The sequence below is a fragment of the Actinomadura decatromicini genome (genome assembly GCF_008121305.1).
Classification (GTDB): domain Bacteria; phylum Actinomycetota; class Actinomycetes; order Streptosporangiales; family Streptosporangiaceae; genus Spirillospora; species Spirillospora syzygii.
This window is the reverse complement of the sequence record NZ_VSRQ01000007.1, coordinates 112,722-328,371: the sequence shown is the minus strand read 5'-3', so window position 1 is coordinate 328,371 and position 215,650 is coordinate 112,722. Positions and strand designations below refer to the sequence as shown.

Here is a 215,650-nt window from a genome sequence, read left to right as displayed (position 1 = left end):
CAGGCCGAGCGGGCGCTCGCAGCGATCCATGAGGGTGAGACCGAACCACCAGCCGAACGTCCCGCCGCCGTGTACACGCCGGGCGAGTGGCTCCACTGGTTTAACCGCGCCGACCCTGCGGAGCGGCTCGCGACCATCGAACGGATCTACACGGCGACCCGGTACATGAGCGCCTGCATCACCAGCCGCCACGAGGAGCGCCTCCAACAGGACGAAGCCGCCGTGCATGGGGTGCGCAAAGCCCTGGAGCCGTCACCTACCGGCAGGGCGTTCGCGATCCACCGGGGAGGCGAGGGCGAGACCCACGTGCAGGTAGTTGTTCCTCGCGACGCCATCCTCGCTGCCCTTGACCAGTCGAAGGAGCTCACATGACCTGCCCGCCCCCGAGCCGCCCCGAGCACCACCCGCACCGCGCCCGCGTTGCCTGCCCCCGCTGCGGCCGGACCTGGGTCGCGACCGGCCGGTACCCGGCATGGCGGCCCGCCCGCTGGTGGCACCGCATCACCGCGCCGAAGCCGAAGGAGACCCGTTGAGCCACCCGCGCCCCTGCGAAGGCTGCGGCCGACAGGCCAGTGTCGACACCTGGACCGTCGCCGTTGAAGTCCCGCTCAGCCTCCCCGCCGACATGCGTCACGACCTGTTCAGCATGATCGCCGCCGCCGTGAGTCGCTGGGAGCCCGACGACCGTGACGGTTGGGATGCCGACGTGAGCGGATACCCGACCGCGGACAGTCTTCGCGCCTGGGAGGCCCTCGCCGCTGCCGAACGGGTGCGGGCCCTTGCCACAGCAGCGCAGGAGAAGGCCGCGAACGGCCCCGGCTTCATGCTCGGCGGCGTGCCGTTCCCCGCGCGCGTGCCCGCCGCCGATGTCCTCGCCGCCCTTGACCAGCCGGAGGCGACGCCGCCCGCCGAGCACACCGGCGGCAACGCCGAGGACTGCCCCGCGTGCTCCGGACGCCGCGACCTGCCGTACCCGTTCATCTGCCCCGGCCCTGAGGAGACCACGTGAACGTCCGGCTGATCGCCGGGGTGGCGATCTTGGCTCTGGTGTTCGGCGGACTCTTCGCCGCCTGCGCGAGTGACTTGGGCTGGCTGGCCGCCACCATCACCATGGCGGTCACCGTCTGCATCGCCGCCCTCGTCATCGCGGGAGTGATCCTGCTCGTGGACGGCATGGACCGACGTTGAGCGGCGCCTGCGACTACCTGTGCTGGGCCGACGAACTCGACCGCGAGGAGACCCTGTGATGGCCACCGAAAAGACCGTGAAGGCCGAGGCCGCCGACACCAAACACGGCATGACTCTGGACGAACTTGCCGCGTTCGTTCAGGAGGCGATGCGGGCCGAGATCCCGGGGACCACGGTCGTCCGAGCGACTGCGACGTGGCGGTCGAGCATCAAGCGCATTGAGGTCAAGGGCTGAACCAGCCCGCGAGCAAGCATGGGGGGACCATGACGAACGCGATGGACATCGAGTTGGACACGCCAGCCGCCGGCGGCTCGATCTGCCCGGGGCGCTGCAATGCGGGCTACCGCAGAGCTCTCGCCACGTACGAGGAAGCCCGGCAGGAATGGGACGCCGAGTGCAGCGCCCTCCCAGAGGTGCTCGCTGAATGGCGGGCTGCCGTCGCGGAGCACGGGGAGGACGTTGCTGGGCCGCGCCCAGAACGTCCCGAGGAGCCTGAGCCGCCCGGCTGGATCCCCCGGCCAGGAGAACCGGTGTGGTGCGCGTCGTGCGTGGCGTCCATCCGCCGTTCTCTCGCGGACCTCGACGAACTCGCCTCGCTGCGCCTCACGATGACCGACGGATACCAGGCACCTGGCCAGGCCATCACAGACCGGGTCTCTTCGACGAAGTCAGCGCGAACCCCGTCACCTGGGCAGGACGACCTTGATGACCTGCTCCGCTGGCTCACCTCCTGGGAGATCGCATACCGGGACACGCAAGGCTGGCCACATCCGCCTTACCGTGGCGCGAACGCTCCGGCCCTCACCTCCGCCATCGCATGGATGCTGCAACGCGTCGATGCCGTCCTCGCCCACCCTGACCTCGCCGAGGACTTCGGCCGGGAAGTCCTGATCGAGCACTCGAAACTCCAAGCGGCGACGTCCACCCGTCCACCGCTCCGACACAAGCCGCTGCCGTGCCCCCGGTGCCGCCGCCGGTCTCTGTTCCTCCACGACGATGACCGCATCCACTGCAACAACGAGGACTGCCGCAGGGTGATGTCGAAGGAGGAGTACGAAGAGTACGAGGAGGAGGCCGATCAGCAGGTGACGCGCTGACAACGACAGCCCGAAGGTTCCGGCCGGAGCGTTAATTTGCTCGGGAACGCCGTTACGCGTATTGTCCCCGGTTAGGACCCTTCTGCCCTCAGCCCGAAACTTGCGGCTGGGGGCCTTCGTCGTGTCTGGGGGCGATCCGTGAGCAGAGACGACATCGAGATCCCCTCGTCCGGACTGGTGAACTCTGATCTCGCCGCTCAGATCGCCGGGGTGAAGCCCGGCACGATTCGGCAGTGGAAAAACCGCGGGCACCTCAAAGTCGCGAAGGACACCGACGGCACGGAATTCCGTGATCCGAAGGGGCGCCCACTGTTCGATTTCCGTGACGTGATCGAGGTGGAGTACAAGCTCCGCGAGAGGGCCCGCCGGGGCCCGGTTAGTTACGCGGCGGCTTAAGCACCGACGTTTCTCGATCTTCTAGGCGCACACCCTGGCCCTGCCGCTGGTCACATAGTTACGGGCCTGTCTGGTGTGCTGCGCGCCGCCCCGTGGTGCGCCCCCTGCGCGGTTCCCGGTTCCCCACCGGCCGCGCGCCGGGTGCCTGTCCCGCAGTTTTGAGGGGTCTTTACCGCGGGGCAGGCACCCGCCCCGAGACCAAGGCTTCCCGGGAGGTTGTTGTGGCCGCTGACCCTGAGTGGCTGGAACGGATGCGGTCGATCGGGTCGATCTCCCGCCGCTCCGGCGACCAGGTCCGCGCGGGCCGCGACGAGGCCGGGCAGCGGTTCAAGGCGACGACCGACGAGCTCGGCAACACGGTCACCGAACGGTCTGGCGACCGGCAGGACGTCACGATCAACGCCCCTCGCGTCACCGTGCAGACCACGACTCACGAGGAGCGGTAGATCATCATGGCCTGGTCCGGCAGCGGCCTGTTCGTCGCGACACTCATCGACGTCCTCGACGCCACCCAGCTCGCTGTCGACCTGTCGTCGACGAGCAACAAGTGGGCGCTGTTCGACAACGCCGTCACTCCCGACTTCGATGCGTCCGCGGCGAACGCCGCGTACGGCGCTGGGGTGTGGGCGTCCGGTGAGGTGTCCGGCACCGGCTACACCGCAGGCGGCACCGCGGTCGCTTCACCGACACTGACCGGGGCGTCCGGCGTGATCACCTACGACCAGGCGGACACGTCCTGGTCGAACTCAACGATCACCGGCGCCCGGGGCGTGCTGCTGTACGCCGACGGCCTGGCGGGCAACAACGCGATCTGCGCGATCGACTTCGGCCAGGCTTACAGCACCTCCGCAGGCCAATTCCTCATCCAGTGGAATGCCGCTGGGGTTTTCGCTGTCGACCTCGTACCTTGATCGTCTTGCTTGCGGCGTGAGGTGATCCGCCGTGGCGATCTCCTACGTCTCCTCCGCCACCGCCGGCGGGAACATCGCCACCCTCTCGGTCACCTGGCCCGCGGGCGGGTCCGCGCCCGCAGCCGGGGATGTGGCGCTGCTGCTGTGGGCGAACGGCACAGCGCAGACGATCACCACAGACCCGCCCGGCTTCACCCTCGAAGCGACGCTGAACTCGGCGCAGGGCTCCATGCGGACCCGCATCTACTCCCGGGTGTGTACCGGCTCGGAGTCCGGGTCGTTGTCGATGGTGATGAGCGCCGCGAACCGCCAGTCATGCTGCCTGGTGATCTACCGCGGCTGCGACCAGACCGACCCGGTGAACGCGCTCACGAGCCGCAACGAGGGCAGCACCCCGGTGGCCGCGCATGCGTGCCCGGCGGTGACGCCGGCGGTCGCGGGCTGCTCGATCGTGTCGATGGTCGCCGAACGCGCCACCTCCGGGTCGACGGGCTACAGCACGATCTACACCGAACGCGCCGACACTGATGGCCTGGCGACGGGGACGGGCGGCACGATCTGCGCCGTCGCCGACGACGGGCTCGCCGCGACCCACGCATCGGGTGTGGCGGTCACGCCGCCGGACTGGACAGGGACCGTCTCCGCGGCGGGTGTGACGACGTGGTCGTTGGCTCTGCTCGCCGCGTCTACCGCCGCGACGGCGGCTCCGGGCGCGCTGACGCGGGCGGTTTCGACCCCGGCACCGGCAGTGTCCGCTGGGGCGTCGACCGTACCGTCTCGCCCGGCCGCTGCCACATCGACACCTTCGGTGTCGGTGTCGGCGGGCAGCAGCACGACCCCGGCCCGCGCCGCCGCATCGGCTTCGGTTCTCGCGCCGACGGTGCGGACCGGCGCAACGGTTGCACTGAGCCGTGTCCAGGCCGCCGCGGCGTTCCAGACGGCTGAACCTTCAGCCTCCGCGACCGCATCACCGTCGTGCTTGGAAGCCTCTAGCGCCGCCCCGGCGTCCTCAATCAGGACAGGGGCAACCGCCGCGCCGGCGGTCGCACCGGCCGCGGCGTTGTTCGCGGGGCCTGCGCTCGAAACATCGTCCGGTACGACGATCACCCCGGGCCGGGTCATCGCGACCACGGCGGTTCCTGTCCCGGAGCTGATCACCGATGCGGCTACGGCGCCAGCGACCGTGGCTGCGGCGGCGACTATCGTAGCCCCGACCGTTGAGGCGAGTTCGACGGCCACGGTGGCGCCGCCGACCCTTGACGCGGCGGTGACCGTCCAGGCGCCCGCACCCTCAACAGAGGCCGCAGCGGAGCCCTCAAGGCTCCACGCCGCGGCACAGACGTTCGCGCCGACACCGAGGCTGGGAACGTCTGCTTCACCCGTGCTGCTCTCCGCCGCGGTGACGGTCCCAACGCCAGCTGTGCTCGCCCAGACCGCGGCACAGACCGCGCTACTGGCTCTCACAGCGACGGTCCCCGTCCCGACGGTCACGGTCGGCGCTCGACCCTCGCCCGCCCTAGCGACGGCTTCGGTGACGTTCCCTGCCCTGCTGGTGCACGCCGACGTCGCCGAACCCCCGGACATCACGGTCGGGTCTCTGGCCCGCTCATGGTCGTGCGGCTCGCTGACGCGAACGTGGCGCGGCGGTGCCGCCTCAAGGACGTGGAACGCGGGCCCGCCCACCCTCTGAGATCACGGGAGGGCGCGTGCTGATCATCCCGTCGACGAGCCGCGAGTACATCCACGTCCCCGTGTCCGGCGCGACCGCAGACCAGCCCGTGGAGCTCGCGGTCGTCGACATAGGCGCTGAGGAGCCCGCAGAGGACGACTGGGTGCCTGCGGACGTGTGGGACGGCTCGACGGCGAAGCTTCTGATCGGCCCTGGCGGCACGCTGCTACTCGCGGACGGCGCCTATCGGGTGTGGGTCCGGGTGACCGCCGAGCCGGAGATCCCGGTCCTCCGCAGCGGCCTCCTACGCATCACATGAGGAGCATCTGTGCCCGCCGACCTGCTCATGATCGTTCCGTCGCGTGGCCGCCCCCACAACATCGCCGACCTGTGGGACGCCTGGTCCGCCACGACCACCGGCGCCGCCGAACTGCTCGTCGCAGCGGACGACGATGACCCAGCACTGGACGGCTACCGCGAGGTGTGCGCCGAACGGGGCATCGAGCTGACGGTCGGGCCGCGGCTTCGGATGTGCCCGACGCTCAACAAGGTCGCGCTCGAACGAGCCGCCGATCACTACGCGATCGGGTTCCTCGGTGACGACCACCGCCCGAGGACCCCTGCGTTCGACGAGACCTACCTGGCGGTGCTGGCATCGCTCGGCGGTGTAGGCATGGTGTACGGCGATGACGGCTACATGGGGGAGCGGCTCCCAACCCACGTCGCGATGACCGCGAACATCATCCAGACTCTCGGATACATGGTCCCACCTGGCCTTTTGCATTTGTGGGCCGACAATAGCTGGCTCGATCTCGGCCGGGCGATCGACCGGATCCGCTACCTCCCGGACGTCCTCGTGGAGCACATGCACCCGATCGCGGGAAAGGCCGAGGACGATCATGGGTACGCCGAGGTGAACCACCCGGACGCCGCGGAGCGGGACCGGCAGGCGTACGCACGGTGGTTGGAGACCGGGTTCGACGCGGACGTCGCGAAGCTCCGGGCGCTGCTGTGAGGCTGATCTCCTACGCTCTGTTCGGCACGGACCCGCTGTACCAGCGCGGCGCGGTCGAGAACGCAAAGATCTGCGCCACTCTGTACCCGGGGTGGATGCTCCGCTTCTACGTCGGTGACTCGATCCCCACGGAAGTGTGCGAGGAGATCGCGGCGTTCGGGAACGCCGACCTGGTCGCGATGCGCGGGCAGGTGGAGGACTGGTGGTCGACGTTCTGGCGCCTCCGAGCCCTCCGCGACGACTACCTCGACGTGATCATGTTCCGGGACTGTGACTCCCGCCCGGACGAACGTGAACGCGCCGCCGTCGAGGAGTGGCTCGGGACGGGCGCCGAGTTCCACATCATGAGGGACCACCCTGAGCATGGGATGCCGATCCTCGCGGGCATGTGGGGCTGCACACGCCACGGCGCACGCCGGGTCCGCGACCACGTCCCGTACGAGCCGGGCCCGGTCGAGCACTACCAGGCGGACCAGATGTGGCTTCGGGATGTGGTGTATCCGGTGGCGGTGTCCCGCGCGGTGATCCACGCCTCCCCGGAGTCCCCGCGGATGGACGACGACGTTCGGGGTGATCTTCGGGGCTGGCCGACGCGCCGGATGCCGGGACGGTTCGTGGGGCAGGGCTTCAACGGTGACGGCACGCTCCGCATCCCGTCTGACGCTCTCAGGGTGTGAGGAGGCCGCCGTGGACGTTGTCGTAACCGGAGCGCGCGGGTTCCTCGGACGCCATCTCGTCGCCGCCCTGAACGAACGTCCCGATGTTGATTTCGGGCTGTATCTCGACGTGCCCTGCTCACCGAAGGGCCAAGACGCGCTTTCGTTCTTTCGCGAGGACGACCAGCACTGGGATCTGCTGATCCACTGCGCAGCCGTCACGCCGCACCGCGCCGCGATCGACGGGCGTGCGCTCGCGGTCGGCGCAGGGAACCTCGCGTTGGATAGTGCCATGTTCGAGTGGGCCGCCCGCACCAAGCCCGGCCGAGTCGTATATCTGAGTTCGAGCGCCGCGTATCCGATCGCCTTCCAAGAGGGCGACCGTGCCTACCGTCTCACGGAGACGGACATAGACCTGCTTGGCCCGGACAACCCGGATGCGATCTACGGCGCCGTGAAGCTCATGGGGGAGCGTCTGGCGGAGGCATACCGGGCTCAGGGCGGTGCTGTGACGATCGTCAGGCCGTTCTCCGGTTATGGCGAGGACCAGTCGAGCGACTTCCCGTTCGGTGCGTTCAGGGACCGCGCACGCCGCCACGAGGACCCGTTCGTCATCTGGGGCGACGGCTCCCAGGTCCGCGATTGGGTGCACGTGGACGATGTCGTGGGTGCTGTTCTCGCGGCTGTGGATAACGCTGTGGACGGCCCCTTGAACATCGCGACGGGCGTGGGCACGTCGATGGCGGACCTTGCAGCCATGTTCGCGGCGGAGGCGGGCTACGCGCCGCGCTTCGAGTTGCACCCTGAGAAGCCTGCTGGGGTGGCGTACCGGGTCGGCGACCCCACCCGGCTCAACGAGCTGTACACGCCGCGCGTGACGCTGGCAGAGGGCGTGAAGAGGGCGCTCGCCGCCCGGTCCGTCAACATGTGATCACTGCGCCTTTCTGGGACAATGGGCGTGTGATCAGCAGGGACTCCGATGGCTGGCGATGAACCCCGAGTGGTGGCTGCCTTCTGCAATTACCTCAAAGGGCACGGTTGGGACCTAGCCGAGGACAGCGGGGACTGTGACATCGTCGCGGCGAGAAGCGGTCAGGCGCTGTACGTGGAAGTCAAAGGCGACGCCGGTGACTTCGGCACGGACCTCGACATCGCCTACGGCCAAATCTTGCGCCGCATGACCGATCTAAGTGCCTGCTTCGCAGTCGTGGTGCCGACCAAGGGCGTGACGGCTGCGCTCAGAGTCCCGGCTGCAGTGCGAGAACGGCTCAATATTCACGTCTACGAGGTCTCAGACGCCGGTACCGTCCGGTGCGTGGGACCCGACGGTTCAAATCCGTTGTAGCTGGTCGAGGACCCTTGCCCGTAGAACTACCGCTCGCTGTCGGACGTTTACCGTACGGTGTGGCCCGTGTCCAAGCAGAATCCCGCCTCCCGTCTTCGGCCTCCGACGCCGCTCCAGTGGTCAGAGTTGCACCGAGGTATCGTCCTAGCTCACGCTGTCGGCCTAAGCAAGACGGTCGAAGCTGGCATGATCATTAGTGAGCTACTCCGGGCAACCGAAGATCGAACAACTGAGCAGCAGTTCACGACCAACCACTTCGTGCCCTTGACTGACCTGAACCGGCTCGGCAGGTTCGGAGTTGGCGTCAAGTCGGTACTTCAGATCTCCGATCAGCCTCAGTTTGATCCCCGCATCGAGTCTCGCCTGGGCACGACCGCCCCGAGACGTGAAGCTCTTGGTGAGGCAGTGCGACAGGGGCTGACCCGCGAGCCGGACCCAGTCCTCCGTCAAGCTGTCGAGCGGCGCGGGGTCGAGGTGGCTGCCGCCTGGTACCGCGAACGAGGCTGGTCCGTCACCGTGCTCGGCAAACCCTTCGATCTGCTCGTTGAAAAGCAGCACGGCAGCCGCACGGTCGAGGTCAAGGGTTCACGGAGCCGGGTCGACAAGGTCATTGTCACCCGCAACGAAGTGAAAAACGCCCGCACCGCGACAGCCGACCTGGTGGTCGTCGACGAGATCACCTGGTCCCGCGACTCCTGCGGGCGCATCGTCACCAGCGGCGGCAGGCTACGCCGATGGGCCGGATGGCACCCGACCGACGACGACCTGACCCCGCTCACCTTCGAGTGCCGCCTCCCCGAAGGGCCGCAGCAGAACGACTGACCCGCTGGAGGGCAGGTGATCGTCGTGGTCCCGATCATCTGCCTCACGAACGGCCGCCCGGAGTGCATCTCCAAGACGATCCCGTCCGCGCAGCGCCACCTGTCGGGCGTCGCGGGCATGGTCATCGTGGACGACTCCGGCGACCCGACCTACGGGCAGTGGCTCGCAGATGAGTTCATCGGCGGCCCCTGGGACGGCAAGGTCCTTCACCTCCCAGAACCCAACGGCTACTGGCAGGCGATGCGCCAGGTGTGGGCGCTGGCCCGTCATTGGGCCGGCCCCTACGACACCACTTCGTTCTTCTTGCTGGAGGACGACTTCACGTTCAACGCGGACGTGAACCTGGACGCCCTCGTCGGTGTCCTCGACAGCCACCCGTACCTGACGCAGATCGCGTTGAAGCGCCAGCCGTGGTTTGGCAACGAGCATTCACACGGCGGGATGATCGAGGCCCTCGAAGCGCAGGGCCAGACCTTCACCGAGGCCACGGACGGCGAGCACACCTGGATCGAGCACCGCGCCTGCTTCACCGGGAACCCGTGCCTGATCCCGCGTCGGACGTTCGAGCGTGACTGGCCAGAGGGCGACTGGTCCGAGAGCCGGTTCGGGAAGCTTCTCTTCGCCGATGCAGGGGCCCGTGGGGCGTACTGGGGCCGCCGTACGGACCCTCCGCTTGTGGAGCACATCGGCCACCACCGCGTCGGCACTGCGTATTGAGAGAGGTGACGCGTACATGCCGCGCACGTTCAGAGCAAAGCGCAGCTTCAAGGTTGAGCGCGGCTTCCCCCACGACCCCTACGTGTGGGTCTACTCGCGCAGCTACAGCCTCGCGATGCGAGTCCTGCACGCATTCGGCGGCCACTGGCGCACAACGACCGGGCCTAACCGCGAGATCCGCTGGTGTCACTGGTGCGGCGACCGGACGGCCGTAAGCCCCTGAAGACTCCCGGTCTGTGTTCTGCCGCTCTTGGAGTGGGTGGTGCTGGACGCAGACCGGGCCCAACCCACTCCAACCCGGAAGGCTCCGCCATGAGCGAACCCACCGACACTGGCTCGTTCCGCCCCTCCGACGCTCTGAACAAGATCTTTACGGTGGACGATGCACGCACCACAGCGAAGCGTCTCGCCGCGTACCGCGACGAACTCCGCGAAGCAGGGTTCGACGAGGACCAAGTCCGCGACATGATCCAAACCGCGGCACCGCTCCCGGACGACGTCGTCATCCAAGCCGACGTGGACAACGAACCCACCTCGGTCGGTGAGGTGGTCGTCCGGTTCGTGCCGGAGATCGACGCCGAGGAAATCGAACGGGCCGCGAAGCGAGCCCATGCGGCTGCAACCAAGGCTGTGGGGCTGCAGTGAGCGACAACATGCCCGCGGACCCGATCACCGAGCTCGCCGCTGGCGCGGCTCAACTCCACGAGGCTTACGAGGCGTTCGTCGCGGCCGGGTTCACTGAGGGTCAGGCAATGCAGATTGTGTGCGCGGTCATCACCAGCGCCCAGAACAGCGCGTCGTGATCCGCGCCTACATCCGCGAGGACCTTCCGTCCCTGTCGCTCGCCGTGTACCTGGTCGACCAACAGGACGGTGAACGCCCCTCCCGGATTCTCCGCATCATCGAGGGCGGAGACGCCACAGCGGTCCAATGGGCCGACCTGCCCACAGAACGGTTTGACGTTGAGCCAACACTTCGGATCGGCGACAGCGAAGCACGCGCTCTTCTAGAGGCTCTCGCCGGCCACTACGGCGGTACCACCGACATGCGGACGCTCCGCGCTGACCTGGACTATGAACGCAGGCGGGTGGACGAACTGATCGCGCTCATGGGTGCTGTGATCACCAACGGGATGCGCCGCCCGCCGCGTCGCCCTCCGGAGGCGCTGATGCGGAAGCTGACGGAGAACCAGCCGTGACTAGTCTCACCGAGCGTGCCCTGCGCCGCTTCACAGCCCGTCCGAAGCAGGTCCCGGACTACGCGACCATCCGCCGTATCGAGCGGGACCTGGACGCGGAACGCCACGCGGAGGAACGCGAGACCAGACACCTCGCCGCCGTGGAGGCGTGCTCCCGTGAAGGCCACATCGAACCCGACGACGACATGGGGTCACCGACTCCGCTTCGCGCCTTGATCTGCCCCCGCTGCGGTGCACCTACCGACCGATTCCCGGCGGAGCAGCGTGAGGCGTACCTGTTCCTACGCGCAGCGAGTCGGCGATGACCCGCGTCCTCGTCGGCATCCCTTGGCGTTCTCAGCCTCACCGCGTGTACGCCCATGATCTGACGGTCCAGCGGTACCGGGACCTGCTCCCGGACGCCGACGTGATCGACGTTGACACCGACCACGAGCCGTTCTGCCTCGCCGCGTGCCGCAACAAGGCCGTCCGCACTGCTGAGGTCGGCGGGTACGACGTCGCGGTTCTCGCCGACGCGGACACTCTCCCCGAGCGTGAGCCGCTCCTCGCCGCGATCCACGACGCGGAAGGCGACACCCGAGTCCACTTGCCCTACGACCAGTACCGTTCTCTCCGCCGCGACGGCACAGACCAACTCCTGGACGGCATCCCGCTCGAACGCTGCGCACACCTCGTCGTCCTCGCTGCCACGTCGGGTGTGTACGTCACCACCCCGGCCACCTGGTGGGCGTGCGGCGGGCAAGACGAGCACTTCCGTGGCTGGGCGCCCGAAGACGTCGCATGGCTTATCAGCCACCGGCTTCTACTCGGTGCGGAACCCGTCCGCCACGAAGGCCGCGTGTACGCGCTGCACCACGACAGCCCACCGAAGTCGGGCCCGGCGTACGACGCAGCCGTCGCCCGCTACCAGCGGTACCTCGCAGCCGGTGACGCGGGCGATGTCGACACGATCCGTGCCCTGACCTCCGAGCCTGTGACCTGCGACAAGTCAGCAGTCGCCACCCGCGGGTAACGGCGATCTTGGCGGGTGGTGCCTGATGCCGAACGGGCAGTGGAAGACCAGCACCCGGAAAGCGACACTGCCCACTGGATGGGACAAGATCCGACGCCGGATCCTCACCCGCGACAACCACACCTGCTACAAGTGCGGCAACCACGCCACACACGTCGACCACGTCGCCAACAGCGCAGCAGGCGGCGACGACAGTGACGCCAACCTCGCAGCGATCTGCTTCGACTGCCACCAGACCAAATCATCGGCCGAGGGCGGACGCGCAGCCCAGGCCCGCAAGCCGAAGCGCACTAGACCAGCGGAAGCTCACCCAGGCATTGTCAGATAGCCAACGATAGGCAATTTGTCTGCCATAATTAGAATGTGCCAAACAAGCCTAAACGTGTCTGTGGCGTTGAGGGCTGCGTTCGCCCTCACGATTCGCATGGATGGTGCTCCCTTCATGTGAGGCGTTGGAAGAAGCACGGAGACCCTGGCGGGTTGGAACTCCGGCACAGGCCGAACGGGCAGGGCAATCTCCGTCCAGACGGCTACATCAGGAAGATGGTCGTGAACCACCCGCTCAGCAACAAGCGGGGTTACGTCTATGTTCACCGAGCGGTTCTGTACGACGCCATTGGTCCCGGGACGCACGCCTGTCATTGGTGTGAGCGGATGGTGTCGTGGGAAGACGGCACCCTGACGGCCGATCACCTGGATTGGGATCGAAGTAACAACACACCAACGAACCTCGTTCCGACGTGCCTTCGATGTAACTCCCGCCGCTTTGAGTCGCGGACAGACCTCGGATCCGACAACCCTGGCGCGAAGCTCCAGGAGGCCGATGTCCTTGAGATCCGCGCATCATCGGCACCACATGCCCTCCTGGCCGATCGGTACGGGGTTAGCGAGTCTCTGATAAGACAAATTCGCAACGGCAAGGTTTGGGCCTGGCTCAAGAGCGCCTGACCGCAGGGGCCAACCGGCCGCCAGACCAGCGCTGAAGTTGGAGGTGACCACGGTGGCAGCGAAGAAGTCCAGCAGCGGCAAGTCCAAGAGCGGCGGTACGAAGGGCAAGGCCCCCAAGCTCGGCTCCGGGAAGCGGTTCAAGCAGGTCGCCGCCTCGGCCGCCAAGTCCGGTGCCCGCGACCCGAACGCCGTCGCCGCGAGCGTGGGCCGCAAGAAGTACGGGGCGAAGAAGATGGGCGCCATGTCCGCGGCCGGCCGGAAGCGCAAGGGCAACGGCAAGCGGAAGTGACCGAACCCCCCAACCCCGACGACGTCACGTTCGGGGTTTTCGAGCCCGAGCAGGTCCTCCGCTCCGACACCCAGCCCCCGATGATCGTGCTCCGCCCCGGAGACCGTGTCCTCCTCGCCATCGCCGATGAACCATCCGACGACGACCGCAAGGCGATGCTCGCAGGGCTACGCGACTCGTTCCCAGGCGTGGAGTTCGTCATCGCCACAGGCATCGCAGGTGTCCTGGTGCAGGCGCTCCCAGCCTGCTGACCACAGGAGGTGATGACAGTGGCCAAGCGCGGCGGCAAGTATCACGGCTTCCGCAGCAAGGCTCAGTTATCCAGTGGAGATGGGCCTTCGCCACTCACAAGTCTTGGGCTAGGAAGCATGCACACGCCACGCCAGGCGGCAAGGGTGTCCGATACCGAAGGCTCCCAACCCGCAAGGGCATGAGGAAGAAGGCCTGACGTGCCACCTCGGACCGTGAGGCCAACCGCACCCCAGCCCCAGCCCCACCCCCACCCGTACCTCCACCCCAGCCAGGGCACGGTGTGCCTGCCACGCAGGGCACAGGTCGCCTCGACGCCCATCGACGACCGTGATCGACACCTGATCGACTGACCGCAAAGCATGATCGATCTTCGACGCTCAAGATCGCTGATCAGCAGCATCGACCATGATCCAGAGTCGGTCACACAGAGTCACACGACCAGTTATTGCAGGTCAGAGCGCCAAAGCCCGCATAACGGCAGGTCAGAGCCTTGACACCCTGGGGCGGTAGCCCCCTCCCCGCCGGAACCCCGCCCGGCCCCATGTAGCCGCAGCCTGTGCGTACAGGTCTGGGGCCCCTTGATGATCTTGCGTTGCCCGAGGGGTGGTGACTCTCTGTGGCTGGACACGGGCCTGCTCCGAAGGACCCGGCGAAGCGCCGGCGGCGCAACGCGGACCCGAAGCCGATGACGGAGCTCGCGGTCGATGGTGTGGTTCGCGGTGCTGACCTGCCGGAGGGTGTGCTGCCCGATGGGGAGTCGTGGCATCCGCGGACGGTGATGTGGTGGGAGACGTGGCGGCGGTCGCCGCAGGCGCAGACGTTCACGGCGACTGACTGGGACTTTCTGGTTGATACGGCGCTGATGCATCACGTGATGTGGACGAAGGGCCGGTGGGAGTTCGCGTCGGAGTTGAGGTTGCGGGCGGCGAAGTTCGGGGCGACGCCGGAGGATCGGCTGCGCTTGCGGATGGAGGTGCTGCCTACGCCGGCGGAGCCGGGGCCGGATGCGCCAGTTGATGGCGGGTCGGTGACCGACATTTCGTCGCGGCGGGCTCGGCTGTCGGGCTGATGCCGCGCACGCTGGTCCGGGCCCCCGGGCATGACCGTCACCGGTCGTTGGGGTGGCTGGCGACGGTGTGGATGGAGTACTTCGTCGTCCACGGCCGGGGCGACGTGCAGGGCCAGCCGGTCAGCCACGGTGATGAGCTCACGGGCTTCATCGTCGACTGCTACGCGATTGGCGACGAGCCGGAGAACACGCAGCGGTTGTATGACTCGGCGTTTTTCTCGCGGCCGAAGGGCTGCGACAAGTCGGGGCTCGGTGGTCGGCTCGCTGTGTTCGAGGCGTTGGGGCCGTGCCGGTTCGCGGGCTGGGCGTCCGGCGGTGAGGTGTACGAGGACCCGTGGGGGTTGGGGTTCCGGTATGTGTACGAGCCGGGTGAGCCGATGGGTCGCCATGTCACGTCCCCGTTCATCCGGTGCATGGCCACTGAGGAGGGCCAGACCGGCAACGTCTACGACACGGTGTTCTTCAACCTCACCGACGGAGACGCGCTGCTGTCGCACATCCCGGGCATGGACGCGGGCTTGACGCGGATCTATCTGCCGGGGGGCGGGGAGATTCGTCCGTCGACGGCGTCGTCGGCGTCGAAGGACGGCGGCCTGGAGACGTTCGTGGTGTTCGACGAGACGCACCTGTACAACCAGCCGGAGTTGCGGCGGATGTACGACACGGTCACCCGGAACCTGCGGAAGCGGAAGAAGGGCGCGGGCACGTGGTTCTTGGAGACCACCACGATGTTCGCCGCCGGTGAGGAGTCGACCGCGGAGGCGACGTTCCAACTGGCCGAGCACATTCAGGAGGGACGGTCGCGGCGGGCCCGGCTGCTGTATGACCACCGGTGGGGTGAGTGCGAGGACTTGTCGGCTGAGGATCAGTTGCGGGCGGCGATTCTTGAGGCGTTCGGTGAGGCGATCGAGTGGAACGACTTCGACGGGATCGTCGACGAGTTCTACGACACCCGCAAGAACCCGGTGGATTCGCGGCGCTATTTCCTGAACGCGCAGACCGGCGCGACGGATGCTTGGCTGGCGCCGCACGAGTGGGCGGGTTGCGCGGACCCGTCGAAGACGGTGGCGCCGGGGGATCGGATCACGCTGGGGTTCGACGGGTCCAAGCACCGCAACCGGGGCGTGGCTGATGCGACCGCGCTGATCGGGTGCCGGGTGTCGGACGGGTTTCTGTTCGAGGTCGCGGTGTGGGAGCAGCCGAACGGTCCGGCGGGCAAGGACTGGTGGGTGCCGACCGCGGAGGTCGAGGCGGCGGTCCGGTCGGCGTTCCAGAGGTACAAGGTCGTCGGGTTCTACGCGGATCCTGCCGCGGACTGGCGGTCGTTCGTGGCGGAGTGGGAGTACGCCTACGGGCGTCGGATGCGGGTCCGGTCTTCGCAGGCGCACCCGATCGAGTGGTGGATGAACCGTCCGCAGGCGGTCGTGCGGGCGTTGGAGCAGTTCCACGCGGCGGTGATCAACGGTGAGCTCACCCATGACGGGTCGTTCACGTTGACGCGGCATGTGCTGAATGCGCGCCGGCGCCCGTCCCGCGCCGGTTTGCAGATCGCCAAGGAGCACCCGGATTCGCGGCGGAAGATCGACGCTGCGGTCGCGGCGACACTCGCGTGGCAGGCGCGTATCGACGCGGTGAGCAAGGGCATCGGCCGGCGCGGCAAGGGCAGGGCGGTGGTGCTGGCGTGACCGTCACGATCCCGGACCTGCCGCTGCTGAACCTGTCGGACGACGAGTCGAACCTGCTCGACGCGCTCCGCACGGACCTGATGGCGTGCCGGTGGCAGATGGAGCTGCGGGACTGCTACTACAACGGCGAGCAGCTCATCCGGGACCTGGGGATTTCGATCCCCCCGCAGCTCAAGGGCCTTCACACGGTGATCGGGTGGCCGCAGATCGGTGTGGACGCGCTGGAGCAGCGCCTCGACATCGAGGCGTGGCGGTACGCCGACGATCCGGAGGAGTCGGGCGAGCTTGAGGACCTGTGGGAGCCGAACGAGCTGATCGCCGAGTCGCAGCTCGCGCACCTGGACTCGTTCATTTACCGCCGGTCGTATGTGGCGGTGGGGTCGGCGGACGAGGACGGCGACCCGCCGGTGATCACGGTCGAGTCGCCGCTGGACATGACCCTGTTCTATGACGCGCGGAAACGGGCGGTGACGTCGGCGCTGCGGCTGTACAAGGACGCCGACCGGCAGGCGGCGGTGCTGTATCTGCCGGAGCAGACAGTCCACCTGGAGGAGTCCACGGACGGCGGCTGGATTGTCGTCGACCGCGACTTGCACGGCCTGGGTGTCGTCACGGTGGTGCGGATTGCGAACCGGCAGCGGGTCGCGGACCGGTCGGGCCGGTCGGAGATCACCCCGGCGGTCATGTCGATCACGGACGCGGCGTGCCGCACGTTGCTGGGGATGGAGGTCGCGCGGGAGTTCTACGGGGCGCCGCAGCGGTACATCCTCGGCACGTCCGAGAGCGCCTTTCAGGATGCTGAGGGGAACCCGAAGAGCGCGTGGGAGACCTACATCGGCCGGGTCCTTGCGTTGGAGCGGGACGAGGACGGTGAGATCCCCACGGTCGGGACGTTCGCCGCGTACGACCCGTCCGCGTACACGAAGATCGTTGACCTGTATGCGCGGATCATGGCGACCCAGCTTGGTCTGCCGCCGCACTATCTCGGTTACACGACCGACAACCCGGCCTCGGCGGACGCGATCCGCTCGACGGAGGCACAGCTCGTGAAGCGCGCCGAGCGGAAGCAGACGGTCTTGTCCGCAGTGTGGGGAAACGTCCTACGCCTGGCGCTGCTCGTCGCGAACGGCGAGGTACCGGACCGTGCGCGGCGGATCGAAACGGTATGGCGGAACGCCGCAACCCCGACCATCGCATCCCAGACCGACGCGGCTGTGAAGCTGGTGCAGACGGGGATTCTCCCGGCCGACAGCGATGTGACGTTGGAGATGGTGGGTCTCACCGAGTCGCAGAGGCAGCGGGTCCAGTCTGATCGGCGGCGCGCCCGCGGTGCGACGCTGTTGGACACGATCGTGAACGGCCCCGAGCAGTCCACGCCGCCGCAGGGATCGAGTGGGGTGGCTGGTGAGCCTGCAGTCGCGGGCGGCTGAATACCACCGCCAGCAGCTCAAGATCCTGCAGGAGATCGCTAAGCAGATCGCTGCGTCGTTTCGGCTGGTGAGGCTCGGGTCATTCGGGTCGACGGTGCCTGCGTGGCTGCGCGCGGCGGACGCGGCGATCACCAAGCACGCTGACATGGCAGGGTCGCTCGCCGCCGACTACTTCGAGAGCGAACGCGAACTCGCCCGCGTGCCGGGGACCTTCCACATCGACGTGCCGGATGTGCCGGAGACGAAGATCGACACGTCGCTGCGGTGGGCGACGAAGGACCTGTGGATCCCGCAACGTGACAGCCCGCCGCCGATCGAGCGGCGCCTCGCAGACGCCGAGACCAAGGTGATCGGCGCCGCGCAGAAAGCGGTCGCGGACACCGCACGCGACACCATCCATCAGGGCGTCCTGAAGGATCGCCGCGCGATTGCGTGGGCGAGGATCACAGACTCTGACCCCTGCTACTTCTGCGCTTTGATGGCGCTCCGCGGCGCGGTCTTCAAGTCGCGGCAGACCGCCGGCCGACGAGCGAACCGGAACTTCGAGGGCGAAGGCCAGTACAAGTTCCACGACCACTGTGTGCCCGCCGGGACGCTAGTTGATGGCCCTGCCGCGGAAGTTGGCTATCGACGGGATTATGAGGGGGAACTGGTCGTCCTGCGCACCGCCGCAGGCCACGAGCTTCGCATCACCCCTAATCACCCGGTACTCACGGTGCAGGGTTGGCTGCCTGCTGGACTCCTCCGCGAAGGCGACGACGTACTCAGCAGCCTCAATGCACAGGGGAGCTTGCTGTCTGTCCCAGATGAAGAGCATGTTCCAGCCCTGGTTCAGGATGTATGGCGTGCGATGGGCATGCTCGGCCTTGTAAGCGTGCCAGGTACCCCCGAGGATTTCCACGGCGACGGAACCGACAGCAAAGTCGACGTTGTAGGGGCCGATCGCTTTCTGCGGGATCACATCAGGGAAGCTGATGTGGCGACCGAACTGTCGTTCACGGCCAGTCGCATGGGATTGGGTCCGTTCCCGCTTCTGCGAGCGCAAGATGCGTTCTTCCATGGAGACGTCGCGCCCGCGGACTGCCGCGTGAGCATTTTTGACCATGTCGGCGCGCTGTTCGTCGGTGAGCGCAGCCATCGCGAGCGTACTGGCCGCACTCCGATCGCGCGGTTGAACCCCTTGCTCGACCAAGATCCGCCGGATCACTGGTCGCGAGGTTCCGTACCGGGTAGCGAGCGAGAGTTGGCTTTCACCGGCGAGGTATGCGGAGACCACGTCGGCAGATGGGATGTTTGTTCTGCGGCTGCGGGCAGGAATCCCACGTTTACGCAACTCCCGGTGGAGCGTGCTGGTGGATATGCCGATGGCGTCCCGGACCTCGGGTCCGGTCATGCCGCTGACGTACAGACTGACCGCTTGGTCAAGCATGGCCCTATCAGCGGTAGCATGTCGCGCTTTGACCCCGCGACGGGTTATGGCGACGTAGGCGGTGCTGGCGTTTACGCCAAGTATGGCCGCGACCTGTTGGAACGTCTTTCCGGACGTGTAGAGAGCGACCGCATCGTCGATCTCTCTCACCGTGAGTTTCGTGGCCAAGTTTTCAACTTTCAGACGGAGTCGGGCTGGTACCGAGCTAATGGAGTAATTGTATCTAATTGCTCCTGCACCGTCGCGCCCGTGTTCGAAGGAAAGCTGTGGGTCCCGCCATCCCATGTGCAGGACTGGGAGCAGCTGTACGAGCAGGCCACGGCCCATGTGGGCGACAAGATGCATGCGTGGCGGAAGGCATTTGACGCCCGGGGGTGATCGTGCGTCGGGTCGTGTTGGTGTGCGGCCCGCCCGCTTCCGGAAAGTCGACCTGGGTCGCCAAACAGGCATCTGACGGCGACACCGTCATCGACTTCGACCGGCTCTGCCGAGAGCTCGGGTCCACCGCTCATCACGACCACGCCCGCGAGGTGGCGGACCGGGCGCATGTGCTGCGGTCCGCGCTGGAGCGGCAGGTCTCGGCGATGGAGTCGGGGACGGCGTGGGTGATCCGTTCCGCGCCGGATCCGCAGCAGCGCAGGAGCCTCGCCCGGTCGCTGCGCGCGACCGAGACGGTTGTGATCGCGGCATCGGCTGAGCAGGCGCGGGCCCGCGCCGCCGCCGACAACCGGCCCGATTGGACGGGCCGCGCGATCGACCGCTGGTGGTCGCTGTACCGCCCAGATTCTTCCCGCCTGGAGCGGGAGTTGTCCCTATCCGAACCCCTGGAGGGTTACCCGATCATGCCCGACGACACCGCGGACACCGAGCAGACGACCGCGCAGGACGACAGCACCGGCGACGACACGGCGACCGAGGAGCAGGAGCAGGAGACCAGCGAGGTCACCGACACCGGCGCCGACGACACCGAGGACGACAAGCCCCAGGCGGGCGGCGCGTTCGACGAGAAGGCCGCCAAGGCTGAGCTCCGCAAGAAGAACTCCGAGGCCGCGAACCTGCGGAAGCGTCTGCGTGAGCTGGAGCGAAAGAACCAGGAACTGGAGCCGCTGGCCAAGCGTGCCCGCGAGGCGGCCGAGGCCGACCAGACCGAGGCGCAGCGTTTGCAGGCGCGGCTGACCGAGCGCGAGCAGGAGATCCACCGGATCCGGCAGCGGGCTGTGAAGTCCGAGGTCCGTGCGATGGCCGCGGACGGGTTCGCCGACAAAACCGACCCGGAAGCGCTTCTCGACCTGGACGCCTACATCGGCGACGACGGCGAGATCGCTACCGACCGGATCAAGGCGGACCTGGAGGACCTCCTCGACCGCAAGCCGCACCTGGCGAAGCCGAAGCCGGACACCCCGCAGCGGCGCAAACCCGCACCGGACCGGACGCAGGCGTCGGGCGCCAACCAACCGAGAGCTAAGGACCCCGCGAGCGAATTCGCGGGGTTCGTGAATTCGCGGCTCCTGAAGGGACGCCGCTAGAAAGGGGTTGAGGTGGCCACCACCGACCCGATCCTCCTGTCGGATGTCAACGACAATCTCCTCCCGCGGACGCTCGCGGGCCCGATCTTCGAAAAGTCGGTGGAACAGAGCGCGATCATGTCGCTGGCGCAGCGTGCGCCGCTGTCGATCGACGCGAACACCTCCATCCCGATCCCGCTGGACGTCCCGACCGCAGACTGGGTCGGGTCGGGTGCCCGCAAGCCGCTGTCCTCGGGCGGTATCGACGTCAAGCAGATGTCGCCGAAGAAGATCGCCGTGCTGATTCCGGTGTCGGAAGAGGTCGTGAAGACCAACGCCGGTGGCCTGTGGACGCAGTTGCAGCGGGACCTGCCGACGGCGTTCGCGCGGGCGTTCGACCACGCCGCGATCCACGGCAAGTCGATGAAGGGCGCTGCGGGCCCGTTCGCCGAGCACCTCACCGCGACCACCAACGCGATCGAGCTCGGCACCGCCTCCCAGGCCAACGGCGGTCTGTGGGCGGACCTGGTGAACGGCATGGACCTGGTCGTCGACGACGACTGGGACTTCACCGGCACCGTCGCGGACCCGCGGCTGAAGCCGAAGCTGCTGCTCGCCACCGACACCACGGGCCGGCCGATCCTGGTCGACACCACCACGCCCGGCACGAACATGGCGAACGCCGGCACCCTCATCGGTGAGCCGCTGGCGTACTCGCGTGGCGTGTCCGGCAAGCAGCGCCGACAGTCCACCTCCACGGACTCGGGTCTGCGGGCCCTGGGCGGTGACTGGTCGCAGGCCGCGTACGGCGTGGGCATGGACATCACCATCCGGATCTCCGCGGAGGCGACGTACATCGATGAGGAAGGCGGCGTGCACAGTGCCTTCCAGGAGAACCTGGTGCTGCTGCTCGCGGAGGCGTTCTACGGCTTCGTGATGGGTGACGCGCAGGCGTTCGTGAAGTACACCAGCGCGGGCGTCACCTCGTGACCGAGGCGCCCCGCCGCGCCAGCCGACCCCGCAAGCCCAGAGCCAAGCCGCCCGGGAGGCCCTCGGGAAAGTCGACCGCCGGTCAGGACGAGATCCTGGACCCGGCGGTTTCGCATTTCCGGGGGCTCGGCACCGCGGCGAAGCCACTGCGGGTCGTCGCTCGTGTCCACGCTTACCCGCCGCGGCACAACGCCGGTTCGGAGTGGATGCTGCACTCGATGCTGCGGGCCCTGGTGGCCCGCGGCCACGAGGTGACGGTGTGGCTGTCCCGGTACTCGCCCGACCACGAGGCTTACGACGTCGACGGGGTGAAGGTGGTGCCGTTCGCGGCGAGCCTCGACTTCGCCGCTGCAGCGAAGGCCAGCGACGTGATCGTGGCGCACCACGAGAACGTCCCGGCGGCTGGTGCGCTCGCCCGCGGGCTCGGACGGCCGTTCGTCGCGGTGTGCCACAACACCCACCCGACGATCTTCCGGAACGTCGGCCGCGGGTCGACGGCGCTGGCGGTGTACAACTCGCTGCACATGCAGGCCGAGGCGGAAGGCTACTTCTGCGAGTACACCGAAAGTCTCCGCCCCACCAGCAGCATCGTGGTGCGCCCGCCGGTGTTCACCAGCGACTACGCCACCACCCCGGGCGATCGGATCACCCTGGTCAACCTGAACGCCGACAAGGGCGGCGAGGTGTTCTGGCAGCTCGCCGAGCGTCTTCCCGACCTTGAGTTCCTCGGCGTGAAGGGCGCCTACGGCACCCAGGTCGAGCGCCGCGGCGGACTCCCGAACGTGGAGGTCATCGACCATCTCCCCGGCGACCAGATGCGGGAGCAGGTGTACGCCCGCACCCGGATCCTGCTGATGCCCTCGGCGAGCGAATCATGGGGCCGTGTCGCTGTCGAGGCGATGGCATCGGGCATCCCGGTGGTCGCGAACGGCACCCCGGGCCTGTCGGAGTCGCTGGCCGAAGCGGGCATCTTCGCCGAGCGCGGCGACCTGCAGGCGTGGGTGTCGGCGGTCACGGCGCTGCAGGACCCGGTCCAGTGGGCGGAAGCCTCCGACCGGTGCCTCGCCCGGTCAAAGGCCCTGGACCCGGCCGCGGACCTTGCCGCCTGGTGCGAGGCGGTCGAAGCCCTCTGACCTGAGCGAGGTGCATCGCCGTGGCCCTAGCCGTGGACGCGGAGCAGCTCCGCGTCTACCTCAACATGTCCGAGATCGACCAGGCCCGCGCCAACCTGATGATCGAACAGGCGGTGCTGCTGGCCGAGTCGATCGTCAAGCCGCTACCGGACGCGGCGTCAGCGGTGGTGCTGGCGGTCGCCGGCCGCGCCTACGCCAACCCGCAGGGCATCGCCTACGAGACCGTCGGCCCGATCAGTGTGCAAAGGCCCCAGGCGGGCCTGTACATGACCCGCGACGAACGCCGCACCCTCCAGCGCCTCGCCGGACGCGGTGGAGCATTCACCGTCGACCCGACACCTGCGGACGCGGACCCGACGGTGACGTGGCCGGTCACGTGGGGCGACGAACCCGACCCGCGCGGAGTGTGGGAAGACCTCGGCCCCGGCGACGGGTGGTACTGACATGCCGCCCCCATACCCGCTGGGGAAGACGGTCACGATCCTGCGGCCCGGACCGCCGTCCCGCGACGCGCACGGCAACAAGGTCCCCGGCCCCGACGTGCCCACCCCGGTGGAGGGCTGCGCGGTGTGGGCGCGCGGATCCCAGGAGAACACCGACGCCCGTGACCAGGTGACCATCGGGCTGAGCGTGGTGATGCCGCACGGCACCGACGTCCGCGCCACCGACCGGATCAAGGTCGCAGGCGTGATCTACGAGATCGACGGTGAGCCCGGCGTGCACGAGTCCCCGCTGACCGGTTCGCGGATGGGCGTGCAGGTCGCCCTGACGCGCGTCACCGGCTGACCGAGAGGGGGCGTGGTCGTGGAGCGTCCGAAGTTCCGGCCCAGGTACGGCGGCATCGGGAAGATGCTGCGGTCCAAGGAAATGAAAGCGGCGATGGTGGTCCGCGCCGAGCGAATCCAACAGCGAGCTGAAGGATTCGCGCCGCGCCGCACCGGCGACTACGCCCGCTCCTTTCGGGTGAAGTCGGGACAGTCCCGTGGGCCCGGCGACGGACGCCGCGCCTGGGCGAAGGTCATCAACACCTCCGATCACTCGACGGCCGTGGAGTGGGGCGCGAGCCGCACACCCCGGTATCGGCCGCTCGGCCGCGCTGCAGCCGCTGAGCGGGGCCGTTGATGGTCGACGCCGAGACCCTGCTGGTCGGGTGGTTGTCGTCCTGGCTGGAGGGCGAAGAGCAACCCGGCACCGTCTCCACCGAGACACCCGCCGGGTTCGAGACGCAACTGCCGTGGATCCAGGTGGTCCGTATCGGCGGCGGCTACGACGGGTTCAGACTCGACCGCCCCGAGATCGACGTGGACGCCTACGCCGCGGACGGTGTCGCCGCCGCCGCGCTGGCGCTGCGGATCCAGCAGGCCCTCCACGACGGGCTGGCCCGCACCGCGACCGGCGGCGCCGTCGTCACCGCAGTCGACACGATCACCGGTCCCCATCAGGTGCCGCACGACAACCCTGCGCTGCGCCGGTACACCGCGACCTACCAGTTCACCCTCCACCCCCAATAGCCCGCCGCGGCCGTCAGGCCCGCAACGACAAGCACTGAACCTCCGACCCCGTCCTGCTGGGCGGGGTTTTCGCATGTGAAGGGGAGCCTTTCATGGCCACCATTGAGCGCAGCGCCGACCTTGTCGCGGTCGGCGCGAACGGCGGCGGCTGGGTCGGCCCGGCCGGTACGGCGCAGCCCACCGACCTGATGACCGCGCCCACGTCCCCCTGGGACCCGATGGGCGCCATCTCCGACGACGGTCTGAAGCTCGGGTTCGACGAGGACTCGCAGGAGTTCACGCCGTGGGGTCTGACCACCCCGTTCCGCACCGTGATCACCAAGTCCGTGCGGACCTTCCAGCTGACGCTGTGGGAGACGCTCCGCCCCGCGGTCGTGTCGATCATGTACCGGGTGCCCGTCGCCGACCTCGTCGCCGACAGCAACGGCGTCTACTCCTTCTCCGAGTCCTCGTCGCCCGCCCCCGACCGGAGGGCCTACCTGTTCGACGTGTACGACGGGAACACCCTGCAGCGGTTCTACATCCCGCAGGGCGAGGTCACCGACCGCGACGACGTCACGTTCAAGCAGGACGAAATGTCCGGGTACGGCGTCACGATCTCCACCTACCCCGACGATGCCGGCATCACGATGTACCGGCTGTTCAAGCCCGCGGTCGCGATCGGCGGTGGTGGTTCCTGATGACGGTCACCCACGACCAGATCCCCGGCGCGCCCGCCCCGTCCCACGACGGGACCGGGCAGGCACCGCACCAGGCCGCGATCAGCGCCGGTCACCCGTCCCCGGCGAACGGCTACCCCGCCGAGGGGCTGACGCCCGCAGAGGCGCAGGAGGCCGAAGCGGTCGGCGAGTACGTGACCGTCCCGGTCGGCGACACCGGTGTCGCCGTTCGGATCCTTCCGCAGGGCCAGTGGCGGATGTCGCACATGCGGCTCCTCAACACCGGCGACCTCGACGGCTGGGCCGAGTGCGTCATCCACGAAGACGACCTCGACGCATTCCTCGACCTGGACCTCACCGTCGACGAGTTCCAGGACTTCTCCCTCGCCGCGGCGAAGGCGTCGGGTGATGACATGGGGAAATCTCGTGGACGCTCCAGGTCGTCGAGGCGCATGCGGAGGCGGTAGAGGGCGACTTCGCCCACCAGTACCCGCGGGACGCCGACCAGATCGACGCGTTCTGGCGAGGCGAAATGTCGTTCCGCAGGTTGCGGGTGCTGCTGGAGCGTCTGCCGCCGGAGTCGGCGACGATGACCGCGATCCGCAACGCGGCCCCCGCCCTCCCGAAGCCCGGGGACTTGGCGAAGGCGCCCTGGTCGGCGCTGGAAGTGCTCATCGGCACCCTCGTCAACGAGCACCGGCTGTGGCGGTACGAGCAGACACTCCGCAACCTCCCCAAGGGGCAGAAGAAGCCGGACGAACCGGAACTGCTGCGGATGCCGGGCGACGACAAGGCCAAGAACAGCAAGGGCCGCCCCCGCGCGCCGCTGACGCTCGACCAAGCCGACTGGCTGTTCCGGCACATCAACGGCCTGAACTAGCCGCCTACGCCGCCCCACCCTTCTGGATCGCGGAGGAGGGTGGGCGTGCCCGAGTTCGTCGCAGGTAGTGTCGTTGTCCCCGTCGTCCCCTCGACCCGCGACTTCGTCCGGCAGCTCCGCGAAACGCTGCTACCTGCGGCGACCCGCATCGGGAACCAGGTCGGGGAACGCCTCGCCGGCGCGATCAACCAGCACGTCAACAACATCCGCGTCGAGATGGACCAGGCGCAGGTCGAGCGCCTCGGACAGCAGGTCGGTCAGGAGATCGGCCGTGGGATCCGGCGTGGTCTCGGCGACGAGGACGTGTTTCGCCCGTTCCGGGAGCAACAGCAACAGCAGCGGCGCCGCGCCCCCCGCGACGGTGACGACGTCGCCGGCGGGTTCGCCCGCGGGTTCAAACGGCGTCTCGAAGTCGCGATGCAGAGCCTGCCGGAGATCGAGCTCGGCGCGGACTCCACCGACGCGGACCGGAAGATGGTCGAGCTCCGCGCCAGGCTCGCGGAACTCTCCGGCAAGGAGATCGGCGTCGACATCTCCGACGCCGAGGCCCTGGCGCAGATGGCCGCGATCCAGACCGAGCTGGAGCGGCTCCGCGCAGAGTCACCGAACATCCAGATCCAGGCCGACATCGCCGGTGCGCTCGCGCAGATGCAGGCGGTCCAGTCGCAGGTGCAGCGCCTGGAGCGGGAACGCGCCGAGATCCGTGTCGAGGTCGACGTGGCCGCGGCTCGGGAACGCCTCGCGCAACTGAACACCGAGCTGCAGCGCATCAGGTCGCAGTCGTCGGATGTGCAGGTCCACGCGGATGTCGCGTCGGCCGAGGAGAAGATCCGCACGCTCCACGCCCAGTTGTTGGCGCTGGGCGCCGAGTCGCCGAGCGTACAGGTCCAGGCCGATACCGCGCGGGCCCTCGCGCAGCTCGCCGAACTCCAGACCGAGCTCGCACGGATCGACGGCGAGACCCCGGAAGCCGAAGTCCGCGCGAACGTCTCTGCGGCGCTGGCGCAACTCCAGACCATTCAGGGTGAGGTCGACCGCCTCGAAGCCGAACGCGCTGACGTGCAGGTCGAGGCGGACACCGGACGCGCGAACGCTCAGTTGGCGGCGACGAACGCCGAGGTGTCACGGCTGGACGGGCGCCGCGCGAACATCAACGTCGTCGCGGACGTCGGTGCCGCGTTGGCGTCGTTGGCGTCGCTGCGTCTCGCGCTGATCGGGCTCGGTGCCGCGGCCGCGCCGGCGCTGGTCGGTGTTGGCGCGGGCGTGATCGGGCTTGCCGGGCCCCTCGCCGCGGCGGGTGCCGGGTTCGGCGGTCTCGCGGCCGTTGCTCTGCCTGCGATCAGCAACGTGTCCAAGGCGTTGCAGGCGGAGAAGACCGCGTCACAGCAGTCATCGGCCGCGTCGGGCCAGGCCGCGTCGAGGGCGTTCGCGGAGGCCAGCGCCCGGCAGCAACTCGCGTCTGCGATCCGGAACGCCGCGTACGCCCACCAGCAGGCCCTGGACCAGGTCCGGCAGGCCGAACAGCAGTACCAGGCGAGCCTGCAGGCCGAGGCGGACGCGCAACGTGCGCTCGCGTCGGCGCGGCTCCAGGCACGCCGGTCCATCGAAGACCTGAAGAACCAGGTCATCGACGCCCAGCTGGCGGTGGAGGAGCAGCGGCTCACCATCGAGCAGTCGAAGGCGACGTGGGACCAGGCCGCCGCTGCGGCGCAAGCGGCGGCGGGGAAGGTCGCCGCCGCGCAGACGGCGCTCGCGCAGGCGCAGGCGGCGCAGGCGAAGGTGCTCGCCGACCCGGGATCGACCGACGCGGCGAAGCAGCAGGCGCAAGCATCGGTGGACGCTGCGAAGTCAGCGGTCAAGGGCGCCGAGGACCAGCAGAAGGCCGCCGACCTCGCCGCGAAACAAGCGGAGATCAACTACCGGCAGTCGGTACAGCGACTCAAAGAGCAGCAGCTTCAACTCCGGCGGCTGGGGCAGGACGAGGGCAACGCCGCCAAGGCCGGAGTGGAGGGCTCCGACCAAGTCCGCGCCGCGAGGGAACGCCTTGCGCAGGCCAACCAGCAGGTCGCGAACTCCGAGCTGGCGTTGCAGCGGGCGAGGCAGAACGTCGCTCGTAGCGATCAGCAGTCTGCGGACCAGGTCGCGTCGGCGCGGCGTGCGATGGCGCAGGCTGCGCTGCAGGGAGCGTCCGCGAACGCTGCGCTCGGCGCGTCCATGGCCAAACTCACGCCCCTCGAACAGCAACTCGCAACCGCGTGGAAGGGCCTGACCGGCGCGTTCACCGAATGGGCGCGTTCGCTGCAGCCCGACGTGATCCCCGTGTTGATCCGCGGGATCGGGCTGCTCCGCACGAGCCTGCCGCTGCTCACGCCGATCGTGCACGGCGCCGCCGGCGCGGTCGGGCAGCTCCTTACCGAGGCGACCGCCGCGGCGAAGTCGCCGTTCTGGACACAGTTCTCTCAGTTCCTCGGCGCGGCGGCGGGCCCGGCGATCCTCGGTTTCGGGCACCTGCTCGGCAACCTTCTCACCGGCCTTGCCGGGCTCGCTCAAGCGTTCGCGCCGATCGGGTTCGCGTTCCTGCAGGTGCTGAACACGGTCGCGCAGCGCTTCGCGGCGTTCATGACGGGCCTGGCGAGCAACCCCGCGTTCAAGCAGTTCACAGCTCAGTTCATCGCGTTGGCGCCGCTGATGGCGCAGACGTTCCTGAGCCTGGGGCGGCTGCTCGGAAGCGTGTTCGCCGCGCTCGCTCCCGCGCTGCAACCGGCGCTCGGGCTGATCAACACGTTGGCGTCCGCGCTCGCCGGGGTCCTGCGCAGCGTCGGGCCCGCGCTGCAGTCGGTGCTGTCCACCCTCGGCACCAGCCTGTCGGCGGTCATCGTGTCGCTCGCACCAGTCGTGACGCAGCTCGTGCAGGCGCTCGCTCCGCTGCTGAACCAACTGATCAACGGGCTTCGCCCGATCCTGATCTCTCTCGTCCCGGTCCTCGGACAGATCATCGCCGGGCTCGCACCCGTGATCTCCGCGCTGCTGTCGGGGCTGCAACCGGCGATCGCGTCGCTGGTGCCGGTGGTGGGGCTGCTCGTCGGGGCGCTCGCGAAGATCTTCCAAGCGGTCGCGCCGGTCCTGCCGCTGGTCGGCCGGTTCATCGCGAGCCTCGTCGCGGGACTGATGCCCGCGCTGACCCCGATCGTCAACGTCATCGCGCAGGTCGCGCAGCAGATCTCCGGCGTGCTGATCAAGGCACTGACGCAGTCGGCGCCAGCGCTGCAGCAGATGATCCTCGCGATCGCAGGGCTGCTCCCGGAACTGGTGCCGCTGGTACCGCTGTGGGGCCAGTGGTTCACAGCGATCGCGCCGCTGCTGCCGGTGCTGATCCAGCTCGCTGCGGTGATCCTGCAGGCGCTGGTCCCGGTGCTCCGCATCGCGATCATCATCGTGGTCAAGTACTGGACGACGATCTTCTCACTGCTGATCCCGGTGTTCCGGCTGATGGTCACCGTGATCACCTGGGTCGCTCAGATCCTCACCCCGGTGTTCCAGTTCCTCGGCTGGCTGATCCGCGGCATCGGCGCCGCAGCCCAGTTCCTCTGGAACATCATCAAGATCGCGTTCGCGGGAATCGTCCTCGCCGGCAAGATCCTCGCCGCAGTGATCTTCGTGGTCGTCGTCGCGCCGCTGCTCCTCGCCTTCAAACTGCTCCAAGCCGCGGCGATGTTCCTGTGGCAGTACGTGTTCGTTCCCGTGTGGCACGGGATCGTGTGGGCCGCCACGCGGGCGTGGGCGCTGCTGCAGCCGGTGTTCGCCGCGATCCGCTCCGCGCTCCGCACGGTCGGCTCGTGGTTCACGTGGCTGTACCGCAACATCGTCGTTCCGGTCTGGAACGGCATCAAGACGGCGATCAGCTTCGCGTGGGGCCTCATCCGGGCGGTCTTCAACCTGATCGTCACCTACCTGCGGGTGACGCTCGGTCCAATCTTCCGGTGGCTGCGCGACAGCGTGATCCGCCCCGTGTGGAACACGGTCGGGTCGATCATCCACTCGGTATGGACCTCCACGATCCGCCCGACGTTTGACGCATTGAAGGCGGCGGTCGGTAAGGTCCGCGACGCCTTCCACACTGCGGTCACCGCGATCGGGAAGATCTGGGACGGGCTCAAAGCCAAGACCCGCGGGCCCGTCGCGTTCGTGGTGAACACGGTTTACCAGCACGGCATCAAGAAAGCCTGGGACACCGTAGCTGGGCTGGTCAAGCTGCCCAAGCTCCCGGACTTGAAGTTCGCGACCGGCGGCGTGTTCCCCGGGTACACGCCGGGCCGTGACCCGCATGTGATGCCGATGGCGGCGTTCTCCGGCGGGGAAGGTGTCATCCGCCCGGAGGCCACGCGGGCACTCGGCCCGGCGTGGGTGTACGGCATCAACGCCGCCGCGATGCGCGGGGGAGTGTCCGGCGCCGCCGGCTTCGCCGCCGGCACGATCGGCCAGGCGTTCGCCGGCGGCGGCATCATCGGCAAGATCGGCGGGATCCTCAAGGGCGCCAAGAACCTCGTCGTGCACGGCGCGTCGTCGCTGCTGGCGAACGGCGCGTCGTTCGCGGCGAAGAAGATCCTCGACCCGATCCTCAACCGGATTCCCGCGGGCACGTCGCCGTGGACCGAGGCGATGGCGCGGCTGCCGAAGAAGATGATCGACTCGTTCCTCGGCTGGTTGAAGAACACCATCGACCCGAAACTCCTCGGCTCCGGCGACGGCGCGAAAGCAGTCGCGTTCGCGATCAAGCAGCTCGGCAAACCGTACGTGTGGGGCGCGACAGGCCCGGCCACGTTCGACTGCTCCGGTCTGACGATGCGGGCGTGGCAGGCAGCCGGGAAGGAGATCGGCCGCACCACCTACGACCAGGTGAAGGCTGGCCGTGCCGGATCTCGCGGGTCGGCGAGGCCCGGCGACCTGCATTTCCCTGACCCGGGGCACGTGATGATGTTCGTCAAACCCGGGTCCGGGAGCGGGCAGGAGATGATCCACGCCCCGCACACCGGCGACGTCGTCCGCTACGCCCCGTTCCGCGGCGGCGGCAAGATCCGCCTGATCGCATCGAACGCGGCGGGCAGGTCCGCGCAGTCCGCTGCCGCGGCACGCGCGTACGCCCGCTCGCAGATGGGCGAGTTCGGCTGGTCCGGGTCCCAGTACGACCCGCTGAACAAGCTGTGGATCCGCGAGTCGGGCTGGCGGTGGAACGCCCGCAACCCGGGCAGCGGCGCGTACGGGATCCCGCAGGCGCTGCCCGCGTCGAAGATGCGCTCGGCGGGCGCCGACTACCTCACCAACGCCATCACCCAGGTGAGGTGGGGCCTCGGCTACATCAAGGGCCGCTACGGCAACCCCGCGGGCGCGTGGGCGCATTCGCAGCGGACCGGCTGGTACGACAACGGCGGGTTCCTCCCACCAGGACCGTCGCTGGTCTACAACGGCACCGGCCGACCGGAGCCGGTGCTCACCAATGCGCAGTTCGCCGCGCTGGCTGACGGTTCCTCCCGCGGCGGAGACACCTACAACTTCTATCCGCGGACGTTGGACTTGACGGTGCAGGACCTAGAGGTTCTGCAGCGCAAGCAGGAAGCACGGGCACGGGTCGGCAGGCCCCGGTGAGGGACGGGGGCCTGTAAATGCCGCTGCTCGCACAACCGGGGACCGTCCAGCCGCCCGTCCAGATTCCCGGCGTCGGATTCGCGACCGCGCGATTCGTCGAGGCGAATGGCACGATCTGGCCGTTGACCTCCCCAACCTCCGGGTGGTTTACCCTTTCGGAGGGGGTGTCGGGGCTCGGCGCGGCACCATACGAGTTGGCGAAGGACGACCATCCCCGCGGCGGCTCCCGACTCCGCAGTTCCCGGCCGAACGACAAGACGATCGTCTGGCCGATGCACGTCTTCGGTAAGGATCATCTCCAGTTCGTTGCGAGGTGGCGGGCGCTCGCTGAGGCATTTACGCGGACACTTCGGATTGGGGCGGGCTGGCTAGAGATCACTCGCCCGGACGGCTCCCGGCGCCGCATTGCCTGCTACTACGAGGATGGGTTCGAGGGGCAGGGCAGGCAAGGCACCGGCGTCGCATCTGACTCGGTGATCCTGTCGCTGTACTGCGAGGACCCGTACTGGATTGACCCCGTTCCGGTCACCGGATACCGCGCGTACAGCGTTGGCGTCCCGTTTCTGAACCCATTCCCCACCGTTTCGTCGGGGCAGGTACTCGGCGCGACCACTCTGACCAATCCTGGCGGCGTGGAGGCGTGGCCGACGTGGGTGGTCACAGGCCCGGCGTCGCTGGTGACGTTCACGAACGAGGACACCGGTGAGTCGTTCGCCTTCAACCCTGATGCCACGGCGATCGGCCACGGTGACCTGTTGGCGGGGGAGAAGGTCACGATCACAACGAACCCGCCGCGTGTGACCTTCCAGGATGGATCCAACTGGATCGGAGGGCTGGACTGGCCGGGCGCGGTTCTGTGGGCCTTGCCGCCCGGTGAGTCAGCGATCACTTTCCAGCTTGATGGCGCAGGCCCTGGGAGCCGTGTCGACCTGTCGTACAACGCCCGGTATGAGACAGCCTGATGGCAGTCACAGTGCTCATCACGGACCAGAACCTCAACGTTCAGGGCTATCCCATCGACGGGTGGACGTCCCTGGACGTGACGCGGAAATTCAACGAGCCTGCATCTGGGACGGTGGTGCTCCCCGCGCGGCCGGAAGTGCTCGCGCAGATTGTGGAGGGCAACCGGTTGCGGGTGATCCGTGACGGTCAGGTCTGGTGCGCGGGCCCGATGGAGGTTCCGCGGGAGATCGAAATGGGCTACGGCGGCGGGGAAGGCAGCGCCGAGCCGCAGCCTGGCAAGGTGACGATCAACTTCACTGATGACCTCGGCCGTATCGCTGGTTACTTCACATGGCCGAACCCGGCGGTGGCGTGGACGTTGCAGCCGATCTCGACGTGGCGGCAGATTACCGCAACGAACGCCGAGGTCATCATCCGGACGTTGGTGGACGAGTCGTGCGGGCCGTCAGCGTTGGCGGCCCGGCGGATCCCAAGCTTTGGCCTCGGGGCGCTCGCGAGTGTTGGGACGACGACGAGCGTGCAGACGCGGTTCGAAGGGCTCCTGGATGTGTGCCGCCGCGTCGCGATCGACGGCGACGGGCTCGGCTTCCGCACCCGTGAGGACGCAGACCAGATCGTCTTCGAGGTGTACGGGCCATCCGACCTCACTGCGACGGCCAGGTTCTCCTTCGGCCTCGGCAACCTCCGTTACCTGCGAGCGAAGATCTCCGCGCCGACAGTGACACACGCGCTCATCGCCGGGACCGAGGACGACACAACGGGCGCGCGGACGTTCGTGGAGGTGGCCGACTCCGCGGCGGCGAGCAACTGGTACCGGGTGGAGAAGTTCGTGGACGGTTCGGCCGCCAACGACACCAACGGGGAACTGACCCAGGCCGGGAACGAGGAGATCGCAGGCGGTGCGGCTCCGGTCGAGTTGGCGACGGTAACGGTCGACGTCCCGGATCGGCCCGGTCAGCCGGGGATGATCGCGGGCCGTGACTTTGACCTTGGCGACAGGGTGACGGTGGCGCTGCCTACGGGGTTGGAAGTCGCGGACCTGGTACGCAGCATCCATTTGCAGGCGACTCCGAAGGGCGGCGAGTACGTGACGTCGTTGATCGGGTCGTCGGAGGCGACGACTGACCTGCAGACGGTCAAGCTCGTCAGGGAGTTGGGCCGCCGCCTCGGCCGCCTCGCGGCACGGTAAGCGCGGGCTAGGGCTTCCACTCCGCCTGATAGTCGGGGTGTTCGGCGTACACCGCTGCGGCGTCGTGGATCGCGTCGAGACAACCTTGCCGGTATCCGTCGTCCTGGCCGCGCACGAAGCCGGAGATTGACGCAGGAATGGTCGCCGCGCGCTCATATCGCTCGATCAACCGTCGCTTTGCCTCGACCTCGCGCAGCACCCGCCCGGGGTTGTGGCGGGCCGGGTGGGCGCGTGCTGCCGTGTCCGGATTGCCGAACGGCAGCCACGACTTGGCTGCCGCCTCGTCCTCCCTTAGCCGCTGCCGCAGGAACTCCACCAGATCCATTCCACCATTGTGCCCCTCGACGGGAGGACGTGTGGCCGAAGCATCCTGGCCCGTATCGACCTACAACGGCGGCGCGGTCACTGAGGCCGAGTTCGAGCAGGAGGCCGCACACTTTACCGAGGACGGCTGGTACATGGACCCCAACGGGGTCTACCTCGACACCGCTGGCGGCCCCGTCTACGCCGACAGTTCAGGCATGACAGTAAAGGTCCGCGCCGACAAGTACGCATCCGTACGCGGGTTCGCGTACCACAGCGGCGGAACCGACGTCAGCCTGTCGATCACCCCGAACTCGTCGGGCGCTACCCGCTATGACCGAGTGGTCCTGGAACTGGACCGCTCGACGTGGGAGGTACGCGCCGCCATCGTCGAGGGGTCTCCGGGCGCGGGCGTCCCGCCGGTGACCCGCGACGAGGGCACGACCGGGGTGTGGCAGATGCCCAGCTCGGTGGTCACCGTGGGCAGCGGCGCCGCGACGATCAACGCCGGGGACGTGTACACCGACGGGCATCGGGTGGGGTCCCGGGTGCGGGCATGGCTGAAAGCCGCGGACATGCTCTACCCGAAGCTCGGCGAGATCGGCTTCGACGCCACTGCGCGTGGCTGGTTCGGGTGGGACGGCACTGCCCGCCGCACCCTGTACTCCAACTCCGGCACGGTTGCCCTGTCCTTGACGTCGGGGTGGGCGGCGGACGGAGCGAACTCTGGGCGCTGCTTGAACGGCTGGGTGGAGATCACCATGAATCTTCGCCGGACCGGCAGTGCGGTCCCTGAGGGCGGCTCGACAGTGATCACGACGTTGCCTACTTCTCTGCGGCCTGTCGATCAGCACAAGTACTGCTTCGTCCACGTCACCGGCGACAACAACGGTCGCATGGATTTCGAGACCAACGGCACGGTCAATCTGCGGCACCTGTGGCAGGGCGTCGGCACCGGTGAGTACATCCGGTTCACCTTCACCTATCTGCGCGGAGGCGACTGATGGCGCGGCACTGGTTCGGGCAGAGCCCCAGCGACTGGACGTTCTCCGTCGATGCGGGGGACGGGGTTGTCCTCGCGGGAAGCGTGACCGTCACGCTCTGGAATGCGGCGGCTGGCGGGACGCAGTACACCGACCTGTTGGACGCGGCCGGGACACCGATCACCGAGGTCGTCACGGGCGACGGCAGCACCCTCCCCAAGGGGACGATCCCGCAGTTTCAGGGCCCGGACGGCATCGGCGAGCTGTGGGCGGACGCGGGCGGCGGGATCCGCTACCGGCTGACCCCGACGGATCTGGGCGGTGATGTCGTCGAGTTGCAGTCGGCGGTCGCAGACCTCACCACAACGGTGACGGCACTGACCACGATGGTGCAGAACTCGGGCGGCATGGTCGTCTATAACGCGGCGACGTCGTCGTGGCCACAGCGCCCGGCCGGGGACTCGCGCCTGTTCCAGTGGGTCGGCCCGTCGGTGCCGACAGCAGGCACCCCGTATATGGAGGAGGGTGACCTGTGGGTCAACACCTCGGCCGCGTGATGGGCGCCTGATGCCCGCAGCGAAGGTGTATGTGCTGTCGGGCGGTCGGCTGCTGCCGCTCGCGGGTGGCCCAGCGATCATCCCGCCGACCGCGGGCAGCGGCAACGGCGGCACCCCCGGAGGCGGCGACCCAGGCACGGGCAACCGGAACGCGATGCTCGTTGGCGCGGCCGGGACGAGCCTGTCCGGCAGCGACTTCCCTGCTCTCGACCAGGCTGCCGGGCCTTTCACCGTCCGCCGGTCTTACGACACCGCGCTCCCGGCAACATTTGCTGCGAGCGTCGCAGGCATTGACGTCAACAAGCGGGCATCCGTGTGGAGCTGCAAGCCGGACCTCGGGCAGCTCGCCGCCGGGACGCTGGACTCTGCGATCCGCGCGTTCGTGCAGTCGATCCCGGACACACACGTGTGCTGGTTGACCTGCTGGCATGAGCCGGACGGCAAGATTCGTAAGAGCCAGTTCACCCTCGCGCAATACCTTCCGGCGTTCCGGCGTTTCTGCCAGGTCGTGAAGTCGGTGGGCAAGGCGCACGTCTACACCACGCAGATCCTGGAGGCGTGGTCCGGGCAGCAGCCGAAGGCGGGCAGTACCTACTCCGACCTCTGGCCGGGCGCGGGCTATGTGGACTGCTACGGTGTGGACGGCTACTCCAACACCGGCAGCGGCTCCACGCTGTGGAAACCGGCCGTCGACTTCGCGACGAGCAAGGGCATCCCGTGGGGGATCGCTGAGGTCGGGTGTGCAACGACAGCGGACACTGCCTGGATGCAGGCTCAGGCGGATTACGCAGGGGCGACGTCGGCGGGCGGCGGGCGCAGCAGGGCGGCCTATTTCTGCTGGTTCTCCAACTCCACGGGCGGCGTGCTCCCTACGCCGGGGAGCGACCCGTCGATGCAGGCGAAGGCGAAGACGATTTCGCAGGCGTACTTCACCGACGTCAACGCCTACCTGCTATGAGTCGCTGAGCCGCTTCTCCAGGCGGCTCAAGTGGTGCGCCATCACCGCCTCCTGGTGCTCCTCTTCGGGCAAGCAGCGCTCGTGTGTGGCGGTCACGGTGCCGCTGTTGTGGTCCGTGACGAACGCCTCCCCGCCCACGGGCCGCCCGCACTCGTTGCAGGTCAGCGCCGACTCGGAATCGGCGGACGCGAAGACCCGAACGTGCGGCAGCCCTGTGTCGACCCAAGCGGTTCCCGGCGTGGCATCCATGCCGTCCAGTATGCGCCCCTGCCCTGAAAGGAGCCTGTCCCTTGACGATCGCTTTCCGGGCGGCCACGTCCACCACCCCTACCTCCGGATCGGCAACGATCACGATCCCCGGATCCATCCAGGCCGGGGACCTCATGTGCATCGCAGGCGGCTTGAACAACGGCGGCGACCCCGCCAAAGACTGGACGACGCCGTCTGGCTGGACCCTCAAGGACGGCCGCGACGTCAGCAACCTCTACGCCGCCCTTTACCTGCGCGTCGCACAGCCAGGGGATCAGGGATCCACCGTCACGCTCCCCACCTCGGCGCTCGGCAAGAGCGGTGTCGGCTTCGCCTCCTGGTCAGGCGGCGACCCGTCCGCCTCGGTCGACGACTGGGACGTCCGCGTCGAGAACGTCAGCGCCGCCTCGCACGCGACCCCGGCTGTCGACACGACCGGCACCAACCGGCAGATCGTCATCATCGGTGTCCAGTCCGACTCGGCCGTGCAGTCCTGGAACACCCCGTCCGGGTACACCAAGCAGCTAGACGTGATCGACAACGTCAACACCAGCGGCCACGTCACCGTCACGATCCAGGACAAGCCCGCGCCCACAGTAGGCAGCTACGGTGGAGAGTCCCTCGTCGCCGGGGCCGCCTCCGTCAAGGCCGTGACGTGGACGCTGGCGATCACCCCGGCGAGCAGCACGCAGACTGCTCGGCCTGCGTCCGATGTCTCCTCCAGCCTCGCCACGGCCATCCCCGCCCTGGGTGCGGGTGAGAGCCTCGCCACCCGGCTCGCCGCGAACGCGGACACCTCGTGCGTTGAGGTCCAGAACGGCGGCTACACCGAGGAGAAGTTCTCCGCGCTCGTCGACCCGCTGTCGAGCTCCGGCCACACGATCCGCTACCGGCAGCAGTTTGTCGCCGGTGCCACTGCCGCCACGGTCCTGGTCGAGGTTCGCGAGGGCGGCACCGTCCGCGCGTCCTGGACGGACACCCTCTCGGGCACCTTCACCGCGTTCTCGCACACGCTGACGAGCACGCAGGCGAATTCGATCGTCGATTACACCGACCTGCGGGTGCGGTTCACCCCGACGGTGAGCTGATCCGATGGCGCACCTCGGCACCATCGGCACTGCGACGCTGTCCACCACGAGCAGCAGCATCACCATCACGCTGTCGGCGGGCGCGCCCGTCGGCTCGACGGTCCTGCTCGGCATCGCCTGGGACGCGGCGGCGGGCGGTGTGCCCACGATCGCGTCGGTGACGGACTCGCGCGGCAACTCCTGGAGCACCACGCCGGACATGTCGGTCGCTGCGGGCACGACGGTTGCCGTCGGCGGCCTGCGTGCGCGGGTCACGACGGCGCTGCTGACCGGCGACACGATCACCGTCACGATCTCCGGCGCCGCCCGCGGCCGGTGGGCGGCGCAGGCCGACGCGCACAGCGAGGTCAACACCACGCCGTTGGATAAGACGGCCAGCAACGCGCCTGGCTCCTCGGCCAGCCTGTCGACGGGCGTCACGGCTGCGACCACCCAGGCGAACGAACTGGTGGTCGCCGTCTTCGCTTTCGGCAGCGGCCGGACCGTCACTGTCCCGAGCGGATGGGCCGCCGGTCCGAAGGTCGAGACGACCGCAGGCAGCGGCGACCGGGCGCTGCTCGTCGCTCACCGCTATGTCTCCGCGACCGGGACGCAGGAGGGCACGCTCGGCCTGTCCTCAGCCAGCACGTACGCGGCGGCGGTCGCGACCTACAAGTACACGCCGTCCGGTCCGCCAGCGGTGCGGATCTCGCAGGTGTCGTTCGAGGTGCCGAACCCAAGCGACGCGCCTCTGGTCAGGATCTCGCAGGTCGCCTTCGAGGTACCAGCGGCGACGGTCGGCGCGGTGCGCATTGCACAGGTGTCGCTGGAGGTACCGGCGGCGCCAGGGCAGCGCCCTCCGACAGGGATCAAGGTGTTGTCCGACGGTGTGCTGCAGGAGGCCGGCCTGTCCGTCGCCACACAGGGAGAGGTGTAGGCGAGGTCTTGAACGGGACACCGCTAACCGATGTTGATGTCCAGCGGTTCGCCGCCGCTCCGATCCGAGAGAGAACGAGGTGAGCGCGTGTGGCGTGGCCGGGACTGGGTGAAGGTCGTGCGAGACCTGGCGTTGATCGTGCTGCCCAGCACCGCGTTTGTGTGGGAGGCGCTGAAGGACAAGCCGTCCGTGGAGCTGCTGCTGCTCTACATGGCCCTGATCTCATTCCCCGGACTCAGCGGCGCGTGGTTCTTGGCCAGGCATGGCGGTGGCGGCACCGGGTCACTGCCACCGCCGCCTCCGGAGCAGCCACCTTCTCCGCTGCCGCCTTCATCATCGTCCACTGCGTCGTGAAGGGATGAGCGTGCTGACGCAGACGGGCGCGTTCCGGGCGTGGTGGTCACTAGTGATCGTGTTGGTCGTGGCGGTGTTCATCGCGGGCAGCAGCGTGTTCTACACCAACCGCGAGCAGCGGCAGTCAGACCAGCGGTGGTGCGCGCTGCTGGCTTCGCTGGATCAGCCGCAGGCGCCGGCGACGACGGAGCGGGGTCGCGTGATCCAAGCGCAGATCCATGAGCTCCGTGTTGATCTGGGCTGCGTCTGATGCCACTCGTCGCGAGAGGAGCAGCAGTGGCCGGTCCCATCTACGGTGTCGACGTCGCGTCGTATCAGGGCAACCCGAACTGGGCGTCGGTGTTCCACGCCGGGATCCGATTCGCGTTCTCCAAGGTCACACAGTCCACGAACTACACCAACCCGACGTGGGCCCATAACCGGGCGGGGATGCTCGCGCTCGGCGACGGTTTCCTCCCGGGCGCGTACCACTTCCTGCACGGCGGGAACGGCGCGGCGCAGGCCCGGTTCTTCTTGTCCAAGGCAGGGGATGTGTCGAGGTTCGCCGTCGCGTTGGATGTGGAAGCGTCCGGCGCGGACGCCGCGACGGCGCGGGAGTGGGTGAAGGAGTTCAAGGCCAGGACCGGTGGGCACCCGGTGATCGGCTACTACCCGCGCTGGTACTGGGAACAGACCGGACGCCCCGATCTGAGCTTCTTCGACACGATCTGGCAGTCCCACTACGTCACCGGCTCCGGCTCACCAGCGGCGCTGTACGGCAAGGCGCCCTCGACGTGGTGGTCGACGTTCGGCGGTGAGCCGATCAGCATCCTGCAGTTCTCATCCAGCGGCACCGTGTCCGGCATCTCCGGGCAGTGCGACGTCAACGCCTACCGCGGCACGCTCGATCAGTTGAGGGCGCTGGCCCTCGGGGAGGAAGACATGGCGCTCACCAAGACCGACGCTGAGGTGGTCTGGCAGACCGATGGGATCCTCGACAACCCGACGGGCGACAAGACGAATCCGAAGGTGCGCGCGGCGTGGCTGCTGACTGACACCAACCAGCAGATCCGGAACGTGGCGCTGATGGTCGCGGCGCTGGGCAAGCAGGTGCCGGACGTGGATGAGGACGCGATCGTGCGTGGAGTGCTCGCGGGTCTGGCGCCGGCGGCGATCGCTGCAGCGGTTGTGACGGCGCTGCCCGCGGACCTCGCGCGGCAGGTCGTGGACGAGATCCAGGGCCGCCTCGCCGAGTAGCCTCGCTGGTCGCGGGGGATTGTCGGTGTCGCCCGGTATCTTGGGATGATCCCCTCGAAAGCTCCCACGGCCCGCGCACGGGCCGCTCTTTGGAAGGCCCCTCCGATCACCCTCGACGATGTCATGCACCGGTTCGCTGCCCTGTCCGACATGGAGCAGCCTGCCGAGCACGCGCATGTGCGAGGGACGTGTCTCGCGATCGGAATGGAGTGGGTGGTTCGCCTACCAGCCGGTAAGGCGAAAGACGCCGCGTTGGAACGCCTTGCTGAGGCCGCGGAGTTGGCGTGCGCGGCGTACGACCTCGCCGTCGACTGACCCGTATGACACGGCGCAACAAGTAGCGGCCTATCAATTGGCCGTCAAATGCGCTGACCTGCGGTTCTAAACAAACCGGCTCCTGACTTGAAGTCGGCCATCAAGATCTCAAGTGCCCGGCCTTCAGGCCGGGCTTTCACGTTTTGGGGGCCACGTTGCCCGTCACGTTTCAGGGTGGTCGGCTCGCGCCGGTCCGCACCAAGCCGCGGCTGAAGCTGCGTCCGTTCCTCACTGCGGCGCCCGCGCCGCTGGCGTCGGTGGACTGGTATTCCAAGGTCACCGGCTGGCCGATGTTCTTGAACGACGAGATCGGCGACTGCACCGCCGCGATGGTCAGCCACAACATCCAGAACACGAGCACGTACGGCGACGGCGAGACCGTGACCGTGACGGACGACGACGTCCTCGCGGCGTACTCGCGGGTGTCGGGCTACCGCCCCGGCCGTCCGGACACGGACCGCGGCGCGGTCCTCCAGGACGTGTACGCCGACTGGCGCAAGACCGGCATCGCTGGGCACAAGGCGCTCGCGTTCGCCGAGGTTGAGCCGTCTGACGTCGCCGAGGTGAAGACCGCTATCCACACGTTCGGCGCGGTCGGCGTCGGGATGACCGTGACCGAGCGACTCATGGACGACTTCAACGCCGGGCTCGGCTGGACCCGCACCGGCGGGCGGTCCCTCGGCGGGCACGCGGTCGTCGCGGTCGGCTACGACGCGGACGGCCTGGACGTTGTGACGTGGGGCCAGGTCATCCGCATGTCCTGGGCAGTGTGGCGCCGGGCCGTGGACGAGGCGTGGATCGCCGTCGTCCCCGAATGGATCAACGACACGACCAACCTGTCGCCGCTCGGGGTGGACCTATACGGGCTCGGTGAGGCGATGAGCGCGCTCACCGGTGATGCCAATCCCTTTCGACCCGACCCCGACTCGGGGCCCGTCCCTCCTGGACCGGCTCCTCGCCCTGATGAAGCAGATGTGGCGCTGGCTCGCTCGATGAGGCAGTGGCTCCAGACCCGGGATCTCTAACCGCGGGTCCTCTAACCAGCGCGGCCTGCCGCCCGGCGGGCCCCTTTCAGCATGCCGGGAGGTATGCCCCATGAAGATCCTCGGGTTCCGAGCCGAGCCTGCCGTGATTGCCTACGTGGTCAACGCTGCTGTCGCTCTTCTCGTGTCGTTCGGGCTGCCGTTCTCTGACGGGCAGGTCGACGCCGTCACCGTGATCACTACGGCGCTCGCAGCGGCAGTGACTGCGGTGATGACTCGCCCGATCGTGGTGTCCACGCTGACCGGGGCGCTGGCTTCGGTGATGGCCGCGCTCGCCGCGTTCAAGCTGGATTTCTCTCCTGAGCAGATCGGTCAGAGTGTCGCGTTCGCGAGCATCGTGCTGGCGCTGCTGCTGCGGCAGAACGTGACGCCCGCTCCGGCGGTGAAAGCGGGCTCGTCGTAGTAGGCCCGACCGGCATGCGAACGCCCTGTCTCCTTCGCTTCGGCGAATGGAGGCAGGGCGTTTTTGTCGTGTTTGCGGAACCACGGGTGTCGCCCCGCTGCTGCTCCCGCTCTGGTCGTTGTGAACCCTGTAGAGCCGATGAGGATCTGCTCTGGGACGGCGGGGCAAGCCGGGCGGTGAGTTGCGAACCCTCGTAGGGGCGATGAGGACGAGGTAGCGCGGTGGCCCGACCACGGGCACAACCTGTTACGAACCCTCGCAGGAGAGGATGGCACCGGGGTCATGCCTAGCGTTCTCGCAGTTGCGAACCCCTGCAGGGACGAGGAGACCTGGAAGAGGATCTCGCGTCCACTCGGCAGCCCCACGTCTTCATAGCGGCGGCAGTCTTTCACCGTGTTATCCACAGGTTGGCGCTCGGCCGTGCTGAGCACAGGTCGCCGTCTACCGTGCCAGTCATGGACATCTTCGCGCCTCTTGCCCTGCTCAGCCGCACTCTTGCTGGATTATCTCGAATGTCTGTTCTAGCCTCGCGGTCTATGGCGCATCACCAAGACCCGGACCGGCTAATCACGGCGAGTCTGTTCGCTGTAGCGACTCGGCACGGAGGGCGGACGCCCACCGAAGACGAGCGGAAGAAGAGGGTCGCGGAGCTGCGGGAGATCGCGACCGTCCGGGCAAAGCCACGGCGTGGCTCGCTGCATCCTCCGGCCGAGGAGTTCCGGGTCGATCTGCTCGGTGAGGTCGCCGGGATCCTGATCGGGTTTGCGCCTGACTCGCACCCCGAGCATCACCTGATCGCTGCGGACCTTCTCCGCGAGGCAGGTGCGGACGAGGACGTGGTGCAGCAGTGGATCCCGGTTGGTCGGGAGCGGCGGGAAGGTGGCGGGCCCGCGTTTAGTCGGGCCGAGTCGATCGGGTTCGTCGCCTCACCTAGGCACTGGCCCTGAGCAGATCGCCTCTTGTCATTGGCGCGGCGCTGGCTGAAGATGTGGGCCCCGGCCGGGTCGAAGCTGGCACTGCCGTGACCCGGCCGGGGCGTTACCACGGGACCGTTCCGGTCCCACGGAGGGCGCGGGGACGCCCCCACACTTTGTGCTGAGGGGATGCGTGACCGGGCTGCAGGGCGGCTTCGCGCCCGGCCACGCACCCTCCCCCCCAGGGGTGGACGCGCCCCGAGCAGGGTGCTGCACGGGGTGTGAGGCGCGTCCACGCTCACAGGCCAACCTCCCGGTCGACCTCGAACCACAGGCACGTTCCACGCTCGTCGGCGTCGGATTTCCACCGCGGGGCGAGCGCATTGATGATCGCGAGCCCGCGCCCGTGATCGACACGGCCAGCGATGATGAATCCTGGGCCGTGGTCACGGACCTCCACTCGCAGGGCCTTTTCGGTCACGATGACCGTGACGAGGGCGCCGCCGAGACCATGGATGAGCGCGTTGGCCATCGCCTCGGACACCATCAGCTCGACGTCGTCTGCTGCGTCGGCGCTGACGACGGAGGCGGCGAAGTTCCGGATCTTGCGGCGGGCGGCGGGGACCTTCGCGGCCGAGGTGATCTGTAGGGGAGCGATCGCGAGGTCCATGGTGGTGGTCACGTCGACGGGTGGTCGTCGCGGTGTGCCGTCGAAGCCCGGTCCGTAACCACCGAGGATCACCACCTGTGAGTGGACGTGTCGTGCAAGCAGTCTCTACCGTAATCATTACGGAATGCAAGGAATCATTAGCGATGACCTTGGCTGATTACGGCCATCTATCTCCGCAGTAACGACCAGCACAGGAACACTGGAACCATGACATCCCCGCCATACATCCCGTCCGTCAGAGCCCGCAGCCTTGGACGCCGACTCCGAGAAGCCCGCGAGGCCGCTGACATCCGAGTCGGCGCCGCCGCAGCCAGCCTCGGCTGGAGCCAAGGCAAGGTCTCCCACATCGAATCCGGCCGCAATCGCCCCTCCGAGCGCGACGTCGAATTGCTCCTCGACCTCTACGGGGTTCGGCGCCCGCAGCGCGACGAACTCCTCGCACTCGCACGCGAGGTCGACCGGCGCGGCTGGTGGAACGACTACACCGACGTCCTTCACGGCCCTTACGTCGCGCTCGAAGATGCCGCCCACACCGTGCTCGGCTGGGCGCCGCAGGTCGTTCCTGGCCTGCTCCAGACCCCGGAGTATGCGACTGAGATCATGCGGATCGCGCACACCGATGATGAGGATGTCGAACGCCGGGTGCGCGCGCGGGTCCAACGCCAGTTGCTCCTGACTCGTCCGAGCAGCCCAGCGAGTCTGCACGTCGTGCTCAGCGAGCAGATCCTCCACAACCCTGTCGGCGGCCCGGATGTGATGCGTGACCAGTTGTACCGGCTCGTCAGCGAGGCACACCGCCCGAACGTGACACTTCAGATCCTGGAGACCGCGTCCGGTGCGCACGCCGGGCTCGAAGGCATGTTCATCGTGTTGAAATTCCCCGCCCCTGACCCGGACGTTGCCTACGTGGAGGGTGTCCACGGCGTGGTTTATCTGGAAAGTCCCCAAACAGTCGCGGACTGTAATGTGAGGTTCGAGTCCCTGCATAAGCAGGCACTCGACAGCGATGCGTCCGCTGAGCTGATCAAGGCGGTCGCTCGATCCATGTGAGGTCCAGTCCATGTCCAGTCCAGACTTGTCCCACGCTCAATGGCGCAAGAGCATCCACAGCAAGGACGCCGACACGTGCGTCGAAGTCGCCCGTAACCTTCCCGGCGTCGTCGCGGTCCGGGACTCGGAAGACCCCGCAGGCTCGGCGCTGGTGTTCACTCCGGCAGAGTGGCGAGCCTTCCTCGACGCCGCGCGCTGATCTGAAGAGGAGGGGCCCCCGACCACGGTGATGGCCGGGGGCCTCTCTGTGCCCTGTCCAGTCCAAGGAGGGCACGCTGTACCTAGGATCCTAGGCGGTGAGGACTCTAGGCTGAGAGGTGTCTGGGCCTCCATACGGTGCCCCACATGCAACGGAGCATCGACTTCACATCTGACCGGGCCAGATATCGGCAACTTGCTGACATTCTCCGAGGGCGGATCGTCGCGGGGGAGTGGGAGCCTGGCCGGAATCTACCCAGTGAAGCCGACCTTGGCCACGAGTACGAGACCAGCCTGGCCACCGTCCGCCGTGCTCTGGCGGTACTCCGCATTGAGGGCCACGTCGAATCCGTGCGGGGCATGCCGTGGAGGGTCCGCGAGCGCGGGGAGGCGATCGTGGTGAAGCTCAAAGCAGGCGACAGAATTCGCGCTAGGTCGGCAAGCAAGGACGACCAAGAGCGGTACGGCTACCTGGAGGGGACCCTCCTGTTGGTGGTGTCCCATGAGGGGGACCCGGATCGGGTGTTCCCTGCCGATGAGGTCGAGGGGGAGGTTCCAGGCGAGGAGTGACGCCTGGCTCTCCGGTCGGGCTCCTTATGTGCACGAGGAGTCCGACTGAGTCAAGGGCCGCCTGGTAGCGCGACCTGCTGTCCACTATTGACGAGTCAAGCAACATCCGTGCACGTGCAGGACACGCTCCCACTCCGATTGACTTTTTGCAAGACTCAAAACCCGGTCTTGTGTGGGGTTATAACCTGCACCAGACTGAAGATCGCAGCAGGAAAAGACCTACGATTCGGGGCCCCGCCATGAGAACCAGCCCCGTCGGACGACGCCGCCACCTAAGCCGTGAGCTCCTACGACTCCGCGAGAGCACAGGCCAGACCGCCGACCAGGTCGCCCGCGCACTCGGGTGGACGCCGTCCAGCTTGACGCACATCGAGCGCAACGACTGGAAGCTCCCCAAGCTTCACCTGGTCGAGCAGCTCCTCGACGCGTACGGCGTCACCGAAGACGCCGAACCCCAGCGCCGCGCCGAACTCCTCACCTACGCAGAGGAGGGTAGGAACCGGGGGTGGTGGGAGAGGCACAAGCTAAAGCTGAGCGAAGCCGAATCGATCTACATCGGCCTTGAGCAGGAGGCGTCCCTGATCCGGATCGTGGCGCCCGTGCAGATCCCGGCGCTTCTCCAGGCACCCGACTACGCGCGGGCGCTGCACCAAGACCCCGCGCGGGGCGAGGCCGCAGCGGCGATGGGGACCGAGCGGCAGCGGCTCCTCCAAGAGCCAGACCCGCTCACCATGTGGGCGGTCGTCGGAGAGGGAGTGCTGTGGCAGCAGGTCGGCGGCCCCGACGTACACGCCGCGCAACTCGACCACCTAGCCAAACTCGCCTCCTCACCGAATGTGCGCCTGTCGATTTACCCGTTCGAGGCCCGCAGGCCCCTCCCGCCGGGGTTCGCTCACCTCAGTTTCGAGAACGTGATCGACCCCGAGGTCGTCTACATCCCCTCCGCCGGCGGCGAGACCTGGAGAGAGGACCCCAACCAGGTGACGCCCTTCGTCAACCTGTGGGAGGCGATCCTGCCATCAGCGTTGCCGGTCAAAGAGTCCCGGCGCCGCCTCGCCGAGATCGCGGCAAAGGCCCACTAGAGGCGCAGCACGGCACCGAGCAGCGCCATCGGCGGCTCCGGGACGCGCTCGTCAGGGCGCCATTCATGCACCGGGACGAGCCCCGGGTCCATCATCAACCCGCGGGGCACGGCGTTCAGGATCCGCTCGATCTCGTCACGCGACCGTACGTACTGGTACTCCGAAGCGTTCCGGAACACCGCATCCACCGCGGCGAGGGCCTCCGGTGACGCGCCTTCCGTGGTGGCGTGGGAGATTGCGACGTACCCGCCTGGGCTGAGCGGCCCGGTCAACCGCGCGACCAGGTCGGCGGGGTCATCGTTGCCGCCGACGAAATGCAGCACGGCCGCGATGATCAGCCCAACAGGTTGGGACAGGTCGATCAGCCGGTCGACCTCGGCCGTGGCCATGATCGTGTTCGGGGCGCGGACATCGGCCAGGACGAACGCCGTCTGCCCGGCCTGGTCCGTGTCGTCCAGGAGCGCCCTGGCGTGCACGTGGACACTCGGATCATTGTCGACGTACACCACGCGCGCGTCCGGGTGGTGCCGCTGCGCGACCTGGTGGACGTTCTCCGCAGTCGGTAGGCCCGAACCGATGTCGATGAACTGCCGGATGCCCTGCTCGCACATGTAGCGGACGACGCGCTTCAACCACGCCCGGTTGTAGACGGCGGTCTCCCTGAGCCCCGGCACGACTGCGAGCGCGGCGGCGCCCGCTTCTCGGTCGACCTGGTAGTTGTCGCGTCCACCGAGAGCCCAGTCGTACAGGCGGGCGGGGGAGGGGCGGGTGGTGTCGACTCCGGGGGGTGGGGTGGCGTCGGGCATGCACACGATCGTGACATGCCGCAGAGTGCCCGATCAATGACCTTATGCGGTCATGGCAGGTCGAACGGCCAAGAGCGGTGCCCCAGAGAAAGTCTCCGAGGCCCCACCTCCTCACGCCGCAGCCTGCTCCTCCCACGGCCAAGCAGCGTTCCGCCCAGCCTCCAGGAGCGGGATAAGCCGGAACGTCGCGTCGGTCATGCCGCCCAGCTCATGGCGGTTGTCTGAGCCGGACGGGATCGCGCCGTGCTTGTAACCGGCGAGGTTAAAGGCGTACATGGGCACGTGCTTCGGGGCCGCAGAGGTGACGGGCCCGGCCCAGCCTCCGCCGAAAGTCTGCATGTCGGACAGGATGATCACCCGGTCGTGCCCGGTGTAGGTCGCTCGGACCGACTCGGCGATCTGCGTGCCATGCCCGACCTCGCCGATCCGCCCACAGAACCGATCGACCTCCTTCAGCACGGACGCGCTGCGTCGGACGGCGTGACGGAAGGTGCCGGTGGCGAAGCCGTGGAGGTCGACGTCGTTGCCGCGAGCGGCGAGGGCGACGCCGAACAGGGCGGCCATCTGCGCGTACGTCATCTTCGACCGCTCCGAGACGCCCACGGAACTCATCGACGCCGAGGTGTCGACCAGGACGAGGGTGCGGCCCAGGAACGCCGGGACGTTCGCCGTGGCCGCCGTGAGCGCCTTGTCGAGGGCGTGGCCCCAGCGCAGCGACGGCGCCGCCAGGTACGCGGAGAAGAACCGGAACGGGAACTGCCGCGACCGCGCGACCTCATCCGGATCCGCCAGCCTCGCCGCGACACGCTCCGCGACCTCGTCGGAGACCCCCGCCTCGTCGAAGTTCCTCAGGTTCCGCAGCAGCGCCATGTACCCCATGGACGGGATGACCGCCTCCCACGCCGCGGAGTCCATCGGCCCCTGGAGCCAGCCCGCGAGGGCCTCCCAGGTGATGCCCGCCGCGCGCAGCCGCTCCGGGCCGTCCGCGGCGAGCAGCACGCCGCGGCGCTCGGCGACGGGCACCGCCATGAGCGTCTCGCGGGCCAGCAGCATCGGCAGCGCAGGCTCGCTGTCGCGGCCGTGACGCCGGTCGAGCGCGTGCTCGAACAGGGCACCCTGCCACGGCTTGTCCGCCGCCGGCGCCGGGTGGACGAGGTCGATCACGTCACCGAACCGGAATCCCTTGGTGGCTGTGTCGTACTTCAGCAGGGACCGCTCGTTGTAGAGCCGCTGCACAGCGTCCGCGATGCCGCGCTTCACCGGCTTCGGCACCGCGCGACCGTAGGTCGAGGTCCAGTAGGCGAGCGCCTCGCCAGGCTCGTCGGCGCGCTGCAGCACGTTCGCGACGAGCTGCCGGTTACCACCGGACAGGCCCGCGGCCAGCCGCGCCCGGACGGCCTCCAGCGCCGCGACGACGGGCGCCGAGCGCATGTTCGCCTCGCTCCGCAGCCACGGCAGGAACTCGGACATCCACTCGACGTCGTCGACGGCGACCTGGTGGACGAGGTCACGGAAACGGGCGTCCCGGTCGACGGCCTTCTCGTAGAAGTTGTCCTCGCCGACCATGTTCGCGACCGCGAGGAGGAAGAGTTCCGAGCGGGCGTCAGAGCGGGCGTAGCCGGGTGCACCCTCGTACGTCCGTCCGGACGGGACCTGCTCGGTCTTCACAGGGCTGAATGCCGCGGGACGGGTGCCGGTCTGGTTGAACTTGGCCATATGCGAAAAGCTCCTCTCGCAGGGGGGAGAGGAGCCTCACTGTTCGCGGTGGCGCCCGAGATCAGAAGTCGGCGACGGTCGACACGTTCATTGCTCTGCCGAACTGAGCTACACCGCCCGAAGACGGTGGTGGGATTTGAACCCACGACCCATGAATTAACAAGGAAGGAGCCGTTGCCTTCGCACCGGGCACCCGCGATGTATGTGCTCCTCCCGAGATCAAGTCGGCGTACGGGGATGCCCCCAACATGGGCGTCGCGAGCGGAAGCCTGACGGCGGCCCGCGACAGGAATCGAACCTGCGAAGTACCCGTTATCGCCTACGCACCGGGAGGTGCGTATTCAGTTGTGTTCAGAGGACGCGCCCGAGATCAAAGGTCGGCGAAGGAAACGTAAGCGACTTAGGCCACTCGTCCACACCAGCGTGAGCTGGCGGCGGGATTCGAACCCGCGTCTCTCCTTTTGCAGAGGAAGTAGCCCTCACCTATCGCACCGGGCGCGCTCTGAAGTTGTCGTGCCTCCCGAGATCAGAGACAGCCTCGGGTTGGGTTTCTGGGTGAAAGAAGTAACCCGTGGCCTTCGCACCGGGAGGTACTAGCTCGGAAGGTAACCCATCCCCGGCAAGTACGCATCTTGATATTGGCGGGGGCCTACTGCCGTGCGGCTTTCCGCAGTGCTTCCTTCGCGTCGAACCGGTTCTCCACCGTCTCCCAGAACGGATGCCCCTGCAACGCGACGACGACCTCCAGGCGCTTCGCACGCGCCTCGTTCAACGCGGCCTGCTGCTCGGCGATGGCGTCCACGTTCCCCTCCACGATCTCGACACCGGAGGGGATCGACGCTGAGATCTCCTGGCAGCGCCGCTCAGCCCGGTCGAAGTCGCGCTGGAGTTGGAGCAGGTCGTCGGGGAACGTGTAGTCAGCCACGGAACGATCATGCCACTAGGCAACCAGCTGCAGGTCAGCAGGGGTCGGGGGCTAGACGAACCTAGACGCCGGTATAAATGGGTAATCATCGGGCTCCAGACCGCCGCGCCAAAGAGCGCGAACCCGATCTACAAGATCGTCGGGTGCTGTTCCGATCGGCGCTGGGAGGTGTTCAGAGGCGACCAGCGCCGCCACGATCGCCTGAAACATCGGAGCGGTCGAGCCTGTCCACCGCGTGAAATCTGGGGTGGTAATGGTTGGGAACGCCCCCTGCGCCCGCGCAACGACGCGGTCGAGGTCGCGAAGCTGCCAAGCACTCCTCCTCTTCAGCAGAGCCGTCAGCACGTCACATGAGGTACCGGCCGGAAGCCCCAGTTGACTGTCGATGGAGGCAGCGAGGTCGGGGCCGAGGATGTTGTCGAGGGCTTCGGGGGCCAGCTTCAGGAGAAGCTCGACGATCCCAGGGGTTAGCAGGTCGCCTCGCTGCAACACCTCGATAAACCCCCTAACCTCTGCGCCCAGGACATCGGGCATTTCGAAGCCAGGGTGGTGAGCCGCGGTCAGCGCGACCAAACCGGTCGATGGCCGCATGACGCGGTCGTAGTCGTCCAGCACCGAGAGCGGCCCCATGCGACCATCGGACCGGAGCAGGAGAACGGTGAGCGCTTCGCGCACTGAAGGATCATCGGAAACCCAGTCGATAAAGTCCTGCCCCGACGCATCCATGCCAGCGCGTTCAGCAAGCGCTGCCCACGGACCGACCGCCACCATTCCCCACGGCACCAGCGCGAGATAGCGGGGAGCCACGTTCAGGTCGGTCCAGCGGTTGGCGAATACAGAGTGCACACGCCCAGCGAGCACCGTGTCAAAGCTCTTATCGGCCGCGGACCGTAGACGTCCCCACCTTGCCTGAGTGGATCGCCAGAGTTCTTCGCCTGCGGTTTCGCGCATCAGCATCAGGTGGGTGCTCCTGCTGAGCTTGCGGTCGCCGCATGAAGAATCGAACGCCTCATCTGGAGCGTTCATGATCTGCAGCATGGAGCCGTAGGCCGTCCGAGCCGCCTCGTTGAGTGGGATCGGCGTGATATCGCCTGGGGGGAGAGGCCCGCCCACGGCGTTGCGGACTTGGTGCGCGGCGTGCTCCCAAGCCGCGCGGTGGCGCTCCTGCCGAGCGAGCTGACGCTGATGCTCGATGTGCTTCCTGGCGGTGGCGGTGGCGGACTCGTTCAGGAGCTTTTCGCCCGCGATCAGGCGCCGAGTGATCTCAGCTCGTTCAGCCTCCTGGAGATCGCGTGCGGCGACTCCTTCGGTGATGGCCTCGATTCGAGGTATAACATCCGATGCGGAGAGTTCATCGACCCATGCCTTCACCCGCGGGACGCGGCTCTTCAGATGCCCTTGCAAGCGGGTTTTCAGCGGCCTGGTGGTGGCCCCGATGTAGCGGACGGCGTTGGTCCGCGGGTCGACGAGCGCGTAGACGGTTCCAGTCGCCTCGTTTGCCACGCGGTCACTCCTCGGTGTCGTCATCCGCCAGGGGCGGGGTAGCAGCCTGCGGCCCAGGGAAGTCCAGGCTGTCCACGGCTTCGCGTTTGACGCGCTCTGGTCGCCGATCGTAGGACGCGGTAGTGACAGGAGAGGCGTGCCCGACGAGCGCCTGCACCGTAGCCAGGTCCACGCCCTTGTCGAGTAGGTCACCGATGAAGGTGTGGCGGAAGTCGTGGGTGGACAGTGGCGGTAGCCCTGCGCGGGCGCGAACTCGGGCGACCACCATTCCGATCGCGCGCTTGGACATTGAGTCCGAACGCACATGGCCCCACCGGTCGACCGGGCGGAACATCGGACCGCGGCGCGCCCCGAGCAACGCCAGCCAGGCGTTGAGGTGGGGGAGTACCTGCGGATGGATGTACACGGTGCGTTCTTTGTTGCCCTTGCCGATGATGCGGAGCGCCCGGGCGCCAGCGTCGTAGCGCTCAAGCAGGATGTTCGCGACCTCTTCGCGTCGCGCGCCCGTGCACCAAAGGACAGAGATCAGAGCGGCATCGCGAACCCCTGACGCTCCATCAACGTTCGCGCACACGCGCAGCATCGAGAACAGTTCGTCCGAGTCGAGACTCCGGCCAGCTTTCTCCCGCTTAGCCTCTACGTTCTTGATTCGGGCAGCCGCGTCGTACTCGTCTGCTGTCATCAGGCCGAGGAACTTGCACTCTTCAAGGACCCGGCGAAGCGCCGACAGGTGCTTATTGACGTTGCTGGGTGACCAGCCCCTTGCTACCAGTAGGGCGCGGATACGTGAGGTGTGCTCATATCGCAGGAGCCACCAGGAACGCCCTGCGCCGGTCACCGGTGGGTGGTCTCGGGGGAGCGGCCCGCCGATCTCCGCCTCAAGAATCATTAATGCGATCCGGTCGAGGCACCTCGTCATGGTGGTCTTGGACTCGGGACTGTCGAGCGAGTCTTTGTAAGCCACGTAGGGGTCGGCGGTTCCCTTCGGAGGCCCGGTGATCGTGAGTAGGCGGGCCACCGGAAGACCTTCGGTGCCGTGGGGGACAAGTTCGGTCACGATTCGGCGACCTCGATTTCTATCGTCAAGTTCCCGGAATCCGCATTCTGTGAGCCCATACCTGCCGCCGTCCTAGCTGGACTTCGGCGGGTACTGGCGATGCGTACGCCAGCCCTCATCTGAGAGGCGGTAGACACCTTCTCTCCCTCCGCGGTCTCCCCGGACAGGTTTAACGATGAGGCCCGAGGCGATCAGCGGATCCAAGTAGCGCACTTGAACTGCGGTCAGGTTGGACGGGTACCACTGGTACTCGGCGGTGTCTCGCGCCTCCCCTCGCAAGATCGCGGATAGGTCGGTGTCAGGTCCGGCGTGGTAGACGAGGGTGCCGTGACAGTGGAGTTCGCCTGCGGCTGCCATCGCCAGGAGGCGCCGCTGCGTCGGATTGGGGTGCCCCGAGAAGGGATCGACCCAGTCGATCAATGGCTTGCGGGTGACGTCGGCGGCGATCCACTTCTCCTGGTACTCCATCGCGGAGTGTCGGCATGCTTGGCGGCCTGTGTGGAACGTGACGGGCGGCCCCGCAGGCAGGAACAGATTTTCCCCTGGGAACAGGATGACGCTCTGCCGGTTGGTGGTCATCTCCCGGCAGGACCAGCAAGCGCCCTCGGGAATGGACATGAGGTCTCTGGCGCGGCGTGAAGCGTGGACCGCGGCCCACTGCTCGCGGAGCCGTCGGCAGGGCACAGGTTCACCGCATTCCGCGCAGACGGCGTGGTGGGCGGGCAGGACTCGCCAGGAGCGCTGCTCGTCGCCCTCGAAGTGCTCGTCTGGGCCGGTGCGGTGCTCGGGGCGGAGCGTCCAATGCCAGAGGCCCTGACCGTCTTCGTTGCCGGGCGGGCTCACGGACACCACCCGGTAGACGCGGTCGTTATGAGCGATGAGACGGTTCTCAGGTGGCGCAATCGAGTAGATCGTCCTCTCGCTGAGTTGGTTCTGCGTGAAGCGATCGCTCATGCTCTATTCTCTCATTTTCGCAGGTCAGATGCAGGAAAAGTGCTGCCGTGAATTCCCAATCCCTAAGTTTCGTCGGTGCCACGGTCACGCTCCTCGGCCCGTGCGATCTCGTCCTTGACGATGTCATCCATTGCGTCCGGGAACATCGCGGCCAGGCGCCGGTAGGAACGCCAGATGATCGCGAACTGGCGGGCGTTGTGCTCGATCTCTGCGAGGTGGAGGGCGTGGTCGATCTCCTTGCGGAGTTGCGCAGGGACCTCGTGCTCGGGTTGGGATTGGCCGTTCTGCTGCTCACCTTGGGGCGCGCCAGACCCGGGGGTCTGAGTGCCGGCTTCCGGGTGTAGGCGGCGGGTAGCTTTCGCTTCTGCCTGGGCGGCCTGGCGGGAGAGCTGCTGCGATGCCCAGACCGTGAACGCGACGAGGACGAGGAACGCCACCACCAGGACGGCAATCGTGATCCATACGAGTACGACCATGGTTCCTCCTCGGCCGGTTTTCTGGCGGCGCGTGCTTCGGTGAGTACGGTGTAACAGCCAGTCATGCGCCGTCCACCGGGTCAGTCCTTTCCGGCGATGATGGCTGCGGTGATGGCGCACCATGCGATGTGCCAAGCCTGGTCAAGGTGCGCCGCGCCGGTGGCGGTGCGCATGTAGTCGTCCTTGCCGAACCGGCGGAGGGCGCGGCAGAGGACGGGCATGACGCCGTTGTCGCGGCGGTCGATGGCGTAGTGGGACACGGCGTTCACCGCGAGGCCGAGCACGGCACGGCGGACGTTGAGCTGCTCCCCGGTGGCGAGGCTGGCGCCGGCGAGGAACGCGGCCTGCGTGGCAGTGAGCGTGGCTACGTGGGTGGCGCAGGCACGTCGCCCGTCACGGCCAGGCTTACCCTTCACCTCCGCAGCCCTTGCCGTTTGAGCCCAGTAGTCGCCCACCATGTGGCCTGCGTGGAGAGCCGCGTACACGCCGCCGAGGCGTCCGAGGGTCACCGAGTCACCTCGTGTACTGGCACGCTCCCGGTGTGGCCCTCGGCCGAGTGTTTGCGTGCGGCGTTCGACGCGGCATGCAGCGTCGTGTAGTTGACGCCGGCGTGCGGGTCGGGGCCGCCGCGGCGGAAGGTGTCCAGGCATTCGCCGCACCGCCAGGCGAACCCATGACGGAGCGGGTTCCCGAACACGAGCGGCGCCTCTCCCACCGTGATCTGACCGGGGCCGGGTTCGGCTACGGCGTAGATGGCGTGGTCTGCGCCGGCCTTCGCGGCGGCGTCCATCCACAGTTTGCGGGCCTTGCCCGGGTCGTCTGCCCGGATGGCGTGGACGACGGTCTCAGCCCATGGCGGGGCGGTGCTGCGGGTGTAGGTGGAGATGTCGGTCATCGGGTTGGCTTTCGTCTCGGTGATCTAGGTCTGGTGGTCCGTGAGGCGCTCGACCACCCAGTGGTCGAGCGCCAGGACGCAGTACCAGGCGCGGTCAGGCGGCGGTGATCGCCGCGACCTGGTCAGCAGGCAGCGCGAGCCGGGCGAGAAGTTCCGCCGCAGTGTTCGGGTGCTCGCGCTCCAACTGCTGGAACAGGGCGCGGGCGCGGGCGTCGTCGCGTAGGCGGACGGCGGTTCCCAGGTCGGCGAGCAGGCGGTCACGGGACAAGACGTTCTCCTTCTGGTTCAGGCCGCGGCTCGGTGGCCGGGCCGGGTGTTGGTGTCGGTGAGGTCGAACAGCCGCTTGTAGCCCGCGACGGTGAGTTGGTAGCGGACACCGCCGTTCACGATCTGTGCGAGCAACCCGTTCCGGACGTGGACCTCGATCTGGTTCTTCACCAGGTCAGCGGTCAGTCCAGTCGCGTCGGCGATCTGACGGCATGTGGCTGAGACCTGGGCGGCGCGGAGGATGCCGCGGTCGACGGCGTCCCAGGAGCCAGGGCTGGCGGTGGGAGAGGGCATGAGGGGTCCTTCCTAGTCAGGCGGCGGCCTGGTAGCGGCCGTACCGGGGTTGGGTCAGATGTCCGGAGGCGACGAGTTCCTTGAGGAGGTCCGCGCACTGGCGGTGCTTGAGTCCGGTCGCGGCCTCGATCTCTTTGGGGCGGGTGGCGCCGGCGGCGACGGCCTGGACGACCGCGAGACGGGACCCGGTGAGCTCGGACAGGGGGCCGCGCGGGGCGAGCGGTGCCGTGGACTCCAGGTCTGCAGGGACGAGCGCGCGCGGGAACTCGATGAGTTTGCCCATCTCCCCCACGGACGCCCGCGCGGGCGTTGGCTGCGGGGCGCGCAGGTCCTCGGGCAGGGCCCCGGACCGCAGCGCCTCCACCCGCGTGGCTGACGCTGCACGGCCCGACGAGGTGGAGGTGTGCCGGTCCCGGTACGCCGTCCCAGCAGCGAGCGTCGCGGTGACCGCGAGAGTGTCCAGCCGCGGCTGAGGCTGCCGCGCAAGCCACTGCTCCGCGAGATCCTTCCGGCCTTCTGGCGTGGTGTTGCGGTTCCGGAACGGGGCGGTACGGGTACCGGTCTGGGGGCTGCCTTGCACGTAGCAGTAACCCGGGATGTTCGGGAGAGTCTGCGGGTCGACGTCCAAGCCCGGCATGAGCTGCCCTGCGGAGTTGGACGTGGTGTGCAGGACGATGGTGTTCCCCGCCATCACGTTCATACGGAGGGCTTCCTCGCTCCCGAACGTCTTCACCCCGGGGTACTGCGACAGGCAGAGCAGAGCGACCCCAACCTTGCGGCCTTCCCGGGCTATCCGGGTCCACAGCGGCGTCCACGTTGGCTGATCGAACGGGTCGTGGCATTCCTCCACCACGATCAGCAGGCCGGGGCGATCCGGTGAGGGGGTGAACCCGGTCCATCCCTCGATCGAGTTCTCCTCGCCGCGGGCGTCCAAGATTGCGACGGCTGCGTTCGCCATGTCTCCGGCGTCTCGCAGGGTGCCGAACCAGTCGGCGTGCTTGGCCAGGGCCGGGGATGAGGCGCCGCCCTGCGGGTCGAGATACCAGTAGACGGTGTCACCGCCAGACAGCGCGGAGATGACCTTGTTCTCCGCGACGCGGGACTTACCGCTGCCCGTTTCACCGATGATGACGGTGGACCACATCGACCCTTCGGTGTACAGCCGGGTCTGTGCCTCACCAGATCCGTCCGCCCACGGGCCAAGTCCGATCAGCCCGCCGTCACGGCGGGGCCCGTCGAAGTCCACGTTGCCGGTGACCGGCGATCGTGTGACCACCTGAAATCGGCAGCGCGACGGAAAGGACTTGCCGGTCACAGGGTCGGGTGGCGCGGACTCGGCGATGAGGTGCTCTAGCGGTTCCTCCAGCCCGGTGGAGATCATCGGGAGCGCGGCGACGACGCTCCGCAGGGATTGCTTACCGCGGGCGAGCTGCGCTGTGAAGGCGTAGCCGTGCTCGGTCGGCATCGGCAGCGTGAGCGCGGACCCGGGCAGCGCACAGCCTTGTCCGCCGATGTACGCAGCCCAGTCGCTGATGATCTGGGTGGCTCTATTGACCGGTTCCACTTCGGGTTCCTCCACGTTCGGTTCCTGGGGGGCGGGGTAGCCGAGGCGGACGTGCTGCCACCACCGCGCGGCGAGCGCGACCTCGACGGTGCCGAGCACGGCGAGGTCGCCGGCGCCGATGCCGTACGGGGCGAGGGTGAGCCAGCCCGCGGCGAACAGGCCGCCGAGCAGGACGCGGTGGCCGAGGCGGCGACGATGCCGCTTGGTGGCTTTCACCGCTGCGAAGGCGGATGGGAACGCGAGCCCGGCGAGGATGGTGGCCATACCGGGGGCGCTGACCGCGCCGGCGGCTGTGATGGCCTGTGAGGCGAAACCTCCGCCTGCTACGCCTCCGGCGATGAGGTGAGGTAGGAGAGGGCGGCGGCAGCGCCACGCGGTGGCGTGGAGGCTGCGTTGGAGGCGGGCGCCGACGCTCTCGGGCGCCCAGTCCCCGTGCTCCTGGTCGGCACCGTCCTCCGCGTCGTCGACGACATCGTCGACCTGGGGGACGGTGTCGGGAGTCTCGCGCTTGGGCGGGTCCACCTTGACGAACATCGCCTTGCTCCTCGGCTGAGTCTTGGGTGCGGGGTCTCCGGGGATGTGGCGTCGGGTGAGGCGCCCGTACGAGACGGGCGCCCGGACTCGACGTCAATCCCGCGCTACTCCTGCATTTGGAAGCTCTTGTCGCCAGCTTCGGGCGCGGCCTGGTAGGCGTCCTTGACGTTGACCTGACGCATCAGCGCGGAGTGCATGCCGAGGAAGTCGGCCTGCGCCCTCTGCAGCGACTCCTCTGCGTGGTGCAGACGGGTGATCGCTTCACCCGAAACCCCGCCCCCGGTGAGGGTCGCGCGGCTCGTCTCGCATGACACCGCACCCGCGGCGCACTGCTGGGCCATGCTCTGCGCGTATTGAAGGGCGGCGGCGAGGTTGGTGGTTTCTCCGGACTCGGACACGATGTCCTCCCTGGTGAGTGGTGGAGTGGCACCCTTGCTGCGCCACTCGGCGAGACTGGTGACAGTGCCGGTGGCGCCGTCGGGGTGGTCTGGAGCCGAGGGGACCTCGGTCTCGGGTGCGGGCTGTGTGGAGGCCCGGGCACGGACGACGTGCGTGTCGCTCTCGAAGGCCCGATCCGCGGTCTCCTGCTGGTCGCGGGTGGCTTGGAGACAGTCGGTGCAGGCGTTGACGTTGGCGCCTTCGTCGCCGGGACAGCTGAAGCAGGCGGCGTTGCGGAGGTCGGCCGGGTCTTTCAGGAATCCGCAGGCGTGGCAGCGCCGCCGAGTGTCCTTGGAGGTCTCCGCATCATCCGCGGCCTTGTCTGCGGTGGGCTCGGCGGGGGCGGTACGGCAGGTCCGGCAGAGCGGGTCACCGGACAGCGCGTACCCGGCGACCTCGGACTGCCCGATCTCGCGCTGGCAGCCACCGCACGTGAAGACCGGTTCGGTCGCCGGGCTGGCGACGCGGTCGTTGATCTCCCGCGCCTCGGCCTCCACAGCGTCGGCGTCGGCCTCAGCCCACTGGGCGCGGCGGCGTTCCGCAGCACGTTGCGCGAGCCGCGCCCGGCGCTCGTCCCCCGCGGCGCAGGCGTCCGCCCAGGCGTTCAACAGCAGGCGTCGGCCCGGCCCGTCGCCCTTGGCGCGTTTGGCCTGCTTGCGCTTCCACCGCTCCTGCTCGCGCCGGTACGAAGGCGGGTCCTCCCCGCGCGCCTTCCACGCCACATCCTGGGCGACGTTCTTGGTGAACTTCCCCGCGATGTACAGCGCGATGATCAGCGCGAAGAACGGGTCCATCACGCGCCGCCGATCTGACTGACGAGCATCGCGACCTGGCTAGTGACGGACTGGACGGCACCGCCGCCGGTCTCACCGAGCGTTCCGCCCACAACCAACGCCAGCAGCGTCGGCATGAAGAACGCTGAGAACTGAGCGCCGCCGTCCGCGCGCCTGTCCTGCGCGATGTCGACGACGGCGATCAGCACCGCCAGCAACGTCACCGCGATCACGAACCCAGCGCGGATGCCCGGCTCCCCGGTGATCCTCGCGAGACCGCCGCCAGCCCAGGAAGACACGATCGTGGCGATCCACCGTCCAGCGAACGTGTACGCGAGCCCACACCCGGCGATCCATGCCAGGGCCATCGTGGCGATCGAAACCATGGTCGCCAGGCCAGGGCGCTTGGGGCTGACCTTCCGGTTGATGACCCACCACACGGCGGCGGTGGGCAGTAGCACGACCCATCCCATCGGGTCTCTCCTTTCGGTTTCAGATGAGCCACGCCAGCGGCGGAACTCGGGACAGCAGCCACAGCAGGACCGCGGTGGCGGCGAGACGTGAGGGCCGCTCCACGACGAAGTCCACGGCCCGGGCGACAAAGATGATCGGGAGCGCGACGCCAAGGGCGTACACCTGACCGGCGGCGCGGAACACGCCGCCTTCGGTGGTCCACTCGCCGCGGGTGGCGTAGGCCCACACCTTTTCCAGGGCGGGACGGTCGGTCGACCAGAAGTCGGGCGGGGTGAAGGTGGTCCTGATCCACGACCCGACCTCGGCGGCGTAGTCACTCGCCGTGACTTTCGCGGGTTCCGCACTGTCGGGTTGTGACTGTGCGGTTTCGGCGGTACTCTCGCGCGCGCCCGCGCGCCCTGCGCGTTGGGCCCCGGCAACCGGCTCGTCTCCACTGTGCGGGCCGCACTGTGCGGACTGTGCGGTCCCCCGCCCGGTGTCACTCTGCGTCGACATACTTGTCGGCTCCGATCGACTGGATGAAGAGCCGGTTCCCGGCCTCCACGAGGAACGTCACGACTCGCTCGGCGCTCGCCTGGTCGTGGTGAGCGGCGAGCGCGGATCGGTAGTGGTCGGCGGCGATCACCACCCGCTCTCGCGGGTCGGTGGTCGCGGCGAGCGCCTGGTTGAGGCGCTCCATGCGGCGGTGGACCCGGTTGACGCGGCGGGTGGGCTTGCCGTCTGCGCGGCGCTTACCGGCCATCGGTGCGCCCCCTCGCCACCCAGCCCGCCATGTACAAGGCGGTGGCCGCAGCAACAGCTAAGGCAGCTGCCACGCACACTTCGGCGGGGATCGTCAGGGTGACCACCGCGAAGAAGCTCACGGCGACGCCACACAGGGACCATGCCGCAGCGGTCTTCAGCCCGGTCTTCGACGGAATCGTCTCGACTCTCACTGGTTCACCGCCTTCTGGTTCACGGCTTGGTTCACCAGTTCACGGGCCTCGGTCAGCCGGTTGTAGGCGGTGCCTTTCTTGAACCCGAGCTCGTTTTGAACCACGGTCAGGGTCACGGCGTCGTAGCCGCGGTCGTGGATCAGGTCCACGACGGCCTGAACCTCGCGCGCCTTCTTCGCAGCGCGGTCACCAAGGTTCAACGTGGGCCGCTGAACCTTCGTGGTCTGTGTAGGGCGCGGTTCATGAACCTGGGTTTCATCGGGTTCAGTGGACGCGGTCGGGTCGGGTTCAGGACCGGAGCCCGGTTCAAGTTCACGACGCTGCTCGTGGACCTCCTCGCCGTGGTTCTGAACGTCGGCGTGAACCTGGGCTTGGACCTCCGAGTGGACGGGCTCTTGAACCTCCGCGTGAACAACCCGCGTCGGCGCCGTGAACCTGACCGGCGTGAACTGGTGGCCTTGAACCGTGAACCCGGTCCGTTGAACCAGCGACGTGAACCCCTCCCACGGTGCGGCAGGGGACAGGTCCGCGAGCGCGTCCGCGTTGAACATCGAGCCGAGTTGAGCGATCAGCGCCTGCTGCCGCGCCGGGTCCGCGGCGAGTCCGGCGTGCGCGACGGCGGACCGGACAGCGCGGTCGAGGCGGTGCTGCGCGACCTCGATGCGCCAGTCCCGCGCGCCGTCGCGGCGGAGCGCCCGGACCTTCGCCGCGGCCTTTGCAACCCGGGTGAGGCGCCGGTGGGCGTCGACCTCGGACGCGGTCCGCCCGGACGGCTCTGCGATCCGGAGCCACACCAGCACCCGCTCTGGGGTGAGGCGCAGGTGGATGTTGGAGCCGCCGCGGGCCTTGCGGCGCTCGATCGACATGCCCCGTTCCCACAGCCACGCCGCCAGCAGCGGCATGATGAGCCGGAACACCGCGACCTCGGGGCCATCGGCGTCCATCGCGGAGAACGCCCCGGACAGGGCAGTCACGACCCACACAGCGACGCCGTCGACGCCGGCGCGGTGGTCGGCGGACTCGCGGACGTTGCGGCGGGCCCGCAACGCGCAGGTGAACGCGGTCAGTTCCAGGACCCCACCGACAACGATGACGAGGGTGAGCGGGAACCCGAGCTTGTCGAGGAAGAACCGGCCCATGCCCTGGGCGCAGACCCCGGCGATGATGATCGCGACGAGGAAGGTGAGCTTGTTTTCCAAGGTCATCTTCTCGCCGGTGCGCTCGGGCCGGCGCGCCAGGTACGCGGTCCAGCCGAGCGCACCGGCGAGGACGATGCCGCCCGACACCAGGTACGGCCACGCGCCGGTCGCCGCGGCGGAGATCTCGGCGGGGGTGGGGATGTTCATGCCGCGGCCTCCCGCTTCCTCTGGCGCGCTGCACGCTTGTAGGCGTCGAGCTGCGGCTTGCGGAGCGCGTTGCGCTCGGCGTCTCTCCGCTTCTCGCACGTCTTGCACTGGCTGCTGTAGCCGTCCCTGGCGTTCCGGTGGAACAGGCCAAGGGGCCGCACCATCTGGCAGCCGTGGCACTGCTTCGACCCGCCGCTGATCTGGTGGAGCCGCTCGTCGCCGGTGAGCCCGCCCCACACGCCGTGGTAGAGCTCGTGGTCGTTGGCGTAGGTGAGGCACGCCAACCTGGAGGGGCATCCGCCGCAGATGTTCTTGGCGGCTTCGATGTCGTCGGGGTCGTCGGAGAAGAACAGGTCCGGGTCGCGGCGGCATGGGTTGACCGGCCGCTGTGCGGGCGCCGGGTAGGTCGGCGTCATCGGCGGTCCGGAGGCGACCGGGGTCACGCGGCGGAGCTGGCGGGCGGTCATGACTAGGTCTCCTAGTAGGGGAGGGGACGACCGGACGGGGTCCGGCGATCGGTAGTCGGATCTGGCTTGCGGGGAAGCGGCTTCGGCTTCTGTGTCTGCCGGCTCATCGCGGCGGCTCCCGCAGTGCGGTCATGCCGCGCACTGGCATCCACTGGCGGGCGCCCATGAAGCGGACCTGGTGGCCGTGGTCGCGGACCTGCACGACCTGGGCGCTTTTCCAGTAGTTGTCGGCGCCGAGGAAGAGGTACCAGTCGCCGGTCTCGGCGTGGTGGCCGTCGCCGACCGGGCCGAGGTTGTCGAGAAAGCGCCCGTTCACGACGATCTGCTTGTCGGTCGGGCTGGTGCCCGCGGGCAGCAGGAAAGCTTCCATGGCTAGACCGCCTCCTTCGCCCACAGCTCCCGGTCGACCGCGGCGAGCCACTCCTCCTGCTCGGGCGGGAGTTCGGCGGTCATCGACTCGGGGTGGTCGGCGGGCGGCTCGTTCAGCAGCACGACGGTGGTGCCGCAGATCGGGCAGTACCGCCACGGTCCGAGGACCCGCCCGGTGATGTCGCGGTCGGCGGGCTGGATCTGCCAGGGGTGGCGGCCGGTGAGGGCGTGGATGAGGCGGCGGAGGATGTTCACCGGGTCACCTCCCGGTTCAGGTCCGCGGCCTGCACACGGTGCCCGCGCGGGCACCGGTACTGGACGTGACCGCCCTCCAGCTCGCAGCGGTGGTCCGGGCACAGCGGCTTCGGCCGGGTCGACAAGAGTCGGGAGCCGGTCATGTTCCGCTCGACCAGGGTGGAGACGCTGGGGATCATGACGTCGCCTCCGCCGTGAGCTGGTCGGCGAGGGGGCCGAACGGGTCGCGTTCGGGCTCCTCGGTGGGCAGGCCCGGCGGGCGGGTGTAGGCGAGGGCGCTGACGGTGAGCCCGGCGATGTGGCCGCCCTGCTCGATCTCGGAGGCGGCGACCTGGACGGTGTTATGTCCGCCGAGACCGTACGCGAGGAGGACTGCGGCGATGTCCTGCTCGACCGCGCGGAGATCTACGGCCGGTCCGGGGACGGTCATCGGTCCGCCTCCCCGTCCTCGGTGACGTAGGTGGGGGGCCGCTGGTCCAGGTCCTCGCGGAGGGTCTGCGCAGCCGCCTCGACCATGTGACTGTCGGCGTCCCTGTCGACCAGCGCGTTCAGCGTGCCGACGACCAGGCTCCGGCGCATGTCCAACAGGTCATTCCGCTTGACCCGGTCGGCCGGGTCCGCGTCCGAGGGGTACGGCAGGGCGAGCATGTCTCGGATGGCCGCGAGCAACTCACGGACTCCCGGGTCGAGGGCGGTCATTTCTTCCCGCCCCTTGCCAGCTCCGGGTACCCGCGGCCCTTCTTCCCCCACATGCTGGAGGTCGGCGCGGTCGGTCTGCCGTTGCCGTTCTTGGTATCCTCGGCCATGAGGCCAGTTCTCCTTCTTCATTTGCGTGGGGTTGGTGGCGGTCTCGTCGGCCCCGTCCCGGTGTTGCATCACCGGGCGGGGCTCACTGCTGTTCAGGACGGGCAGCAGGTCTGCGCGTCCGCGGCCTCGTCGAACGACGAACCGCACGTCGGGCACTCGTGCCACATGGGCTGCGCTCCTTTCGGGGTAGACCTCCGCCGCCCCGCCGCACGGGGCTGGCACAGGGCCCGGCAGGGCGACGGAGGAGTTCACGACGCGCGGTCCCGGAGGGTCGCGGCAGAGCGAAGTCCCTGCAGCCGCAGGGTCTCCAGCGATTCGCACGGCTCCGAGGCGAGCCGCTCCACGTCGGTCACCACGACGGTGGGCGCGTCATCCACCCATGCCACCCGGCCGGTGACCGTGAGGCGCTGCGGGCGGCAGTCCTTGATGGTCGGCCCCATGTCGGCGCCGAGGACCCGGTACTCGCGGGCGGTGAGGCGCGCGGGGACGGACGTTCCATCGATCAGTTGGAACGACGCCTCGTACCCGCCACGGTGCGCCTCGTGGAAGGCGAACCAGTTCGCGGTCGCGGTGACGGTCACGACGGTGCCGTCGGGGAACTGGCAGGCCGCGATGTCAGCAACGGTGGTGTTGGTGGCGGATGTCATCGGTTGTCCTCTCGCGGTGGGAAGACCGTTCGGAAGGCGTCGACCAGGGACTGGCCCCAGTACGCCCCGACACGCTCCACCCACTTCTCAAAGGGACTGCGCTCGTCGGTCGCCTCCGCGGCGGGCTGCTCGGCCGTGTCGTTGGCGCTCATCAGGCGGACGCCTTCTCGCAAGCGAGCACGTTGCCGTTGACGGCCGAGGACCGGATCACTTCCGAGCTGCCGAACGACAGAAGCGACAGGTCCAGGACCACGAGCCGGAACTTGATCCCGGCGCGGCGCGACATCCGCATCACCTGCTCGACCGCGCGGCCACGCCGGAGGTCACGCAGGACCGCGTCGGCGTCCGCGATGGTCACCGAGATCAGCGGCAGGTCGTGGCGCTGGTCGCCGACCGCGAACCCCTTGATCCCGAGACCGGCGATCAACTCCGCGCGGGAGTACGTCTCCGCGAGCAGGAATGCCAGGGTCTCGTCGATTTCGCCGAATTCGCGGACGTACCGGTCGACCTTGTGGCGGCACTCGGCCATGGCGAGGAACGGGTCGATCACCCAGGTCTCCACGCCGTCGCGTTCGAGGTCGTCCTCTTCCATGTAGGTGCGGGCGAGGCTGGTTTTCCCGGACCCGACGGGGCCGTAGAACACGTCGTGGGCGTTGAGGTCGTGGTCGGTGGTGCGGTCGCTTCTCCGACCGAACATGCGGTGGTCCTTCCGGTAGGGGTTCATGCCGCGCCGTCCGAGATGGCAAGGTCGAAGGAATCGGCTGGCACGTCGAACTCGGTGGCGACGAAGTCGCGGGCCATCTCCTCGATGTCGTTCCGGTCGCTGGCCTGGGTGACGCCCACACAGTCGACGTGCACCTCGTAGCCGTGCTCCCACGGGATGAGCCGGACGTTGTAGGTGGGTCGCTCGGCGCTCATGCCGCCACCTCGGTCACCGTGGCCACTCCCTCTCGGGCCTGGGCGATCCACTTGGCGGCGTAGTCCTCGAAGCTTGTCGTGAGGCCGAGTTCCACCACGTCGGCGATGAAGCTGCGGATGAAGGCTCGGGGGATGCCCCACGTGCGGCCGAACTTCACGCCAGGGAATCGGCCCTCGCGGAGTCCGGCGTAGAGGTACTCCTTCGACCGGCCGAGGATCACGACCACGTCCGGGACATCCATGAACGCCGGTTCGGCGGACATGGGCTCCACGGGCTCAGCGGTCGGGATGCTCGGTGCGGTCTCCATGCGAGGAACTTAACACATATGTCATAGGTACACAACGGCAACGTGTTTCTTGGCGCATGACCTGCGAAAACAGCGATTTGTGCCGTTGGCGCGCTAGGGTCCATGTCATAGCCACCTGACTAAGGGGGAGTTCGTGCCCGTGCAGCGGCCAAGATCGCGCTACCGGCAGGTCGCCGATGATCTCCGAGAAGCGATCTTTCGTGGGTCGTACGGCCCCGGAGCAGCCCTGCCGAGTCAGCCTGAACTCGCGCGCAAGTACGGGCTCAACCAGACTTCGATCAGCCGAGCGATGCAGGTCCTGGAAGGAGAGGGACTGATCCGCATCGAGAAGGGCGTTGGGTCCTTCGTCATCGAGGTCCCGCCTACGGTGAAGCGTGTCCGCCGCGTGCCGCCGCGCGGGCGTGGGTCAGGGAGCAGCTTCGCCGAGGGACTCCAGAAGGCCGGTCTCGTTCCTCGCACCGAACTCGTCCAAGCGGAGGAGATCGAGCCCCCGGCGGACGTGGCGAAACGACTTGAGCTTCCTGCCGGCGAGAAGACGCTGATCCGGAAGAGGCACATGTTCGCAGACGACCGCCCGGTGCAGTGGGCTGCCTCGTACACCCCAATGTCAGTCGCAGGCAGCGTCGACACGGCCTTCCCTGACACTGGACCTTCAGGGTTCTATGAGCGGCTGGCCGAGCGCGGCCACCGTGTCGTGCGCTTCATGGAAGAGATTGAGTCGCGGCGCCCGACGGACGAAGAGGCCGAATTCCTTCGCTTGAGCAGCGCCCAGTACGTGCTGGAAGTGACCCGGTTCGCCCTCGACCGGGCAGCCCAACCCCTCGAAGTAGTGATCAACGTTTTCCCCAGTCAGATGTGGAAGCTGGCGTACGAATGGACGGCCGAAGAGTGACCTCTGAGCTACCGCTGCATTCGGTCAGCGTGACGGGCATTGTTCGCCGCGAAGACGGTCGCATCCTGGCCATCAAGCGAAGCGACGATGGCCGGTGGGTCCCCCCTGGGGGAGTGCTGGAACTCGGGGAAACGCCCCAGGACGGTGTCGTGCGCGAGGTCCTTGAGGAGACCGGAGTCAAGGTCGAGCCTGAACGGCTGACCGGTGTCTACAAGAACATGAAGCTTGGTGTCGTCTCCCTGGCGATCCTCTGCCGCCCGATCGGCGGGGAGCCGCGGCCCACGGATGAAGCATCATCGGTGGCATGGCTTCTTCCCTCGGAGGCGGAGGCGATCATGCCGGAGGCAAGAGCTGTCAGGGTGTCCGACGCACTGCGTGAGGACGGCCCTTTCATCCGCGCCCACGACGGAAGCGCGCTCATCTAGGGCGCCTACGTCGGCGACGCTAGCCAGTAGTCGTAGCTGTCGCCGTTCCCGCGGTGCGCGAGGTACCCCTTCGCTTCCAGCCAGTGGAACGCGTCCATCAGCGTCATGAACGTGAACGCGTCGTACCGCAGCGGCGGATCATCGGGCTCGCGTTCCATCGCCCGCGTGACGTGCGCGTCGTAGAACACGCGGACGTTGAAGTCGAGAAGCGAACCGTCGTCGGCCGCCGCGAGCCGAAGCGCCTCCGCGACCACCGGCATCACCAGTTCCAGCGGCGACGGGGTGGGGAACTCGGCTGGCGTGACCATCTTGGAGCCCGCCGCGAGGCTGAAGCCGTCACCGGTCGTCTCGAACGGGGGGTCTGCCCCTAGGTCGCGCATGAGAGCCAACCTATGGGGTGGTCTGACGACATGTGGTGTACTCCTCGGTCGCTCGGTCGTCAAGTAGTGCAGGTCAGCCCGAGGTTTCGCCGTGCCATTTTTGGCACAAGATCGCGGTTCAGTGCCACTTTTGGCGCAGCCGCCAGGCTTGAGGTGTGCCATTTCTGGCACAAGATCATTGTGGTCTCCTGCGGTAGTAGGTTCGGCGGGAGATCCCGAGCTTGGTCGCGGCGGTCTTCGCGTCGGACTCCCAGATGCGCATCCCGATCGCCAGTCGAAGTTCGCCACCTGCGGTGGTCCCGGCGATCAACCCTTCAAGCCAGCCCTTAAGTTCTTCGAGTTCCTCGCGGGCCGATCGCTCCGCTGGGCTCTCAGCCGCCCGCGCGCCAGGGATCCAGGAGACGCAGCGCAGAGAGATGCCGCGAGCGGTCATCGCGCGCTTCACGTCGGCGGGAGCGCAGCCTCGATGGCACATCCAGATGATGCGCTGCGATCCGCCAGCCGTGAGGCTCAGCGTCCGCTTGTTCTCGTCTGGGCGAGCGCAGACCGGACAGCGCGCGGACCACTGTCGTTTGCCTTCCGCGGTCCTGCGCGCGCCGTCCAGGTTGGCGCAGATGTGGTCCGTCAGGCAGTCTTCGGCGTCGAGGTCACAACGGTGCACGACCACCGCCGGAACCGAGCGTCGATGACGGACCCGAGACGCTTCTTGGGCTATTCTGGCGGTGCTGGTTGCTGTGGAGGCGACCGAAGCGCTTACGGCTCTCAGGCTTGTCCTGGGGGCCGTTGCTTCTATCCGGCGGTGGCATGTTCACCTCCCTTGAAGGGAGGGGAGAGCAGGAGATCCGCGAGTTCCTGAAGGTCCTCTGCATCCAGCGTTGGCTGTTCCGAGTGCAGCCGTGCGATGTAGGAGCGGGCGTGCTTCAGCTTCAGATCGCGCCGAAGGTCAGCTACGAGTTCAAGGTCGTTCGGGTAGTACCGCTTCAGGGCGGCGAGTCGGGCGCGTGTGCTGCGCCAGTCATTGTCGGGCACCGGGGTGAGCCCCTCGAACCTTCAGCCTGCTCATCCCGCAGTCTGACGCCACAGCGGCGGAGGGAGTCCAATCTGCGCGTGGCGTCCCTTCCCCAAGGGGGCCACGCTGCAGTGGCTATGGATAACCGCTGCCACCTCCGGAGAGGCCGCCTCCCGTGTGGGAGGACTTTGGCTGGTCACTGCTTGTCATTTTAGCAGGATGACCGCCGTTCGCCAGTCGGCTGCACGCAGGGCGACACACGGGCATGGATGCCCTAGCGGCCCGACCGTGTACGGTCACGGCCGGTTGCACTTGCCCAGTTCAGCAGTGCTTGCCCACTCGGTTCGCCTAGCTTTAGCCTCATGCCGAAGGCGATGAGGTTATGGGACCTGAACCGGGCGCTCCAGCGGCACGACTGCGAGATCAAATCGGACAGGGGAAGGCATACCAAGTGGATCTGCCCGTGCGGTGAGCACTCGGCCAACGTCCCGAGGCATCGAGTGGTCTCGGCGGGCGTGGTGAGGGGCACCATCGACCGCATGGCCTGCCTTCCGGAGGGATGGTTGCAGTGACGACGACTTACACAGTCCGACCCAAGCGGTGGGACCATGGGTATGAGCTGCACATCGAAGGTCTGGGTGTCACCCAGGTCGATGACCTGTCTGAGGCTGAGGAGACGGCACGAGACTTCATCGCTCTTGACCTTGAGGTCCCGGAGGATTCGTTCTCGGTGGAGATCGCACCTGCTGTGCACGAGCACGTCGAGATCCCGGCTTCGGTCGATCTACGAGACCTCGCGGCGTGGGAACGTCATATTTGGGTCACGCCAGACATGAGCGTGGCTGAGCGGGAGACCATGATCGCCATCATGAGGGTCGTGCGCCAAGACACGGATTTTGAAGACTCTGCCGAGCGTCTCTGGCTCGCTCTCAACGATGTCAGGCAGAAGCAGCATCGGTCGGCTGGGTGAATTCGTCGGTCGGAGTGGGGTGCCCGGCGACGGTGATCGCTCCACGGTGGCGCCTGGCTAGTTGACGGACGGCTCCGTTTGTACGTGATCGGCGGGTTCGCTGTGGGTGGGGTTGCTTTGTGGCTAGCATCCGGCGGCGGGGGCCTTGGGGCGGCAGTTGTCGCCCCGATCCGTTGACGCAGAGGGGCGGCATGGACACGTCGGATTTGATCGCGTTGGCGGCTCTGGTGGTCGCTGCTGCTGGGTTCGGTGTGTCGGTGTGGGCGATTGTCTACTCGCGACGGTCGGCGGCAGCTTCGAGGGACTCGGCGGATGAGGCGCGTCGGCTCCGTGAGATCGAGTCTGACCGGCGCACCGACGAGAAGCAGCGCCGCCACGAGGAACTCGCTCCCGAGTTGCCACCCGAGATCGAGGCGGTGGTCGGGGGTGCTTGGCAACTGGGCATGGGCGCTCTCTACGGAACGATCAGGGTGCGCAGGTCGTACAGAGTCCGGGCCTACGGGCGGGCCGGGGAGTCCTTGACTCCGTTGTCCCTCCCGAGCATCGTGCCTGCGGGAGAGCCGTTGCAGTTCGTGATCGAACCTTGGACGAGTGCGCTACGAACTGGCGGTGAGCCGAGCATCAAGGAGATCCTGTTCAAGTTCTGGCCGCCGGTCGAGGGGGTCGACCATGGGGAGGTCTGGAGTTGCGGGTGTGGACGACCTGGCGGGGAGACTATGGAGGGGCCGGCGCACTGGGAACGGCGGGTTCGGGTCATCCTCGACACTGAGGACTGAGCCGCTGGTGGCAGCTAGGCTGCACCGCTAGCGCTGTGATGGGAGCTTGTGTCTGATCCACCACCAGAGGCGTTCCCACCATGGCGCGTACTGGGCGCCCCAAGGCCGTTCCGGTAGATCTCTCCAGCGTCGGCGGGCTTTGAGACACGCATCATCGTCGCTGTGCAGTTCTGCGAGTTGGTCGACGAGTGCATCAAGCTGCCGATGTTCGCCTTCGCGGATGTGCTTGATGTGTTGTCCAAGGCGACGGGCTTGTTTGAGGAGGTCGCGTTTCAGTTGAGCGCTGGTGATGATCTCGTCATCCGAGGCCATGCCTGGTTCGTGCCCGTGTGTGGTGATCGGTTCACGGCTGGGGCCGGTTGCGGCAGGCTAGCCAGGACTAGCCAGCGCAGGAATTGACGGCCGATACCTCGTACGCGACAGGCGATCCGGCCCGTAGCCTTAGCGCGAGATGCGAGACAGGGAGGAGGTGCTATGAGCAAGCCGTCACAGTCGAGAGAGTCCGCGATGGCTGCGGACGACCCACTGCTAAGTGAACAAGCCGAGTCTGATGATCTTGTTCGTCTGGGGCCTCCCGGGAGCGGAAAGATGGAGGCTCTCGCGCGGCTCGTCGCTGCAGCCGCCGCTGCTCCTTCAGCATCGGCTTACGAGGCGCTGATCCAGTGGGCTCGGGAAGGACCCACGCCGACCGAGGCGGCGCTGCAAAATCTGGTTCTGCACTGGACGAGGAGTGAGCCGGCCGAAGGTGAAGTTCGACCGGGCGGGGATGCTGTCTCAATGCGGACAGTGCTGGTTGACGATGATCTCGCCGCTGAGGCTGAGGAACAGTCGGGTGACGAACCCTTGGGCAGCTTGGTCGAGCGATTGCTGCGTGACTGGTTGGCCCGGCAGCGAGTCGGTGACTTCCTGGAAGCCGCAGATGAAAAGGCTGGCCCGCTGACTGAGGACGAGTTGGAGAAGGGACGGCAGGTGTGGCGCGGGCAGGAGTAGAGCGCCGACCACCGGTGTTGCCGTCTCACGCGTTCGTTCTGGACGCCCAAGGGCTCGCTCTGCTCGCGGCCCGTAACCGAATGATGCGCGCGGTTCTGGTGGCTGCGGCCGAGGATGGGTTCGTTCCGGTGATCAGTGTGCTGACGTTGGCGGAACAGCACTACTCCGCGAGCAGTCCAGCGTTCGACTACGCGTTGTCTGTGGTGACGGTGGTGGATGCGACCCGTGCGGTGGCGGAACGAGCCGCTCAACTGCTGGCCGAGACCTCGTTGGATGGGCACGAGAACCTGATTGACGCGTTCGTGGTCGCTACGGCGTCGTTCGCCGAGGTGGCGGCGAAGGTCGCGAGTTCCGATGGTTCGCATATCCCGCCACTGTGTAAGGCAGCAACAGCGATTACGGGCCGGTCGGTCGCGGTCGTGAGACTGTAGCGGCGGGCAGCATGGACGTGCCCCCGGCGGGGGCGGGCCTTGATCAACGGGCGTACAGCGGTCTGATCTGGGACGATTAGTGTGTGACGAACCCGCTGTCGGTCCGCTGTGCCGCGTGTCTCGCGGCCCCGGGTGAGGCTTGTATCGCCACGAGTAGCGATCTGCCGCGTGAGGTTCCGCACCGTCTCCGTGCCTTGGCTACCGCGTTGGTGCTGCGCCGCTGCCCGGTGTGTGAGGGGTCGGCGTGGGCGCCGTCAGACGGGAGTTCTCTCGCCGCGGATAAGGCTCCCTGCACGGTGTGCGATGCGGCGCCGGGCGCGGCATGCACGGAGGCCGGCAAGGAGCGTGCGCGGGTGCACGTTGTCCGGGAGCGTGCGGCCGGGCGGGGGCTGTCCCGGTGCGGGGAGTGCGACGCGGTCGGCTGGGTCCCCGCCGAGTGACGCGCTGCTCACTGGTTGGTTGTCGCCGCGTCCGGGTGCGGCCGTTCCTCCTGGTTACGGAACCAGGCCGAGCCTGCGCGCTTCAGAATGGCGGTCTTCCCCTCACTGGAAAGAGCACCGTCTTGGGCTTGCCGCCGCTTCCTCGTGACCCGAACGACCCGTACCAGCCGCCGGCGCAGGCGCAGTACCCCGGGCAGATGCCACCGCCGCCCATGCCGCAACAGCAGCCTCAGGTCGTGTACGTGCAAGCGCCGCCTTCGCCGGTGCGGGCGAAGCGCGGCATGTCCTGGACCGGGCACGGACTCCATTGGACGTTGACGATCTTCACGTGCGGGATGTGGGGGATCTTCTACGTGTGCTGGTGGGTGACGGTCCGGTCGTGGCAGTCGTGGAGGAACTGGCGGAACCGTAAGAAGCACCACAAGGTGTACGGCTAGCCGACCCAGGTGATCCCTTGCACGATGACGATGCGGTCTTCCTCGTTGATCTGCAGGTGCACGACTCCGTCGCCGCCGTCGAACAACTCGAACCGGAACGACTCATCCTCTTTCAGAGGGTCGACGTGGGTCTTCTGCCACGGGTCGCGGCTGATCTCAACGAGTGTGTTGTACAGCGCTACCGAGGGCCGCTTCGGCAGACCCCGCACTTCCACGTCGGCCTCGGCGGTGAAGACCGTCCGGTAGGCGCTCACGCTTCGTGGCGGGAGAAGACCTCATCCATGGAGACATACTCTCCAACACCGTCGCGGACGTCCTGATAACGCTGATGAAAGTCCGGCTTCGCGTAAGCGGCGGCGAGGACGCTCCACGTCTTCAGCAGCTCGCGGAGTTCCCGGTACCCGCTCAGGTCATGTGAACGATCAACCGCGGCGTGGTACTCGGTGAGGAACTTGGCGCGCACGCTTTCGGGGAGCCGGTCGTGGATGACCTGCGGATCCCGGTCGTCCGGCTCCTCGTGGATGGGCTGCGCGCTCATGGTGTCGAGTGTAGGCCGCTACACACTCACAGGTTTGCTTAGCTTGGTATTGCCTGCCAAGATCGTTAGGTTGGACGGTCCTGACCTGCGGCAATGTCGGCTCTTGGTAATTGGGCAGGCAATAGTTGCAATGCGACGCCCCCCTTGTGCCTTCTGTGCCTGCCCGGTGCACACTTGGCGGATGGCGGGGAGCGGCTTCCTGGTGGGCCCGGACGGTGTCCGGGTCGAACCCGTCGAGCTCCAGCCCGTCGATGTGGCGTACGCGCGGCGCCGCCACCGCGATGCCAAGCCAGGGGACGTGTTTTTCCTAGTGACCCGCCACGGGCGCCTGCTCGGGTACTGCCGGGACATTGAGGAGGTCGCCGAACTGGTGGACCTCCGTCTGCTGCACGGCCCGGACGACGCCGCTGAGAGCGGCGGAGCCGCAGGGTAGCGCAGGGTTCATGGCCGGTCGACCACGAGTTCGGTGCAGTACAGGCTGAACTTGTCGGTGTAGTCCACGTGCCCAGCCGCCATCCTGTCCATGGACTCGACCTCGTTGATCAGCGCAGGGGGCTTTCCGAGCTCGGCCCGTTCCGCGTTTACCGCGTCGAGCATCACGTTCCGCTCGTACCGCACCCACTCGCATTCGGGGCCGTGCGGCGTGTCGATGATGTCCGGTCGCCGATCACGCTGCCGCTGCGCTCCGGTGAGGGTGGCCTTGAGACGGTCACGGATGGCGAGGCGCTCGCTGAGCGCGATAGTGCTCTCAGGCATGGTCACTCCTCCTGGCGCCGGGGTTCTCTGCGCAGTCGGTGTCGTGGTCTTCGGGCTCGGCGTCGTCGGGTGCCCAGCAGGTGCAGTCCGGGTAGCGCGTGTTCATGTCTCGACGGTGAAGTGTTCGGCGTCCTGCTGGAGCGTCTCCAACGCGACCAGCTTCTCCATGAGCATGCCCGCGGTGTGGAGGGCGCTGCGTCCGTCGCTTGTGGTGGAGCGGCCTCCGCGACGGAGGTCGTCGAGTATCCGGCGGACGGTCCGTTCCAGGTCGGCGGCCTCGCGGACGGCGCCATCCCGGTGCCGCTTGAGCGCGACGTTGTAGGCGCGAACGTCGAGCGGATCAGGCTTGGCCATGGCTACTCCTGTCGATGGCGTCCACGAATGCCTGCTCAAATCGGGCGTACTCACTATCGGTCAGCGGCACGTCCAGGTGGCGACACCCCTCCGGGATCCGGGTGTCCTGGCCGCACACATGAACGGTGATCCCGGCCCCCTGGACACCAGCGACCCACCGGCTGACCGGAAGGACCGTGTCCAACCATTGGCTGAAGGAGCCGAGGTCCCCGAACGGGACGCCGGGCAGTTCAACGCCACTGGGGGCGGCGAGCACAGACACGACGGGCATGCTCACGCCTCCTCGACTCCGCATGTGCACGCGCTCAGAGGGGACGGGGTATACCCGGCGGACCGCATCGCCGCGGCGTGTCCCTGCGCGTAGAGGGTGCCGCCCCGGCAGTCGGACGAGTGCCCGGCGGCGACGTGCCGGCGTTTGGCGTCGTAGAAGCACGCCGTGGCCTTGAAGTGCTCGTGGTCCCAGTTCCCGCGGAACCTGCTGACGAGCGCGGATTCGTAGATCGCGTGAGTGCACTGGGTGAGGAACTGCTCGTCGGTGAGTTCCGGTAGCTTGCGCGCCCAAGCGATCAAGCCGGGCTTGTAGTGGTCCTGGGCGCTGTCGAATTCCTGGGCCGCCACGGGCCCGACAATATCGATGATGCTGGCGTCGGCCATGGTTCACTCCTCGGTGGTCTCGTCTCGCCGCAGTGGGCGGCGGATCATCTCCAAGGCCCGCTGCCGGGCCCGGTCCACGGAACGCTCACGCATGGCGACCAGGATGGGCGCGATCTCCCGGACCCAGTAGTCGAGCTGCCCTGGGGACATCGCCGCGAAGCGATCCCCGCCATTGGCGCTCTCCGCGGTCACCGGACGCCCGCCCACTTCAGGTCTTCCTCGCTGCACTCGTGGGACGGCCCGCGGGGTGGGCCGCCCGGACGCAGCGTCAGTCCCGGAAGGCGCGGCGTCAGGCCATCTCCTGCAAGCTGAGGAAGCCATGTACGGCCTCGTCACGAACATCGTCGGCCCGGTCGTATTGGCTCACACGCTCGTCCTCAAGCACGAGCGTGAGCGCCGCGCCGAACCTGATGCCGCGCTCGACCATGAGGGCGGCCAGCAGCTTCGCGAGGTCGCGTCCGATCCGACCGTCACTCGTGTGGACCAAGGCGTAACGGGGGTCCGCGTACGCGCTGGCGATCTGGGCGGCGACATAGGTCGCGGCCTCGAAGGTCGATCGGGTTCGGTGGCCATGACCGTCATCTCTTCTCCCTGTCCGGTGCGCTCGGCGTTGCTCGGTGCATATGCACCACTGTAGCATGGTGCATATGCACCACAACTCCGAGAGTGAAGTTTCTGCAAATGCACCCGCTAAGATCCTGCGGGTGCCCAACAAGCCCAAGACACCCAACCGAGTCATCCGCGTAGACGACGATCTATGGCGCGACTACGGAGAAGCCTGCGAAGCAGAGGGCACGTCCAAGTCCGACGACCTGCGCGCTCACATGGCGCGGAAGGTCCGTGCATACAAGCGCCGCCAGCAGCGAACCGTTGGCGACACCGACGAGTAGTTGCCGCCGGGCGCAGGCCACCGGTTCCACCCGGTGTTTGAACGGGTCACGGGGGACGGCATCTAGATCAAGTCCCCTCTCCGGCCTTCGCTGCCCTGGGTCGTCGTGCCTCTAGTCATCTGGATCGAGGCAGGGCTGACGTTGACGCCCGGCGGCGAGCTGATGGTCACGGTTCCGCGGCCTTGTGGGGGAAGCGGGAACAACGTGAGGTTCTGAACGGCGTCGGCGAGCTCGCACACGTACGCGCCTTCGCGGGCGTCCCATTCGGTGACGAGGGTCCGCGTGTTGAGCGCTGCCTGTTCCAGGCCGACGCCGTGATTGCGGCCTCCGCACGCCCGGCAAACGCACTTTGGGTGTTTCGCGTCGTAGCACAGCTCGTCACACTGGCCCACAATGTCGGCCCCGCGGCGGACGATCAGCAGCGACGCCATCGAGTCAGCCCCTGGCCCTGGCGATCAGCCACCGATAGTGCTCACCGAGCGAGCAGTCGCATGTGCCGGGCGGGCCGTAAGAGCAGCGGTCCTCATGGAAACCAGCCGCCAGCAGTGCATCGGCTGCGTTTCGGAGAGCGCGCCGCTCGATCTCCGGGACGGCCTGCTCGGCGACGCGGTCGGCGATCTCGTACACCATCCCGCCGATGTTCGCCTCGGCGCCCGGCTGGTAGTCCCGCTTCCACATGGCGCGGGCGATGAGGGCACGCACGCCACCGTCGTTGCGGGCACGAACTATTGAGTCGGGGTCGGCGCTGGGCCAGCCCTCCGGGGCGTCGGGGATCTCGTCAGGCATGGCCGCCTCCGATGATGGCGTCCCATTGGGCGCGAACCCACGCGGCGTCACCAAGCGCGGTGTGCCGCTCGTACTTGTCCGGGTCAACACCGAGAGCCCGCGACACCTGGTCCGAGGACAGCGGCCAGTCCAGATCCGGCACCGCGGCGATGTCGCCGGGGCGTCCGTGCCGCCCGTACAGGAACCCGAACCCGACAGCGGTGATGCAGATCGGCCGGTAGTGCGCCGTGTAGGCGTGCCCGTTCGCGGCGAGGAACGGGCGCAGGAAGTCCCGGTCGAAGCTCGGGTTCGCGCCGACCACGACAGCGCCGTCGAGTATCCGCGCAAGGGTCTCAGCAACCACCGGGGCAGGCGACCAGTGAAAATGGCGGTCTTCCCCGATCATGTGCTTGAGCTGCGGGCACGCATCAGCAGCGAGGTCACACACATGCCCGGTTTGGACGTTCCCGTCGCCGGGCGTCCGCGTGTTCTCGGTGACCCGGTAGAACTGGTTCTTGGTGAGCGCGGCCGGGTCCGCCTTCGCGAGGTCGGGATAGATCCGCCACAAGTGAGCTTCGCTCATCGTCATGAACATGATGTCGCTACGCGGCGTCGAGTAGAGAGACGTGTCGATCAGACCGATCTCCCACACCTCATGCCGGGCCGGGTCGAGCCCGGTGGTTTCCAGATCAAGGAAGACGATGCGGCTCATAGCAGCCCCCGATACATGGCGAGTGGGATGAGTAAGGTCCAGCAGGCGACGGCCAGGGCCACGGCCTGAACACGCGCCCTCACGGCGACACCTCAGCCCGCTGGTGGACGGGATAGGTGACAGGCATCTCCGCCAACGCCTCCCGAATCGTGGCCGTCGCGGTTGACACGGTGGCGACGCCGTCGGTGAGGCCGCGCAAAGCGCCCCGCACTAGGGCGGCTCGTTCAAGCCGCAGCATCTCCTCCGCCAACCGGGCGCCGTGGCCGCTGGAATCGGCGACCGGTACGTCCAGGGCTTCGCGGATCGCTGTCGCTAGCTCCAGCACCTCCGAGTTCGGCGGGGTCATGACGCCTCCCCGAACACGTCCGGGTGCGCGGCCTTCCAGTCCAACCACCGCTCCGTCGGCTCACCACCGCCGATCGTGTGAACACGATCCATCACAGCCACCAGCGGAAGCGGACGGCTGCCGGGGAATCCAAGCTGCGATCCGCAGACATCGGCGCCTGCGATGAGCTCTGGCAGCGGCGACGTGCCGTTCGTGGGACCGTGGTCTTCAGGCGGTTGGCCAGGCACGCGACACCCCTCCGTAAAAGACGCTCACGGAGACAAGTTTGTCGATTCGTTCAGGAATCACCAGATCCCGGGGCTGTAGGCGGTCAGCGGGGGCGGTGCGCGGGGATGAGCTGCACCTGGACGTTCGCGTCGTAGGGCACGATCACCGTGCTGGAACCAGCCGTCCAGTGGGCGGGGATGAGGAACAGCCGTCCGTTGGACTCCAGCAGCAGGCGCAGGTCGCGGTACTCGTAGCGGAACGTCTCGCGCTTGCCCCGGTCCTCGGCCCGGAGGCCGAGGATCGGGGTCTTGGCGCGCAGCACGACCTCGGGCCGCCGGGAGAGCTGCAGCGCGTCGCGGTAGCCGCGGCTCTCGCCGTAGGCCCCGGCGAAGCTGGTGGCGGCCCAGAACAGGCCGATGACCGCGATCCCGGCGGCCAGCGCGACGGCGGCGATCTCGGGCCGGGTCCGCGCGGGGCGCGGGCCGCGCAGCCGGGCCCGCTGGTAGAGCGCGTAGACGAGGAGCGAGGGGCCGAGCGTCAGCGACAGCGGCGTGACGCCGGGCGTCTCCTCCTCCGACACGCGGGACACGAGGATCCCGACGAGCGCGCGGAACGCCAGGTAGACGCCCACAAGGGCGCAGCCGGCGAGCACGGCCCGGGGGATCCAGGCGCGGCGCGCCGTCCGCAGCCGGATCACGCCGAGGTGCGCGCCGAGCAAGGCGAGCAGGAATCCCAGCAGGACGGCCCCGAACGGGAGCATCGTCTCGGTGCCGTACAGCAGCAGGTCCTGGTTGGACAGGTCGGCCAGTTCGAGGTAGACGCCGAAGTAACGGAACCGCTGGTAGGTGGCGACGTAGCCGTACCAGAACAGGACGGCCGCGATCACCGTGGTCGGCGGGCCGACGACGGTGAGGAGCCCGAGGCGTTCGCTGAGCGGCGGCTGCGCGGCCTCCCGGCCGCCGTTCCCGCCGGGCTGCTCGGTCATCGGCGGTCAGCAGGACAGCCGGTAGCCGCTGAGGTAGTAAGTGCCGTCGTCGGAGCGGCTGACGCCGAAGGAGACCAGGCAGACCATCGTCCACCTGACCTTCACGGGCCGCTCGGCCGACGGCCGGTTCCGGCCGGAGAGCCGCGAGCACGGGTCCTCGGCGCGGGACTCGCAGTCGGTCGACAGCCGCCAGGTGACCCGTCCGCTGTAGCGGCCGGGACGCGACGGCAGGTCGGGCTTGACGATGACGCCGCACCAGCGCTCCGCCGACACCACGGCGCCGGGCTCGCAGGGGCCGGACGCGCTGTGCTTCTCGGGCACGCCGTCGCCGTCGGCGTCGAAACTCCAGGACGGCAGGCTGCCGTCCGCCCGGGGCCGCAGGCAGGCCGGTCCCGGGGTGAGGGAATTGACCGGCAGGCCGTCGCCGGACTCCGTTCCGCTCGGCTGGAACTGCGTCGTGGAGCCGATCGACAGGATCGTCGCGCGCCTTCCCCGCTGGCTCACCCAGAACAGTTTGCAGCCGCCCGCGTCGGGATTGGCGTTGCCGAGCGACGGCCCGCCCCAGCCGAGGTCGATCTCGGGCGGCGGCGGCGCCCCGGTCGCCGACGGCGTCGGGCTCGGCCCGCCCCGGCCGCCGCCGGGCGTGTGCCCGGGCTTCCCCGGCGGGCCGCCGCTCTTCGCCGTCGCGGAGCCGGTGGGTGCGCCCGGCCCCTCGGACCCGGGCTCCGGTCCGCGGCCGCCGGGCGTGCCGGTCGGCGAGCTCGCAGCGGGGGCGGGACCGCGGCGTCCCGTCCCGTCGCTCCCGGCTTTGCCGGCCAGACCGGTCAGATGGACGGCGCCGAAACCCGCCGCCGAAACGATCGCGAGCGCTGCGGCCGCCATTCCTAATCGACGTGGGAAATGCGGCACGATGAACCCCCAGAGTGACCCGTCGTTGGACGTACGGTAACAGCGCCGACGATTCCGCCCGCGGACCTGTCCGCCTCCGGTCGCCCCCGACCACGCGAAATGCGGAATACCGCCATTCCACCTCGACCGGTGAGGCCGGGCGACCGCGGGGTCAGCGGGGTCAGCGGGGTCAGCGGGACGGGGTCAGCGGGCGAAGGCGATCGCCGCGCCCGCGCTGATCACGATGGCGAGGACCGCCACGACCAGCGACGTGCTCAGCGGGTCGGGGCGCTTCGGCTGCTTGTGGAACGCGCGGGCCGCCGTGTGGGCAGGGGTGGGCGTCGCCTTCGCGGGCGGCCGCGAGGACGGCGGCGTGCGCGGCGGCGGCGGGACGGGCGCCACGGTCTGGGGGCGGGGCTTGGACGGCGGGTGGGTCGCGGGCGGCGGTGGCGGCTTGGGCGGCGCGACCGTCGGCGGTGGCGGCGGTTTCACGGTCGGCGGTGGCGGTGTCGGCGCAGGCGGTGTGGGCGCTGGCGGCGTCGGCACCGGCGGGATCGGGTGCGGTGGGATCGGGTGTGGTGGAACGGGATGCGGGGGCCAGTGCGGGGGAGGGCAGGGCGGCGGCGGGTGCGGGAGGCAGTCGCCGTTTCCTCCGCCGTGGCCGATCTGCAGGTCGATGCACAGGCTGATGCGGGGATGCGGGAGCACGAGCCCGGGAGGCGGGTCCGGGTCGGGGCCGGGCCCGGCGGCGAGCGCGCACGGCGCGGCCGCCAGCACGCCGCCGACCGCGACGGCCAGCACGGTGACGGCCCGTCCCGCGACCCGCGGACGGGGGGTGCGCACGGTCAGCCACCTCCCGCGATGCGCTGCAGGTCGGTGTTCAACGACGTGAACGCGTCCGGCCCGACGGCGAGGGCGCCGCTGAACACGTGCATGATGTCGATCGTCAGGTACGTCCCGGTCGCGAGCAGCGCCGCCATCAGCGCCAGCGGCACCAGCGTCATCCCGCGCGGGCGGGCGCCCGCGAGGAACGGCAGCAGGACGACGACGATCCCGGTGAGGACGGTGACGGCGAGCAGCCCGGCGGGCGGCTCGGTCGCGGCGTCGGCGGCGCGCTGCCGACGCGCGGCGGAGATCTCGGCGAGCCGGTCGAGGAGGGCGCCGCGGGCGTCCTTCAGCTCGTCGGTGTCGGTCTTGATCGCGAGGACCTCGCGGCGCAGCCCGTCGAGGACCGCCCAGCCGCGCGCGGTGAGCTCGGAGTGGTCGCGCATCCGGCGCCACTCGGGGCCGCGGACCAGGTCGACGTAGCCGCGCAGCTCGGCCTGGACGTGCGGCCCGGCGGGCGCGGGCAGCCGTCCGGCCGCCCAGTACGCCTCGGAGATCGACTGGCTCTCGGTGTAGGTGTTGGTGCGGGCGGCGTCCGACGTCGTCCACGGCACGACGATCGCGATGGCGAACGCCAGCAGGAACAGCGCGGACAGCATCGCGCCGGTGTGCCCGGCGGTGGGCCCGTCGGGGTCGGGGTCCTCCACGGCGCGGGTCCGGCGGACGAGTCGGCTCGCCACGATCACCACCGCGATCGCGCAGACCGCGGCGCCAAAGTAAATGAACATGCCCCTCCCCAGATGTGCGGATCGGCGCTTACTTCGGGTGATTGTAGATTTACGGAAAGTCGCTACCGATGGGTATGCCGTGGTCGTCACCTTGGGGTGAGGTGACCGGTCGGCCGGGGAAGATGGTTGTGGCCCGCGGCGCGGCTTCGGCCACGGGACATGAGGGTTTGCCGGTAGTTCTTGTGAAATACGGTGCTGATACCGGAAGATCTCCCGTAGAGAACCCGACATGAAGGACGATTGACACGACGGGCCGGTGCGGCCACGACCGGCTGGCGAGGGGAGGCGGCGATGGCGCCGCAGGGAAAGCTGGACCTCGACCCGGAGACGGTGCGCGCCGCCCGGCGGCTGGCCGCCCGCGCCGCCGAGCCGATCATCGAGATGGCGCGCACCCACACGACCGTGTCGGTCGAGCGCGCTCTGCTCCGCCTCGCCGGACTCGCCGGCGCCGACGACGGGGGACGGCCCTGGGCCAACCACCTCGCCGATGCCGTCCGCGACCAGGTCGGCCTGGAGCACGGCGTGGCCCTCCCGGTCTGGGACGCCCTGCTCACCGGCCCGCATGACACCCTCGCCGACCTGGCCGGGGCCGCCGCGCGGGGCCGGGTGTCGTTCCGGCTGCCGTCCGGCGCCGACGCGGGCCGCGCCCGCGCGGCGGCGGAGCGGGCGGCCCGCGCCGGCATCGCCCGCGTCGACCGCCGCCGCGCCGAGCGCGACGCGCTGCTCGCCGAGCTGCCCACCCCAGACACGGCCGACCCGCCGCGCCCGCTCGTCTACCTGATCGTGGCGACCGGCGACATCTACGAGGACATCCCGCAGGCGCAGGCCGCCGCCCGCGAGGGCGCCGACGTCGTCGCGGTGATCCGCTCGACCGGGCAGTCGCTGCTGGACTTCGTCCCCGAGGGCGCCACCCGCGAGGGCTACGCGGGCACCTACGCCACCCGCGAGAACTTCCGGCTGATGCGCGCCGCGCTCGACGACGTGTCCCGCGAGCTCGGCCGGTACGTGCGGCTGACCAACTACGCGTCCGGGCTGTGCATGCCGGAGATCGCGACGCTCGCCGGGCTGGAGCGCCTGGACATGATGCTCAACGACTGCATGTACGGCATCATCTTCCGCGACATCAACCCCCGCCGGACGTTCATCGACCAGCGGTTCTCCCGGCAGATCCACGCCCGCGCCGGCATCGTCATCAACACCGGCGAGGACAACTACCTCACCACCGCCGACGCGGTCGACGCCGCGCACACCGTCGTCGTCAGCCAGCTCCTCAACGAGCGGTTCGGGCACGAGGCGGGCCTCACCGACGCCCAGCTCGGCCTCGGACACGCCTTCGAGATCGACCCGTCGATCCCCGGCTCGTTCCGGCTGGAGCTCGCGCACGCCCAGCTCGTCCGCGAGCTGTTCCCGGGCGCGCCGCTGAAGTACATGCCGCCGACCAAGCACATGACCGGCAACATCTTCGCCGGGTACCTGCTGGACGCGTTCTTCAACCTCGCCGGGGTGATGACCGGGCAGTCGATCATCCTGATCGGGATGATGACCGAGGGCATCCACACCCCCTGGCTGTCGGACCGCGACCTGGCGCTGGAGAACGTCCGCTACGTCCGCGACGCCTGCGGGGACCTCGCCGAGGACTTCATGCCCCGCCCGGACGGCATGCTCGTCCAGCGCGCCAAGCGGGTCCTCGCCGAGTCGGTCGAGCTGCTGGAGCGCGTCGCCGACGACGGGCTCCTCGCCGCCATCGCCGCGGGGACCTTCGGCGTGACCCGCCGCCCGCCCGACGGCGGCAAGGGCCTGGACGGCGTGATCCGGCGCGCCGACGGCTACGTCAACCCCGCGATCGAGATCCTCGACGCCGAGGACCCGCACGCCGCCCGTCCCGCCGCCGACGCCGCCGAGCAGGAGGTGCCCGCATGACGACCCCAGCCCCGGGAACCGGGACAGACGCCCCGCCCGCCCCGCCCGCCGAACCCGCCGACACCCGGCAGGTGATCCGCCCCTACGGCGACACCACCGGCGACGGCATGGTGCAGATGTCGTTCACCCTGCCCGTCCCGGCGGGCAAGCGCGCCGACGCCGCCGCCCTGCAGCTCGCCGCGAAGATGGGCCTGGACCCGGCCAGCGTCGTCCACGCCAAGCCGATGGGCCCCGACTTCACGTTCTTCATCGTGTACGGCAAGGTGCGGCACCTGATCGACTACGCGTCCATCCCCGTCCCGGAGGAGCGCGCCTACCCGCTGCTGACTTCGCAGGAGGTGAACCAGGCGATCCGGCGGGCGCTGAACCGGCGGCTCGTCGTCGTCGGCGCGTGCATCGGCACCGACGCCCACACCGTCGGGATCGACGCGATCCTCAACGTCAAGGGCTTCGCGGGGGAGAAGGGCCTGGAGTACTACCGCGAGATCCAGGTCGTGAACATGGGCGCCCAGGTCACCGTCGCCGAGCTGGTGGAGCGCGCCAAGGCCGAGGACGCCGACGCCGTCCTGGTCTCCCAGGTCGTCACCCAGCGCAACGCGCACCTGCACAACACCAAGCAGATGGCCGCCGCGTTCCACGCCGAGTACCCGACCGCCGTCGCGGGCGGCATGGGACGCCCCCTGCTCGTCGTCGGCGGCCCCCGCTTCGACACCGTCACCGAGGACGACCTCGGCGTCGACCGCATCTTCGGCAGGGGCACCACGCCCGCCGAGGTCGCCAGCTACCTCGTCCACGCCCTGCTGCCCGGCGACACGGCCGATCCCGGCGAGGACCGGTCTGATGAGAACCGGTCTGATGAGAACCCGCCCATCGAGGAGGACGAATGAGCGACCCGCGCGTCGGGCTGGCCGTCACGCACCGCCGGTACATCCCCTACTCCCACGCCCACTACGCCGGTGACCTGGTCGACGGCGCCTACGTGCTCGGCCTGTTCGGGGACGTGGCCACCGAGCTGTGCGTCCGCACCGACGGCGACGAGGGGCTGTTCGCGTCCTACTCCGACGTGCAGTTCCGCGCCCCGGTCCGGGCCGGGGACGTGCTGGAGGCCACCGCCGTCCTCGTCCGCGCCGGGACCCGCAGCCGCGCGATGGAGTTCGAGGCCCGCGTGGTGTGCCGGGGACGCCCCGACCGGGGCGAGTCGGCCGCCGAAGTGCTGCCGGAGCCGGTCGTCGCGGTCACCGCGTCCGGCACCGTCGTCGTCTCCGCACCGCCCGCGGCCGACCGGCCCTGAGCCGGCGCGCGTCCCGTCCCGATACGCCGGGCGTGTCGGGGGCGGACTCCGACACGCCCGGGACGGCATGATCGGCGCGTCCCGCCGGGGAAATCGCCGAACCCTCCGATCATGGTGCTGAGCTGGGAAAACCTGGGTAGCCGCAGGGCATCGGGCGGTTGACAAGGTGGCGGAAGCCGGTAGTTTTGCAGCAGTCCAGCACGGGACTCACCGATCGGCCGCCCGAGGCGCCGCCGGGTACCGCGCCACGACGGGGACGGGGATCACGCGAGTGGTCGCCGCCGCGCCCGCCTGAGCCAGTGCGGTGGTCCGGTGCCGCGTCCCGGGGCGGAGCCGCCCGATCGCGCGGGGGGTTGGACCCGGGAAGGGCCCGGACATCCAGTAGAAAACGGAGCCTCGCTCTCACCGCCTGTGGGACGACTCCGGCCCGATGGATGTCGCGGGCCCTCTTCCGTGTCCGCGCCCCCGCCCCTCCCGTCCTCCGCCCCTCCCGTCCCGCGCCCCGCGCACACCGCCGGTGCGGGCCATGCCGGGTCTGTGAGTCGGTCGCCCCGGTGGTCCCGGCCCGGTAGCGTTCCCAGCAGGATCGAACGAACGAGGTGGGGACGTGGCGCAGGAGACCCTCCCGGACCGGCCGCCCGCGCGAGGCCCCGACGGGGCCCCCGGCGAGCCCGGTCCCGACGCGCGCCCCGGCCGCCTCGCCCGGCTGCGCCGCGGCGTCCGCGCCGGCGGCCGCGCGGGCTGGCCCCGCACCCTGCTGGCCCTCGCCGCCGGGCTGGTGATGTGGCCCGCGTTCCCGCCCCTCGACCTCACCCCGCTCGCCCCGGTCGGCGTCGCGCTGCTCACCCTCGCCCTGCGCGGGCGGGCGCCCCGCACCGGGGCGTGGCTCGGGTTCGTCGCCGGGGCCGGGTTCTTCCTGCCCGTCCTGGAGGGGATCTCCGCGGTCGGGCCGGACGGGTGGATCGTCCTCAGCCTCGTCCAGGCGGCGTACTTCCTGCCACTCGGCGCGGGCATCGCGCTGGTGACCCGGCTGCGCGGCTGGCCGGTGTGGACGGCCGCGCTGTGGGTCGGCGAGGAGCTGCTGCGCGGGCACGTCCCGTTCGGCGGGTTCCCGTGGGCGCGGCTGGCGTTCAGCCAGACCGCGACGCCGCTGACGCCCTACGCCTCCTACGGCGGCGCGCCCCTGGTCACCTTCCTCACCGCCCTGGTCGGCGGCCTCCTCGCCTACGCCGCGCTCACCGCCCGCACGGCCTACACGGCCCGACGTCCCGCCCCCGCGCCGGACGCCACGGACGGAGAGGACGGGCCGGACGCGCGGCCGTCGTGGCGGGGGTTCGTCCCGGCGGCGGGCGCGCTCGCCGCGGTCGCCGCGCTCGCCGGGGGCGGGACGCTGATCCCCACCCCCACGTCCGGACGGCCGGTGACCGTCGCCGTCGTCCAGGGCAACGTGCCGCGCCTCGGGCTCGACTACCTCGGCCAGCGGCAGGCCGTCCTGAACAACCACGTCCGCGTCACGCACGAGCTGGCCGCGAAGGTCCGCGCGGGAAGCCTGCCGAGGCCCGAGCTGGTCGTGTGGCCGGAGAACGCCAGCGACCTCGACCCCTACTCCGATCCCGGCGCCTACAACGCCATCGACGGCGCCGTCCGCGACATCGGCGTGCCCGTCCTCGTCGGCGCGCTCACCGACACCCCGGACGGCAGGAAGGTCGAGAACCGCGGCATCGTCTGGGACCCGCGCACCGGCCCCGGCGACTACTACGTCAAGCGGCATCCCGTCCCGTTCGGGGAGTACCTGCCGTTCCGCGACGTCCTCACCAAGCTGATCACGCGGTTCAACCAGATCCCGCGCGACTTCGCCAAGGGCGACCGCTCCGGCGTGATGAGGCTCGGCCCGGTGAACGTCGGCGACGTCATCTGCTTCGAGGTCGCCTACGACAAGGAGGTCCGCGACGTCGCGCGCGGCGAGCTCCTCGTCGTCCAGACCAACAACGCCACCTACGGCCGGACGAGCCTGCCGCCGCAGCAGATCGCGATGTCCCGGCTGCGCGCGGTCGAACATGGCCGTACGATCTTGGTTGCCGCGACGAGCGGGATCAGCGCGATCGTCGCCCCGGACGGCCGGATGATCGACCGGTCCCGGGAGTTCGTCCCGGACCTGCAGGTCGCCGCCGTCCCGGCGCGGACGTCCCGGACCCTGTCCGACCGGGTCGGGGCCGCTCCCGAATGGGTGCTCACGGCGCTCGGGCTCGGCGCGATCTGCGCGGCGGCGGCGGCATCCAGAGCGACGGCCAGGAAGAACGAGGAGAATTGACGCCGATGGAGATCCCAGCCGACCTCGGCCGGGTGCTCGTGATCATCCCGACGTACAACGAGCGGGACAACGTCGAGCGCATCGCAGGCCGGGTCCGCGTGGCCGTCCCGGCGGTGGACGTCCTGGTCGTCGACGACGCCAGCCCGGACGGCACCGGTGAGGTCGCCGACGCGATGGCCGCCGCCGACGAGCAGATCAAGGTCCTGCACCGGGCGGGCAAGGACGGCCTCGGCCCCGCCTACATCGCCGGTTTCCGGTGGGCGGCCGAGCGCGGCTACGACGTCATGGTCGAGATGGACGCCGACGGCTCCCACCAGCCCGAGGAGCTGCCCCGGCTGCTCGCCGCGCTGGAGGACGCCGACCTCGTCATCGGCGCCCGCTGGGTGCCCGGCGGCGAGGTGCTCAACTGGCCGAAGCGCCGCGAGGCCCTGTCGCGCGGCGCGAACACCTACGCGCGGCTGATGCTCGGCATCCCGCTGCACGACGCGACCGGCGGCTACCGCGCGTTCCGTGCCGCGACCCTGGAGAAGATCGGCCTGGACGGCGTCGACTCGCGCGGCTACTGCTTCCAGATCGACCTGGCGCTGCGGGCGCTGCGGCAGGGGCTGCGGGTCGTGGAGGTGCCGATCACGTTCGTCGAGCGCGTCCACGGCACCAGCAAGATGAGCCGCGACGTGATGGCGGAGGCGGCGCTGCGCATCACCCAGTGGGGGGTGGCCGACCGCCTCGGCCGCTCCCGCCCGCCCCGCTGACCGTCCCGCCACCGCCCGACGCCCGGCGGGGGAAACGTTCGGGGGCGTCCCGGCGTTGTACGGGGTAGGGAGAACAGTCCGCGACCCCGAAGATGGAGTCATGCTGCCGCTGCTGCTGGTCCTCGCGCTGCTCGCGATGCCCGTGCTGGAGATCTACGTGATCATCCAGGTGGGCGGGGTGATCGGCGCCTGGCCGACGATCGGGCTGCTGGTCGCCGAGAGCGTGCTCGGCGGGTGGATCGTCCGCCGGGAGGGCCGCCGCGCCTGGCGCGCCCTGGAGGAGACGCTGCGCCGCGGCGTCATGCCCGACCGGGAGCTCGGCGACGCCGCCCTGGTCATGGCGGGCGGCGTGCTGCTCCTCACCCCCGGGTTCGTCACCGACGTGATCGGGTTCGCGTTCGTGCTGCCGTTCACCCGGCCGCTGGTGCGCCGGGCGGTGTCCCGGTTCGCGGCGCGGCGGATGCGGGCCGCCGAGGCGCGGGCCCGCGAGCGGGCGGCGGCGGGCGCGGTGTTCCCGCCCGGCTTCGGCGGCGCCCCGTTCGACCCGTTCGGCCGTGCCCCGGAGCGCGACCGGGTCGAGACCCCGCCGGGACCGGTGGTCCGCGGCGAGGTCATCGACGAGGACGACCCGTCCTCCCGTAGCTGACCGGTCGCCACCCGGCGGTCAGGCGTCCCGCGCGGCGAGCACCGCCGCACCCGCAAGCAGCGCGGCCGCCGCATAGGCGGCGAGGACGCCGAGACCCGCCCACGGCCCGATCGGCAGCCGGTCCAGGTTCCGCGTCGCCTGGACGGCCAGCCCTGCGGGCATCGGCGCGTACTTGTCCAGCCGGTCCCGCCACGTGTCGTCGCCGACCATCGCCGCCACCAGCGGGACGAGCCACAGCGCTCCCAGCACCGCCGTGACGGCTCCCGCCTGGTCCCGCAGCGCCGTGCCCGCGCCGAGCGCCAGCAGCGCCACCAGGACCAGGTACAGGACGGTCCCCGCGGCGGCCCGGGCGGTGGGCCCGTCCAGCGGCGACAGCGGCGGGTACCCGTTCGCGGCGGTGAACCCGTTGCCGGGCAGGATGCCGCGCCCCGCCGCCAGCGACCCGAGCACGCCGACGGCCCCGGCGGCGGCGACCGCGCCCGCGACGACGGCGGCCTTGGCGGCGAGGACGGTCCACCGGCGCGGCACCGCCGCCAGCGTCACCGTGATCGTCCCGGTCGCGTACTCGCCGCCGACCGCGAGGACGCCGAGCACGACGGCGGCGACCTGCCCCAGCCGGACGCCCGACAGCGCCAGCTTCGGCATGTCCTCCTGGCACCCGGCCGGGGTGGCGCAGTGGGAGGTGTCGACCGCGCCCGTCACCGCGGCGCCGACCGCGACGGTCACCGCGGCCAGCGCGAGCAGCAGCCACGCCGTGCTCGGCAGGGTGCGCAGCTTCGTCCACTCCGCCCGCACCGCGCGTCCCGCCTGGAGAGCGGGCCCCGTCCGGCCGGTCACGCGTCGCGCCTTCGCAGCAGCCACGCCGCGGCCGCCAGCGCCGCCGCCGCGTACGCGCCCAGCACGCCGAGGCCCGCCCACGGGCCGATCGCCGTGTCATAGCGCGTCACCGTCTGCTGGATCGCGAACCCGGCCGCCGGGGTGAGCCGCTCCACCCACCGCGCCGCCGCCACCGGCAGCCCCGTCGCGGTGATCTCCGGGACGAGCAGGACCAGCAGCACCGCCGCGATCGCGACCGCGCTGCGCCGCACGATCGCCGCCACCGCCAGCGCGAACACCGCGAGGACGGCGAGCAGCGCGGCCGTCCCGACCACCGCGCGCAGCACCGCCGGGTCCGACAGGGGCGGCGGAGTGAGCCCACCGGACTCCAGCAGCGGCCGGGCGAGCAGCACCGACGCGAACGCCGCGACCAGCCCGGCGGCCAGCGACGCCAGCCCCACGACGACCGCCTTCGCGGCCAGCACCCGCCCCCGCCGGGGGCTCGCCGCGAACGTGGTACGCAGGGTCCCGCGCCGGTACTCGGCGGTCATGAACAGCACCGCCAGCGCGACGATCGCGGCCTGCCCGATCATCGCGCCGCCCAGGGTCGCCTTGGTGACGTCGGGGGCGAACTCGTCGGGGCCGATGTCGCCGGTGCCCTTCAGGGTGAACGTCCCGCCGGAGCGGGTGCTGCCGTCCAGCGCCGGGTCGGCGGCGGGGCCGCCGGGCTCGCCCCGGTCCTGCCAGGCGGCGCCCGGCGCGGGCGGGGTGACCGCGACGTTGTCGAAGGCCGCGGTGGTGTCGCCGGGCGCACCGGAGATGATCTCCCCGCCGAACACGCGCCGCACGTCGACCTTGTCGGGGACGGCGACGAACATCCCGGCGAGGGCCCGTCCCCGCAGGCCGTCCAGCCGGACCGAGCCGACGCGCCGCCAGGCCCGCCCGTCCGCGGACGCGTAGCCGGTGACCGTGGCGCCCGCGCGGGTCAGCCGCAGCCACTGCGGCGCGGTCGCCGTCCCGCCGCCCGCGCCGCCGCGCTCGTAGCCGGTCAGCATCCGGACGCCGTGCCCGGGCGTCACCGCCAGCGCCGCGTAGGGGGCGCCGCGCTCGGCGCTGCCCCGGATCATCAGCCCGGCCTTCGCCCACGCCCCGCCGCCGTCCTGGGACGCGACCCGCGCCACGATCGAGCCGTCCCCCGCGAGCGGCAGGTAGGTGTAGTGCCCGAGGTCGATGATCGGCAGCCCGGACGGGGAGGGCGGCCCCTTCTCCGGGCCGCTGGACCCGCTGTCGGACGCCGACAGCAGCGCCACCGCCACCACCAGCACGACGGCGGCGAGGAGGGTCAGCGTCCACCGGGGGACGGTGCGCAGCTTGGTCCACTCGGCCAGCAGCAGCCGCCCGAACCCGTCGCGGGCCTCCCCGGCGACGGTGCTGCGGTACGACGGCGGCGGGGCGGAAGGGGCGGTCGGCGCGGGCGCGGTCACCGGGCGTCCCCGCCGGCGACGGCCTGGAACTCCAGCGCGTCCTTGGTCAGCTCCATGTACGCCTCCTCCAGCGACGCCCGGTGCGCGGAGATCCCGCTGAACGCGACGCCCTCCTCGGTGAGCAGCTCGATGACCCGCTCCGCGGTCGGCCCCGCGACGACCAGGGCGTCCGGCCCGGACGCGGTGACGGTCGCGCCCGCGCGGGCCAGCACCGTCATCGCCTCCCGCCGCCGTTCGGTGCGCACCTCGACCCGCCCGTCGGAGGCGGCGTCGAGGAGGTCCTCGACGCGGGCGTCGGCGATCAGCCGGCCCCGCCCGATCACGAGGAGGTGGTCGGCGCCGCCCTCCAGCTCGCCCATCAGGTGGCTGGACACCAGCACCGCGCGCCCCTCGGCGGCCAGCGACCGCAGCAGGCCCCGGATCCAGGCGATGCCCTCGGGGTCCAGGCCGTTGACCGGCTCGTCGAACATCAGGACCGGCGGGTCGCCGAGCAGCGCCGCCGCGATCCCGAGCCGCTGCCGCATGCCGAGCGAGAACCCGCCCGCCCGCCGCCGCGCTGCCGATCCGAGCCCGGCCTGCTCGATCACCTCGTCGACCCGGCGGGCGGGCAGGCCGTTGGCGTGCGCGATCCAGCGCAGGTGGTCGCGGGCCCGGCGGGCGGGGTGGACGGCCGACGCGTCCAGCATCGCGCCGAGCCGGCACAGCGGGGTCCGCAGCGACCGGTAGGGCCGCCCGCCGACGAGTGCCGTGCCCGCGTCGGGGCGGTCCAATCCCATGATCATCCGCATGGTGGTGGACTTGCCCGCGCCGTTCGGGCCGACGAACCCGGTGACCCGCCCGGGGCCGACCGTGAACGACAGGTCCTCCACGGCCACGGTCGGCCCGAACCGCTTGCGCAGCCCCCGTACTTCGATGGTTGCCTCCATGCCCCGGGAGGCTACGGACCGCCGCGCCTCCGGGTCGTCCCGCCCCGGGACCGTTCGCGGCGCGGGCGGCGGGGGACCGCGCGTCCCCCGGCGGAGGGACGCCGCCGCGCGCCGTTCACGCCACAATGGCGGACGTGGAGGTCGACGCGGGAGGGCGGGCACGCCGGCCGACGCGATGGCGGGGGAGGCCCGGCGCGTGGCCTGCGGCCGGGGCCTGCCTGGCCGCGGCCGCCGTCGTGGAGGCGGTCTACCGGGCGCCGGTGTGGGGCGCGGCGCTGTCGGCGGCCATCGTGGTGGACGTGTGCGCCACGCTCCCGCTCGTCCTCGCCCGCGACCGGATCACCGCCGCCGCCGCGGCGATCACCGTGGCGGCCCCGGCGGCGTGCGTCCTGCACCGGGGGCCCGCTTTCCCGGCCCTGGCGGCGCTCGTGCTCGTGTGGGGCGCGCTGGCGCGCCGCCGGGCGCTCGGACGGCGCGCGCGGGCCGCCGAACTGGACGCCTCCCGCCGCGCGTTCGAGCACACGCTGCTGGAGCACACCGCGCGCGGCGAGCGCGCCCGCATCGCCCGCGAGCTGCACGACGTCGTCGCGCACCACATCTCGATGATCTCCGTGCAGGCGGAGACGGCGCGGCTCGCCGTCCCGGGCATGCCGGACGAGGGCGCGAAGCGGCTGCTGGCGATCGGCGACACGGCCCGGACCGCGCTCACCGAGATGCGGCGCCTGCTCGGCGTGCTCCGCGAGGACGCCGAGGCCGCCGGGGCCGCGCCGGACCGGCGTCCCCAGCCCGGCCTGCAGCAGCTCCTCGACCTGGTCGACCAGGCCCGGGGGACGGGCGCGGCGAACACGCGGCTGAGCGTCCGGGGGAGCGTCGCCGCGCTGGACCCGGGCGTGGAGCTGGCGGCGTACCGGATCGTCCAGGAGGCGCTGACCAACGCCCGCCGCCACGCGCCCGGCGCCGCCGTGGACGTGGAGATCGAGTACACGGCCGGGGAGCTGCTCGTCCGCGTCCGCGACAACGGCCCCGGCCCGGCGCCCGGCGTCGTCCCGGCGGCCGGTCACGGGCTCCTCGGCATGCGCGAGCGGGCCGCCGCGGTCGGCGGGGCGCTGCGCACCGGCGCGGGGCCGGTCGGCGGGTTCCTGGTCGAGGCGGCGCTGCCCACCGACGACGGGGACGGCGAGGTCCGGTGACCGTCCGCGTCGTGGTGGCCGACGACCAGGAGGTCGTCCGCGCGGGGTTCGGGGCGCTGCTCGGCACCCAGCCCGACCTGGCCGTCGTCGCCACCGCCGCCGACGGCGCCGCGGCCGTGCGGGTGTGCCGCGACCACCGCCCGGACGTCGTCCTGATGGACGTGCGGATGCCCGTCATGGACGGCATCGAGGCCACCCGCCGCGTCACCGCCGCCCCGGACGCCCCGCGCGTCCTGATGCTGACCACGTTCGACCTGGACGAGCACGTCTACGACGCCCTCGTCGCGGGCGCCAGCGGGTTCCTGCTCAAGGACGTCACCGCCGAGCGGCTGTTCGACGCCGTCCGCGTGGTGGCGGCGGGGGAGGCGCTGCTCGCCCCGGCCGTCACCCGCCGCCTCATCGGCGAGTTCGCCCGGCTCCGCCCGCGCCCGCCGTCCCAGGGCCCGGACGTCCTGGACGCGCTGACCCCGCGCGAGACCGACGTGCTCCGCCTGGTCGCCGAGGGCCTCACCAACGCCGAGATCGCCGCGAGGCTCGTGGTGGGGGAGGAGACCGTCAAGACCCACGTCAGCCGGATCCTGCGCAAACTGGGGCTGCGCGACCGGGTCCAGGCCGTCGTGACCGCCTACGAGACCGGCCTCGTCCTCCCCCGCGCGGGCCGCTGACCGGCCGACCGCGCGGCCGGAAGAGGCGGACAGCATTCGGCGTGCGCCGTCGCGGGGCATGGAAAAGGGCCCGCACCGGCACCGGTGCGGGCCCTTCCCACGCGTTCTCTCAGCCGTTCACGCCGACCGGCGGCGTCCTGCCCGCAGGATCTCCAGCCGCTCCGCGAGGACCTCCTCCAGGTCTTCGAGCGTCCTGCGTTCCATGAGCATGTCCCAGTGCGTGCGCGGCGGCTTCCCCTTCTTGGCTTGGGGCAGCTCCCCGTCGACCCGCAGGGCCGTGGCGCCGCAGTTGCGGCATTCCCAGGTCATCGGCACCTCGGCCTCGGCTGCGAGCGTCACGGTGAACCGGTGGCCCTTCGTGCAGGTGTAGTCGACCTCTTGGCGAGGGGCCAGATCGGTGTTGCGATCGTTCTCGTAGCTCGTCGCTCCGAGTCGGGTGCCGCGAAGTGCGCGCTCGGCCATCGTCACGTGCCTCCCAGACGGCTTGCGGTCTTGCCATCACCAACGCTGAATACCGTGACAAGATTCCCGCCGCGGGAGTGATCCAACCCTGCCGTTTCCGGCCGGGCCGCGCCGCGGGGCAAGATCGTCCCGCCGGACGGGTCAGCCGCGGGTCGTGATGACCTCGTCGATCAGCCCGTACTCCTTGGCCTCGGCGGCGCCGAAGTACCTCGTCCGGTCCAGGTCGGCGCGGACCGTGGCGGGGTCGCGGCCGGTCGCCTCCGCCACGATCGCCTCGGCCTGCTCGCGCAGCCGCAGGATCTCGCGGGCCTGGATGTCGAGGTCGGTGGCGTAGCCGCGGGACACCTCGATCGCGGGCTCGTGCAGCACGATCCGCGCGCCGGTCAGCGCCTGCCGCCGGCCGGGCTCGCCTGCCGCCAGCAGGATCGCCGCCGCCGACCCGGCCTGCCCGACGCAGGTCGTCTCGATCGGCGGCCGGACGTAGCGCATCGTGTCGCAGATCGCCAGCATCGCCGTCAGCGACCCGCCCGGCGAGTTGATGTAGAGGGCGATGGGACGGTCGGGGTCCATCCCCTCCAGCGCCAGGAGCTGCGCGGTGATGTCGTTGGCGCTGACGTCGTCGACCGGCGTGCCGAGGAAGACGATCCGGTCCTCGAAGAGCTTGTTGTAGGGGTCGGTCTCCTTGCGGCCGTAGCTCGTCCGCTCCTCGAACGACGGGACGAGGGTCCGGCGTTCCGCGCGTGTCATGTGCCCACCCGGTCGGTGCTGTCGATGACGTGGTCGACGAAGCCGTAGTCGCGGGCCTCGTCGGCGGTGAACCAGCGGTCGCGGTCGCTGTCGGCCTCGATGCGCTCCAGCGGCTGCCCGGTGTGGAACGCGGTCCGCTCGGCCAGGGTCCGCTTGAGGTACAGCGACTGCTCGGCCTGGATCTTGATGTCGGACGCGGTGCCGCCGATCCCGCCGTGCGGCTGGTGCATCATCACCCGCGCGTGCCGCAGCGCGTAGCGCTTGCCCGCGGTGCCGGCGCACAGCAGCGTCTGGCCCATGGACGCCGCCATGCCCATCACGACCGTGGATATGTCGTTCGGGACGAACTGCATCATGTCGTAGATCGCCATGCCCGCGTCGACGACGCCGCCGGGGGAGTTGACGTAGATCGTGATGTCGCGCCGGGAGTCGTGCGCGGCGAGCAGCAGGAGCTGCGCGCTGACCCGGTTGGCGAGCTGGTCGTCGATCTCGCTGCCGATGAACACGATGCGCTGCGCGAGGAGCCGCTCGAACAGCTGCGCCTCGGCGAGGTGCGGCATCTCGGTGACGCTGGCCCGTGTCCTGCCCACGTAGGTCCTGTTCAGCCGCTCGCCGGGCTGGTCGCCGTCCCATCGCATCGGTCCGCCGGTCACGTGATCCTCCTTGATCATCTGTACATTTCGTACACTACGTACGTGAGCACGCTAGCGCGCTGTCGCTGAAGGCGACCAGGGGAGAGCGGGGAGTTTCGCTATACGATGAATCACGTGGATGTTCCGGTAACCGAAGCACGTGCCCAGTTCGCGGATCTGGTGAACCGGGTCGCCTACACGGGCGAGCCCGTGAAGCTGACGCGCCGCGGCCGGGTGATGGCCGCGCTGGTCTCCCCGGAGGACCTGGAGCTCCTGGAGATGGTCCGGTCGCAGCGTCTCGACCTCCAGGTCGGCGGGACGGTGCCGCCCGGGCAGCCGTCGCGGCCCGCCGAGCGTCCCGGCCCGTCGGGGCCGTCGCGGCCGATGCGGATCGCGGCCGAGTACCGCCCGCCCGGCTTCAACCGCTGACGGGCCTCGACCGCCGACGGGGCAGTCGCTCCCGGCGGCGGCCCGCCTTAGCAGGGCCCGCGTCAGGAGGGGCCGGGCCACTGGCCGCGGGACGACATCACGTCCCGCAAAGCCAGCAGCTCGTCGGTCATGATGCCGTCGACGCCGAGGTCGAGCAGCCGGCGCATGTCGGCGGGCTCGTTCACCGTCCAGGCGTGGACCTGCAGGCCGAGCTCGTGGGCGCGGGCGACGAACGCCTCGGTGACGAACGGGACGGGCCCGAGCCCGTAGGGGACCTGCGCGCAGGCGACGCCGGTGGCGGCGAGGCGGATCAGCTTGGCGGCCGGGCCGCCGTAGGACTTGGCGCGCAGCGCCATCACCCCGCGCGGGCCGAGCGCGGTGCACACGTCGCGGTCGGTGAACAGCGGCAGCCGGGCCCGCATCTGGGCCAGGCGGCGGGTGGAGAAGGACGTCAGGCACACCCGGTTCCACGCCTTGGCGCGGTGCAGCGCCGCCGCGAGGGGGCCGATGACGGGCGCGTCCTTGAGGTCGATGTTGACGCGGGCGTCCGGGAAGGACGACAGCAGCTCCTCCAGCCGCGGGATGGGCTCGGTGCCGCCGATGCGGGCCTTGGCGACCTCGGCGTAGGGCAGCTCGGCGATGACGCCCTTGCGGTCGGTGACGCGGTCGAGGGTGCGGTCGTGGAAGGCGACGACGACGCCGTCGGCGGTGGCGTGCGCGTCGGTCTCCAGGTAGCGGTAGCCGAGGTCGACGGCGCGCTGGAACGCGGCCATGGAGTTCTCTGGGCGGCCGCCCGCGCCGCCGCGGTGGGCGAACGGGATGGGTCCGGGGTGGTCGAGGAACTCGTACGAGCGTCGCACCCGTCCGATTATGTCGGACGAGGAGGTCACGACGGACCTTACTGCGTAAAGGCCCGTGCCGTGCGACGTCGATGCTACGGTCGGCCGCGGCAAACGATCGGCTAAGGAGCAGGCGTGGCGGACGTGAACGAGTACAGGGCGACGTTCGAGCTGGTGGACGTCGACGGCGACGGCTACATCTCGACGGCCGAGCTGAAGAACCTCATGGCGAAGCTCGGCCAGGACACGACCGACACGCGCGTGGTGGAGGTGGTCGTGGCCGCCGACGCCAACCGCGACGGCAAGATCTCCCTGGACGAGTTCACGGCCCTGATGGAGGGCGCCGCCGCCCGCCCGTGACGGCGCCCGTGTCGCGGGTTCTCTGCCCCGGGGGCCCGGTCAGGCGCGGCGGCGGAGCCGGAGGGCGTTGTCGGTGCGGGTCATGACGCGGCCGTCCGGCGCGGTCTGGACGCGCTCGTGCTCGCCGCTGCGCAGGACGTCCCACTCCTCGTCCGGGAGCGCGAGCGACGCGAGGACCTCGTCGGCGGTGGGCAGGTGGGCGCCGGGGTGGGCGTCGGGGTCCCAGGGCGGCGGCCCGGCGTGCCCGACGATCAGCAGCGTGCCGCCGGGAGCGACGGCCGCGGCGGCGGCGCGCAGGATCTCCTCGCGCGGCATGCCCTCGTGCGGCGAGTGCAGGAAGTGCGCGGACACCAGGTCGTAGGAGCCTTCGGGGAAGGATTCGGCGAGGTCGCGGCGCTGGAGGTCGACGCGGTCGGCGACGCCGGCGTGCTCGGCGTGGCCGGCGGCGCGGTCGAGCGCGACGCTGGAGATGTCGGTGGCGGTGACGCGCCAGCCGCGGCGGGCGAGCCAGATCGCGTCCGCGCCCTCGCCGCAGCCGAGGTCGAGCGCCGTGCCGGGTTCGAGGTCGGCGATCTCCTCGACGAGGACGGCGTTGGGCTCGCCGCTCCACAGGTGGTCGTGCTCGGCATAGCGGGAGTCCCAGAACTCCTGGCCGTCAGTGGGTTCGTCCATGCCGCGATGGTGCCCGGACGAGGGCCCGTCCCGGTAACGGCGTTGCCGTTTCCGCAAAACCGCGCGGGTCAGGACGTCCATTCGCGGCGGCGGGCCTCGGCGAGGGCGATCGCGGTGGCGACGGCGACGTTGAGGGAGCCGACCCGTCCGATCTGGGGGATGTAGGCGACTGCGTCGGCGGCGGCGAGCAGGGCGGGGGAGCAGCCGTGGTCCTCGCCGCCGACGGCGAGGCAGACGTCGCCGTCCAGGGGCGCCTCGTGCAGCGGCACGGCGTCGCCGGTGAGCTCGACGGCGACGAGCCGCATGCCCTCCTTGCGGACGGCGGCCGCGGCGTCGGCGGCGGACCCGGCGTGCTCCCAGGGGACGAGCCGCAGCGTGCCGAGCGCGGTCTTGTCGACGCCCTTCTGCGTCGGGGGAGTGGCGTTGCCGGCGAACCAGACGCGCTCGACGCCGAACGCGGCGGCGCTGCGGACGATCGACCCGGTGTTGAACGGCTGGGTGACCGACTCGACGAGCAGGCCGAGGCGGGCCTCGGTGCGGCGGCGCCAGTCGCGGTTGAGGCGCTTGACGTCGGTGCCGCGCAGCTGCCGGCGTCCGGGGGTGGTCGGGCCGCTCATCGGGTGGTGCCTTCCGTGTCGGGTTCGGGGCGGGCCGTGACGCGCAGGACCCGGTATCCGGACCGGGACGCGACCCGTTCGGCGGGGAGGCCCTGGCCGTCCAGCCAGCGCTGCAGGGAGTCGGAGCCGAGGTGCCGCTGGACGACGAGGTGCGCGGCCCCGCCGGGGGTGAGGCGGGGGAGCCAGGCCAGGAGGAGGTCGTGCAGGGCGTTCTTGCCGACGCGGATCGGGGGGTTGGACCAGATCGCGGCGAAGCGGAGGCCGGGGTCGATGTCGTCCGCCACCCTGAACCTTACATTGTCAAGGCCAGCGGCTTGTGCATTACCCTCAGCCAATTCCAAGGCCCTGCGATTAACGTCTACGCCCCAAACCATCGACTGGGGAGAGCGTTTCGCGAGGGTGAGGGCGATGGGCCCGTACCCGCAGCCGAGGTCGAGGAGGTCGCCGGTGGGCGGCGGCGCGGGGACGGTCTCCAGGAGGATGCGCGTGCCGGGGTCGATCCGGTCGGGGGAGAACACGCCGGCGTCGGTGCCGAGCCGCAGGTGCAGGTCGGGCAGGACGAGGTCGACGGTGCGGCGGCGGCTCGCGGTGCCGGGCCGTTCGGCGAAGTAGTGTTCCCCCACGTCGGCCGACCGTACCAGCGTCGCGCGGGTACCGGCGCCGCCGCCGGGGCGGGCGCGCTAGGGCAGGCGGGAGAACCAGGCGAGGGACGCGCCGCCGGCGGCGAGCGCGAAGATCAGCGCGATGCCGAGGTAGCGGGCGGCGACCTCGCGGTGCTCGGTCTTGAAGCCGAGCGAGGTGCCGATGTTGGCGTAGACCTCGCGGAGCTGCCCGGCGTCGGCGGCCTCGTAGGACTTGCCCTCGGTGCTGTCGGCGAGGGCGCGCAGGGTCTCCTTGTTGACCGAGACGCTGGTGGTCTCGCCTTCGATGTCGACGGTGCCGTAGGGGGTGCCGAAGGCGATGGTGGAGACGGGGACGTGGGCGCCGCGGCTGGCGTCGATGGCCTCCTGGACGGAGCGTCCGGTGGTGTTGTCGCCGTCGGAGAGCAGGACGATGTGGGCGGGCGGGGGGTCCTGGCTGGCGTCGGCGTCGAAGGAGCGGATGGCCTGCAGGGAGGTGAAGACGGCCTCGCCGATGGCGGTGCGCTTGGCGAGGACGAGCTGGTCGATGGAGGCGATGGCGGCGTCGCGGTCGGCGGAGGGCGCGGCGATGAGGTTGGCGTTTCCGGCGAAGCCGACGACGCCGACGTTGAAGCGGGCGGGGAGTTCGTCGATGAACTTCTTGGCGGCGCCCTTGGCTGCGTCGAAGCGGCTTGGGGGGACGTCCCTGGCCATCATGGAGAGGGAGACGTCGATGGCGACCATGATGGTGGCGCGGTCGCGGGGGACCTTGACGGAGTCGGCGGGGCGGGCGAACCCGATCATCATGAGGGTGATCATGATGAGGAAGAGGGCGGCGGCGACGTGCCGGCGCCAGCCGGGGCGGCGCGGGGCGACCTGGGAGAGCAGGGCGAGGTTGGTGAAGCGGACGGCGTAGCGGCTGCGGCGGAGCTGGAGCAGGGCGTAGCCGGCGGCCAGGAGTGGGAGCAGGCCGAGCAGCCAGAGGCGTTCCGGTGAGAGGAAGGTCATGGGCGCGCTCCCGCGGTGGAGACGGGCCGGCCTGCGGCGCGGCGCTGGCGGAGGGCGAAGCGGGCGATGTCGGCGATCCAGTCGCGGTCGGTGCGCAGGACGAGGTGGTGGGCGCCGCTGCGGCGGAGGGCGTCGCGGGTGCGGGCGCGTTGGGCGGCGGCCGCGGCGGCGTAGCGTTCGCGGGTGCGGCGGTTGAGGACGATCTCGTGGACGGCGCCGGTCTCGGGGTCGGTCATCTCGACGAGTCCGACGTCGGGGAGGTCGAGTTCGCGGGGATCGATGATCTCGATGGCGAGGACCTGGTGGCGGGTGGTGAGGCGGCGGAGGGGCCGTTCCCAGTCGGGGTGGGCGTGGTGGGCGTGGGCGGCGGGGAGGCCGGTGGGGTCGGTGCCGTCGGGGGCGAGGAAGTCGGAGATGATCACGCGGAGGCCGCGGCGGGTCTGGCCGCGGTCGAGGGCGGCGATGGCGGCGGGGAGGTCGCGGGGGGAGGCGGTGCCGGTGCGGGTGGTGCCGGGGGTGGTGTCGTCGACGGACTGGGCGTCGAGGACGGCTTGGAGGAGGGCGTAGAGGGCGGCTTTGCCGGTGCGGGCGGGCCAGCGGCGCATGCCGTCGTGGTGGAGGAGGTAGGCGCCGACGCGGTCGCCGAGGCGGACGGTGAGGAAGCCGACGGCGGCGAGGGCGGCGACGGCGAGGTCGCGTTTGGTCATGGCGGCGGTGCCGAAGTCCATGCTGGGGGTGAGGTCGGCGAGGGCCCAGGCTTCGAGTTCGTGGTCGGCGATGAGGTCGCGGACGTGGGGGGTGGTGGTGCGGGCGGTGACGGCCCAGTCCATGTGGCGGACGTCGTCTTCGCCGGGTTGGTAGAGGCGGGCTTCGGCGAGTTCGGTGCCGGGGCCGGGGAGGAGGCCGAGGTGTTCGCCGTTGAGGAGGCCGTCGAGGCGGCGGGTGACCTGGAGTTCGAGGCGGCGCAGGGTGCGTTCGGGGGCGAGGTGGGCGAGTTTGCCGCTGCGCCTGCGTCCGGTGGCGGGGTGGCGGGGGGTCATGCGGTGGTCACCGCTGCGGATCCGTGGTTCCACACGACGCGTGGCGGGGGGACGGCGGTGACGATCTGGGTGATGACGTCGGCGGCGTCGACGCCGTCGGCGAGGGCGTCGAAGGTGAGGACGAGGCGGTGGGACATGACGTCGCGGGCGACGGCGCGGACGTCGTCGGGGAGGACGTAGTCGCGTCCGGACAGGAGGGCGAGGGCGCGGGCGGTGGCGGCGAGGCCGAGGGTGGCGCGGGGGCTGGCGCCGATGTCGATGACGCCGCGGAGGTCGGGGAGTCGGTATTGGTCGGGTTCGCGGGTGGCCATGACGAGGCGGACGATGTAGTCGGCGATGAGTTCGTGGACGGAGACCTCTTCGGCGGCGCGTTGGAGTCCGGCGAGGCGGTCGGTGTCGAGGGTCTGGGCGGCTTCGGGTGGGTCGACGCTCATGCGCTGGAGGATCTGGAGTTCCTCGTGGGCGGCGGGGTGGTGGACGTCGATCTTCATGAGGAAGCGGTCGCGTTGGGCTTCGGGGAGGGGGTAGACGCCTTCGGATTCGATGGGGTTCTGGGTGGCGAGGACGATGAAGGGTTTGGGGAGGGGGTAGGTGTTGCCGCCGAGTGAGACCTGGCGTTCGGCCATGACTTCGAGGAGGGCGGACTGGACTTTGGCGGGGGCGCGGTTGATCTCGTCGGCGAGGACGAAGTTGACGAAGACGGGGCCGAGTTCGACGTCGAACTGTTCGGTGGAGGGGTGGTAGATGCGGGTGCCGACGATGTCGGAGGGGACGAGGTCGGGGGTGAACTGGAGGCGGGCGAAGGTGCCGCCGACGACTTGGGCGAGGGTGCCGACGGCGAGTGTCTTGGCGACGCCGGGGACGCCTTCGACGAGGCAGTGGCCGCGGGCGAGGAGGGCGACGACGAGGCGTTCGACCATGTGGTCTTGGCCGACGATGACCTTCTTGACCTCGGCGAGGGTGTTCTGCAGGAGGGCTGCGGCCTCGTCGACGTCGGTGGCGGCGATGGTCATGACGGGTTTCCCCTCGGTGTCCGTCGGGTGCCTGGGCTGGGCGCGTTTTCGACACTACGCGATCACTTGTACCCGTTCGTTGGGGATACGTGCGCGTTGCCGGTGATCGGTTCGGGTGGGGCGGTGGGCGGGGGGCGGGAGGCCCGTGGGGTGGGGCCGGGTCGTGTCTTCGGGCTGATCGTAGGGCGTGGTTGTTAGGGTTGCGGCCATGTCGAGGCCGTTGCCCCCGGGTGATCCTGACCGGTTGGGGCCGTTCCGTTTGTCGGCGCGTTTGTCGGAGTCGGCCGCCGGGATCGTGTTCCTGGGGGTGGACGGTGCGGGGCGGCGTGCGAGTGTGGCGGTGTTGAACCGCGGGGCGGCGGGGGACGCGGCGGCGCGGGACCGGTTCCGTGCGGCGATCAACGCGGCGGTGCCGGGGCGCGGCGGGCCGGGTGGGGCGCCTGGGGGGCCGGGGGATGCGTCGCCGGTGGTGGCGGCGCAGCCGGATGGTCCGGCGCCGTGGGTGGCGACGTCGTATGAGGCGGATCGTGCGGGTGCGGAGCGGTTTCTGGAGCCGGTGGTGTTCCAGGGGTCGGGGCGTGGGTGGTGGGGTGGTCGGCGTCGGCGGGGGCCGCAGTTCCAGCCGTATTGGCTGGGGTCGGGGGCGGAGCCTGCGTTGGAGCGGCCGGAGCCGCCGCCTGGTGAGTTGGGTCCGGGGGGTGTGGCGGGGCCGGTGGTGGAGCGTCCGCCGGAGCGGGGTCTGGTCGGGGGTGTGCTGGGGCTGGCGGCGGGGTTGCTGGTTCTGGCGTTGTTGATGGGTGTGCTGTTCGCGTGTCAGCCGGAGGCGAAGGAGCCGCCGCCTCCGCCGCCGGAGCCGACGCCGTCGTTTCCGGTGCCGTCGCGGTCGCCTGGGGGGACGGGTCCGGGGTCGCCGAGTCCGCCGCCGTCGTCGGCGCCGGGTCAGCCTGGTAGGTCTCCGTCGCCGGGTGCTCCGAGTCCGTCGCCGTCGGGCGGCGGCGGGGGTGAAGGCGGTGGTGGCGGTGAGGACGGCGACGGCCCCCTCTAGCGGCGTGTAGGGGCGCGGCGACGCTGGGAAAGGGTTTGCCCGGCTTTGCCGGGTCGGGTGAGCATGGGGGGATGCTGGGGAGTCTGCTCGCGTTCGCGGGCGCGGCGGTGCTGATCGCGATGGCGCCGGGGCCGAGCACGGTGGTGATCATGCGGGCGTCGCTGCGGTCGGGTCGGCGTGCGGGGCTGGCGACGGTGCTGGGGAACGAGACCGGGGTGCTGGCGTGGGGTGTGGCGGCGGCGGTGGGGCTGTCGGCGCTGCTGGCGGCGTCGCGGCTGGCCTATGACGGGTTGCGGATCGTGGGCGCGGCGGTGCTGGTGTGGTTCGGGGTGCGGGCGTTGTGGCATGCGCGCCGCCGGGTCCCGGACGGCGTCGCCGCGGACGCCGATGACGGTCCTGAGGCGGGGGATTCGGCGGGGCCGTCGGGGTGGCGGTGGTACCGGCTGGGTCTGGTGACGAATTTCGCCAATCCGAAAGCCGGGGTGTTCGCGGTGTCGTTCCTGCCGCAGTTCGTGCCGGACGGGTCGTCGGTGCCGGTGGTGCTGCTGGGGTTCTCGGTGCTGTGGGCGTTGATCGATCTGGCCTGGTACGCGGTGGTGGTGTGGCTGGTGGGGGCGGCGAAGCGGGTGCTGGGGCGGCCGGCGGCGCGGCGGCGGCTGGACCAGGTGTCGGGTGTGGTGCTGGTGGGGCTGGGCGTGCGGCTGGCCGCCGAGACACGTTGAAGATTCCGTTGAAGGTTCCACCGTTTTGGCACATTTTCATGATCGCCCAATGGGGGCGGGTGGCCGTAGCCTAGGGCGGTGACCGCACTGGATGAACTGGCCGACCGGTACGTGGACGCGTTCGCAGCGCTGGACCCCTGCCTGGCGGCGATGATGGGGATCTCCGGGCAGGACGCGCGGCTGACCGACTACGGCCCGGACGGCGTGGCGGCCCGCGCGGAGCTCGCGCGGCGGACGCTGGCGGAGCTCGCGGGGACCCCGGTGGAGGGGGACGCGGGGCGGATCGCCGCGGCGGTGCTGCGGGAGCGGCTGGAGGTGGACGTCGCGCTCGACGAGGCGGGCGTCCGCGAGGGCTATCTGGACACCACGGACGGTCCGGTGCAGCGGCTCCGGACGGCGATCGAGCTGCTCGACCAGGGCAAGGACAGCGACTGGGACGCGGTGCTGGCGCGGGTGTCGGCGCTGCCGGGGGCGCTCGGCGGGTTGCGGGACGCTCTGGAGCGGGCGTGCGACCGGGGGCGGGTGTCGGCGCGGCGGCAGGTGCTGCGCAGCGCGCGCGAGTGCCTGGACGTCCCGGCGTATCTGGGTGAGCTGGCGGGCCGGTACCAGGTTCCGGACGGTCCGCTGCGGGGCGCGCTGGACGCGGCGGTGGAGTCGGCGTCGGCGGCGCTGGGGGAGTTCGCGGAGTTCTTGACGGATGAGCTTGCGGGCCGGGCGCCGGAGCGGGACGCGCTCGGCGCGGACCGGTACCGGTTGGGCGTGCGGGACTTCCTCGGCACCGACCTCGATCTCGCCGAGACCTATGCGTGGGGCTGGGAGGAGCTGGCGCGGGTCGAGGCGCAGATGGCGGAGGCGGCGGAGGCGATCCTGCCCGGTGAGCCGCTGCCCGCGGTGGTGGCGGCGCTGGACGCCGACCCGGCGCACCGGATGCGGGGCGCGGAGGCGTTCCGCGCGTGGATCCAGGAGCTGGCGGACCGGGCGATCGCGGACCTGGACGGGGTGCACTTCGACATTCCGGAGCCGCTGCGGCGGATCGAGTGCCGGATCCCGCCGGTGGAGGCGGGCGTGTACTACCTGGCCCCGGCGGAGGACCTGTCGCGTCCGGGGACGGTGTGGTGGACGGTGGACGACCCGTCGGCGGACATCGTGACCTGGAGCGTTCCTGCGACGATGTTCCACGAGGGGGTCCCCGGACACCACCTCCAGCTGGGCGTGACGACGCTGAACCCGGTGCTGAACCGGTTCCAGCGGGTGTCGAGCGAGCTGCATCCCGGGCACTGCGAGGGCTGGGGCCTGTACGCGGAACGGCTTATGGACGAACTCGGCCACTACCCGGATCCGGCGCACCGGCTGGGGATGCTGGCGGGCGGTCAGCAGTTCCGCGCGGCCCGCGTCATCTTGGACATCGGCATGCACCTGGAGCTGAAGATCCCGGCGGGGACGGGGTTCCACGAGGGTGAGCGGTGGACGCCGGAGCTGGGCCGGGAGTTCCTGGCGGCGCACGCGGGCCCCCGGTCGGGCGCGGAGGTGACGTTCGAGATCGACCGGTACCTGGGGCGCCCCGGGCAGGCGATCGCGTACAAGCTGGGGGAGAAGATCTGGCTGGAGGCGCGGGAGGCGGCGCGCCGCCGGGCCGGCGCGGCGTTCGACCTGAAGGACTTCCACCGCCGGGCCCTGGACCTGGGCCCGATGGGCCTGGACCTGATGCGCGCCGAACTCGCCCGCCCCTGACCGGCGACCGGCCGCGGCCGGCCGCGCCCGGTCGGGCGGGCGGGTCAGACCGCTCAGACGGGTTCGGCGCGGTTCGGCCGGGCGGGCGGGGGGACGGCGTCGATGCCGGTCTCGCGGAGCCAGCGGCGCGCGTCGCGCCACCGCCCCTCCCCGGACTCCTGCCCGGTCTCTTGGCCGGTCTCCTGTGATGTCCCGGGCGGGGCGTCCGGCGAGCCGCCGGGGCCGGGGGCGGCGCTGCCGACGTGCCCGGCGCGGGCGTCGCCGGGCTCGACGATCCGCTTCTCGTAGTGGGGCGGCCAGCGCAGCAGCATGCGGCGGCCGCAGGTGGGGCAGGCCCACTCCTCCAGCCCGGACTCCTCCGTCCGGACCATCCGCATCTCGTGCGTCCTGTACACGGCGGGGCCTCCTCGACCTTTGCGTCCCGGTCGCCCGGGTTGAAGAGTTGATTGCCCACGTCAAACGGGATAAACGGGATGGCAAGCACCTTTACGTGCAGGTCACGCCCGGCCCGTCGCCGGGACACGGGTCGTTCACGCGCGTCCATCCCCTGGTCAGCTCCCGGTAGGCCCCGTTTCGCGCCGTTCTCCGCGCCGGTCCGCGGCAGGGGTGCGTAAAAATCGTTTGGGGACGGCACGGGCCCCGTTTTAGGGTGGTCCGCATGTGCGCTTTTTACGACAGCGCGGCGCGGGCGATCGTCTCCGCCGCCGTCGCCGTCCGGCTGCGTGAGCGTCGCCCCGCCCTGGACCGTCCAGGCCGCGCCGGCGCTTGACCCACCCGGCGGGCTCCCGACGCCCGCCCGGTAACACTCCGTGTGACGTGACGCGCCCATGCCGCGCCCGTCCACGTCCGTGCGCGTCAGGCGAGCGCCGCGTCCGGTGAACGCCGGCCGCCGCCTCGCAGCGCCGTGCGCCGTCCGCGCGACGCCGCCCGTTCGCGCGTCTCCCGCCTTCTGAAGTGCGGAGCGCGCTGATCGCGCCGCCGGTGTCCGCGCCGTTCCCGCCTGCCGTCGTCCAGGGCCTTCGAGCGTCCCTCGACCGCCCGACCGGCCCGTCACGGGCCGGGGACCCAGGACACGGTGACCGTGAACCGCACCCCGAACCACACCACGAACGACCCCGCGAACCGAACCGCCCGCGCCCGGCGCGGCTCCGCGCGCGGGCGGGCCCGCCGCGAGCTGTCGCAGAACTTCCTCGCCGACCCCGAGATCATCGCCCACTACGCCCGAGCCGTCGGCGACGGGCCCGGCGGGCTCGTCGTGGAGGCGGGCGCCGGCGACGGCCGCGTCACCGCCGCGCTCGCCGGGCGCGCCCGCCGCGTCATCGCCTACGAGATCGACCCGGTGATGGCGGCGCGGCTCGCCGACCGGTGCGCGGGCCTGCCGCACGTGACCTGCGTCACCGGCGACTTCCTCCGGTCCGACCCGCCGCGCGGCCGGTTCCACCTGGCCGGGAGCATCCCGTACGCGGCCACGTCCCGGATCGTCGGGTGGGCCCTGGACGCGCCGTCGCTGGCGTCGGCGACGCTGATCGTCCAGCGGGAGTACGCGCGCAAGCGCACCGGCGACTACGGGCGGTGGAGCCGCCTGACCGTGCGGACGTGGCCGGAGTTCGGGTGGCGCCTCGGGCGGCGGATCGGCCGGGACCGGTTCCGTCCCGTCCCGCGCGTGGACTCGGCGGTGCTGCGGCTGGACCGCCGCCCCGTGCCGCTGCTGCCCGCGGCCGCGATGGGCGCCTACCTCGACTGCGTGGACCTGGGGTTCACCGGCGTCGGCGGGACGCTGCGCGCGTCGCTGCGCACCGCCCACCCGGCCCGGCGGGTGGACGCCGCGCTCCGCGCCGCGGGACTGCCCCGCGGCGCGGTCGTCGCGCACGTCCACCCCGACCGGTGGGTGGCGCTGGTCCGCGCCCTGCACCCCTCCCTCAGCGGCTAGGAGGGGCGAGAAGGGCTAGAAGGGGTAGGTGGCGATCTCGCCGCGGACCGTGACCCACTGCGCCTCGGTGAACGCCTCGATGTTGGCGTGCGGGCCGCCGAACCGGGACCCGTTGCCCGAGGCGGCGACCCCGCCGAACGGCACGACCGGCTCGTCGTTGACGGTCTGGTCGTTGATGTGGACCAGGCCCGTCTGCACCGCGTCGGCGATCTTCATGGCCTGGCCGACGTCGCCGAGGATGCCGAGCGACAGCCCGTACTCGGAGTCGGACGCCAGCGCGATCGCCTCCTCCGCGGTGGAGAACGGCACGACCGGCGCGACCGGCCCGAACACCTCCTGCGCGTAGGCGGGCATGTCGGGGGTCACCTCCGCCAGGACGGTCGGCCGGTAGAACAGGCCCTCGTGGGTGCCGCCCGCGGCGAGCCGCGCGCCCGCCGCGACGGTGTCGCGGACGAGGCCGTCGACGTGGGCGAGCTGCCCCTGGTCGATGATCGGGCCGAGCGCGACCGGCGCGGTGTGGGGGTCGCCGACGGCGAGCTTGTCGGCCTTGTCGGCCAGCGCCGCGACGTACTCCTCGTGCAGGCTCTCGTGGACCAGGTGCCGTCCGGAGGTCATGCAGATCTGCCCCTGGTGCAGGAACGCGCCCCACGCCGCCGCCGACACCGCGTCGGGGACGTTCGCGCCCGGCAGGACGATCAGCGCGTTGTTGCCGCCGAGTTCCAGGTGGGCGCGCTTGAGGAGCCGCCCGCACACCTCGCCGATGGCGCGTCCGGCGGCGGTGGACCCGGTGAACGACACCACCCGCACCTCCGGCGCGGACACCACGGCCTCGCCGGGCTCGCGGCCGCCGGGCAGCAGGTGCAGCAGCCCCTCGGGCAGGCCCGCCTCCTGGAAGATCCGCGCGAGGACGACGCCGCCGCACACGGCCGTCCGCGGGTCCGGCTTCAGCAGGACGGCGTTGCCGAGCGCCAGCGCGGGCGCGACCGACCGCATCGACAGGATCAGCGGGAAGTTGAACGGCGCGATCACGCTGACGACCCCGGCGGGGCGGCGCCGCGACAGGCTCCACCGCGGCTGCGCCGAGGGCAGCACGATGCCCTGCGGGTGGGAGGCCAGCGCCGCCGACTCGTAGCACAGGTTCGCCGCGAAGTGCGCCTCCAGCTGCGCCTTCGGCGGGATCGACCCGGCCTCGCGGACGAGCCACTCCTCCACCTCGGCGGCGTGGTCCTCGAACAGGCGTCCCGCCCGGCGCAGGACGGCGGCGCGCTCCTCGTAGGTGCGGGCCGCCCAGTCCCGCTGCGCGGCCGCGGCCGACCGCGCGGCGCGGGCCACGTCGGCCGCGCCGGCCTGCCCGATCGTGCCGAGCGTCCCGCCGGTCGCGGGCTCGGTGACGGCGTAGGTCCCGCCGTCCGCGGCGACCCACCCGCCGTCGAAGATCTTCCCGGTCCACACGCCGGGGTCGAGCAAACTCATCGCTCCTCCTCATCCGGGCCGCGCCCCGCCCGGCCGCCCACCGGACTTGCCCCCGGGGGCGCGGGGGACTGCACACGTGCCCCGTACCACCCTTGCCATGCAGGGCGTTCACCGGAACATCATCGTTCCGTTCAATGAAAACCCTCCGCCGAAAGAACCCTTGCATGGGGCTCGTGCGGGGGGCTCGTGCGGGGGTCTGCCGCGCCGGACGGCGGAAAATGCGTTGCGCGCGGAACGGGCGGCGGGGCACTCTGATCACGCGGACGCACCCGGCGCACGCACTCCGACGCCCGGCCTCTGGGGGGAGCGGTCATGACCTGTCGACGCGGCGATCGCGCCCGGACCCGTCCGGCGGCCCCCTGACAGCCCGCACCCCCGGAACCCCGCGGCAGGCCGCCTTCCCGACCGGAAGCGCGGCCCTTCCCATCTCCACCCCTCCCGTTCGGGAGGACGCGACGCCGTAGCCGAGAGGTCTCAGGCGACGGTCTGCAAAACCGTTCGACGTGGGTTCGAATCCCACCGGCGTCTCCGCCCCGCCCCCGCTGTCACCCTGGGGGCGGGGTCCCCTCCCCGTAGCTCAGCGGACAGAGCACCGGCCTCCGAAGCCGGAAGCGCAGGTTCGATCCCTGCCGGGGAGACCACCGGGGAGACCACCGACGTCCCGGGAGGCCGGGTCAGCGGCTCCTGAGCGGCCTGGTCACCTGCTTGGCCACGCACGGCGGCATGCCCTGCGTCGCCTCCGCCGCCCGCCGCCGGTACACGCTCGGCGGCACCCCGACCAGCTCGGTGAACCGGGTGCTGAACGTCCCGAGCGACGCGCAGCCCACCGCGAAGCACACCTCGGTCACCGACAGGTCGCCGCGGCGCAGCAGCGCCATCGCCCGCTCGATCCGCCGCGTCATCAGGTACCCGTAGGGCGACTCGCCGTAGGCGCGGCGGAACTCGCGGCTCAGATGCCCCGCCGACATGCTCGCCCCGCGCGCCAGCGCCTCCACGTCCAGCGGCCGCGCGTACTCCCGGTCGATCCGGTCGCGGACGCGCCGCAGCCGCGCGAGGTCGCGCAGCCGCCGCTCCTGCGCCGCCCCCGACGCCTCCGAACCGGTCACACGGCAAATCGTGCCATACCCGGCGGTGGCGCCCGGCCGCGGGTCGTCGCGCGGGCCGGGCGCCGCCGCCGCGGCGGCGGTCACGCCCCGCTCGTGCCCCGGGTCATGCCCGGGTCATGCTCCGACGTAGGCCGCCAGGTGCTCGCCGGTCAGCGTCGACCGCGCCGCGACCAGGTCGGCGGGCGTCCCCTCGAACACCACCCGGCCGCCGTCGTGGCCCGCGCCCGGGCCGAGGTCGATGATCCAGTCGGCGTGCGCCATCACCGCCTGGTGATGCTCGATCACGATCACCGACTTGCCGGAGTCGACGAGCCGGTCCAGCAGGCCGAGGAGCTGCTCCACGTCCGCCAGGTGCAGGCCCGCGGTCGGCTCGTCCAGCACGTACACGCCGCCCTTCTCGCCCATGTGCGTCGCCAGCTTCAGCCGCTGCCGCTCACCGCCGGACAGGGTCGTCAGCGGCTGCCCGAGCCGCAGGTAGCCCAGGCCGACGTCGGCGAGCCGCGTGAGGATCCTGTGCGCGGCCGGGGTCTTCGCCTCGCCCGCGGCGAAGAACTCCGCGGCCTCGGCGACCGGCATCGCCAGGACCTCGCTGATGTCGCGGCCGCCGAGCAGGTGGTCCAGCACCGACGCCTCGAACCGGCGGCCCTCGCACTCCTCGCACGTCGTCGCGACCCCCGCCATCATCCCGAGGTCGGTGTAGAGGACCCCGGCGCCGTTGCAGGCGGGGCAGGCGCCCTCGGAGTTCGCGCTGAACAGCGCGGGCTTCACCCCGTTGGCCTTGGCGAACGCCTTGCGGATCGGGTCCAGCAGGCCCGTGTAGGTCGCGGGGTTGCTGCGCCGCGACCCGCGGATCGCGGCCTGGTCGACCACGACGACGCCGTCGCGGCCCGCGACCGACCCCTGGATCAGCGAACTCTTCCCCGACCCCGCCACCCCCGTGACGACGGTCAGGACGCCGAGGGGGATGTCGACGTCCACGTTCCGCAGGTTGTGGGAGTCGGCGCCGCGGACCTCCAGCGCCCCCGACGGCGCCCGCACCGACGCCTTCAGCGACGCCCGGTCGTCCAGGTGCCGGCCGGTGAGCGTGCCCGACGCGCGCAGCCCCTCGACGGTGCCCTCGAACACCACCTCGCCGCCCGCCGTCCCGGCGCCCGGGCCGAGGTCGACGACGTGGTCGGCGATCGCGACCGCCTCCGGCTTGTGCTCCACCACCAGCACCGTGTTGCCCTTGTCCCGCAGCCGCAGCAGCAGCTCGTTCATCCGCTGGACGTCGTGCGGGTGCAGCCCGATCGACGGCTCGTCGAACACGTAGGTGACGTCGGTCAGCGACGACCCCAGGTGCCGGATCATCTTGGTGCGCTGCGCCTCCCCGCCCGACAGCGTCCCCGCCGGCCGGTCCAGCGACAGGTACCCCAGGCCGATCTCCACGAACGAGTCCAGGGTGTGGCGCAGCGCCCCGAGCAGCGGCGCCACCGACGGCTCGTCCAGGCCCGCCACCCACGCCGCCAGGTCGCTGATCTGCATCGCGCACGCGTCCGCGATGCTGATCCCGGCGATCTTCGACGACCGGGCCGCCTCGCTGAGCCGCGTCCCGCCGCAGTCCGGGCACGCCGTGTAGGTGACCGCCCGGTCCACGAACGCGCGGATGTGCGGCTGCATCGCCTCCCGGTCCTTGGACAGCAGCGACTTCTGCACCCGCGGCACCAGACCCTCGTAGGTCATGTTGATGCCGCTCATCTTCACCTTGCCGGGCTCGCGGTGCAGCAGGTCGTGCAGCTCGCTGTCGGTGTAGTCGCGGATCGGCTTGTGCGGGTCGAAGAACCCCGACTCGGTGAAGAACCGCACCGACCACCCGTCCGCCTTGTACCCGGGCACCGTGATCGCGCCCTCGGCGAGCGACTTGTCGGCGTCGTAGAGCTGCGACAGGTCGATGTCGGTGACGCTGCCCATCCCCTCGCACCGCGGGCACATCCCGCCCGCCCGCGTGAAGCTGACCCGCTCGGCCTTGCGGTCGCCGCGCTCCACGGTGATCGCGCCCGACGCCCGCACCGACGCCGTGTTGAACGAGAACGCCTGCGGCGACCCGATGTGCGGCTCGCCGAGCCTGCTGAACAGGATCCGCAGCATCGCGTTGGCGTCGGTGGCCGTCCCGACCGTCGAGCGCGGGTTGGCGCCCATCCGCTCCTGGTCCACGATGATCGCCGTGGTCAGGCCGTCCAGGACGTCGACGTCGGGACGCGCCAGCGTCGGCATGAACCCCTGCACGAACGCGCTGTAGGTCTCGTTGATCAGCCGCTGCGACTCCGCCGCGATCGTCGCGAACACCAGCGAGCTCTTGCCCGACCCCGACACGCCCGTGAACACCGTCAGCCGCCGCTTGGGGATCTCGACGCTCACGTCCTTGAGGTTGTTCTCCCGCGCGCCGTGCACGCGGATCATGTCGTGCGCGTCCGCGGCGCGCACCCCGCCCGCGCCGTCCTCGAGCGCGCTGTCCTCGGTGGCGCGGGGGCGGGCGTCGGCGGTGCCCGGGGTCGTGCTCATCGATCGTCTCCATCCGTCCGGCAAGGGAAACGCCGGGCTCTGCCGGCGGGTTCAGATTAGGGCGGGTTCACACAGTACGTCCGCCCGGCGGGCGCCCCGACCAGCCCGTCCGGACACCCCGCCCCGCCCCGCGCGCGGGCGGGACGGGGCGCGGGGCGCTCACTGGTCCTGGACCAGTCCGAGGACGTTGCCGTCGGGGTCGGTGAACGTCGCGACGAGCCGCCCGCCGCCGACGTCGCGGGGCTCCTCGCGCACCGCCGCGCCCGCCGCCGTCACCTCCGCCAGCTTCGCCGCGATGTCGGCGACGTGCCAGTACGCCACCGGCCCCGCCGCCTTCCCCGGGCCGCCGTCCGGCACCAGCCCGATGTGCTGCCCCTCCGCGTCGAACCCGACGTAGTACGACGACTCGGCGCTCGGCCCGACGCCCAGCAGCGCCGTGTACACCGCGGTCGCCGCCGCCAGGTCCGACACCGGGTGCAGCACCGTCTTGATCCCCTGCGTGGAAGAACCCGCCATGATCACTCCTAAGGTCGCGTGCTCTGCTGTGGACCTGCGATGTCCACGCAGCTCACGCTAGCCGCGCCCCGCCGGGCCGCGCTTCTCGATTCCTGACCGATCCGCCGCCCTCGCGGACAGCGCCCGCAACGGACGGTCCTTGCGGAAACGGCAACGAGGTTTGCCGGATCGCGGTCCGGTCGCGCAGGGTCGCCGGTGGAGGTGGTCACGATGACCGATCGACTGGACGACGGATACGACGTGGTGATCGTCGGCGGCGGCGCCGCCGGGCTGAGCGGCGCGCTGATGCTCGCCCGCGCGCGGCGCCGCGTCGCGGTGATCGACGCGGGCGAGCCCCGCAACGCCCCGGCGGAGGCCGTCCACGGCCTGCTCGCCCGGGACGGCACGCCCCCCGCCGAGCTCCTCGACCGCGCCCGCGCCGAGGTCCGCCACTACGGCGGGCACGTCGCCGCCGGCGCCGTCACCCGCGTCGAGGCCCGCGACGAGGCCCGCGACGAGGCCCGCGAGGGCGGCGGGTTCACCGTCGCCCTCGCGGGCGGCGCGCCGGTCCGGGCGCGGCGGCTGCTGGTCGCCACCGGCCTCACCGACGAGCTCCCCGACGTCCCCGGCCTGCGCGAATGGTGGGGACGCGACGTCCTGCACTGCCCCTACTGCCACGGCTGGGAGGTCCGCGACCGCGCCATCGGCGTCCTGGCGACCGGGCCGATGTCGGTGCACCAGGCGCTCCTGCTGCGCCAGTGGAGCGGCGACGTCGCCTACCTCGCACACACCGGGCCGGAGCCGTCCGCCGAGCAGGCCGAGCGGCTCGCCGCCCGCGGCGTCCGCGTCGTCCACGGCGAGGTCACCGCCCTGGAGACCCGCGGACCGGACGGGCGCCTGGCCGGGCTGCGGCTGGCCGACGGGACGCTCGTCCGCCGCGACGCGGTCGCCGTCGCGCCGCGCATGACCGTCCGCGCGGCCTTCCTCGACGGGCTCGGGCTGCGGCCCGCCGACCACCCGTCCGGCATGGGGACGCACATCCCCGCCGACGCCGCCGGGCGCACCGCCGTGCCCGGGGTGTGGGCGGCGGGCAACGTCACCGACCCGTCCGCCCAGGTCGGAACCGCCGCCGCCGCGGGCGCCACCGCCGCCGCGCAGATCAACGCCGACCTCGTCGCCGAGGAGACCCGCCTCGCCGTCGACGCCCACCGCGCCCGGAACCGCCGCGACCCCGTCCCCGCCGCATGCGATTAGCTTCCTAAGTTGCTAGCATGCGGGGGTGGGTGACGAGGATGTCAAGCAGTTCAACGTGTACCTGCCGGTCGGGCTGATCAAGCGGGTGAAGCACCAGGCCATCGAGGCGGAGACGTCCCTGTCGGCGCTGGTCGCCGAAGCGCTGCGCGCCTACCTCGACGGCACCCGCGCCGGAACGACCGGCCAGAAGACCGGCCAGATGACCGAGCAGACGGACGAGCAGGCGAGCGAGACGCCGGAGAAGGGGGAGCGGACATGACCGAGGGCATCGAGGCACTGTTCCTGGAGACCCGCAACTGGGGCAGGACGGCCGGGTTCCTGCAGGGCCTGGGGTTCGAGTTGGAGTTCGAGACCGACCACGGGTCGGGCCTGTTCCGCAACGGCGGCGGGCCCTACGTGTTCCTCGTCGAGGTCCCCGAGGACGGCGAGCCCGACCTGCGCGTCGCGCTCAAGGTGGCCGACGCCGACGCGTTCCGCCCCGGGCCCGGCGTCGAGGTCGTCGCGCCGTTCGAGGACACCCACTACGGCACCCGCGAGATGACCGTCCGCGACCCCGACGGCCGCGTCTGGAGCCTCCAGGCGCCCGCCAAGAAGTAGCCGCGCCGCCCCCTGGCCGGTCCCGCCGGGCCGGGTCAGGGGGCCGCCGGGCCGGGGGGCAGGACGGCGGCGATGCAGTCCAGGACCCGCTCCAGGCCGTAGCGGAACTGCTCGTCGGCGCTCATGTGCGGCATCCGCGCGTCGATCACGATGCGCCTGAACATCGGGTACGCGCCGCTGTCCAGCAGCTCCCGGACGTAGGGGGCCGACCGCATCATCCACTGCTCCGGCGTGAGCCCGCTCTGCTCCACCTCCCGCCGCCACGCCAGCTCCGACCGCACCACCCGCTCGACGTAGCCGGTCAGCATCTCGATCAGGACGAACACGTCGTCGATCGGGATGCCGACGTCCAGCGCCCCGAACGCGAACTCCACCAGCCGCAGCCGGTTCGGCCCCATGGCGGTGCGCGGCCGCCGCAGGTCGGCCAGCCACCCGTGCCGCCGGTACACCGCGCGGGTCCCCTCGGCGACCAGGGACAGGTCGGCGCGCCAGTCGCCGCTCGGGCGGTCCGGGATCTGCGCCTCCAGCAGGACGTGGTCCTCCATCAGGTCCAGCAGGTCGTCGCGGGACGGCACGTACCGGTACAGCGACATCGCCCCCGTGCCGAGCTCGGCGGCGATCCGGCGCATCGACGCCGCCTCCAGCCCCTCGGCGTCGGCGATCCCGATCGCGGCCTCGGTGATCCGCGCGCGGCTGTAGGCGGGCCGGGGCCCGCGGCCCTGCCGCTCCGGCACCGACCAGATGCTGACGTGCGCCCCGCCGTCCGCCACCGTTCCACCCCTCTCACCGCGCCCTCACCAGGTGCTCACCACATGTTCGGGGGCGCGTCGCCGTCCTCGCAGAGCATCCTAGTTGCGTACGACGTACCCAGTTGTCTACGCTGGCACCCACCAGTTGCGTACATCGTACTCAGAGGAGGGATCGTGGCGGACGAACCGATCGTCGTCGCCGAGGCGCTGCGCAAGCGCTACGGCGACACCCGGGCCCTGGACGGCCTCGACCTGGCCGTCCCCGCCGGGACGGTCTGCGGGGTCCTCGGCCCCAACGGCGCCGGCAAGACCACCGCCGTGCGGATCCTCGCGACCCTCGCCGACGCCGACTCCGGCGCCGCCCGGATCGCCGGGTTCGACGTGGCGCGGCGGCCCGACCAGGTCCGCGCCCGGATCGGGCTGGCCGGGCAGCACGCCGCCGTCGACGAGAAGCTCACCGGGCGCGGCAACCTGCGCCTGTTCGGCCGCCTCTACCACCTGTCGCGCCGCGAGGCCCGCGCCCGCGCCGACGAGCTGCTGGAGCGGTTCGGCCTCGCCGACGCCGCCGACCGGCAGGTCGCCGGCTACTCCGGCGGGATGCGCCGCCGCCTCGACCTGGTCGCCAGCCTCATCCTGCGGCCCCAGGTGCTGTTCCTGGACGAGCCCACCACCGGCCTGGACCCGCGCAGCCGCGGCGAGATCTGGGACGCCGTCCGCGACCTGGTCGCCGGCGGCACCACCGTCGTGCTCACCACCCAGTACCTGGACGAGGCCGACCGGCTCGCCGACGACATCGCCGTCGTCGACCACGGCCGCGTCATCGCCACCGGCACGCCCGACGAGCTGAAGTCCTCGATCGGCGACCGGCTCGACGTCGTCCTGGACGACCCCGGCGCGGCCGGCGGCGCCGCCGACGTCCTGCACCGCCTCGCGGGCGCCTACCCGAGCCTTGAGGGCGGCCGCCTGTCGGTCCCGCTGCCCGCCGGGAGCGTCCGGCTCGCCGACGTCGTCCGCGAGCTCGACCGCGCCGGCGTCGCCGTCGCCGACGTCGCGCTGCGCCGCCCCACCCTCGACGAGGTGTTCCTGCGCCTCACCGGCGCCCCCGCCGACACCCCGGGCGACACCGGCGCCGAGGGGGCGGCGGCGGGCCGCGCGAAGGAGACCGTCCGATGACCACCGCCGCCGCACCCGCCGCGCACGCGCCCGGGTCCCGCGCCGTCCGGCTCCGCTGGGCCCTGTCGGACGGGGTCGCCCTCATCGGGCGGGAGCTGTCGCGCATCCGGCAGGAGCCCGGCGAGCTGATCGCCGCGCTGATCTTCCCCGCGATCATGGTGGTGCTGTTCGGGTACGTGTTCGGCAGCGCCATCGCCGTCCCCGGCGGCGGGAACTACCGCGAGTACCTGATGCCCGGCCTGTTCGCCATGGTCACCTTCACCTCCACCATGGCCGTGACGCTGCGCGTCGCCACCGACGCCTCCCGCGGCGTCATGGACCGGTTCCGCTCCATGCCGACCGCCCGCTCCGCCGTCCCGTTCGGGCACACCGGCGCCGACTTCCTGCACGGCGCCCTCGGCCTGGCGATCATGGCCGCCGCCGGGCTGATCGTCGGGTGGCGCGCGCACCGCGGCCTGTGGCCGACCACCGAGGCGTTCCTGCTGCTCGGGCTCATGCGGTACGGGCTGAGCTGGGCCGGGTGCTACCTCGGCCTGGTGGTGAGGAACGAGCACACCGCCGACAACCTCATCCCCCTCGTGTTCCCCGTCACGATGCTGTCCAACTCGTTCGTCCCGACCGGCGGGATGCCGAAGGCGCTGCAGGTCATCGCCGACTGGAACCCCGTCAGCGCCCTCACCGCCGCCTGCCGCGAGCTGTTCGGTAACCCCGCCGCCCCGGCCGCGGACGCCGCCTGGCCCATCGCCCACCCCGTCACCGCCAGCCTCGGCTGGTCGCTGCTCCTGCTCGCGGTGTTCGCGCCCCTCTCGGCCCGGACCTACCGCAAGCGCGGCCGCTGACCCCACCCGGACGCGGGGCCGCGCGGCCCCGCGTCCGGGTGAGGGACGGTCAGCGGTCGCGGCCCCGCTCCCGGTACAGCTGCCGCTGGAACCGGGAGATGGCCTTCACCCGGTCGCGCTGCTCGGCGCGCAGCCGCGCGTCGGTGCGCGCCGCCGCCCACTCGTTCTCGCGCAGCAGCCTGCGGTAGCTGTCGAGGCGGCGGCCCGGCAGCGTCCCGTCCGCGACGGCGCCGAGGACCGCGCAGCCCGGCTCGGCCTGGTGCGCGCAGTCGCGGAACCGGCACCCGGCGGCCAGCTCCTCCACGTCGGCGAACGCGCGCTCCAGCCCGTCGGACGCCTCGACCAGGCCGACGCCGCGCAGCCCCGGCGTGTCGATCAGGACGCCGCCGCCCGGCAGCGGCAGCAGCTCCCGCCGGACCGTGGTGTGGCGTCCCTTGCCGTCGGACTCGCGGACCTCGCCGGTCGCGAGCAGGTCGGCGCCGAGCAGCGCGTTCCCGAGCGTGGACTTGCCCGCCCCGGACGGCCCGACCAGCGCCACCGTCCCCGCCAGCACGGCCCGGACGGCGTCCACGCCCTCGCCCGTCGCGGCGCTGCACGCCACCACGTCCACCCCGGGGGCGGCGGCGGCCGCGTCCGCCTCGGCCTCGGCGGTGCCCGGCACCTGGTCGGCCTTGGTGAGGACGACCACCGGCCGCGCGCCGCTCTCGAACGCCAGCGCGACCAGCCGCTCGATCCGGCCGGGCGCCGCCCGCGCGGTCAGCGGCACCGCCACCGCGACCGTGTCGACGTTGGCGGCCAGCACCTGGCCCCGCGAGTCCCGCGACGCCGACGACCGGACGATCGCCGTCCGCCGCGGCAGCAGCACCGCCACCGCCGCGCGGCCGTCCGGGCCGTCCAGCCGCAGCCCCGCCCAGTCGCCCGTGCACGGCCCGCCCTCCGGCCCGGACACCGCGTGGGTGGCGGCGCGCAGCGGACCGGACGCGGTGACCGCGTCGCACAGGCCGCGGTCGACCGCGGCGACCCGCGCCGGGACCAGGCCCGCCGCGCGGTGAGGAGAGAACGCGTCCTCCAGGGCGCCGTCCCAGCCGTAGGCGGCCAGACCGGACGGGCCCGGAGACTCGGAATCAGAAGAAGAAGACGAAGAAGCAGAAGTGAAAGAGGACACTTCGAGAACCCTTGCGTGAAGGGGCCCCGGCGAGCGCGCGACGAAGGGGCGCGGGTCAGCCGGCGGCCCGGGAGATGAGGACGACCTGGATGCCGCGGGCAGCGGCCAGCGCAACGACGGCCATGCGTCCACACCTCCTCTCGGGTCCGAGCGCGACTCTACCCCGCCGCGCCCCCGACCGGCACCCCCATTTCCCGGACGGGACGGGCCCGCAGGAACCGGCGGAGCAGTTCGGCAGTTATCGTCATTTGAGGGGCGGATCGCGATGAGAGGCGTGACCGTGGACGACGAACAGCAGCGCGACACCGGCCGTCCCGGCGCGCCCGAACCCGGCAGCGTGTCCCGCAGTGGGTCTGAGAGCGGGCCCGCCGGGACGGGGCTCGCCGAGCGGGCGCGGCGCGCCGACCGGGCCGCCGCCGACCGGCTGGAGGAGCTGTGGACCGGGCTCGCCCCGGCCGCCGCGCGCGCCGCGGCCTCGGCCGGCGAGCCCGTCGCGGGCGCCGCCCGCCGCGCCGCCGCGGTCGCCGCCACCCGCATCCTCGACCAGGTGGCCGAGACCCCTGCGATGCGGGCCGTCGAGCGGGCCGCCCGCGACGCCGCCGTCGCGGCGGCGTCCGGCGCCGCCGAGCGGGCCGTCGCCGAGGCCCGCGCCGCCGCCGCGGCCAACCCCGCGACCGCGAGCGCGTTCGAGGCCGCCACCACCGCCATGACCCTCGCTGAGCAGGCCGCCCGCCGCCTCGCCGAGACCAGCCCGCTGGCCCGCGACCTCGCCGCCGCCGCCCGCGACCTCGGCGACCGCGCCGGGCGCACCGCAGCCGCCACCGCGTCCCGGCCCGTCGTGCGCGCGGCGACCAGGGCCGTCGTGGACGCCGCCGTCGACACCGTCGCCGACGCCGCCGTGGACGCCGCGATGCTCGTCGCCCGCGACGTCGTCGCCCGCGTCGTCCGCGAGACCGCCGAGCAGGCCGCCCGCGACCTCGCCGGAGCGGTCCGCGACACCGTCCGGGACGCCGCCCGCGACACCGGCGTCGCCGCCGACCTGGCCCCGCTCACCGCCCTCGCCACCCGCGCCGCCGGGTCCGACGCCGCCCGCGCCGCAGGCGGGCTGCTCACCGCCGTCGCGGGCAGCGCCGCCGCCCGCACCGCCCGCGACCTGGCCCTGCGCGCGACCACCGCCGCGATCGAGGCCGTCCTGCGGGAGCTGATCCGCGACGCGCTGAAACTCGCGCTGCGCGACACCCTGCGCGGGATCATCGTGGACGTGTCCCGCGACGTCGTGGTCGACGTCGTCAAGACCACCTGGGCGGGCGCGACCCGTCCCGAGCCCCCGCGCGTCGTCGTCACCGCCGTCGTCGAGGAGACCGTGACCGCCGCCATCGAGGGAAACCCCGAAGGCGGCGGCGGAGAAGGGGCCGAGGAGGCCGCGCGGGGGGACGTGTGGGCCGACACCACCGACTCCGCGCCCTGAACCCCCGCTCAGAAGATCCTGAAAGAACGATGAGAAACGCCCTCCGGTAGGCCGGGATCCCGCCCGCGCTGCCTACCGTGAGGTCATGGACCAGCGCAGCGACCAGGCCGGACGCGCCGGTGGGCGCGGGCCCGCGCGGATACTGATCGTGGACGACGAGCCCGCCGTCCGCGAGTCCCTCGCCCGCAGCCTGGAGTTCGAGGGCTACCGGGTCGACGCCGCCGCCGACGGCGCCGACGCCCTCGACCGCGTCGAGCGGGACCGGCCCGACCTCGTCGTCCTGGACGTCCTCATGCCCCGCATGGACGGCCTCACCGCCTGCCGCCGCCTGCGCGCCCTCGGCGCCACCATGCCCGTCCTGATGCTCACCGCCCGCGACATGGTCGGCGACCGCGTCACCGGCCTGGACGCCGGCGCCGACGACTACCTCGCCAAACCCTTCGAGCTGGACGAGCTCCTCGCCCGCGTCCGCGCCCTGCTGCGCCGCGCCGCCATGACCGCCGGCCCCGCCGCCGGCGAAGGCGAGGGGCACGTGATGGCGTTCGGGGACCTGTCCATGGACACCCGCACCCGCGAGGTCGCCCGCGCCGGGCGCCCCGTCGACCTCACCCGCACCGAGTACATGCTGCTGGAGATGTTCCTCGCCCACCCCCGCCAGGTCCTCACCCGCGAGCAGATCCTGGAGGCCGTCTGGGGCTTCGACTTCGAACCCGCCTCCAACTCCCTCGACGTGTACGTCATGTACCTGCGGCGCAAGACCGAGGCGGGCGGGCTGCCGAGGCTCGTGCACACCGTCCGCGGCGTCGGATACGTGCTCCGCGCGGCGGCCGCCCCGTGACCACCCCGCCCGGACGGGCTCCGGCGGGGCGGGGGCCCGTCGCCGGGCGGCTCACGCTGCGCGCCCGGATGGCGCTGCTGACCGCGGCGGCCGTGGCGCTGGCCGTCGCCGCCTGCGCGACCGCCGGGTGGCTGATCACCCGCAACCAGCTCTACCGCGAGCTGGACCGGCGGCTGGCCGCCGTGTCCGGCGGACCGCCCGGCCCCGGCCCCGAGGGGGAGGGCCCGCCGCGCCCCCTCGCCCGGCAGCTCGCCGCCTGCGCCGGACGCCCCGCCGCGGGCGGCGCCCGCCCGCCCGGACCGTTCGAGATCGTGCAGCTCATCGACGCGCGCGGACGGACCTGCGCCGTCCCCGGCTCGGGCTCCCTGACCGTCACCGCCGCCGACGCGGCGGTCGCCCGCGGCGAGCGCGGCCCCCTCTACCGCGACGGCGACGGCGTCACCGCCGACGGGACCAAGGACCGCGTCCGCGTCCTGACCCGCCCGTTCCGCACCGACCAGGGAGAGCGGGCGGCGGCGTCGTTCGCGCTGTCGCTGGACGAGGTCGAAGGCCCCCTGGACAACCTCGCCCTGCTCCTGGCCGCCGTCACCGCCCTCGGCGTGCTGGCCTCGGCGGGCGCCGGGCTGATGATCGCCCGCGCGTCGCTGCGGCCCGTGGACGAGCTGACCGGCGCCGTCGAGCACATCGCCCGCACCGAGGACCTCGCCGTGCGCATCCCCGAGGAGGGCACCGACGAGATCGCCCGGCTCGGCCGGTCCTTCAACAGCATGACCGCCGCGCTCACCGCGTCCCGGGAACGCCAGCGCCGCCTCATCGCCGACGCCGGGCACGAGCTGCGCACGCCCCTCACCAGCCTGCGCACCAACATCGACCTGCTGCTGCGCGCCGAGGCCGCCGGCCGCGACCTGCCCGCCCCCGCCCGCCGCGACCTGCTGGACAGCGTCAAGGCGCAGATGCGGGAGCTGTCCAGCCTCGTCGGGGACCTGCTGGAACTCGCCCGCCCGGACGAGGCCGGGCCCGTCCGCGAGACCGTCGCGCTGCACGAGGCCGTCGCCCGCGCCGTCGACCGCGCCCGGCTCCGCGGACCCGGCCTCACCGTCCGCGCCGACACCGAGCCCTGGTACGTGCTCGGCGACCCCGCGTCCCTGGAACGCGCCGCCGTGAACCTCCTCGACAACGCCGTCAAGTTCTCCCCGCCCGGCGCCACCGTCGACGTCCGCCTCACCGGCGGGGAGCTCACCGTCCGCGACCACGGGCCCGGCATCGCCGCCGCCGACCTCCCGCACGTCTTCGACCGGTTCTGGCGGTCGCCGTCCGCGCGGAGCCTGCCCGGCTCCGGGCTCGGACTGTCGATCGTCGCGCGCGTCGTCGCCGAGTCCGGCGGACGCGTCGCCCTGGAACCCGCGCCCGGCGGCGGCACCCTCGCCCGCGTCCGCCTCCCCGGCAGCCCCACCCCCGGCGACTGACCCCGGGCACTGACCCCGGCGGCTGACCCGGTTCCCGGCCGGGCGCGGTTTCTCATGCGGGCTTCATGTCCGGCTCAGGGCGCTCCCACGCCCGCCGACCAGCCTCGGTCCCATGAGTCACCCCGTCACCGGCCCCGTCACCGATCCCGTCGCGGACGCGCCGGTCCCACGGCCCGGCGGCACGCGCGGGCAGGGACGGCTCGTCGAGGTGGTCGTCCCCGTCCACAACGAGGAACGCGCCCTCGCCGCCAGCGTCGAACGCCTCCACGCCTACCTCGACGGCACCTTCCCCTACCGGTTCCGGATCACCGTCGCCGACAACGCCAGCACCGACGCCACCTGGCCGATCGCCGAACGGCTCGCGGCGCGGCTGCCCGCCGTCCGCGCCGTCCGGCTGGAGGGCAAAGGGCGCGGCCGGGCGCTGCGGCACGTGTGGGGAGCCAGCGACGCCGACGTCGTCGCCTACATGGACGTCGACCTGTCCACCGACCTCGACGCGTTCCTCCCGCTGGTCGCGCCGCTGATCTCCGGGCACAGCGACCTCGCCATCGGGTCCCGCCTCACCCGCGGCTCCGCCGTCGTCCGCGGGCCCCGCCGCGAGGTCGTGTCCCGCTGCTACAACCTGCTGCTGCGCGCCGCGCTCGCCGCCCGGTTCACCGACGCCCAGTGCGGCTTCAAGGCCGCCCGCACCGAGATCGTCCAGGCGCTGCTACCCGCCGTCGAGGACGAGGAGTGGTTCTTCGACACCGAACTGCTGCTCCTCGCCCAGCGCGGCGGGCTGCGCATCCACGAGGTCCCCGTCGACTGGGTCGACGACCCCGACAGCCGCGTCGACGTCCTGCGCACCGCCCGCGACGACCTGCTCGGCATGGCCCGCGTCGCCCGCCGCATCCTCACCGGCGCGTTCCGCGCCCCCGTCCGCCGCCGCCCCGGCCCGTCCGCGGTGCTGCCCGCCGGGATGGCGCGGCAGCTGCCCGCCTTCGCCGTCGTCGGCGCGGCCAGCACGCTGGCGCAGCTCGCCCTGTTCGTGCTGCTGCGGCTCGTCACCGGACCGCTGTGGGCCAACGCGCTGTCCCTGGCCGTGGCGACCGCCGCCAACACCGCCGCCAACCGCCGCTTCACCTTCGGCGTCACCGGGACCCGCCGGGCCCTGCGCCACCAGCTCGAAGGCGGCCTGGCGTTCCTGCTCGGCCTCGCCCTCAGCACCGGCGGCCTCGCGCTCGCGCACGCCGCCGCGCCCGGCGCGTCCCGCGCCGTCGAGATCGCCGCCGTCGTCACCGCCAACGCCGCCGCCACCCTCGTCCGGTTCCTGCTGATGCGCGCCTGGATCTTCCACCCCCGCCGCCTCCCCGGAGCCGAACCCGGACCCGACCCCGAACCCGGCTCCGGCTCCGTGACCTTGCCCGACCTGCACCCGAGCCCCACAGGAAAGCGGGAAGACAACAGATGACCTCCACCATCGGAGCCGTCCCGACCACACCGCCCCCGCCGCGCCGGACCCCGCGCGGGCTCCCGCGCCGCCTGCTGCGCGGGCCCGCCGCACACGCGGCCTGGGAACGCCCCGCGCTGCTGGCCCTGCTGGCCGCGACCGGCGTCCTGTACGTGCGGGGGCTCGGCGCGTCCGGATGGGCGAACGCCTACTACTCCGCCGCCGTCCAAGCGGGCGCGGCGAGCTGGAAGGCGTTCTTCTTCGGCTCCTTCGACGCCGCCAACGCCATCACCGTCGACAAACCGCCCGCCGCGCTGTGGCCGATGGCCCTCACCGCCCGCGTGTTCGGCGTGAACCCCTGGAGCATCCTGGTCCCGCAGGCGCTGATGGGCGTCGCGACGGTCGGGGTCGTGCACGCGGCGGTGCGGCGCCGGTTCCCCGCCTGGGCGGCGCTGCTCGCCGGGACGGTCCTCGCGCTCACCCCCGTCGCCGCGCTGATGTTCCGGTTCAACAACCCCGACGCGCTGCTGGTCCTGCTGATGACCCTCGCCGCCTACGGCACGCTCCGCGCGCAGGAGACCGCGAGCACCCGCTGGCTGCTGTTCGCCGCCGCGTGCGCCGGGACGGGATTCCTCGCCAAGATGCTGCAGGCGTTCCTGGTCGTCCCGGTGTTCGCGCTGGTCTACCTCGCCGCCGCGCCGACCGGCGTCCGGCGGCGGCTGTGGCAGCTCACCGCCGCCGGGGGCGTGCTGCTCGCCGCGTCCGGATGGTGGGTCGCCGCCGTCGCGCTGACACCCGCCTCCTCACGGCCCTACATCGGCGGGTCCCAGCACGACTCCGTCCTGGAACTCGCGCTCGGCTACAACGGCCTCGGACGGCTCAACGGGAACGAGACCGGCGGCCTCGGCAACCTCGACCAGGACGCTGGATGGGGCCGCATGTTCGGCCCCGTCATCGGCGGCCAGGTGTCCTGGCTGCTGCCCGCCGCGCTGATCCTCCTCGCCGCCGGGCTGTGGACGACGCGCCGCGCGCCCCGGACCGACCCCGCCCGCGCCGCCCTCGCCCTGTGGGGCGGATGGCTGCTGCTCACCGCCGCCGTGTTCAGCTCCATGCGCGGGATCTTCCACGAGTACTACACCGTCGCGCTCACCCCCGCGATCGCCGCGCTCATCGGCGCCGGAGGGGCGCTGCTGTGGGAGCGCCGCCGCCATCCCGCCGCAGCGGCCGCGACGGCGGCGGCGGTCGCGGTCACCGCGGTGTGGGCGTACGTGCTGCTCGGACGGTCCCCGGACTGGCACCCCTGGCTCGCCCCGCTCATCCTGGCCACCGGACTCATCGCGGCGGCGGCACTGGCGGCCGCGCCGTTCACGGGACGACTGGCTGGACGGTTCTCGGGACGGCTGGCCGGGCGGGCGCCGGGCGGGCGGGTCGCCGCGGCGGGCGTCGCCGTCCTGATCGTCCTGTCCTGCCTCGCCGGGCCCGCCGCCTACGCCGTGCAGACCACCGCGACCCCGCACACCGGCGCGATCGTCACCGCCGGGCCCGCGACGTCCCGCGGCTTCGGCCCCGGCCGCCGCGGCCCGGGACGCCCGGGCGGCGCGCCCGGACGCGGCGGCTGGAACCCCGGCGCGGCCCCGCCGCCGCTCACCGGCAACGCGCCCGGTCAGACCGCGACCGGCGGCGCGCCAGGAGGCGGACGCGCGACCGGGCCCCGCACCGGATTCCCCGGCGGCCCGCCCGGTGGCGCGCCGGGCGGGCTGCTCGGCGCCGGGACGCCCAGCACGGCCGTGAAAGCCGCGCTCACCGCCGACGCGGACTCCTACACCTGGGTCGCGGCGGCCGTCGGGGCCAACACCGCCGCCGGGTACCAGCTCGCCACCGGCCGCCCGGTGATGGCGGTCGGCGGGTTCAACGGCACCGACCCCGCGCCCACCCTCGCCGAGTTCCAGCGCCTCGCCCGCCAGGGACGGGTCCACTACTTCATCGGCGGCGGCCGAAACGGCCTCGGAGGTCCCGGCGGCCCAGGGGGACGGGGCGGCGGCAGCGCCGCCGCGCAGGCGATCAGCGAATGGGTCGCCGCGCACTACACCGCCACCACGGTCGGCGGAGCCGTCCTGTACGACTTGACGTCGCCCTCCGGGTGACCGGCGGCGGGCCCGTGATGTACTCGGAAGGAGAGGGGCAACAGCGCCGATGAACAGGGAGTGAGCCCGATGGCCGACACGCTCGACGACGCCGCCGTCGCCGAACGCCTCCGCGACCTGCCCGCCTGGACCCGCGACGGCGACCAGATCCGCCGCCGGGTCGAGGCGCCCTCGTTCCTCGCCGGGATCGACGTGGTCACCGACGTCGCCCGCGCCGCCGAGGACGCCGACCACCACCCCGACATCGACATCCGCTGGCGGACCGTGGTGTTCGCGCTGTCCACCCACAGCGCCGGGGGCCTGACCGGCAAGGACTTTGACCTCGCCGCGAAGATCGACGCGATCGCGGCCCGGCACGGGGCGGCGTAGCCCCGCCGTGCCGGACCGGGGGTCCTACCGGCCGCCGGACCGGGCGCCGGTTCAGGTGGCGGTGTGCGGGCCGGGGGAGTGCACCGAACGCGAATGGGACCGCGCCCACGAGACCGGGCGGCTCCTCGCCGCCCGCGGCGCCGTGGTGATCTGCGGCGGGCTCGGCGGGGTCATGGCCGCCGCCGCGGCCGGCGCCCGCTCCGCCGGCGGGACGGTCGTCGGGGTGCTGCCCGCCGCCGACCGCGCCGCCGCCGCGTCCGACCTGTCGGTCGTGCTGCCGACCGGCCTCGGCCAGGCCCGCAACACCCTCATCGTCAACGCCGCCGACGCTGTGATCGTCGTCGGCGGGTCGTGGGGGACGCTGTCGGAGCTGGCCCTGGCCCTGCGCCGCGGCACCGTCCCCGTCGTGCAGGTCGGCGGATGGCGCGTGCACGACGAGGAGGGCCGCCCGGTCGGCGGGATCGTCCACGCCGCCGACCCGGCCGACGCCGTCCGCGCCACCGGCCTCTGGCCCTAGCCCGTGCTCGGTCGGCGGGGGTTCAGTGGGCGGAGAAGCCGCCGTCCACGAAGATCGACTGGCCGGTGACGTAGCCGGCCGACGCCGACGCCAGGAACACCGCCGCGCCCGCGAAGTCGTCCGCGACGCCGTTGCGGCCGGTCATCGTCCGCTCGGCGAGGGCCTTCACCATCACCGGGTCGCTGGACAGCCGCGCGTTCAGCGGCGTCATCACGAACCCCGGCACCAGCGTGTTGGCGGTCACGCCGCGGCCCGACCACGCCTCGGCCTGCGACCGGGCCAGCGCGACCAGCCCCGCCTTCGACACCCCGTACGCGCCGCTGGTCACCGACGCGCGGAACGCCTGCTGCGACGCGATGTGGATCAGCCGCCCGAAGCCGCGCCGGGCCATCGCGGGCCCGAACCGCTGGCCGAGCAGGAACGGCGCGTCCAGGTTCACCGCCATCGTGGCGTCCCAGACGTCCGCGCCGAGCTCGTCCATCGGCGGGCGCAGGTTCACCCCGGCCGCGTTCACCAGGATGTCCGGCTCCCCGAACGCCGCCGCCGCGGAGTCGGCGGCGCGCGCCACGCCGTCCCGCGAACCGAGGTCGGCGCTGACCCGCGCCGCCCGGCAGCCGTGCCCCTCCAACTCGCCGACGGTCGCGGCCAGCTCCGCCTCCCGCCGCGCCACGACCACCACGGACGCGCCCGCCCGCGCCAGCGCCACCGCGATCGCCCGGCCGATGCCCGAACTGCCGCCCGTCACCACCGCGACCCTGCCCTCCAGCGAGAACAGCTCCGACAGGTACGGGGCGGGTGACGGCCGGTCGCTCATGACCGAGGAGTCTACGATCCGCGCCCGTCCCACTTGGCCCTGGCCTCCGGCGCGACCGGCAGGTCAGGGGCGGTGATGGGCGGGTCCTCGGCGGGCGGGGCGGGTGTGCGCCTGCGGCGGCGGGCCTCGCGCGCCGCCACGACCACCGCGATCAGGATCGGCACCGCGAACTTCGCCGCCGCCAGGACCGCCGCCAGCCACGGCGGCGCCGACACGTCCGGCAGATCGGGCAGACCCGGCCACGGGACGTCCGGCCAGGGGATCGACGGCGCGTCGACGTCGGGGACCCGCACGTCCGGCCAAGGGACGTCCGGCCACGGCACCGCCCGGAGCAGCACCCGGACCAGCACGCCCAGCCCGAGCAGCGGGAACAGCGCCTTCGCGGTCGCCGCCGCCACGTGCCGCGAGGCGTACAGGAACGGATGCGTTCGCGCCAGCGCCTCCCGGCGGGCCGCCCGCGTCCCCGCGCCCGGCTCGAACGCGACCCGGCCCCCGCCCGAGTCGCCTTCTTCTCCATGGTCGGCGGCGACGAGGTCGCAGCGCGCCGCCTGCCCGTCGACCAGGCCGAGCAGGTCGAACGCCACGGCGACGTTCATCTCCCCGTACGGCAGCTCGGCCTTCATCTCGTCCGTCGTGGTGTCCCCGGCGGGTTCGCCGTCCACGAACAGGCGGACGGTCCGGTCCCAGCCGGCCCGCGCGGTCTCGACCTCCAGCCGGTGCCCGTCGCGGACGAGCGTCCAGCGGCCCGCGGGCGCGCCGCGCGGTGAGAAACCCCCTGTCATGTCCCCGAGTGTCGGCGGCGGCCGCGGTCCGGCGCAGCGCCCGGACGGCCATGCCCGGTAGACCAAAGTCGACACCGCCCAAGACCGGCGCCGCCCAAGACCAGTGCCGCACCGGACCAGTGCCGCACCGGACCGGCGGCGGTCAGGACGCGAACGTCCACCGGGTCGCGCCGAACGGCTCGGTGATGCCGACCGCGACCGCCGTCCGCACGGTGAAGCGGTACAGGTGCCAGGGCGGCGGGCCCGCGCTCTGCGCGCTGAACGGGGCGGTGAACGCGTCGCCGTCGACCTGCGCGGGCCAGCCGCCCTCCCGGTATCCGGCGGCGACCGGCTCCAGCACGGCCGGGTCGGTGACGCGCCGCGCCTCGCCCTCCAGCACCACGTCCGCGATCGCCGTGCGGACCGACAGGGTGCACGCCGGGTTGGCCGCCAGGTCGCGGGACTTGCGGGTGCCGGGGCCGCTGGTGAAGTACAGGTCGCCGTCGTACCAGAGGGCGCCGACGCCCGCCGAGTGCGGACGCCCGTCCGGGCGGACGGTGCCGAGGAACACCGGCGTCTCCATCTTCGGCAGCGCCGCGGTCAGGGCGTCCCGCACGGTGTCCCAGACCAGCTCGCCGCCGCCGTAGATGTCGAGGTTGCGGGCCTCGACGGGTTCACGGACGGTCATGTTTCGTCCTCCTTCGCGCTCGGTCGTACCGTGCACATGCAGACCGGACGGGCGGCGGGAACTCATCGCCGCGCGTCCCCGCCGTCGTACCCCGCCCGCCGGAAAAGGCCCGGAGGAACGCGGTCAGGTTCTGTCCGCGTTGCCGCGCATACTGGGGGGATGTCATCGGCACGACTGCTGCGACTGCTGTCGCTGCTGCAGGCCCGCCGCGAGTGGCCCGGCCCGGAGCTGGCCGCGCGGCTCGGCGTGAGCGTCCGCACCGTCCGCCGCGACGTGGAGCGGCTCCGCGGCCTCGGCTACCCGGTGCACGCCACGCCCGGCGCGGCGGGCGGGTACGGGCTGGAGGCGGGCACGGCGATGCCGCCGCTGCTGCTGGACGACGAGGAGGCCGTCGCGATCGCCGTCGGCCTCCGCGCGGCCGCCGGGGGAGCGGTCGAGGGCATCGGCGAGGCGTCGGTGCGGGCCCTGGCCAAGCTGGAGCAGGTGCTGCCCGCGCGGCTGCGCCGCCGCGTCACCGCCCTGCACGCCGCGACGACCCCGCTGACCGGCCCGCCCGCCGGTCCGACCGCCGACCCCGAGGCGCTGACCGTGCTGGCCGCCGCGTCCCGCGACGGCGAACGGGTCCGCTTCGCCTACCGCGACCGCGCCGACGGCGAGACCCGCCGCCTGGTCGAACCGTACGGGCTGGTGTCGGCCGGCCGCCGCTGGTACCTGGTCGCCTTCGACACCGGCCGCGCCGGCTGGCGGACGTTCCGCGTCGACCGGCTGTCGGACCCGCGCCCCACCGGGGTGCGGTGCCCGCCGCGCGAGCCGCCCGCCGCCGACGCCGCCGCGTTCGTGGCCCGGTCGCTGGCGCGGTCGTCGGCGGGGACGCGTCCCGCCGGGCGGGCGGTGCTGACCGTCCACGCCTCCGCGGCGGAGCTCGCCGACCGGTTCCGGGTGACCGGCGCGGAGGTCGAGCCCGTCGACGACCGCACCTGCAGGCTCCGCACGGCGCCCGACTCCCTGGAGTGGACGGCGCTGCGCATCGCCTACCTCGACCTGGACTTCGAGGTCGACGGCCCGCCCGAGCTCACCGCGAGGCTCGCCGCGATGGCCGCCCGCCTCACCCGCGCCACCACCCCCGTGCGGGAGGCGGGCGGGGCGCGGTGCGAGGATGGGCGCGTGACGCGGGACGAGCCGACGCCTGCCCCGGCGCCCGCACCGGCGGCGGACCGGTGAACGCGCCGGAGGACGCGCACGGGGACCTGCCGCCGGACGAGAACGCCGACGCCGGCCCCGCCCGGACCGCGGGCGGCAACACGGGCGGCAGCACAGCCGGGGCCGCGGGCGGCGGGTCGGAGGGGGCGCGGCAGCCGAAGCCGGGCACGCAGACCGTGGACCGGTCGGTCGCGGTGCTCCGCTCGTTCGAGGACGCTGCCCGGCAGACCCCCACCGAGATCGCGCACCGGACGGGCCTGTCGGTCAGCACCGCGCACCGGATCGTCCACGCCCTGCACGCCACCGGGATGCTCGCGCTGGACGCGGCGACCGAGCGGTACTTCCTCGGCCCCACCACCGCGATCCTCGGGCGGCTGGCGCTGGAGCGGATGGGCGCGACCCTGCTGCAGCCGGAGCTGACCGCGCTGCGCGACGGGACCGGCGAGGCGGTCAGCCTCGGCGTGCGGGCCGGGGACGAGGTCGCGGTGCTGCTGCACCTGCCGTCCACCCACCCGCTGCGGTACGAGCAGCCGCCGGGGGACCGCAACCCGATCCACACGTGCGCGATGGGCAAGACCCTGCTGGCGTTCGGCGGCGACCCCGTCGCGATGGACGAGCCGTACCGCCGCTTCACCCCCGCCACCCTCACCACCCGCGCGGAACTGGACGCCGACCTGCGGCGCGTCCGCGACCGGGGGTTCGCGGTCAACGACGAGGAGCGGCTGGCGGGCGTGCGGGCGGTGGCGGCGCCGGTCCGCGACGGCGGCGGACGGGTGTTCGCGGCGGTCGCGCTCCAGGGGCCGTCGGTCCGGTTCGGCGACGACCGGCTCCCCGCCCTCGCCGAAGCGGTCCGCGCCGCCGCGGGCCGCCTCACCGACCTGCACCGCCACCTCTCCTAACCTGAGCCGCCTGCCTGAGCGGGCTGGTCCAGGCGCCGGGCGGCCGCGGTCAGTTCGTCCAGGAGGGCGGCGACCGCGGGCGGACGCGGGCCCGCCGGGACGACCGCGGCGATGCTCCGGCGGCCGACGCCGGGGACGTCGGCGGCGGCGACGCCCGGCTCGGCGTGCAGCGCGAGCGCCAGCGCGGGCAGCGTCGTGACCGCCAGGCCCCGCGCGACGAGCCGCTGGATCGCGACGTGGTCCTCGGTCGCGTAGGCGATGTCGGGCACGAACCCGGCCCGCGCGCACGCCCACCGCAGATGGTCGCGGCACCGCGCGCACCCCGACGCCCACGTCTCCCCGGCCAGACCGTCCAACCCGGCCAGACCGTCCAGGCCGGCAGGCCCCGGCGCGGCGGCGGGGTGCCCGGCGGGGACGAGGAGCCGCAGCGGGTCGTCGCACAGCGCGACCTCGCGGAACCGGGCGTCGGTGTCGGGCGGCATGTGGGCGTAGCGGAACACGACGGCGACGTCGGTGTCCCCGGCGCGCAGCAGCGACATCGCCTCGGCGGGCTCGGCGTCCACCAGCGTGACCGACACGCCGGGCGCGCGGGCCCGCAGCCCGGCGATCGCGTCGGGCAGCAGCGCCCCGGCGGCGGTGGGGAACACCGCGACGCGGACGCGTCCGGCGCGCAGCCCGGCGATCGCGGCGATGCGCTCCTCGGCGTCGTCCATGCGGGCGAGGACGTCCTCGACGTGCTCGACCAGGATCCGCCCGGCCTCGGTGAGGCGGACGCCGCGGCCGTGCCGCACCACCAGCGGCGTGCCGACCTCGGCCTCCAGCCGCGCGACGTGGTGCGACACGGCGGGCTGGGTGTAGGCGAGGGACTTGGCGGCGGCGGTCATCGAGCCGAGCCGGGCCACCTCCCGCAGGATCCGGCCCCGGTGCAGGTCCAGCATCCCCGCAAGGTATCAACCGTACTGATGGATCGCCCAGAAGATCTTACTTTGTCCTATGGGTGGGGTGTGGCCGACGATCGACGGCATGAGCCTTTCGATCGAGGACGCGCGCCGCGAGTTCCGCGCCGGGGTCGCCTACCTGAACACCGCCGCCTACGGGCTGCCGCCGCGCGCGGCGCACGAGGCGATGCTCGCCGCCGAGCGGGACCGCGCCGCCGGGCTCCTCGCGCCGGGCGCGCTGGACGAGGCCGTCACCCGGTCCAGGGAGGCGTTCGCGCGGCTGCTCGGCGTGCCCGCCGCGCAGGTGGCGTGCGGGCCGCAGGTGTCCTACTTCGTCGGGCTGGTCGCGGCGTCGCTGCCCGCCGGGTCCACCGTCCTGGTCGCCGACGGGGACTTCACCTCGCTGCTGTGGCCGTTCGCCGCCCGCCCCGGCCTGACCGTCCGGTCGGTGCCCCTGGAGCGGATCGCCGAGCACGTGGACGGCGCCGACGTCGTCGCGGTGTCGGCGGTGCAGTCCGCCGACGGGCGCGTCGCCCCGATGGGCGACTTGGTCGCCGCCGCCCGCGTGCACGGCGCGCGGATCCTGCTGGACGCCACCCAGGCCGCCGGATGGCTGCCGCTGCCCGCCGCCGACGTCGACTGGCTGGTGTGCGGCGGGTACAAGTGGCTGCTCGGACCGCGCGGCACCTGCTTCCTCACCGGCACACCCGAAGCGCTGGACGCGCTGCCCGCCGCGGCCGCCGGCTGGTACGCGGGCGCCGACGTCTGGGACTCGGTGTACGGCCTGCCGCTGCGCCTGGCCCCGGACGCGCGCCGCCTGGACATGTCCCCGGCGTGGCAGTGCTGGGCCGGGCACGCCCCCGCCCTGGAACTGCTGGAACGCGTCGGGGTCGAGGCGATCCACGCCCACGACGTGGGTCTGGCGCGCCGGTTCAGCGCGGCGCTCGGGCTCCCGCCCGGCGACTCGGCGATCGTGCCGGTGACCGTCCCGGACGGGACGGCCGAGACGCTGCGCGCGGGCGGCGTGGTCGCCTCGGTCCGGGCGGGACGGCTGCGCTGCGCGTTCCACCTCACCACCACCGAGGCCGACGTCGACAAGGCCGCCGCCCTCCTCATCGCGGCCGGCGCGGGCGGGACGGAGTGCGGGACGAGGTGAGGGACGGGGTGAGGTTCGGGCGTTCGCCGAAGTTCTTACAAGGTTCGTACAAGGCGCCGTGACGGGGCGGTTCCCGGCGGTGCGGGCGGTCCGCGCGGCCTACGTTCGTCGGCATGAACGTACTGCTCACCGGGTCGGCGGGGTTCGTCGGCTCGCACGTGGCCGAGGCGTTGGCCGCCGCCGGGCACCGCGTCCGCGGCCTGGACCTGCGCCCCAGCGCCCCCGGCACGGAGACCGACGGGCTGGTGGAGGGGAAGGTCGGGGACGTGCGGGACGCCGACGCCGTCGCGCGGGCGCTGCGCGGCGTGGACGCCGTCTGCCACCAGGCCGCCAAGGTCGGCCTCGGCGTGGACGTGTCCGACATGCCCGACTACACGTCCGCGAACGTGCAGGGCACCGCGGTGCTGCTCGCGGAGATGGCCCGCGCCGGGGTCGGCGCGCTGGTCCTGGCGTCGTCGATGGTGGTGTACGGGGAGGGCGCCTACGCCTGCGGGCGGCACGGGAGCGTGCGCCCCGGGCCGCGGCCGGAGGAGGCGCTGCGGGCCGGGCGGTTCGAGCCCGCCTGCCCCGAGTGCGGCCGTCCCCTCGACCCGGGCGCGGTCGCGGAGGACGCGCCGCTCGCGCCCCGCAACGCCTACGCCGACACCAAGCTCGCGCAGGAGAACCTGGCGGCGTCGTGGGCGCGGGCGACCGGCGGGACCGTCGCCGCGCTGCGCTACCACAACGTGTACGGGCCGCGGATGCCGCGCGGCACCCCCTACGCCGGGGTCGCGGCGATCTTCCGGTCGCGGCTGGCGGACGGCCGCGCGCCGCTGGTGTTCGAGGACGGCGGGCAGCGCCGCGACTTCGTGCACGTCCGCGACGTCGCCCGCGCGAACGTCCTCGCGGTGGAGCGGGTCGCGGCTGAGCGGTCCGGGGTGGAGCGGCCGCCGGAGCCGGGCGGGCTGCGCGCCTACAACGTCGCCAGCGGCGAGCCGCGCACGGTCGGGGACCTGGCGGCGGCGCTGGCCGCCGCGGCCGGGGGCCCGGCGCCGCGCGTCACCGGCGACTACCGGCTCGGCGACGTCCGGCACATCGTCGCGCGCCCCGACCGGGCCCGCCGCGAGCTGGGGTTCGCGGCGTCGGTGTCGTTCGCCGACGGGATGGCCGAGTTCGCGCGCCCACCCGCCCCCACCACGGTCGCCGTCGAGGCCGGGTCGCCGAAGGCGGTGACGCGGTGACCGGCGGCGCGATCGACGTGATCCTCCCGTGCCTGGACGAGGCCGGGGCGCTGCCGTGGGTGCTGGCCCGGATGCCGGACGGGTTCCGCCCGCTGGTGGTCGACAACGGCTCCACCGACGGGTCGGCGGACGTGGCCGAGGCGCACGGCGCGCGGGTGGTCGCGGCGCCGGTCCGGGGGTTCGGCGCGGCGTGCCACGCGGGCCTGCTCGCCGCGTCCAGCGACGTGGTGTGCGTGATGGACGCCGACGCCTCACTCGACCCCGCCGACCTGCCCCGCCTGACCGCCGAACTACAGGCCCTTCAGTCGGGCGGCGTCCCCGGCCTGGTGCTGGGGCGGCGGCGGCCGGTGGGGCGGGGCGCGTGGCCGCCGCACGCCCGGCTCGGCAACGCCGTGCTGGCCCGGTCGCTGAACCGGCGCGCCGGGACCCGGCTGCGCGACCTCGGCCCGATGCGCGCCGCCCGGCGCGCCGCGCTGCTGTCGCTCGGGCTGGCCGACCGCCGGTTCGGCTACCCGCTGGAGACGGTGCTGCGCGCGGCCGCCGCGGGCTGGCGGATCACCGAGGTCGACGTCCCCTACCGGCCGCGGACCGGGACGTCGAAGGTCACCGGGACGCTCGGCGGGACGGTCCGCGCCGTCCGCGACATGCGCCGCGTCCTGGCGGAGACCGCGCCATGACGCCCGCACCCGCCGAAGCGGACCTGGTGGTGATCGCCAAGGAACCGGCGCCGGGCCGGGTCAAGACCCGCCTGTCCCCCCGCTACACCCCGGGCGAGGCGGCGGTCCTGGCGGAGGCGGCGCTGCGCGACACGCTCGCCGCCGTCACCGCCGCCCCGGCCGGGCGCCGCACTTTGGCGCTGTCCGGGACGCCGGGGCCGTGGCTGCCGGCCGGGGTCGCGGTCGTCGCGCAGCGCGGCGGCGGCCTGGACGAGCGCCTCGCCGCCGCGTTCGACGACGCCTACGCCGGACGCCCCCTCGTCCTCATCGGAATGGACACCCCGCAGGTCACCCCCGCGTTCCTCGCCGAGGCGGGCCGTGCGCTGGCCCGGCGGGACGCGGTGCTCGGCCCGGCGTCTGACGGCGGTTTCTGGCTGCTCGGGCTGCGCCGCCCGGACGCGCGGCTGCTGCGCGGCGTCCCGATGTCGACCCCCCGCACCGGCGAGGCGCAGCTCGCGCGGCTGCACGCCGCCGGGCTCACGGTGGGGCTGCTGCCTGAGCTGACCGACGTCGACGTCCCGGCCGACGCCGACGCGGTCGCCGACCTGGCGCCCGCGACCCGGTTCGCCGCCGCCGTCCGCGCCCTGCGCGCCGCGCGGGCCGGACGGGAGGGGGCGGTGTCGGCGTGATCGGCGAACTGTACGAGGACGCGCTGCGCGGCCGCGTCCCGGTGGAGATCGAGCACGCCGACGGGCGGCGCCGCCCGCTGCCGGTGCGGGACTGGCTGGGCCCGCGCCCCGGCGACGGCGGGCTCCTGGCCCGCTGCGCGGGCCCCACCCTGGACGTCGGTTCCGGTCCGGGGCGGCTGACGGTGGCGCTGGCCCGCCGCGGCGTCCCCGTGCTGGGCATCGACCTGGCCCCGGCCGCGGTCGCGCTGACCGTCGCGGCGGGCGCCCCGGCGCTGTGCCGGGACGTGTTCGGCCGCGTCCCCGGCGCCGGACGGTGGCGGACGGCGCTGCTCGCCGACGGCAACATCGGCATCGGCGGCGACCCGGCCGCGCTGCTGCGCCGCGTCCTGGCGCTGCTCGCGCCCGGCGGACTGGTCCTGGCGGAGGTGGAGCCGCCCGGCGCGGGGTCGCGGGTGGAGCCGCTGCGGCTGCGGTCGGGACGCGCGGTCGGGGAGTGGTTCGCCTGGGCGCGGGTGTCGGCCGACGCCGCCGCCGGCCTCGCCGCCGAGTGCGCGGCGTCGGTCACCGAAGTGTGGGAGGAGGCGGACCGGTGGTTCGTCGCGCTGCGCCGCTGAAACACCCGGGCCGCCTCGGGCCCGCGGACCCCCGGACCATCGCGGGACGGTTCACCAGCCCCCTGCACGACGAGCGGATCGCGGCGTGGCTGGGGATCGCCCTCGGGATCAGCTTCACCTCGGCGTTCGCGACCGGGCTGGTGTCCCACTTCATGCAGCACCCGCAGGGCTGGATGGCGTGGCCGTCGCGTCCGGTGAACCTGTACCGCGTCACGCAAGGCGTCCACGTGATCGGCGGGCTGGCGACGGTGCCGCTGCTGCTGGCCAAGCTGTGGACGGTCTACCCGCGGCTGTGGCAGTGGCCGCCGATCCGCTCGGCGGCGCACGCGGCGCGCCGCGCGGCGGTGTTCGCGCTGGTCGCGGGCTCGGTGTTCCAGCTCGTCACCGGCGTGCTGAACATCGCGTACTGGTACGCGTTCCCGTTCTTCTTCACCACCGCGCACTACTGGACCGCCTACATCGTGTTCGGCGCGCTGCTGATCCACGTCGTCGACCAGTGGGACGGGACGCGCCGCACCGTCATGACCCGCCCCCGCGACGCGGTCGGCCGCCGCGGGTTCCTGCTCACCGCCGCCGGGGCGTCCGGGCTGATCGCGGCGGCGACCGTGGGGCAGACGTTCACGCCGCTGGCGCGGCTGGCGGTGCTCGCGCCGCGCCGTCCCGGCGTCGGGCCGCAGCGGCTGCCGGTGAACAAGTCCGCCGCGTACGCGGGCGTGGTCGCGGCGGCCCGCGACCCCGGGTGGCGGCTCACGGTGACCGGCCGCGTCCGCCGCGAGGTCGCGCTGTCGCTGGAGGACCTGCGCGCCCTCCCGCAGCGCGCCGCGCGGCTCCCGATCGCGTGCGTGGAGGGGTGGAGCGCGGAGGCCGACTGGCGCGGCGTCCGGCTCCGGGACGTGCTGGCCCTGGCGGGCGCCCCCGCCGACGCGCGGGTGCGGGTGGAGTCGCTGGAGACCTGGGGGCTCTACCGCACCTCCGACGTCGCGCCCGACCACTGGCGCGACCCGCTCACCCTCCTCGCGCTGGAGGTCAACGGCGAACCGCTCGCCCTGGACCACGGCTACCCCTGCCGCCTGATCGCGCCGAACCGCCCCGGCGTGATGCAGACCAAATGGCTGTACCGGGTGGTGGTCACGTGAACGTTCCGCTGGGTGCGGTGGTGAGGGGCGCGGTGAGCCTGGCCGGGGCGGCGCTGATCGGGTGGGGCGTGTACGGGATCGCCGCGCACGTCGGGGTCGGGGGATGGGTGACGTGGTTCGCGGGGGCGGCGGTGCTGCACGACGGGGTGCTGGTCCCGCTGGTGCTCGTCGCCGGGGTGCTGACCGGGTTCGTCCCGGCCGCCTACCGGCGGGCCGTGCGGGCCGCGCTGGTGACGGCGGGCTGCGTGACGGTGGTGGCGCTGCCGATGGTCCTAGGGAAGGGGCGGCGGGCGGACGAGCCGTCCCGGCTGCCGCTGCCCTACGACCGCAACTTCGCGATCGTCCTGGCCTTCGTGGCGGCGGTGGCCGCGGCGTCGGTCGCGGTCCGCGGGGTCGCGCGGCGGAGGAGGCGGGCGCGATGACGGTCACCCGGGTCCGGCGCGAGGCCGCCGGAGGCGCGGGCGACGCGCGGCGGGCGGGACGGTCCGGATGGGTCGCGGTGGCGGTGTGGGCGGCGGGGATCGCGGCCGCGTTCGCCGTCGGCTGGCAGCTGCGCCGCGCCGGGCTGGCCACCGAGGACGCGCTGCCCCCGCTGCACGCCCGCCTGCGCGGGCGTCCCCTGACCTGGCCGGTCCTGCCCGCCGCCGCGGTCGCCGCCGCGCTGGTCGCGGCGCTCCCGGCGCTGGCGGCGCGGCTGCCGTGGCGGGCGCTGCCGCCCGCCGCGTGGGCGGCGAGCGCGGCGTGGACGGTCACGCTCGCCGCCGCCGCCGGCCCGGCCGCCCTCGCCCGCCCCCTGGACGCGCCGACCGAGTACCCGGCGGGCCTGGCGCAGGTCCGCCCCGCCCCCCTGGAATGGATCGCGACGTTCACCGACCGGCTCGGCGGCTACACCACGCACGTGCGGGGGCATCCGCCGCTGCCGACGCTGGTGCTGTGGGCGCTGGAGCGGGCCGGGCTCGGTGGGACGGCCTGGGCGGCGGCGCTGATCGTCGCGGCGGGCACGTCGGCGGCGGCGGCGATCGCGGTCACGGGGCGGTGCGTGGCGGGCGAGGCGGCGGCGCGGTCGGCGGTCCCGTTCCTGGCGCTGGCCCCGCTTGCGGTGTGGGTGGCGACGGCGATGGACGCGTTCTTCCTGGCCGTGGCCGCCTGGGGCACCGCCCTGCTGGCGATGTCCGCGCGGTCGGCGCGCCCGGTCATACCCGCCGCGGCGGGCGGGCTGCTGCTGGGATGCGTGCCGTATCTGAGCTACGGGCTGCTGCCGCTGTTCGCGGTCCCGGCGGCGGTGGTGCTGCTGCGGCGTCCTCCGGCGCGCGCGATGGTCGCGGCGGCTCTCGGGCTGGCGGTGGTCCCGGCGGCGTTCACGGCGCTGGGGTTCTGGTGGCCGGACGGCGTCCGCGCGACCCTGGACACCTACCTGGTCAGCCGCGGGTCGGCGCAGCGCTCCTACGCCTACTTCGCGTTCGGGAACCTGGCGGTGCTGGGGCTGCTCACGGGCCCGGCGGTCGCGCACGCCCTGCCCCGGACGGCGGCGGCGCTGTGGCGCGCCGCCCGCTCCCGGACGGCGCTCCCGGGCGCCGCGGTTCTGGCGGGGGCGGCGCTGCTGGGGGTGCTCGTCCTGGACGCGTCCGGCGTCACCAAGGGCGAGGTCGAGCGGATCTGGGTGCCGTTCGCCGCGTGGCTGCTCGTCGCCGCCCCGCCGGAGCACCGCCGCCGGGGATGGCTGGCGGCGCAGGCGGCGACGGCGCTGGCCGTCCAGGCGCTGGTCCTGTCGCCCTGGTGACCGGCCCTCCACGGCCCGCGAAGAAACTTCGAAGAAAAAATCCGGGGGATGTCGATCCGGGCGCGGGCCGTGCGACGCATCGGTGAAAGGCAGACGAGACACCCGCACGGAAGGACCACCGCCATGACCGCCCACACCGCCACCACTCACACCGCGTCCGCCCTCCCCACCGTCCCCGAGACCGCCGCCGGGGAGCGTCGCGTGCTGCGCAAGGTGCTGTGGGGCGCGCAGATCTTGCTGGCCGCGTTCCTGTTCTTCGCCTCGGCGCTGCCGAAGTTCGCCGGCCAGGCCGACGCGGTGACGACGTTCGACGAGATCGGCTGGGGCCAGTGGCTCCGGTACGTGACCGGCGCGGTCGAGGCGGCGGGCGCCATCGGCCTGGTGGTCCCGCGGCTCGCGGGGCTGGCCGCCGCGGGGCTGATCGGGCTGATGGGCGGCGCCGTCCTCACCCAGGTGCTGGTGCTGGAGCCGGCGTGGGCGCTGCTGCCCGCCGCCTTCGCGGCGGTGTTCGCGGCGATCGCCTGGGACCGCCGCGCCGAGTCCCGCGCGGTCCTGCACTCCCTGAAGCGCTGACCCCGAACGCGAACGGCGGACGGCCCGGGGCCCCGGTGGGGGCCGCCGGGCCGTACGCCGTTCGGGTGTTCCGCTCAAGCGCCGGGTGCGCCTTCCCCGCGCAGGGCGGCGCGGAGTTCGGCGGTGAGCGCGGCCGCCTCCTCGGGACGCCCGTGGTACGCGGCGGGCGTGTTCTGGAACAGCGCGACCCGCCACCGTCCCATGAGTTTGGACGCGGTGAGGGTCTGCACGCAGTTCACGGCGGGGTCGATGTCGGCGGAGCCGGGCGGGACCATGCCCGCGACGGCGCGCAGCACGGCGGCGCCCGGCCCGACGACGCGGACGTCGCGGACCACGGCGACGTACCGGGCGGTGGCGTGGCCGGCGAAGATCCGGTCGAGCTGCTCGGCGATCCGCTCGCGGCCCGGGTGCACGGTGCCGTCGAAACCGACGGCCTCGCCGTCATCGTGGAACGGGTCGGCGAAGGCGCGGCCGTCGCGGGCGTTCCAGCCGTCCAGGACCCGCCGGTACAGGTCGCGGACGGCGTCCAGGTCGCCGAGCAGCGCGGCGTAGCGGTCGTGGTGGACGCGCCAGCGGTCGGTGGTCCAGGTCGCCCAGTCGACGCGGGCGCCGCCGAGCGCGTCGTCGAGGTAGTCCAGGTGCAGGTGCCATCCGGCGAGGGCGCGGGTGACGAACTCCTCGGGGACCTCGACGTGGCTGGTGAACACCAGGTGCGTCCCGTCGGGGACGGGGGTGAGCTCCCAGCGCAGGACGCCGTGCAGGTCGGAGTCCAGTTCGAGCAGGCGCGGCGGGTCGAAGGCGGTGACGGTGCCGCGGGCGACGGCGGGCTCGGCGTCGCCCGCGTTGAGCCAGCGCAGCTCGAACCCGCCGCACACGGCGGGTTCCAACTCGGCGTCGGCGAGCCAGGCCGACAGCTCGGCGGGGTCGGTGAGGGCGCGCCAGACCCGCTCGGGCGGGTGCCGCAGGCGGCGCTCCAGGCGCAGCAGGGCGCGGCCGTCCCGGCGGGCGGCGGCGCCGTAGGGGGCGCCGGTGTCCGGGTCGTGGGTGGTCATGGCCACGAACATAACCCGCCACGCATATGCCTTTCAAGGCATGTAAGGATCGGAGGGCTCAGGTGGGGGGCCAGGTGATGAGGGTGTGGCCCCACGTCAGGCCCGCGCCGAACCCGGCGAGCAGGACCAGGTCGCCGGGCCCGATCCGGTCGTCGCGGACGGCGCGGTCCAGGGCGTAGGGGATGCTGGCGGCGCCGATGTTGCCGACGTCCTGCCCGGCGATGGCGAGCTGGGCGGGGTCCAGGCCGGCGCCGCCGGCGAGGGAGGCGACCAGCCGCGGGTTGGGCTGGTGCGGGACGACCAGGTCCAGGTCGGCGGGTTTGAGCCCGGCGGCGTCGGCGGCGTCGCCGACCAGCCGAGGGAAGATCTCGGCGATGAAGTCGCGGACGGCGCGCCCGTCCATGTGGATGGTGTGGCCCAGCCCGGCGAGGGTGTCGGCGCTGGCGGGGGCGCGGCTGCCGCCCGCCGGGATGAGGACGTCGTCGGCGCCCGCGCCGTCCGACCCGAGCGTGATCGGCCCGAACCCGTAGGGCGGGGGGACGGGCCCGACGACCGCGGCGGCGGCGCCGTCGCCGAACAGCGCGGCGGTGGCGCGGTCGGCGCGGTTGAGGAACCGCGAGTACACCTCGACGCCGACGACCAGCGCGTACGGGGCCGAGCCGCGCTGGGTGGCCAGCCACCCGACGGCGGTCTGCAGCCCGAACACGAACCCGGTGCAGGCGGCGGAGATGTCGAACGCGGCGGCCCGGCGGGCGCCGAGCATCGCCTGCACGCGGCAGGCGGTGGACGGCGCGATCACGTCGGGCGTGGACGTGCCGAGGACGATCAGCCCGACGTCGGCGGCGTCCAGCCCGGCGGCGCGCAGCGCGCGGTCGGCGGCGGCGGCCGCGAGGTCGGAGGCGGCCTCGGCGGGCGCGGCGACGTGCCGGCGGCGGATCCCGGTGCGGGACTCGATCCACCCGGGGTCCAGCCCGAGGGACTCCGACACCTCGGCGCTCGGGACGCCGTCGCCGGGCAGGTAGGACCCGGTCGCGCGGATCGCCCAGGACGGCCCGCCGAACGGGAGGTGCTGGTCCGGCCGGGGCCGGGGGAGCGGGCCCGGCCCGCCCGACCGCCGTTCCGCGCGTCCGCCGCCGTGTCCGGTCATGTGCGCGTTCATCTGCCCGCCACCCTCCGTGCCGCACTGACGGTTGTCAGCCCGATCCCTTGAGTGAATAATCCCATTTCAGGGTTTTCGTTCCATAACTAGGTGTTAAGCGGCCTTTATCCGAATAGAAAAGTGTGCCTTCCTTTCAGGTAAGGAGACCCCCGCGTGCCGTCCTCCGAATTCCGCCCGGCCGAGGAGCTCAAGCCCGACGACACCTGCGCCTTCCTGTTCGCCGGCACCGGCTCGGCGGGCGCGCCCGACCTGCCGGCGCTCGCCCGGACCGGGCCCGGCGCCGCCCGCGCCGTCGCCGACGTCCTGGACGCCGTCCAGGAGGGCCTGCCGCCCGCCGGATGGCCGTCGCTGCGCACGATCCTGCTGGACGACCCCGCCGCCTACCGGCCCGCCGCCCGCGCCCCCGGCGTCGCGCAGCTGGCCTCCTACGCCGTCGCCGTCGCCGTCGACCGGGCGCTGCGCGCGCACGGCGTCCACCCCGCCTTCGCGGTCGGGCAGAGCTTCGGCGAGATCGCCGCGCTGGTGTGCGCGGGCGCGTTCACCGTCACCGACGGCGCCCGGATGGCGGTGTCGGCCGTCGACGTCCTGGCCCGGCGCGGCCGGGGCGGCGGCATGGGACTGCTGGAGGCGGGCGAGGACGACGCCCGCGCCTGCGTCGCCGCCGCCGGGGAGCCGGACGTGGTCGTCGCGTGCCTGAACGCCCCGTCGGCGACGGTGGTGTCCGGCCCGGACGGGCCCCTGGACGCCGTCCTCGCCGCGGCGCGCGGCCGCGGGGTCGGCGCTGTGCGGCTCGCCGTGCCCTACCTGTCGCACCATCCCGCGCTGGCGGGCGCCGACGACGAGTGGTACGCCATGATCCGCCCGTTCCCGCAGCGGCCCCTGGAGGTCGCGGTGCACTCCCCGGTCCGGGGCCGCGCCTACCGCGACGACGACGACCTGCACCGCGCGCTGGCCGACTGCATCGTCGAGCCGGTGCGGCTGCCGGACGCGCTGCGCGCCGTCCACGCGGCGGGCGCGACGGTGTTCGCCGAGGCGGGCGCGGGCGCCGCGCTGTGCCAGTGCGCGCGGCTGTGCGTCCCCGGCGCGCGGACCCTGACGCCGCTGCGGGACCGTCCCCGGCCCGGCGTCACCGGCAAGGCCGCCCCCGGCGTCACGGCGGGCGGCGTCCCGCCCGTGACCCCGAAACCCGTGACGCCGGAACCGCCCCCGGACGCGGACCCTGACGGCGCGCGGGGCTCGGTGTCCGGGCTCGCGGGCGAGGGCGGTGGACGGCGATGAGCAGCGACGGCGACGGTGGCGGTGGCGGTCTGGCCGGGTTCGTGCGCGGCGCGGCCGTGGACGCCAAGACCCGCGCGCGGCTGGCGGACGCGGTCCCCGAGGAGTTCTTCGCCTGCCCCGACGGGCTGACGCCGCGCGCCCGGCAGGCCCTCACCTACGAGCGGCTGCGCCGCGCCGGGCTGGCCGCGCCGCCCGCCGCCGAGCTGCTGGCCGACCCGCCCGCGCTGTGCGCGCTGCTGGACCGCGCGGCGGTCGCCGACCCTGCCCTGTTCCACGTGATGCTGCTGCACTACACCCTCGCGCTCGGCCCGGTGCTGCGGTTCGGCGCCGACGAGCCCGAGACGCGGCGGATCCGCGGCGAACTGGAGTCGATGGCCACGTTCGGGACGCTGCTGATGACCGAGGTGGGGCGCAGCAACAGCCACCTGTCGCCGCGCACCCTGGCCCGGCACGACCCGGACGGCGGCGGGTTCGTCCTCACCACCCCGGACGCGCAGGCGGCGAAGTTCCCCACCAACACCGCGCACCCGGACGTCCCGAAGACCGCCGCCGTGTACGCCACGCTCGTCCACGGCGGGGCCGAGCGGGGCGTGTTCGTGTTCGCGGTGCCGCTGCGCGGCAGCGACGGCGCGGTCCCGCCCGGCGTGCGGGTGGTGCCCGCGCCCGACACCACGGGCCTGCCGGTCGACTACGCCGCCGTCCTGCTGGATGAGGTCCGCGTCCCCTACGGGGCGTGGCTGCGCGACGGTGCCGCCATCGACGCGGCCGGGGAGTTCCACGACCCGGAGGGCACGGCGGCGGCGCGGCTGACCCGGTCGATGGGCATCGCGCCGCAGGTGTGGCGGGCGGTGGTGTCGGCGTCGGCGGCGGTCACGCGCGCGGCGGCGGGGACGCTGCTGGCGCACTCGGCGGGCCGGACCACCCTCGGGCGGCTCGCGCCGCGCCGTCCGCTGACCGACTACCGCAACCAGCGGGAGGCGGTGCTCGGCGCGCTGGCCGCCGGGTACGCGCTGACCGCCGTCGCCGCGCACGCCACCGCGCCCCGCCCCGGCCCCGCGAGCGGCCCCGCAAGCGGCGCGGCGGGCGGGCCGGAGACGGCGTGGGCGCCGTGGTCGGCGGTCGACCGGGACCTGGCGCTGCTGAAGGCGGCGGCGACCGCGCAGGCGCAGGAGACGGTGTCGGCGTGCCGGGTGCACAGCGGCGCGCCGGGCTTCGCGGCGGTGGAGCGCCTCAACTCCTACCGGGGCCTGACCCACGCCTACCAGAACGCGGGCGGCGACAACGAGCTGATCCTCTACGACACGGCGCGGGCGATGGCCGACCTGGACCGCTACGTCCCGCCCGAGCCCCGCGACGTCGCCCCCGACGCCGACCTGGACTCCCCGGAGACGTGGATGGCGCTGGCGGGGGAGGCCGAGCGGCGGATGCGCGACCGGCTCGCCGAGCGGGTCGCGGCGGCCCGCCGCTCCGGCGCCGACGCGTTCGCCGCGTGGAACGGCAACCTCGTCCTGGCGGCGCGGACGGCCGGGGCGTGCGCGGACCGGCTGGTCCTGGAGATCATCGCCGCCGCGCCCGCCGCGGCGGACCCGGACGCGCGGCCGCTGCTGCGGCGGGTGCTGGGCCTGCACGCGCTGAACCTGCTGGAGCGCCGCGCCGCCGACCTGCTCAACGAGGGCGCGGCGCCGCCCGGCGTCCTGGACCGGCTGTGGGCGGCGCGGCGGCGGGTCTGCGACGAGCTGGCCCCGCACGCGGGGGAGCTGGCCGCCGCGTTCGAGCTGCCCGCGGCGGTCACCGCCCCTTCCGCCTTCCTCACCGCCCACTGATCCGTCCGGCCCGGTTCGCCCCTCCGCCCATCCCGCTCCGGCGGGCCTGTCGGCGGGTCCGTCGCGGGGCCCGCCGGCGGGCGTATCCGCACGCCACGCCGCGACTTTGCCAAGGACGCGGGGGAACCGGCGGGAGATGGCTACCGTTCTCGTAAGACAGGCGAACACGTTGCGGGCGCACGGGACCCGCACGGCCGATACGGAGGTAGACACAGTGGGAGTCAGTCTGAGCAAGGGCGGCAACGTCTCGCTGACCAAGGAGGCTCCGGGACTGACCGCCGTCGTGGTCGGCCTCGGCTGGGACGTCCGGACCACGACCGGGACCGACTTCGACCTCGACGCCAGCGCGCTGCTGTGCTCGGCCGAGAACAAGGTCCTGTCGGACCAGCACTTCGTGTTCTTCAACAACCTCAAGAGCCCCGACGGGTCGGTCGAGCACACCGGCGACAACCTCACCGGCGAGGGCGAGGGCGACGACGAGCAGATCAAGGTGAACCTCGCCGGCGTCCCCGCCGAGGTCACCAAGATCGTGTTCCCGGTGTCGATCTACGACGCCGACGGCCGGCAGCAGAACTTCGGCCAGGTCCGGAACGCGTTCATCCGGGTGGTGAACCAGGCCGACAACAGCGAGATCGCGCGCTACGACCTGTCGGAGGACGCCTCGACCGAGACCGCGATGGTGTTCGGCGAGCTGTACCGCAACGGCGCGGAGTGGAAGTTCCGCGCGGTCGGCCAGGGGTACGCCTCGGGCCTGTCGGGCATCGCGTCCGACTTCGGGGTCAACGTCTGAGACGTCTAGGACGTCCGGCCTCGTGGTCGGCGTCCGAGCCGGGGGCTCGGGCGCGCGGGGGAGCGCGGGGTCGAGCGTCGGCGGCACGGCGCGGAGGGGCGTCCCGGAGCGGGCCCGTGAGGGCCGGTCCCGGGACGCCCCTCGTTCACACCCGGGGCTGCCAGGGGATGGCCGGGTGACGATCTTCGCCTGCGACAATGGGGGCATGAGCGAGCGCGGGCCGATCGACTACTGGCTGTCGGACATGGACGGGGTGCTGGTCCACGAGGGCCGTCCCGTCCCCGGGGCGCAGGAGTTCGTCCGGCGGCTGTCGACGTCGGGCAAGCCGTTCCTGGTCCTGACCAACAACTCGATCTACACGCGGCGGGACCTGTCGGCGCGGCTCGCGGCCGCGGGCCTGCGGGTGCCGGCCGAGTCGATCTGGACGTCGGCGCTGGCGACCGCGAAGTTCCTCGCCGACCAGCGCCCCGCCGGGTCGGCGTACGTGATCGGGGAGGCGGGGCTGACGACGGCGCTGCACGAGTCGGACTTCGTGCTGACCGACATCGACCCCGACTACGTGGTCCTCGGCGAGACCCGCACCTACAGCTTCTCCCAGATCACGCGGGCGATCCGGCTGATCGAGGGCGGCGCCCGGTTCGTCGCGACCAACCCCGACCCGATCGGCCCGTCCCCGGAGGGGTCCCTCCCGGCGTGCGGCGCGGTCGCGGCGATGATCACCCGGGCGACGGGGGTGGAGCCGTACTTCGTCGGGAAGCCGAACCCGCTGATGATGCGGACGGCGCTGAACATGATCGGCGGGCACAGCGAGCGGACCGCGATGGTCGGCGACCGGATGGACACCGACATCGTCGCCGGGGTCGAGGCCGGGCTGGAGACGATCCTGGTCCTGACGGGCGTGACCCGCGAGGAGGAGATCGCGCGGTTCCCGTTCCGGCCGCACCGGGTCGTCCCGTCGATCGCGGACCTGCACGACCTGGTCTGACCGGGGGGCGGGGCCGGTGGCGGCGGCGATGCGGATGATCCGGGACGGCGGGACGCGTGAGCTTGAGGTCCGCAGATCCAGGTTCGTGTGCACCCTCGCCCGGGTCGCGGAGGAGGCGGACGCGGCGGCGTTCATCGCCGCGCACCGCCGCGCGCACCGCGACGCGACCCACAACTGCACCGCCTACGTCGTCGGGGACCACGGCGAGATCACCCGCAGCAGCGACGACGGGGAGCCCGCGGGGACGGCGGGCGTCCCGATGCTGGAGGTGCTGGTCCGCCGCGGCCTGACCGGGACCGCCGCGGTCGTCACCCGGTACTTCGGCGGGGTGAAGCTCGGCGCGGGCGGCCTGGCCCGCGCCTACGCCCAGGCGGTCGGCGACGCGGTCGACGCGGTCGGGGTGGTGGAGCTGCGCCCGGTGGTGACGGTCACGGTGGCCGTCGACCACGCCCTGGCGGGACGGTTCCTCACCGACCTGCACGCCCGCGGCCCGCAGCCCGGCGACGTCCGCTACGGGGCGGGCGTGGAGGCCGACGTGGCGGTCCCGGCGGCCGGCCTCGCCGAGTTCGAGGCGTGGGCGGCGCGGGTCACGGCCGGACGCGCGCGGCTGCGGCGCGGCGCGCCCGGCCACATCGAGGTCCCCGTCCCCTGACCGCCCCCGGGACCGGCCGGGTGTCAGGTGGTGAGGAACTCGGACAGGACGGGCGCGAGCGCGTCCGCTGCGACGTCGTGGGTCTGGCCGGGCAGGGTGCGGTGCGTCCCGGCGGGCAGGAGTTCGGCGGTGCGGGCGGCGACGTCGCGCATCCACGCCGGGCTGTCACCGCCGTCCAGGACGAGCACCGGGACCGCGACCCGGCGCAGGGTCTCCTCGGGGACGGCGCCGCCGCCGCCCGAGTCATCCATCACGGCCGAGTCGTAGGCCAGCGACGGCGCGAGCGCCTCCAACGCGGGCCACATCGGCGCGCCCCGCATCCGCCGCACCGCGTCCTCGGGCATCCCGACGGCCGCCATGAACAGCGCGACCGCGTCGCCGCGCCGCCCGCGGCGCCGATGAGGGCGGCGATGTCCTCGATCTCGCGTTCGACGGTGTAGGGCGGGGTGTCGCCGCTGTCGCCGCGCCCGCGCCGGTCGTAGGCGAGCACGGCGTGGTCCGGGGCGAGGAGCGCGGCGAGCGCGGCGCCCGACCCCCGGTCGTTGAGCGCGCCGCCGACGTAGATGAGCGCGGGGCCGTCGCCGGTGCGGTCGTAGGCGATGCGGGTGCCGTCCGCGGATTTCACGATGTCCATGAGGGTGTCCTTCCCAGGTTCCGGCGGGTTCCGGCCGACGCGCGGGCAGGCCCGGGAGGGTGCGGGCGCGGCCGTTCACCCCACCGACGAACGAGAGGCCCCCGGACGGACACCTGCGGACGGCCCGTCGGTGCCTTCCCCGGAACGGCACGTCGGGCGGGGTGGGCGTCGTGTAGCATCACCCGGCGATGACCAGCAGTTTCATCCTCCGCGACCAGGTCCGGGCGGGGATCCTCGACGCCGCGGCGACGGTACTGGCCGAGCGGGACGGCCCGGCGAGCATGGCCGACGTCGCCCGCGCCGCCGGAGTGCCCCGCGACACCCTGGACCGCTACTTCCCGACCCGGGACGCGCTGCTGTGCGCCCTGTCCGAGGCGGCGCTGGCCGACCTGGCCGGGCGGCTCGCCGACGCGCGGCTGGACACCGTCCCGATCGAGGAGGCCGTCGCCCGGATGACCGGCGCGACGATCGCCGTGGCCGCCCGCTACCGGACAGCGGGCCTGTTCGGCCGGACGCCGGCGGAGGCGCGGCGGGTCGAGCGGCGGCTCGCGGCGCCGCTGCGCGCGGTGTTCGAGCGCGGCGCCCGGTCGGGCGCGTTCCGGCCCGACATCCCCGTCCACACCCTCGCCGAGCTGTATTTCAGCCTGCTGGAGGGCGTGGTGACGCGGGTGGTCGGACGGCGACTGGAAGTGGAGGAGGCGAGCGCGTCGGTGACGTCGCTGTTCCTGTCGGGCGTGCTCGCCCCTTCGCCGCCCGGCCCCCGCTGACACGCCCCCGCGAGCCGGACCCGCCCGCGGGGTCAGCCGCCGAGGCTGTCCAGGGCGACGTCGAGGCGCTGGGCGAGGCTTTCGATCTGCTCGTCGTTGGCGCCGGTGTCCAGCTCGGCGATCACGGCGTCGCGGGTGGTGAGGACGAGCGCGTCCTCGGGCCCGTCCCCGCGGGACGGGTCGCGCGGCACCACCCTCGCGTGCCCGCCGACGACGACGAGCGCGGCGTCGCGGTCGGTGGAGGCCAGCAGGGCGTGCAGGTGCTCGGAAGTGATCGTCGGCATGGACTGCCCCTCCGGGTTTCGGCGGTACGGCTGGAAACGGGTCCCACTCGGGACGATTGGCCTCGGGATGGCCGGCGGAACGGTCGTCGGAACGAACGGCGGAACGGCCGGTGGTTGCGGGGTCAGGGTTTGCGGCCGATGCCGGTGGCGAATTCGCGGGCCCGCATCGGACCGCCCGTGCCGGGCGACAGGGGCGGGGTGCCGCGCCCGGCGCCGGTGCGCAGGCCCTCCAGGAACTCCTCGATCGCCGCGCGGGCGGAGTGCCGGGGCGTCCAGCCGAGCTCGTCCCGGGCCCGCGCGGTGTCCATCACCGGCACCCGCAGGGCCAGGTCGAGCAGGCCCGGCGAGGCGGGCACCAGGTGCAACGCCCACGCGGCGGCGACCGCGGCCCGCACCCCCCGCACCGGCACCCGCACCGTCCGCGCGCCGAGGATGTCGGCGAGGGCCGCCGCGTCCAGGACGGGATCGGCGGCGACGTTGAACGCGCCGCGCGCGTCGCCGGTGGCGGCGAGCCGGAACGCCTCCCCGGCGTCCGCCGAGTGCAGCGCCTGCAGCGTCAGCCCCGGCATGTCCGGGACGACCGGCACCCGCCCCGGCCGGACCAGGCGCCCCGGCAGCAGCGGACCGGCGAACAGCCGCCGCTGCTCGGCCGCGGTCTGCCGCTCGAACACGAACCCCGGCCGGATCCGCACGACGCGGCAGTCGGGGTTCGCGGCCTCGAACACGTCCAGGAGACGTTCGACGTAGGCCTTCTCCCGGCTGTAGGCGGCGCCCGGCCAGCCGTGCGTCGGCCACGACTCGTCGACCGCCCGGTCCTTGGGGCCGGGGGAGTACGCCCCGACCGACGACGAGTACACCAGCGCCGGGACGCCCGCCTCGGCGGCCGCGTCGAACACGCGGGAGCTGCCGAGGACGTTGGCGTCCCACGTCACGGCGGGGCGGTGCGTCGGCTGGAACAGCCACGCCAGGTGCACCACGGCGTCGGCGCCGCGCATCAGCGGGACCAGGTCGCTGTCGGTGACGTCGGCCTCGGCCCACTCGACCTTGCCCGCCTCGTCCGCGCCCAGGCCCGCGTCCGGCCCCGCGTCGGGGTCGGGCCGACGGCGGGCGAGGCCGGTGATCGCGGTGACGGCCGGGTCCGCGGCGAGCGCCCGGACCGTGCGGGTCCCGATGTTGCCGGTCGCGCCGGTCACGACGACGCGCATGGCGGCCTCCCTCCTCATGCCGCCCCCGCGGAACCGTCCCCGCAGGTGGACGGGACCGGGCCCATTCCCGCCCCGCGCCGATCTATGCCCCGCCCTCCGCACCCGGGCGAGAACATGGGAGGGGACGGGGACGGGCGGGCGGAGACGGGGCAGGAGACGGGCAGGACGGCGGGCGGGGCAGGCCGGAGGTCAGGCTGGAGGTCAGGCCGGGTGCGGGTCGCCGGGACGGCACCGCTCGCACGGCCGGTACCCGGCGGCGCGGGCGGCGGCCAGGTCGCGGAACCCGCGCCGGTGCGCGGCCGTGATCCGGCGGGCGTCGCCGCAGGTCGGATAGCACACGATCCCGGTGGTGTCGCTGCCGACGAGGCGGACGCCGCGGCCGGCCAGGTCGGCGGCCGCGTCGACGTCGACGTCCTCGGCGCGCAGCAGCCGCTCCTTGGCGGCGGCGCCGAACACGTACTCGCCTAGCGTCCCGTCCGAGCGGGTGACGCGGTGGCAGGGGATCAGCAGCGGCACCGGGTTGCGGCCCAGCGCCGACCCCACCGCCCGCACCGCCTTCGGCCGCCCGGCCTGCCGCGCCACCCACGCGTACGGGCGGGTCTGCCCGCGCGGGATCGCCGCGGCGGCGCGCAGCACGGCGGCCTCGAAGCCGCTGAGGCCCCGCAGGTCCAGCCGCAGCCCGCCGAGCCGCCCGGTGCGCAGCGCGGGCACCAGCCCGGCGGGCGGACGCGCGGCGGGCAGCAGCGGACGCGCGAACCGGGCCCGGAACGCGGCGGCGAACTCGGCGTCGTCCATCCCGGCGCGCAGGAACGCCACGCCCTGGTCGGTGAACGCGACCTGCACGCCCTCCAAGGGCCCGGGGACGTGGACGCGGCGTGCGGCGACCCGGTCCAGCAGCGACGGCGGCGCCTCGACGGCGAGTCCCGCAAGCTCACCGGCCAGTTCGCCCGTCAGGTCGCCTTCCGGGCCGCCGCTGGCCGGGTTGAGGGCGGGGTTGTCGTAGTGGTGGTTCATGGGGTGCCCCCTCGCTGGTCAAGGTGCTGCGGTTCCGTGTCTTGCGGGCCGGGCCGTGGCCGGCCGCGCAGCGCGCGCAGCCGGGACAGCCCCCGGGAGACGTGCGACTTGGCGGTGCCCTCCGGGACGCCGAGGACGACGGCGATCTCCGCGACCGGCAGCCCGGCGACATGCCGGAGCACCACGGCCGCGCGCTGCGCCCGGGGCAGCTCGCTCAGCAGTGCGGCGAGCTCCCGGCCGGTCTCGTGGCGGGCGGCGGCGTCCTCCACTCCCTCGCCGGGGTCGGGCGGGTCGGGCGCGTCCTCCAGCGGCCCCGGCGGCGGGCGCCGCACCGCCGACCGGACGGTGTTGCGCCACACGTTCGTCAGGATCGTCAGCAGCCACGCCCGCGGCCGCAGCTCCTCGATCCGCGCCGGACCGTACCCGCACAGCGCCCGGTAGGCGCGCAGGAACGCCTCCGCCGACAGGTCCTCGGCCTCGGCCCACCGCCCGCACAGCCGCAGCGCCGTGGAGAACACCGCACCCCGGTACGCCTCGTACATGGCCTCGAACCCGGCGTCCAGGTCGCGGGACAGGGCCGCGACGACCCGCGCGGCCGCCTCTTCCGCGGCGGCCTGGTCCGCAGGCGCCGCGCCCGCGTCCGTCGCGCCCTGCGGCCCGCCGTCGTCGGCGGGACCGTCGTCGGCGGGACCGTCGGCGGCGGGGCCGGGGCGGGTGCGGGGGAGTTCCTCGTCCGTTACCGTCACATCCGTTCAACACCGCCGCGCCCCGTCACGTTGCGGCACCCGGCGGCGGGTCCGCGGGCCGGCGCGGCGCGCGGCGGGTCAGCCGAGCCAGCCGGGACGGATCATGCCCGTCTCGTAGGCCAGCACCACGAGCTGCGCCCGGTCCCGCGCCCCGACCTTCGACAGGATCCGGCTGACGTGCGTCTTGGCGGTCGCGGGCGACAGCACCAGCCGTCCCGCGATCTCCTCGTTCGACAGGCCCGCCGCGACCAGCTCCAGCACCTCCCGCTCCCGGTCGGTCAGCGGGTCCAGCCGCTCGGCCGGCGGCGGCTTCGCGATCCGCGACGCGAACTCGGCGATCAGCCGCCGCGTCACCGTCGGCGCCAGCAGCGCGTCCCCGCGCGCCACCACCCGCACCCCGTGGATCAGCTCCGGCGGCTCGGTGTCCTTCACCAGGAACCCGCTCGCCCCCGACTTGATCGCGCTGTACACGTAGTCGTCCAGGTCGAACGTGGTGAGGATCACGACGCGGACCGCGTCCAGGCGCGGATCGGAGGTGATCCGGCTCGTGGCCTCCAACCCGTCCAGGACGGGCATCCGGATGTCCATCAGCACCACGTCGGGACGCAGCTCCGACGCGACCCGCACCGCCTCCAGACCGTCCCCGACCTCCGCGACGACCTCGATGTCGTCCTCGCCCGCCAGGATCGACCGGAACCCCGCCCGCACCAGCCGCTGGTCGTCGGCCAGCATCACCCGGATCACACGACCCCCCTCTCCTCCGGCGGAGGACACCCCGGCCCCGCACGCTCCCTGCCCGCGCACGCCGCCCCTTCTCGTGCGCCGTCCAGCCCGCCAACCGTAGTTCAGACCGGGCCCGTCCCGCGCCGCGTCCGGCCCCACCACCGGCCGGGGCCCCGGGCACCCCTGACTTTCGTCAGTAACGGGCCATATCACCGGCTTGTAGCGTGGACCGCGTGAACACCCCCGCGTCCCCCGCCCCGGTCCCGGCCCGCCCCGGCGCGGCGGCGCGGCTCGCGGAGCTGCGCGGGACGGTCCGCGCCGCGGTCCGGCGCCCGTCCCGGACCGCGGTCATCACCGACGTCTTGCTGTTCGCGCTGTTCGCGTTCCCCCCGGTGATCGGCGTCCTGTCCCCGCCGCCCGGACGCGGGCCGGTGCCATGGGCCCAACTCGCCGGGCTCGCCGTCCTGGCCGCCGCCGTCGCGGTCTGCCGCGCCTGGCCGACCACCGCGCTCCTCGCCGCCATGTGCCTCACCGGCCTGCACGGCAACTTCGCGTTCGCCATGCCCGTCCTCGCCTACCTCACCGGCCTGCGCACCGCCCGCGCGCAGCCCCCGCTGCTCGGGTTCGCCGCCGTCCTCGCCGGCGGCGCCGCCCTGTCGGTCGCCCGCGGCCTGAACGTCACCGCCTGGTTCCCCGCCACCGTCTGGCTCGTCCTCCTCGGCGTCCTGCCCTGGCTCGTCGGCCGCTACTGGCGCCAGTACCAGGAACTCCTGCGCGCCGGATGGGAACGCGCCGAACGCCTGGAACACCAGCAGCGCATCATCGCCGAACGCGAACGCCTCCGCGAACGCGCCCGCATCGCCCAGGACATGCACGACTCCCTCGGCCACGAACTCGCCCTCATCGCCGTCCGCGCCGGGGCCCTGCAGGTCGCGCCCGGCCTCGCCGACCGGCACCGCGCCGCCGCCGCCGAACTGCGCGCCGGGGCCGCCGAGGCCACCGACCACCTCCGCGAGATCATCGGCGTCCTCCGCGACGACACCGCCCCCGAGCCCGGCGGGGCGCCGGTGCGGCCCGCCCGGGAGAGCATCCCCGACCTGGTGGAACGCGCCCGCGCGTCCGGCGTCCCCATCGACCTCACCATCGACGCCCCCGGCCCGGGCGACGGGCCGAGCGATCCGGAAACGGACACCCCGACAGGGGACGGCCCCGGGCCGGAGCGGGAGGTACCGCCGATGGTCGCGCTCGCCGCCCACCGCGTCGTCCAGGAGGCGATCACCAACGCCGCCAAACACGCCCCCGGCGCCGCCGTCACCGTCCACCTCACCCACCGCGGACCCGGCGAACCGATCACCGTCACCGTCGCCAACCAGCCGCCCCCCGGCGACCCGCCGCTCCTCCCGTCCGGCGGCCACGGACTGACCGGCCTCACCGAACGCGTCCGCGTCCTCGGCGGCACCCTGCACGCCGCCCCCGCCCCCGGCGGCGGCTTCAAGGTCACCGCCGACATCCCCACCACCCCCACCACCCCGACCCCCGGCACAGACGTGGGGGAGTGGACGTCGGAATCGGCGCGGCACCTCGCCACCAGACGCCGCCAGGTCCGCCGCGGCCTGATCACCGCCATCGCCGTCCCCACCGCCCTCATGACCGTCCTCGGCGGCATCATGGTCGGCTACTACGCCTACACCACCCTCAACTCCGTCCTCGAACCCGCCGACTACGCCGCCCTCCACGTCGGCGACCCCGAGGACCGCGTCAACGACACCCTCCCGCCGCTGGAGACACCCGACGCCGACGTCGTCCGCCAGACCGTCCCCGAACCCGCCCACACCCGCTGCCGCTACTACCGCCCCGACTCCGGACTCCTCGGCGCCGGACGCGTCTACCGCCTCTGCTTCGCCGGCGGCCGCCTCACCGCCAAGAACTCCTACGACACCGCCCAGCTCAACGCCGGACGCCCCGACGAACCCGCACACCGAAAGGACGGCCCGTGATCCGCGTGCTGCTCGCCGACGACGAAGCCATGATCCGCGCCGGCGTCCGCGCCATCCTCACCGCCGACCCCGCCATCGACGTCGTCGCCGAGGCCGCCGACGGACACGAGGCCGTCGACCTCACCCTCCGCCACCGCCCCGACGTCACCCTCCTCGACATCCGCATGCCCCGCCTCGACGGCCTCGCCGCCGCCGCCGAACTCCGCCGCACCGCCCCCGCCACCGGCGTCATCATGCTCACCACCTTCGGCGAGGACGACTACATCGCCCAGGCCCTCGCCGGCGGCGCCAGCGGATTCCTCCTCAAATCCGGCGACCCCCGCGAACTCATCACCGGCGTCCGCGCCGTCGCCGACGGCGCCGCCTACCTCTCCCCGAAGGTCGCCCACCGCGTCATCACCGAACTCGGCGGCGACCGCCTCACCGGCGGCGCCCGCGCCCGCCGCCGCACCGCCGACCTCACCCCACGCGAACGCGACGTCCTCGCCCTCCTCGGCGCCGGACTCCCCAACGCCGAGATCGCCGCGCGCCTCCACGTCGTCGAAGGCACCGTCAAGGCCTACGTCAGCGCGATCCTCACCCGCCTGGACGTCCGCAACCGCGTCCAAGCCGCCGTCCTCGCCTACGAAGCCGGGCTGGTCGACACCGCGACAACCGACACCTCCGGCGCCTTCAGCCCAGAACACCGCGCCTGACACGCTCCCGCCGCGGGGCGGAGCGCGGCCGCTAAGAGCCGTGGGGGCCGTACGTGCTGGTTACGCCACGGGGCACGGGCGGCAGGCCGCCCATCACGTCCGGCGACGTCACCGCCGCCTCGTCCATCAGCCCCCGGCCAGGACCGCCCGCCGCAACGGACGCGCCCCCGGGAACGGGCGCCCCCACCGGCACCGGACCCGGCGCGTTCCAATCTCCACCCGCAGCCACCACCGGACGCGCACCCAACAGCACCGCGCCCGGCGCCATACCTCGCGACCACTCCACCACCGGCCGCAGCACCGCCGCCAACAGCACCGCCACCACCGAAGCCACCACGACCCCGACCAGGAACCCCGCCGCCACATCATGCGGATAATGCACACCCACGAACACCCGCGAGAACGCCATCACCGCCGCCAGCGGCAGCACCAACGGCGCCATCGCCCGCCACGCCACCACGATCGCCGCCGCCGACCCCGCCGCGATCGTCGCGTGATTACTCGGGAACGACCAGTCACCCGGCGACGGACACGCCGCGATGTGCACCGCCCCCGCCACCGCCCGGCACGGACGCTCCTCCTGAATCGCGTCCTTGGACACCTCGCTCACCAGATACGCCGCCACCATCGCGAACGGCGCCGCCAGCGCCAACCCCATCGACCGCGCGTCCCTGCCCCGCGCCCGCCACCAGCCCGCCACGAACAACACCCCGAACAGCAGCAGGCCCGCATCCGTCCCGACCTCCGCCACCGAATGCACCCACGACGGCGTCCCCACGGCGAACTCGGTGATCTCCCGGTACAGATCGGCACTGAACTCCGGCGGTCCCATACTCTCCCTCACGCTCATCGACGGCCCCGCGCCCGACACCTGTGAGACACCTTGCGGACCGCCAATGTTCACCCTAGAGCCATGCCGACGTCACACTCGGCACAAACCGCCGATCACACGCCCGACACCGAAACCCCCGCCGCCCCCGCCCCACGCAAGAGCTGCCGCTCACCCCAACCGCGCACCGCTCAGGACGACCGCCTGCCCTCAGCCGCACCCGGCACCCGCTCCACCGCGCTCCCGACCACGGCCCCCGCCCTCCCGCCCCCGACCGGCGAGGTGCTGCTGACCGACGGACAGTTCGCCGAGACCAAAGACCAGCTCACTCGCTCCGCCGCTGGCCCCTTACCCGGCCACTCCTCTGGTCGAGCCTCCGGACGTGGCTCCGGACACCTCTTCTTTCGCTCCTCTGGTCGCGTGGCCGGTGGTGCGGTCGGAGGTGTGGTCGGTTGCGTAGTCAGAGGTGTGGCCGGTGGTGTGGCGGCGGCGCGTGAACCGGACGGTCTCCACCAACGCCGTCACCGACAACGCCAACCCCAGGCCGACCGCCACACCCTTCAGCGGATCGTCCTCGAACGCCGCCCCGCCCACATAACCCAGCAACGTCCCGTACAACGCCCACGACACCGCCGCGACCGCCGCGAACAGCGAGAACGACCGCAACCTGTATCCGACCGCGCCCATCGTCAACGTCACCGCCGTGCGCCCGCCCGGCACATACCGCGCCACCACCAGGATCAGCCCGCCCCGCTCCGCCACGGTCCGCCCCGCCCACCCGAACGCCCGATGACGCCGCGTCCCCGGCCGCGCCCGCCGCACCAGCCGCCCACCCGACCCGCGCCCCAGCACATACGACACGTGATCACCCGCGAACGCGCCCAGCGCCGCCAGCACCACCACCGGCACCAGCTCCGGACCCCCCGACGCCGCGTACACCCCCGCAGTGATCACCATGCTCTCGCTCGGCACCACCGGGAAGAACCCGTCCAACGCCGCCACGGCGAACAGCGCCAGATAGAACCACGGCGACGTCACCGCCGTGTCCACGAAACCCATCACCCCGTCCATGGACACGACGCTAGGAAACGACCCGCCACCCGCGAATCAGGCGAAAGACCACGACCATCCCCGACCTTCGACAGGGCGACCCCCGGTCCTGCGAACGATGTACACCCGGATCCTCACCCCGGACGAAGCACCACCGCCCACCCCCGCGCGACCCTGGAAAACGACGCAGCCCACCACACCGACCGGGGGAGCGCACCATGAAACCCGAACCCGAACCGCTGACCACCCACGCCCGACTTCACGCCCAGGCCGACGCCCAGGGGCAGGGGCAGGATCACGCGTACGAGCGCACGCCCGACCGCGTCCGCGCGTCCGACCAAGACCGCGACACCACCGTCCAACGCCTCGGCGACGCCCTGTCCGAAGGCGCCCTCGACACCGCCGAACACCGCCGCCGCCTCGACCGCGCCCTCACCGCCACCACCCGCGGCGACCTCCACCGCCTCACCGCCGACCTGCCCGAGTCCCGTGCCGCCCGCGACCGCGCCGAAACCGCCCGGCGCACCGCCGAAGCCGAGGCCGACAAACGCGCCTGGCTCGACGAATGGGGCTACTGGGCCGGCGGCGCCGCCATCATGACCGTCATATGGGCCGCGTCCGCCGTCCGCAAGGGGGAGTGGACGTTCTTCTGGCCCGTCGTCCCCCTCGGCATCTGGGCCGCCATTCTCGTCTCCTACGCCATCTGGCCCTCACGCGACGACCACTGACCCCCCAACGAAGACACCGTCCGAAGGCTCCCGCATCGAAAAACCAGTCGCGCTCACCCCCGGACGTCCACCACACTCCAAAAACCGTGGGACACCTGCACATCTTCGACATGGACGGCACGCTGCTCACCGGCACCACCGCCAACCTCGAAATAGCCCGTCACCTCGGCACCCTCCCCGAACTCCACGACCTCGAAGCCCGCTTCGCCACCGGCGCCCTCGACACCCGCGCCTTCTCCACCGAGATCCACCGGCTCTGGCGCGACCTCACCCCCGCCATCGTCGCCACCGCCTACACCGACGCCACCTGGCTCACCGGCATCGCCGACGTCTGCGCCGACATCCACGCCCGCGGCGAACACTCCGCCGTCATCACCATGTCGCCGGACTTCTTCGCCCGCCACCTCCTCGACCTCGGCTTCGACCACGTCATCGCCTCACGCTTCCCCCCGATGCCCTTCACCGGCACCCTCGACCCCAGCGGCATCCTCACCCCCGCCGACAAGGTCGACATCGCCGAACGACTCCGCGCCCGCCACGCGCTCACCCCCGCGCAATGCACCGCCTACGGCGACTCCATGTCGGACGCGCCCCTGTTCCGCCACCTCACCAACACCCTCGCCGTCAACGCCGACCACCACCTCGCCGACATCGCCGCCCTCCACTACAACGGCACCGACCTCACCGCCGCCTACACCCTCGCCCGCACCCTCCACACCACCTGAACTCACAACCCCCAAGCCCAGGCCCCCGCCGCGCCAGCGCCAACGGAAAGACCGTGCGGCGTCGGCCAGCCCAGGGGAGCGGCGCGGTGCGGGGGAGCGGAGGACCGGTCAGCCTCGGCGGCGGCCCTCCACCGGACCCAGCAGCGGATGCACCCGCATCGCCGCCTCCAACTCACCCGGAAGCTCATCCCGGTACCGGCCCAGCGTCGACAGATCCGAATGCCCCAGAACCCGCCGCACCGCGTCCATGTCCGTCGCCGCCGCCAACAGATGCGTCGCCGTCGTATGACGCAACCCATGCGGCGTCACACCACGCCGACGCCCCGGCTCCACCCGCGCCAACACCCGATCGATCACCCCCTGCACATCACCCCGCGCCAACCGCCGACCCCGCCACGACAACAACAGGGCCTTCGGCTCCCGCCCCCGATCCAGCAGCGCCCGCCCCTCCGCCAGATACGCGTCCAGCACCTCCGCCACCGGGTGCGGCAACGGCACGTCCCGCGTACGCCCGCCCTTACCGAAGATCCGCCAATACCGCGTCCCTCCGTTGACGAAGAAGTCCTCCGCGTTCGCCGCCGTCAGCTCCGACACCCGCGGACCCACCGCCGCCAGCAACAACACGATCAACCCGTCCCGTAACTCCGTCCGCTGATCCGCACGACCACCCACCCCGCCCGGACCCGCCGACGCCAACCCCCGCGCCGCCCCCAGCAACCCCTCCGCCTGCTCCGCCGTCAACGCCCGCCGCTCCGCCCGCAACCCCCCACGCTGCACCGGACGCACCGTCACCGCACCCATCGGATCAAGCTGCACCCACCCCGCCACCACCGCATACTTGAAGAACGCCGACAACGACCGCCGGAACCGCGCCTGCGACGCCGCACTCTGCACCGGCCCCGCCACCCGCCGGTCCGGCGCCGACCCCGCCCGCCGCCGCCCGTCCGGCTTGCGCGCGAACGCCAACAGCACCTCATCGACGTCCTGACCGGCCAGATCGTCCAGCACCCGCGCCCCGCCGGCCAGCTCCGCGAACGTCAGCACGTCACGCACGTACACCTCCGCCGTCCGCGGCGTCAGCGCACCCGTCGACGTCTTCGCACGCACCATCTCCGCGTAACGGTCGGCTGTCTCGGCCACGGTCAGACGCTGAATCTCAGAGGGACGCACCCGCCGGACGCTATCGCCCGCCCCCGACAGAACCCCGCCCACCGGGGTATCACCACCGCACCGACCCCGCCGACCAGGGAAGAGGGGAGTACCGACCCAGTGCGCATCGGCACCTCCGGATGGCAGTACACCGACTGGCGCGACGTCCTTTACCCGCACGGCGTCCCACAACGACGCTGGCTCCACCACTACGCCGACACCTTCACCACCGTCGAGAACAACAACGCCTTCTACCGCCTCCCCACACACGGCACCTTCGAGAACTGGCGCGACGCCACACCCGAAGGCTTCGTCATGGCGGTCAAGGCCAGCCGCTACCTCACCCACATGAAACGCCTCCACGACTCCGCCGAACCCGTCGCCCGCCTCATGGACGCCGCCCGCGGACTCGGCGACCGGCTCGGACCCGTCCTGCTCCAACTCCCGCCCACCCTCCGCGCCGAACCCGACCGCCTCGCCGCCTGCCTGGACCGCTTCCCGGACGACGTCCGCGTCGCCGTCGAACCCCGCCACCCCTCCTGGTGGACGGACGAGACCCGCGCCGTCCTCGAACACCACGGCGCCGCCCTCTGCTGGGCCGACCGCCACGGCCGCCCCCTCACCCCGCTCTGGCGCACGACCGACTGGCTCTACCTCCGCTTCCACGAAGGTCCCGCCGAACCATGGCCCCGCTACGACGACGCCACGCTCCGCTCCTGGGCAAGCGAGCTCGGCCCGGCGGACAGCGACGCGTACGTGTACTTCAACAACGACCCCGGCGGCGCCGCCGTCCACGACGCCCTAGCCTTCATGGCCTTGACCACCGGCGCCTCCTGACGGCGTCCCGGCCGCGCGGCACTTACGTGATCATTCCGGCCCGGGAACGGGGCGCGATCGAGGGGAGGGGGAGGTCGTCGCGGACCCGCACGCGCCAAGCGAGATTGCTCCGGCAAGACGTCATCAGCGTGGTGACCAGGAACAACGCGATGGATCGCAGTCGTACGCCGTTCCAGCCACCCACCTGCGATTCATAGGGACAAAGCCGACAAACTACGCAAACCAGACAGAATTCGGCTTCTGTCTGGTTAGCTCGAACGAGCACAAACCCCTGTGACCAGGGGCTTTCCGTAGGGGATACTCGGGAAGGTGAATGATCTTGCCCAACCGCCGCGCTTGATCAGCCCGACAACGGACGTGCGTGAATCGTTCCTGGCCGGGGAGTGGGCGAGCTGTCTCGAGGACGGTGCGTCGACCGGCTGGCTCGAACCGGCCCAGGACGACTTCGCCGCGTTCGTCGCCGAGCGCCGCGGCGTCCGGGAACGATGGGGCGTGCCGTGTACGACGTTCTGGTACGTGTCCGGTGAGCAGTACATCGGGACGTTGATCGTCCGGCATGCGCTGACGCCCGAGCTGGCCGAGGCCGGTGGGCACATCGGTTATCACGTCGTCCCGGCGTGGCGGCGCCGCGGGCACGCCACGCGGATGCTCGCCGCCGGCCTGGCCGAATCCCGGCGGCTCGGCCTGGAGCGCGTGCTGCTCACGTGCGCCGCCGACAACGAGCCGTCCCGCCGCGTGATCGTGGCGAACGGCGGCGTCCCGGCGGGCCGTGTCCGCGGCGAGGATCGGTTCTGGATCGCGTTGGATTCCGCCTAGTTCGCCCCGCTTCAGCTGATCTCCATCGTTGGTCGATAATGAACATTATGTTAAGTAGCGGCTCAGGCGGGGCCGGGAAGGGGCGACCACCGGCTGATCTTGTCGGTGCTCCCGGCGCGTCGCTACAGTGCGGGGCGTCCCGCGAACCCGGCGAAGGCGGTGGCGGCGTTGACCCCTGCGATCCCTGAGCGTTTCGTCCGGGCGTTGGACTGTTTCGAGGCGGTGCTGGACGCCGTGCCCGCTGACCGCTGGTTTTCGCCGTCGCCGTGTGAGGGCTGGTCCGCGATCGATGTGGCCGGGCATGTCACCGCCGGGTTGATCGTGGTGGAGTTGCGCGCCGCCGGTCGTCCGCTCCCCCAGGACGATCCGGACTGGCGCGAGGTGGCGGGCGGCGATCCGGTGGCGAGTTGGCGGGCGACGCGGGCGCGGATGGCGGCGGCGTTGACTCCGGAGGCGCTGGCGCGGCGGATTCTGCTGGGGTTCGGGCAGCGGGTGGCGTTGAGCGAGTGGTTGGACGGTTATCCGCAGGAGCTGCTCGTCCACTCGTGGGATCTGGCGGAGGCGACCGGGCAGCGGGTGGTGTTCGACCCGGACTTGGCGCGGCACGCGCTGGAGAAGGCGCGGTCGTTGGCTTCGCGTGGGCGTGAGGCGGGGTTCGTGGGTCCGGAGCGGGGCGTCCCGGACGGCGCGGACGATCAGGCGCGTCTGCTCGCGTTGTACGGCCGTACTCCCCTGTCCGGCTGACCCGCGCCTCGGGCCGCGGCCTGCCCGGCGGTCGCGCGAAAAGGCCTGGCGCGTCGGCGCGGCGGCGAAGGCGGCCCTCTCCGCAGCCACTCCCCTCCCCCGGCCCGTCGGTGCCGGGGCTTTTCATGTCCTTCTTCTGGTGGTCGTTCTTTTGGGTGGTGGCGTGGCGTCGTCGTGTACTGCGGGAGATGTAGTGGCCGCGGGGACGTAATGCGGAAGGTGTAGGGAGGTTGACTGCTCGGGCCCGATTCGCGGGAGTGGTGTGAGGGCCGAGGATCGTGGGGGGCGTTTCGGGCGATCCTTTGGAGTGTGTGCTGGTGGGCGGGGACGGGCTGGGGTTGGCGCGCGTGCAGTTCGCGCTGACGGCGGGGACGCATTTCTTGTTCGTGGCGTTGACGCTGGGATTGGCGACGCTGGTGGCGTTGATGCAGACGCGTGCGGTGGTGTCGGGCGGCGCGGTGCATGAGCGGATGGTGCGTTTCTGGGGCCAGTTGTATGTGGTGAATTATGCGGTGGGCATTGTCACCGGTCTGGTGATGGAGTTCCAGTTCGGTTTGAACTGGTCGGGGATGTCGCGGGTGACGGGGAGCGTTTTCGGGGCGCCGTTGGCGTTGGAGACGATCGTGGCGTTCTTCGTGGAGTCGACGTTTTTGGGTTTGTGGATTTTCGGGTGGGATCGGCTGAACCGGTGGGTGCATCTGGGGTTGATCTGGGTGGTGACGCTGACGGCTTATCTGTCGGCGTATTTCGTGTTGGTGGCGAATGGGTGGCTGCAGCGTCCGGTGGGTTTCGAGATGGTGGACGGTGTGGCGCGGTTGACGGACGCGGGGGCGTTGCTGGCGAATCCGACCGCGGTGGTGGCGTTCTTCCATGTGTTGTTCGGGGGTTTGCTGACGGCGGGGTTCTTCGTCGCGGGCGTGAGTGGCTATCACTTGTTGCGGCGGACAGCGGAGGTGGAGTTCTTCCGGCGGTCGATGCGGGTCGGTTTGGTGACGGTGATCGTGTCGGTGATGCCGGTGGTGATTTTCGGGGGGATGCAGTTCGAGTACGTCCAGCCGACGAAGAGCGGTGGGGGTGACGCGGCCGCGGCGGTGGCGGATTTCACCGCGCGGTTCGGGCCGGACGATTACACGCCGCCGGGTCTGGCGGGTGTGGGCGAGGGCCTGATGATGGGCATGTGGTCGCTGATGATCTTGGTTGCGGCGGTCGCGTTGGTGAAGGTGTGGTTCGGCGGGTGGCTGGTGCGCGGCCGGGTTTTCCACATTTTGATGATCGCTTCCGTGCCGTTGCCGTATGTGGCGATGCTGTCGGGGTGGGTGTTCCGGGAGGTGGGGCGGCAGCCGTGGACGGTGTACGGGGTGTTGAAGACGCGGGACGCGTTGTCGCCGGGAGTGGGGTCGGGTGCGTTGGCGGCGTCGTTCGTGGTGTTCACGGTGCTGTTCGCGGGGTTGTTCGTGGTGAACGGGTGGCTGCTGGGGCGGTTCGCGCGGCGGGGTCCGGGTGGTGCGGGGTTGGGTGGGTCTCCCCCGGCGGATCCGGCGGACCCGGTGGAGCCGCCGGTGTTGTCTCCGACGTTCTGACGGTCTGGGCGTTCCGAGGCGGATGACGGGAGTTTGGGTGATGGAGTCTCTTGCTGTGGTGCTGCTGGCGGTGTTCTCGGCCGGGTACCTGGTGCTGGCGGGGGCGGATGTCGGGGTGGGGATGCTGCTGCCGTGGCTGGGCCGCGACGAGCGCGAGCGGCGGTTGGTGATCGCGTCGTTCGCGCCGTTCTTCCTGGGTAACGAGGTGTGGCTGGTGGCGGCGGCGGGGTTGGTGGCGGGGGCGTTCCCGGGGTTGGAGCACGAGCTGCTGGCTGAGTTGTATCCGCTGGTCGTGGTGTTGCTCGTCGGTTGGGTCGTGCGCGACATGGGGCTGTGGCTGCGGGGCCGGGTGGACGCGGCGGCGTGGCGGGCGGTGTGGGACGGCGCGGTGGTGGCGGGGAGTTGGGCGCTGGCGTTGGCGTGGGGGTCGGTGCTGGGTTCGGTGTTGGGCGGCGGTGGGCTGAACGCGGGGAGCGTGCTGGGTCTGCCGTTGGCGTTGGTGTTCGCGTGGCATGGGGCGGGGTTCGCGCGGTGGCGGCTGCCGGTGGGTCTGGCGGGGCGTGCGGTGCGGGTCGGTGGGGTGCCGTCGCGGTACGGGGTGTCGGCGGTGGTGCTGGCGGTGGCTCCCGTGGTGGCGGGTGTGCGGTTGCCGTGGTCGGGGTCGGCGGCGGACGGTGCGGGGTTGACGATGACGGCGGTGGTGACGGTGGTGGTGCTGCCGTTGCTTGTGGGGGCGCAGGCGTTGGTGTGGTGGACCTTCCGGGGGCGGGTGGAGTCGCCCTCGTACCTGTAGGCGGTGTGGTGAAGGCGGTGTGGTGAAGGCGGTGTGGTGAAGGCGGTGTGGTGAAGGCGGTGTGGTGAAGGCGGTGTGGTGAAGGCGGTGGAGCGGCGTCTGCTGCGGCTGGTCCCTCGGCGGGTCGTGGTGGGGCTGGGTGTGCTGGCGGCGGGGCAGGGTGTCCTGCTGGTGGTGCAGGCGGAGTTGCTGGTGCGTGCGGTGGCGGGGTTGGACGCGGGTCCGTTGCCGTGGCTGGCGGGTGTGGTGGCGGGCCGTGCGGTGTTGGCGTGGGTTGTGGCGCTGGTGGCCGGGCATGCGGCGGCGAGGGTGAAGCGTGGTCTGCGGGAGGCGCTGCTCCGGCGTCCGGGTGCGGAGGCGGGCGCGGGTGGGGTCGCCGGGTCGCGGGTGACGTTGCTGACGCGCGGCCTGGACTGCGTGGACCCGTTCTTCACCGGTTATGTGCCGCAGTTGCTGGCGGCGTGTGTGGTGCCGGTGGTGGTGTTGGCGCGGCTGGCGTGGGCGGACTGGGCGTCGGCTCTGGTGGTGGCGGTGACTGTGCCGCTGGTTCCGGTGTTCGGTGCGTTGGTGGGGTTGCGGACGGCGGCGGTGACGGGTCGGCAGTGGGGGCTGCTGGAGCGGTTGGGCGGGCATTTCCGGGACGTGCTGGCGGGTCTGTCGACGTTGCGTGCGTTCGGGCGGGTGGCGCATCAGTCGTGGGTGGTGCGGGAGTTGGCGGACGGTCACCGGCGGGCGAGTGTGCGGGCGTTGCGGATGGCGTTCCTGTCGTCGCTGGTGGTGGAGCTGGTGTGCGCGTTGTCGGTGGCCTTGGTGGCGGTGCCGGTGGGGCTGCGGCTGCTGGACGGGTCGTTGGCGCTGTCGGTGGGTTTGCTGGTGCTGGTGTTGACGCCGGAGGTGTTTCTGCCGCTGCGGGCGTTGGGCCAGCGGTTCCATGCGAGTGCGGAGGGTGTGGCGGCGGCGGGTGAGGCGTTCGCGGCGCTGGACGCGCCGGTGCCAGTGGTGCACGGCGGACGGGTCGTTACTGAAGACGGTGCACCGTGGTTGGAGCTGCGGGGTGTGACCGTCCGGTATCCGGGGTCGCGGGAGTTGGCCCTGGACGGGGTGTCGTTGCGGGTGGATGCGGGTGAGCGGGTGGCGGTGACGGGTCCGTCGGGGGCGGGCAAGTCGACGCTGCTGCTGGTGCTGGCGGGCCTGGTGGTGCCGGAGTCGGGGCGGGTGCTGGTGGACGGCGTCGACCTGGCGGATCTGGATCTCGCGGCGTGGCGGGCGCGGTTGGGGTGGGTGCCGCAGCGTCCGTATTTGTTCGCGGGGTCGGTGGCGGACAACATCCGGCTGGGTGATCCGGGCGCCGATGACGGGCGGGTGGTGGAGGCTGCGCGGGCGGCGGCAGCGGCGGAGTTCGTGGAGGCGTTGCCGGACGGGTATGCGACGGTGCTCGGCGAGGGTGGCGCCGGGTTGTCGGCGGGTCAGCGGCAGCGGCTGGCGGTGGCGCGGGCGTGGCTGTCGGGTGGCCCGGTGGTGTTGTGGGACGAGCCGACGGCGCGGCTGGATCTGCGGAGTGAGCGGGTGCTGGTGGACGCGGCGGGGAGGTTGCTGGCGGGTCGGACGGCGGTGCTGGTGGCGCATCGTCCGGCGCTGGTGGCGGTGGCCGACCGGGTGGTGCGCCTGGACGGCGGCCGAGTGGTCGCGGCAGGCGAGGCGGCCCGGAAGGGCGCGACGGGGGCGGAGGTGGCGGCGTGACCGCGGCGAAGCGCAGCTCGCCTCACCGCCTCTCCCAGGTGTGGGGCGGGCCGACTGTGGTGGGGCGGGGATCGCGGTGTCGTGCTCCCGGGGCCCTGGGCGGCGGGTGTCGGAGGGGTGGGGCGGCGTGACGGGGGTGTGGAGTGTGGTGCGGCCGCGGGTGGTGCGGCTGGTCGTGGCGGGGGTCGCGGGGGCGGCGGCGGAGTTGTGCGGGCTGGGGCTGGTCGCGGCGGCGGCGTGGTTGATCGCGCGGGCGGCGCAGCGGCCGGAGTTGGCGGCGTTGTCGTTGGCGATCGTGGCGGTGCGGGGGTTCGCGCTGGCGAAGGGGACGCTGCGGTACGCGGAGCGGCTGGCGGGGCATGACGCGGCGTTGCGGGTGATGGCGGAGTTGCGGGGACGGGTGTTCGACGCGCTGGCGGCGGGTCCGGCGGGTCCGGCGGGGCGGCGGCGGGTGCGGGACGGTGACGCGCTGACGCGGATGGTGTCGGACGTGGACGCGGTCCAGGATCTGCTGCTGCGGTGCGTGCTTCCGGGGGTGGCGGCGGTGGTGTGCGGGGCCGCGGGCGTGGTGGTGTGCGGTCTGGTCGCGGCGTCGGGCGCGGGGGTGCTGGCGGTGGGGCTCGTGGTCGCGGGGGTGGTCGTGCCGTGGGCGGCGGCGGTGGCCGGGGGTCGGGCGGCCGCGCGGGCCGCGGCGGGGCGGGAGGCGCTGGCGGTGCGGTCGCTGGACGTCCTGGAGGGGGCCGCTGATCTGGCGGTGTTCGGTGCGGCGGAGCGGTTCGCGGCGCGGGCCGGGGACGCGGCGGCGCGGCTGGAGGCCGCGGAGCGGTCGGCGGCGCGGGTGTCGGCGTGGGCGGCCGCGGCCGGGTTCGCGGTGCAGGGTGTGACGGTGGCGGCGGTGACGTGGGCGGGGCTGCGTGCCGGGGTGGACGAGGTGGGCGCGGCGGTGCTGGCGTTGACGTCGCTGGTGGCGGTGGAGTCGGTGCTGCCGTTGGCGGAGGCGGCGCGGCGGCTGCGGGAGGTGGTTCCGGCGGTGCGCCGCGTGGGCGCGGTGCTGGCCGCTCCCCCGGAGGCCGTCCCGGCGAGGCCGGTGCGGGTTCCGGCGGGTCCGCTGGGCGTGGAGCTGCGAGGGGTGCGGGTCGCCTTCGGCGGTGCGGTCGCGTTGGACGGCGTGGACCTGCGGGTGGAGCCGGGCCGCCGGGTCGCGGTGGTCGGGGCGAGCGGCGCGGGGAAGAGCACCCTGTTGGCGGCGGTGTCCGGGGACGTACCGGTGGTGGCGGGGACGGTGGAGCTCGGCGGGTGCCCGCTGGCGCGGTGCGCGCCCGACGATGTGCGGGCGGCGGTGCGGGGGCTGGCGCAGGACGCGCACGTGTTCGCGGGGACGGTGCGGGCGAATCTGCTGCTGGCCCGTCCCGGCGCGGACATGGCTCGGTTGCGGGCGGCGGCGGAGCGGGCCCGGTTCCTGGAAGTGGTGGAGGCGATGCCGGACGGGTGGGACACGGTCGTCGGCGCGGGCGGTCGGGGCCTGTCGGGCGGGCAGCGGCAGCGGTTGCTGCTGGCGCGGGCGCTGCTGGCCGACCCGCCGGTCCTGGTGCTGGACGAGCCGACCGAGGCGCTGGATCCGGCGGCGGCGGACGCGCTGACCCGTGACCTGCTGTCGGGGCCGCGCGGTGGGACGGTGCTGCTGGTCACGCACCGGCTGGCCGCCCTGGACGCCGCCGACGAGGTCGTGGTCCTGGACCGCGGCGGCGTCGTCCAACGCGGGCGACACGAGGATCTCCTCGCGCTACCGGGCGCCTACCGCGACTTGTGGGACGCCGAACTCCTCACCACCACCGCTTAGATCATCCGGCCGCCCCGTTGACCAGGCTGGACCACGGGTCAGTCAGGCGCTCGACCAAGCGGAACCGCTGGGTGAGTCCTGCGCGGACGCGCTGCGTCGGGCGGATGTCGCGGGGCGGCTCGCGAGGTTCGGCGCGTGGGTGCACCTGTCCTTCCTCATGTTCAGTCGCGTGCCCGCCGCCCGGTCGACGTGCGGGCGCCCCGCCCCGGAGGTGCAGGGGGCGGGGCGCGGCCGCGGGGGGTGGGTCAGGCGTCGGGGAGGAGGGGGCCTAGGGGGCCCAGGTCGAGGTTGAGGTCGTGGTCGTCCAGGTCGAAGTGGTCCTTGAGGCGGGTCATGGCCTCTTCCAGGCGCATCAGCGCCAGGCCCAGCGCCTCGATCTGGTCGTCGGACAGGTCGCCGCCCTCGGCGCGGCGCAGCGCCTGCCGTTCCATCAACTGCCGGATCAGCTCGACCAGGGTGAGGACGAGTTTCACCAGGTCCCGTTCGACGTTCTCGGGGTCGGACCGCAGCCGCTGCATCGTCCGCGCGGAGCGTTCCCGCAGTTCCGCCTCCATGGGCGGTCTCCGGCCGGGGGGCGCCGTCACGGCCGCTCCTCCCCGACGTCGGGCAGGAGTTCGTCGCGGACGGTGGTGATCAGCGCGCGCAGCGACACCTGCACCAGGTCGACGCCCGCGATGGAGATGACCAGGTCACCGGCGATGACCACGCCGCCGGCGAGCAGCCGGTCGAGCAGGTCGACCAGCGCGATCCGCTCCATCGGCGCGTCGGTGGCGTGGTCCAGGACGGTGGTCACGTGTCCTCCCCGATGAAGGAGTACGGCGGCCAGGGGCCGGTCACCTCCACCTCGACGCCCGCCAGCCGCTCCCCCGCCGCCCGCGCCGCCGCGAGGAAGTCGTCGACCCGGTCGTCGTCCAGCAGGTAGGCGGCGTTGAGGACCTGGGTGCCGGTGCGTCCGGACAGGCGGGGGTCCTGCGGGGCGTGCCGCCGCGCCGCGACCGCGAGGTCCGCGAGGTCGGCGTGGACGGTCCCGGCGTGCTCGGCGGCTCGGCGTCCGGCGTCCTCGCGGCGCCGCCGCTCCCGCTGCCGCCGCAGCAGGTACGCCGTCCCGGTCCCCGCCGCCGGTTCCGAGCCCGACCGGGACGCTTCGGAGCCGGACTGGGCGGAGGAGGGTGGGCCGGTGGGGGGCTCGGCGCTGGGCGCGAGCCCTCCACCGGAGTGCGTGTCGGGGGCGTCCAGGGCGGCCGGGTCCGCCCATGCTTTGACGCCCCATTCGGTGCGGCCGGTGAGGCGGTCCAGGACCGAGCGGAACCGTTCGGCCTGCGCCGCCAGGACCTCGGCGACCCGGTCGTCGTCCTGGTAGATCGTCGCGATCCGGACCGGGGCGGTCGGCGCGGCGTGCGCGGCGCGGTCCACGATGTCGTGGTGGGCGCGGGCGGTGGCCTCCAGCCATGCCAGGTCCTCCAGGTTGGCGCGCAGGGCCGCCTCCCCGTACTCGTCCAGCCGGACGGTGCTGACCAGCGCGGTCAGGCCCCCGGCGACCACGCCCCGCACGGGCGCGCCCGCGACGCCGGACGCGCCGCGCAGCTCGGCCGGGTCCAGGCCCCGCGCCACCCCGTACAGGTAGACGGCGGTGTCCGCGCGGTCCGTCGGGTCGGCGGTGTTCGCCACGGAGGGCGCTCCGGTGGACGGTGCTCCGCTCATGATCGCTGCTCCTTCTCCCGTGCCCGCGGCTCCGACCGCGGCGCCTGCTCCTCTCGTGCCGGCTCGTCGCGCGCCTGCCCGTCCGGATCGCGTTCATCCGGGGCCTGCCCGTCGCGCGCCTGCTGCGGCTCGGCGTGCGCCGGTTCCAGGCGGGGCCGCCCGTCGGGCGGGGAGGCGGCGGCGGACTCCAGGGCGGCGAGGCGCTCGCGCAGCCGCCGGTTCTCCTCCGCCAGCTCCGCCGCCTCCGTCCCGCCCACGCCGTTCGCGCCGTTCTCGTCGCGGCGGGCCTTGGACGACAGCGACGGGTCGTGCTCCCACCAGTCGATGCCCATCTCCTTGGCCTTGTCCACCGACGCCACCAGCAGCCGCAGTTTGATCGTCAGCAGCTCGATGTCGAGCAGGTTCACCCTGATGTCCCCGACGATGACGATGCCCTTGTCGAGGATGCGCTCCAGCAGGTCGGCCAGGTTCGCCGGCTGGCCGCCCGCCCGCGTGTCCATTGCCGTGGAGCGGGCCGTGGACGGCGTGCCGGTCCAGGGGATGTCGCTCATCCGGTGCTCAGCTCCTCTCCACTCGTCCGCGGGGGTAGCGGCGGGCGCGGCGGTAGCCGACCAGCTCCCCGTCCGCGTCCACCTCTGTGTCGTAGATCGCGAGGATGTCGGCCGAGTCGGGGATCCGGCGGATCTCCACGACCTCCACCGCGATCCGCCAGCCGCCCTCCCCGCGCCGCTCGACCCCGACCACGCACTCGGCGGCGCGGCCGGTCATCCCGGTGACGTGCTCGACCGCGCGGGACGCGGCCTCGGTCGCGGAAAGCATCGGACCTCCCTATACGCCCGGGTAGGCGCGGCGGGCGCGGCCCTCGTTCAGCCGGCGGATCAGGTCCTCCTCGCGGGCGGCGGCCTCCTCGTCGTCGATCCGCCCGGCGGCGACGTCGTCGGCGACCTGCTCCATCTCCGCGGCGATCCGGCCCGGGTCGTACAGCCGCGCCTCGGCCTGCTCGGTGAGCGTCTCGGCGAGCCACATCACGCCGCGGACGGGCGCGAGCGGCAGCGTCACCAGGCCGGTGAACAGTCCCATCGCGGTCAGGCCTCCGGGACGAAGTCGTAGGGCGGCAGCGGCCCGATCGCCCGGATCCGGATGCGGGTGGAGTGCGCGCGGTCGAGTTCCTCGACGGCCTTGTCGAACTCGGCGCGGCGGTCGGCGCGGACCAGGAACGAGGCGTCCAGGACGTCCTCCTCCCGGACCGGGGTCTTCGGCACGACGGCCTCGGCGGCGGGCGCGGCGCTCTCCAGCAGGGCCTGGCCGTCGACGTCGCGGCGCCGCTGCATGGACTGGGCGATCAGCTCGCCGAGGCGGATCCGGTCGTAGTAGACGGCGTCGGCGGCGTCGGCCGGGACCTCCCGCAGCCGCCGCGACAGCTCGGCGATCTCCGGCTCGGACTCCATGATCTCCCGCAGCACCGTCTCCTGGACGTAGGAAGCCTTGAGGCGCAGCTCCACCCGTCCTTCGAGGCTGTTGAGGATCTCGGTGAACCGGTCGGCGTTGGCGGCCAGCAGTTCCTTCTCCACGGCGTCGCGGTCGGCGAGCGCCGCACCGAACCGGAACGGCAGGACCACGGTCCCGGCCTCGACCAGCGCGTTCAGGACCCGCTGGTGCGCGACCAGGTCGGCGCGCTCGCCGAGCGGGCGGCCGGTCGGCAGGTCGCTGACCAGCGCGGCGCAGCCGCCGCCCTCGACCGCCGACACCGGCCGGTCGTCGACGCCGGGCACGCCGTCCGGCAGGGCCACGCCCGCCCGCGTCACCCCGTACACGTACTGCGGAGCCGCGCCCCCGCCGGCGGGGGCGGGCGAAGTGGGGGTGGTCATTCGTCGTCCTCCTCCTTCTTGCGAGACGAGCGGCGCCGCGCGGGCGTGCGCTCGCCGGAGTCGGACTCGGAGTCGGAGTCACCGTCGCCGGAGAAGGTCTCCTTGATGCGCTCCCCCGCGCCCTCCAGCATGCCGCGGGTCTTCTGCTTGGCGCCCGACTCCTGCATCCCGCCGACGAACTCCGGCAGTCCCTGCGAGGTGCCGTCGTGGGCGATGTCGAGCCGGTTCACCGCCTCGGCGAACCGCAGGTAGGTGTCGACGCCCGCCACGACGATCCGTACGTCCACCGTCAAGATCTCGATGCCTACCAGCGAGACCCGGGCGTAGATGTCGATGACCAGACCCTTCTCAAGGATCAGGTCGACGACGTCGGCGAGGCTGCTGCTCGAACCGCCGCCGCGCTGGACTTGCGCTCCGCCCTGGGTCTGCTGGGCGATCGGCCCAGTCATGTCATCTCTCCTCAGGTTGGCTTCGTTCGGTGTGCCGTCCGGCACGCCCCCCGATGTACCCCCACCGATCTCCCTAAACGGGAGACCTCGATCCGGTCACGTCCCGGTCAAGCCCGGCGGGTGGAAGAAGCCGCAGGTCAGGGGCCTGGACGGTTGGAACCGTCCCGCCGGGTATGGCGTTGGTCATGCCTGTGAACGAGCACACCCGCCCGCCGCCGCGCCGGACGGCCGGCTGGCGGGCGGTGCGGTGGGCCGCCGAGCCGGTGGGATGGTGGGCCGTTCTGCTGGCCGGATACCTGGCGATGGTGTCGGCGGTGTCGCCGCTGGAGATCGCCGTCGGAGCGGGCGCCGCGGCGGCCGGGGCGGGGGCGGCCGTCGCCGGGCGCCGCGCCCTGTTCGACTCCTCCGCCCGCCTGGACGGCGACGTCCACCACAGCGCCCGGATGGTGGCGGGCGGGGCGGCGGCGGGAGTGCTGCTGCCGTGGCGGATCGTCGCCGACACCGCGCGCATCGCCATGCGCGGCGCGTCCGGCGGGGACTGGACGCGGCTGTCCGTCGCGCCCGAACCCGCCGCCCGCGGCGCCGCGACGCTGCTGATGTCGGCGTCGCCCGCGACGTTCGCCGGGGCCGTCGACCCGGGACGCGGACTGCTGCGCGTGCACCGCCTCACCCCCGGCGTGTCCGCGTTCGAACGGCGCCTGCGCCGCACGGGCCTCATCGCCGCCCCGGAGACCGCGGACCCCGAAACCACGGGCCGTGGAGCCACCGGTCGGGAAGACTCCGGACCGGGACAGGCGCGGGGCGGGGACGCGGGATGAGCGCCGCCGGGACCGCGCTGCCCGCCCTGGTCATCATGGTCGGGGCGCTGGTCCCCGCGCTGACCGCCATGCTGCGCGGCCGTCCCGCCGGGCGGCTCGCCGGGCTCATCGTCGCCGGGCCGCTGGTCGCCGTCGCGCTGACGCTGCTCGCCGCCGCCTACGGCCGTCCCGCCTACCTCGACGTCGCGCTGGTGCTGGCGCTGCTGTCGTTCGCCGGGTCCCTGGTGTTCGCCCGGTTCCTCAGCCGGACCCTCTGACCCCCTGGGGAGACGCCCATGAGCCTCGGCCTGATCGCCGACCTGCTGACCTGGGCCGGGACCGCCGTGGCCGTCGCCGCCGCGGTCCGCCTGGCCGCCGCCCGCGACGCCACCGGACGGCTGCACGCCGCCGCGCCCGTCACCGTCCTCGCCGCGCCGCTGGTCCTCGCGGGGCTGGCGCTGCGGCCCTGGTCGTCCTGGCACGACGTCGCCAAACTCGCCGTCATCGCGGTGCTGCTGGCCGCGACCGGGCCGCCCACCGTCGTCACCGCCGCGCAGGCCGCCGAACGCGCCGCCGCGTCCGAACCGGAATGAGCCCCGCCGTGACCGCCCCCGCGACCGACCTCGTGACCGCCCCCGCGACCGTCCACGTGACCGATTTCGTCGGGGCCGTCGCCGCCGCGCCGACCGCGCGGGAGCCGGACGCGCTGTCCGGGCCCCTGGCGGGCGTGCTGATCGGCGTCGCGCTCGCCCTGGTCGTGGCGATGGCGACCGCCGTGGTCCTGACCCGCGACCCCGCCCGGCAGGCGATCGTGCTGTCGGGGTACGGGCTGGTCCTCGGGCTGCTGTTCCTCATCCTCCAGGCGCCCGACGTCGCCATGTCCCAGCTCGCCGTCGGGACGGTCCTGGTGCCGCTCATCGTCGTCCTGGCCCTACACGCCGCCCGCCGCCACCGCGACGCCGCACGCGACGCCTCCCGGGAGAACGGCACCGCACCGACCGGGCAGGACGGTGAGGGAAGGGACGGCGGGCGGGAGCCGGGCGGCAGGGAGGCGCGGCGGTGACGGCGCGGGTCCGCCTCCTGCTGTTCGCCGCCGGCGCGGCGGGGTTCGCGGCGCTGTTCGCCGCCGCCGTCCGCGGACTGCCCGAGTTCGGCGGGCCCGTGCACCCCTACGCCGACCGCGCCGTGCACCAGGCCGTCCGGGAGGGCACCCCCAACGTCGTCGCGTCGGTCACCTTCGACCAGCGCGGCTTCGACACCCTCGGCGAGGAGCTGATCCTGCTCGCCGCCGCGATCGCCGCCGTGGTGGTCCTGCACGTCGTGCGGCGCGAGGAGGAGGACGACGGCGCCGCGCACCGGCACGGCCCGGCCGAGGTGTCGGACGCGCTGCGCATCGCCGGGACGCTCCTGCTGCCCGTCACCCTGGTCGCCGGGGTGTACATCGTCGCGCACGGGCACCAGTCCCCCGGCGGCGGGTTCCAGGGCGGTGTCGTCCTCGGCACCGCCGTCCACCTGCTCTACCTCGCCGGGGACTACCCCGCGCTGCAGCGGCTGCGGCCCCTCCCGGCGTTCGAGACCGCCGAGGCCGTCGCCGCCGCCCTGTTCACCGCGATCGTGCTGTACGCGGCCGGGTGGGCCGCCGCCGGGCGGGTGCCCGCCCTCAACGGAGCCGTCGGCGCCGAGGTCGGGTGCGCCCTGGTCCTGCTGCTCGCCAAGTTCTTCGAGCAGGCGCTCCTCGTCCGCGAACCCGCCCGGCCGACGAAGTGAGGGGGGCGAGGTGAACCTGCCGCACCTGCTGCCCTACCTGGCCGCCGGGTGGATCATGCTCGCCGGGCTGTACGGCATCGTCACCAGCCGCGACCTCGTCCACGCCGTGGTGTGCCTGCAGGTCACCCAGTCCGGCACGTACGTGCTGCTCCTGGCGATCGGGTACCGGTCGGGCGCGACCGCGCCGGTGTTCTCCGACCGCCCGCCGCCGCCCGCCGCGGGGCCCGTCACCGACCCGGTCGTGCAGGCCATGGCCCTCACCGACATCGTCGTCGGCGCCACCGTCACCGCGCTGCTGCTCGCGCTGGCCGTCCAGGTCGCCAAGCGGCGCGGCACCCTGGACCCCGCCGAGCTGCGGTCCCTCGAGTCGTGATCCTGCAGCTGACCGTCGCGCTGCCCGTCCTGGCCGCCGCGCTGCTCGCCGCCGCCGGACGGTGGCTGCCCCGCCTCGCCGTGGACGTCGCCGCGCTCGGCACCGCCGCCTCCGTCACCGCCCTGACCGCGCTCACCCTCGCCCGCTCCCCGCACCGCCCGCAGGTCACCTGGCTCGGCGGGTGGGGCCCCGGCACCGGCGTCGGGATCCCCCTGGCCGCCGACCCGCTCGCCGCCGGGACCGCCTGCACCGCCGCCGTCCTCACCCTCGCCGCGCTCGCGTTCTCCTGGCGGTACTTCACCGAGATCCAGGCCGCCTTCCACGCCATGGTCCTGCTGTTCCTGGCGTCGATGTGCGGGTTCGCCTACACCGGCGACCTGTTCAACGCCTTCGTGTTCTTCGAGCTGATGAGCGTCGTGGCGTTCGCGCTGACCGGCTACCGGTCGGAGGAGCCCAGCACCGTCCACGGCGCGCTGAACTTCGGGATCGTCCAGTCCATCGGCGCCTACCTCGCCCTCGCCGGGATCGCGCTGGTCTACGCCCGCACCGGCGAACTCGGCCTCGCCGCCGCCGGACGCCACCTCGCCGCCGCCGCGCCCGGCGGCGGGGCCGGTTCCGGGGACGCGCTGGTCACCGGCGCGTTCGTGCTCATCTGCACCGGCTACCTGGTCAAGGCCGCCGCCGTCCCGTTCCACTTCTGGCTCGCCGACGCGCACGCCGTCGCGCCCACCCCCGTCTGCGTCCTGTTCTCCGGGATCATGGTCGAGCTCGGCGTGTACGGGGTGGCGCGGACGTACTGGGCGGTGTTCGACGGGCTCGTCCCGCTCCGCGCGATCGCCGTCCTCGGCGCCGCCGCCGCGCTGCTCGGCGCCGTGATGAGCGTCCTGCAGCACCACGTCAAACGGCTGCTGGCCTACTCCACCATCGCCCACGTCGGGCTGCTGCTCGTCGGCGTCGCCGCCGCCACCCCCGGCGCGCTCGCCGGGACCGCCTACTCCCTCGCCGGGCACGCCGGGGTGAAGGGCGCGCTGTTCCTCGGCGCCGGGGCCCTGCTCAACCGGCACCGCACCGTCGACGTCCGCGACCTGCGCGGACGCGGCCGCGGCATGCCCGTCACCGGAGCCACCTTCCTCCTCGGCGGCCTGTTCCTGGCCGGGCTGCCCCCGGCGGGGACCTACGCCGGGCACTCCGTCACCGAGCACGCCGCCACGGAGATCGGCTGGTGGTGGTACACGCCGCTGTCGGTCGCGGCGTCCGCGCTGACCGCCGGAGCCGTGCTGCGCGTGTGGGCCCTGGTGTGGCGATCCGCCCCTTCCCGGCGGGACGGCCCGGAGGAGCGCGAGGACCCCGAGACCCGCGTCACGCTCGGCTCCCTGCCCTGGACGATGCTCGCCCCCGGCCTCGTCCTGCTCGCCGCCGGGCTCGCGACCGGGCTCATCCCCGGCGGGCCCGTCGCCGCCGCGGCCGAGGCGTTCACCGGACACGGCGCCTACGCCTCCCTCGTCCTGGACGGCCGCCTCACCCGCCCGCACCCCGTCCCCGCCGACCCGTGGACGGTGCCCGGTCTCGCCGGAGCCGCCGTCACCGTACTGCTGGCCGTGCTCATCGCCGCCGCCACCGTCCCCCACGCCGCCCCCGACAGAGGCGAGGGCAGGTGGGAGGGCAGGTCCGGGGGCAGGGGCGTCCGCCGCCGCGCCGCGCACGAGGCCGGGCGGGCCGTCGGGCGGGCCGCCGCCGCGGTCGCGGCCCGGCTGCACGCCCTGCACTCCGGGCACATCGGCGACTACGCCGCCTGGCTCACCGCGGGCGTCGCCGTCCTGGCCCTGCTCACCGCCCTCCGATGACCCCCGGGCCCCCGCCCGGCCGGGGGTCGCCGGAGGGCGGATCACACGCTCCAGAGGCGGCGCTTGCGGTAGGTCGGCTCCCACGTCACCCGGTTCAGGTCCCGAAACCGCTCGGGCAGCGACGTCAGGAACCGGGACCGCTCGATCGGCGCGATCCCGTCCACCACCCACGGGACGAACAGCGGCGTCCGCGCCTCGCACCGCCGTCCCGCCTCCGCCGCGAACGCCTCCCACTCGGCGGGCGGCAGCGCCGCCTCCGCCAGCGGCAGCGCGCTCGCCTCCACGTTCCGCAGCCGCGCCTCCAACGCCTTGCGCAGGTCCCGCACCGCCGCCGGAAGGTCCCCGCCGCCCGCCAGCGCCGCGTCCACCCCGTCGACCAGCGGATCGAGCCGCGCCCGCCCGGCCCGCAGGTCCGCCAGCACCGCCCGCTCGACCGGACGGCCCGCCACCGCCCGCTCCACCCGCGGCCACAGCTCCCGCTCCTCCAGGTCCAGATGCACCCGGAACAGCTCCTTGAAGTACTCCCAGCCCTCCCGCACATGCGCGGCGCCGCCCTTGCCCGCCGCCGCGGCCGCGGCGAGCCGGTCCAGGTCCCGCCGGAACGCCTCGTGCACGGCGCGCAGGATCATGTCGCAGGACACACCGACGCGCGGCCTGATCGCGAAAGCTCCCATATAAGGAAGAGCCCCCGGCGGGCCCCGGATGTGACGGTCGCGCAGGCGGAGAGACGCATCTCACACCCCGTCCTCACGCAGCGTCCCCAGCGGTCGACCCGCCGTGCTCGGGCCGTCAGCTAGGGGACGTCGAGGAGGTCGCGGGCCGCGCGGACGAACGCGCGGACGCGGGCGCTGTCCCCGCCCGCCCGCCACACCAGCCCCCACTCCACCGGCGGCGCCCCGTCCAGCGGGACGTACGCCACGTCCGGCCGCGCGTGGTACCGGCGGACGTGCGCGCCCACCGGCAGCACGCCCTCCCCCGCGCCGACCAGCGTCAGCGCCTCCTGCAACGTCCCCCCGCGCCGGGACGGCGGATCCAGCACCCGCACCCGCGCCAACTCCCCCACCGGCACCGACCCGCGCCGCGCGAACGGATGCCCCGCCGGAACGGCCAGCATCCGCGCCTCCCGCACCAGAACCGGCCCCACCTCTACTTCCGCGCCATCGGCGTCCGCCGGGAACTCCACCAGGCACACCTCGGCCTCGCCGTCGCGGAGCCACGCCGCGACCTCGCCCGGGCGCGCCTCGCGGAGCACCACCCGCAGGCCCGGCTCCCGCGACCGCGCCAGCCGCGCCGCGCCCGCCAGCAGCTGCCCGCCCGCCGCGCCGGTGAACGCGGCGCGCAGCGTGCCCGTCACGCCCCGCCCCTCCCGGACCGCACGGTCCACCGCCGCGCCGATCAGCGCCCACGCCGGGCCGACCTCGGCCGCCAGCCGCCGTCCCGCCGGGGTCAGGGCGACCCGCCGCGACGTCCGGTCGAACAGCCGCACCCCCACCCGCCGCTCCAAACCCCGGACCGTCTGGCTGACCCGCGACGTCGACACCCCGAGACGCTCCGCCGTCCGCCCGAAGTGCAGCTCCTCGGCCAGCACCACCAGCGCCTCGATCTCGTGCCGCTCCAGCACCGCCCCCCACCGCCCTCCACCCGGCGCCCGCCACGCCGCGCATGCCCGCCCATCGTTGAGCGGTGCTTCACGATCCTTGCACAGGACGGCGTTGATCACCCCGGTCGGGCGGCGGCACGCTTGGACCGTCCCAACACCCTCCGACCTGCACAGGGGAGCCCATGTACGTCACACGCGAGCGCGCCCTCGACCCCGGCGCCGACGCCGCCGCGCTGCGCGACCACACCGAGATCGTCGACGCGCTCTACCGGTTCGGCCTCGGCCAGGACCTCAAGGACCCCGCCCTGTTCGCGTCCTGCTTCGCCGCCCACGCCGAACTGGACTTCCGCCCGGCCGCCGCCGCGTGGGGCGCCGAGCCGCCCGTCATGACCGGACGCGACGCCATCGTCGCCACCATCCTCGGCGGGTTCGAGGGACGGGTCGACACCACCCACCAGGTCACCAACCCCCGCGTCGTCATCGACCCCGGCGGCGGGGACACGGCCGGGGACACGGCCGGGGACACGGCGCGGCTCACGGCGCTGGTGGAGGCGCAGCACCTGCTCACCGCCGACCGGTCCGTCCACGCGCTGCTGAAGAACCTCTACGACACCGAGCTCGCCCGCGACGGGCACCGGTGGGTCATCAGCCGCGTCGTCATCGACAACGTCTGGTACACCGGCGACCCCGCCGCCGTCTTCGCCTGACCCAGAGCGCGGGCGGCCGGCCCGGTCCCGGGGGCGCGGGTCACGCGGACGCGTCCAGCATCTCCAGGAAATGCGGGTTGTTCATGATCCCCAGGACGTTCCCGAACGGGTCGACGACCGCGGCCGTCACGAACCCCGAGTCGCCCTGTGCGGTGACCGGCTGGTACTCGGCGGCGCCCAGCGACAGCAGCCGCGCGAAGGTGCCCTCCAGGTCGTCCACGTGCCAGTACATGATCGCTCCGCCCGGGCCCGGCGTCCCGTCCCGGCCCGGCGCGGCGGGCGGCGGGCGGAACCGGCCGTCGATCAGGCCGAGCTCGTCCTGCCGGTCGCCGACGCGGAACTCGTAGTAGGCGGTCTTGCCGTCCGGTCCCGGGCGGGAGAAGTAGGGCTCCATCTCCAGGACCCGCGCGTACCAGTCCCTCGCCGCCTCCAGGTCGTCGGCCCAGAAGACGATGGTCGCGAAACCACGAAACATGACCTGCTCCCTCCACCGGATCGGGGCCCGTCCCCGGCCCGGTACCCCCGACGCTATGGGCCAATCAGGTCGGTGAACGTCCTCATGGGACGGCAGTATGGGGTTATGCGTGATCCGTCCGGGCGGCTGCTGCGGCTGCTGTCCCTGCTGCAGACCCCGCGGGAATGGCCCGGCCCCGAACTCGCCGAACGGCTCGGCGTCACGGTCCGGACCGTCCGCCGCGACGTCGACCGGCTCCGCGACCTCGGCTACCCCGTCCACGCCGCGCGCGGCAACACCGGCGGCTACCGCCTCACCGCGGGCGCCGCGATGCCGCCGCTGCTGCTGGACGACGAGGAGGCCGTCGCCATCGCGATCGGGCTGCGCACCGCCGCCGCGGGCGCGGTCGCCGGAGCCGAGGACGCCGCGCCCCGCGCCCTGGCCAAGCTGGAGCAGGTCCTGCCCGCCCGGCTGCGCCGCCGCGTCGCCGCCCTCACCGAGGCCGCCGTCGCGCTGCCGCCCCGCGACACCGGTCCCCCGCCCGCCGACCCCGAGGTCCTCGCCCTCCTCGCCGCCGCCTGCGTCACCCGCGAGAAGGTCCGCTTCACCTACACCGCCGCCCCCCGCCCGGGCGGCGGACCCGACACCGGGACGACCGCGGGAGCAGCCGGCGGGTCGGGCGGCGGGGGTGTGACGCGGCGGCTGGTGCAACCGCACCGGCTCGTCGCAGCGGGGCGCCGCTGGTACCTGGTCGCCTACGACGAGGACCGCGCCGCGTGGCGCACCTTCCGCGCCGACCGGATCGCCGGGCCGCGCGGCACCGGCGTCCGCGGCCCCGAACTCGTCCTGCCCGGCGGGGCCGACGCCGCGTCCTGGGCCATGGACGCCCTCGCCGGCGGATCGGGGACGATCACCGCGCGTGTCCTGCTGCACGTCCCCGCCGAGGAGGCCGCCCACCACGTCACCGCCTGGCAGGGCGTCCTGGAACCCGTCGACGACCGCACCTGCCTGCTGCACACCCGGTCGGACTCGCTGCACTTCCTCGCCTACCGCGTCACGATGCTGCCCGTCGACTACACCCTGCTCGACCCGCCCGAACTCGCCGGGCCGCTGTCCGACATCGCGCGCCGCGCCGCCGGCGCCCTCCGCGACCTCGCCTGACCCAGCCACGGCCGGGCCGTGACGGGGCAGGGCGGAACGAGGGTCAGGTGACGGAGGTGTCGCCGAGGGACTCCAGCAGGGTGCGCAGCGCGTCCGCCAGCCGCTCCCGGCCGTCGGGGTCCAGCGCGGCCAGCAGCCGCTCCTCGTTGGCGACGTGCGGGCCGACCACGGCGTCCACCGTCTCCAGGCCCTGGGGGGTCAGCCGGATCCGCACCGACCGCCGGTCCCCGGTGTCGCGGACCCGCTCGACCAGCCCCCGCGCCTCCAACCGGTCGATCCGGTTGGTGATCGCGCCCGAGGTGACCATCGCCGTCCTCAGCAGCGCGCCCGCCGTCAGCTCGTAGGGGGCGCCGGACCGGCGCAGCGTCGCCAGCACGTCGAACTCCCAGCTCTCCAGCCCGTGCGCGGCGAAGAACCGGCGCAGCTCCCGGCCGAGCAGCAGCTGCGCCCGCGAGATCCGGCCGATCACGCCCATCGGAGACACGTCCAGGTCGGGACGCTCCCGCCCCCACTGCGCGAGGATCGCGTCCACCGCGTCGGTCATCCGCCCTCCAACCGTCCACAATCTCAACGTTGAGATTATCAATCGGAGGCTGCGCCCGTCCCCGAGACCACGCGGGCGCCCCGCGCGCCGCGGGGCCCGTGCTGGCCGCGGGGGCGCAGGCCCGACCACACCAGGGCCGTGCCGAGCAGCGTCACCGCCACGATCACCCCGAGCGCGAACCGCAGGCCGGACGGACCCGCGCCCCACGCCGCCGCGACCGACCCCATCACCGGCACCCCGACCGTCAGCGCCACCTGCTGCGTCATCGACGTCAGGCCGGTCGCCAGGCCCTGCTCGCCGTCCGGCAGCCCCGACGTCGCGGTCACCGTGAACGCCACGATCGCGGTCACGTGCCCGTAGAACCCGACGAACAGCGCCGGGACCACGACGAGCAGGAACGCGCGGTCCCCGCCGAGGAACACCAGCGGCACCGTCGCCAGCGCCTGCACCGACATCCCCACGGCCAGCACCGTCCGGGTCCCGAACCGGCCGATCACCCGCCCGGCGGCCACCCCCGCCGCCACCGACGCCAGGCCCGGCACCCCGAAGACCAGGCCCGTGCCCAGCGGCGACAGCCCGAGGACGTCCTGCAGGTACAGGGTCATCAGGAAGATCATCGCGGGTTCCATCGCGAAGACCAGCAGCCCCGCGCAGTTCCCCCACCGCACCGACGCCCGCCGCAGCACCCGCACCGGCACCAGCGGCGCCGCCGCCCGCGTCTCCACCACCCACGCCGCGCCCAGCAGCACCACACCGGCCGCGCCCACCAGGACGCTGCGCTCCACCACCGCGTACACGACGGCGAGCAGCCCGCCGGTCACCGTCACCGCGCCCGGCACGTCCAGCCGCACCCGCCCCGGCGCCCTGCTCTCCCCGATCACGAACGGGACCGCCAGCAGGATCGCCGCCGCGACCGGCACGTTCACGAAGAACGCCGCCCGCCAGCTCAGCAGCCCCACCAGCGTCCCCCCGGCCAGCGCGCCCACCGTGAACCCGCCCGACAGCAGCGCCCCGTTCAGGCCGAGCGCCCGCTCCCGCGCCCCGCCCTCGGCGAACGTCGTCGTCAGCAGCGACAGCGTCGCCGGGATCGTCATCGCCGTCGCCAGCCCCTGCAGCGCCCGCGCCGCCAGCAGCGTCCCCGGCCCGGCGGCCAGCCCGCCGAGCAGCGACGCCCCCGTCAGCAGCACCAGCCCCGCCACGAACAGCCTCCGCCGCCCGAACAGGTCGCCCAGCCTGCCGAACAGCAGCGTGAACCCGGCCGCGGGCAGCGCGTACGCGGAGGTGATCCACGGCAGGCCCGTCACCCCGAGGCCGACGCCCGCGCCGACCTCCGGCAGCGCCACGTTCAGGATCGAGAAATCGACCGACAGCATGAACCCCGCACCGAGCAGGACGAACAGCACCAGCCGATCCCTGGCGCCGAAGCGCGCCCCGCCGCGCCGTTCCCCCGCCCCGGCCCCCGCCGTCGCGTCACTCGTGTCGATGGTCACCGTGCTTCTCCTTCTTCTCAGTGGACCCTTCGACCCACCGACGAAGCACACGCCCCCGATATCGACATCGGTCCCACACCAATTCACGCGAACATCCCCGCACACGCGAAGGCGCCGGGCCCGGCGCCCTTCCTGAGGCCCGGCCCGGCGCCTGGTGCGCGCCGCTGGAGGGCCCTCAGCCGGTCGCGGGGCCGAGGTCGTCGGAGCGGCCCGCCTCCAGCCGCGACCACTGGAAGGTCGGACGCCCCCGCGAGCGCATCCGCCCGCCGTCGACCGACCGGTCCCGCGGCCACCCGGTGGGCGAGTCCTCCCACGACTCCTGCCGCCCGTAGGCGGTCAGGTCCAGCAGGGCGAAACTGGTGTCCATCGCCTCCACGCCGCGGCCGTTCGTCCAGTACGTCTCGAACACGCGGCCGCCGTCGCGCAGGTAGCACACCAAGTGGAACATGTCGGGCCGCCGCCCCGCCAGCAGCGACGCCGCCGAGTCCCGCACCGAGTACCACGGCACATCCCAGCCCATGAAGTCCCGGTACCGGACGCTCTCCTCGTAGGGGCCCTCGCAGAACGTCGCGTAGGTGACGCCGCTCGCGTGCAGGTGCGACAGCTCGCGGACCTGCCCGTTGAAGAACGTGCAGCCCTCGCACTGCGCCTCGGCGGGCGCCCCCGCGTGCCACATGTGGTAATAGGCGATCAGCTGGCGGCGTCCCTCGAACGCGTCCAGAAGCGTGACCTCGCCGTCCGGGCCGGTCAGCGGCGTCGCCGCGGCGACCTCGACCATCGGCAGGCGGCGGCGCGCCGCGGCGATCGCGTCGCCCTCGCGGGTGTGCGCCTTCTCCCGGACGCGCAGCGCGTCCAGCTCGGCCTGCCACACGGCCCGGTCGACGACGGGCGGCATCGGCGCGGCCGCCGCGCCGGTGTCCTTGGCGGTGTCCTTGGCGGTGTTGGTGCGGGTGCTCATGGGCGGTGCCCCTCTCCTCCGGTTGGGACGTTCACCCCACCGACGAAGAGCGCCCGGGCCGGATCGACATCCCCGCCCGCCGATTTTGTCCGGTCAGTCCGGGCGCAGGTCGCGGAGGCGGGCGGCGAGGTAGCGGCGCTCGGCCTCGGTCGGCGCCAGCCGCAGCGCCTCCTCGTAGGCGGCGCGGGCCTCGCCGGGACGGCCGCCCCGGCGCAGCAGGTCGGCGCGGGTCGCGGGCAGCAGGTGGTAGCCGTCCAGCCGGCCCGACGCCGTCAGCTCCTCCACCAGCGCCAGCCCGGCCGGGACGCCGTCGGCCATCGCGACCGCCACCGCCCGGTTCAGCTCCACCACCGGGGACGGCGCCAGCCGCGCCAGCTCCCCGTACAGCGCGGCGATCTGCGGCCAGTCCGTGCGCGCCGCGTCGGGCGCGGTGGCGTGGCAGGCCGCGATCGCGGCCTGCACCTGGTAGGGGCCGGTGCGGCGCAGCGCCAGCGCCCGGTCGAGTTCGGCGACGCCCTCGGCGATCAGCGCCCCGTCCCACCGGGACCGGTCCTGGTCCTCCAGCGGCACTAGGACGCCGCCGTCGGTGCGCGTCGCGCGCCGCGCCCCGTGCAGCAGCATCAGCGCCAGCAGCCCGCGCGGCTCGGGCTCGCGCGGCATCAGCCCGACCAGCACCCGCGCCAGCCGCACCGCCTCGCCCGCCAGCCCCCGCCGCCCGTCCCGCTCGTCGTAGCCCTCGTTGAAGATCAGGTACAGCACCGCCAGGACCGCGGCGAGCCGCTCCGGCAGCCGCTCGGCGGGCGGCACCCGGTACGGGACGCCCGCCTCCCGGATCTTGCGCTTGGCCCGGACGAGCCGCTGCGCCATCGCCGGCTCGGCCGTCAGGAACGCCTTGGCGATCTCGGCGGTGCTCAGCCCGGCCAGCGTCCGCAGGGTCAGCGCGACCCGCGCCGGGAACGGCAGCGCCGGATGGCAGCACGTGAAGATCAGCCGGAGCCGCTCGTCGGGGATGTCGCCGTCCCCGGACGGATCCCCTGGCGAGGCCGCGGGATGCTCGGCGAGACGCCGCAGCTTCGCCGCGCCCGCGGCGTCCCGGCGGAGCCGGTCGAGCGCGCGGTTGCGGGCCGCCGTCGTCAGCCACGCGCCCGGACGGCGCGGCACCCCGTCGCGGGCCCAGGCGGTCAGCGCGGCGGCGAAGGCGTCCTGCGCGCAGTCCTCGGCCAGGTCCCAGTCGCCCGTCATCGCGATCAGCGTCGCGACGACCTGCCCCCACTCGTCCCGGTAGGCCGCGTCGACCGCCGCCCGCACCTCCTCCTCATCGGGCGCGGGCACGGCGGGCGGGGTCATTCCCAGAGGGGACGGATCTCGACGCCGCCCCAGCGCGCGTAGGGGTGGCCGGACGCGATCTCGATCGCCTCGTCCAGGTCGGCGCAGTCGATGAGGACGACCCCGCCGACGAAGTCCTTGGTCTCGGCGAACGGACCGTCCGAGACCAGGGTCTCGCCGTCGCGGACCCGGACCGACGTCGCGTCCACCACCGGCCGCAGCCGCGTCCCCAGGACCAGCGCGCCGCGCCGCTCCAGGTCGGCCCGCCACGCCTGATGCTCGGGATCGGCGTCCAACTCCTCGTTGCTGGGCGAGAAGCTCTCGTCGTCGCAGATCAGCAGCGCGTACCTCATACAACCGATTCTGCCGGACACCCACTCCCGCCGCCCGCCCACCACCCTTTCCGTCCCAGCAACCTTGCCCCTTCTGCGCAGCCGGGCCCGCCGCCTCGATCGTTGCGAGGACGCGACACGGGCACTACGAAGCCTTCGGCCGTGATCTGATCCGGTGTCCGGGCAGCACCGCGGTGTCATGCTGCTCAGGTGACCAGTCGGTGATCCGGGTGCGCGGCCAACGCCAGCTCATGGCAGCGCCGCAGCGTGTCCTGACCGAGTCGCTGCTCATGCGGTTCCAGCCGCAGCACCGCCCTCCATCTGCCAACAAACGGCTCTCCAGGGGCTTTCGCCAGCACGGTCGCCTGAATCTGCTCCACACTCGCATTCGTCGCGACCCGAGCAAGCAACCTGGCCCCGACTCCCTTTCGCCGCACCGACGGTGTCACGTACAGGCGAAGGAACCCCGCCGCGGCGGGGCAGCAGCCAGCCCGATGGGCGGGCGCTGGCCGTCGGCGACCGATTCGGCGCGGCGCGAAAGGCGATAGGCCCGGTCTCAAGCTCAGCCGGCCACCTCACGCCTCCAGGCCACTGCACCGAAGCCGTGGGGGGGACATCCAGAGCTGATCGGCAGGTTGTGCAGGGCTATGTGGGTTGGGGGGCGATCGAGGCAGCGAGTTCGTAGGCGGGTGAGCGGTCCAGGGAGTCGCGGGCCCGGTCGTAGCGGCGGGTGGTGCGAGGGTCGGCGTGTCCGGCGAAGTCCTGGACGACGTGCAGAGGCTTGCCGTCACTGAGGGCGATGGTGATCGCCGTGTGCCGGAAGGTGTGCGGGGAAATGGCGTGGGTGACACCGGTGGCACGGGCGATCCGGTTGACCAGTTTCCATGCGTACGGCTGGCCGAGCGCCCGCCCGGTGCGGGTGACGAACAGCAACCCGCTCTCAGGGTGCCCACGCTCGGCGAGGTAGCGGTCAAGCGCATGCAACGCCGCAGGCGGAACCGCGAACCTCTTCTTCATCCCGCCCTTCACCGTCAAGTCGATGACCTGGTGGCCGCGGTCCTGCCCGAGGTGCTCGATGCGGGCCGACAGCAGCGACCCGATCCGCCCGGCGGTGGCGAACATCAACCACAGCAATGCGTGGGTGCGGGCGGTCTCGTGTTCGGCGGCGTGCGCCAGCACCGCCGTCACCTGCGCGCGGGACAGCCCGCGCGTAGCCGAGGCGGCGCTGTCCAGCCGGGGCCGTTCGGCACCGTCGAAGGGATTGGCCGCCGCCCCCTGCTCACGAATCAGATAGGTGTACCAGGACGACACGGCCGCGACCCGCCGACCGATGGTGGACCGGGCCAGTCCGGAGGCCACCAGCTCGGCCATGTACAAGTCGGCCGCGGCCGTCGGCGGGTCGGCGACGTCCACGCCCACCGCTGCACACCAGGCAGCCCACCAGCCGACATCACGGACATACGCCGCCCGGGTGTGGTCGGACTCGCGCCGCCCCGACACAAGCCACACCGCGGTAGCCCGCAGCCCCTTCTCAGACAGCCGCGCGGCCCGGAGAAGACTCGCCAGCTCCCCCGGGGTCCGTGCAGGCGGCGTCCCCCGCACGCGCATCGCCGCCGGACGGGCACCCTCGACACTGGCCGCGCCCGGCACAAGACCCAGCCCAGGACTCGCAACCGAGGTCACAACAGCCCTCCCTCAAATGCCGTCGAACGCGCCGTCCGCGCCGCTCCCCCACGTAGCTGCCAGAGCGCGTCGCCTTCCTCCGCATTCTGGCGTACCACCCGCCCCCATCGCCCCTGAGCCACGCAGACCCGGAGCGCTGCACGCCCGCACCCGGACGGGACGCCCGCGCGGCGCAAACGCGTTGAGACGGGCGCGCCGTGCGCGGAGCTGCGGTAGGCGGTCCCCGCGATCGCGGCGCGCTCACCGAGCGCGCCCTCACAGCTCAAAGGCGCCTGGCGACCGCCATCGAGACGCGACAGTCGTCCCGCCGCGACTGAGTGAATGATAAGAGTCATTCTCATGTACTCACACTTTCTTCAGAGATTAAGAAGCGGTGGTCACATAACTTGTTTCGTATTTCGCGAAACTATCTCTGCTAGGCTGCTGGCTCATGATCGATAGGCCCGACTCCGCTTCCGGCGGTGATGCCGCTGCACCGGCAGCCAGCGCAGCGCCAGAACCCACCTCGGCCGCCGGCCCCTCCGGCCAAGCCTCTGGAGAAGCAACGGAGCAAACCCCCGGCGCCGCCCCCGCGCACGAGCCGTCCACCGATGCCCGCCCCACAGGCGCACTCGCACAACCAGCTGTTGAAGGAGGCGCCACAGGAACGGCCATCGGGACGGTCGGAGCGGAGTCGGCCGAGAGGGTGCCGAATGGGGAGGCGCCGGAGGAGGAAGCAGCGGATCGTGAGGCGCCCCACGGGCGCTGTCAGGTGTGCCGGGAGCCGCTCCCCGCGCCACCGCGTCGGCATGACGGCAAATACAAAGGCGGTCGCCGCCGCTTGTACTGCCCACCGCCCCGGGACTGCAAGGAACGGGCCCAGGCGCAGCGTGAGTCCCGCCTCGCCGAGGCGATCAGCGATCCGCTCCGGCTGGTGGTCACGGTCGCCGACGAGGCCGTGCCGGCCATGACCGACCTACGCGACACCCTGACCAGGGCCATCGATGCCCTAAGCGTGATCAAGGAGGCGAGCAGCGCCGAGGTCGCCGCGGCCAAGGCCGAAGTCGCTTCCGCTCAGGACGCGGCCGCCACCGCGCAGCACGAAGCCGAGCAGGCCACCGAACGCGCCGCCCTCGCCGCCGCCGCGCAAGAACGCGAACGGCAGGCCCGCCAGGATGCCGAGCGGGCAGCCGAGCAAGTCCGGAAGGAGGCCGCCCAGGTCGAACGGCACGCCGCCGACACCGTCACCGCACACGAACAGGCACGCATCCAAGCAGAGCGCGCCGCCGCCCTGGCCAAGCGGGCCGAGGAATCACTGGCCGGGCAACTCCAGGACGCCCTCGCCCGGCTCCAAGACCAGACCGCTGCGCGGGAGCGGGCACAGCAGGAACTGACCGATTGCCGCACCGAACTCGCCGCCGCGCAGGCCACCGCCCGCACCTCGCAAGCGGCCGCCGAGGCCGGTCACGCCAGAGCCGACCAGGCCGTCCAGCGCGCCAACGAGGCCGAACGCGCCGCCGCCCGCGCCATCGCACTCACTGACAAGGCCGAGCAAACCGCCGCCGCCCTCCGGCTGGAGAGCGCCGCCGCCCGCGCCGACGCCGACAAAGCACGCCTGGACGCACACGCCCTCACCACCACGGTGCAGTCTCTCGAACGTGACCGAGACGCTGCCCGCGCCGACGCCGACCGGCAGCGCGAACGCGCCGTCCAGGCCGAGCTTCAAGCCCAGCGAGCCCTAGCCGAACTCGCCCAACGTGACGAGGTCGATCCTAGGCGCTCCCTCCCCCCTGAGACCCCCGCCCCGAATCAGGGGCAGGGGCAATGAAGTTCACCGCCAGCGGCCTCTAAACGACCCCTCACGTGGCTCTTGTGGGCTGCGCCGTACAGGCCCGGTGGGCGGCCGCCGACGAGGAGCTGGTCCACCACGATGGCGCCGGGCCCAGTCCCGCCTCCGGGGATCTGTCGCGTCACGATCTGGACGGCGAACATCTGGTCGGAGAATTCGTCGCGCTCACCGGACATTCCGTACCGCCTTCGGTCTACGGATGGCTGGGAGCGACGCCCACAACCCAACGCAGATCCGAACGCGGAGGAAAAGCCTCGGCTGCCCGGTCGACGCCCGATGACTGTCCGGAAGGCGGCCGAAACCCTAGGTGAAGATCAGCGGAATCCGGCGGCGGCGACAGACCGCCCGGCGCGGTCCGCGGGGCCGCCGCCTTCGGCCCGGCCACCATGGCCGGGCCGAAGGCGGCGGAGTACTGGAACGGAACCCGCTCCGACGCCGTTATGGCGCCTTGCCGGCGGTCGGGACGACCGCGGTCCGCAGGATGGCGGTCACGACCACCGCCCGCTCGTCGTAGCGCTTCCCGGTGGCGTCGTCGGTGAAGTGGACGACGGAGCTGTCCCGCGTCCCGAGGAGCCGGTAGGTGCGGCGGTCGAGGATCAGCGTGAGCCGCGACTCCGGCGAGCGGACCGCGCCGAGGTCGATCCCGACGCCGTGGCGTCCGGCCGCGTCGACGACGTCGCGGTCGAGCGTCACTCCGGACAGTCCGGCCAGCGCGCGGTAGGCGGCGCTGCGGACGCCGGGCGGGAGGTTCGGCTGCTGCAGCCAGTCGCTGAGGAACCCCTTGACCTCCGTGGGGGTGGCCTTCGTCGTGTGACCGTCGTCCCGACTGCCGGACGGGTGGCGAGGCGCAGGAGCCGCGCGGGGTCGGTCGGGAGGGCGTCGAGGGCCTTCTGGGGCGTGAACGGGAGTCCCGCGTACAACCCCGGCCGGAACAGGCCGTTCGGGGCCCCGACCTTCAGCACCTGCTCGGCGTACAGGAACATGCCGGGCGGGAGCCTCAGGGCGGGGCTCTTGGCGGAGACCAGCGCCGCCCGGTTTAGGAAGTCCGCCGCCTCCGACCGCGGCCGCGCGTCCTCGCCGTCGGACTGGACGATCACCACGCCCGCGGCGGCGGCCGCCAGCACCAGTCCCCCGGCCAGCGCCGTCCGCCGTCCGAACATAGGACGACGAACCCGTGCGTGAATCGGGCCCGGCTCGGCGATGCCCGCGATGAGCCGAGCCCGGCCCTCGGCCAGCCGGTCGGCGGACGGCTCGCCCACCTCCGCGCGGACGCCGTTCACCACGTCGAGGTCGTTCATCGGGATTCTCCTTCGGCAGCGGTCGTCAGAGGATTGCGGTCGCCGAGGGCGGCCCGCAGCTTGCGCCGGGCCCGGTTCAGCCGGGAGCGGACCGTCCCGACCGGGGCGTCGAGCGCCTCGGCCGCCTGCTCGTAGGACAGGTCGGCCCACGTCACCAGCAGCAGCGCCTCCCGGTCCTTGGCCGACAGGCGCGCCAGGGCGGCGGTCGCCGTCACCCGCACGTCGACCTGGTCGGCGTGCGAGCGGACGGACGGGTCGCCGCCCATCCGCGCCATCGCCCGGTACACGCGGACCTCCGTGCGGCGGTGCCGGGCGATGAGGTTCCCCGCGATCCCGTACAGCCAGGGCAGCGCCTCGGCCCGCGAGCCGTCGAAGGCTCCGCGCCGCTGGAAGGCGATGAGGAAGGTCTCGGCGACGAGGTCGTCGGCGTGGCCGTCGCCAAGCCGCCGGGGGACGTAGCGGTGCAGCCGTGGCGCGTGCCGGTCGTACAGCAGCGCGAACGCCTCCGGCTCCCGCGCCGACCGCCCGATCACCTCCCTGTCGCTGTCGGCGGAGATTCGAGCGGGTGCGTTCACGGCCGGCTCCGATCGTGTTCCATCCGGACACCCCTTTTCGCCGCACGCCCCGAAAAGGTTCGCCCGCACCCGCGGGGTCGCGCTCAGGTCCAGGGGTCGAGGAACACCCTGCCGAGCGGACGGTCCTCGACGACGCGCCGCTGGGCCTCGGCGGCCTTGCTCCAAGGGGTAGACCCGGTCGGTCGCGGGCTCGATGTAGCCGATGCTGACGAGGACTCCGCCGTGCCGCAGCCTGCCGAGGGCGGGGCCGGTGAGGGCGCCGCCGAGGACGTCGAGGACGACGTCCGCTCCCGCGCCGCCGGTCAGCCGCGCGACCCCGTCGCCGAGCATCTCCCGCTCCAGGTCGATGACCGCGAGGTTCCCGGCGGGCGGGACGGCGGCGAGGCGGTCGGCGCCGCGGACGGTGGAGATCACCCGCGTGGCCCCGAGGATCGGCGCGACCTAGGCGGCGGCGTGGGCGAGCCGGATCGTCACGCCGCCGGCGTCGGGGTCCGGGTGCGGCAGTTCGTCGATCCGCAGGACGTCGCGTCCGCCGAACTCGTGGACGCGCACGGCGCGCATCAGGCCAGCCGCTGCGCGTTGAGCCAGACGGTGCCGGGGTTGAGCCGGTCGGGGTAGCGGCGGGTCATCTCGTCGAAGAACGTCCGCGCCGCGGGCTTGCCGTCGAGCACCCGGCGGGCGGTGCGCAGGTATTCGGCGGTCTCGTCGAGGATGCGCGGATCGTCGGCGCGGGCCGCGTCCTTGTGCCCGGCGACCACGGCCTCCGGGCGGAGGGCGCGCACCGTGTCGATGGCGCGGAGCCAGGCGTCGATGCCGCCGTCGAGCCCGCCGTCGGCGAGGTACTGGTGGACGTTGTTGTAGGCGACGTCGCCCGCGACGACCAGTCCGAGCGCGGGGACGTGCAGCACCGTGGAGTCGTCGCAGTCGCTGTGCCCGACCTCGACCGCGTGCAGCGGGTGGCCCTCCAGGGTGAGGCCGTCGGCCGGGAGCACTTCGCCGGGCACATCGATGTCGGGAAGCTGTCCGGGGAACAGGCCGTCCCAGAACGCCTTACGCCGCCCGGCCGCCGAGGCGCGCATGAGCCGGAGGGTGCCCTCGGTGGCGTGGACCCGCGCCCCGGGGAAGCGTTCGGCCAGCGGTGCCGCGCCGAACCAGTGATCGCCGTGGCCGTGGGTGATGTAGATGTGGGCCAGCCGCTTTCCGGAGCGTTCCACCCAGTCGCCGACCCGGCGGATCTGCTCGACCGTGAACGGCGGGTCGACCAGGACCGCGTCCGCGTCGCCGGAGATGAGGGTGGTCGACAGCGGCGACCACATCTGCGGCGCACCGGTCGGCAGGGTGCCGGTGGTGGGGATCGGCTCGGACACGAACACCTCGTACGACAGCGCCGCCGTACTCGACTCGGGCATGGCCTGACTCCTCAAACGATCATCTTGTATCCCTAAGATGGAAGGTATCTTAAAGATAGAAACTCCGGAGAGTGGATCATGTCACACCGCCGATTGGACGTCGAGGACCTCCGGCCGTACTGCCCGTACTACGCCGCGGCGATGGACATGATCGGCCGCCGCTGGGCCGCGACCGTGCTGCGCGCCCTGCTCGGCGGCGCGACCCGGTTCAGCGACATCGCGGAGGCCGTTCCGGACATGACCCACAAGCTGCTCTCGCAGCGGTTGAAGGACCTCGAAGCCGACGGCCTCGTCCAACGCGACGTGCGGCCCACCACCCCGGTGCGGATCGAGTACCGGCTGACCGAGAAGGGCGCCGCGCTCGGCAAGGTCCTGCTCGACCTCAACCGGTGGGCCCTGGAGTGGATCGAACTCCCGACCGACCCCTGACGCCGCCGCGAACTGGGCCCGTACAGGCCGGGAGGCTGCACGAGGGGCTGCTCCCGATGGCCGCGCGGCCCTGCCGTGACGGACGCGGGCCGGGTGCGGGCCAGTGCGGGCTGGTGCGGGCATGGTTCGAGTCGCGGCGGAACGTTTCGGGGGCAGCGTGGGGGGCATGACCGCTCCCGCCTCCCCGCCCCGCGCCCGGCAGGCCGGGCGCGCGCCCCGGCGCGGTGCGGCGCTGGCCGTGCTGTGCGCCGGGATGTTCCTGGTCCTGCTGGACGTGACGGTCGTCAACGTCGCGCTCCCCGGCATCAGGCGGGCGCTCGGCACGAGCCTGCCCGCGCTGCAGGGCGTCGTGGACGGGTACGCCGTCGCGATCGCCGGGCTGCTGCTCGGCGGCGGCGCGCTCGGCGACCGGATCGGGCACCGCCGCATCACGCTGCTCGGTCTCGCGCTGTTCGGGGCCGGGTCCCTGGCCTGCGGCGCGGCGCCCGGCGCGGGGCCGCTGATCGCGGCGCGGGCGGTGCAGGGCGCGGGCGCCGCGCTGCTCCTGCCCGGCGGCCTCGCGCTGATCACCGCCCTGTATCCGGGGCGGGCCGAGCAGGCGCGCGCGCTCGGGGTGTGGGCGGGGGTGTCGTCGACGGCGCTGCCCGCCGGGCCGCTGCTCGGCGGGGTCCTGGTCGACTCGGCGGGGTGGCGGTGGGTCTTCCTGCTGAACGTCCCGATCGTGGTGGCGGCGGCCGGCGTGCGGGCCCTGGTCCGCGACCCGGCCGCCGCCGCCCCGCGCGCGGACGTGCCGCTGGACCGCGCCGGGACGCTCCTCGCCCCGCTGGTCCTCGGCGGCCTGGTGTGGACGGTCATCGCCGCGGGCCACGGCCACCGCGCCACCGCAGGAGTCGCGGCCGGGGCGACCGCCGCGGCCGCTGTAGGGTTCGCGGTCGCCGAGCGGCGCGCCGCCGCGCCGATGCTGCCCGGCGGGCCGCTGCGCGCCCCGGCGTTCCTCGGCGCCGCCGCCATCGCGCTGATCATGAACCTGGTGACCAACGGGATCCTGTTCGTCGCGACGCTGGAGCTGCAGCAGGCCGGGCACCGGTCCGCGTTCACGGCGGGCGCGATGCTGCTGCCGATGGCGGTGCCGCTGGCGTTGCTCGCCCCGGTCGGCGGACGCCTCACCGCCCGGTACGGCACCCGCCTCCCGCTCGGCGCGGGCGCCGCGATCGCCGCCGCCGGATGCCTGTCGCTGCTGGGCGCGGGCGGCGACGGCGGCTACGGGCCGCTGCTGCCGGCGCTGCTCGCCGTCGGGATCGGCGACGGCCTGATCGTCACCGCCGTGGTCGCCGCGTCGATGCGCGCCGTCCCGCCCGCGCACGCCGGGCTCGCCGGAGGCTTCAACAACACCGCCCGTCAGGTCGGGACGGCGCTCGGCGTCGCGGTGTTCGGGGCGGTCGCCGGGCCCGCGTCGCTTCCCGGGGAGTTCGCGTCCGGGCTGCACGCGCTCGCGTGGGCGAGCGTCGCGCTGTGGGTGGCGGCGCTCGCGCTGACCCGCGCCGTCCCCAACCGCTGAACCGGCCCGCCCCGGGGGCCGTCCGGGCGGGAAAACCGGTTGGCGGGGGCGGCGGCGGTCCCTTACAACGGTCGGCATGCTCCGCAAGTACCCCCGGACCCGGCACATCGAGGGGTCCCGGCTCCAGCCCGGCGACCACGACCTCGTGGCCGCGCCGTTCGCGGACGTCGCCGGGCGGTACCTGGTCGTGGAGGAGAAGCTCGACGGCGCCAACGCCGGGATCAGCTTCACCCCGGCCGGGGAGCTGCGGCTGCAGAGCCGAGGGCACTACCTGACCGGCGGGCCCCGCGAGCGGCAGTTCGGGCCGTTGAAGGCGTGGGCGGCGTCCGTCCAGCACGTGCTGCGGGAACGGCTCGGCGACCGGTACGTGCTGTACGGGGAGTGGCTGTACGCCAAGCACACCGTCTTCTATGACGCGCTCCCCCACTACTTCTGCGAGTTCGACGTGCTGGATCTGTCGGACGGGACGTTCCTGTCGACGGCGGCGCGGCGTGACCTGCTGGCCGGGACGCCCGTGGTGTCGGTGCCGGTCCTGCACGAGGGGCCGCTGCCGGACCTGGCGGCGCTGACCGCGCTCGCCGGGCCGTCGACGTGCCGGACCCCGCGGTGGCGGGACGCCCTGCGCGCCGCCGCGGTAGCGGGCGGCGCCGACCCCGACCGCGCCGCCGCCGAGTCCGACGCGGCGGAGGAGATGGAGGGCCTCTACATCAAGGTGGAGGAGGGCGGCAGAACCGTCGACCGGTACAAGTGGGTCCGGCCGACCTTCCTCACGGCGATCCTGGACGCGGGGACGCACTGGCTGGACCGTCCGCTCGTCGCCAACGGCCTCGCCGACCCGGAGGTGCTGTATGCGGATGTTCGATGAGCTGTGCCCGGAGCCGCCGGGCTGGGCCCTGGACTGGGACCGGGTCCGCGACGCGTTCGGCTGGGTCCGGGACCTGGCGGGCGTCCCGCAGGACGCGGTGTTCCACGGCGAGGGCGACGTCGAGACCCACACCCGGATGGCGTGCGAGGCGCTCGCGGCGATGCCGGAGTGGAGGTCCCGTCCGCGCGGCGAGCGGACGCGGCTGTTCGCGGCCGTGCTGATGCACGACGTCGCCAAGCCGCACTGCACCGCCCTGGACGACGGCGGCCGGATCACCGCGCGCGGCCACTCGCGGCGCGGCGACCTGATGGCGCGGCGGATCCTGTGGGAGCTCGGCGCGCCGGTGGAGTGGCGCGAGCACGTCGCCGCGCTGATCCGCCACCACCAGGTGCCGTTCTGGGCGCTGGAGCGCCCCGACCTGCAGCGGATCGCTTTCCGCGTCAGTCTTCTCGCCCGAAACAGCGACCTGGTGCTGCTGGCGTCGGCCGACATCCTCGGCCGCGTGTGCCCCGACTCGGCCGAGCTGCTGGACAACGTCGCGCTGTACGGGGAGTACTGCGCGGAGGAGGGCTGCCTGGACGGGCCGCGCGCGTTCCCGTCCGACCACGCCCGGTTCTGGTACTTCCGCAAGCCCGGCCGCGACCCCGGCTACGCCGCCTACGACGACACGCGGCTGACCGCGACGGTCCTGTCGGGGCTGCCGGGCGTCGGGAAGGACCACTGGATCGCGGCGCATCGCCCGGACGTCCCGGTCGTCAGCCTGGACCGGCTGCGCGCCGAGCTCGGCGTGTCCCCGGCCGGGGACCAGCGGGCGGTCGCGGCGGCGGCGCACGAGCAGGCCCGCGGGCACCTGCGCGCCGGGCGGTCGTTCGTGTGGAACGCCACGAACGTGTCGCGGTCGCAGCGCGAGGCGTGCGCGGGGCTGATCGCCGGGTACCGGGGGCGGGTGGAGGTGGTGGCGCTGGAGGCGCCGCCGGAGGTGGTCCGCGACCGGAACCGGGGGCGGCCCTCGCCCGTCCCGGACGCGGTGGTCGACCGGCTCGTCCGCCGCTGGGAGACCCCCGACCCGACCGAGGCGCACCGCGTCCGCTGGCTCACCACCGTGTGACCCCGTCCGGCCGCCTTCCCGGCGGGCGGGGACGTTTAGCCGTCCAGCAGGGGGAACGGGTTTCGGCGACCTTCTTTGAGCGAGCGTCGCGACGAGCACGTGAGGGGGCCGGAGGCGATGAGCATCGTGCGGCCGACATACGACGGCGAGACCGAGTCCGGAACGACGGCAGGGGCCGGGTCCGGGATGCTGGGCGCGCACCGGCACGACCGGGGCGGCGCCCCCGAGTTCGACGGCGCCCGCCCCGGTCGGGACGGGCGCCGCGAGGCCGGGACGGGTGAGCTGGTCAAGCAGGCGGCGCAGCAGGTCTCGGAGCTGATGCGCGCCGAGATGCGGCTGGCGGCGGCCGAGTTGAAGGACAAGGCCCGGCACGCCGGGACCGGCGCGGGCCTGCTCGGCGGCGCCGCGCTCGTCGCCCTGTACGGGGTGGCGGTGCTGCTGGCGGCGGCGGTCGCCGCGATCGCGGTGGCGCTGCCGGTGTGGGCGGCGGCGCTGATCATCGGCGGGTTCCTGATGCTGGTCGCGGCCGTCCTCGCGGTCCTCGGCCGGGCCCAGGCCAGGCGCGCCACGCCGCCGAAGCCGGAACAGGCGATGGGCGAGGCCAAGCAGACGATGGCCGAGCTCAAGGAGAGGGCGACGCACCGATGACCATGCAGGGCAAGCACGGCGCGGACGCCGGTACGGCGGAGCTGCGCGAGGACGTCGACCGCGCCCGCCACGACCTCGGTGAGACGGTGGAGCTGCTCGCCGCCAAGGCCGATGTGAAGGCCCTGGCCAGGGAGAAGGCGGAGCAGGCCCGCGAACGCGCGGCCGACGCCGCCGCCCGGGCCAGGGACATCGCCGCCGGACAGGGCGGCAAGTGGGCCGGGCTGGGGGCCGCCGGGGTGGGCGCCGCCGCGCTCGGCGCGGTGTGGTTCCGCAAGCGCCGCTCGACCGGCGGAGGCGGAGGCCGCGCCGTCACGATGCCGGACCGGCTGCGCGGCTCCGGCCGCCCCGGCCCGGGCCTGCGCGCCCGCGCGCGGCGGACGACCGGACGGCGCGCCTGGCAGGCCATGCGCACGCCCGCCTGGGTGCCCGCGTGGATGCCCTCCGCGATCAGCTCCCGGATGCGCGGCAAGCCGCCCGGCGGGATACGCGGCCGGATCCCCGCCGGTGTCCGCTCCCGGATGCCCGCGAAGACGCCCGCCGGGACGCCGGGACGGCGCGGACGCCGTCGTTCGTTCCTCTGAGCGGGAGGCCGGTCATGGGCGCCACCCCCGCGAAGGGCGCACCCGATACGCCGCTGGACCTGCCCGCAGGGTCGTGGTGGCAGGCGGTGAAACGCGCGTTCGCCGCCTACCAGCGCGACAACCTGTCGGACTGGGCCGCGGCGCTCACCTACTACTCCGTCCTGTCGATCTTCCCGGCGATGCTGGTGGTGGTGTCGCTGGTCGGGCTCGCCGGACGGTCGGTCACCGCGGACCTCATCGACAGCGCGGGGAAGATCGCGCCAGGGTCGGTGAAGCAGGTGCTGGTCAGCTCGATCGACCAGCTCCAGGGCAACCGCGCCGGGGCGGGCCTGGTAGCGCTGATCGGGCTGGGCGCGGCGATCTGGTCGGCGTCGGGGTATGTCGGGGCGTTCATGCGCGCCGCCAACGTCGTCTACGACGTCCCGGAGAAGCGGCCGTTCTGGAAGACCGTCCCGCTCCGGGTGGCGCTGACGCTGGTGTCGCTGGTGCTGCTGTCGGCGTCGGTGATCGCTGTGGTGGTGTCGGGTCCGCTGGCGCGCGAGGCGGGCGACCTGCTCGGGCTGGGCTCCCAGGCCGTCACCGCGTGGAACATCGCCAAGTGGCCGGTGCTGCTGCTGATCGTGGCGTTCCTGTTCTCGCTGCTGTACTGGGCGGCGCCGAGCACCAGGCACCGCTTCCGGTGGGTGACGCCCGGCGGGATCCTGGCGATCCTGCTGTGGCTGGCGGCGTCGGGGCTGTTCGCGCTGTACGTGTCGGGGTTCTCGTCCTACAACAAGACCTACGGCAGCCTGGCCGGGATCATCGTGTTCCTGATCTGGCTGTGGATCACGAACCTGGCGATCCTGCTCGGCGCGGAGCTGAACGCCGAGCTCGAGGACCGCGCGGCAGAGCGCGGCGGGACGGCTCCCGCCGGCGACCGAAACACCACGATTCCCGGCGATCACGGGTCGCACAAGGCCGATCACCGTGAATAGGATCGTCGCATGCTCCGTCCGGACTACCCGATCGAGACCGAGCGGCTGACCCTGCGGCCGTTCCGCGAGAGCGACCTCGACGACCTGTACGCCTACCAGTCGCTGCCCGAGGTGGCGCGGTTCCTGTACTGGGAGCCCCGTGACCGGGAGGAGTCGCGCACGTTCCTGAAGCAGAAGATGAGCGCGTCCACGGTGGAGAAGGAGGGCGACTGGCTCGTCCTCGCGGCGGTGTGGCGCGAGACCGGCGACCTGGTCGGCGAGGTCAACCTGCAGTGGCGCAGCAGGGAGCACCGGCAGGGCGAGATCGGCTACATCTTCAACCCGGCCTTCCACGGCCGGGGGTTCGCGACCGAGGCGGCCGAGGTGGTGCTGCGGCTCGGGTTCGAGGGCCTGGACCTGCACCGCGTGTGCGGGCGGCTGGACGGCCGCAACAGCGCGTCCGCGCGGGTGCTGGAGCGGCTCGGGATGCGCCGGGAGGCGCACCTGGTGCAGAACGAGATGGTCAAGGGCGAGTGGTCCGACGAGGTCGTGTACGCGATGCTGCGGCACGAGTGGGACGCCCGCGACCGCACCTCCTGAGAAGCGGCGTTCAGCGTTCGGCCTGCTCGGCGAGCGTCTGGGCGAGGTCGCGGACGTGGCCGCGCAGCTCGTCGGGCCGCCGGACGGTGAAGGGGAACCCGAGCCCGGCCAGCATCCGCGCCATCCCGTCGAGGCGTTCGGCGCGGGCGGCCAGCAGCACTCCCCCGCCGGGCTCCTCGGTCAGTGTCGCGACGGTCGCGGGAACGCGGCGGCGCGCCTCGTCCAGCCCGGCGTCCAGCAGCACCTCGACCTCGTGCGCGTAGGGGACGCGGGCCAGCGACAGGGTGACGTCGCGGACGGGGTCGGCGTCGCCGGGGACCTCGTAGCGGGCGTCGCCGGGCTCGGCTGACACGACCCGGTCGACGCGGAACGTGCGGACCTCGCCGCTGCGGTGGTCGTGCCCGGTGACGTACCAGCGGCCGGAGTGGAACACCAGCCCGTAGGCGTCCAGGTCCCGTTCGGTGTCCTCTCCGCGCCAGGACCGGTACCGCATCCGGACGCGGCGCCGTTCCCGCGCGGCCGCGGCGAGGGTGAGGACGGCGGCGGTGTCGGGCAGGGTGCCGGGCGCGGCGGCGTCGCGGGCGGGCGCGGTGAATCCGAGGGTGTCGCGCAGCGCCTGGACGCGGTCGCGGAGCGCGGCGGGCAGCACCCGCTGCACCTTGGCCAGGGCGCTCTCGGTGGCGGCGCCGGTCAGGCCGGTGCGGCGGGCGGCGAGCAGGCCGAGGACGACGGCGGCGGCCTCGTCGTCGGTGAGCATGAGCGGCGGCAGCTTGTAGCCGGGCAGGAGCCGGTATCCGCCGTGCGGGCCGCGGTCGGCGGTGACGGGGACGCCGAGGTCCTCCAGGCGCGAGGCGTAGCGGCGGACGGTGCGCTCATCGACGCCGAGGCGGCGGGCCAGTTCGCCGCCGCGCATGCGGTGGTTGGCCTGCAGCAGCTCCAGCATCGCCAGGACGCGGGTCGTCGGATGTGACACGGGTCTCTCACTTAATCCGGGCGGGTTCTGTCCGGTACCGACCGTAGCGTGGACCGTGACGACGGAGGGAAGGACGGCCGACATGGCGACATTCGTACTGGTCCCGGGGCACTGGTTCGGGGCGTGGGTGTGGGACGGGGTGGCCGCGGGGCTGCGCGCGGCGGGCCACGACGTCCGCGCGGTGACGCTCACCGGGGTGGCCGAGCGCGCCGCTGAGGCGACGCCGGACGTGGACGTCGACACCCACGCGGCCGACATCGTCGAGGTGGTCGAGGGCGGCGGTCTCACCGGGGTGGTGCTCGTCGCGCACAGCGGCGGCAACATGGCGGCCACGGCCGCCGCCGACCGGATCCCGGACCGGATCGCGCGGATCGTCTACGTCGACACCGGTCCGATGCCGGACGGCCTCGCCGGGATCGACTTCCACGACCCGGAGACGCGGGCGGCGCTGGAGAAGCGGGTGGCCGAGGACGGCGGCGGCTGGACGATCCCCGTCCCGCCGTTCGACGCGGACGCCGACCCGGTGAACCTCGCGGGCCTGTCGGCGGAGACCCTCGAAGCGATGCGCGAGCGCGGCACGCCGCAGCCGTTCGGGACGGCGTCGCAGCCGGCGGCGCGTCCCGATCCGCTGCCGGACACGCCCCGGACGCTGGTCGCGTCGACGATCCCGATCGAGGCGGTGCGGCGGATGGGCGAGGAGGGCGTCCCGGTCTTCGCGGCGATGACCGGCCCGGAGTGGACCTACCTCGAGCTGCCGACCGGCCACTGGCCGATGCTCTCGCGCCCGGCCGACCTGGCGGCGCTCCTGGCCGACCTCGCCTGACCGCCATTCCAGGGGCCGTTCGGGGGCTGTCCGCGCCGGAATGTCGCAGGGTGCCGTCATGATGGGGCGGCCCGGTTCCGGCGCGGCGGCGGCTGCCGCTCCGGAACCGGGTCCCGCACGGCGGAGGGGTCAGCGCCGGTAGTGGAGGCCGTGCCCGAACGGGTAGAGGACGCGGCCGGGCTCGTCGCGGGCGGGGACGGCGACGGGCAGCCGCCCGCCGGGGTCCAGCTCGCCGAACAGGGCCTCGGCGGCCGATCGGACGGCTTCGGCGGTGTAGGAGTAGGTCGCCAGGTAGGTCGCGGCCTCGGGGAACCAGGCGATGTCGTAGGGGTCGCGGACGGCGATGACGACGACGGGCGTCCCGGTCGCGACGAGTGCCTTGACCAGGTCGGCCTGGCCGGGGCCGTTGTGTCCGGGTTCGTCTTTGACGTCCCAGGCGCGGTTGGTGACGGCGACGACGAGGTCCCGTCCCTTAGCGTCGGCGGCGGCCTGGTCGATCTGGGCCTTGCCGGGGCTGAGGCCGGTCTGCCGGACGGCCGTGGCGGCGCCGCGCCGGGCGATCTCGGCGGCGAGGGAGGCGGTGGTGGCCGCGCCCCATCCGGTGACCAGGACGTTCCGCGGTCCGGGCCGCAGCGGCAGGACGCCCGCGTCGTTCTTGACGAGGGTGACGGCGTGGCCGGCGGCGCGCCGCGCGGCGGCCAGGTGGGCGGGGGTTCCGACGACGTCGCCGACGCGGGTCTCGTCGGCGTAGGGGTCGCGGAACAGGCCGCGGCGCCGTTTGACGTCCAGGATCCGGTACACCGACTCGTCGAGGCGCCGCTCGGTGAGCTCGCCGGACCGGACGGCGGCGACGACGCCGGCGAGCTGGCGGGGGAACACGCCGGTTCCGGCGGCGTCCGCGGGCGGTTTGAGCAGGACGTCGGCGCCGGCCTTGAGGGCGAGGACGGGGATCCGCTCGTCGCCGTACCGGTCGCGGACGCCCTGCATGTCGAGCGCGTCGGTGACGACGACGCCGCGGTAGTGGAGCCGGTCGCGCAGGATGCCGGTGAGGATGGGCCGCGAGAGGGTGGCGGGGTCGCCGGTGGGGTCCAGGGACGGCACGATGATGTGCGCGGTCATGATCGAGTCGACGCCGCGGGCGATGGCGGCGCGGAACGGCGGCAGGTCGAGCCGCTCCCATTCCTCGCGGGTGTGGCCGATCCGGGGGACGCCGGTGTGGCTGTCGGTGGTGGTGTCGCCGTGGCCGGGGAAGTGCTTGGCGGTCGGGGTGACCCCGGCGGACCGGTATCCGCCGACCTGCGCGGCGGCCATGGACGCGACGAGCGAGGGGTCGGATCCGAAGGACCGCACGCCGATGACGGGGTTGGCGGGGTTGACGTTGACGTCGGCGTCGGGGGCGTAGTCCTGGTTGACGCCGACGGCGCGCAGCTCCTGGCCGGTGATGCGGGCGAGGGCGCAGGCGTCGGCGGTGCGGCGTCCGGCGGCGATGGCCATCGCGCCGGGCGACTGGGTGGCGGGCGGCTGGAGGCGGGCGACGATGCCGCCCTCCTGGTCGATGGCGACGGTGGCGGGGATCCGGTGCGGCTGCGCGGCGGCGGCGCGCTGGATGCCGTTGGAGAACGCGGCGAGCTGCGGCGGGTCGGCGACGTTCTCGCCGTAGTAGATGAACCCGCCCGGCCGGTAGCGGGCCATGACCTGCGCGGCGTTGTCGGCCCCGTACAGTCTCCGGTTGGCGGCGACGGCGGCCGGGTCGGTGGTGTCGGCGCTCTTGCCGTAGATCTGCAGGACGAACAGCTGCGCGGCCTTCTCCTCCAGCGACATGGACCGGATCAGCCGCAGCAGCCCCGCGTCCTTCCCGCCGTGTGAGCTGCCGTGTGAGCCGGCGTGTGAGCCGGCGGCGGCGGTGCCGGGGGCGAGGGCGGTGAGTCCGGTGACGGCGAGCGTCCCGGCGGTGATCCCGGCGGTGATCCCGGCGGCCCACCGCCGCCGCGGGCTCCCCCGTCCGGTCTTCTGGTTTCGGGGACGGTTCATGACGGCTCCCTCCCGCCCCCGAGAAGTCCCGATGATCAAGCTCTCCGCTGGCAAGGTAACCCGGCGCCGGGGCGTCGTCCACGGCAAAGGTCGACGACGGCGGGGGGTCATTTGCGGCCGAGCCACCGCATGATCGTCCCGGCGGGCGCGACGGGTTCGGTGAGGGGGTGCTCCTCGATCTCGTAGCGCCGGACGTAGGCGGAGGCGAACGCCTGGATGCTGGCGCCGACGGGCAGGGCAAGGACGACGCCGATGGGTCCGGCGACGGCGGCGCCGGCGAGGATCAGCCCGAACGCGACGGCGGGGTGCATGTCGAGGGTGCGGGCGGTGATGCGTGGTTGCAGGAGGTAGTTCTCCAGTTGCTGGTAGGCGACGACGAACAGCAGCAGCCACAGCGCGGTGGACGGCGCGACGGTCAGCGCGATGACGACGGGTACGGCCCCGGCGAGGTAGGTGCCGACGGCGGGGATGAACTGGGAGACGACGCCGACCCAGAGGGCGAGGGTGGCGGCGTAGGGGACGCCGAGTCCGAGCATGGCGAGGTAGTGGGCGATGGCGGAGATGAGGGCCAGCAGGGCGCGGGAGTAGATGTAGCCGCCGGTCTTGTCGACGGCGATCTCCCACGCCCACAGCACCTGCCGCTGCCGCCGGGGCGGGAGCAGGGAGCAGACGGTGCGGCGGAACTGGGGTCCCTCGGCGGACAGGTAGAAGCTGAACAGCAGCACGCCGAGGCCCTTGAACACGACGCCGAAGGCGGTGGCGCCGATGCCCCACACGTTCTGGGCGAGGCCGGACAGGTGCCGCGACAGGGTGCCGGTGACGGTGGGGAGCCGTTCGAACAGGGTGTCCTGGGAGATCCGCGTCCCGAAGGTGTCGTTGACCCAGGAGATGAGGTGCCGGACGTAGCCGGGGAACCCGTCGATGAGGTGGGTGGCCTGGGTGGCGAGCAGGGATCCGATGCCGCCGAGGAACCCGGCGCCGAGGACGGCGGCGACGACGAACATCAGGCCGGTCGCGGGGCCGCGCCGCCAGCCGCGGCGGGCGAGCCAGTTGACGGCGGGTTCGATCGCGAATGCGACGAACAGGGAGGTGAGCAGGAGCAGCAGCAGTTCGCGGAGGCGTTCCAGCAGCCACAGCCCGGCCATGAACAGCAGGACGATCGCGCCGGCGAGCAGGAACGCGCGGGGCAGCCACCCCGGCATGCGGGGCGGGCCGCCGCCACCGCCGTTGCGGGCGGGGTGGGGCGGGCCGGGCGCGTCGGGCGGGAGGTCGGCGGGCGCGTAGGCGGCCGTGTCGCCGGGCGGCTGCGGCATGCTCGCACGCTAACCGCGCCGCCCGGCCCGGCCGGGCCGCCGCCGTGCGTCCGATACCGGGTCTTTGCCGACTCTTCAGCCGGTCGCGGCGGTCAGCGGACGACGTCGAAGACGTTCTTCTGCAGCCCGTTGGCGTAGGCCTCGTGCTCGACGAGCCGCAGTTTCTGCGCGTCCTTGTCGGTGTCGCTGAACAGCCGCTTGCCCGCGCCGAGCAGCAGCGGGAAGACCAGCAGGTGGTAGCGGTCGATGAGCCCGGCGTCGGACAGGCCGTGGTTGAGGGTGGCGCTGCCGTGCACGATGATCGGGCCGCCGTCGGTCTCCTTCAGGGCGGCGACCTCGTCCAGGGACCGCAGGATCGTCGTCTCGGACCAGTTGTCGACCAGGTCGCCCTCGGTGAGGGTGGTCGACACGACGTACTTCGGCATCGTCTTGTACTCGGCGAACTCGGCCATGTCGGGCCAGACGGGGCTGAACGCCTCGTAGCTGACGCGGCCGAGGAGCATCGCGGTGGCCTCCTGCTGCTCGCGGCCCTTGATCTCGAACGCGTCGGGGAGGAAGTCGACGTGCTTGAACGTCCAGCCGGAGTTGCGGTAGCCGGGCTCGCCGCCGGGCGCCTCGACGACGCCGTCGAGCGAGACGAAGGCGGTGCTGATCAAGGTGCGCATCTGTGTCTCCTGAAGGTCTCGTCCTGTCGTGCCGCCGCCGTGCCCGGGGGCGTCCCGCCGGTTCCGGGGCCGTGTGCCCGGTCGTGCTCGGGTTCCGGAAGAGTATGCGGCGGCACCGACAGAACACCGGCGAACGCCCGGACTCCCCGGCCCGTGCCGGGGCGCGGCGGGGGTCAGGTGTCGAGGAGGTCGGAGATCGCGCGGTCGAGGCGGGCCTTGCGCCCGGCGGGGGTGCGGGCCTTCAGCAGCGGCAGGATCAGCAGGTAGCGGGCGGTCTTGTCGAGGGCGTCGAAGCGGGCGGCGGCGCCGGGGCGGGCGGCGAGCGCCTCGGCGAGGTCGGGTGGGACGGACACGTCGCGCTGGGCGGCGTAGGCGGCGTCCCAGCGTCCGTCGGCGCGGGCGGCGTCGATCTCGGCGAGGCCGGGCGGCCGCATCCGCCCGGCGGCGATCAGCGCCTCGGCCTTGGCGACGTTCTTCGCCGACCAGGGGCTGCCCTTGCGGCGCCGCGAGTACCGCTGCAGGTAGCTGTGCTCGTCGCGGGATCTGCGGTGGCTGTCGATCCAGCCGTAGCACAGCGCGACGTCGAGGGCGTCGGCGATGGTGAGGGACGCGACGGGCGCGCCCTTCTTGGCGATCGTCAGCCAGACCCCGGCGCCGGCGTCGTGGTGGCGGGCCAGCCACGCCTCCCATTCGGCGGCGTCGGCGAAGTGCAGCGCGCTGCCCGGGTCGTCCATGTCAGCGGCCGGTGACGGCGCCGCGGGCGGCGGCGGCGGTGCTGGTCGGGGTGCGCATGCGTCGATCTCCTGGCGGTCTGGTCTGGTCCGGGAAGTCTATGCGGATGGGGGTGGGTGTCAGTCGTCCAGGACGGCGATGTCGAGGGCGCGGAGCCGGCCCGGGTCGGCGATCATCTCGTAGGCGGCGACGCGGCCGTCGCGGACGGTGACGGCGAGGGCGAGCAGGAGCCGTCCGTGCGGGGCGACGACGGCGCCGGCCGCGCCGCCGACGAGGGCGGGTGCGGCGTAGCGGGCGCGGCGGCCGAACATCCGCACCTCGCGGGCGACGTCGCGGGCGCCGGTGACGGTACGGGGGCGGCCGGGGGCGAGCGCGGCGGCGTCGGCGGTGCGGACGACGCCGGGCGCGAGGACGGCGAGGAGGGCGTCCAGGTCGCCGCCGCGGGCGGCGGCGAGGAACGCCTCGACGACGCGGCGCTGCGCGGCGAGTTCGGCGGGCGGCGCGGCGGGGGCGCCGCGGACGCGGCGGCGGGCGCGGCTGGCGAGCTTCTTGGCGGCGTCGGGGCTGCGGTCGACGACGGCGGCGATCTGGTCGAACGGCACGGCGAACACGTCGTGCAGGACGAACGCGACGCGTTCGGCGGGGCCGAGGGCGTCCAGGACGACGAGCATGGCGCGGCCGACCGAGTCGATCAGCTCGGCCTCGTGCTCGGGGTCGCCGTCCTCGGCCTGGACGGGCGAGTGCCGGTCGAGCGGGTCCTCGCGGCGGGCGGCGCGGGCGCGGAGCATGTCCAGGCACACCCGGGACACGACGGTGCGCAGCCACGCCTCCAGGCTGTCGATGCGCGCGGGGTCGGCGCGGGTGAGGCGCAGCCACGCCTCCTGGACGGCGTCGTCGGCCTCGCCGGGCGAGCCCAGCATGCGGTAGGCCACCGCGCGGAGCCGGTCGCGGTGGGCCTCGAACCGATCGGCCAGGACGGCGTGCTCGGACATCGGTCACCTTTCCTCGTCGGGATCCGTCTGTTCGGTGGCATCGAATGGACGGCACCGCAAGGAAGGCGGAGCGATGGTGCGAGACGTACGGCGTCCCGACCAGCCTAACGGCCGGGACCAGCCGCTGCTGGGCCCCGTGCGGCTCGGCGGGCTGGCGCTGCCGAACCGGGTGGTGATGGCGCCGATGACGCGGGCGCGGGCGTCCGGTCCGGGACGGGCGCCGACGGACCTGCACGCGGCCTACTACGCGCAGCGCGCCACGGCGGGGCTGATCGTGGCGGAGGGCGCGTGGGTGAGCGAGCGGGCGGTCGGGTTCCCGCGGGTGCCGGGAATCCACGCCGAGGCGCAGGTGGAGGCGTGGCGGCGGGTCACCGGGGTGGTGCACGCGCTCGGCGGGCGGATCGTCCTGCAGTTGTGGCACGCGGGCGCCCACTCCCATCCCGACCATCTGGGCGGGGACCGGCCCGCCGGGCCGTCGCCGGTGAACCCGGGCGAGACGTGCCGGACCGGCGCCGGGCCCAGGCCGACCGTGACGCCGCGGGAGATGACGGCCGCCGACATCGACCGGACCGTCGCCGAGTACGCGGCGGCGGCGGCCAACGCGCGCCGCGCCGGGTTCGACGGCGTGGAGGTCGCCGCGAACGGCGCGTACCTGCTCGCGCAGTTCCTGAACCCGCGGCTCAACGTGCGCCGCGACGGGTACGGCGCGGACCGGGCACGGCTGCCGCTGGAGGTCGTGGACGCGGTCGCGGCGGCGTGGGACCCGGCCCGGACGGGCGTGCGGCTGTCCCCCTGGTGGACGGCGGCCGACGCGCACCGCCCGGCGGAGGGCTACCCCTACACCGCCGACGAGGCGACCCTCGCCCGCTACGACGGCCTGGTGGGCGAGCTGGACCGGCGGGGGCTCGCCTACCTGCATCTGCGGGGGCGGGCGCTGCCGCGGCCGGGCGCCGTCCCCGACTTCGCGGGGTTCGCGCGGTTCCGGCGGCTGTTCGGCGGGCCGCTGATCGCCAACCACGGCTTCGGCCGGGAGTCGGGCAACGCGGTCGTGGAGGCGGGGATCGCCGACGCGGTGTCGTTCGCGTCGCCGTTCATCGCCAACCCCGACCTGGTGGCCCGGTTCGCGCTGGGCGTGGAGCCGGCGTCCGACGATCCGGGGACCCGGTACGGCGGCGGCCCGCGCGGCTACGTCGACTACCCGATCTGGCCCGGCTGACCGGCCGCCCCGCCGCCGGGCCGGGGCCGGGCCGGGCGGGGCGCTCAGGCGGCGCCGGTCACGGGGACGAACTCGGGCTGGTCGAGGACGCGGAGCCAGCTCCCGTCGGGCTGGCGGCGGACGACCTGCGCGCGGGCCCCGGCGCCGTCGCGGGGCGGGGTGGAGGTGAGGGCGATGTCGCCGCTGACGAGGGTCGGCAGCGGTTCCTCGGGCTCGAAGCGGGGCCCGGCGGCCAGGACCTTCTCCCAGAGGGCCTGGATGGCGTCGCGTCCGACGGTCTGGGATCCGGGCGGGTAGGCCAGGACCGCGTCGGGCTCGTACAGCGCGGCGACGCCGGCGGCGTCCCCGGCGTTGGACCGTTCGACGAACAGCCGGGTGATGTCCTCGGGCCGCATGGCCTTCTCGCGCTCTGTCATGGTCGCTCCCCTGGTTCGGTGTGTCTCCCTTCCAGGATGCGGCCCGCCGTCCGATAAGTCCAAGACATGGATCTTCTACGACCCAGAAGTGAAGGTTATGAGTTGGGGGTGTCGTCGGGCGGGGCGGCGGCGTAGTCGCCGAGGCCGTGTTCGAGGAGGTCGAAGGCGCGGCGGGCGTTGGCGTAGACGCTGTCGCGCATCTCCTCCAGGGTCTCCCCCGCGATCTTGCGGCGGACGACGTGGTCGGTGAGCCCGGTGACGGCGGCGAACACCATCGCGGCGGCGATGGCGGGGGTGATGTCGTCGGGGTCGGCGCCGGTGGCCTCGGCGAATCGCTCGGCGAGGGCGTCCTGGGCCTGGCGGGCGATCTCGCGCTGGCGGGCCATGAGGGCGGGGCTGTCCTGGACGGTCCTGGCCCAGGTCTCCGAGCCCTCGTGGAACCCGGTCTGGTAGGCGCCGGCGTCCAGGCCCTCCATGAAGGAGCGGCGGAACAGGGCGGCGGCGCTCTCCCCGGGGCGGCGTTCGTCGAACGCGGCGGCGGCGCGCTCGACGATTTCGGCCTGCCGGTCGAAGAACAGGTCCTCCTTGGTGCGGAAGTAGTTGAAGACGGTGTTGACCGACACGTCGGCGGCGCGGGCGACGTCGGCGATGGTGACGCTGTCGAAGCCGCGCATGATGAACAGCCCGGTGGCGATGTCGGCGATACGGCGCCGGGTCTCGCGCTTCTTGCGCTCGCGCAGCCCGAGCTCCCGCCCGTCCTCCCGCTGCCCGCCGGTCGCGATCTCGTCTCCCATGCGGAGAATATACCTTCACTGGTGTCGCTTAAAATTTGGTGCCACTGCAAATTTGGGGTTACTGTGGGCGGCTTCTGCACCCGGCTCCTCGGAGGTGACCGTGATCGACGCGCGCGGGCTGGCCCGCACCTTCACCGGCAGGCACGGGACGGTCGAGGCCGTCCGCGGCGTGGACCTGTCGGTCGCGCCGGGCGAGATCGTCGGGTTCCTCGGCCCGAACGGCGCGGGCAAGACCACCACTCTGCGGATGCTGACGACGCTGCTGGCGCCCACCGCCGGGACCGCGACCGTCGCGGGCCGCGACCTGCGCGCCGACCCGGCCGGGGTGCGGCGCCGGATCGGGGTGGTGGCGCAGGGCGGCGGCACCGACCCGTCCGTCCCCGCCGGGGAGGAGCTGGACCTGCAGGCCCGCCTGTACGGGGTGCCGGACCGCGCCGCGCGGATCGCCGACCTGTGCGCCCGCCTCGACCTCGGCGGGCTGGGCGCGCGCCCGTCGGGGGCGCTGTCGGGCGGGCAGCGCCGCCGCCTGGACATCGCCCTCGGGCTGGTGCACCGTCCGCCGCTGCTGTTCCTGGACGAGCCGACCACCGGCCTGGACCCGCACAGCCGCGGCGACCTGTGGGAGCACATCCGCGCCATGCGCGACGGGGACGGCACGACGGTGTTCCTGACCACGCACTACCTGGACGAGGCGGACGCGCTGTGCGACCGGCTGCTGATCATCGACCGGGGCCTGATCGTGGCGGAGGGCACGCCCGCCGAGCTGAAGCGCCGCGTCGCGGGCGACGTCGTCGTCCTGGAACTGGCCGACCCGGCCGCGTCCGGAACGGGCACGGCGGCCGACGGGGTGGTCGATGGGGCGGGTGCGGGGGGTGCGGTGGGTGCCGCGCGGGAGGCGCTGTCGCGGCATCCGGCGGTGCGGGAGGCGGCGGTGGCGGGCCGGGTGGTGCGGCTGACGGTCGAGGACGGCGAGAAGTCGCTGACGGGCCTGATCCGCGCGCTGGACGGGGCGGGCGTGGAGCTGGCGTCGCTGAGCCTGTCGCGCCCGACCCTGGACGACGTGTTCCTCGCCGTCACGGGCCGCTCGCTGCGCGACCCGACCGACCCCTCCCCCGCGCGGCCGCCGTCCGCCCCTTCCTCGCCCGGCGCGCCCGCTTCGGGTTCGGTTTCGTCCGGTCCGTCTTCCGTGCCGGCCGCCTGAGCGGCGTCCGGCGTGTCTCGAAGGAGTCCTGTGACGTCTCTCGCGCGGACCGCGTCCGACACGCGGCTGATCTTCCTGCGGTGCCTGCGGCAGACGCTGCGCAGCAGGGTCGCGATCGTGTTCGGGGCGCTGCAGCCGCTGCTGTACCTGGTGCTGTTCGGCCCGCTGCTGACGGACCTGGTGGAGGTGCGCGGGTTCGGGGCGGGCGACGCGTGGCAGTCGTTCGTCCCGGGCGTGCTGATCCAGTTGACGCTGTTCGGGGCCGGTTTCGTGGGGTTCGGGCTGATCGGTGACCTGCGGTCGGGGGTGCTGGAGCGGCTGCGGGTCACGCCGGTGAGCCGGACGGCGCTGCTGCTCGGCCGGGTGCTGCGCGACACCGCCGTGGTGGGCGCGCAGGCGGTGCTGCTGGTGGGGGCCGGGCTGGCGCTGGGGCTGCGGGCCCCGGCGGGCGGCGTGGCGGTGGGGCTAGTGTTCGTGGTGTCGCTGGCGGTGAGCGTGGCGTCGCTGTCCTACGTCCTGGCCCTGCGGACGCGCAGCGAGGACGCGTTCGCGCCGCTGCTGTCGGCGGTGACGCTGCCCCTGCTGCTGCTGTCGGGGATCCTGCTGCCGATGAGCCTGGCGCCGGGCTGGCTGGACGTGCTGTCGCGGCTGACGCCGTTCCGGTACGTGGTGGACGCGGCGCGGGCGGCGTTCCGCGGCGACTACGCCACGGCGGCGGTCGCGGAGGGCGCACTGGTCACGGCGGTGCTGCTGGTGGTGTCGGTGGCGCTCGGCGCGCGCCGCTTCCGCGCCGAGCACGCCTGATCGCCCACCCGTCCCGCCGGGAGAGGCCGTCCGCGGAGATGCCGGGCGGGGTCAGGGGCCGACCGGGGCCGCGGTTCCGGTCGCCGTGGTTCCTGCGGCCGTGGTTCCTGTGGCCGTGGCCGGGGTGGCGGGGACGGCGGGCGGGACGGGCCGGGCGATGGCGGCGCGCTGGGCGATGTAGGCGCCGGTCAGCACGATCGCGCCGCCGGCGAGCTGGGCGGGGGTGAGGGTCTCGCCGAGGACGGCCCAGGCGATGAGCGCGGCGGCGACGGCCTCGGTGTAGCAGATCGCGCCGCCGACCTGCGCGGGCAGGCGCTGCAGCCCGGCGACGCCGGTGAGGTAGGCGAGGACGGTGCTGACGAGCCCGATCCAGGCGATGAGCGCCCAGCCGGGGGCGGTGTGCCCGCCGACGGCGACGTGGGCGGGCAGCACGTCCCACGGCAGCGTCCACGGCGCGGCGATCGCGGTGAGCGCGGCGACCGCGACGACGGACCCGGAGGCGGTGAGCACGATCGGGTCGACGCGTCCGGCGAGCCGGTCGACGATGAGGAAGTAGGCGGCCTGGCACGCGGCGGCGGCGAGCCCGGCGGCCAGGCCGACGGGGTCGAGGCCGAGTCCCTGCCACACCTGCACGACGAGGACGAGCCCGGCGAGCGCGACGGCGACGCCGCCGGCGGCGGTGCGGTGCACGGGGGCGCGGCGGACGATCCGCAGCCACGCCAGCACCATGACCGGGCCGCAGAACTCCAGCAGGATCGCCACGCCGACCGGCAGCCGGGACGCGGCGAGGAAGTAGAACGCCTGGCAGCCCGCGATCCCGACGACGCCGTAGGCGGCGACCGGGACGAGGTCGCGGCGCAGCCCGCGGGTGAGGGCGCGGCGGCGCAGGAGCGCGGCGAGCGGGACCAGGACGAGGGCGGCAGCCGCCATCCGCAGCCACACCGCCTGCAGCGGGCTGAGCCCGCCCTCGATGACGGCCTTGCCGAACGGCCCGGACGCGCCGAAGCAGACCGAGGAGAACACCGTGAGGCCCACGCCCCAGGCGCGCGTGCGCGCCGCACCGTCCACCGCCGCTCCCGATCCTCGCCGCCGTCCCGGCACGGCCGGGGAACCAACGGTTAATGAACGTATAGCAGGGACACTCCTTACAACAAGGGGGGTGGACCCCGCCGCCGCCCCGCCGCGCCCTCCCGCCGCGAGGCGCCCGGGAAGCCGCCCGGGGAAGCGGCCCTGACCGGCGGCGCCGTGTTGCCGGGCACGCCGCACGGGCGCGGCGCCGCGGCCACTACTATCGCCGGATGAGCTGGCAGGCGGCCGGGGGCGGGCCCGGCGGAACCGGTGGCGGCCCGAGCGGGGACCTGTTCGCGTCGGTCGAGGGCAACGTGCGCGAGCTGGTCGCCTCCCCGTGGTGGCGGACGGCCCAGCCCGCCGACCGCGCCGCGCAGATCGCCGCGCGGATGCTGTGGGGCGCCGGGGAGTGGTGGCTCTACGGGGCGTGGGGCCGCTGGTACCGGTGCGGCCTGGACGGCGCGTGGCATCCGTGCCCGCCGCCCGCCGCGTTCGAGGACCGCCGCGTCGCCGTGCCCGCCCCGCGCGGGGCGGGCACGCCGCCCGTCCCGCCGCAGCTGTTCCCCACCGGCCCGGACCTCTCGGCCGGGCGGGTCGCGCCGCTGGGGTTCCTCGGGCCCGTCCCCGACACGGCGGTGGTCGCGGGGATCTCCCAGGCGCTCACCACGGCGCTGGCGGTCGACCCGCAGCAGTTCGCCCAGCACGACCCGATGTTCCAGCCGGGGACGCCGTCCACGGTCGCGGCGGCGTGGGGAGCGCTGCTGTGGTGCGCGGGGTCGCCGGTGGCGCTGACCGAGCATCCGCTGATCGAGTCGTTCGTCCCGTTCCTGACGACGTCGGCCGAGCAGCTGCACTGGATGATGCCGCCCGACTTCGCGACCCTCGCCGGGTACTACGTGCACCGGCTCGGCGCGGGCGACGGCGGCGGCGCCGCGCACGTCGCCCGCGTGATGTACGAGGTCGCGGCCGGACTGCGGGGCGACCCGCGGTTCCGTCCGGGCGCGGACGCGCTCGCGGCGATCACGGCGGCGTCGCTGCGGATGGTCAACCAGGACCTCGCGACCGTCCGGTACGGGCCGGGCGCGATCGTGCAGGAGTGGCGGCGGCGCTGCCCGGCCGAGTTCGCGACGCCGATGGTCCGCGACACCGCGCCCGGGGAGTACCTGCGCCTCGCCCTGTACGACCTGCAGGAGATCGTCGCGGAGCTGACCGGGCCCCGGCCGGCCGCGCCGGGCCGCGGCCACGACGAGGTCCGCCGCGCGGGCGTCGCGGTGCTGGCCGCCGACCTGCAGGCCGCGCCGGGCGCGCTCGCCGCCGTGCAGCAGTGGCTCGACCCCGACAGCGCCCGGACGCTGCAGGCGGTGCTGGCCGACCCGGCGAACCCGCTGCGGACGCTGTGGCCGCGCGACGGGCGGCTGCCGGACGCGCTGCGCGGCACGCAGGCCGCGGCCCCGGGGACGGCGCCGCCCGCCGAGGCGCTCGCGGCGCTGCTGGCCACCACCTACACGCTCGGGCTGACGTGGTGCCGGCTGGCGCAGGTGCCGCCCCCGGCGACCGGGTTCGCGGTGCCGCAGGCGGTGGCGGCGGAGCTGACGTCCCCGGCGCTGCACACGCCGCCGTCCACCGACGAGCTGTCGGCGTGGGACATCATCAAGGCCGCCCGCGCGCACCTGGCCGCCGAGCGCGCCGAGCCGGGTGCCGACCAGCCGGTCGCACCGGTCGCGCCGGTGCCCGAGCCCGCGCGGGACGCGCCGGGCCCGCCGCCCGCGGTCGCGCCGGTTCCGCCCCCGTCCGCCCCGCCGGTCCCGCCGCCCGCGGACCCGGAGCCGCCGCCTTCTTCTCCGGCGCCGTTCCAGGCGCCGTCGGTGCCGGAGCCGTCGCCTCCGGTGGACGATCCGGCCCCGGCGTGGCCGTCGCCGGACGCGACCACCGCCGACACCCCTCCCCCGCTGCCGCCCCCTCCGGCCCGGCCCGCTCCGGCTCCGCCCGTCCCGCCGCCCGCGCCCGCGGAGCCGGTGTGGCCGTCGGAGCCGCAGCACACGCAGTTGGACACCGACGCGTTCAAGACCCAGCTCGACCGGGGCCCGGCGTGGCCGGGCGCGGAGGGTCCCGTCCCGCCCCCGCCCGCACCGCCCGCACCAGCCGCGCCGTCCGCGCCCGCCGGGGAGCGGGTGGGCGAGCGGCCCGCGGATCTGCCGCGGCCGCCGGCGCCGGTGCCCGAGCCGCCCCCGCCGCTGCGGGCGGCGCCCGTCCCGGAGCAGAGCCCGCAGGTCGCCGAGGCGTACGGGATCCGGTTCCTGTGCGGCGCCGACGACATCGAGCGGGTGGTGACGGAGGTGCGGCGGCGCGGGAAGTGGGCGCGTCGGCTGCGCGGGCAGGACGTGTCGAGCGCGTCGGCTCCGGCGCTGCTGCTGATCGGGACGCCGTCCAGCGGGCAGCGGCGGCTGGCGCGGATGGTCGCGGCGGCGCTGGCGGAGGTGGCGGCCTCCAGCGGCGAGGTCCGCTCCGCGCACGCCGAGGACCTGCGCGAGCACGGCCCGGACGGGCTGCGCGCGGCGCTTGAGGAGCACGCGGGGCACGTCCTGCTGCTGGACGGCCTGGACGGCCTGATCCTGGACGAGGCGCAGGGCCCGGCGTACGCGTCCGCGCTGTACCGGACGCGGCTGGAGGGCGTGAACGACACGGCGCTGCTGGCGACGTGCGAGCCGGACCGGGTCGGGGAGCTGTCGGCGGCGTCGCCGGAGCTGGTCACCGACCTGCGGGCGGTGCGGCTGCCGGACCTGTCGGACGCGGCGGCGCGGTCGGCGCTGGTGGGGCTGCTGGCCGAGGAGCGCCGGCTGCGGCTCGGCGCGGACGCCTGGGCGGTGGTGGACCGGGACGTGGGCACGCTGCGTCCGCGCGGCCGGCTGACCGGCGCGCGGCTCGTCGAGGCCTACCTCGACCGGGCGGCGACGCGGCATCTCGGCAGCGCGGAGGAGACGCGGGCGATCGGGAGCGCGCTGTCGCTGACGGCGGCCGATTTCGAGGGCCTGGCGGCGGAGCTGTCCGGCCGCTGACCTGCGCGGGCGCCGGAATCGCCGTCCCCGTAAGGGTTTTGGAGCCCTGCGGGGACGGCGGAAATGTCGGTGGGCGCGGTCACGATGGGTGGGTGGATCGCGTTGACCGGTTACTGGCGCTCGTCGCGGAGCTGCGCGCGGCGTCCCCTGAGCCGCTCGACGCGGCGGCGCTGGCGGCGCGGCTGGGGGTGAGCGCGCGGACGGTCCGCCGCGACCTGGAGCTGCTGACGCACGGGGGCCTGCCGGTGCGCGCGGAGAAGGGCCGCGGGTACGTGCTGCCCGCCGCGCCTGAGCCGGAGCCGCTGAGCGAGGTCGGGTCGCTGATGGGGCCGGTGCGCGACACGCTGGGCGAGGCGGTCCGGACGCGGCGGATCGTCCGGCTGGCCTACACCGACCAGGCGGGGGCGCGGAGCTTCCGCGACGTGGAGGCGCACGGCCTGGTCACCGCCCCCTACGGGGAGTACCTGGTGGGGTGGTGCCGGATGCGGGACGGGCCGCGGATGTTCCGGCTCGACCGGATCGGCGCGGCGTTCCTGTCGGGGCGCGGCGCGGAGGTCCGCGACCTGGACGATCTGCTGGCGGCGCTGCGGGTGCCGGTGCCGCGGACGCGGTCGGAGCCGGGCCCGCGCGGCCCTGCCGGGGCTGACCGGGCGCGGGCGTGGACGCTCGACCGGGTGGAGTTCGTCCGGTCGCGGCTGCGGGACGCGGCGGCGGAGGTCCGGTCGGGCGGCGG

Annotated in this window: 259 protein-coding genes and 3 tRNA genes (2 of these 262 only partly in view); 145 read left to right on the top strand and 117 right to left on the bottom strand. The window is 72.7% G+C overall.

Annotated features, from left to right (window positions below; all coding sequences use genetic code 11):
• From FXF68_RS31390 to FXF68_RS31205, 41 genes are all read left to right on the top strand, one after another.
• On the top strand, window positions 1-372 hold the final stretch of the coding sequence (locus FXF68_RS31390; protein WP_148765592.1) for a hypothetical protein. The gene continues 627 nt to the left of window position 1, outside the view; only the last 372 of its 999 coding nucleotides appear in the window; the start codon falls outside the window, past its left edge; the stop codon is at window positions 370-372.
• Window positions 369-533 (top strand): hypothetical protein, encoded by a 165-nt coding sequence (locus FXF68_RS42680; RefSeq protein ID WP_187438190.1) that lies wholly within the window; start codon window positions 369-371, stop codon window positions 531-533. Before FXF68_RS31390 ends, FXF68_RS42680 begins: the two co-directional genes overlap by 4 nt.
• Window positions 530-1,009 (top strand): hypothetical protein, encoded by a 480-nt coding sequence (locus FXF68_RS31385; protein ID WP_148765590.1) that lies wholly within the window; start codon window positions 530-532, stop codon window positions 1,007-1,009. The genes FXF68_RS42680 and FXF68_RS31385 overlap by 4 nt, the downstream gene beginning before the upstream one ends.
• Window positions 1,006-1,188, top strand: coding sequence for a hypothetical protein (locus FXF68_RS31380; RefSeq protein ID WP_148765588.1), 183 nt, complete (start codon window positions 1,006-1,008; stop codon window positions 1,186-1,188). Before FXF68_RS31385 ends, FXF68_RS31380 begins: the two co-directional genes overlap by 4 nt.
• A gap of 58 nt (window positions 1,189-1,246) precedes the next feature.
• Window positions 1,247-1,423 carry a hypothetical protein gene (locus FXF68_RS42675; RefSeq protein WP_187438189.1) on the top strand — a complete coding sequence of 59 codons (177 nt, stop codon included), beginning with the start codon at window positions 1,247-1,249 and terminating at the stop codon, window positions 1,421-1,423.
• Window positions 1,424-1,452: 29 nt separating this feature from the next.
• Complete coding sequence (locus FXF68_RS31375) at window positions 1,453-2,286, top strand: hypothetical protein (protein ID WP_148765586.1); 834 nt, start codon at window positions 1,453-1,455, stop codon at window positions 2,284-2,286.
• 138 nt (window positions 2,287-2,424) lie between these two features.
• On the top strand, window positions 2,425-2,682 hold the full coding sequence (locus FXF68_RS31370) for a MerR family transcriptional regulator (RefSeq protein ID WP_148765584.1): 258 nt from the start codon (window positions 2,425-2,427) through the stop codon (window positions 2,680-2,682).
• A 221-nt stretch (window positions 2,683-2,903) separates the two neighbouring features.
• A complete protein-coding gene (locus FXF68_RS31365) occupies window positions 2,904-3,128 on the top strand; it encodes a hypothetical protein (RefSeq protein ID WP_148765582.1) in 225 nt (74 codons plus the stop codon).
• Window positions 3,129-3,134: 6 nt separating this feature from the next.
• Window positions 3,135-3,593 carry a hypothetical protein gene (locus tag FXF68_RS31360; RefSeq protein ID WP_148765580.1) on the top strand — a complete coding sequence of 153 codons (459 nt, stop codon included), beginning with the start codon at window positions 3,135-3,137 and terminating at the stop codon, window positions 3,591-3,593.
• A 31-nt stretch (window positions 3,594-3,624) separates the two neighbouring features.
• Complete coding sequence (locus FXF68_RS31355) at window positions 3,625-5,283, top strand: hypothetical protein (protein ID WP_148765578.1); 1,659 nt, start codon at window positions 3,625-3,627, stop codon at window positions 5,281-5,283.
• A gap of 16 nt (window positions 5,284-5,299) precedes the next feature.
• Complete coding sequence (locus FXF68_RS31350; RefSeq protein ID WP_148765576.1) at window positions 5,300-5,581, top strand: hypothetical protein; 282 nt, start codon at window positions 5,300-5,302, stop codon at window positions 5,579-5,581.
• Between the two features lie 9 nt (window positions 5,582-5,590).
• The gene (locus tag FXF68_RS31345) at window positions 5,591-6,277 is read left to right on the top strand and encodes a hypothetical protein (protein WP_148765574.1); all 687 of its coding nucleotides are present in this window, start codon (window positions 5,591-5,593) and stop codon (window positions 6,275-6,277) included.
• A complete protein-coding gene (locus FXF68_RS31340; RefSeq protein ID WP_148765572.1) occupies window positions 6,274-6,954 on the top strand; it encodes a hypothetical protein in 681 nt (226 codons plus the stop codon). Before FXF68_RS31345 ends, FXF68_RS31340 begins: the two co-directional genes overlap by 4 nt.
• A 10-nt stretch (window positions 6,955-6,964) precedes the next feature.
• On the top strand, window positions 6,965-7,864 hold the full coding sequence (locus FXF68_RS31335) for an NAD-dependent epimerase/dehydratase family protein (RefSeq protein ID WP_187438188.1): 900 nt from the start codon (window positions 6,965-6,967) through the stop codon (window positions 7,862-7,864).
• Between the two features lie 48 nt (window positions 7,865-7,912).
• Entirely contained in the window at window positions 7,913-8,278 is a 366-nt protein-coding gene (locus tag FXF68_RS31330; protein WP_148765568.1) for a hypothetical protein, read from the top strand.
• A gap of 186 nt (window positions 8,279-8,464) precedes the next feature.
• Complete coding sequence (locus tag FXF68_RS31325; protein WP_148765566.1) at window positions 8,465-9,100, top strand: protein NO VEIN domain-containing protein; 636 nt, start codon at window positions 8,465-8,467, stop codon at window positions 9,098-9,100.
• A 15-nt stretch (window positions 9,101-9,115) separates the two neighbouring features.
• Window positions 9,116-9,817 (top strand): glycosyltransferase family 2 protein, encoded by a 702-nt coding sequence (locus FXF68_RS31320; protein WP_148765564.1) that lies wholly within the window; start codon window positions 9,116-9,118, stop codon window positions 9,815-9,817.
• Between the two features lie 312 nt (window positions 9,818-10,129).
• Window positions 10,130-10,462, top strand: coding sequence for a hypothetical protein (locus FXF68_RS31315; RefSeq protein WP_148765562.1), 333 nt, complete (start codon window positions 10,130-10,132; stop codon window positions 10,460-10,462).
• Window positions 10,459-10,620 (top strand): hypothetical protein, encoded by a 162-nt coding sequence (locus FXF68_RS42670; RefSeq protein WP_187438187.1) that lies wholly within the window; start codon window positions 10,459-10,461, stop codon window positions 10,618-10,620. Before FXF68_RS31315 ends, FXF68_RS42670 begins: the two co-directional genes overlap by 4 nt.
• Complete coding sequence (locus FXF68_RS31310) at window positions 10,617-11,015, top strand: hypothetical protein (RefSeq protein ID WP_148765560.1); 399 nt, start codon at window positions 10,617-10,619, stop codon at window positions 11,013-11,015. Before FXF68_RS42670 ends, FXF68_RS31310 begins: the two co-directional genes overlap by 4 nt.
• 349 nt (window positions 11,016-11,364) lie before the next feature.
• Complete coding sequence (locus tag FXF68_RS31305) at window positions 11,365-12,027, top strand: hypothetical protein (RefSeq protein ID WP_148765558.1); 663 nt, start codon at window positions 11,365-11,367, stop codon at window positions 12,025-12,027.
• A gap of 25 nt (window positions 12,028-12,052) precedes the next feature.
• Window positions 12,053-12,355, top strand: a complete 303-nt coding sequence (locus FXF68_RS31300; protein WP_148765556.1) for an HNH endonuclease — start codon at window positions 12,053-12,055, stop codon at window positions 12,353-12,355.
• A 672-nt stretch (window positions 12,356-13,027) separates the two neighbouring features.
• Window positions 13,028-13,264, top strand: a complete 237-nt coding sequence (locus FXF68_RS31295; protein ID WP_148765554.1) for a hypothetical protein — start codon at window positions 13,028-13,030, stop codon at window positions 13,262-13,264.
• A complete protein-coding gene (locus FXF68_RS31290) occupies window positions 13,261-13,515 on the top strand; it encodes a hypothetical protein (RefSeq protein ID WP_148765552.1) in 255 nt (84 codons plus the stop codon). Before FXF68_RS31295 ends, FXF68_RS31290 begins: the two co-directional genes overlap by 4 nt.
• Before the next feature lie 617 nt (window positions 13,516-14,132).
• Entirely contained in the window at window positions 14,133-14,585 is a 453-nt protein-coding gene (locus tag FXF68_RS31285; RefSeq protein WP_148765550.1) for a phage terminase small subunit, read from the top strand.
• Entirely contained in the window at window positions 14,585-16,270 is a 1,686-nt protein-coding gene (locus FXF68_RS31280; protein ID WP_148765548.1) for a terminase, read from the top strand. Before FXF68_RS31285 ends, FXF68_RS31280 begins: the two co-directional genes overlap by 1 nt.
• Window positions 16,267-17,700, top strand: a complete 1,434-nt coding sequence (locus tag FXF68_RS31275; protein ID WP_148765547.1) for a phage portal protein — start codon at window positions 16,267-16,269, stop codon at window positions 17,698-17,700. Before FXF68_RS31280 ends, FXF68_RS31275 begins: the two co-directional genes overlap by 4 nt.
• Window positions 17,675-19,507: a VG15 protein gene (locus tag FXF68_RS31270; RefSeq protein ID WP_148765546.1), complete on the top strand. Its 1,833-nt coding sequence runs from the start codon at window positions 17,675-17,677 to the stop codon at window positions 19,505-19,507. Before FXF68_RS31275 ends, FXF68_RS31270 begins: the two co-directional genes overlap by 26 nt.
• Before the next feature lie 2 nt (window positions 19,508-19,509).
• On the top strand, window positions 19,510-20,655 hold the full coding sequence (locus FXF68_RS31265; RefSeq protein ID WP_187438186.1) for an AAA family ATPase: 1,146 nt from the start codon (window positions 19,510-19,512) through the stop codon (window positions 20,653-20,655).
• Between the two features lie 12 nt (window positions 20,656-20,667).
• Entirely contained in the window at window positions 20,668-21,624 is a 957-nt protein-coding gene (locus FXF68_RS31260) for a phage major capsid protein (RefSeq protein ID WP_148765544.1), read from the top strand.
• Window positions 21,621-22,757: a glycosyltransferase family 4 protein gene (locus tag FXF68_RS31255; protein ID WP_222870160.1), complete on the top strand. Its 1,137-nt coding sequence runs from the start codon at window positions 21,621-21,623 to the stop codon at window positions 22,755-22,757. The genes FXF68_RS31260 and FXF68_RS31255 overlap by 4 nt, the downstream gene beginning before the upstream one ends.
• 20 nt (window positions 22,758-22,777) lie before the next feature.
• Window positions 22,778-23,200: a hypothetical protein gene (locus tag FXF68_RS31250; RefSeq protein WP_222870159.1), complete on the top strand. Its 423-nt coding sequence runs from the start codon at window positions 22,778-22,780 to the stop codon at window positions 23,198-23,200.
• Between the two features lies 1 nt (window position 23,201).
• Window positions 23,202-23,543 (top strand): head-tail adaptor protein, encoded by a 342-nt coding sequence (locus tag FXF68_RS31245; protein WP_148765543.1) that lies wholly within the window; start codon window positions 23,202-23,204, stop codon window positions 23,541-23,543.
• Between the two features lie 18 nt (window positions 23,544-23,561).
• Window positions 23,562-23,879, top strand: a complete 318-nt coding sequence (locus tag FXF68_RS31240) for an HK97 gp10 family phage protein (protein ID WP_148765542.1) — start codon at window positions 23,562-23,564, stop codon at window positions 23,877-23,879.
• Entirely contained in the window at window positions 23,879-24,268 is a 390-nt protein-coding gene (locus FXF68_RS31235; RefSeq protein ID WP_148765541.1) for a hypothetical protein, read from the top strand. Before FXF68_RS31240 ends, FXF68_RS31235 begins: the two co-directional genes overlap by 1 nt.
• A gap of 92 nt (window positions 24,269-24,360) precedes the next feature.
• Window positions 24,361-24,948: a phage tail tube protein gene (locus tag FXF68_RS31230; RefSeq protein WP_148765540.1), complete on the top strand. Its 588-nt coding sequence runs from the start codon at window positions 24,361-24,363 to the stop codon at window positions 24,946-24,948.
• Window positions 24,948-25,394: a hypothetical protein gene (locus FXF68_RS31225; protein ID WP_222870158.1), complete on the top strand. Its 447-nt coding sequence runs from the start codon at window positions 24,948-24,950 to the stop codon at window positions 25,392-25,394. Before FXF68_RS31230 ends, FXF68_RS31225 begins: the two co-directional genes overlap by 1 nt.
• A 65-nt stretch (window positions 25,395-25,459) precedes the next feature.
• Entirely contained in the window at window positions 25,460-25,807 is a 348-nt protein-coding gene (locus FXF68_RS31220; RefSeq protein ID WP_148765539.1) for a hypothetical protein, read from the top strand.
• A gap of 45 nt (window positions 25,808-25,852) precedes the next feature.
• Window positions 25,853-31,450 (top strand): aggregation-promoting factor C-terminal-like domain-containing protein, encoded by a 5,598-nt coding sequence (locus FXF68_RS44185; RefSeq protein WP_148765538.1) that lies wholly within the window; start codon window positions 25,853-25,855, stop codon window positions 31,448-31,450.
• Between the two features lie 17 nt (window positions 31,451-31,467).
• Window positions 31,468-32,412, top strand: coding sequence for a phage tail family protein (locus FXF68_RS31210; RefSeq protein WP_148765536.1), 945 nt, complete (start codon window positions 31,468-31,470; stop codon window positions 32,410-32,412).
• Complete coding sequence (locus tag FXF68_RS31205) at window positions 32,412-33,602, top strand: siphovirus ReqiPepy6 Gp37-like family protein (RefSeq protein ID WP_148765533.1); 1,191 nt, start codon at window positions 32,412-32,414, stop codon at window positions 33,600-33,602. Before FXF68_RS31210 ends, FXF68_RS31205 begins: the two co-directional genes overlap by 1 nt.
• Before the next feature lie 7 nt (window positions 33,603-33,609).
• On the opposite strand, the gene FXF68_RS31200 is transcribed toward FXF68_RS31205, so the two are convergent.
• A complete protein-coding gene (locus tag FXF68_RS31200) occupies window positions 33,610-33,927 on the bottom strand; it encodes a DUF6221 family protein (RefSeq protein WP_148765531.1) in 318 nt (105 codons plus the stop codon).
• Window positions 33,928-33,958: 31 nt separating this feature from the next.
• Here FXF68_RS31200 and FXF68_RS31195 point away from each other — a divergent pair, with 31 nt between their 5' ends.
• Genes FXF68_RS31195 through FXF68_RS31185 form a run of 3 tightly spaced genes read left to right on the top strand, consistent with a single transcriptional unit; the run spans window position 33,959 to window position 36,403 of the window.
• Window positions 33,959-34,909 (top strand): hypothetical protein, encoded by a 951-nt coding sequence (locus FXF68_RS31195; RefSeq protein WP_148765529.1) that lies wholly within the window; start codon window positions 33,959-33,961, stop codon window positions 34,907-34,909.
• Window positions 34,909-35,445 carry a hypothetical protein gene (locus tag FXF68_RS31190; protein ID WP_148765527.1) on the top strand — a complete coding sequence of 179 codons (537 nt, stop codon included), beginning with the start codon at window positions 34,909-34,911 and terminating at the stop codon, window positions 35,443-35,445. Before FXF68_RS31195 ends, FXF68_RS31190 begins: the two co-directional genes overlap by 1 nt.
• Before the next feature lie 10 nt (window positions 35,446-35,455).
• The gene (locus FXF68_RS31185) at window positions 35,456-36,403 is read left to right on the top strand and encodes a glycoside hydrolase family 26 protein (protein WP_148765525.1); all 948 of its coding nucleotides are present in this window, start codon (window positions 35,456-35,458) and stop codon (window positions 36,401-36,403) included.
• Here FXF68_RS31185 and FXF68_RS31180 read toward each other — a convergent pair.
• The gene (locus FXF68_RS31180; protein ID WP_148765523.1) at window positions 36,398-36,652 is read right to left on the bottom strand and encodes a hypothetical protein; all 255 of its coding nucleotides are present in this window, start codon (window positions 36,650-36,652) and stop codon (window positions 36,398-36,400) included. The two genes, FXF68_RS31185 and FXF68_RS31180, sit on opposite strands and share 6 nt — an antisense overlap.
• Before the next feature lie 41 nt (window positions 36,653-36,693).
• Here FXF68_RS31180 and FXF68_RS31175 point away from each other — a divergent pair, with 41 nt between their 5' ends.
• From FXF68_RS31175 to FXF68_RS31140, 8 genes are all read left to right on the top strand, one after another.
• Window positions 36,694-37,740: a hypothetical protein gene (locus FXF68_RS31175; RefSeq protein ID WP_148765521.1), complete on the top strand. Its 1,047-nt coding sequence runs from the start codon at window positions 36,694-36,696 to the stop codon at window positions 37,738-37,740.
• A gap of 4 nt (window positions 37,741-37,744) precedes the next feature.
• Complete coding sequence (locus tag FXF68_RS31170) at window positions 37,745-38,656, top strand: hypothetical protein (protein WP_148765519.1); 912 nt, start codon at window positions 37,745-37,747, stop codon at window positions 38,654-38,656.
• Between the two features lie 117 nt (window positions 38,657-38,773).
• The gene (locus tag FXF68_RS31165) at window positions 38,774-39,010 is read left to right on the top strand and encodes a hypothetical protein (RefSeq protein ID WP_148765517.1); all 237 of its coding nucleotides are present in this window, start codon (window positions 38,774-38,776) and stop codon (window positions 39,008-39,010) included.
• A 4-nt stretch (window positions 39,011-39,014) separates the two neighbouring features.
• The gene (locus FXF68_RS31160; protein ID WP_148765515.1) at window positions 39,015-39,260 is read left to right on the top strand and encodes a hypothetical protein; all 246 of its coding nucleotides are present in this window, start codon (window positions 39,015-39,017) and stop codon (window positions 39,258-39,260) included.
• A gap of 26 nt (window positions 39,261-39,286) precedes the next feature.
• Window positions 39,287-40,246: a glycoside hydrolase family 25 protein gene (locus FXF68_RS31155; RefSeq protein ID WP_187438185.1), complete on the top strand. Its 960-nt coding sequence runs from the start codon at window positions 39,287-39,289 to the stop codon at window positions 40,244-40,246.
• Between the two features lie 470 nt (window positions 40,247-40,716).
• Window positions 40,717-41,586 carry a C1 family peptidase gene (locus FXF68_RS31150; RefSeq protein WP_148765511.1) on the top strand — a complete coding sequence of 290 codons (870 nt, stop codon included), beginning with the start codon at window positions 40,717-40,719 and terminating at the stop codon, window positions 41,584-41,586.
• Between the two features lie 70 nt (window positions 41,587-41,656).
• Window positions 41,657-42,007, top strand: a complete 351-nt coding sequence (locus FXF68_RS31145) for a hypothetical protein (RefSeq protein ID WP_148765509.1) — start codon at window positions 41,657-41,659, stop codon at window positions 42,005-42,007.
• A gap of 455 nt (window positions 42,008-42,462) precedes the next feature.
• Entirely contained in the window at window positions 42,463-42,954 is a 492-nt protein-coding gene (locus tag FXF68_RS31140; RefSeq protein ID WP_148765507.1) for a hypothetical protein, read from the top strand.
• Window positions 42,955-43,219: 265 nt separating this feature from the next.
• Here the strand turns inward: FXF68_RS31140 and FXF68_RS31135 are convergent, their stop codons facing one another.
• Entirely contained in the window at window positions 43,220-43,663 is a 444-nt protein-coding gene (locus FXF68_RS31135) for an ATP-binding protein (protein ID WP_246179048.1), read from the bottom strand.
• 135 nt (window positions 43,664-43,798) lie between these two features.
• On the opposite strand from FXF68_RS31135, the gene FXF68_RS31130 reads away from it, so the two are divergent.
• The 4 genes from FXF68_RS31130 to FXF68_RS31115 all read left to right on the top strand — a co-directional run bounded on the left by FXF68_RS31130 (window position 43,799) and on the right by FXF68_RS31115 (window position 46,491).
• A complete protein-coding gene (locus FXF68_RS31130; RefSeq protein ID WP_148765505.1) occupies window positions 43,799-44,641 on the top strand; it encodes a helix-turn-helix domain-containing protein in 843 nt (280 codons plus the stop codon).
• A gap of 10 nt (window positions 44,642-44,651) precedes the next feature.
• Window positions 44,652-44,840: a DUF397 domain-containing protein gene (locus FXF68_RS31125; RefSeq protein ID WP_148765503.1), complete on the top strand. Its 189-nt coding sequence runs from the start codon at window positions 44,652-44,654 to the stop codon at window positions 44,838-44,840.
• A gap of 146 nt (window positions 44,841-44,986) precedes the next feature.
• The gene (locus FXF68_RS31120) at window positions 44,987-45,409 is read left to right on the top strand and encodes a GntR family transcriptional regulator (protein ID WP_148765501.1); all 423 of its coding nucleotides are present in this window, start codon (window positions 44,987-44,989) and stop codon (window positions 45,407-45,409) included.
• A gap of 239 nt (window positions 45,410-45,648) precedes the next feature.
• A complete protein-coding gene (locus FXF68_RS31115; RefSeq protein ID WP_148765499.1) occupies window positions 45,649-46,491 on the top strand; it encodes a helix-turn-helix domain-containing protein in 843 nt (280 codons plus the stop codon).
• Here the strand turns inward: FXF68_RS31115 and FXF68_RS31110 are convergent.
• The 29 genes from FXF68_RS31110 to FXF68_RS30985 all read right to left on the bottom strand — a co-directional run bounded on the left by FXF68_RS31110 (window position 46,488) and on the right by FXF68_RS30985 (window position 65,219).
• Window positions 46,488-47,297, bottom strand: coding sequence for an SAM-dependent methyltransferase (locus tag FXF68_RS31110; RefSeq protein ID WP_148765497.1), 810 nt, complete (start codon window positions 47,295-47,297; stop codon window positions 46,488-46,490). The genes FXF68_RS31115 and FXF68_RS31110 overlap by 4 nt on opposite strands.
• A 111-nt stretch (window positions 47,298-47,408) precedes the next feature.
• The gene (locus tag FXF68_RS31105) at window positions 47,409-49,013 is read right to left on the bottom strand and encodes a TROVE domain-containing protein (RefSeq protein ID WP_148765494.1); all 1,605 of its coding nucleotides are present in this window, start codon (window positions 49,011-49,013) and stop codon (window positions 47,409-47,411) included.
• Between the two features lie 429 nt (window positions 49,014-49,442).
• Window positions 49,443-49,506 (bottom strand) — tRNA-OTHER (locus tag FXF68_RS31100).
• Window positions 49,507-49,662: 156 nt separating this feature from the next.
• Window positions 49,663-49,938: a hypothetical protein gene (locus tag FXF68_RS31095; RefSeq protein ID WP_148765492.1), complete on the bottom strand. Its 276-nt coding sequence runs from the start codon at window positions 49,936-49,938 to the stop codon at window positions 49,663-49,665.
• A gap of 51 nt (window positions 49,939-49,989) precedes the next feature.
• Window positions 49,990-51,441: a GIY-YIG nuclease family protein gene (locus tag FXF68_RS31090; RefSeq protein WP_148765490.1), complete on the bottom strand. Its 1,452-nt coding sequence runs from the start codon at window positions 51,439-51,441 to the stop codon at window positions 49,990-49,992.
• A gap of 4 nt (window positions 51,442-51,445) precedes the next feature.
• On the bottom strand, window positions 51,446-52,498 hold the full coding sequence (locus tag FXF68_RS31085; RefSeq protein WP_246179047.1) for a tyrosine-type recombinase/integrase: 1,053 nt from the start codon (window positions 52,496-52,498) through the stop codon (window positions 51,446-51,448).
• A 72-nt stretch (window positions 52,499-52,570) separates the two neighbouring features.
• Complete coding sequence (locus FXF68_RS31080) at window positions 52,571-53,452, bottom strand: hypothetical protein (RefSeq protein ID WP_148765488.1); 882 nt, start codon at window positions 53,450-53,452, stop codon at window positions 52,571-52,573.
• Window positions 53,453-53,514: 62 nt separating this feature from the next.
• Window positions 53,515-53,928, bottom strand: coding sequence for a hypothetical protein (locus FXF68_RS31075; RefSeq protein ID WP_148765486.1), 414 nt, complete (start codon window positions 53,926-53,928; stop codon window positions 53,515-53,517).
• Between the two features lie 80 nt (window positions 53,929-54,008).
• Complete coding sequence (locus tag FXF68_RS31070; protein ID WP_187438184.1) at window positions 54,009-54,437, bottom strand: DUF3307 domain-containing protein; 429 nt, start codon at window positions 54,435-54,437, stop codon at window positions 54,009-54,011.
• The gene (locus FXF68_RS42665; RefSeq protein WP_187438183.1) at window positions 54,434-54,823 is read right to left on the bottom strand and encodes a hypothetical protein; all 390 of its coding nucleotides are present in this window, start codon (window positions 54,821-54,823) and stop codon (window positions 54,434-54,436) included. Before FXF68_RS42665 ends, FXF68_RS31070 begins: the two co-directional genes overlap by 4 nt.
• Window positions 54,824-54,917: 94 nt before the next feature.
• A complete protein-coding gene (locus tag FXF68_RS42660; RefSeq protein ID WP_187438182.1) occupies window positions 54,918-55,091 on the bottom strand; it encodes a hypothetical protein in 174 nt (57 codons plus the stop codon).
• A gap of 17 nt (window positions 55,092-55,108) precedes the next feature.
• Window positions 55,109-55,384 (bottom strand): hypothetical protein, encoded by a 276-nt coding sequence (locus tag FXF68_RS31065; protein ID WP_148765482.1) that lies wholly within the window; start codon window positions 55,382-55,384, stop codon window positions 55,109-55,111.
• 16 nt (window positions 55,385-55,400) lie between these two features.
• Complete coding sequence (locus FXF68_RS31060; protein ID WP_148765480.1) at window positions 55,401-57,482, bottom strand: ATP-binding protein; 2,082 nt, start codon at window positions 57,480-57,482, stop codon at window positions 55,401-55,403.
• A gap of 104 nt (window positions 57,483-57,586) precedes the next feature.
• Window positions 57,587-58,714 carry a hypothetical protein gene (locus FXF68_RS31055; protein ID WP_187438181.1) on the bottom strand — a complete coding sequence of 376 codons (1,128 nt, stop codon included), beginning with the start codon at window positions 58,712-58,714 and terminating at the stop codon, window positions 57,587-57,589.
• Entirely contained in the window at window positions 58,714-59,166 is a 453-nt protein-coding gene (locus FXF68_RS31050) for a hypothetical protein (RefSeq protein WP_148765476.1), read from the bottom strand. The genes FXF68_RS31055 and FXF68_RS31050 overlap by 1 nt, the downstream gene beginning before the upstream one ends.
• A 19-nt stretch (window positions 59,167-59,185) precedes the next feature.
• Entirely contained in the window at window positions 59,186-59,662 is a 477-nt protein-coding gene (locus FXF68_RS31045; RefSeq protein WP_148765474.1) for a hypothetical protein, read from the bottom strand.
• Window positions 59,646-59,909: a hypothetical protein gene (locus FXF68_RS31040; RefSeq protein WP_148765472.1), complete on the bottom strand. Its 264-nt coding sequence runs from the start codon at window positions 59,907-59,909 to the stop codon at window positions 59,646-59,648. Before FXF68_RS31040 ends, FXF68_RS31045 begins: the two co-directional genes overlap by 17 nt.
• Window positions 59,910-60,098: 189 nt before the next feature.
• Window positions 60,099-61,448 carry a hypothetical protein gene (locus FXF68_RS31035; RefSeq protein ID WP_148765470.1) on the bottom strand — a complete coding sequence of 450 codons (1,350 nt, stop codon included), beginning with the start codon at window positions 61,446-61,448 and terminating at the stop codon, window positions 60,099-60,101.
• Window positions 61,445-61,915: a WhiB family transcriptional regulator gene (locus FXF68_RS31030; protein WP_246179046.1), complete on the bottom strand. Its 471-nt coding sequence runs from the start codon at window positions 61,913-61,915 to the stop codon at window positions 61,445-61,447. The genes FXF68_RS31035 and FXF68_RS31030 overlap by 4 nt, the downstream gene beginning before the upstream one ends.
• Before the next feature lie 103 nt (window positions 61,916-62,018).
• The gene (locus tag FXF68_RS31025; protein WP_148765468.1) at window positions 62,019-62,285 is read right to left on the bottom strand and encodes a hypothetical protein; all 267 of its coding nucleotides are present in this window, start codon (window positions 62,283-62,285) and stop codon (window positions 62,019-62,021) included.
• Between the two features lie 2 nt (window positions 62,286-62,287).
• Entirely contained in the window at window positions 62,288-62,539 is a 252-nt protein-coding gene (locus tag FXF68_RS31020) for a hypothetical protein (RefSeq protein ID WP_148765466.1), read from the bottom strand.
• Window positions 62,536-62,718 carry a hypothetical protein gene (locus FXF68_RS31015; protein WP_148765463.1) on the bottom strand — a complete coding sequence of 61 codons (183 nt, stop codon included), beginning with the start codon at window positions 62,716-62,718 and terminating at the stop codon, window positions 62,536-62,538. The genes FXF68_RS31020 and FXF68_RS31015 overlap by 4 nt, the downstream gene beginning before the upstream one ends.
• On the bottom strand, window positions 62,715-62,969 hold the full coding sequence (locus FXF68_RS31010) for a hypothetical protein (RefSeq protein ID WP_148765461.1): 255 nt from the start codon (window positions 62,967-62,969) through the stop codon (window positions 62,715-62,717). The genes FXF68_RS31015 and FXF68_RS31010 overlap by 4 nt, the downstream gene beginning before the upstream one ends.
• Window positions 62,966-63,502 carry a hypothetical protein gene (locus tag FXF68_RS42655; protein ID WP_187438180.1) on the bottom strand — a complete coding sequence of 179 codons (537 nt, stop codon included), beginning with the start codon at window positions 63,500-63,502 and terminating at the stop codon, window positions 62,966-62,968. The genes FXF68_RS31010 and FXF68_RS42655 overlap by 4 nt, the downstream gene beginning before the upstream one ends.
• Before the next feature lie 92 nt (window positions 63,503-63,594).
• Window positions 63,595-63,993 carry a hypothetical protein gene (locus FXF68_RS31000; protein WP_148765457.1) on the bottom strand — a complete coding sequence of 133 codons (399 nt, stop codon included), beginning with the start codon at window positions 63,991-63,993 and terminating at the stop codon, window positions 63,595-63,597.
• Window positions 63,990-64,145: a hypothetical protein gene (locus tag FXF68_RS42650; RefSeq protein ID WP_187438179.1), complete on the bottom strand. Its 156-nt coding sequence runs from the start codon at window positions 64,143-64,145 to the stop codon at window positions 63,990-63,992. Before FXF68_RS42650 ends, FXF68_RS31000 begins: the two co-directional genes overlap by 4 nt.
• Window positions 64,145-64,690 (bottom strand): P-loop NTPase family protein, encoded by a 546-nt coding sequence (locus FXF68_RS30995; RefSeq protein ID WP_148765455.1) that lies wholly within the window; start codon window positions 64,688-64,690, stop codon window positions 64,145-64,147. The genes FXF68_RS42650 and FXF68_RS30995 overlap by 1 nt, the downstream gene beginning before the upstream one ends.
• A 23-nt stretch (window positions 64,691-64,713) precedes the next feature.
• The gene (locus FXF68_RS30990; protein WP_148765453.1) at window positions 64,714-64,911 is read right to left on the bottom strand and encodes a hypothetical protein; all 198 of its coding nucleotides are present in this window, start codon (window positions 64,909-64,911) and stop codon (window positions 64,714-64,716) included.
• Window positions 64,908-65,219, bottom strand: a complete 312-nt coding sequence (locus FXF68_RS30985; protein WP_148765451.1) for a helix-turn-helix domain-containing protein — start codon at window positions 65,217-65,219, stop codon at window positions 64,908-64,910. The genes FXF68_RS30990 and FXF68_RS30985 overlap by 4 nt, the downstream gene beginning before the upstream one ends.
• A 133-nt stretch (window positions 65,220-65,352) precedes the next feature.
• Here FXF68_RS30985 and FXF68_RS30980 point away from each other — a divergent pair, with 133 nt between their 5' ends.
• Both FXF68_RS30980 and FXF68_RS30975 read left to right on the top strand, forming a co-directional pair.
• Complete coding sequence (locus tag FXF68_RS30980; RefSeq protein ID WP_148765449.1) at window positions 65,353-66,111, top strand: GntR family transcriptional regulator; 759 nt, start codon at window positions 65,353-65,355, stop codon at window positions 66,109-66,111.
• Entirely contained in the window at window positions 66,093-66,536 is a 444-nt protein-coding gene (locus FXF68_RS30975; protein WP_148765447.1) for an NUDIX domain-containing protein, read from the top strand. The genes FXF68_RS30980 and FXF68_RS30975 overlap by 19 nt, the downstream gene beginning before the upstream one ends.
• Before the next feature lie 5 nt (window positions 66,537-66,541).
• On the opposite strand, the gene FXF68_RS30970 is transcribed toward FXF68_RS30975, so the two are convergent.
• The 3 genes from FXF68_RS30970 to FXF68_RS30960 form a co-directional block, all read right to left on the bottom strand.
• On the bottom strand, window positions 66,542-66,916 hold the full coding sequence (locus tag FXF68_RS30970) for a hypothetical protein (protein WP_148765445.1): 375 nt from the start codon (window positions 66,914-66,916) through the stop codon (window positions 66,542-66,544).
• Between the two features lie 175 nt (window positions 66,917-67,091).
• Entirely contained in the window at window positions 67,092-67,583 is a 492-nt protein-coding gene (locus FXF68_RS30965) for a hypothetical protein (protein WP_148765443.1), read from the bottom strand.
• Window positions 67,584-67,705: 122 nt separating this feature from the next.
• Window positions 67,706-67,945, bottom strand: a complete 240-nt coding sequence (locus FXF68_RS30960) for a hypothetical protein (protein WP_148765441.1) — start codon at window positions 67,943-67,945, stop codon at window positions 67,706-67,708.
• A 548-nt stretch (window positions 67,946-68,493) separates the two neighbouring features.
• On the opposite strand from FXF68_RS30960, the gene FXF68_RS30950 reads away from it, so the two are divergent.
• The 6 genes from FXF68_RS30950 to FXF68_RS30925 all read left to right on the top strand — a co-directional run bounded on the left by FXF68_RS30950 (window position 68,494) and on the right by FXF68_RS30925 (window position 71,969).
• Complete coding sequence (locus tag FXF68_RS30950; RefSeq protein WP_148765437.1) at window positions 68,494-68,895, top strand: hypothetical protein; 402 nt, start codon at window positions 68,494-68,496, stop codon at window positions 68,893-68,895.
• A 191-nt stretch (window positions 68,896-69,086) separates the two neighbouring features.
• Window positions 69,087-69,671 (top strand): hypothetical protein, encoded by a 585-nt coding sequence (locus FXF68_RS30945; protein ID WP_148765435.1) that lies wholly within the window; start codon window positions 69,087-69,089, stop codon window positions 69,669-69,671.
• 162 nt (window positions 69,672-69,833) lie between these two features.
• Entirely contained in the window at window positions 69,834-70,070 is a 237-nt protein-coding gene (locus FXF68_RS30940; RefSeq protein ID WP_148765433.1) for a hypothetical protein, read from the top strand.
• Between the two features lie 189 nt (window positions 70,071-70,259).
• Entirely contained in the window at window positions 70,260-70,661 is a 402-nt protein-coding gene (locus FXF68_RS30935) for a hypothetical protein (RefSeq protein WP_187438178.1), read from the top strand.
• Between the two features lie 128 nt (window positions 70,662-70,789).
• Window positions 70,790-71,092 carry a hypothetical protein gene (locus FXF68_RS30930; protein WP_246179044.1) on the top strand — a complete coding sequence of 101 codons (303 nt, stop codon included), beginning with the start codon at window positions 70,790-70,792 and terminating at the stop codon, window positions 71,090-71,092.
• A 676-nt stretch (window positions 71,093-71,768) separates the two neighbouring features.
• Window positions 71,769-71,969: a hypothetical protein gene (locus FXF68_RS30925; protein WP_148765427.1), complete on the top strand. Its 201-nt coding sequence runs from the start codon at window positions 71,769-71,771 to the stop codon at window positions 71,967-71,969.
• Here the strand turns inward: FXF68_RS30925 and FXF68_RS30920 are convergent.
• Both FXF68_RS30920 and FXF68_RS30915 read right to left on the bottom strand, forming a co-directional pair.
• Window positions 71,966-72,223 carry a hypothetical protein gene (locus FXF68_RS30920; protein ID WP_148765425.1) on the bottom strand — a complete coding sequence of 86 codons (258 nt, stop codon included), beginning with the start codon at window positions 72,221-72,223 and terminating at the stop codon, window positions 71,966-71,968. The two genes, FXF68_RS30925 and FXF68_RS30920, sit on opposite strands and share 4 nt — an antisense overlap.
• Window positions 72,220-72,507, bottom strand: a complete 288-nt coding sequence (locus tag FXF68_RS30915) for a DUF6247 family protein (RefSeq protein ID WP_148765423.1) — start codon at window positions 72,505-72,507, stop codon at window positions 72,220-72,222. The genes FXF68_RS30920 and FXF68_RS30915 overlap by 4 nt, the downstream gene beginning before the upstream one ends.
• A 181-nt stretch (window positions 72,508-72,688) precedes the next feature.
• Here FXF68_RS30915 and FXF68_RS30910 point away from each other — a divergent pair, with 181 nt between their 5' ends.
• Entirely contained in the window at window positions 72,689-72,940 is a 252-nt protein-coding gene (locus FXF68_RS30910; RefSeq protein ID WP_148765421.1) for a hypothetical protein, read from the top strand.
• A gap of 8 nt (window positions 72,941-72,948) precedes the next feature.
• Here FXF68_RS30910 and FXF68_RS30905 read toward each other — a convergent pair whose 3' ends face one another.
• From FXF68_RS30905 to FXF68_RS30885, 6 genes are all read right to left on the bottom strand, one after another.
• Window positions 72,949-73,263, bottom strand: a complete 315-nt coding sequence (locus FXF68_RS30905; RefSeq protein ID WP_148765419.1) for a hypothetical protein — start codon at window positions 73,261-73,263, stop codon at window positions 72,949-72,951.
• Window positions 73,264-73,365: 102 nt separating this feature from the next.
• A complete protein-coding gene (locus FXF68_RS30900; RefSeq protein WP_148765417.1) occupies window positions 73,366-73,617 on the bottom strand; it encodes a hypothetical protein in 252 nt (83 codons plus the stop codon).
• Window positions 73,604-73,894, bottom strand: coding sequence for a hypothetical protein (locus FXF68_RS30895; RefSeq protein WP_148765415.1), 291 nt, complete (start codon window positions 73,892-73,894; stop codon window positions 73,604-73,606). The genes FXF68_RS30900 and FXF68_RS30895 overlap by 14 nt, the downstream gene beginning before the upstream one ends.
• On the bottom strand, window positions 73,891-74,271 hold the full coding sequence (locus FXF68_RS30890) for a hypothetical protein (protein WP_148765413.1): 381 nt from the start codon (window positions 74,269-74,271) through the stop codon (window positions 73,891-73,893). Before FXF68_RS30890 ends, FXF68_RS30895 begins: the two co-directional genes overlap by 4 nt.
• 3 nt (window positions 74,272-74,274) lie before the next feature.
• The gene (locus tag FXF68_RS42645) at window positions 74,275-74,421 is read right to left on the bottom strand and encodes a hypothetical protein (RefSeq protein ID WP_187438177.1); all 147 of its coding nucleotides are present in this window, start codon (window positions 74,419-74,421) and stop codon (window positions 74,275-74,277) included.
• Window positions 74,422-74,560: 139 nt separating this feature from the next.
• Window positions 74,561-74,758, bottom strand: a complete 198-nt coding sequence (locus FXF68_RS30885) for a hypothetical protein (protein ID WP_148765411.1) — start codon at window positions 74,756-74,758, stop codon at window positions 74,561-74,563.
• A 160-nt stretch (window positions 74,759-74,918) separates the two neighbouring features.
• Here FXF68_RS30885 and FXF68_RS30880 point away from each other — a divergent pair, with 160 nt between their 5' ends.
• On the top strand, window positions 74,919-75,161 hold the full coding sequence (locus FXF68_RS30880; protein ID WP_148765408.1) for a hypothetical protein: 243 nt from the start codon (window positions 74,919-74,921) through the stop codon (window positions 75,159-75,161).
• Between the two features lie 62 nt (window positions 75,162-75,223).
• On the opposite strand, the gene FXF68_RS30875 is transcribed toward FXF68_RS30880, so the two are convergent.
• The 8 genes from FXF68_RS30875 to FXF68_RS30840 all read right to left on the bottom strand — a co-directional run bounded on the left by FXF68_RS30875 (window position 75,224) and on the right by FXF68_RS30840 (window position 80,677).
• The gene (locus FXF68_RS30875; RefSeq protein WP_148765406.1) at window positions 75,224-75,592 is read right to left on the bottom strand and encodes a hypothetical protein; all 369 of its coding nucleotides are present in this window, start codon (window positions 75,590-75,592) and stop codon (window positions 75,224-75,226) included.
• Between the two features lie 4 nt (window positions 75,593-75,596).
• Window positions 75,597-75,947 (bottom strand): hypothetical protein, encoded by a 351-nt coding sequence (locus FXF68_RS30870; protein WP_148765404.1) that lies wholly within the window; start codon window positions 75,945-75,947, stop codon window positions 75,597-75,599.
• The gene (locus tag FXF68_RS30865; protein ID WP_148765402.1) at window positions 75,940-76,638 is read right to left on the bottom strand and encodes a 3'-5' exonuclease; all 699 of its coding nucleotides are present in this window, start codon (window positions 76,636-76,638) and stop codon (window positions 75,940-75,942) included. The genes FXF68_RS30870 and FXF68_RS30865 overlap by 8 nt, the downstream gene beginning before the upstream one ends.
• Window positions 76,639-76,717: 79 nt before the next feature.
• Complete coding sequence (locus FXF68_RS30860; RefSeq protein WP_148765400.1) at window positions 76,718-76,984, bottom strand: ubiquitin family protein; 267 nt, start codon at window positions 76,982-76,984, stop codon at window positions 76,718-76,720.
• A 310-nt stretch (window positions 76,985-77,294) separates the two neighbouring features.
• Complete coding sequence (locus FXF68_RS30855; RefSeq protein ID WP_148765398.1) at window positions 77,295-78,176, bottom strand: hypothetical protein; 882 nt, start codon at window positions 78,174-78,176, stop codon at window positions 77,295-77,297.
• A 6-nt stretch (window positions 78,177-78,182) separates the two neighbouring features.
• Window positions 78,183-79,058, bottom strand: a complete 876-nt coding sequence (locus FXF68_RS30850) for a hypothetical protein (protein ID WP_148765396.1) — start codon at window positions 79,056-79,058, stop codon at window positions 78,183-78,185.
• A 210-nt stretch (window positions 79,059-79,268) separates the two neighbouring features.
• Window positions 79,269-79,907 (bottom strand): hypothetical protein, encoded by a 639-nt coding sequence (locus FXF68_RS42640; protein WP_187438176.1) that lies wholly within the window; start codon window positions 79,905-79,907, stop codon window positions 79,269-79,271.
• 2 nt (window positions 79,908-79,909) lie between these two features.
• Complete coding sequence (locus FXF68_RS30840; protein ID WP_148765394.1) at window positions 79,910-80,677, bottom strand: bestrophin-like domain; 768 nt, start codon at window positions 80,675-80,677, stop codon at window positions 79,910-79,912.
• 291 nt (window positions 80,678-80,968) lie between these two features.
• Between FXF68_RS30840 and kamD the strand changes: the two genes are divergently transcribed.
• The 6 genes from kamD (at window position 80,969) to FXF68_RS30810 (ending at window position 87,597) form a co-directional block, all read left to right on the top strand.
• On the top strand, window positions 80,969-82,597 hold the full coding sequence (gene kamD, locus FXF68_RS30835) for a lysine 5,6-aminomutase subunit alpha (RefSeq protein ID WP_148765392.1): 1,629 nt from the start codon (window positions 80,969-80,971) through the stop codon (window positions 82,595-82,597).
• The gene (kamE, locus tag FXF68_RS30830; RefSeq protein ID WP_148765390.1) at window positions 82,594-83,484 is read left to right on the top strand and encodes a lysine 5,6-aminomutase subunit beta; all 891 of its coding nucleotides are present in this window, start codon (window positions 82,594-82,596) and stop codon (window positions 83,482-83,484) included. The genes kamD and kamE overlap by 4 nt, the downstream gene beginning before the upstream one ends.
• Window positions 83,481-83,888, top strand: coding sequence for a 3-aminobutyryl-CoA ammonia lyase (gene kal / locus FXF68_RS30825; protein WP_148765388.1), 408 nt, complete (start codon window positions 83,481-83,483; stop codon window positions 83,886-83,888). Before kamE ends, kal begins: the two co-directional genes overlap by 4 nt.
• A 607-nt stretch (window positions 83,889-84,495) precedes the next feature.
• Window positions 84,496-86,199: an apolipoprotein N-acyltransferase gene (gene lnt / locus FXF68_RS30820; RefSeq protein WP_246179043.1), complete on the top strand. Its 1,704-nt coding sequence runs from the start codon at window positions 84,496-84,498 to the stop codon at window positions 86,197-86,199.
• A 5-nt stretch (window positions 86,200-86,204) separates the two neighbouring features.
• Window positions 86,205-86,951: a polyprenol monophosphomannose synthase gene (locus tag FXF68_RS30815; RefSeq protein WP_148765386.1), complete on the top strand. Its 747-nt coding sequence runs from the start codon at window positions 86,205-86,207 to the stop codon at window positions 86,949-86,951.
• A 100-nt stretch (window positions 86,952-87,051) separates the two neighbouring features.
• The gene (locus FXF68_RS30810; RefSeq protein ID WP_148765384.1) at window positions 87,052-87,597 is read left to right on the top strand and encodes an FxsA family protein; all 546 of its coding nucleotides are present in this window, start codon (window positions 87,052-87,054) and stop codon (window positions 87,595-87,597) included.
• Between the two features lie 18 nt (window positions 87,598-87,615).
• On the opposite strand, the gene FXF68_RS30805 is transcribed toward FXF68_RS30810, so the two are convergent.
• Genes FXF68_RS30805 through FXF68_RS30795 form a run of 3 tightly spaced genes read right to left on the bottom strand, consistent with a single transcriptional unit; the run spans window position 87,616 to window position 90,823 of the window.
• Window positions 87,616-88,434 carry an ABC transporter permease subunit gene (locus FXF68_RS30805; protein WP_148765382.1) on the bottom strand — a complete coding sequence of 273 codons (819 nt, stop codon included), beginning with the start codon at window positions 88,432-88,434 and terminating at the stop codon, window positions 87,616-87,618.
• Window positions 88,431-89,897, bottom strand: coding sequence for an ABC transporter permease subunit (locus FXF68_RS30800; protein ID WP_148765380.1), 1,467 nt, complete (start codon window positions 89,895-89,897; stop codon window positions 88,431-88,433). Before FXF68_RS30800 ends, FXF68_RS30805 begins: the two co-directional genes overlap by 4 nt.
• Window positions 89,894-90,823 carry an ABC transporter ATP-binding protein gene (locus tag FXF68_RS30795; protein ID WP_148765378.1) on the bottom strand — a complete coding sequence of 310 codons (930 nt, stop codon included), beginning with the start codon at window positions 90,821-90,823 and terminating at the stop codon, window positions 89,894-89,896. The genes FXF68_RS30800 and FXF68_RS30795 overlap by 4 nt, the downstream gene beginning before the upstream one ends.
• A gap of 134 nt (window positions 90,824-90,957) precedes the next feature.
• Here FXF68_RS30795 and FXF68_RS30790 point away from each other — a divergent pair, with 134 nt between their 5' ends.
• A complete protein-coding gene (locus tag FXF68_RS30790; RefSeq protein ID WP_222870157.1) occupies window positions 90,958-92,013 on the top strand; it encodes a sensor histidine kinase in 1,056 nt (351 codons plus the stop codon).
• Window positions 92,010-92,678, top strand: a complete 669-nt coding sequence (locus FXF68_RS30785) for a response regulator (RefSeq protein ID WP_148765374.1) — start codon at window positions 92,010-92,012, stop codon at window positions 92,676-92,678. Before FXF68_RS30790 ends, FXF68_RS30785 begins: the two co-directional genes overlap by 4 nt.
• Before the next feature lie 117 nt (window positions 92,679-92,795).
• On the opposite strand, the gene FXF68_RS30780 is transcribed toward FXF68_RS30785, so the two are convergent.
• The 3 genes from FXF68_RS30780 to FXF68_RS30770 form a co-directional block, all read right to left on the bottom strand.
• Window positions 92,796-93,140, bottom strand: coding sequence for an RNA polymerase-binding protein RbpA (locus FXF68_RS30780; RefSeq protein WP_067886474.1), 345 nt, complete (start codon window positions 93,138-93,140; stop codon window positions 92,796-92,798).
• A gap of 141 nt (window positions 93,141-93,281) precedes the next feature.
• Window positions 93,282-93,887, bottom strand: a complete 606-nt coding sequence (locus FXF68_RS30775) for an ATP-dependent Clp protease proteolytic subunit (protein WP_148765372.1) — start codon at window positions 93,885-93,887, stop codon at window positions 93,282-93,284.
• Complete coding sequence (locus tag FXF68_RS30770) at window positions 93,884-94,447, bottom strand: ClpP family protease (protein WP_187438209.1); 564 nt, start codon at window positions 94,445-94,447, stop codon at window positions 93,884-93,886. Before FXF68_RS30770 ends, FXF68_RS30775 begins: the two co-directional genes overlap by 4 nt.
• Window positions 94,448-94,654: 207 nt before the next feature.
• Here FXF68_RS30770 and FXF68_RS30765 point away from each other — a divergent pair, with 207 nt between their 5' ends.
• Window positions 94,655-94,948, top strand: a complete 294-nt coding sequence (locus FXF68_RS30765; RefSeq protein ID WP_148765370.1) for a type II toxin-antitoxin system Phd/YefM family antitoxin — start codon at window positions 94,655-94,657, stop codon at window positions 94,946-94,948.
• A gap of 62 nt (window positions 94,949-95,010) precedes the next feature.
• Here the strand turns inward: FXF68_RS30765 and FXF68_RS30760 are convergent, their stop codons facing one another.
• Window positions 95,011-95,808 (bottom strand): glycerophosphodiester phosphodiesterase family protein, encoded by a 798-nt coding sequence (locus tag FXF68_RS30760; protein WP_148765368.1) that lies wholly within the window; start codon window positions 95,806-95,808, stop codon window positions 95,011-95,013.
• A 114-nt stretch (window positions 95,809-95,922) separates the two neighbouring features.
• Between FXF68_RS30760 and FXF68_RS30755 the strand changes: the two genes are divergently transcribed.
• Complete coding sequence (locus tag FXF68_RS30755; protein WP_148765366.1) at window positions 95,923-96,147, top strand: EF-hand domain-containing protein; 225 nt, start codon at window positions 95,923-95,925, stop codon at window positions 96,145-96,147.
• A gap of 39 nt (window positions 96,148-96,186) precedes the next feature.
• Here the strand turns inward: FXF68_RS30755 and FXF68_RS30750 are convergent, their stop codons facing one another.
• From FXF68_RS30750 to FXF68_RS30725, 6 genes are all read right to left on the bottom strand, one after another.
• On the bottom strand, window positions 96,187-96,819 hold the full coding sequence (locus FXF68_RS30750) for an SAM-dependent methyltransferase (protein ID WP_148765364.1): 633 nt from the start codon (window positions 96,817-96,819) through the stop codon (window positions 96,187-96,189).
• Between the two features lie 68 nt (window positions 96,820-96,887).
• Window positions 96,888-97,436 carry a TrmH family RNA methyltransferase gene (locus FXF68_RS30745; RefSeq protein WP_148349217.1) on the bottom strand — a complete coding sequence of 183 codons (549 nt, stop codon included), beginning with the start codon at window positions 97,434-97,436 and terminating at the stop codon, window positions 96,888-96,890.
• Complete coding sequence (locus tag FXF68_RS30740) at window positions 97,433-98,059, bottom strand: class I SAM-dependent methyltransferase (protein ID WP_148765362.1); 627 nt, start codon at window positions 98,057-98,059, stop codon at window positions 97,433-97,435. Before FXF68_RS30740 ends, FXF68_RS30745 begins: the two co-directional genes overlap by 4 nt.
• Before the next feature lie 57 nt (window positions 98,060-98,116).
• Window positions 98,117-99,064, bottom strand: coding sequence for a VWA domain-containing protein (locus FXF68_RS30735; RefSeq protein WP_148765360.1), 948 nt, complete (start codon window positions 99,062-99,064; stop codon window positions 98,117-98,119).
• Entirely contained in the window at window positions 99,061-100,104 is a 1,044-nt protein-coding gene (locus tag FXF68_RS30730; RefSeq protein WP_148765358.1) for a DUF58 domain-containing protein, read from the bottom strand. The genes FXF68_RS30735 and FXF68_RS30730 overlap by 4 nt, the downstream gene beginning before the upstream one ends.
• A complete protein-coding gene (locus FXF68_RS30725) occupies window positions 100,101-101,117 on the bottom strand; it encodes an AAA family ATPase (RefSeq protein ID WP_148765356.1) in 1,017 nt (338 codons plus the stop codon). The genes FXF68_RS30730 and FXF68_RS30725 overlap by 4 nt, the downstream gene beginning before the upstream one ends.
• A 1,116-nt stretch (window positions 101,118-102,233) precedes the next feature.
• On the opposite strand from FXF68_RS30725, the gene FXF68_RS30715 reads away from it, so the two are divergent.
• Both FXF68_RS30715 and FXF68_RS30710 read left to right on the top strand, forming a co-directional pair.
• Window positions 102,234-102,884, top strand: a complete 651-nt coding sequence (locus FXF68_RS30715; RefSeq protein ID WP_148765352.1) for a LysE family translocator — start codon at window positions 102,234-102,236, stop codon at window positions 102,882-102,884.
• Window positions 102,885-102,962: 78 nt separating this feature from the next.
• Window positions 102,963-104,615, top strand: a complete 1,653-nt coding sequence (locus tag FXF68_RS30710) for a DUF885 domain-containing protein (RefSeq protein WP_148765350.1) — start codon at window positions 102,963-102,965, stop codon at window positions 104,613-104,615.
• 53 nt (window positions 104,616-104,668) lie between these two features.
• Here FXF68_RS30710 and FXF68_RS30705 read toward each other — a convergent pair whose 3' ends face one another.
• Window positions 104,669-105,010 (bottom strand): hypothetical protein, encoded by a 342-nt coding sequence (locus FXF68_RS30705; protein ID WP_148765349.1) that lies wholly within the window; start codon window positions 105,008-105,010, stop codon window positions 104,669-104,671.
• A gap of 686 nt (window positions 105,011-105,696) precedes the next feature.
• On the opposite strand from FXF68_RS30705, the gene erm reads away from it, so the two are divergent.
• Window positions 105,697-106,545, top strand: coding sequence for an ErmE/ErmH/ErmO/ErmR family 23S rRNA (adenine(2058)-N(6))-methyltransferase (gene erm / locus FXF68_RS30700; protein ID WP_148765347.1), 849 nt, complete (start codon window positions 105,697-105,699; stop codon window positions 106,543-106,545).
• 15 nt (window positions 106,546-106,560) lie between these two features.
• Here the strand turns inward: erm and FXF68_RS30695 are convergent, their stop codons facing one another.
• Window positions 106,561-108,018, bottom strand: a complete 1,458-nt coding sequence (locus FXF68_RS30695) for a benzaldehyde dehydrogenase (RefSeq protein WP_148765345.1) — start codon at window positions 108,016-108,018, stop codon at window positions 106,561-106,563.
• Window positions 108,019-108,472: 454 nt separating this feature from the next.
• Here FXF68_RS30695 and FXF68_RS30690 point away from each other — a divergent pair.
• Together FXF68_RS30690 and FXF68_RS30685 are read left to right on the top strand one after the other, a co-directional pair.
• Window positions 108,473-108,546, top strand: a tRNA-Cys gene (locus tag FXF68_RS30690).
• A 38-nt stretch (window positions 108,547-108,584) separates the two neighbouring features.
• Window positions 108,585-108,659, top strand: a tRNA-Arg gene (locus FXF68_RS30685).
• Between the two features lie 33 nt (window positions 108,660-108,692).
• Here FXF68_RS30685 and FXF68_RS30680 read toward each other — a convergent pair.
• The 3 genes from FXF68_RS30680 to FXF68_RS30670 form a co-directional block, all read right to left on the bottom strand.
• A complete protein-coding gene (locus tag FXF68_RS30680) occupies window positions 108,693-109,124 on the bottom strand; it encodes a helix-turn-helix transcriptional regulator (RefSeq protein ID WP_148765343.1) in 432 nt (143 codons plus the stop codon).
• Window positions 109,125-109,238: 114 nt separating this feature from the next.
• Window positions 109,239-111,563: an ATP-binding cassette domain-containing protein gene (locus FXF68_RS30675; RefSeq protein WP_246179076.1), complete on the bottom strand. Its 2,325-nt coding sequence runs from the start codon at window positions 111,561-111,563 to the stop codon at window positions 109,239-109,241.
• Window positions 111,564-111,824: 261 nt separating this feature from the next.
• Complete coding sequence (locus FXF68_RS30670) at window positions 111,825-112,181, bottom strand: VOC family protein (RefSeq protein ID WP_148765339.1); 357 nt, start codon at window positions 112,179-112,181, stop codon at window positions 111,825-111,827.
• Between the two features lie 210 nt (window positions 112,182-112,391).
• Between FXF68_RS30670 and FXF68_RS30665 the strand changes: the two genes are divergently transcribed.
• Genes FXF68_RS30665 through FXF68_RS30655 form a run of 3 tightly spaced genes read left to right on the top strand, consistent with a single transcriptional unit; the run spans window position 112,392 to window position 114,011 of the window.
• On the top strand, window positions 112,392-113,414 hold the full coding sequence (locus tag FXF68_RS30665) for an NAD(P)/FAD-dependent oxidoreductase (protein WP_187438175.1): 1,023 nt from the start codon (window positions 112,392-112,394) through the stop codon (window positions 113,412-113,414).
• A gap of 25 nt (window positions 113,415-113,439) precedes the next feature.
• Window positions 113,440-113,673 (top strand): ribbon-helix-helix domain-containing protein, encoded by a 234-nt coding sequence (locus FXF68_RS30660; RefSeq protein ID WP_148765335.1) that lies wholly within the window; start codon window positions 113,440-113,442, stop codon window positions 113,671-113,673.
• Window positions 113,670-114,011: a VOC family protein gene (locus tag FXF68_RS30655; protein ID WP_148765333.1), complete on the top strand. Its 342-nt coding sequence runs from the start codon at window positions 113,670-113,672 to the stop codon at window positions 114,009-114,011. Before FXF68_RS30660 ends, FXF68_RS30655 begins: the two co-directional genes overlap by 4 nt.
• A 35-nt stretch (window positions 114,012-114,046) precedes the next feature.
• On the opposite strand, the gene FXF68_RS30650 is transcribed toward FXF68_RS30655, so the two are convergent.
• A complete protein-coding gene (locus tag FXF68_RS30650; protein WP_148765331.1) occupies window positions 114,047-114,781 on the bottom strand; it encodes a TetR/AcrR family transcriptional regulator in 735 nt (244 codons plus the stop codon).
• A gap of 153 nt (window positions 114,782-114,934) precedes the next feature.
• Here FXF68_RS30650 and FXF68_RS30645 point away from each other — a divergent pair, with 153 nt between their 5' ends.
• Window positions 114,935-115,933 carry an ATP-binding cassette domain-containing protein gene (locus FXF68_RS30645; protein WP_246179042.1) on the top strand — a complete coding sequence of 333 codons (999 nt, stop codon included), beginning with the start codon at window positions 114,935-114,937 and terminating at the stop codon, window positions 115,931-115,933.
• Window positions 115,930-116,772, top strand: coding sequence for an ABC transporter permease (locus FXF68_RS30640; protein WP_148765327.1), 843 nt, complete (start codon window positions 115,930-115,932; stop codon window positions 116,770-116,772). The genes FXF68_RS30645 and FXF68_RS30640 overlap by 4 nt, the downstream gene beginning before the upstream one ends.
• 49 nt (window positions 116,773-116,821) lie before the next feature.
• Here the strand turns inward: FXF68_RS30640 and rsgA are convergent, their stop codons facing one another.
• Entirely contained in the window at window positions 116,822-117,937 is a 1,116-nt protein-coding gene (rsgA, locus tag FXF68_RS30635; RefSeq protein ID WP_246179041.1) for a ribosome small subunit-dependent GTPase A, read from the bottom strand.
• Window positions 117,938-118,202: 265 nt separating this feature from the next.
• Between rsgA and FXF68_RS30630 the strand changes: the two genes are divergently transcribed.
• The 7 genes from FXF68_RS30630 (at window position 118,203) to FXF68_RS30600 (ending at window position 126,168) form a co-directional block, all read left to right on the top strand.
• Window positions 118,203-119,405, top strand: a complete 1,203-nt coding sequence (locus FXF68_RS30630) for a hypothetical protein (RefSeq protein WP_246179040.1) — start codon at window positions 118,203-118,205, stop codon at window positions 119,403-119,405.
• 85 nt (window positions 119,406-119,490) lie between these two features.
• On the top strand, window positions 119,491-120,243 hold the full coding sequence (locus FXF68_RS30625) for a response regulator transcription factor (RefSeq protein ID WP_148765321.1): 753 nt from the start codon (window positions 119,491-119,493) through the stop codon (window positions 120,241-120,243).
• Window positions 120,240-121,709, top strand: a complete 1,470-nt coding sequence (locus FXF68_RS30620) for a sensor histidine kinase (RefSeq protein WP_246179039.1) — start codon at window positions 120,240-120,242, stop codon at window positions 121,707-121,709. The genes FXF68_RS30625 and FXF68_RS30620 overlap by 4 nt, the downstream gene beginning before the upstream one ends.
• 112 nt (window positions 121,710-121,821) lie before the next feature.
• Entirely contained in the window at window positions 121,822-123,159 is a 1,338-nt protein-coding gene (locus FXF68_RS30615; protein WP_148765319.1) for a glycosyltransferase, read from the top strand.
• The gene (locus FXF68_RS30610) at window positions 123,156-125,282 is read left to right on the top strand and encodes an ArnT family glycosyltransferase (protein ID WP_148765317.1); all 2,127 of its coding nucleotides are present in this window, start codon (window positions 123,156-123,158) and stop codon (window positions 125,280-125,282) included. The genes FXF68_RS30615 and FXF68_RS30610 overlap by 4 nt, the downstream gene beginning before the upstream one ends.
• A 69-nt stretch (window positions 125,283-125,351) precedes the next feature.
• Entirely contained in the window at window positions 125,352-125,651 is a 300-nt protein-coding gene (locus tag FXF68_RS30605) for a 4a-hydroxytetrahydrobiopterin dehydratase (RefSeq protein ID WP_148765315.1), read from the top strand.
• Between the two features lie 7 nt (window positions 125,652-125,658).
• The gene (locus FXF68_RS30600) at window positions 125,659-126,168 is read left to right on the top strand and encodes a TIGR00725 family protein (RefSeq protein WP_148765313.1); all 510 of its coding nucleotides are present in this window, start codon (window positions 125,659-125,661) and stop codon (window positions 126,166-126,168) included.
• A gap of 22 nt (window positions 126,169-126,190) precedes the next feature.
• Here the strand turns inward: FXF68_RS30600 and FXF68_RS30595 are convergent, their stop codons facing one another.
• From FXF68_RS30595 to FXF68_RS30585, 3 genes are all read right to left on the bottom strand, one after another.
• A complete protein-coding gene (locus tag FXF68_RS30595; protein ID WP_148765311.1) occupies window positions 126,191-126,982 on the bottom strand; it encodes an SDR family NAD(P)-dependent oxidoreductase in 792 nt (263 codons plus the stop codon).
• A gap of 11 nt (window positions 126,983-126,993) precedes the next feature.
• Complete coding sequence (locus FXF68_RS30590; RefSeq protein WP_148765309.1) at window positions 126,994-127,764, bottom strand: hypothetical protein; 771 nt, start codon at window positions 127,762-127,764, stop codon at window positions 126,994-126,996.
• Between the two features lie 142 nt (window positions 127,765-127,906).
• Window positions 127,907-128,431: a pyridoxamine 5'-phosphate oxidase family protein gene (locus FXF68_RS30585; RefSeq protein ID WP_148765307.1), complete on the bottom strand. Its 525-nt coding sequence runs from the start codon at window positions 128,429-128,431 to the stop codon at window positions 127,907-127,909.
• Window positions 128,432-128,590: 159 nt separating this feature from the next.
• Here FXF68_RS30585 and FXF68_RS30580 point away from each other — a divergent pair, with 159 nt between their 5' ends.
• Window positions 128,591-129,652, top strand: coding sequence for a helix-turn-helix transcriptional regulator (locus tag FXF68_RS30580; protein ID WP_148765305.1), 1,062 nt, complete (start codon window positions 128,591-128,593; stop codon window positions 129,650-129,652).
• Window positions 129,649-130,530 carry an IclR family transcriptional regulator gene (locus tag FXF68_RS30575; RefSeq protein WP_187438174.1) on the top strand — a complete coding sequence of 294 codons (882 nt, stop codon included), beginning with the start codon at window positions 129,649-129,651 and terminating at the stop codon, window positions 130,528-130,530. Before FXF68_RS30580 ends, FXF68_RS30575 begins: the two co-directional genes overlap by 4 nt.
• Here the strand turns inward: FXF68_RS30575 and FXF68_RS30570 are convergent.
• On the bottom strand, window positions 130,527-131,468 hold the full coding sequence (locus FXF68_RS30570; RefSeq protein ID WP_148765301.1) for a LysR family transcriptional regulator: 942 nt from the start codon (window positions 131,466-131,468) through the stop codon (window positions 130,527-130,529). The two genes, FXF68_RS30575 and FXF68_RS30570, sit on opposite strands and share 4 nt — an antisense overlap.
• Before the next feature lie 85 nt (window positions 131,469-131,553).
• On the opposite strand from FXF68_RS30570, the gene FXF68_RS30565 reads away from it, so the two are divergent.
• The 9 genes from FXF68_RS30565 to FXF68_RS30525 all read left to right on the top strand — a co-directional run bounded on the left by FXF68_RS30565 (window position 131,554) and on the right by FXF68_RS30525 (window position 139,292).
• Window positions 131,554-132,624, top strand: a complete 1,071-nt coding sequence (locus FXF68_RS30565; protein WP_222870155.1) for an aminotransferase class V-fold PLP-dependent enzyme — start codon at window positions 131,554-131,556, stop codon at window positions 132,622-132,624.
• A gap of 113 nt (window positions 132,625-132,737) precedes the next feature.
• On the top strand, window positions 132,738-133,844 hold the full coding sequence (locus FXF68_RS30560; protein ID WP_148765297.1) for an NAD-dependent epimerase/dehydratase family protein: 1,107 nt from the start codon (window positions 132,738-132,740) through the stop codon (window positions 133,842-133,844).
• Window positions 133,841-134,521: a glycosyltransferase family 2 protein gene (locus FXF68_RS30555; protein ID WP_222870154.1), complete on the top strand. Its 681-nt coding sequence runs from the start codon at window positions 133,841-133,843 to the stop codon at window positions 134,519-134,521. Before FXF68_RS30560 ends, FXF68_RS30555 begins: the two co-directional genes overlap by 4 nt.
• Window positions 134,518-135,189, top strand: a complete 672-nt coding sequence (locus tag FXF68_RS30550) for a TIGR04282 family arsenosugar biosynthesis glycosyltransferase (protein WP_148765294.1) — start codon at window positions 134,518-134,520, stop codon at window positions 135,187-135,189. The genes FXF68_RS30555 and FXF68_RS30550 overlap by 4 nt, the downstream gene beginning before the upstream one ends.
• Window positions 135,186-135,803, top strand: a complete 618-nt coding sequence (locus tag FXF68_RS30545) for a class I SAM-dependent methyltransferase (RefSeq protein WP_148765292.1) — start codon at window positions 135,186-135,188, stop codon at window positions 135,801-135,803. The genes FXF68_RS30550 and FXF68_RS30545 overlap by 4 nt, the downstream gene beginning before the upstream one ends.
• Complete coding sequence (locus tag FXF68_RS30540; protein ID WP_187438173.1) at window positions 135,779-136,939, top strand: molybdopterin-dependent oxidoreductase; 1,161 nt, start codon at window positions 135,779-135,781, stop codon at window positions 136,937-136,939. The genes FXF68_RS30545 and FXF68_RS30540 overlap by 25 nt, the downstream gene beginning before the upstream one ends.
• On the top strand, window positions 136,936-137,361 hold the full coding sequence (locus tag FXF68_RS30535) for a hypothetical protein (protein ID WP_148765289.1): 426 nt from the start codon (window positions 136,936-136,938) through the stop codon (window positions 137,359-137,361). Before FXF68_RS30540 ends, FXF68_RS30535 begins: the two co-directional genes overlap by 4 nt.
• The gene (locus FXF68_RS30530; RefSeq protein ID WP_148765286.1) at window positions 137,358-138,719 is read left to right on the top strand and encodes a hypothetical protein; all 1,362 of its coding nucleotides are present in this window, start codon (window positions 137,358-137,360) and stop codon (window positions 138,717-138,719) included. Before FXF68_RS30535 ends, FXF68_RS30530 begins: the two co-directional genes overlap by 4 nt.
• Before the next feature lie 123 nt (window positions 138,720-138,842).
• The gene (locus tag FXF68_RS30525; protein WP_148765284.1) at window positions 138,843-139,292 is read left to right on the top strand and encodes a DoxX family protein; all 450 of its coding nucleotides are present in this window, start codon (window positions 138,843-138,845) and stop codon (window positions 139,290-139,292) included.
• A 74-nt stretch (window positions 139,293-139,366) separates the two neighbouring features.
• Here FXF68_RS30525 and FXF68_RS30520 read toward each other — a convergent pair whose 3' ends face one another.
• Complete coding sequence (locus FXF68_RS30520) at window positions 139,367-140,344, bottom strand: SgcJ/EcaC family oxidoreductase (RefSeq protein ID WP_148765282.1); 978 nt, start codon at window positions 140,342-140,344, stop codon at window positions 139,367-139,369.
• A 58-nt stretch (window positions 140,345-140,402) separates the two neighbouring features.
• Window positions 140,403-141,503 carry a 3-oxoacyl-ACP synthase III family protein gene (locus FXF68_RS30515; protein WP_246179038.1) on the bottom strand — a complete coding sequence of 367 codons (1,101 nt, stop codon included), beginning with the start codon at window positions 141,501-141,503 and terminating at the stop codon, window positions 140,403-140,405.
• Between the two features lie 153 nt (window positions 141,504-141,656).
• Between FXF68_RS30515 and FXF68_RS30510 the strand changes: the two genes are divergently transcribed.
• The 5 genes from FXF68_RS30510 to FXF68_RS30490 all read left to right on the top strand — a co-directional run bounded on the left by FXF68_RS30510 (window position 141,657) and on the right by FXF68_RS30490 (window position 147,031).
• Window positions 141,657-142,781, top strand: coding sequence for an acyltransferase domain-containing protein (locus FXF68_RS30510; RefSeq protein ID WP_148765279.1), 1,125 nt, complete (start codon window positions 141,657-141,659; stop codon window positions 142,779-142,781).
• Window positions 142,778-144,604 carry an acyl-CoA dehydrogenase gene (locus tag FXF68_RS30505; protein WP_148765277.1) on the top strand — a complete coding sequence of 609 codons (1,827 nt, stop codon included), beginning with the start codon at window positions 142,778-142,780 and terminating at the stop codon, window positions 144,602-144,604. Before FXF68_RS30510 ends, FXF68_RS30505 begins: the two co-directional genes overlap by 4 nt.
• A gap of 214 nt (window positions 144,605-144,818) precedes the next feature.
• Window positions 144,819-145,394, top strand: coding sequence for a TerD family protein (locus FXF68_RS30500; RefSeq protein WP_148765275.1), 576 nt, complete (start codon window positions 144,819-144,821; stop codon window positions 145,392-145,394).
• Between the two features lie 205 nt (window positions 145,395-145,599).
• The gene (locus FXF68_RS30495) at window positions 145,600-146,379 is read left to right on the top strand and encodes an HAD-IIA family hydrolase (RefSeq protein WP_148765273.1); all 780 of its coding nucleotides are present in this window, start codon (window positions 145,600-145,602) and stop codon (window positions 146,377-146,379) included.
• A 28-nt stretch (window positions 146,380-146,407) separates the two neighbouring features.
• Complete coding sequence (locus FXF68_RS30490; RefSeq protein WP_148766115.1) at window positions 146,408-147,031, top strand: IMPACT family protein; 624 nt, start codon at window positions 146,408-146,410, stop codon at window positions 147,029-147,031.
• A 23-nt stretch (window positions 147,032-147,054) separates the two neighbouring features.
• Here the strand turns inward: FXF68_RS30490 and FXF68_RS44180 are convergent, their stop codons facing one another.
• Both FXF68_RS44180 and FXF68_RS44175 read right to left on the bottom strand, forming a co-directional pair.
• Complete coding sequence (locus FXF68_RS44180; protein ID WP_246179037.1) at window positions 147,055-147,285, bottom strand: alpha/beta fold hydrolase; 231 nt, start codon at window positions 147,283-147,285, stop codon at window positions 147,055-147,057.
• On the bottom strand, window positions 147,282-147,665 hold the full coding sequence (locus tag FXF68_RS44175) for an alpha/beta fold hydrolase (RefSeq protein WP_246179036.1): 384 nt from the start codon (window positions 147,663-147,665) through the stop codon (window positions 147,282-147,284). Before FXF68_RS44175 ends, FXF68_RS44180 begins: the two co-directional genes overlap by 4 nt.
• A gap of 188 nt (window positions 147,666-147,853) precedes the next feature.
• Here FXF68_RS44175 and FXF68_RS30480 point away from each other — a divergent pair, with 188 nt between their 5' ends.
• Window positions 147,854-148,432 carry a TetR/AcrR family transcriptional regulator gene (locus tag FXF68_RS30480; protein WP_148765270.1) on the top strand — a complete coding sequence of 193 codons (579 nt, stop codon included), beginning with the start codon at window positions 147,854-147,856 and terminating at the stop codon, window positions 148,430-148,432.
• Window positions 148,433-148,464: 32 nt separating this feature from the next.
• Here the strand turns inward: FXF68_RS30480 and FXF68_RS30475 are convergent, their stop codons facing one another.
• The 5 genes from FXF68_RS30475 to FXF68_RS30455 form a co-directional block, all read right to left on the bottom strand.
• Window positions 148,465-148,716 carry a hypothetical protein gene (locus FXF68_RS30475; RefSeq protein ID WP_148765268.1) on the bottom strand — a complete coding sequence of 84 codons (252 nt, stop codon included), beginning with the start codon at window positions 148,714-148,716 and terminating at the stop codon, window positions 148,465-148,467.
• A 122-nt stretch (window positions 148,717-148,838) separates the two neighbouring features.
• On the bottom strand, window positions 148,839-149,921 hold the full coding sequence (locus FXF68_RS30470; protein WP_148765265.1) for an NAD-dependent epimerase/dehydratase family protein: 1,083 nt from the start codon (window positions 149,919-149,921) through the stop codon (window positions 148,839-148,841).
• Window positions 149,922-150,122: 201 nt separating this feature from the next.
• Entirely contained in the window at window positions 150,123-150,935 is an 813-nt protein-coding gene (locus tag FXF68_RS30465) for a methylated-DNA--[protein]-cysteine S-methyltransferase (RefSeq protein WP_148765262.1), read from the bottom strand.
• Window positions 150,932-151,681 carry an RNA polymerase sigma factor gene (locus tag FXF68_RS30460; RefSeq protein ID WP_246179035.1) on the bottom strand — a complete coding sequence of 250 codons (750 nt, stop codon included), beginning with the start codon at window positions 151,679-151,681 and terminating at the stop codon, window positions 150,932-150,934. Before FXF68_RS30460 ends, FXF68_RS30465 begins: the two co-directional genes overlap by 4 nt.
• A gap of 78 nt (window positions 151,682-151,759) precedes the next feature.
• Complete coding sequence (locus tag FXF68_RS30455) at window positions 151,760-152,425, bottom strand: response regulator (protein WP_148765260.1); 666 nt, start codon at window positions 152,423-152,425, stop codon at window positions 151,760-151,762.
• A 212-nt stretch (window positions 152,426-152,637) separates the two neighbouring features.
• Between FXF68_RS30455 and FXF68_RS30450 the strand changes: the two genes are divergently transcribed.
• Window positions 152,638-154,401 carry a sensor histidine kinase gene (locus FXF68_RS30450; protein ID WP_148765258.1) on the top strand — a complete coding sequence of 588 codons (1,764 nt, stop codon included), beginning with the start codon at window positions 152,638-152,640 and terminating at the stop codon, window positions 154,399-154,401.
• Window positions 154,398-155,096 (top strand): response regulator, encoded by a 699-nt coding sequence (locus tag FXF68_RS30445; RefSeq protein ID WP_148765256.1) that lies wholly within the window; start codon window positions 154,398-154,400, stop codon window positions 155,094-155,096. The genes FXF68_RS30450 and FXF68_RS30445 overlap by 4 nt, the downstream gene beginning before the upstream one ends.
• A 31-nt stretch (window positions 155,097-155,127) precedes the next feature.
• On the opposite strand, the gene FXF68_RS30440 is transcribed toward FXF68_RS30445, so the two are convergent.
• Window positions 155,128-155,928, bottom strand: a complete 801-nt coding sequence (locus tag FXF68_RS30440) for a phosphatase PAP2 family protein (protein ID WP_148765254.1) — start codon at window positions 155,926-155,928, stop codon at window positions 155,128-155,130.
• 345 nt (window positions 155,929-156,273) lie between these two features.
• Window positions 156,274-156,996: a DedA family protein gene (locus tag FXF68_RS30435; RefSeq protein WP_246179034.1), complete on the bottom strand. Its 723-nt coding sequence runs from the start codon at window positions 156,994-156,996 to the stop codon at window positions 156,274-156,276.
• 197 nt (window positions 156,997-157,193) lie between these two features.
• Here FXF68_RS30435 and FXF68_RS30430 point away from each other — a divergent pair, with 197 nt between their 5' ends.
• Together FXF68_RS30430 and FXF68_RS30425 are read left to right on the top strand one after the other, a co-directional pair.
• The gene (locus FXF68_RS30430; protein WP_148765252.1) at window positions 157,194-157,703 is read left to right on the top strand and encodes a DUF1707 SHOCT-like domain-containing protein; all 510 of its coding nucleotides are present in this window, start codon (window positions 157,194-157,196) and stop codon (window positions 157,701-157,703) included.
• Between the two features lie 86 nt (window positions 157,704-157,789).
• On the top strand, window positions 157,790-158,428 hold the full coding sequence (locus FXF68_RS30425) for an HAD family hydrolase (protein WP_148765250.1): 639 nt from the start codon (window positions 157,790-157,792) through the stop codon (window positions 158,426-158,428).
• Window positions 158,429-158,536: 108 nt separating this feature from the next.
• Here FXF68_RS30425 and FXF68_RS30420 read toward each other — a convergent pair whose 3' ends face one another.
• Window positions 158,537-159,568 carry a tyrosine-type recombinase/integrase gene (locus tag FXF68_RS30420; protein WP_246179033.1) on the bottom strand — a complete coding sequence of 344 codons (1,032 nt, stop codon included), beginning with the start codon at window positions 159,566-159,568 and terminating at the stop codon, window positions 158,537-158,539.
• Window positions 159,569-159,697: 129 nt separating this feature from the next.
• On the opposite strand from FXF68_RS30420, the gene FXF68_RS30415 reads away from it, so the two are divergent.
• From FXF68_RS30415 to cydC, 7 genes are all read left to right on the top strand, one after another.
• Window positions 159,698-160,414, top strand: coding sequence for a DUF72 domain-containing protein (locus tag FXF68_RS30415; protein ID WP_148765246.1), 717 nt, complete (start codon window positions 159,698-159,700; stop codon window positions 160,412-160,414).
• Window positions 160,415-160,771: 357 nt separating this feature from the next.
• On the top strand, window positions 160,772-161,230 hold the full coding sequence (locus FXF68_RS30410; RefSeq protein ID WP_222870153.1) for a GNAT family N-acetyltransferase: 459 nt from the start codon (window positions 160,772-160,774) through the stop codon (window positions 161,228-161,230).
• 204 nt (window positions 161,231-161,434) lie between these two features.
• The gene (locus tag FXF68_RS30405) at window positions 161,435-161,974 is read left to right on the top strand and encodes a TIGR03086 family metal-binding protein (protein WP_187438172.1); all 540 of its coding nucleotides are present in this window, start codon (window positions 161,435-161,437) and stop codon (window positions 161,972-161,974) included.
• A gap of 347 nt (window positions 161,975-162,321) precedes the next feature.
• The gene (locus FXF68_RS30400) at window positions 162,322-163,554 is read left to right on the top strand and encodes a cytochrome ubiquinol oxidase subunit I (protein WP_246179032.1); all 1,233 of its coding nucleotides are present in this window, start codon (window positions 162,322-162,324) and stop codon (window positions 163,552-163,554) included.
• A gap of 40 nt (window positions 163,555-163,594) precedes the next feature.
• Window positions 163,595-164,347 (top strand): cytochrome d ubiquinol oxidase subunit II, encoded by a 753-nt coding sequence (locus tag FXF68_RS30395; protein WP_148765237.1) that lies wholly within the window; start codon window positions 163,595-163,597, stop codon window positions 164,345-164,347.
• A gap of 78 nt (window positions 164,348-164,425) precedes the next feature.
• Window positions 164,426-166,087 carry a thiol reductant ABC exporter subunit CydD gene (cydD, locus tag FXF68_RS30390; protein ID WP_222870152.1) on the top strand — a complete coding sequence of 554 codons (1,662 nt, stop codon included), beginning with the start codon at window positions 164,426-164,428 and terminating at the stop codon, window positions 166,085-166,087.
• A 127-nt stretch (window positions 166,088-166,214) separates the two neighbouring features.
• Entirely contained in the window at window positions 166,215-167,927 is a 1,713-nt protein-coding gene (gene cydC, locus FXF68_RS30385; RefSeq protein WP_246179031.1) for a thiol reductant ABC exporter subunit CydC, read from the top strand.
• 245 nt (window positions 167,928-168,172) lie between these two features.
• Here cydC and FXF68_RS30380 read toward each other — a convergent pair whose 3' ends face one another.
• From FXF68_RS30380 to gvpJ, 8 genes are read right to left on the bottom strand one after another with little or no spacing between them, the layout of a single operon-like run.
• Window positions 168,173-168,481, bottom strand: coding sequence for a gas vesicle protein K (locus FXF68_RS30380; protein ID WP_148766107.1), 309 nt, complete (start codon window positions 168,479-168,481; stop codon window positions 168,173-168,175).
• 26 nt (window positions 168,482-168,507) lie between these two features.
• Window positions 168,508-168,720 (bottom strand): gas vesicle protein, encoded by a 213-nt coding sequence (locus tag FXF68_RS30375; protein WP_246179030.1) that lies wholly within the window; start codon window positions 168,718-168,720, stop codon window positions 168,508-168,510.
• On the bottom strand, window positions 168,717-169,628 hold the full coding sequence (locus FXF68_RS30370) for a GvpL/GvpF family gas vesicle protein (RefSeq protein WP_148765233.1): 912 nt from the start codon (window positions 169,626-169,628) through the stop codon (window positions 168,717-168,719). Before FXF68_RS30370 ends, FXF68_RS30375 begins: the two co-directional genes overlap by 4 nt.
• A complete protein-coding gene (locus FXF68_RS30365) occupies window positions 169,625-170,179 on the bottom strand; it encodes a gas vesicle protein (protein WP_148765231.1) in 555 nt (184 codons plus the stop codon). Before FXF68_RS30365 ends, FXF68_RS30370 begins: the two co-directional genes overlap by 4 nt.
• A 7-nt stretch (window positions 170,180-170,186) precedes the next feature.
• Window positions 170,187-170,447: a gas vesicle protein GvpO gene (gvpO, locus tag FXF68_RS30360; protein ID WP_148765229.1), complete on the bottom strand. Its 261-nt coding sequence runs from the start codon at window positions 170,445-170,447 to the stop codon at window positions 170,187-170,189.
• A 9-nt stretch (window positions 170,448-170,456) separates the two neighbouring features.
• Window positions 170,457-170,708: a gas vesicle protein GvpG gene (locus tag FXF68_RS30355; protein ID WP_148765227.1), complete on the bottom strand. Its 252-nt coding sequence runs from the start codon at window positions 170,706-170,708 to the stop codon at window positions 170,457-170,459.
• A 5-nt stretch (window positions 170,709-170,713) separates the two neighbouring features.
• Window positions 170,714-171,496: a GvpL/GvpF family gas vesicle protein gene (locus FXF68_RS30350; RefSeq protein WP_148765226.1), complete on the bottom strand. Its 783-nt coding sequence runs from the start codon at window positions 171,494-171,496 to the stop codon at window positions 170,714-170,716.
• Entirely contained in the window at window positions 171,493-171,945 is a 453-nt protein-coding gene (gene gvpJ, locus FXF68_RS30345) for a gas vesicle protein GvpJ (protein ID WP_148765224.1), read from the bottom strand. The genes FXF68_RS30350 and gvpJ overlap by 4 nt, the downstream gene beginning before the upstream one ends.
• A gap of 185 nt (window positions 171,946-172,130) precedes the next feature.
• On the opposite strand from gvpJ, the gene FXF68_RS42635 reads away from it, so the two are divergent.
• From FXF68_RS42635 to FXF68_RS30310, 7 genes are read left to right on the top strand one after another with little or no spacing between them, the layout of a single operon-like run.
• Window positions 172,131-172,763, top strand: a complete 633-nt coding sequence (locus FXF68_RS42635; RefSeq protein WP_187438214.1) for a hypothetical protein — start codon at window positions 172,131-172,133, stop codon at window positions 172,761-172,763.
• A complete protein-coding gene (locus FXF68_RS30335) occupies window positions 172,760-173,020 on the top strand; it encodes a monovalent cation/H+ antiporter complex subunit F (RefSeq protein ID WP_148765222.1) in 261 nt (86 codons plus the stop codon). The genes FXF68_RS42635 and FXF68_RS30335 overlap by 4 nt, the downstream gene beginning before the upstream one ends.
• A gap of 18 nt (window positions 173,021-173,038) precedes the next feature.
• On the top strand, window positions 173,039-173,335 hold the full coding sequence (locus FXF68_RS30330; protein ID WP_148765220.1) for a monovalent cation/H(+) antiporter subunit G: 297 nt from the start codon (window positions 173,039-173,041) through the stop codon (window positions 173,333-173,335).
• 8 nt (window positions 173,336-173,343) lie between these two features.
• A complete protein-coding gene (locus tag FXF68_RS44170) occupies window positions 173,344-173,805 on the top strand; it encodes a DUF4040 domain-containing protein (RefSeq protein WP_246179029.1) in 462 nt (153 codons plus the stop codon).
• Entirely contained in the window at window positions 173,802-174,509 is a 708-nt protein-coding gene (locus tag FXF68_RS30320) for an MnhB domain-containing protein (RefSeq protein WP_148765218.1), read from the top strand. The genes FXF68_RS44170 and FXF68_RS30320 overlap by 4 nt, the downstream gene beginning before the upstream one ends.
• Before the next feature lie 10 nt (window positions 174,510-174,519).
• A complete protein-coding gene (locus tag FXF68_RS30315; protein WP_246179028.1) occupies window positions 174,520-174,882 on the top strand; it encodes a sodium:proton antiporter in 363 nt (120 codons plus the stop codon).
• Window positions 174,879-176,726, top strand: a complete 1,848-nt coding sequence (locus FXF68_RS30310) for a complex I subunit 5 family protein (RefSeq protein ID WP_222870151.1) — start codon at window positions 174,879-174,881, stop codon at window positions 176,724-176,726. The genes FXF68_RS30315 and FXF68_RS30310 overlap by 4 nt, the downstream gene beginning before the upstream one ends.
• A gap of 41 nt (window positions 176,727-176,767) precedes the next feature.
• Here FXF68_RS30310 and FXF68_RS30305 read toward each other — a convergent pair whose 3' ends face one another.
• Both FXF68_RS30305 and FXF68_RS30300 read right to left on the bottom strand, forming a co-directional pair.
• Window positions 176,768-177,400: a hemerythrin domain-containing protein gene (locus tag FXF68_RS30305; RefSeq protein WP_148765216.1), complete on the bottom strand. Its 633-nt coding sequence runs from the start codon at window positions 177,398-177,400 to the stop codon at window positions 176,768-176,770.
• A gap of 119 nt (window positions 177,401-177,519) precedes the next feature.
• Complete coding sequence (locus tag FXF68_RS30300; RefSeq protein ID WP_148765214.1) at window positions 177,520-178,347, bottom strand: LysR family transcriptional regulator; 828 nt, start codon at window positions 178,345-178,347, stop codon at window positions 177,520-177,522.
• A gap of 161 nt (window positions 178,348-178,508) precedes the next feature.
• Here FXF68_RS30300 and FXF68_RS30295 point away from each other — a divergent pair, with 161 nt between their 5' ends.
• Entirely contained in the window at window positions 178,509-179,033 is a 525-nt protein-coding gene (locus FXF68_RS30295) for a nuclear transport factor 2 family protein (protein ID WP_148765211.1), read from the top strand.
• A gap of 40 nt (window positions 179,034-179,073) precedes the next feature.
• Here FXF68_RS30295 and FXF68_RS30290 read toward each other — a convergent pair whose 3' ends face one another.
• Window positions 179,074-179,508, bottom strand: a complete 435-nt coding sequence (locus tag FXF68_RS30290; RefSeq protein WP_148765209.1) for a VOC family protein — start codon at window positions 179,506-179,508, stop codon at window positions 179,074-179,076.
• A 105-nt stretch (window positions 179,509-179,613) separates the two neighbouring features.
• Between FXF68_RS30290 and FXF68_RS30285 the strand changes: the two genes are divergently transcribed.
• Window positions 179,614-180,648 (top strand): helix-turn-helix transcriptional regulator, encoded by a 1,035-nt coding sequence (locus tag FXF68_RS30285; RefSeq protein ID WP_148765206.1) that lies wholly within the window; start codon window positions 179,614-179,616, stop codon window positions 180,646-180,648.
• 43 nt (window positions 180,649-180,691) lie between these two features.
• Here FXF68_RS30285 and FXF68_RS30280 read toward each other — a convergent pair whose 3' ends face one another.
• From FXF68_RS30280 to FXF68_RS30255, 6 genes are all read right to left on the bottom strand, one after another.
• Entirely contained in the window at window positions 180,692-181,192 is a 501-nt protein-coding gene (locus FXF68_RS30280) for a MarR family winged helix-turn-helix transcriptional regulator (RefSeq protein ID WP_148765203.1), read from the bottom strand.
• 38 nt (window positions 181,193-181,230) lie between these two features.
• Entirely contained in the window at window positions 181,231-182,682 is a 1,452-nt protein-coding gene (locus FXF68_RS30275) for an MFS transporter (RefSeq protein ID WP_246179027.1), read from the bottom strand.
• Between the two features lie 175 nt (window positions 182,683-182,857).
• Window positions 182,858-183,640: a DUF899 family protein gene (locus FXF68_RS30270; protein WP_148765201.1), complete on the bottom strand. Its 783-nt coding sequence runs from the start codon at window positions 183,638-183,640 to the stop codon at window positions 182,858-182,860.
• Window positions 183,641-183,733: 93 nt separating this feature from the next.
• Window positions 183,734-184,987 (bottom strand): RNA polymerase sigma factor, encoded by a 1,254-nt coding sequence (locus tag FXF68_RS30265; protein ID WP_148765198.1) that lies wholly within the window; start codon window positions 184,985-184,987, stop codon window positions 183,734-183,736.
• On the bottom strand, window positions 184,984-185,319 hold the full coding sequence (locus tag FXF68_RS30260; protein WP_148765195.1) for a YciI family protein: 336 nt from the start codon (window positions 185,317-185,319) through the stop codon (window positions 184,984-184,986). The genes FXF68_RS30265 and FXF68_RS30260 overlap by 4 nt, the downstream gene beginning before the upstream one ends.
• Before the next feature lie 624 nt (window positions 185,320-185,943).
• A complete protein-coding gene (locus FXF68_RS30255) occupies window positions 185,944-186,906 on the bottom strand; it encodes a tyrosine-type recombinase/integrase (RefSeq protein ID WP_246179075.1) in 963 nt (320 codons plus the stop codon).
• Window positions 186,907-187,801: 895 nt separating this feature from the next.
• Between FXF68_RS30255 and FXF68_RS30250 the strand changes: the two genes are divergently transcribed.
• Window positions 187,802-188,788 (top strand): coiled-coil domain-containing protein, encoded by a 987-nt coding sequence (locus FXF68_RS30250; protein WP_148765190.1) that lies wholly within the window; start codon window positions 187,802-187,804, stop codon window positions 188,786-188,788.
• 459 nt (window positions 188,789-189,247) lie between these two features.
• On the opposite strand, the gene FXF68_RS30245 is transcribed toward FXF68_RS30250, so the two are convergent.
• The 4 genes from FXF68_RS30245 to FXF68_RS30230 form a co-directional block, all read right to left on the bottom strand.
• Window positions 189,248-189,502: a hypothetical protein gene (locus tag FXF68_RS30245; protein WP_148765187.1), complete on the bottom strand. Its 255-nt coding sequence runs from the start codon at window positions 189,500-189,502 to the stop codon at window positions 189,248-189,250.
• Window positions 189,499-190,107 (bottom strand): hypothetical protein, encoded by a 609-nt coding sequence (locus FXF68_RS30240; protein WP_148765185.1) that lies wholly within the window; start codon window positions 190,105-190,107, stop codon window positions 189,499-189,501. Before FXF68_RS30240 ends, FXF68_RS30245 begins: the two co-directional genes overlap by 4 nt.
• Window positions 190,104-191,114 (bottom strand): sigma-70 family RNA polymerase sigma factor, encoded by a 1,011-nt coding sequence (locus FXF68_RS44670; RefSeq protein ID WP_342787206.1) that lies wholly within the window; start codon window positions 191,112-191,114, stop codon window positions 190,104-190,106. The genes FXF68_RS30240 and FXF68_RS44670 overlap by 4 nt, the downstream gene beginning before the upstream one ends.
• A 128-nt stretch (window positions 191,115-191,242) precedes the next feature.
• Window positions 191,243-192,091, bottom strand: coding sequence for an MBL fold metallo-hydrolase (locus FXF68_RS30230; RefSeq protein WP_148765179.1), 849 nt, complete (start codon window positions 192,089-192,091; stop codon window positions 191,243-191,245).
• Window positions 192,092-192,169: 78 nt separating this feature from the next.
• Here FXF68_RS30230 and FXF68_RS30225 point away from each other — a divergent pair, with 78 nt between their 5' ends.
• The 8 genes from FXF68_RS30225 (at window position 192,170) to FXF68_RS30190 (ending at window position 198,833) form a co-directional block, all read left to right on the top strand.
• The gene (locus FXF68_RS30225; protein ID WP_148765177.1) at window positions 192,170-192,520 is read left to right on the top strand and encodes a winged helix-turn-helix transcriptional regulator; all 351 of its coding nucleotides are present in this window, start codon (window positions 192,170-192,172) and stop codon (window positions 192,518-192,520) included.
• 166 nt (window positions 192,521-192,686) lie between these two features.
• Window positions 192,687-194,078, top strand: a complete 1,392-nt coding sequence (locus FXF68_RS30220; RefSeq protein ID WP_246179026.1) for an MFS transporter — start codon at window positions 192,687-192,689, stop codon at window positions 194,076-194,078.
• Window positions 194,079-194,154: 76 nt separating this feature from the next.
• On the top strand, window positions 194,155-194,943 hold the full coding sequence (locus FXF68_RS30215) for an RNA ligase family protein (protein WP_148765175.1): 789 nt from the start codon (window positions 194,155-194,157) through the stop codon (window positions 194,941-194,943).
• Window positions 194,927-196,051, top strand: a complete 1,125-nt coding sequence (locus FXF68_RS30210; protein WP_148765173.1) for an AAA family ATPase — start codon at window positions 194,927-194,929, stop codon at window positions 196,049-196,051. Before FXF68_RS30215 ends, FXF68_RS30210 begins: the two co-directional genes overlap by 17 nt.
• Before the next feature lie 117 nt (window positions 196,052-196,168).
• Entirely contained in the window at window positions 196,169-196,699 is a 531-nt protein-coding gene (locus FXF68_RS30205; protein ID WP_246179025.1) for a phage holin family protein, read from the top strand.
• Window positions 196,696-197,280, top strand: a complete 585-nt coding sequence (locus FXF68_RS43245; RefSeq protein ID WP_148765171.1) for a DUF3618 domain-containing protein — start codon at window positions 196,696-196,698, stop codon at window positions 197,278-197,280. Before FXF68_RS30205 ends, FXF68_RS43245 begins: the two co-directional genes overlap by 4 nt.
• Before the next feature lie 14 nt (window positions 197,281-197,294).
• A complete protein-coding gene (locus FXF68_RS30195; RefSeq protein ID WP_148765169.1) occupies window positions 197,295-198,254 on the top strand; it encodes a YihY/virulence factor BrkB family protein in 960 nt (319 codons plus the stop codon).
• 9 nt (window positions 198,255-198,263) lie between these two features.
• Entirely contained in the window at window positions 198,264-198,833 is a 570-nt protein-coding gene (locus FXF68_RS30190; RefSeq protein ID WP_148765166.1) for a GNAT family N-acetyltransferase, read from the top strand.
• Window positions 198,834-198,843: 10 nt separating this feature from the next.
• Here the strand turns inward: FXF68_RS30190 and FXF68_RS30185 are convergent, their stop codons facing one another.
• Window positions 198,844-199,806 carry a helix-turn-helix transcriptional regulator gene (locus tag FXF68_RS30185; RefSeq protein WP_148765164.1) on the bottom strand — a complete coding sequence of 321 codons (963 nt, stop codon included), beginning with the start codon at window positions 199,804-199,806 and terminating at the stop codon, window positions 198,844-198,846.
• Between the two features lie 82 nt (window positions 199,807-199,888).
• Between FXF68_RS30185 and FXF68_RS30180 the strand changes: the two genes are divergently transcribed.
• Complete coding sequence (locus FXF68_RS30180) at window positions 199,889-200,629, top strand: alpha/beta fold hydrolase (RefSeq protein WP_148765162.1); 741 nt, start codon at window positions 199,889-199,891, stop codon at window positions 200,627-200,629.
• A 129-nt stretch (window positions 200,630-200,758) separates the two neighbouring features.
• Here the strand turns inward: FXF68_RS30180 and FXF68_RS30175 are convergent, their stop codons facing one another.
• The 5 genes from FXF68_RS30175 to FXF68_RS30155 form a co-directional block, all read right to left on the bottom strand.
• The gene (locus FXF68_RS30175; RefSeq protein ID WP_148765159.1) at window positions 200,759-202,660 is read right to left on the bottom strand and encodes a glycoside hydrolase family 3 protein; all 1,902 of its coding nucleotides are present in this window, start codon (window positions 202,658-202,660) and stop codon (window positions 200,759-200,761) included.
• Window positions 202,661-202,767: 107 nt separating this feature from the next.
• Window positions 202,768-203,973: an AI-2E family transporter gene (locus FXF68_RS30170; protein WP_148765157.1), complete on the bottom strand. Its 1,206-nt coding sequence runs from the start codon at window positions 203,971-203,973 to the stop codon at window positions 202,768-202,770.
• A 92-nt stretch (window positions 203,974-204,065) separates the two neighbouring features.
• Window positions 204,066-204,638: a dihydrofolate reductase family protein gene (locus FXF68_RS30165; RefSeq protein WP_148765155.1), complete on the bottom strand. Its 573-nt coding sequence runs from the start codon at window positions 204,636-204,638 to the stop codon at window positions 204,066-204,068.
• A 173-nt stretch (window positions 204,639-204,811) separates the two neighbouring features.
• Complete coding sequence (locus tag FXF68_RS30160; protein WP_148765153.1) at window positions 204,812-205,372, bottom strand: YdeI/OmpD-associated family protein; 561 nt, start codon at window positions 205,370-205,372, stop codon at window positions 204,812-204,814.
• 117 nt (window positions 205,373-205,489) lie between these two features.
• Complete coding sequence (locus FXF68_RS30155; protein ID WP_148765151.1) at window positions 205,490-206,362, bottom strand: sigma-70 family RNA polymerase sigma factor; 873 nt, start codon at window positions 206,360-206,362, stop codon at window positions 205,490-205,492.
• Between the two features lie 73 nt (window positions 206,363-206,435).
• Between FXF68_RS30155 and FXF68_RS30150 the strand changes: the two genes are divergently transcribed.
• Window positions 206,436-207,578, top strand: coding sequence for an alkene reductase (locus FXF68_RS30150; RefSeq protein WP_148765149.1), 1,143 nt, complete (start codon window positions 206,436-206,438; stop codon window positions 207,576-207,578).
• A 44-nt stretch (window positions 207,579-207,622) separates the two neighbouring features.
• Here FXF68_RS30150 and FXF68_RS30145 read toward each other — a convergent pair whose 3' ends face one another.
• On the bottom strand, window positions 207,623-207,994 hold the full coding sequence (locus tag FXF68_RS30145) for a YybH family protein (protein WP_148765148.1): 372 nt from the start codon (window positions 207,992-207,994) through the stop codon (window positions 207,623-207,625).
• A 95-nt stretch (window positions 207,995-208,089) separates the two neighbouring features.
• On the bottom strand, window positions 208,090-208,788 hold the full coding sequence (locus FXF68_RS30140) for a TetR/AcrR family transcriptional regulator (RefSeq protein WP_148765146.1): 699 nt from the start codon (window positions 208,786-208,788) through the stop codon (window positions 208,090-208,092).
• A 100-nt stretch (window positions 208,789-208,888) separates the two neighbouring features.
• Between FXF68_RS30140 and FXF68_RS30135 the strand changes: the two genes are divergently transcribed.
• Window positions 208,889-209,989, top strand: a complete 1,101-nt coding sequence (locus tag FXF68_RS30135) for an ATP-binding cassette domain-containing protein (RefSeq protein ID WP_148765144.1) — start codon at window positions 208,889-208,891, stop codon at window positions 209,987-209,989.
• A 30-nt stretch (window positions 209,990-210,019) separates the two neighbouring features.
• Window positions 210,020-210,793, top strand: a complete 774-nt coding sequence (locus FXF68_RS30130; RefSeq protein WP_148765142.1) for an ABC transporter permease — start codon at window positions 210,020-210,022, stop codon at window positions 210,791-210,793.
• A 51-nt stretch (window positions 210,794-210,844) separates the two neighbouring features.
• Here FXF68_RS30130 and FXF68_RS30125 read toward each other — a convergent pair whose 3' ends face one another.
• Entirely contained in the window at window positions 210,845-211,861 is a 1,017-nt protein-coding gene (locus tag FXF68_RS30125) for an EamA family transporter (protein WP_148765140.1), read from the bottom strand.
• Window positions 211,862-212,091: 230 nt separating this feature from the next.
• Between FXF68_RS30125 and FXF68_RS30120 the strand changes: the two genes are divergently transcribed.
• Window positions 212,092-214,917: a hypothetical protein gene (locus FXF68_RS30120; RefSeq protein ID WP_148765138.1), complete on the top strand. Its 2,826-nt coding sequence runs from the start codon at window positions 212,092-212,094 to the stop codon at window positions 214,915-214,917.
• Window positions 214,918-215,009: 92 nt separating this feature from the next.
• Window positions 215,010-215,650, top strand: partial view of a helix-turn-helix transcriptional regulator gene (locus FXF68_RS42625; protein ID WP_187438170.1) — the 5' portion only. 481 nt of this gene lie beyond the right edge of the window; 641 of the gene's 1,122 nt are visible here — the first part of the coding sequence; its start codon is at window positions 215,010-215,012; the stop codon falls past the right edge of the window.

Bases quoted from the DNA above. Each gene is read 5' to 3' on its own strand.
- FXF68_RS31075 (WP_148765486.1), bottom strand. From the start codon at position 53,928: ATGGTCGTACTCGTATGGATCACGATTGCCGTCCTGGTGGTGGCGTTC.
- FXF68_RS31190 (WP_148765527.1), top strand. From the start codon at position 34,909: ATGGCGCGGCACTGGTTCGGGCAGAGCCCCAGCGACTGGACGTTCTCC.
- FXF68_RS30640 (WP_148765327.1), top strand. From the start codon at position 115,930: ATGACCACCGCCGCCGCACCCGCCGCGCACGCGCCCGGGTCCCGCGCC.
- FXF68_RS30170 (WP_148765157.1), bottom strand. From the start codon at position 203,973: ATGCCGCAGCCGCCCGGCGACACGGCCGCCTACGCGCCCGCCGACCTC.
- FXF68_RS31235 (WP_148765541.1), top strand. From the start codon at position 23,879: ATGGTCGACGCCGAGACCCTGCTGGTCGGGTGGTTGTCGTCCTGGCTG.
- FXF68_RS30470 (WP_148765265.1), bottom strand. From the start codon at position 149,921: ATGCGCGTCGTCGTGACCGGCGCGACCGGCAACATCGGGACCCGCACG.
- FXF68_RS30265 (WP_148765198.1), bottom strand. From the start codon at position 184,987: ATGACCCCGCCCGCCGTGCCCGCGCCCGATGAGGAGGAGGTGCGGGCG.
- FXF68_RS30730 (WP_148765358.1), bottom strand. From the start codon at position 100,104: ATGACCCCCCGCCACCCCGCCACCGGACGCAGGCGCAGCGGCAAACTC.
- FXF68_RS30945 (WP_148765435.1), top strand. From the start codon at position 69,087: ATGGACACGTCGGATTTGATCGCGTTGGCGGCTCTGGTGGTCGCTGCT.
- FXF68_RS31210 (WP_148765536.1), top strand. From the start codon at position 31,468: ATGCCGCTGCTCGCACAACCGGGGACCGTCCAGCCGCCCGTCCAGATT.
- FXF68_RS30995 (WP_148765455.1), bottom strand. From the start codon at position 64,690: ATGTTCGGTCGGAGAAGCGACCGCACCACCGACCACGACCTCAACGCC.
- kal (WP_148765388.1), top strand. From the start codon at position 83,481: ATGAGCGACCCGCGCGTCGGGCTGGCCGTCACGCACCGCCGGTACATC.
- FXF68_RS30240 (WP_148765185.1), bottom strand. From the start codon at position 190,107: ATGAACGACCTCGACGTGGTGAACGGCGTCCGCGCGGAGGTGGGCGAG.
- FXF68_RS30270 (WP_148765201.1), bottom strand. From the start codon at position 183,640: ATGAGCACCCGCACCAACACCGCCAAGGACACCGCCAAGGACACCGGC.
- FXF68_RS30580 (WP_148765305.1), top strand. From the start codon at position 128,591: ATGTCATCGGCACGACTGCTGCGACTGCTGTCGCTGCTGCAGGCCCGC.
- FXF68_RS30515 (WP_246179038.1), bottom strand. From the start codon at position 141,503: ATGAACGCGCACATGACCGGACACGGCGGCGGACGCGCGGAACGGCGG.
- FXF68_RS31055 (WP_187438181.1), bottom strand. From the start codon at position 58,714: ATGGACCCGTTCTTCGCGCTGATCATCGCGCTGTACATCGCGGGGAAG.
- FXF68_RS30295 (WP_148765211.1), top strand. From the start codon at position 178,509: ATGTACGTCACACGCGAGCGCGCCCTCGACCCCGGCGCCGACGCCGCC.
- FXF68_RS42675 (WP_187438189.1), top strand. From the start codon at position 1,247: ATGGCCACCGAAAAGACCGTGAAGGCCGAGGCCGCCGACACCAAACAC.
- FXF68_RS30905 (WP_148765419.1), bottom strand. From the start codon at position 73,263: ATGCCTGAGAGCACTATCGCGCTCAGCGAGCGCCTCGCCATCCGTGAC.
- FXF68_RS30860 (WP_148765400.1), bottom strand. From the start codon at position 76,984: ATGACCCCGCCGAACTCGGAGGTGCTGGAGCTAGCGACAGCGATCCGC.
- FXF68_RS30330 (WP_148765220.1), top strand. From the start codon at position 173,039: ATGAGCCTCGGCCTGATCGCCGACCTGCTGACCTGGGCCGGGACCGCC.
- FXF68_RS30160 (WP_148765153.1), bottom strand. From the start codon at position 205,372: ATGGACGACCCGGGCAGCGCGCTGCACTTCGCCGACGCCGCCGAATGG.
- FXF68_RS30605 (WP_148765315.1), top strand. From the start codon at position 125,352: ATGGCCGACACGCTCGACGACGCCGCCGTCGCCGAACGCCTCCGCGAC.
- FXF68_RS30215 (WP_148765175.1), top strand. From the start codon at position 194,155: ATGCTCCGCAAGTACCCCCGGACCCGGCACATCGAGGGGTCCCGGCTC.
- FXF68_RS30910 (WP_148765421.1), top strand. From the start codon at position 72,689: ATGGCGGGGAGCGGCTTCCTGGTGGGCCCGGACGGTGTCCGGGTCGAA.
- FXF68_RS30155 (WP_148765151.1), bottom strand. From the start codon at position 206,362: ATGTCCGAGCACGCCGTCCTGGCCGATCGGTTCGAGGCCCACCGCGAC.
- FXF68_RS31065 (WP_148765482.1), bottom strand. From the start codon at position 55,384: ATGCCCTCTCCCACCGCCAGCCCTGGCTCCTGGGACGCCGTCGACCGC.
- FXF68_RS31170 (WP_148765519.1), top strand. From the start codon at position 37,745: ATGGCGCACCTCGGCACCATCGGCACTGCGACGCTGTCCACCACGAGC.
- FXF68_RS30190 (WP_148765166.1), top strand. From the start codon at position 198,264: ATGCTCCGTCCGGACTACCCGATCGAGACCGAGCGGCTGACCCTGCGG.
- FXF68_RS30625 (WP_148765321.1), top strand. From the start codon at position 119,491: ATGGACCAGCGCAGCGACCAGGCCGGACGCGCCGGTGGGCGCGGGCCC.
- FXF68_RS31225 (WP_222870158.1), top strand. From the start codon at position 24,948: ATGACGGTCACCCACGACCAGATCCCCGGCGCGCCCGCCCCGTCCCAC.
- FXF68_RS30585 (WP_148765307.1), bottom strand. From the start codon at position 128,431: ATGACCGTCCGTGAACCCGTCGAGGCCCGCAACCTCGACATCTACGGC.
- FXF68_RS30305 (WP_148765216.1), bottom strand. From the start codon at position 177,400: ATGGGAGCTTTCGCGATCAGGCCGCGCGTCGGTGTGTCCTGCGACATG.
- FXF68_RS30725 (WP_148765356.1), bottom strand. From the start codon at position 101,117: ATGACCATCGCCGCCACCGACGTCGACGAGGCCGCAGCCCTCCTGCAG.
- FXF68_RS31140 (WP_148765507.1), top strand. From the start codon at position 42,463: ATGGACATCTTCGCGCCTCTTGCCCTGCTCAGCCGCACTCTTGCTGGA.
- FXF68_RS31000 (WP_148765457.1), bottom strand. From the start codon at position 63,993: ATGACATCCGCCACCAACACCACCGTTGCTGACATCGCGGCCTGCCAG.
- FXF68_RS30380 (WP_148766107.1), bottom strand. From the start codon at position 168,481: ATGGAGGCGGAACTGCGGGAACGCTCCGCGCGGACGATGCAGCGGCTG.
- FXF68_RS31115 (WP_148765499.1), top strand. From the start codon at position 45,649: ATGAGAACCAGCCCCGTCGGACGACGCCGCCACCTAAGCCGTGAGCTC.
- FXF68_RS30395 (WP_148765237.1), top strand. From the start codon at position 163,595: ATGGAGTCTCTTGCTGTGGTGCTGCTGGCGGTGTTCTCGGCCGGGTAC.
- FXF68_RS42665 (WP_187438183.1), bottom strand. From the start codon at position 54,823: ATGACCGACATCTCCACCTACACCCGCAGCACCGCCCCGCCATGGGCT.
- FXF68_RS30570 (WP_148765301.1), bottom strand. From the start codon at position 131,468: ATGCTGGACCTGCACCGGGGCCGGATCCTGCGGGAGGTGGCCCGGCTC.
- FXF68_RS30900 (WP_148765417.1), bottom strand. From the start codon at position 73,617: ATGGCCAAGCCTGATCCGCTCGACGTTCGCGCCTACAACGTCGCGCTC.
- FXF68_RS31325 (WP_148765566.1), top strand. From the start codon at position 8,465: ATGATCATTAGTGAGCTACTCCGGGCAACCGAAGATCGAACAACTGAG.
- gvpO (WP_148765229.1), bottom strand. From the start codon at position 170,447: ATGCTTTCCGCGACCGAGGCCGCGTCCCGCGCGGTCGAGCACGTCACC.
- FXF68_RS31040 (WP_148765472.1), bottom strand. From the start codon at position 59,909: ATGGCCGGTAAGCGCCGCGCAGACGGCAAGCCCACCCGCCGCGTCAAC.
- FXF68_RS42635 (WP_187438214.1), top strand. From the start codon at position 172,131: ATGCCTGTGAACGAGCACACCCGCCCGCCGCCGCGCCGGACGGCCGGC.
- FXF68_RS30615 (WP_148765319.1), top strand. From the start codon at position 121,822: ATGAGTCACCCCGTCACCGGCCCCGTCACCGATCCCGTCGCGGACGCG.
- FXF68_RS30815 (WP_148765386.1), top strand. From the start codon at position 86,205: ATGGAGATCCCAGCCGACCTCGGCCGGGTGCTCGTGATCATCCCGACG.
- FXF68_RS30735 (WP_148765360.1), bottom strand. From the start codon at position 99,064: ATGACCTTCCTCTCACCGGAACGCCTCTGGCTGCTCGGCCTGCTCCCA.
- FXF68_RS30280 (WP_148765203.1), bottom strand. From the start codon at position 181,192: ATGACCGACGCGGTGGACGCGATCCTCGCGCAGTGGGGGCGGGAGCGT.
- FXF68_RS30165 (WP_148765155.1), bottom strand. From the start codon at position 204,638: ATGCGCACCTTGATCAGCACCGCCTTCGTCTCGCTCGACGGCGTCGTC.
- FXF68_RS30365 (WP_148765231.1), bottom strand. From the start codon at position 170,179: ATGAGCGACATCCCCTGGACCGGCACGCCGTCCACGGCCCGCTCCACG.
- FXF68_RS30745 (WP_148349217.1), bottom strand. From the start codon at position 97,436: ATGAGCGGCCCGACCACCCCCGGACGCCGGCAGCTGCGCGGCACCGAC.
- FXF68_RS44175 (WP_246179036.1), bottom strand. From the start codon at position 147,665: ATGGACATCGTGAAATCCGCGGACGGCACCCGCATCGCCTACGACCGC.
- FXF68_RS30220 (WP_246179026.1), top strand. From the start codon at position 192,687: ATGACCGCTCCCGCCTCCCCGCCCCGCGCCCGGCAGGCCGGGCGCGCG.
- FXF68_RS30770 (WP_187438209.1), bottom strand. From the start codon at position 94,447: ATGCCGCACCTCGCCGAGGCGCAGCTGTTCGAGCGGCTCCTCGCGCAG.
- FXF68_RS30435 (WP_246179034.1), bottom strand. From the start codon at position 156,996: ATGGACGGGGTGATGGGTTTCGTGGACACGGCGGTGACGTCGCCGTGG.
- FXF68_RS30560 (WP_148765297.1), top strand. From the start codon at position 132,738: ATGAACGTACTGCTCACCGGGTCGGCGGGGTTCGTCGGCTCGCACGTG.
- FXF68_RS30590 (WP_148765309.1), bottom strand. From the start codon at position 127,764: ATGACAGGGGGTTTCTCACCGCGCGGCGCGCCCGCGGGCCGCTGGACG.
- FXF68_RS30675 (WP_246179076.1), bottom strand. From the start codon at position 111,563: ATGATCCGCGTGCACGGCGCGCGGGAGAACAACCTCAAGGACGTGAGC.
- FXF68_RS30195 (WP_148765169.1), top strand. From the start codon at position 197,295: ATGGGCGCCACCCCCGCGAAGGGCGCACCCGATACGCCGCTGGACCTG.
- FXF68_RS31200 (WP_148765531.1), bottom strand. From the start codon at position 33,927: ATGGATCTGGTGGAGTTCCTGCGGCAGCGGCTAAGGGAGGACGAGGCG.
- FXF68_RS30715 (WP_148765352.1), top strand. From the start codon at position 102,234: ATGCTGGGGAGTCTGCTCGCGTTCGCGGGCGCGGCGGTGCTGATCGCG.
- FXF68_RS30670 (WP_148765339.1), bottom strand. From the start codon at position 112,181: ATGGCGGGTTCTTCCACGCAGGGGATCAAGACGGTGCTGCACCCGGTG.
- FXF68_RS30210 (WP_148765173.1), top strand. From the start codon at position 194,927: ATGCGGATGTTCGATGAGCTGTGCCCGGAGCCGCCGGGCTGGGCCCTG.
- FXF68_RS30550 (WP_148765294.1), top strand. From the start codon at position 134,518: ATGACGCCCGCACCCGCCGAAGCGGACCTGGTGGTGATCGCCAAGGAA.
- FXF68_RS30505 (WP_148765277.1), top strand. From the start codon at position 142,778: ATGAGCAGCGACGGCGACGGTGGCGGTGGCGGTCTGGCCGGGTTCGTG.
- FXF68_RS30430 (WP_148765252.1), top strand. From the start codon at position 157,194: ATGAAACCCGAACCCGAACCGCTGACCACCCACGCCCGACTTCACGCC.
- FXF68_RS42650 (WP_187438179.1), bottom strand. From the start codon at position 64,145: ATGAGCGCCAACGACACGGCCGAGCAGCCCGCCGCGGAGGCGACCGAC.
- FXF68_RS31105 (WP_148765494.1), bottom strand. From the start codon at position 49,013: ATGGCCAAGTTCAACCAGACCGGCACCCGTCCCGCGGCATTCAGCCCT.
- FXF68_RS30465 (WP_148765262.1), bottom strand. From the start codon at position 150,935: ATGAACCACCACTACGACAACCCCGCCCTCAACCCGGCCAGCGGCGGC.
- FXF68_RS30520 (WP_148765282.1), bottom strand. From the start codon at position 140,344: ATGACCACCCACGACCCGGACACCGGCGCCCCCTACGGCGCCGCCGCC.
- FXF68_RS30970 (WP_148765445.1), bottom strand. From the start codon at position 66,916: ATGCGCGACCTAGGGGCAGACCCCCCGTTCGAGACGACCGGTGACGGC.
- FXF68_RS30230 (WP_148765179.1), bottom strand. From the start codon at position 192,091: ATGCCCGAGTCGAGTACGGCGGCGCTGTCGTACGAGGTGTTCGTGTCC.
- FXF68_RS30290 (WP_148765209.1), bottom strand. From the start codon at position 179,508: ATGTTTCGTGGTTTCGCGACCATCGTCTTCTGGGCCGACGACCTGGAG.
- FXF68_RS30610 (WP_148765317.1), top strand. From the start codon at position 123,156: ATGACCTCCACCATCGGAGCCGTCCCGACCACACCGCCCCCGCCGCGC.
- FXF68_RS31080 (WP_148765488.1), bottom strand. From the start codon at position 53,452: ATGAGCGATCGCTTCACGCAGAACCAACTCAGCGAGAGGACGATCTAC.
- FXF68_RS31125 (WP_148765503.1), top strand. From the start codon at position 44,652: ATGTCCAGTCCAGACTTGTCCCACGCTCAATGGCGCAAGAGCATCCAC.
- FXF68_RS30140 (WP_148765146.1), bottom strand. From the start codon at position 208,788: ATGGGAGACGAGATCGCGACCGGCGGGCAGCGGGAGGACGGGCGGGAG.
- FXF68_RS31130 (WP_148765505.1), top strand. From the start codon at position 43,799: ATGACATCCCCGCCATACATCCCGTCCGTCAGAGCCCGCAGCCTTGGA.
- FXF68_RS30890 (WP_148765413.1), bottom strand. From the start codon at position 74,271: ATGGCCGACGCCAGCATCATCGATATTGTCGGGCCCGTGGCGGCCCAG.
- FXF68_RS30975 (WP_148765447.1), top strand. From the start codon at position 66,093: ATGGACGGCCGAAGAGTGACCTCTGAGCTACCGCTGCATTCGGTCAGC.
- FXF68_RS31180 (WP_148765523.1), bottom strand. From the start codon at position 36,652: ATGGATGCCACGCCGGGAACCGCTTGGGTCGACACAGGGCTGCCGCAC.
- FXF68_RS31060 (WP_148765480.1), bottom strand. From the start codon at position 57,482: ATGTTCGTCAAGGTGGACCCGCCCAAGCGCGAGACTCCCGACACCGTC.
- FXF68_RS30205 (WP_246179025.1), top strand. From the start codon at position 196,169: ATGAGCATCGTGCGGCCGACATACGACGGCGAGACCGAGTCCGGAACG.
- FXF68_RS30915 (WP_148765423.1), bottom strand. From the start codon at position 72,507: ATGAGCGCGCAGCCCATCCACGAGGAGCCGGACGACCGGGATCCGCAG.
- FXF68_RS30225 (WP_148765177.1), top strand. From the start codon at position 192,170: ATGTCACACCGCCGATTGGACGTCGAGGACCTCCGGCCGTACTGCCCG.
- FXF68_RS30840 (WP_148765394.1), bottom strand. From the start codon at position 80,677: ATGTTCATTTACTTTGGCGCCGCGGTCTGCGCGATCGCGGTGGTGATC.
- FXF68_RS30255 (WP_246179075.1), bottom strand. From the start codon at position 186,906: ATGCGCGTGCGGGGGACGCCGCCTGCACGGACCCCGGGGGAGCTGGCG.
- FXF68_RS31330 (WP_148765568.1), top strand. From the start codon at position 7,913: ATGGCTGGCGATGAACCCCGAGTGGTGGCTGCCTTCTGCAATTACCTC.
- FXF68_RS30530 (WP_148765286.1), top strand. From the start codon at position 137,358: ATGACGGTCACCCGGGTCCGGCGCGAGGCCGCCGGAGGCGCGGGCGAC.
- FXF68_RS30665 (WP_187438175.1), top strand. From the start codon at position 112,392: ATGACCGATCGACTGGACGACGGATACGACGTGGTGATCGTCGGCGGC.
- FXF68_RS31280 (WP_148765548.1), top strand. From the start codon at position 14,585: ATGCCGCGCACGCTGGTCCGGGCCCCCGGGCATGACCGTCACCGGTCG.
- FXF68_RS30350 (WP_148765226.1), bottom strand. From the start codon at position 171,496: ATGACCACCCCCACTTCGCCCGCCCCCGCCGGCGGGGGCGCGGCTCCG.
- FXF68_RS30150 (WP_148765149.1), top strand. From the start codon at position 206,436: ATGGTGCGAGACGTACGGCGTCCCGACCAGCCTAACGGCCGGGACCAG.
- FXF68_RS30875 (WP_148765406.1), bottom strand. From the start codon at position 75,592: ATGGCGTCGCTGCTGATCGTCCGCCGCGGGGCCGACATTGTGGGCCAG.
- FXF68_RS30795 (WP_148765378.1), bottom strand. From the start codon at position 90,823: ATGGAGGCAACCATCGAAGTACGGGGGCTGCGCAAGCGGTTCGGGCCG.
- FXF68_RS30480 (WP_148765270.1), top strand. From the start codon at position 147,854: ATGACCAGCAGTTTCATCCTCCGCGACCAGGTCCGGGCGGGGATCCTC.
- FXF68_RS42680 (WP_187438190.1), top strand. From the start codon at position 369: ATGACCTGCCCGCCCCCGAGCCGCCCCGAGCACCACCCGCACCGCGCC.
- FXF68_RS30750 (WP_148765364.1), bottom strand. From the start codon at position 96,819: ATGGACGAACCCACTGACGGCCAGGAGTTCTGGGACTCCCGCTATGCC.
- FXF68_RS31185 (WP_148765525.1), top strand. From the start codon at position 35,456: ATGCCCGCAGCGAAGGTGTATGTGCTGTCGGGCGGTCGGCTGCTGCCG.
- FXF68_RS30475 (WP_148765268.1), bottom strand. From the start codon at position 148,716: ATGCCGACGATCACTTCCGAGCACCTGCACGCCCTGCTGGCCTCCACC.
- FXF68_RS31110 (WP_148765497.1), bottom strand. From the start codon at position 47,297: ATGCCCGACGCCACCCCACCCCCCGGAGTCGACACCACCCGCCCCTCC.
- FXF68_RS31205 (WP_148765533.1), top strand. From the start codon at position 32,412: ATGGCAGTCACAGTGCTCATCACGGACCAGAACCTCAACGTTCAGGGC.
- FXF68_RS30260 (WP_148765195.1), bottom strand. From the start codon at position 185,319: ATGAGGTACGCGCTGCTGATCTGCGACGACGAGAGCTTCTCGCCCAGC.
- FXF68_RS30440 (WP_148765254.1), bottom strand. From the start codon at position 155,928: ATGGGACCGCCGGAGTTCAGTGCCGATCTGTACCGGGAGATCACCGAG.
- FXF68_RS30355 (WP_148765227.1), bottom strand. From the start codon at position 170,708: ATGGGACTGTTCACCGGCCTGGTGACGCTGCCGCTCGCGCCCGTCCGC.
- FXF68_RS31230 (WP_148765540.1), top strand. From the start codon at position 24,361: ATGGCCACCATTGAGCGCAGCGCCGACCTTGTCGCGGTCGGCGCGAAC.
- FXF68_RS31010 (WP_148765461.1), bottom strand. From the start codon at position 62,969: ATGACCGTCCCCGGACCGGCCGTAGATCTCCGCGCGGTCGAGCAGGAC.
- FXF68_RS30120 (WP_148765138.1), top strand. From the start codon at position 212,092: ATGAGCTGGCAGGCGGCCGGGGGCGGGCCCGGCGGAACCGGTGGCGGC.
- FXF68_RS30780 (WP_067886474.1), bottom strand. From the start codon at position 93,140: ATGGCCGAGCGCGCACTTCGCGGCACCCGACTCGGAGCGACGAGCTAC.
- FXF68_RS31160 (WP_148765515.1), top strand. From the start codon at position 39,015: ATGAGCGTGCTGACGCAGACGGGCGCGTTCCGGGCGTGGTGGTCACTA.
- FXF68_RS31220 (WP_148765539.1), top strand. From the start codon at position 25,460: ATGTCGTTCCGCAGGTTGCGGGTGCTGCTGGAGCGTCTGCCGCCGGAG.
- FXF68_RS31030 (WP_246179046.1), bottom strand. From the start codon at position 61,915: ATGACCGCCCGCCAGCTCCGCCGCGTGACCCCGGTCGCCTCCGGACCG.
- FXF68_RS30855 (WP_148765398.1), bottom strand. From the start codon at position 78,176: ATGACCGAGCAGCCCGGCGGGAACGGCGGCCGGGAGGCCGCGCAGCCG.
- FXF68_RS30175 (WP_148765159.1), bottom strand. From the start codon at position 202,660: ATGAACCGTCCCCGAAACCAGAAGACCGGACGGGGGAGCCCGCGGCGG.
- FXF68_RS30370 (WP_148765233.1), bottom strand. From the start codon at position 169,628: ATGAGCGGAGCACCGTCCACCGGAGCGCCCTCCGTGGCGAACACCGCC.
- FXF68_RS30525 (WP_148765284.1), top strand. From the start codon at position 138,843: ATGACCGCCCACACCGCCACCACTCACACCGCGTCCGCCCTCCCCACC.
- FXF68_RS30630 (WP_246179040.1), top strand. From the start codon at position 118,203: ATGAGAGGCGTGACCGTGGACGACGAACAGCAGCGCGACACCGGCCGT.
- FXF68_RS31015 (WP_148765463.1), bottom strand. From the start codon at position 62,718: ATGATCCCCAGCGTCTCCACCCTGGTCGAGCGGAACATGACCGGCTCC.
- FXF68_RS43245 (WP_148765171.1), top strand. From the start codon at position 196,696: ATGACCATGCAGGGCAAGCACGGCGCGGACGCCGGTACGGCGGAGCTG.
- FXF68_RS31050 (WP_148765476.1), bottom strand. From the start codon at position 59,166: ATGGGATGGGTCGTGCTACTGCCCACCGCCGCCGTGTGGTGGGTCATC.
- FXF68_RS30695 (WP_148765345.1), bottom strand. From the start codon at position 108,018: ATGAGTTTGCTCGACCCCGGCGTGTGGACCGGGAAGATCTTCGACGGC.
- FXF68_RS30865 (WP_148765402.1), bottom strand. From the start codon at position 76,638: ATGAGCCGCATCGTCTTCCTTGATCTGGAAACCACCGGGCTCGACCCG.
- FXF68_RS31245 (WP_148765543.1), top strand. From the start codon at position 23,202: ATGCCGCCCCCATACCCGCTGGGGAAGACGGTCACGATCCTGCGGCCC.
- FXF68_RS30495 (WP_148765273.1), top strand. From the start codon at position 145,600: ATGAGCGAGCGCGGGCCGATCGACTACTGGCTGTCGGACATGGACGGG.
- FXF68_RS30335 (WP_148765222.1), top strand. From the start codon at position 172,760: ATGAGCGCCGCCGGGACCGCGCTGCCCGCCCTGGTCATCATGGTCGGG.
- FXF68_RS31120 (WP_148765501.1), top strand. From the start codon at position 44,987: ATGCAACGGAGCATCGACTTCACATCTGACCGGGCCAGATATCGGCAA.
- FXF68_RS30655 (WP_148765333.1), top strand. From the start codon at position 113,670: ATGACCGAGGGCATCGAGGCACTGTTCCTGGAGACCCGCAACTGGGGC.
- FXF68_RS31035 (WP_148765470.1), bottom strand. From the start codon at position 61,448: ATGAACATCCCCACCCCCGCCGAGATCTCCGCCGCGGCGACCGGCGCG.
- FXF68_RS30565 (WP_222870155.1), top strand. From the start codon at position 131,554: ATGAGCCTTTCGATCGAGGACGCGCGCCGCGAGTTCCGCGCCGGGGTC.
- FXF68_RS30870 (WP_148765404.1), bottom strand. From the start codon at position 75,947: ATGCCTGACGAGATCCCCGACGCCCCGGAGGGCTGGCCCAGCGCCGAC.
- FXF68_RS30145 (WP_148765148.1), bottom strand. From the start codon at position 207,994: ATGACAGAGCGCGAGAAGGCCATGCGGCCCGAGGACATCACCCGGCTG.
- FXF68_RS31045 (WP_148765474.1), bottom strand. From the start codon at position 59,662: ATGTCGACGCAGAGTGACACCGGGCGGGGGACCGCACAGTCCGCACAG.
- FXF68_RS30850 (WP_148765396.1), bottom strand. From the start codon at position 79,058: ATGGCGGCCGCAGCGCTCGCGATCGTTTCGGCGGCGGGTTTCGGCGCC.
- FXF68_RS30990 (WP_148765453.1), bottom strand. From the start codon at position 64,911: ATGAGCGCCGAGCGACCCACCTACAACGTCCGGCTCATCCCGTGGGAG.
- FXF68_RS31315 (WP_148765562.1), top strand. From the start codon at position 10,130: ATGAGCGAACCCACCGACACTGGCTCGTTCCGCCCCTCCGACGCTCTG.
- FXF68_RS30775 (WP_148765372.1), bottom strand. From the start codon at position 93,887: ATGACACGCGCGGAACGCCGGACCCTCGTCCCGTCGTTCGAGGAGCGG.
- FXF68_RS30810 (WP_148765384.1), top strand. From the start codon at position 87,052: ATGCTGCCGCTGCTGCTGGTCCTCGCGCTGCTCGCGATGCCCGTGCTG.
- FXF68_RS30180 (WP_148765162.1), top strand. From the start codon at position 199,889: ATGGCGACATTCGTACTGGTCCCGGGGCACTGGTTCGGGGCGTGGGTG.
- gvpJ (WP_148765224.1), bottom strand. From the start codon at position 171,945: ATGACTGGGCCGATCGCCCAGCAGACCCAGGGCGGAGCGCAAGTCCAG.
- FXF68_RS30595 (WP_148765311.1), bottom strand. From the start codon at position 126,982: ATGAGCGACCGGCCGTCACCCGCCCCGTACCTGTCGGAGCTGTTCTCG.
- FXF68_RS42645 (WP_187438177.1), bottom strand. From the start codon at position 74,421: ATGTCCCCAGGGCAGCTCGACTACTGGGTCCGGGAGATCGCGCCCATC.
- FXF68_RS31360 (WP_148765580.1), top strand. From the start codon at position 3,135: ATGGCCTGGTCCGGCAGCGGCCTGTTCGTCGCGACACTCATCGACGTC.
- FXF68_RS30880 (WP_148765408.1), top strand. From the start codon at position 74,919: ATGCACCACAACTCCGAGAGTGAAGTTTCTGCAAATGCACCCGCTAAG.
- FXF68_RS30285 (WP_148765206.1), top strand. From the start codon at position 179,614: ATGCGTGATCCGTCCGGGCGGCTGCTGCGGCTGCTGTCCCTGCTGCAG.
- FXF68_RS30985 (WP_148765451.1), bottom strand. From the start codon at position 65,219: ATGGAGACCGCACCGAGCATCCCGACCGCTGAGCCCGTGGAGCCCATG.
- FXF68_RS30935 (WP_187438178.1), top strand. From the start codon at position 70,260: ATGGAGGCTCTCGCGCGGCTCGTCGCTGCAGCCGCCGCTGCTCCTTCA.
- FXF68_RS31300 (WP_148765556.1), top strand. From the start codon at position 12,053: ATGCCGAACGGGCAGTGGAAGACCAGCACCCGGAAAGCGACACTGCCC.
- FXF68_RS30490 (WP_148766115.1), top strand. From the start codon at position 146,408: ATGCGGATGATCCGGGACGGCGGGACGCGTGAGCTTGAGGTCCGCAGA.
- FXF68_RS31375 (WP_148765586.1), top strand. From the start codon at position 1,453: ATGACGAACGCGATGGACATCGAGTTGGACACGCCAGCCGCCGGCGGC.
- FXF68_RS31025 (WP_148765468.1), bottom strand. From the start codon at position 62,285: ATGGAAGCTTTCCTGCTGCCCGCGGGCACCAGCCCGACCGACAAGCAG.
- FXF68_RS31145 (WP_148765509.1), top strand. From the start codon at position 41,657: ATGAAGATCCTCGGGTTCCGAGCCGAGCCTGCCGTGATTGCCTACGTG.
- kamD (WP_148765392.1), top strand. From the start codon at position 80,969: ATGGCGCCGCAGGGAAAGCTGGACCTCGACCCGGAGACGGTGCGCGCC.
- kamE (WP_148765390.1), top strand. From the start codon at position 82,594: ATGACGACCCCAGCCCCGGGAACCGGGACAGACGCCCCGCCCGCCCCG.